This is a genomic window from Herbaspirillum sp. NPDC087042 (assembly GCF_044745245.1).
Taxonomy (GTDB): Bacteria; Pseudomonadota; Gammaproteobacteria; order Burkholderiales; family Burkholderiaceae_D; genus Herbaspirillum.
On sequence record NZ_JBIUZW010000006.1, the window covers coordinates 57,672 to 287,636 of the forward strand.

Below are 229,965 nucleotides of genomic sequence, written 5' to 3' on the forward strand. Positions count from 1 at the left end.
CATCGGCGTCATCGAAGGACGACTCCAGCAGGTAGTCCCAGCAGATCGGGCGATCCAGCACGTTGGCCGAGACCTTCCAGTCGCGGATGAAGTCGATCTCCCCGACCAGCACGCGCATGCGCTCGGCCAGTGCCGTCTGGCGCGCCACATCCCTCTCCACCGCCGCCAGGCGGCGGAACATCACCACATGGCGCATCATCACTTGACTCCCTGTTTGGCCGGCCCCAGGTGATAACCGCGACCGGCGTAGTCGAAATCGACCAGCTGGTTGATGGCCACTTCCTTGTCGGCCGGCGAGGCGTAGAAGGCACGGATTTCCTTGATCAGCCCGCTGTCCTGGTCGAAGACATACCATTCATCGCCACGCAGGGCCGTGCCCAGCTTGCCTTTCCAGTGGGTCCACTCGATCACGGCTTCATGACTGTCGTGGCTGACCAGCATCTTCTCGATGGTCCACTGCGATCCCAGGTTTTCCACGCACCAGACCCATTTGCGGGCGATGGTATCGGCGCTGCGCCAGGGGATCTCGGGCAAGCCGGCGGGAAAGTAATGCACCGCATCCGGGGTGAAGCAGGATACCAACGCCTGGTAGTCGGCGGCGTTGCAGGCATCGAAGTAACGGCGGATCAGGGCCGCATAGCGCTGTTGTGTCTCGTGGGTGGGCTGGGTCATGGGGGTTTTCCTTGGAATCGTTGACCGGTGCAGCGACATGGAGGTCGTGGCAACCGGTATGCAAGGCCGATAGTAGTGAAGCAATTGCGAGCCGGGAACCGTCCAGCCAATGCAAAATCCGTCCTCATCCCACTCACTGGAACGAAGCCGCGCATCCTCCACGTCCTGCCTCCCCTGTTGCGCGCCGGGTTCCACCCATTGGAATAGTGAGGTGCAGTCGCTGTCCCGGGCGACTGGCCGGACAAGCCTGCGCTCCCTAGAATCGCTCGACATCCAACAATCATTTCAATCCGGAGACTCCCATGACTGCCCCCGCTGCAGCATGGCGCGCTACGTCCGGCGACGGGTCGACCCCGCCGCCGCAACGTGGAGAGGCGCCATGAGCTATCAATTCGATTTCCAGACAGTAATGGAACAATGGCCCATCTTCCTGCGCGGTGCGTGGGTGACGGTGCAGATGATCCTGCTGGCCATCCTGCTCGGCTTCATCGGTGGCACGCTGTGCGCCATCGGGCGTGGCAATGGTCCGGCCTGGCTGCGCAAGCTGCTGGGTGCCTATGTCGAGGTGATCCGCAATACGCCCCTGCTGATCCAGGCCTACTTCCTCATCTTCGGCCTGGCCAGCAGCGGTGTTCGGGTACCGATCCTGATGGGTGCCACCATCGCCCTGGTGGTCAATATCAGTGCCTACACCAGCGAGATCATGCGTGCCGGCATGGATGCCATCCATCCGGGCCAGATCGAAGCAGCCGATTGCCTGGGCCTGTCGCGCTGGCAGATCTACCTGCACGTGATCCTGCAGCCGGCCATGGAAAAGGTCTATCCGGCACTGGCCAGCCAGTATGTCTTGCTGATGCTGGGGTCAAGCATCCTCTCGGCCGTGGGGGTGGAAGAACTGTTTGGGGTCTCCAATCGTGTACAGAGCCTGACCTATCGGAACTTCGAGGTCTTCGTGGTGCTGGGGGCGATCTACCTGGCGCTGGCGCTGTTGCTCAAGATCGGCTTTGCGCTCCTGGGGATGCTGCTGTTCCCGCGCCAGCGCAAGCTGGGCAATGCCTGAGGAGAAGCACATCATCATGAATTCGATCTTCCTCACGTCGCTATTGCAAGGCCTGCTTGGCACGGCCCTGCTCTCGGTACTGACCTTCGCCTGCGGTGGCGCATTGGGATTCGTGCTCTGCCTGGCACGCATCTCCGGCAACGGCGTCGTGCGCGGCGCCGCCTCGCTCTATATCCAGCTGGTGCAGGGCACGCCGCTGCTGGTACTCATGGGACTGTGCTTCTTCGGTCCCGACCTGCTGGGCATGGATGCGGTGGCGCCCCTGTCGGCCGCGACCCTGGCCATGTCCATCTATGCCAGCGCCTATCTGGCCGATATCTGGCGCGGCTGTCTGCAATCGGTCCCGCGTGCCCAGTGGGAAGCGGCCGAATGCCTGGGTCTGTCGCGCTGGCAGCGCATGCGCCAGGTGATCCTGCCGCAAGGACTGCGCCTGGCCACGCCGCCCACGGTGGGCTTCATGGTGCAGATCGTCAAGAACACCTCCACGGCCTCGCTGGTGGTGGGCTTTGCCGAGCTCAGCTACAACGCCAAGGTCATCAACAACGCTACCTTCCAGCCGTTCATCTATTTCGGCCTGGCAGGACTCTTGTATTTCGCGGTCTGCTATCCCCTGTCGATGCAGGCTCGTGCACTGGAAAGGAAACTCAATGTCAGCAGTCGTTAAGATGCAAGGCGTGCGCAAGGCCTTCGGCACCAACCAGGTGCTGGCCGGCGTGGACATGCAGATCCATCGCGGCGAAGTCGTCGCCATCATCGGCCAGAGCGGTTCCGGCAAGAGCACCACCCTGCGTTGCATGGGCTGGCTGGAAAGCATCGACGCCGGCCAGTTGTCCGTGTGCGACCATGCACTGCATGCGCCCCATGTGGACCGCAAGGCGTTGCGCCGCGATGTGGGCATCGTCTTCCAGAGCTACAACCTGTTCCCTCACCTGACGGTGCAACAGAACGTGACCCTGGCGCTCAAGTCGGTCAAGCGCATGAAGGCGGCGCAAGCCAACGAGATCGCCCAGGGCGTGCTCGCCAAGGTCGGCCTGGGCGCCAAGCTCGATGCCTACCCGCAGCAGCTCTCCGGCGGCCAGCAGCAGCGCGTGGCCATTGCCCGCAGCCTGGCCATGGAGCCCAAGCTGATGCTCTTCGATGAAGTCACCTCGGCACTGGACCCGCAACTGACCGGCGAAGTACTGCGCGTGATGGAAGAGCTGGCCGCCGAAGGCATGACCATGGTCTTGGTGACGCACGAGATGGCCTTCGCCCGCAAGGTTGCCAGCCAGGTGATCTACATGCGCAACGGCGTGGTCCACGAGAGCGGCCCGGCCGCCATCCTGGACGCGTCTGCCACGCCGGAGCTGCGCGACTTCGTGCTGGCCTGAACCGCGCCCGGCCCCTATCCGCTTCACCCACCACAACATCCATCAGGGAGACATCATGTTGTCACGTCGCGATTTCCTCATCCAATCGGCCGCACTGGCCGCCGCCGGCACGCTGGCGCCTCTGGCCATGGCCGATACGCTGGACGACGTGCGCACGCGCGGCAAGATCCGCGTCGCGCTCGACCCCAACGTACCGCCCTGGTCCTACAAGAACGACAAGCTGGAGTGGGCCGGCTGCGAGTACGAGATCGCCCGCCAGCTGGTCAAGGACCTGGGCGTGGCCATGGAGATCATTCCCACCAACGGCGCCAACCGGGTGCCGCTGCTCATCACCAACAAGGCTGATCTGGTGGTGGCGGCCATGACCATTACGCCCGAGCGCGCCAAGGTCATCGGTTTTTCCCATCCGTATGACGGCACCACCAACACCGTGGCCGGCCCCAAGGCCTTGCAGGTCAAGAGTCTCAATGACCTGGTGGGCAAGAAGGTGGCCGTGGCGCGCGGCACCATCTCGGACACCGACCTCACCGCCACCGCCCCGGCTGGTGTGGAGATCGTGCGTTTCGAGGATGAATCGACCACCATGACCTCGATCCTGAGCGGCCAGCTCGATCTGGTGGCGCAATCCTCCACCCTGACCGACAAGATCAATGAGCGTCAGCCGGCGCGCCAGATGGAGACCAAGGTCGTGCTGCGTACCAGCCTGCACGGCATGGGCATGCGACGCGGCGACGATGCGCTCAAGACCTGGGTGGACAAGTGGATCGCCACCAACACCGCCAATGGCTTCATCAACGCCGCCTACAAGCGTGCCCACGGCACCGACCTGCCGCCGGCACTGGTGAAGGCCATCGCCGCGGCCTGATCGATCTTGCTCGCGCTGCAGGGGCTGCCGTCACAAGACGGCAGCCCCTTTTTCATCCCGACAGCAACAGCCCCAAAAAAAGCGAGGGCAAGCCCTCGCATCAAAGGTGCTTGCCATCATGGGGATGGCAGGCAGCACCGGTTACAACATCCCGGTTTCCCGGCCTCAATACAGGCGCTGTGGGCTGCCCACGAACTCCCACTGCGAGAAGTCGCCACCGAAGGTGGTCTCGCGCAGGGCCAGTGCGGCCTCCGAGCCCGGGACCGGTGGCGGATCGATGGCATATACCGCATCGACATGCTCATCTGGCCGCCCTTCCGGCCGGTAGCCCAGTGCATAGGCGCGACTGTTGTCGAACTGGCGGCGCGTGGTGTCGGAGACGCCATAGACCACTTCGTAGACCAGGTCTTCGCGCTCCATGCCGATGGAAATGAGCTGCGCCAGATCCTTCCACCAGATCCAGTTGCCCAGGCGACGACGGTCGATGGGCTTGTCGTTGGCATTGCCGATACGGATGGCCAGGATCTTCAGGCCGAACTTGTACGCATACAGCGAGGACATCAGTTCGCCGAAGGCCTTGCCTACGCCATAGCGGCCATCGGGACGCATCTGCACCTGGTTGTCGATGTCTCGCACGCGCGGATGCAGGCCCACCACGTGGTTGGAACTGGCATAGGCAATGCGCGGCACACCCGCTTCGCGGGCAGCCTCGAAGACGGCGATGCAGCCTTCCACGGAGAGCTTGACCTGCTGGTCCCAGGCCGCGTCAGTGGTGCAGGCCGACAGATGGACGATGCCATCCACGCCCTTGAAGGCCTCGACCAGCTTGTCCTTGTCGGTGCAGTCGACCACCCTGGCCTGCTCGTGCTCGCGGCAATCGGTGATCTCGCGGATGTCCAGCAGCAGCAGGCGATAACCCAGGGCGAGCAGCGGTGCGCGCAGCCCGGTGCCGACACTGCCGGCGGCGCCGGTAAGGGCGATGGTTTTCATGAACTATCCTCTCAGGCGATACGGTAACGTTGCAGGATGGCCGGGTCAGGGATGAAGCCCAGGCCAGGTGTTTGCGGAATGGTGACGCGGCCATCGACCGGCAGCGGCGTGCCGCCCTGCGCCAGGTCGCCTTCCAGCGTGACATACAGGTGTTCGAACAAGGGTGCGCCATGCAGCACGGCTGCCAGATGCAGGGTGGCAAAATAGCCGGGACCGAAATAGGGCGAGTGCGGCATCACCGTGAGGCCATGACCTTGGGCCTCCTGTGCCACGGCCATGAATTCGCTCACGCCGCCGACCTTGATCACCGACGGCTGGGGATAACGTACGGCCCCGGCCTGCATCATCTTCCTGAACTCGTGGCGGGTGCAGGCGTTCTCGCCCGCGCCCAGCGCAAACTCGGCATTGAGCGCCGCCAGCGTCTCGAAGTCTTCCGGCGGGAACACCGGTTCCTCCAGCCAGGCCGCGTCGATCTCCCGCATCACGGCCAGGCGTTCGCGCGCCTGCTCTGCATCCCAGGCACAGTTCACGTCCACCGAGATACCCACCTCGGGACCGCTGGCCCGGCGCGCGGCGCGGATGACCTCCGGGTCAATCTCGTGCAGCTTGATGTTGCGGTAGCCCTGCTGCACGGCCTGCCGGCAGAAATGCTGCACCAGCTCAGCATCGGCATAGCGCACCAGGCTGGCGTAGGCCTCCACCTGATCGCGTCGCGCCTGGCCCAGCAGCGCATGCAGGGGCTGGCCGGCCCGCTGTGCGGCGATATCCCAGAGCGCGATATCAAAGCCGGAGATGGCAAACAGGGTCACGCCATAGCGACCGAAGATGTGCAGCCGCTTCTGCAATTCGTGGTTGAGCTTCTCCGGGGTCGCATCGAGCTCCCGGCCCAGCAGCATGGGCCGGATCATGTCGCGCGCGGCTGCCGCCGTGGCCGTACGGCAGACGTAGGAGAAGCAGTCGCCCCAGCCTACCAGTCCGGTATCGGTCTCGATGCGGATCAGTACCGAATCCACCGAGTCCCAGCGACCGGGCGTGATGCCCATGCCGCGTCCGCCATCATCGAAGGGAATCACCAGTTCGATGACGTCGATTGCCTTGATCTTCATTTCTTCTCCTCAAACACCAAACCTGACCGGGCCGCTCACAGGGGCGTCCCGGCAATCATCCTGCCGACCACCTCATCCATCTCCTGCAGGAGCTGACGGGCCGGTTCCAGCACGTTCATCATGGGGCCGAAATTGTGCGTCATGCCGGCGTATTCGCTGTAACGATGACGGACCCCATGCCAGCCCAGCTTGCGGGCATAGCGACGGGCATCGTCACGCAGCACATCATATTGCGCCCCGACAACCCAGGCCGGCGCCACGCCGGCCAGCGAACGCGCACGCAGCGGTGAGATGCGCGGCGACTCCAGCGTCCCATTCGGGACATATTGCTGCCAGAGCCATTGCATCTCGGCGGTATCAAGCAGATAGCCGCTTCCGCTCTCGCGATAGCTTTCGGTCTCGGTATCGCAATCGGTCACCGGACTGAGCAGCAACTGCCCCAGCAAGACCACCCGTCCCCTGGCCTGCTGGGCCAGCACGGCAGCGAGGTTGCCGCCGGCACTGTCGCCGCCGATCAGCAGCGGCAGGCCATCACCCAGTCCGGTGAGCCAGGCCAGTACATCCTCACCATCTTCCAGCGCGGCCGGGAAGGGATGTTCGGGTGCCAGCCGGTAGTCCGGCACCAGCACCTCGCAACGGCTGGCCTGGCAGATGGCGCGGACAAAAGGATCATAGTCGGCCAGACTGCCGGCCACCCAGCCACCGCCATGCAGCCACAGGAGCCGGCCGCGCGCGCCGCCTTCCGGGCGATAACGACGCACCGTCATGGGCCCGCCGCGACTGGGCAACGTCAGCTCGCTGATCTCACCCACTTCGGGGCCGGCGCCCCAGGACTGGCGACGCGCGGCAATGCCGGCGCGGGCCGCCTGGGCTGAACGCGCAGGGGCTACGGCGCCGGCCGCGGCTTGCCGGCGCTCGGCAATCATGGTTTCCAATCGGGGATGTAGTGGCACGTGGATTTCCTGCACTGGTCTCTGGGCTTGTCATGGATTGCTGCAGCGCGCAACGATCGGGCTAAACGCGAGCGCACACCGGGCTTATACTGCGTTCCACATATTGGAACAGCCGGGCAATCCCCTTCTTTCGAGGTTTGGCAATTCTAAGGCGCCGTCTGCAAAATGAAAGCATCGACAAGGCGACGCCGGCCCTACCCGGACGTCCATATTCCAAAATCTGAGACAGGCGGTAAAAGATGGCTAGCAACCCTGGCGACGGCACCGGCGCCCTAGAAAAGGCAATCGATGTGCTCGATGCCATCGGTTTGCGCCCGGGTGGACTGAGCCACATGGAAATCTCGGCGGCCGTCGGCCTGCCCCGCACCACCACCTATCGGCTTCTGGCCACGCTGGTGCTGCGCGGACTGGTGCGCCATGATCCGGTCAAGAAGGTGTATTGCCTGGGATCGCGCTGCCTGGATTTCGCCAAGCAGGTCTACACCATGCCCGAGCTGGTCATGGCCGCTGGCGACGAATTGCGCGAATTGCGCGACCTCACCAACGAGACTGCCTATGTGGGTGCGCTGGAGGGCAGCCATATCGTGTCACTGGAGCGCTTCGACGGTGGCCATAGCCTGCGCTCCAATACCGCCGTCGGATTTCGCAAGAGTGTCTATGCCACCAGCCAGGGCAAGGCCGTGCTGGCGGCCATGGATGGCAGCTCCCGCGATGCCGTGATGAAGAATGTCAGCATGCGCAAGTTCACGCCCATGACGCTGTCGGACCGGCGCGCGCTATCGACCGAGCTGCAAGCCATTCGCATGCGCGGCTACGCCATCGATGATGAGGAAATCGTCTCCGGCGTGCGCTGCGTCGGCGCGGCCGTAATCGACCAGGATGGCGTGGTACGCGGTGCCATCAGCGTGGCCGGGCCGGCGTTTCGCCTCAGCCGTACGCGGCTGGAACTGCTAGGACCACAGATCGCCGAATCGGCTCGCTACATCGGCAGTCGCCTGAGCCCGCTGAAGACCTTGCCCGCCGATGGCTGCCGCGTGGCCGAGGCCAGCACCATGGCCCTGTATGGTGCCAGCCCACGCTGGTGCACTCGGCGCAACCGGCTGGTGTGGATCGATGCGCTGGGACCGACGTTGCGCACCTATCGTCCCGGCGGGCCGGAGGAAATCCTGCATCTGGAGCAACCGGTCACGGGCGTGCTGCCACGCCAGGACCATCTCCTGCTGACCCATCAGAACGGTGCCCTGCGGGTCGACGACCACGGTGTGCATCCGCACTGGGAATGGCGCAACCTGGAAATCGTTTCGCTGGAAGCCGGCGAAGGTGACGACATCTGGGTGGCCGTCGAATCGGTCAATGGCGCGCTGATCGGACAGCTCGATGCCGGTGGCAACTTCAAGGTGACCTGGTCCATTCCCGAACCGGTAACCTGTATCCGCTGGAACGCCTGGACCAAGCAGCTCTATGCCACCGCGCCCGAGTCGGGCGCCATCTTCATCCTGCGCCCCGGCGTGTCATCGGTGAAACGGCTGGCCAGCGTACCCAAGGCCTCGGGGTCGATCACGGCCCTCGAATTCGACAAGGAGGGCGGACTGTGGGCCGCCCTGCGTGACGGCTGGAACGTGATCCATCTGCGCGAGGATGGCAGCTGCGACCGTTCCGTGGCACTCCCCGTCCCCTATCCGACTGGGCTATGCCTGGGCGGTGAGGATCTCGATCGTCTCTTCATCACCACCGCGCGCCATCCGGTTCCGCTGGATACGCTCAAGCGCGCGCCCCTGTCAGGCCACCTGTTCGAGCTGGGTCTCTGAGCCACACCTGCAGCTCACCCCACCTGCAACAGCAGCAACAGCGCCATGGCCAGCATGGAAACGGCGACCGCACCATCAAGCAGCCGCCATGCCAGCGGCCGGGCCAGCACCGGCTGCAGCAGACGCGCCCCGAAGCCCAGGCAGGTGAACCAGACCAGGCTGGCGGCACAGGCGCCAGCGGCAAATACCCAACGCAATCCACCGGGGTAGCGCGATGCCATCCCGCCCAGCAAGACCACGGTATCCAGGTAGACGTGCGGATTGAGGAAACTCAACAACAGGCAGGTCAGCAAGGTCCGTCCCAGTCCTGCGTGCCTGGCGTGCGCCGCATGCAGGCTGCCACTGCCCTGCAGGGCGCGCCGCGCCGCCATCGCGCCATAGGCCAGCAAGAACAGCCCGCCCAGGTAGCGGACCAGCACCAGCGCCTGCGGCCATCGCTCGACCAGTACGCCCGCGCCGGCCACACCGGCCAGGATGAGCACGACATCGCCCGCGATGCACAGGGCCACGACCGGGGCGACAAAGCGGCGCAGCACCCCCTGACGCAACACGTAGGCGTTCTGCGAACCGATGGCGACGATCAGACCGGCGCAACTCAGAAAACCGGTGGTGGCAGCACTCAGGATCATGGCGGGAAGCAATTCCAAAAACCCGGATGATGCTGGATTCGTCATGCTAAGTTAAGCTAATTGTTCTTCATCTACATTAGCCAAACTGATCTGACCATGGACCTGATGCATCCCCGCCTTTCTGCCTTTTCGGCGGTCATCGAAGAAGGCAGCTTTGAGGCTGCTGCGCGGCGCCTGTCGGTGACGCCCTCGGCCATCTCCCAGCGCATCCGCCATCTTGAGGACGGCCTGGGCCAGTTGCTGGTGGTGCGCCAACCGCCCTGCCGGCCAACACCGGCGGGTGAACAATTGCTGCGGCGGGTGCGCGCCATGCAGTTGCTGCAGGCTGAGGCGCTGGACGAACTGGCTCCCGCGCGTCGCACACAGTCCTCATGGCGTTCGCTGGTGATCGCGGTCAACGACGATTCCCTAGAGACCTGGCTGATCGCGGCACTGGCCCGGCTGCACCACGAACATGGCTATGTCTTCGATGTGCGCGTGGATGACCAGGACCATACCCTGGCCCTGCTGCGAGAAGGCGCGGTGATCGGTGCTGTCACGTCCGAGGCCACGCCGGTACAGGGATGTCGCGTGAGCCCACTGGGCGTGATGCGCTATCGCGCCATCGCCGCACCGGATTTCGCCAGGCGCCATTTCGGGACGGGACTGTGCGCCGAGACCTTGGCGCAAGCGCCCATGATCGTATTCAATCGCAAGGATGCCCTGCAGTGGCGCTTCATACGCAGCATCACCCGCGCGCGCCTCAACCCTCCCCTGCACTACCTGCCCACGGCAACCGGTTTCATCGAAGCAGCCGCACTGGGACTAGGCTGGTGCCTGGCGCCCGACTCACTGATCCATGCCGCCCTGCACGAGCGACGTATCGTCGATATCGCTCCCGGCCGCTGGCTGGACGTGCCGCTCTACTGGCAACATGCCGCCATCCCCTCGCGTACGCTGGAGGAAGTCAGCCAGGTGTTGCAGCAAGTTGCCACGGCCATGCTGAAAAAATAACCTTCCATCGTCGCTCAATGCGCAGTGATATCAGATCCTGCCTTGCAGCTGCCTTGTTGTCACATGCCCGAGTAGTTGGGCCCACCACCGCCTTCGGGCGTGACCCAGACAATGTTCTGGGTCGGGTCCTTGATGTCACAGGTCTTGCAGTGCACGCAGTTCTGGGCATTGATCTGCAGGCGTTCGCTGTTGTCCTCGTTCTTGACGAACTCGTAGACACCTGCCGGGCAGTAGCGCGATTCCGGGCCGGCGTACTTGGCCAGGTTGATCTGCACCGGTACGTTCTTGTCCTTCAAGGTCAGGTGGGCGGGCTGGTCTTCGCCGTGGTTGGTGTTGGAGATGAACACCGATGAGAGGCGGTCGAAAGTCAGCTTGCCGTCCGGCTTCGGATAGGCGATCGGCGCATAGTTGGCCGCTGGCTTCAGGCACTCATGGTCCGCATGCGTATGACGCAGGGTCCACGGTGCCTTGCCGCCGAAGAGCACCTGGTCGATGCCCACCAGCAGCGTGCCGGTGACCAGCCCACGGCTCATCGAGGGCTTGAAGTTGCGGGCCTTGTGCAATTCTTCCTTCAGCCACGACGCTTCGAACGCAGCCGGATAGGCGGCCAGCTCATCAGACTGGCGATTCTCACCCAGGGCCTGGAAGGCGGCGTCCGCTGCCATCATGCCGCTCTTGATGGCGGCGTGGCTGCCCTTGATGCGCGAGGCATTGAGGAAGCCGGCGTCGCAGCCCAGCAGCGCGCCACCCGGGAACACCAGCTTGGGCAGCGATTGCACACCACCGGCGGTGATGGCGCGGGCACCGTAAGAGAGGCGCTTGCCACCCTCGAAGAACTTGCGGATCTCCGGGTGGGTCTTGTAGCGCTGGAATTCCTCGAAGGGCGACAGGTACGGGTTTTCGTAGGCCAGGCCCACCACGTAACCCACCGCCACCTGGTTGTTTTCCAGGTGATACAGGAAGGAGCCGCCATAGGTATCGTTGGCCAGCGGCCAGCCGGCGGTGTGGACCACCAGGCCGGGTTGGTGGACTTCGGGCTTCACTTCCCACAATTCCTTGATGCCGATGGCATAGGTCTGTGGATCACGGCCGGCATCCAGCTTGTACTTGGCGATCAGTTGCTTGCCCAGGTGACCACGCGCGCCTTCGGCGAAGAAGGTGTACTTGGCGTGCAGTTCCATGCCCAGCTGGAATTCGGGGCCGGGTTCGCCTTCCTTGTTGATGCCCATGTTGCCGGTGGCTACGCCCTTGACCGAGCCATCGTCGTTGTAGAGGACCTCGGCAGCCGGGAAGCCGGGGAAAATTTCCACACCCAGCGCCTCGGCCTGCTGGCCCAGCCAGCGGGTGACGTTGGACAGCGAGATCACGTAGTTGCCATGGTTCTGGAAACAGGCCGGTAGCAGCCAGTTGGGCGTCTTGTAGGCCTTGGTGGCGGAGAGGAAGAGGAAGCGATCCTCGCTCACCTTTGTCTCCAGCGGCGCACCTTGCGCCTTCCAGTCGGGGATGAGTTCGCTCAGGGCGCGCGGGTCCATGACCGCGCCGGAGAGGATGTGGGCGCCGATTTCGCTGCCCTTCTCCAGCACGCAGACCGACAGGTCCGACGACAACTGTTTCAGCCGGATCGCAGCCGCCAGGCCGGCTGGTCCACCACCGACCACCACCACGTCGTATTCCATGGATTCGCGTGGACCATATTGTTCAAGCAACTGCGCCATCTGCATCGACTACTCCTGTTCCCTGGTCACGACGGCATTTCCGATACCGTCACTTCGAAAGCATGCCCGCATCGCTGCTAGCGCGCGAAATAAAGATCATGCAGATGATCGAGATCGACCTCGGCCGCCGTCTGCGACAAGATGACCTTGCCACTCTGCATCAGGTAGACATGGTCGGCCACGCCGACGGCGCGCTCGGTGTTCTGTTCGACCAAGACGATGGTGCGCCCTTCCTCTTTGAGCCGCGTGAGGATCTCGAAGAGTTCATTGACCACCACCGGTGCCAGCCCCAGCGAGGGCTCGTCGATGATGAGCAGCTTCGGTTCCGACATCAGCCCGCGCGCCATGGCCAGCATCTGCGCCTCGCCACCGGAGAGCGAACCGGCCAGCTGCCGACGCCGCTCGCGCAGGCGCGGGAACATGGCATAGGCGCGTTCCAGGTTGTCTTTCATGCGGGCGCGGTGCTGGGGCGCGAAGGCGCCGATGATGAGGTTTTCCTCGATGCTCATGGCGCGGAAGATCATGCGTCCTTCCGGGATCATCGCCATCGAGACCTGGGACATCTCCCAGGTCGGCATGCCATTGAGCACGCGGCCATCCAGGCTGACCTGGCCCTGCCCGATCGGCAACAGTCCCATGATGGCGCGCAGCAGCGTGGTCTTGCCGGCGCCATTGGGGCCGATGATGGTGGTCAGTTGCCCTTGCCCGACCTTCAGGGAGACATCCCACAACACATTGATGGCGCCATAGCCGGCGCGCAGGTTGGTGACTTCAAGCATGGTCAGGCTCCGGTATAGCTCTTGATGACGGCGGGATCGCTGAACACCTGGGCCGGTTTGCCCTCGGCGATGAGCTGGCCGAAATTGAGCACGGCCACGCGATGGCACAGTTGGCTGATGGTCTCGATGTCGTGCTCGATGATGACGATGCCCACCGCAAAGGCTTCGTGCAAACCCTTGAGCATCTGCATGAAGCGGCGCTTGCCGTTGGTCTCCAGACCGGCCAGCACTTCATCGAGCAATAGCAGCCGGGGCTGGGTCGCCAGGGCCTTGGCCACTTCCAGTGCCTTGAGTTCGGTCAGGGCCAGTTCGCTGGCGGCATCGCGGTCGGCCTTCTCCGCCAGTCCGGTGAAGGCCAGCACCTCGGCGATCTTGCTCTCATCGACGCGGCCGGTGGCAAAGCGCTGCGCCACGATCAGGTTCTGGCGCACCGTCAGTTCATGCATGGGCTGCGGAATCTGGAAGGTACGGCCTATCCCCAGGCGGGCGCGCCGATGCAGCGGGGCATGCAGGATATCGGCACCGTTGAAGCGGATGGCCCCGCTGGTCGGCCGCACCAGCCCGGAGATGGCGTTGAAGAGTGTGGTCTTGCCGGCGCCATTGGCGCCCACCAGCCCGACCACGTCGCCGCTGCCGACCTCCAGCGAGACTTCGTTGACGGCGGTCAGGCCGCCGAAGCGCACCGATACCTTGTCAAGTTGCAGCATGCTTGCTCCTCGTGAACTTGCCCTTGAACAGCTTGCGCAGCAGCGGCAGCAGGCCATCCGGACTGAAGACGATCATCGCCACCAGCAAGCCGCCCAGCACCAGCTGGTGGCCGGAGGGGATGATGTTCTTGAACACCAGCTGGTCCAGCAGGTAGACCACCACGGCGCCGACCACCGGGCCGGTGATGCTGCGGTAGCCACCGAAGATGGCCGCCACGATGGGGATGGTGACCCACAGGGCGCTGAAGGCGTAGTCCGGCTCCAGGAAGCTGATGTAGTGCGCATTGAACGCCCCCACCACGCCGCACATGAAGGCCGACAGCAGCAGCATCATGCCCTTGAGCACGAGGCTGTTGACACCGACCACGCGGGTGGCATCCTCGCTCTCGTGCATGGCGCGCAAGGCCAGGCCGTAGTGACTCTCGCGCAGGCGGGCATAGATCACGGCAAACACCAGCACGATGAACAGGATCACGAAATACGCGCCAATCTTGCTGGACAGGTCCAGCCCCGGCAGCGTGGGCAACGGGGGGATGCTGGAGAGCCCGCCGGAGCCGCCGGTCATGGAGGTCCACTCCGTGGCCAGGATGCGGAAGATATGGGCGTAGGCCAGGATCGCCAGGGCAAAATAGGGACCGCGCAGGCGCAGTACCGGCAACATCGCCAGCGCCGCCACCAGCGCCCCGACCCCGCCCAGCAGCAAGGCCACCAGCACCGGCACGCCGAACTTCATGCTCAGCACCGCCGAGGTATAGGCGCCCACGCCGAAGAAGGCGGCGTGGCCGAAGCTGATCATGCCGCCCAGGTTGCCCAGCAGCGCCCATGACAGGGCGATGCCACCGATCACCATCGAGGCCACCAGCAGGCTCATCACGTAGTGGTCCTGGGCAAACAGCAGCGGTCCGCCCACGCACAGGGCCAACAGGGCCAAGAGGCTGGTCTTGCTCATGGTCGTTTTCATGGTCGTCTGCATGCTCATCCTCGTCTTCCCCGTACCCCGAACAAGCCATTGGGCATGATGAACAACACCAGCAGGAACAATCCCATGCCGGCCAGTTCCTGCAAGGCCGAGCTGGCCAGGGTCACCGTCAGCGCCTCGGCCACGCCCAGCAACACCGCCCCGATCAGCACACCGGGGATCGAGCCGACCCCGGCCAGCACCGTGATGATGAAGGCCTTGACCGTCAGCACGCCGCCATAGGCCGGGCTGATGACGCCATAGCTGAACAGCGCCACGCCGGCGAACGCGGCCAGGATGCCGGCCACGATGAAGGACACCAGTTCGGTATAGCCGGGATTGATGCCCATGAGCTTGGCGGCATCGCGGTTGCTGGAGACGGCCCGCACCGCGCGGCCATACCAGCTGCGCGAGAGCCACCACCACAGGGCCGCCATCATGACCAGGCTCACGCCGAAGAACAGCACCTCGCTGCGCATGCTGTAGAAGGGACCGAGCACGAAGGCTTCCTGCATCCATTCGGAGCTGGTGGAGCGGATGTCCGCCTTCCAGACCAGCAGCATGCCGTTGGTGAGGATCACGCCTATGCCATAGGTGAGGATGAGCGAATTGATCTCGCGGTCCTTCTTGATGCGACCCACCACGAAATACACCAGCGCCGAGGTCAGGCACACCACCACCAGCGCAATCGGGATGGCCAGCACCGGGTTCAGGCCCAGGCCGGACTCCACCGAGTAGGCGATGTAGGCCGATAGCAGCACCAGCTCGCCCTGCGCCAGGTTGATCACCCGCATGGCGCCGAACACCAGCGCCAGTCCCAGGGCAATGAGGGCATACGAGCCCCCCTGCAGCAGCCCCGAGTACAGGGCTTGCAGTATCAGTTCACTCATATCTGCATTCCGTTGGATTGAACGCGGGCGCGACCGCCACTGCTGCCCCTGGCAGCCAGTGCGCGCGCCCGGTGGGCATTACCAGGGTACGGCCGGGTAATTCATCTTGCCGGTGGCGGCGGCCTTGGGCCAGACGATGGCCACCTTGTTGCCCTGATGCTGCCCCATGTTGTGGGTGAAGTTCAGGTTGTCGCCATTGCTGCCGAACTGCACACGGCCGATCAGGGTCTCGCGGTCGGTCTTGCGCATCTCCTCGGCCACGCCGCCCTTCTTCAGCGTCCCCTTGTCGGCGGCGCGGGCGATGGCTTCGAACAGCAGCATCGATTGCACATAGCCGAACTGGCCGAGGTAGTCAGGCTCCTTGTTGTACAGGCGACGATAGGTCTCGTCGAAGAGCTTGCCATCGGCCGTGGTGAACTGGGCCGGATACGGCAGCAGCGCCGTGCCGTAGACATTGGGCACCAGGTCGGGGAAGTCGGCGGCCATCTTGGGCGTGGCCAGCGACCACACGCCGACCATGGCCTTGACGGCGGGCTTCAACACGCGCGTGGCGCGCAGGATGCCGACGTAGTCGTTTTCATAGCCGATCATGGCGATGACCTCGGGCTTGTCCTGCAGCTTGATCTTGTTGATGATGGGCTTGAAGTCGCTGATGGCGGGATCGAAGGCATGCGCCGTCACCTTCAGCCCCTTGGCAGCCCAGGCCTTTTCCAGGTCCTTGGCCAGCGCGGCGGTGGCTTCCTTGGTCGAATAGACGATCGAGACCGAGCGCGCATTCATGTCGTCCAGCAAGCCCACCATGGCCTTCTGGTAACCGGCCACGTTGTTGATGCGGAAGAAGTTCTTGCGGCCGCTACTGACCAGGTTGTCATCCACGCCGCCCGAGGTCACGTAGACCAGGCCGGCCTTGGCAGCGGCGTCGGCCGCCGGGGCGATGTTGTTGGAACCGTAGCCACCGGTGACGGCCAGCACGCCATCGCCGGCCAGCTTCTCGACGGCGGCAATGGCCTTGGCCGGGGCCGATTCGTCATCGATGGTGACCAGCTTGACCTTGTGCTTGCCATTGGTCTTGTTGAACACCTCGGCGGCCACGTTGATGCCCTCCTGCATGCCCGAGCCGACCCGCGCCAGGCTGCCGGTCAGCGGGATCTCCACGCCCACCTTCAGTTCTTCGGCCCCGGCCGTACCGGCCACCAGCGCCGAGGCTGCCCAGGCCAGCACGGCCAGTCGCTTGATGCCTTGATACCTGCTTGTCATTGTCTCCACCTCTTTGGTCTGATGAAAGTGATGCAGCCGATCTGCCCGGGGGACGATATCCGCCACCCGCGCGACCCGCTTCAGCGATAGGCACCCTGCGTCAGGACGCACGTTTCCCCGCCGGGATGGGACGCAAGCTCCCGCCCCGGCCAGATCACGTCTCTGGCCAGTCTGTGACGGCGTTGGCGAAAGTCCTGTCCAGGCGGGACAGGATGCGCATGACGCCTATTGCTGAAAGGGGTCGCTCAAGACCCGAACGGCTGTTTTTTTTATTGTGGTGTTGCGGTGCTGCCGAATTGCCGGAACCGGTCAGCCGGTTCTCTCTGTCTTCATACCTGCTTGCAATGATTCTTTGCGGTGATCCGCCTGCCGCTCGGCTCAGTGCCGTCCCATGCTGGTTTCCACCGAGCGCACCACCGCCACCAGGCGCGGACCCAGGTCTTCCATGAGCATCTCGCGGGTGAGCATGAAGGCCGGGCCGCCGCAGTTGAAGGCCATCACCTTCTCTTCGTTGGCGTCGATCATGGGGACGCCGACGGCGCTGATGGTCTTTTCCCACTCGCCCACCGAGATGCAGAAACCGTAGTCCTGGAAATCCCGGAAGGCCTGCTCGATCCCCGCCTTGACCTTGGGCCATTGCTCTTCATTGCGCAGGCGGATGTGGTCCATCAGGAAATCGCGCTCGTTCTGCGGCAGGGCGCACAGCAAGGCGCGCCCCATCGAGGTCGTGGCCAGCGGAATGCGTGAGCCCACGTCGCGCCGCAGGGTCACGGCCGACTGGCCGCGCGTGGCTTCGATGTAGACCATGCTGAGACGGTCGCGGATACCCAGGGCGACGTTGCACTGGGAATAGTCGGCCAGCTCCTGCATGGCTGGCCGCGCCAGCTTGCGCACATCCATGCCGGAGAGCAGCGAGTAACCCAGCGCCAGCACGCCCGAGCCAAGCTGGTAGCGGCCCTGGTCTTCCGAATATTCGAGATAGCCCAGGCGGGTAAGGGTATGGGTCAGGCGCGAGATGGTCGGCTTGGGCAGGCCGGTGCGCTTGGCCAGTTCGGTATTGGTCAGGTAGATCTCGCCGGGACGGAAGCAGCGCAGGATTTCCAGGCCACGCGCCAGGGCATTGACGAACTGCCGGTCGTTGCTCTCATCCTCACCCTTGAACGCCAGAATCTCATCCATCCTTCACTTCTCCGTTTTCCACTCGTCCGGGCGCTGCCGGTGACCCGACTTGCCCTCATTGGCAGTGGAATGTACACACCTCGATTCGCACTGTCAATTATTTGCGAACGCGTGTTCCGCTGTGCAAAACAAGAAGATTTCATCTGAGGCAAAAAGGCCGCGCCGCAAAGAAATTGCACGCACCGGCAAAGGCCTTCCTGGCCGCAAAGCCCCGCCCCACAAGGGCATCGGAGGCAGATGGCGTACCGGTGAGCGCCACCCCGCACCCGGTTTACACACGGGAAGCAAATGAGGTATCGTTGGCGATCAAATCAATTTGCGAACTTGAGTTTCGCTATGCGAACCAACTAAAACAGGAGATCCCGACATGTCTGCCCAACACGCCGACCATGGCGCCCCCGTCCACCTTGCGCGCAGCGGTGCCATCCTGGTGGTGACCATCGACAATGCCCCGGTCAACGCCCTGGGCGTCGCCGTCCGTCGTGGCATCCTGGCGGCCATCGAGGAAGGGGATGCCGATCCCGAGATCGCCGCCCTCCTGCTGGTGGGCGCCGGGCGCAACTTCATCGGTGGCGCCGATATCCGTGAATTCGGCAAGCCGCCGCAAGCGCCCCTGCTGACCGAGCTGTGCAACCGTATCGAGGCCTGCCGCAAGCCGGTGCTGGCCGCCATCCATGGCGCAGCCCTGGGCGGTGGCCTGGAAGTGGCGTTGGCGGCGCATTACCGTCTGGCCATGCCCGACGCGCGCCTGGGCTTGCCGGAGGTGCAACTGGGCCTGCTGCCCGGCGCCGGCGGTACCCAGCGTGCGCCGCGCCTGATCGGGGCGGCAGCCGCGCTGGAGATGATGCTCAGCGGCCGCCACCTGGGCGCGCCGGAAGCGCTCGCGCTGGGCCTGGTGGACAGCCTGGGAGAAGGCACCGACACCACCGCCGCTGGCCTGCGCGCACTCGATGCGCTGCTGCAGGCCCGGGCCCCGGTGCGCCGCACCCGCGACGCCGGCGCGCTGGCCGACCGGGCGGCCACCCTGGCCGCCATCGAGGCGGTGCAGGCCGAGGCCGGCAAGAAGTGGCGCGGCCTGTTTTCGCCCCTGAAGATCATCGAAGCGGTACAAGCCGCCGCCACCCTGCCCTTCGACGACGGCCTGGCGCTGGAGCGCAAGCTGTTCCTGCAATGCCTGGACAGCCCCCAGCGCGCCGGCCTCATCCACGCCTTCTTCGCCGAACGCGAAGTCCAGAAAGCACCCGAGACCCGCCATGCCAAGCCACGCGCCATCGCCAGCGTGGGCGTGGTCGGCGGAGGCACCATGGGCGCGGGCATCGCCGTGGCCGTGCTCGATGCCGGCCTGCCGGTGACCATGATCGAACGCGACGACGCCGCCCTGCAACGTGGCCGCGCCCATGTGGAAAAAGTCTACGACGCCCAACTGGCCAAGGGCCGGATCACCGCCGAGGCCCGCAGCGCCGTGCTGGCCCGCCTGCAGGGCAGCACGCGCTATGAAGACCTGGCCGCAGCCGATGTGGTCATCGAGGCCGTGTTCGAAGACCTGGCCGTCAAGCAGGCCGTGTTCGCCGAGCTGGACCGCGTGTGCAAACCCGGCGCCGTGCTGGCCACCAATACCTCCTATCTCGATATCGATGCCATCGCCGCCAGCATCACGCGGCCGGCCGACGTGATCGGGCTGCATTTCTTCTCGCCGGCCAATGTCATGAAGCTGCTGGAGATCGTGGTGCCGCGCCAGGTCGCCGATGACGTGGTGGCGACCGCCTTCGAACTGGCCAAGCGCCTGCGCAAGGTGCCGGTGCGCGCCGGTGTCTGCGATGGCTTCATCGGCAACCGCATCCTGGCCGTGTATCGCCAGGCCGCCGATGCCCTGATGGAAGATGGTGCCTCGCCCTACCAGATCGACCAGGCCGTGCGCGAATTCGGCTTTGCCATGGGCCCGTTCCAGGTGGCCGACCTGGCCGGCGGCGATATCGGCTGGGCCACCCGCAAGCGCCGCGCCGCCACCCGCGATCCGCGTGCGCGCTACGTGCAGATCGCCGACCGGCTGTGCGAGCGCGGCTGGTTCGGGCAAAAGACCGCGCGCGGCTATTACCTCTATGCCGACGGCGCCCGCACTGGCACGCCCGATCCGGAGGTGCTGGCCATCATTGATGCCGAACGCCAGCGTGCCGGCGTCTCGCCGCGCAGCTTCAGCAACGAGGAAATCCTGCGTCGCTACCTGGCCGCGATGATCAACGAGGGCGCCAACGTCGTGCACCAGGGCATCGCCTTGCGGCCGCTGGACGTGGACGTGACCTTCCTGCACGGCTACGGCTTCCCGCGCTATCGCGGCGGGCCGATGAAGTACGCCGACATGGTGGGGCTGCCGGCAATCCTGGCCGATATCCGCGCCTTCGCCCAGGAAGACCCGCTGTTCTGGACACCGTCACCACTGCTGGTGGCGCTGGTCGAACGCGGCGCCAGCTTCGAGTCGCTCAACCAGGCCGGCTGAACCAGGCGACTGAACTGAGCAGCCACAGGACACGGACTGCGCCCTGACGGCGCAGTCCACAGCATTCAAGACCACACTCCAGGAGACCTCCATGATGCGGGAAGCCGTCATCGTCGCCACCGCCCGTACGCCCCTGACCAAGGCGCATCGCGGCGAATTCAACATCACCCCGGGCCCGACCCTGGCCGCCTTTGCCGTGCGCGCCGCGGTCGAACGTGCCGGCCTCGACCCGGCCCAGATCGAGGATGCCATCCTCGGCTGCGGCTATCCGGAAGGCACGACCGGCCGCAACATCGCCCGCCAGGCCATCGTGCGCGCCGGGCTGCCGATCGGCATCGCCGGCACCACCGTCAACCGCTTCTGCGCCTCCGGCCTGCAAGCCATCGCCATGGCGGCTGGCCGCATCGTGGTCGACGGCGCCGAGGCCATGATCGCCGGTGGTGTCGAAAGCATCTCCCAGATCCGCAGCCGCAGTGCCACCGATAGCGGCGATAGCGGCATGGACCCGTGGATCGTCGAGCACAAGCCGGCGCTGTACCTGCCCATGATCGAGACCGCCGACATCGTCGCGGCGCGCTATGGCATCAGTCGCGAGGACCAGGATCGATTTTCCGAGGCCAGCCAGCGCAAGACCGCCGCCGCCCAGGAAGCCGGTCGCTACCGCGACGAAATCATCGCCTGCACCACCACCATGCAGGTCACCGACAAGGCCAGCGGCCAGACCAGCCTGCGCGAGGTCACGGTGGCGGCCGACAACTGCAACCGTCCCGGCACCACCTTCGAGGCGCTGGGCAAGCTGGCACCGGTGATGGGGCCGGAGCAGTTCGTCACGGCCGGCAATTCCTCGCAGCTCTCCGACGGGGCCTCGGCCTGCGTGATGATGGAAGCGCGCGCCGCCGAACGCGCCAACCTGCCGGTGCTGGGCGCCTTCCGGGGCCTGGCGGTGGCCGGTTGCGAGCCCGACGAGATGGGCATTGGCCCGGTGTTTGCGGTACCGCGCCTGTTGGCGCGCCATGGCTTGAGCGTGGACGACATTGACCTGTGGGAACTCAACGAAGCCTTCGCCTCGCAAGCCCTGTATTGCCAGCGCCGCCTGGGCATTCCCGATGAGCGCCTCAACGTCAATGGCGGCGCCATCTCCATCGGCCATCCCTTCGGCATGACCGGTGCCCGCCTGGCCGGCCACGTGCTGCTGGAAGGCCGGCGCCGGGGCGCGCGCTATGCGGTGGTGACCATGTGCATTGCCGGCGGCATGGGTGCGGCCGGCCTGTTTGAATTCTATTGAGTATCTAAGTCATCGAGGAGTCTGGAATGGATCTGAATTTCACCCCGGCCGAAACCGCCTTCCGCGACAGCGTGCGCGCCTTCCTGGCCGAGAAGCTGCCGGCGTCGCTGGCCGAGAAGGTCGCCAGCGGCAAGCACCTGAGCCGCGACGACATGGCCCAATGGCATGCCATCCTCAACGAACGCGGCTGGCTGGCCAACCACTGGCCCAGGGAATACGGCGGCACCGGCTGGAGCGTCATCGAGAAGTTCATCTTCGAACATGAATGCTGCCTGGCCAATGCCCCCCGGGTCGTGCCTTTCGGCGTGAACATGCTGGGACCGGTGCTGATCAAGTACGGCAACGAGGCCCAGAAACGCCACTGGCTGCCGCGCATCCTCAATGGCCAGGACTGGTGGTGCCAGGGGTATTCGGAGCCCGGCGCCGGCTCCGACCTGGCCGCCGTGAAGACCCATGCGGTGCGCCAGGGCGATCACTACATCGTCAACGGCCAGAAGACCTGGACCACGCTGGGCCACTACGCCAACATGATCTTCTGCCTGGTGCGCACCAACCGCGAGGCCAAGAAGCAGGAGGGCATCAGCTTCCTGCTGATTGACATGGATGCGCCCGGCGTCGAGGTGCGCCCCATCATCACCCTCGATGGCGAACGCGAAGTCAACGAGGTCTTCTTCACCGACGTGCGCGTCCCGGTACAGAACCTGGTCGGCGAGGAAGACCGTGGCTGGAGCTGCGCCAAGTACCTGTTGACCTATGAGCGCACCAACATCGCCGGCATCGGTTTCTCGGTGGCGGCGCTGGAACGTCTCAAGAAGATCGCCCAGCGCCAGCAACGCAATGGCCGGGCGCTGGCCGAGGATCCCCTCTTCGCCGCACGCATGGCCAGGGTCGAGATCGATCTGGAGAACATGAAGACCACCAACCTGCGCGTCATCTCCGCCGTGGCCGGTGGCGGCGTGCCGGGCGCGGAAAGCTCCATGCTGAAGATCCGTGGCACCGAGATCCGCCAGGAGATCACCTCGCTCACGCGGCGCGCCATGGGCTCCTACGCCCGCCCCTATGAACGGCAGGCGCTGGAGGACGATTACCAGGGCCACACCCTGGGCCCCGAGGAAGCTGCCGGCGCCGCCGCGCATTATTTCAACAACCGCAAGCTGTCGATCTTCGGCGGCTCCAATGAAATCCAGAAGAACATCATCTCCAAGATGATCCTTGGCCTGTGAGGAACCCGACATGAATTTCGAGCACACCGAAGAACGCCGCATGCTGGCCGACAGCCTGCGCCGGCTGATCGCCGAACAATACGGCTTCGAGCATCGCAACCAGGTGATCCAGTCGGAGGCCGGCATGAGCCGCGCCATGTGGCAGCAACTGGCCGACATGGGCGTCATCGGCGCACTGCTGCGTGAAGCCGATGGTGGCTATGGCGGCGGCGGCTTCGATATCGCCGTGGTCTTCGAGGAAATCGGCCGCGGCCTGCTGGTGGAACCCCTGCTGGGCAGTGCCGTGCTGGTGGGCGAAGCCATCGCCAGCGCCGGTACACCGACCCAGAAGGCGCTACTGGAACAGATCATCGCCGGCCAGACCCTGGCCGCACTGGCGCACGACGAAGCCGACAGCCACTACGAACTGCACCACGTCACTACGCGCGCCGAGCAACAGGCCGACGGCCGCTGGCGCCTCGATGGCCACAAGGCGGTGGTGTTGCAGGCGCAGGCGGCCGACCTGTTCCTGGTCTCGGCGCGCAACGCCGGAGACAGCGACGACAGCGCGGGCATTTCGCTCTTCCTGGTGCCGGCCGGCACACCCGGACTGCAACTGCAGGACAGCGCCACCATCGACGGCGGCCGTGTGGCCGACCTGCTGCTGCAGGGCGTGACGCTGGCGCCGGACGCCCTGCTGGGCCAGGCCGGCGACGCCGCCGCGCTGCTGGAACGGGTGATCGGACGCGGCATCCTGGCACTGTGCGCCGAAGCGCTGGGCGCCATGGAAGTCGCCAAGACCGCCACGCTGGACTACCTGCGCACGCGCAAGCAGTTCGGCCTGCCCATCGGCAGCTTCCAGGCCCTGCAGCACCGCATGGCCGATCTGCTGCTGGAGGTGGAGCAGGCACGCTCGGCCGTCATCAATGCCGCTGCCGCGCTGGAAGCCGACCGCGTGACCCGCGAACGCGCACTGTCGGCGGCCAAGTTCAGCATTGGCCGCATCGGCGCCCTGGTGGCCGAAGAGTCGATCCAGCTGCACGGCGGCATCGGCATGACCTGGGAACTGCCGCTGTCGCACTACGCCAAGCGCCTGGTGATGATCGACCACCAGCTCGGCGACGAAGACCATCACCTGCAGCGCTACATCGCACTGGGCGAGGAAGGTCGAACATGAGCACGGTCCTGCGTGAACAGCAGGGGGCGGTGCGCATCCTGGTCAATCATGATCCGGCCACGCGCAATGCCATCAACGCCGACCTGTACCTCGCCCTCACCAGCGCACTCGACGAAGCCGAGGCCGATCCCCGGGTGGCCGCCATCGTGCTCACGGGGGCTGGCGGATTCTTCTGCTCGGGGGGCGACCTGCGCCTGCTGGCGCAGCGCCGCGCCATGACGCCCGGGCAGCGGCGCGAACGGCTGGAGGGCTTGCATGATCTGATCCGCCGCATCGGCCGCTGCGGCAAGCCGGTGATCGCCGCCGTCGAGGGCGGTGCCGCCGGTGCCGGGCTGTCGCTGGCGCTGGCCTGCGACATGCTGGTCACCACGCGCGAGGCGCAGTTCTCTGTCGCCTATGTGAAAGTGGGCCTGACACCCGATGGCGGTGCCACGGCCTTCCTGGCGCAGTTCCTCTCGCGCCAGCAACTGACCCAGCTGTGCCTGTCCGGCGAACGCTTCGACGGCGCACGGCTGCATGCCATGGGTGCCGTCAACCAGCTGGCCGAACCGGGCCAGGCACTGGCGACTGCCGTCGCGCTGGCGGCCACCCTGGAGGCCGGGCCGGCGCGAGCCATGGCGCGCATCAAGGACTTGTGCCATCACGCCTATGGTGCGACGCTGGCACAACAGCTGGACCTGGAAGCGCAGCACATGGTGGTCTCCCAGGGCGACGACGAAGCCGCCGAGGGCATCGGTGCCTTCCTGCAGAAGCGGCCGGCCGATTTTCGCCGCTTGCGGTCCGCTGCGCCAGACGACGATGGACGATGACGGGCGAGGACGTCCGCTGAACGATAGTCAACCATAACAACAATGCCAGGATGCCCGCTGTAGCCAGTGGCGCATCCTGTCCAATGAGGAGAATTCATGTCTGAACAGACCCTAGCCCTGCCCCTGGCCGGCGTGCGCGTGCTGGACCTGTCGCGCGTGCTGGCCGGTCCCTGGTGTGCCATGGTGTTGGGCGACCTCGGCGCCGAAGTCATCAAGGTCGAACATCCGGTACGCGGCGACGACACCCGCGACTGGGGTACCCGCATCGGCTCCACCGAGACTGCCTATTTCAACAGCGTCAACCGCAACAAGCGCTCCATCAGCGTCGACCTGCAGACCGAGGAAGGCCAGCAGATCGTGCGCGATCTGGCACGCCAGAGCGATGTGGTGATCCAGAATTTCAAGTTCGGTGGCGTGCACAAGTTCGGGCTGGATTACGAGACCCTGCGCCGCGACAATCCCGGCCTGGTGTATTGCTCCATCACCGGCTACGACAGCAGTGGCACCGAGGCTAGCCGGCCGGGTTACGACCTGGTGATCCAGGGCGAATCCGGCCTGATGTCGCTCAATGGCGAGGCCACCCAGCCGCCGCTGAAACTGGGCGTGGCCGCCGTGGACCTGTTCACTGGCATGTATTCGGCGCAGGCGGTACTGGCCGCGCTATACCAGCGCAACCAGACCGGCCAGGGCCGCCACGTGGAGATGGCGCTGTTCGACTGCGGCGTGATGATCACGTCCTACTATGGCCTGGAAGCGCTGATCCTGGGCGAGGACCCGCCGCGCTACGGCAACGCCCATCCCTCCATCATTCCCTATGGCGTCTTCGATGCCGCCGATGGCCGGCTGGTCATCACGGTGGGCACCAACAGCCAGTACCAGCGCTTCTGCCACAGTGTCATCGAGCGCCCCGACCTGGCCGAGGATGATCGCTTCAAGACCAATGTCAGCCGTGGCAAGCACCGCGATGTGCTGGTGCCGGAAATCAATCGCGAACTGAAGGCGCGCAAGCGCGCCGATCTGCTGGAGAAGCTGCACCAGGCCGGCATTCCCTGCGGCGAAGTGCTGGGCCTGCACGAAGCCCTGACCAGTCCACGCGCCACCGCCGCCGGGCTGGTCAGCACCCAGCCGCATGCCGAAGTGGGCAGCGTGAAGGTACTGGCGCCGCCCTATCGCTTCGATGGCGAGCGCCTGCCGGTACGCCAGGCGCCGCCCTCGCTGGGCGAAGGCACCGCGGAAGTGCTGCAATCCTTGCTGGGGATGGATGAGGCGCGCATCGCCGCGCTGCGTGAGCGCGGCGTGCTGTGATCTGTCGGTGAGGGGTAGGCAGTGTGAGAGGTGATGACAGGCCGCCTGGTTGGCGGCCTGTCGTCATATCGCCCTAGTTGGCGAAGGCGGCCAGGCCGGTGATGGCGCGGCCGATGATGAGGGCGTGCACGTCATGGGTGCCCTCGTAGGTGTTGACCACTTCCAGGTTCACCAGGTGGCGGGCCACGCCGAACTCGTCGCTGATGCCATTGCCGCCCATCATGTCGCGCGCCAGGCGGGCGATGTCCAGTGCCTTGCCGCAGCTGTTGCGTTTCATGATGGAGGTCTGCTCGATGCAGGCATTGCCGGCATCCTTCAGGTGGCCCAGGCGCAGGCAGCCTTGCAGGCCCAGCGAGATCTCGGTGAGCATGTCGGCCAGCTTCTTCTGTACCAGCTGGTTGGCCGCCAGCGGACGGCCGAACTGCTGGCGGTCCATGGTGTAGCGGCGCGCGCGTTCGTAGCAATCCTCGGCCGCTCCCAGCGCACCCCAGGCAATGCCGTAGCGGGCGCTGTTGAGGCAGGTGAAGGGACCCTTCAGGCCGCGCACCTCGGGGAAGGCGTTCTCCTCCGGACAGAACACATTGTCCATGACGATCTCGCCGGTGATGGAGGCACGCAGCCCCACCTTGCCGTGGATCGCCGGGGCCGACAGGCCCTTGCTGCCCTTGTCCAGGATGAAACCACGGATATCGCCGGCATCATCCTTGGCCCACACCACGAAGACATCGGCCACCGGGCTGTTGGTGATCCACATCTTGCTGCCGGTGAGACTATAGCCGCCCGCCACCTTGCGCGCGCGGGTGATCATGCTGCCGGGGTCGGAGCCGTGATTGGGTTCGGTCAGGCCGAAGCAGCCTATCCACTCCCCGCTGGCCAGCTTGGGCAGGTACTTCTGCTTCTGGGCTTCGCTGCCGAAGGCATTGATGGGGGTCATCACCAGCGAGGACTGCACGCTCATCATGGACCGATAGCCGGAATCGACCCGTTCGACCTCACGGGCGATGAGGCCATAGCAGACATAGTTCAGGCCGGCGCCGCCGTACTGCTCGTCGATGGTGGCGCCCAGCAGGCCCAGCTCGCCCATTTCGCGGAAGATGCCCACGTCCATCTTCTCGTGGCGGAAGGCCTCCAGCACACGCGGGGCCAGACGGTCCTGGCAATACGCCTGGGCGGCGTCGCGCACCTGGCGTTCGTCGGCGCTCAACTGCTGCTCCAGCAGGAGCGGGTCAGCATGGTCAAAGGAGATTCGGTTCTGCGATGCGGTCATGACGGTCTCGATTCGAAAGAAAAGGATAAAAGCACCCGATCCCGGCCAGCGCCGGGTATAGCTGAAATATAAGGAATCGGTACCGTCCCCGCAAACGAATTGTTTGCAACAACATGTGCTCTTTACGCACTTGTTGCAGGCAACAAAAAACCGCCTTCAGCCCAAGCCGCTGGGCAGCCGATAATCGCGCGCCTGCTGCTCCAGCCAGTCCTGGAACAGCCGCAGCAAAGGCCGCTCGGATTTGCGCTCGGGATAGATCAGGTAGTAGGAGTGCGTGCTCAGGTAGTCATGGTCGACCGCCACCGTCAACAAGCCCTGGCGCAGCTCGTCCTCGATCAGGAAAGGCGGGATCAGGGCCACGCCCATGCCGACGATGGCAGCCTGGGTCAGCATGGAAAACAGCTCCAGTTGCGTGCCCACCAGATCGTTCTGCACCTGCATGCCGAAGGAGGCAAACCATTGCCGCCAGACATAGGGGCGGGTGCTCTGTTGCAGCAGGGGATAGTCCAGCAGTTGCGCCGCCGTGAGCTTGCGGCCCTGCCCGATCAGCGCGGGGCTGGCGACGGCCACCATGCTCTCGCGCATCAGGAACACGCCCTCGGTACCGGGCCAGCTGGCCTGGCCGGCGTAGAGGGTGGCGTCCAGGTTGGTTTCCTCGAACAAGAAGGGGCGCGTGCGCGGCCGCAGGTTGACCGTGACGCCCGGATGCGCCTCCAGGAAGGAGCGCAGGCGCGGCAGCAGCCATTTGGTGGCAAAGGTGGGCATGACGCCCAGCTCCAGGGTATCGCCATGCCCATCGCGCGACATCAGGTGCAAGGCATCGCGCTCGATTTCATCGAGCCGCTGGCCGACCTGGTGGCTGTAGCTCACGCCCGCCTCGGTCAGCCGTACGCCACGCTTGGTGCGCCGGAACAGCTTCAGGCCAAGGAATTCCTCCAGCGCCGCCACCTGGCGGCATACCGCGCTCTGGGTGACCGCCATCTCGCTGGCGGCCTTGGTAAAGCTCTGGTGCCGTGCTGCCGATTCGAACACGGCCAGGGCCTGCGTGGAAGGGATCTTTCTGCGCATGAGGATGCTGTCAAAGAAGTGAGTTTTACGCACATCTTATTACAAGCGGCGTCCGCCAAGAAGCGCATCCTGCAAGCCTGTTTTTTTAACAATATCGCATGAAGCGATATCAATTCACGCATTGCCGCAGCGATTAATTTCATTGGATGGAATCCTTGCCCCTGATTAATATCCCACCCGATTCAGCCATGCGTGGACGGGACAACGCATCGGCGCCAGCCGACCGGCAATGGGAGCGGGACCGGCCGGGAGCTTGATCTTCGCATCTGGATCCGACACTGAAAACGATATAAATCGAATGCGAGGATGACATGATCTGGTTCTACAACCTGAACATCGCCAGGAAGCTGGCCTTGTCCTTTGCCGTGGTGATCGCGCTGGCACTGCTGCAGGGACTGTTTGCGATCAAGGAACTCAAGCAGGTCAACAATGCCTCCGGCGAGATCGTCAGCAAGTGGATGCCGGCCATGGATGCGGCACGCGCGATCCAGAGTTCGCTGCCGCCGCTGCGCCTGAACGAACTGGAACTGGTCACCGCCGTCACGCCCCAGGAGCGCAGCGCCGCCAACACCGCCATCAAGGCGCGCCTGGATGCGCTGGCCAAGCAGCGTACCCTCTACGAACAAGGCCTCTCCGAAGCCCAGGAAAAAGAGCAGTACGCGCAGTTCGCCAAGAACCTCGCCGCCTACGTCAAGGTCGATGAACAGCTGGCCGAGATGGCCGCCAACCAGCAATACGACGAGACCCGCGCGCTCTTCAATGGCGAATCGGCCAAGCTCTATCGCGCCATGCTGGGCAACCTCGATGCCATCGTCAAGATCAACGCCAGCGGCAGCGCCCGCGCCGATGAGGAAGCCTCCGGGGTCTTCCGTGGCGCCCAGCGCTGGATCGTCGGCCTGCTGGCCGCGACCGTGCTGATCGCCTCACTGCTGGCCTTCGTGGTGGCCACCAATGTCTCGCGGCCCCTGAAGGAAGCGGTGGAGATCGCACAGCGCGTGGCCCGTGGCGACCTGACGCTGCGCATCCGCCCGGCCGGTCGCGACGAGACCGGCGCCCTCATGGAAGCCCTGCGGGCCATGAACGAGAGCCTGCGCGACATCGTCAGCGAAGTGCGCCACGGCACCGAGACCATCAGCACCGCCTCGCACGAGATCGCCCGTGGCAACCTCGATCTCTCCAACCGCACCGAACAGCAGGCCGGCTCACTGGAAGAGACTGCCTCGGCCATGGAAGAGCTCACCTCCACCGTGACCCAGAACGCCGACAATGCGCGCCAGGCCAACCAGCTGGCCGCGACCGCCTCCGACATCGCCAGCCAGGGTGGCGAGGTGGTGGGTCAGGTAGTGCAGACGATGGAAGGCATTACCGAGAGCTCACGCCGCATCGCCGACATCATCAGCGTGATCGATGGCATCGCCTTCCAGACCAATATCCTGGCGCTCAATGCGGCGGTGGAAGCGGCCCGTGCCGGCGAGCAGGGACGAGGATTTGCCGTGGTGGCCTCCGAGGTGCGTTCGCTGGCGCAGCGCTCGGCCGGCGCCGCCAAGGAAATCAAGGGATTGATCGACGACTCGGTGCAGAAGGTTAGCGCCGGCAGCGCCCTGGTGGAACGCGCCGGCACCACCATGACGGAAGTGGTGGCGAGCGTGAGGCGCGTCACTGACGTGGTCGCCGAGATCAGCGCCGCTACCCAGGAACAGAGCGGCGGCATCAACGAAGTCAACCTGGCCATCACCCAGATGGATGAGACCACCCAGCAGAATGCCGCCCTGGTCGAACAGGCCGCAGCCGCCGCCGATTCCCTGAAGGGTCAGGCCGGCAGCCTGGCCGCCGTGGTGGGCAAGTTCAAGCTGGATTGAGCGGGGGGCTACGGCCCCGGTGTGATCCGGTGTGAGCCGATGTAATTCAGGCGCGCTCGAAATAACGCCGCGCCAGTGCCACCCAGTAGCGCACGCCCTCTTCGGTGACGTCATCGTTGAAGTCGTATTGCGGGTGGTGCAGCGATGGCGAAGCCCGGTCCTGCGGCGCATTGCCGATCAGGACGTAAGTCCCCGGACGCTCTTCGAGCATGAAACCGAAGTCTTCCGAGGTCATGTTGGCGGGGATGTCGTTGCGGATGCGCGCGTCGCCGAAGGTGGCGCGGATGACGTCTTCGCAGAAGGCGGTCTCGGCCGGCGTGTTAATCGTGGCCGGGTAATACTGGAAGTACTCCACCTCGACCTGGGCGCCATAGGCGCCGGCCAGCGCTTCGCACATCTGCTGGATATCGCGTTGCAGCTTCTGCTGCAGCGTGGACGACAGCGTGCGGATGGTGCCGCGCAGTTCGGCGCGATCCGGGATGACGTTGTCGGTGTCACCCGCATGGAACATGCACACCGAGATCACGGCCGGATCGACCGGATCCTTGTGGCGGGCGGCGATGGTCTGGCATTGCAAGACCATGGAACAGGCCAGCGGGATAGGATCGATCCCCAGGTGCGGTTGCGCCGCATGGGCGCCACGACCGGTGATGGTGATCTTCAGGCGCGAGCCGGCGGCCATGATGGGGCCGGTACGCAGACCGAAATGCCCGGCCGGCAAGCCCGGCCAGTTGTGCATGCCGAACACGGCCTCGGTGGGGAATTGCGTGAACAGGCCATCGTCGATCATCTTGCGCGCGCCCGCGCCGCCCTCCTCGCCCGGCTGGAACACGAAATGCACGCTGCCCGGCAGGCGCGGCATCTGCTTCAATACCCGTGCCGCGCCCAGCAGCATCACCGTGTGGCCGTCATGGCCGCAGGCGTGCATGACGCCGTGGGTGCATGAGGCGTGGGCGAAGTCATTGGCTTCCTTGATGGGCAGGGCATCCAGGTCGGCGCGCAACACGATGCCGGCGCGTGCCGGGTCGGTCCCCGGCAGGCTGGCCACCACACCGGTGCCGCCCAGGCCACGCACGACCTCGTATCCTAGCGCCTGCAGTTCGCCGGCCACCACGTCGGCGGTGCGATGTTCTTCGAAGCGCAGTTCGGGATGGGCGTGCAGGTCGCGGCGCAGGCTGGCCCAGTGGGCGCGATGTTCGCTGAAGGTGTGATCGGGGATATCCATGCCGGGGGCTTTCTGCGGGGTCAACAAGTCAACAGGTCAAAGGGAAGTCAGGCATAGTACCCGAGGACGGACTTGGTCTCCATGTACTCCTCCATCCCCTCCACGCCATACTCGCGGCCGTTGCCGGACTGCTTGTAGCCGCCGAAGGGTGCCTGCGGATCCCAGGCCGGATAGTTCAGGTGCACCTGGCCCGACTGGATACGTGCCGCCACCGCGTGCAGCTGGGCCTTGTCGCTGCCCTGCACATGCGCGCCCAGGCCATAGACGGTGTCGTTGGCGATGGCGATGGCTTCTTCCACGGTGTCGTAGGGCAGGATCGCCAGCACCGGGCCGAAGATTTCCTCCTGCGCGATCACCATGTCGGTATGCACGTCGGAGAAGATGGTGGGACGTGCGAAATATCCCTGCTCCAGCCCCTCTGGCCGCCCCGGCCCGCCCACCAGCAGGCGCGCGCCATCCTGCAGGCCGGCCTCGATCATCTGCTGGACCCGCAGGAACTGGGCGCGATTGGCCAGCGGTCCATGGGTGGTGGCGGGGTCAGCGGGATCACCGACCCGCATCTGCGCCACCGCTGCCAGCGCCAGCTCATGCACGCGGTCCAGCTGGCTGCGCGGCACGATCAGGCGCGTCGGTGCGCTGCACGACTGGCCCATGTTGCGAAACGCCGCCGCCACGCCGGGCGGGATGGCGCGTGCCAGGTCGGCGTCGGGCAAGACCAGGTTGGGCGACTTGCCGCCCAGCTCCTGCGCCACCCGCTTGACGGTGGGCGCGGCGGCCTGGGCCACCAGCACGCCGGCGCGGGTGGAGCCGGTGATGGAGACCATGTCCACCTGCGGATGGGCAGACATGGCCGCCCCCACCTCCGCCCCGCTGCCATTGACCAGGTTGAAGACACCCGCCGGGATGCCAGCCTCATGGACGATCTCGGCAAACAGCAGGGCCGACAGCGGCGACAGCTCGCTGGGCTTCAAGACCACCGTGCAGCCGGCCGCCAGTGCCGGACCGACCTTGGCGGTGATCTGGTAGATCGGCCAGTTCCAGGGCGTGATCAGGGCGCATACGCCGATGGGCTCGCGCAGGATCGCGGTGGTGCCACGCGGGCGGATGAAGGGATAGCTGGCCAGGTTTTCGCTGGCCACGCGCAGGTGTTCGGCTGCCAGCGGCACATGGGCGCTGCGGGCATAGCTGATGGGCGCGCCCATTTCCAGCGTGAGGGCCTGGGCGAACAGCTCGGTGCGTTCCAGCAGCAGGCCATGCAGGCGCGCCAGCGTGGCGGCACGCTGCGCCGTGGGCGTCGCCGACCACGCCGGGAAGGCGCGGCGCGCAGCCTGCACGGCGCGCTCGACGTCGCGCGCGTCACCCAGGGCGATCTCGCACAGGATCTCTTCGGTGGCCGGGCAGACCACGGCGGCGCGTTCACGGCCTTCGGGGGCTAGCCACTGGCCGTCGATGTACAGCTGCTCCAGCCGGCCCGCTTGCCGTAGTTGATGTACGGGGGATGTCATGAGGATGTGTCCTAGAAGTCGGCGACCTTGCCCCATGCCGAGGCGGCAAAGCGGCTCGGATGGTAAGGACGTGGATCGACGATGGGCGTGGCACCGGTGGCCAGGTCGGCGATCAGGTGGCCGGCGCCGGGGCCGATGCCAAAACCGTGACCGGAGAAACCGGCCGCCAGGATCAGTCCGGGCACTTGCGCCGTCTCGCCAATGCCGGGGACACCATCGGGCGTGCTATCGACATAGCCGGCCCAGGTGTGCGTGACCCTGGCATTGCGCAGCTCGGGCAGCAGTTCGATGGCGCGGCGGTGGGTGGCGCGGATGGCCACCGGATCGGCCTTGGGATCGAGCACGCGCATGCGCTCCATCGGTGTGGGTGCATCCAGGCGCCAGCGCGATAGGGTCTCGTGACCGCTGCGCAGCGCCTCCAGGCCACCCGGCGACAGGCTGCGCCAGCGCTTGGCGAACATAGGAATGAACTGCGGCGAGAAGCGCAGGAACTGCCCGGTCGGATCGACCCGCGCGCGACCGCTGATGGCCAGCGCATAGGAACCGTCGCTGCGCCGCGTGGCCGCCACCCCCGAGGTGAACAGCGCGCCCGGCAGTGGCTGCTCCATGGGTGCCACGCTCATGATGGATTGCCGTACCGAGGCCTGCGGGAAGCGGATGCCCAGCTGGCGACAGAATGAGGAAGCCCAGGCGCCGCCGGCCAGCACGGCGGTGCGGGTCTTGATGACGCCGGCCTCGGTGACGACCGCAGAAAGCCGTCCGCCTTCCATCTCGATGCCGCGTGCCGCGCATTGCTGGATGACGCTGCCGCCCAGCTTGACCACGGCCCGGGCTACCGCCGGGGCGGCCTTGACCGGGTCGGCGGTGCCGTCGGTGGGCGAAAAGACGCCGCCCTTCCAGCCACGGCCGGTGGCGTGACCGCGTTCGCCGGCCTGTTTGCTGTCGAGCATGTAGGTGGTCACGCCGGCGGTCTTGGCGAACTGGCCCCAGTTGGCCCAGCGCGTCAGTTCCTCGTCGTCATTGGACAGATAGAGCAGGCCGCAGCGGTTGAAGCCCGTATCCTCGCCGGACTCGGCGCTGAACTGTTCCCACAGGTCGATGCTCTTGGTGGCCATGGGCAGCTCGCGGGCGTCGCGGTTCTGCTGGCGGCACCAGCCCCAGTTGCGGCTGGACTGCTCGGCGCCGACCCAGCCCTTCTCGACCAGCACCACCGAGACGCCACGACGCGCCAGGTAGTAGGCGGTGAAGATGCCGATGATGCCGCCGCCGATCACGACCACGTCGGCCGAGGCGGGAGGTGTGGAGGGTGTTTGTACCCGGTTCAGCGGAGGCGACATGCTCATTTCTCCTCGCTGGCGGCCACGACGGTTTGCACCACATAGAACTTGGCCACGCGTTCGCGGCTCTCCCAGCCGATGAAGGCGCCTTGCGCCACGAAGATGGCATCGCCCGCGCCGACCGTTTCCACGCTGCCATCGGGCTGGGCAAAGTAGACGGTACCGTCGAGGATATGCATGAATTCATTGACCGGATGGGCGCGCACGATGCGGTGGTAAGGCGTGGCATCCCAAGTACCGGCGAGGTACTTGATGCTCTCCTCGTTGATGACATTGTCGCTGCGGCATTGCGGCACCGGGCCCAGCAGCAGCTTGGGATCCATCACCGTGGCCGAGGGCTTGAAGTTGGCCTCGGCACGCAGCGGGAACACGCCCGCCTGCGTGGCCTGCGCGCATTCGGCCGCGCAGAACATCACCAGCGCCTGCGAGGACGCCGTCACGCGCAGGGCCGTGCCCACGCCGATGACCATGCCGCTGCCCGGGGTCAGCACCAGCGGCGCGGCGCCGTCGGTTTCCACCGTCAGCTCGCCCTGTACCACGGTCAGGGTTTCCACATGCGGGAAGCGGGCGATCTCCAGCTTGCCCTCGAAGCGCAGGCGGCCGGCGCTCATGGCGCCACTGCCCTGCCAGGCGATCTCGCGCCAGGGGGCGAAAGGATCATCCTTGCCCAGGCCACCGGGGCGGAATGCGGTCGAAACGGGTGCGCCCGAGGCGCGGTACAACACCAGCACTGCAGTCATGTCTTCTCCTGGAGAAGGGCCGGCGACGGGCTCCAGTACCCAGTCGGCCGCGGCCCGGGGGGATTGCCTGCGAAGGACCGCAGGCATATCGTCAACTCATCAAATGGTCACACCTTCGACCGGCACCAATGGCGCCTGGGCGTCCTGCAGCTCGCTGTCGGAGCGGTGGCAGAGGATCTCGCCGCCATGCTCCATGTTGCGGCGACGCGGCGGCACCACATTGCATACGCCATCCACGCGCAAGGCGCAGCGCGGCAGGAAGGCGCAGATGTCGGGCGAGGCATCGACCGGTCCGATGGGTGGCAGCGTGCGCTGGCCTGCTCCACCGACCTGCTCCAGCCAGCCCTGCTGCATGGCCGGCACCGAGGACAGCAACAGGTGCGAATACGGGTGATAAGGCGGCGCCATCATCGCCTCGCGCGGACGGTTGGCGACCATGCGACCGGCATAGAGCACCACGATGTCATCGCAGATGGCGCGCACCGTGCTGATGTCATGGCTGATGAACATGTAGGACACCTGCAGCTCGCGGCGCAGCTCGGCCAGCAGTTCCAGGATGGCGGCGGCCACCACCGTATCCAGGGCCGAGGTGACCTCGTCGCAGAGGATCAGGTCGGGCTTGGCGGCCAGGGCGCGGGCCAGGTTCACGCGTTGCTTCTGGCCGCCCGAGAGTTCTCCGGGCAGGCGGTCGATGACGCTGGCGGGCAGGCGCACCAGGTCCAGCAGTTCAGCGGTGCGGCGGCGCATGGCCTCGCCCTTCAAGCCATGATAGAAGGCCAGCGGGCGGTTGAGGATGCGGCCGATGCTGTGGGCCGGGTTCAGCGCCGTGTCGGCGTTCTGGAATACGATCTGCACGCGGCGGAACTGTTCGCGGCTACGCCCTTCCAGGGTGGGCGAGAGGTTCTCGCCATCGAGCTGGATACTGCCGCGTGCCGGCGCGATCATGCCGGCCACGGCGCGCGCCAGGGTGGTCTTGCCCGAGCCCGATTCACCGATGATGCCCACGGTGCGGCCGCGCTCGATGGTCAGGTTGATATCGTCCAGGATACGCACGCCCGGCAGGCCCAGCCGGTCCGGTGCGCCGTAGCCGGCAATCAGGCCGCTGATGCGCAAGAGCGGCGCCTTGGCCTCGGCGGGCGCAGGCATATCGGCCGGCAGCACCTCACTCACATCACGTACCTGCGCCATGCGCTCGGCCGGCGAGGCTGCCGCCACCAGGCTCTGGGTATAGCTGTCGGTCGGCGCGTGCAGCACCTGGCCGGTCTGGCCGATCTCGCGCACGGCGCCATCGCGCAGCACGATGATGCGGTCGGCCATCTGCGCCACCACGGCCAGATCGTGCGAGACATAGACGGCGGTGGTGCCGAGTTCCTTGACCACGTTCTTGAAGGCGCGCAGCACCTCGATCTGGGTAGTCACGTCCAGGGCCGTGGTGGGTTCATCGAGAATCACCAGTTCCGGGTCGGTGATCAGGGCCATGGCCGCCATCACGCGTTGCAGCTGGCCACCGGAGACCTGGTGCGGATAGCGCTGGCCGATGTGATCCGGGTTGGGCAGCGCCAGCGCACGGAACAGCTCGATGGCCTTGCGCGTGGCCGTGGCACGGTCCATCACGCGGTGCTGCAGGGCGCTTTCGATGACCTGGTCCATCAAGGTACGGGCCGGATTGAAGGCCGCCGCCGCGCTCTGGGCGATGTAGGCGACGTGGTGGCCGCGCATGGCCAGCAAGGACTTTTCATCCATGCGGTCGATCTGGCGCTGGCCGATGCGGATCTGGCCTCCAGCGATGTGGCAGCCGGCCCGCGCATAGCCCAGCAGCGACAACGCGATGGTGGTCTTGCCGGAGCCGGACTCGCCGATCAGTGCCAGCACCTCGCCGCGCGCGACGCTGAAGCTGACATCCTTGACGATCTCCACCGAGGAGCCGTCATCCTTGCGGGCATCGACCCGCAGGCCGCTGACCTCCACCAGCGGCTGGCCCTGCCCGCTGGATGTGGCCGCCGCCGTCTTGCCGAGGAATTGGTCGAACTGCATCACGGGCTTACTCCTTGGCAGCGCGCTTGCCGCGCAGGTTATCGATCAACAGGTTCACGCCGATGGTGAGCGAGGCAATCGCCAGGGCCGGCATGATCACCGCCAGGGCGCCTTCGCCCAGGCCGGAAATGTTTTCGCGCACCAGCGAACCCCAGTCGGCGTCGGGCGGCTGCACCCCCAGCGAGAGGAAGCTCAGGCCGCTCAGCAGCAGCACCACGTAGACGAAGCGCAGGCCGAAGTCGGCCAGCACCGGGCGGATCATGTTGGGCAGCATCTCCACGGTCATGATGTACCAGACGCCTTCGCCACGGGCACGCGCGGCCTGCACGTATTCCATGGCCTGCACGTTGACTGCCAGCGAACGGGCGATGCGATAGGCGCCAGGCATGTAGGTGATGGCCGCCGTCACCACCAGCAGGCCCATGGACGAGCCGAAGGTGGCCACCATCATCAGCGCGAACATCTTGCTGGGGATAGAGATCAGGGCATCCAGCGCACGGCTGATGAGGGCGTCGCGCCAGCCACCGGAAAAAGCGGCGAACAGCGCCAGGGCGGTACCGGTGATGCTGGCCAGGAGCGTGGCCGCCAGCGCCAGGCCGATGGTGGCGCGGGTGCCGAAGAGAATGCGGCTGACCATGTCGCGGCCCAGGTAGTCGCTGCCCAGCAGGAACTTGTGGCTCATGCCGGAGAACACGTCGGTATCGACGATGGCCGTGGCGTCATAAGGCGAGATGCTGGGACCGATGATGGCCATGAGCAGCCAGAAGCCGACGATGCCCATGCCGATCCAGGCCATGGTCGAGTGACGGCGTGGCTTCCGGGTAAGCGGGGCCTTGGCCGGCGCGGCCTCGCCGCGTGCGGAGTCGTTGAGTGCTTTCATCGTGTCTTCAACCTCGGATTGGAAACAATGGCCAGCACATCGGCCGCCAGCACCAGCAGCAGGTAGCCGGTGCAGAAGATCATCGAACAGGCCTGCACCAGCGGCATGTCGCGGGTGGTCACGGCATCGATCATGAGGGTGGCGATACCGGGATAGTTGAAGATGCTCTCCACGATGATCACCCCGCCCAGCAGGTAGGACAGGCTCAGCGCGACCGCGTTGGCGATCGGGCCGATGGCGTTGGGCAAGGCGTGGCGCAGCACGATGCGGGTGCGCTTGACGCCCTTGAGCAGCGCCATCTCGGCATAAGAAGAACGCAGCTGGTCGATCACGGCGGCACGGGTCATGCGCGTCATCTGCGCCACGATCACGCAGCACAGCGTCATCACCGGCATGGCATAGGCCTTGACGAAGGCGCCCACGGTGGCCGCATCGGTGGCGTGCGACAAGGCCGACAGCCAGCGCAGCTTGACCGCGAAGATCATCACCGCGATGGTAGCCACCAGGAACTCCGGCACCGACACCATCGACACCGCACCCACCGTGACCACGCGGTCGAAGGTCGAGCCCCGGTACATGGCCGAGACGATGCCCAGCACCAGCGCCAGCGGCACCGACACGGCTGCCGTCACCGCCGCCAGCATCAGCGAGGCCGGCAGGCGACCACCGATCATCTGCGCCACCGGCACGTTATTGACCAGCGACATGCCCGGATTGCCCGACAGCAGGTTGCCCAGCCACTGGGCATAGCGCAACGGCGCCGGCAGGTCCAGTCCGTACTGCAGCCGCAGCGCGGCCACCGTCTCGGGCGTGGCGGCCTGGCCCAGTGCGGCCTGGGCAGCGTCGCCCGGCAGCAGGTTGGTGATGAAGAAAACGCCGGCCGACACCAGCAACAGCGTCAGGGCTGCCTGCAACAGGCGGCGCAGGATCAGACGCAGGACCATACCATTCATAGCTATCCTCGGTAACGAACCACAGGGACTTAGGCTTGCACTACACAACACATCCAGATGTTGCAAACGCTGTTGCCGACATCTCATCCCGTTCGACCTGAGTAGCGGCATCGCCGCGTATCGAAGCCTGTCCTGAGCCCGTCGAAGGGGCGCACCGACATCGCGCCTTCGATACGGCCCTTACGGGCCTACTCAGTACGAACGGTGATTCAATCGCAAAGGCAAACCAACTCCCACTCAAGCGTCCAGCCAGACGTACTCGGCACAGGTGTAGTTCATGAAGGCGCCCAGCGGCACCGGGTCGATGCCCTTGACCTTGCTGTTGATGCCTTCCAGGTTGGTGATGAAGACCGGGATGCCGATGCCGGCCTTTTCGTGGATCAGGGTCTGCATGTCGGCATACATCTGCTTGCGCTTGGCGAAGTCGGTCTCGCCGCGCGCGGCCACCACCAATTGGTCGAACTGCGCGTTCTTCCAGCCGGACTCGTTCCACTGCGCATCGGACTTGAAGAACTGGGTCAGCAGGATGTCGGCGCTGGGGCGCGGGTTGATGTTGCCGAAGCCCACTGGCACCTTCATCCACTGGTTGGACCAGTAACCATCGGCCGGGACGCGCTTCACATCCAGCTTCAGGCCGATCTTGGCGGCGCTCTGCTGCATCAGCACGGCCATGTCCACCGAGCCGGTGGCGGCCACCGAGGCCACCAGCGGGATGGTGCTGCCCAGCACACCGGCCTTCTCCAGGTGGAACTTGGCCTTGTCCGGGTCATAGGGACGCTGCGGCAGGCCGGCGAAGAAGAAGCGGTTGGTCGGGTCGATGGGCTGGTCGTTGGCGGTGACGGCAAAGCCACGGAAGGCGGCCATCTTGATCTGCTCGCGGTCCATCAGGTACTTCATGCCCAGCGTGAAGTCCATGCTGTTGCCCGGGGCGACGTCCTGGCGGATCACCAGGTCGGTGTACTGGCCGGACTTGGTTTCCATGACGGTATAACCCGGCGTGGACTTGACGCGGCCGGTGGAGCGGGCGTTGACGTCGTTGATCCAGTGCACGTCGCCCGAGAGCAGCGCATTGACGCGCGCGGCCTCGTCGGGGATGCCGAAGAGCTCGACCTCGTCCAGATAGGGCAGGCCGGACTTCCAGTAGTTTTCGTTGCGGACCGCAATGGTGCGCACGCCCGGGGTGAATTCCTTGATCTTGAAGGCGCCGGTACCGTTGGCGGTGGTGAAGCTGGTGGTGCCGTCGCGGATGATGAGGAACTGCGCCGTGGCCAGGATCACCGGCAGGTCGGCGTTGGCGCTGGTGAGCTTGATCTGCACTTCGTTGGGGCCGCTGGCCTTGACGGACTCGATCTGGTCGGCCAGCACCTTGACCTTGGAGGCGGTGGCCGGGTCCTTGTGGCGCATGAGCGAATAGACCACGTCGGCCGGCACCAGCGGCTTGCCGTCGTGGAAGCTGACGCCCTTGCGCAGCTTGACCGTCCAGGTGATGGCGTCGGTGGTCAGCATTTCCTCGGCCAGCACCATCTGCGGGCCCAGCTTGCTGTCGAGCTTGGTCAGGCCGTTGTAGAACATGTGGACGCGGGTGTAATCGGTGGAGTGCGCGGTCTTGGCCGGATCCAGGGTATCGGCGGTGGAGCTGGTCTGGGTGGCGATGCGCATCTTGCCGCCGCGCTTGCCGGTTTGCGCCATGACACTGCCGCTGGCGGTCAGGAGACCCGTGCCGCCTACCGTCATCAGGCTGCCGGCCAGCAGGGTGCGCATCATGTCGCGGCGGGTGAAGCCGCCGTGGGCGTGTTCCAGCGTATCGCCGGTGATGATCTGTCCCTCTGCGGGGTGCCGTCCGTTTTCCTGCTTGCTCATGAAAAGCCTCACGATAAAAGTTCAACCACGAAGACCACTGGCCTGCCCTGCCGTCTGCTGCTGCAGATCCCTCCGGAGAGGCAAGCCGCCTGTTGGGTCCGGTGAACTCCTCGCAAGCTTGATACCAGCTCGCCAGGGCACCGGGGCAATACCGACAACACGGGAGCCGTTGCGCTCCCGTCGAACGCGCTTACAGGCCGAGCACACCCGGCAGGCCGGAGATGTCCTTGATCTCGGTATAGCCGTAGTGCGGGGTCGAGGGCTCATGACCACGGGCCACGAAGACCTTGTTCTTGATGCCCATGTCGGAGGCCGGCATGAGGTCGTAACGCAGGCTGGAGGAGACGTGCAGCACGTCTTCCGGATTGCAGTTCAGGTTGTCGAGCATGTATTCGAAGGCGCGCAGGCGCGGCTTGTAGGCTTGCGCCTGCTGGGCGGTGAAGACCTTGTGGAAAGGCGCGCCGAGCTGCTCGACGTTGTGCATGATCTGGCTGTCGTCGGCATTGGAGAAGATCACCAGCGGGAATTCCTTGGCCACCTTGGACAGGCCGGCCGGCACGTCCGCATGCGGACCCCAGGTCGGCACGGCCTTGTAGAAGGCACCGGTTTCCTCGTCATTGGTCTTGATGCCCCAGCGTGCGCAGGTGCGGCTGATGGCATTGCGGCAGACTTGTTCGTAGGGCTTCCATTGATCCAGCACCTCGTCCAGGCGATAGGCCGCGAACTGGCGCAGGAAGAACGGCATGTCGGCCTCGGAGACGCGATCACCATAGATGCGCTGGGCCGTTTCCGACATCTGGAAGCGGGTCAGCGTGCCGTAGCAATCGAAGGTGATGAATTTGGGCTTGAAAGTGCTCATGGAAAATCGTCCTATCAAAAAAGTGTTCGCGTCACCGGAATGGTCCTGCGAGGGCTACGGCTTGTTTGCATGTTTGCGGGTTCACAGCATGAGAAGGATTACAACATGGCGATACCTGCGATTTATTCCTTTTTGACCGGGCCGCGAAACAGAAACATGTGTTTTCGGGGGCCGAATCAGCATAGCTTGCCGAGCAGTGCAGCAATGCGAGCCGGGCGCGCTGCTTTGGGGCATTTTTCACCACGCTGGTGCAACAACCGGATCTTCCCTGCCTGTGCGGCTTGCCGGCCTATCGCCTGTACTGCTTTACAGGACAAGTTCGCCGGGCGATCCATGCTAATCCCGAAGCCGCCCAATTTTGTGCCGAGAACGGGGGCCAACTCGCCATAAGATTGCGAATTCGCGCCTGACAAAACCACCGCCATCCCTCTGTTAAGGGGCATCATCGCTGGTGACCGGCCATGCTGTGCCATGGCCTTGTGCACCGGACCATTCAAGGACTTACCCCATGCAAGCTGCAAGCACGCTGCCGGCCGCACCGGCGCAGCAGACCACCCTGCGCCCCATGCGCGCTACCGACCTGGAGGCCTGCCACGGCCTGAGCCAGCACCTGAAATGGCCGCACCGGCTGGCCGACTGGCATTTCCATCACGCGGTGAGCCGGGGCCATGTCATTGAACAGGAAGCCGACCAGGACGGCGGCACAGCAGTCGTCGCCGGCAGCGGCATGCTCTGCCATTTCGGCGGCGACTACGCCACGCTGGGCCTGGTGATCGTCAGCGATGCCCTGCAGGGCCGGGGCCTGGGCCGCGCCATGATGCAGACCCTGCTGGCCGATGCCGGCACGCGCAGCGTAATCCTCAACGCCACCGCCGCCGGGCGCCCGCTCTATGAGAAGCTGGGCTTCCAGGTCACCGATACCCTGAGCCAGCACCAGAGCGCCAGCGCCCATGCGCCGCGCCCGGTGCTGCCACTAGGCGGGCGCATCCGCCCCTTGCGCGACGATGAAATCCCTTCCCTGCTGGCGCTGGATCGCCACGCCAGCGGCATGGACCGCAGCGCCCTGCTGCTGGCCCTGCTCCGGTTTGCCGAGGTGGCCGTGCTGGAACAGGATGGCCGCGTCAAGGGCGTGGCGATGCTGCGCGAGTTCGGTCGCGGCCGCGTGATCGGCCCGGTGATCGCGGCCGATCCCGAGGACGCCAAGCGGCTCATCAGCCATTGGGTCAACGCTTATGCGGGCAGCTTCCTGCGCATCGACGTGCCGGGCCGCAGCGGCCTGCGCGACTGGCTGCAGGAAATCGGCCTGACCTGCGTGGACGACGTCGTCACCATGTGCCGTGGCACGCCGCCCACGGGCGATGCGCAGTGGCAACCCTATTCCCTCATCAACCAGGCGCTGGGCTGACCCCCGGCGCACACGACATCATGACTTTTCTCTACAAGGCCGATCTCGAACGCGGCGCCGAATGGGGCAAGCTCTTTGCGCAGAAGGCGCCGGAGCTTTCCTTCCACCTCTGGCCCTATGAGGGCGATCCGGCCCAGGTCCGCTATCTGGCGGCCTGGACGCCACCCGAGGATATCGCCCAGCGCTTCCCCAACCTCGAAATCCTGTTCTCGGTAGGGGCTGGCATCGACCAGTTCGACATGTCCGGCCTGCCGCCGCAACTGCCGGTGGTGCGCATGACCGAACCCGGCATCGCCGCCGGCATGGTGCAATACGTGACCCACGCGGTGCTGGGCCTGCACCGCGACAGCCGCCACTATGCCCGTCAGCAGCAACAGCAGGTCTGGCAGGCGCGCCGGGTGCGCCCGGCCTCGGCCTGCCGGGTCGGCGTACTGGGTCTGGGCATGCTCGGGCGGGCCGTGCTGCAGCAGTTGCAGGGACTGGGTTTCCCCTGCGCTGGCTGGAGCCGTTCGGCGCACCAGATCGAGGGCATAGCTTGCTATAGCGGCTGCGACGGCCTGGCCACCTTCCTGGCGCGTACCGACGTGCTGATCTGCCTGCTGCCGCTCACCGACGACACGCGCGGCGTGCTGTGCCGCGAGCTGTTCGCGCAACTGCCGCGTGGCGCGGCGCTGGTCAACGTGGGGCGCGGCGGCCACCTGGTCGAGGACGACCTGCTGGCGGCCCTGCAGGAGGGCCAGCTGAGCGCGGCCGTGCTGGATGTCTGCCGCACCGAACCGCTGCCGGCCGGCCATCCCTTCTGGAGCCATCCCGACATCGTCATCACGCCGCACATCGCCAGCATGACCCAGCCCGATGGCGCCGTCGATGCGGTGCTGGAGAACCTGCGACGACACCGCGCCGGCCTACCGTTGCTGGGCCTGATCGACCGCCAGCGCGGCTATTGAGCGCGGCCATGGGCGCGATGCCGGCAAACAAAATGCCAAAACCCGGCGCGAGAACGGCATGCCATGCCGCCGCGCCGCAGCAGTTCGCGCCACGCCGGCCGCGACATGGCCGTATGCTCGATGTCATGGCGCATTGTGCCCAGGCCCCGCGCGGCCCAGGGCATTTCACCCACCCTTTTTATCCCTTGTCCCGACCATGAAGCTGGAATCCTACTGGACCGATTCGGCACCCCTGTACATCTCCCCGACACGCGAGTTGCCGGCCCAGGTCGATGTGGCCATCGTCGGCGGCGGCTTTACGGGCCTCTCGGCCGCACTGGCGCTGGCACGCCGGGGTGCCAGCGTGGTCGTGCTGGAAGCCGGCCCACACGTTGCCGCCGAGGCCTCGGGGCGCAATGGCGGTCATGTCAACAACGGCCTGGCGGTGGACTACGCCGAGGTCGCCGCCAAGGTCGGCGTGGAACGCGCCCGCGCCTGGTACCACGCCTATGACAACGCCGTCGATACCGTGGCGCGACTGGTCGAGGAAGAGCAGATCGCCTGTGATTTCCTGCGCCATGGCAAGCTCAAGCTGGCGACCCGGCCTGGTCAGATGGAGGCCTTGCAGCGCAGCGCCGACCGCCTGATGGCCGATGGCGTGGACCGCGACGTAGCCATCCTCGATGCCGCCCAGGTGCGCGCCGAGGTGCAGAGCGAGCGCTTCCACGGCGGCCTGCTCTACAAGCGCAGCGCGCAGATGCACATGGGCCGCTTTGCCTATGGCCTGGCGGTAGCGGCCGAGCGCCAGGGCGCCGGCATCCATACCGGTACCGAGGTCAAGCGGCTGGAGCGCATCGGCGATACCCATGCCCATCGGGTCCATACCTCCCGTGGCACGGTACTGGCCAAGCAGGTGCTGCTGGCCACCGGCGCCAGCCGTCACGGCGCCTACGGCAGCTTCGGCTGGCTGCGCCGCCGCATCGTGCCCATCGGCAGCTTCATCGTGGTCACCGAACCGCTGGGCGCCGAGCGCGCCACCGCCCTGCTGGCACAGCAGCGCACCTACACCACGGTGGCCAACATCCATCACTATTTCCGCATGACGGCCGATCACCGGCTGGTCTTTGGCGGACGCGCCCGTTTTGCCATTTCCAGCCCGCAGTCGGATGCGGCCAGCGGCGAGATCCTGCGCCAGGGCCTGCACGAGACCTTCCCGCAGCTGGGCCAGGTACGCCTGGACTACTGCTGGGGCGGCCTGGTGGACATGACCCGCGACCGCCTGCCGCAGGCCGGCCAGCGCGATGGCCTGTACTACTCCATGGGCTATAGCGGCCATGGCACCCAGATGTCGGTCCACATGGGCCAGTGCATGGCACAGGTGATGGCTGGCGACGAACGCGCCAATCCCTGGGCCGAACGCGAGTGGCCTGCCATCCCCGGCCACTTCGGGCCGCCCTGGTTCCTGCCGGTGATCGGCCTGTACTACCAGCTCAAGGACAAGCTGGCCTGAGCTTTCCCAGCGTCTACTCTTCCTACTGTCTTCCTACTGATTGCCCGCCATGATTTCACTCGACCTCCAGCGCCAGGACCTCTTGCCCGGCGCCCACCTGATCGGCGCCCAGTGGCGCGCTGCCAGCGACGGCCGCGAACTGGCCGTCAGCGACCCGGCCACCGGGCAGGTATTTGCCACCGTGCCTGACGGCAACGCCGCCGATGCGCGTGCCGCCACCGATGCCGCCGCTGCGGCCTTCCCGGCCTGGCGTGCCACGCCGGCCAAGCAGCGCGCCGCCATCCTCAAGCGCTGGAATGACCTGCTGATCGCCCACCAGGATGACCTGGGCCGCCTGATCTCGCGCGAGCAGGGCAAGCCGCTGGCCGAAGGAAAAGGCGAGGTGGCCTATGCCGCCAGCTACGTGGAATGGTTCGCCGAGGAAGCCACGCGCGTCAATGGCGAAGTCATCCCGGCACCGGTGAGCGGTCGCCGCATGCTGGCGCTGAAGGAACCGGTGGGCGTGGTGGCGGCCATCACGCCGTGGAACTTCCCGGCGGCGATGATCGCCCGCAAGATCGCCCCGGCCCTGGCGGCTGGCTGCACCGTGGTCTGCAAGCCGGCCGAGGATACGCCGCTGACCTCGCTGGCGCTGGTCAGGCTGGCGCAGGAAGCCGGTGTGCCGGCGGGCGTGATCAATATCGTCACCGCCTCGCGCGAGCGCACGCCGGAAGTGGTCGATGCCTGGCTGGCCGATGCGCGCGTGCGCAAGATCAGCTTCACCGGCTCCACCGCCGTGGGCAAGCACCTGGCGCGCCATTCGGCCGATACCTTGAAGAAGCTCTCACTGGAGCTGGGCGGCAATGCGCCCTTCATCGTCTTCGACGATGCCGATCTGGATGCGGCCATCGAGGGCGTGATGGCGGCCAAGTTCCGCAACGGCGGCCAGACCTGCGTCTGCCCCAATCGCATCTATGTACAAGACGCCGTGCATGACGCCTTCGTCGAGAAGCTCGGCGCGCGCGTGGCAGCCCTGAAGGTAGCACCGGCCACCGACCCCGGCGCGCAGATCGGCCCCATGATCAATGCCCGCGCCATCGCCAAGATCGACCAGCACGTGCGTGATGCGGTGGCACACGGCGCCAGGATTGTCACCGGCGGCCAGCGCCTGCAAGGTCCGGGCTATGCCAGCGACAACTACTATGCCCCCACCGTGCTGGCCGATGTCGGGCCGGACATGCTGTGCAGCAGCGAAGAGACCTTCGGCCCGGTGGCGCCGGTGACGCGCTTTGCCACCGAGGAAGAGGTCATCGCCGCGGCCAATGCCACGCCCTTCGGCCTGGCCGCGTATTTCTACGCCAACGACGTGCGCCGCATCCATCGCGTCACCGATGCGCTGGAAAGCGGCATCGTCGGCGTCAACGAAGGGGCACTGGCGGCCGAGGCCGCGCCCTTCGGCGGGGTCAAGGAATCGGGCTATGGCCGCGAAGGCTCGGTCCACGGCCTGGACGATTACCTGCACATCAAGTACGTCTGCCAGGGCCAGCTCTAAACCCGCCCGCGCATCCACCGAACCCAACAGGAGCCATCATGCCAGCGCCGTCGACACCCTCCGCCTCCGCCCTCCCCGCCGCCACGCCGATGCCGGCGTTGACGCTGCGGGCCATGGAACCGGATGACCTGGGGGCCTGCCATCGCCTCTCGCTGCAGTTCAAGTGGCCGCACCGGCTGGACGACTGGGGTTTCCTGCTGCAGCTGGGGCAAGGCTACCTGCTGGAGAACCCGGCGCCTGAAGCGCCGCTGCGTGTGGTGGGCTCGGTGGTCTGCACATCCTTCGGCCAGTCGCACGCCGTCATCGGCATGCTGCTGGTACAGGCCGAACTGCAACGACGCGGCCTGGGACGGCGACTCATGCAGCACGTGGCCGAGCAGGTCGATGGCCGCAGTCTGATGGTCAATGCCACGGCGGCTGGCGTGCCGCTCTACAAGCAACTGGGTTTCGTGCAGGAAGATGTGCTGCACCAGTTCCAGGGCGCCTCGGCACAACCGGTACTGGTCCCGCTGCCGCCCGGTGAACGCGTGCGGCCGATGGGCAAGAACGATGTGACCACCCTGCTGGAACTGGATGCCCGCGCCACCGGCATGGATCGCAGCAAGCTGCTGCTGGCGCTGCTGGAGATTTCCGAAGGCGTGGCCCTGGACCGTGACGGCGAGATGCTGGGTTTTGCGCTGGTACGACGCTTCGGCCATGGCCGCGTGATCGGGCCGGTGGTGGCGCCCGACGCCGAGCGCGCCAAGGGGCTGATCGCGCACTGGATCAATACCTATTCGGATTCCTTCGTGCGCATCGACGTCTTTGCCTCCTCGGGCTTGCCGGCCTGGTTCGACAAGCTGGGCATGACCTGCGTGGACCACGTCACGCGCATGCGCCGTGGCACGCCACCGGCGCGCGATGCGGACATGCAGCTGTTTTCCATCGTCAACCAGGCGCTGGGCTGAATCCCCCCCGGGACGGCCGCAGCAGAAAATGCTATGGCCGCCCGCAAAACCCATCAAGATGCTTTTTCGCCCCCGCATCTTGCGCAGTTGCTGCGACGGCCGGGGAATAGCATTGACTCCATGCCGGTTGTACCGCCTGCGCGGACTTCCTTGTTCAACGCCATCGTCAGCGAGTCCTCCTCTATGCAAACCTCGACCCTGGCTGCCCTCGACCGCAGCCACCTGATCCACCCCGTCGCCAGCTTCCGCGAGCATGAAGAACTGGGCCCCATCATCCTCAAGTCCGGTCGCGGCGCCTACCTGACCGACCACCAGGACAAGGAACTGCTGGATGCCTTCTCGGGCCTGTGGTGCGTCAATACCGGCTACGGCCAAGAGAGCGTCATCCGCGCCGCCACCGAGCAGATGCAGCGCCTGCCCTATGCCACCGGCTACTTCCATTTCGCCAGCGAGCCGGCCATCCTGCTGGCCAAGAAGCTGGTGGACATCAGCCCGGCATCGCTGCGGCATGTCTATTTCACGCTCGGTGGCTCGGATGCGGTCGATGCCGCCATCCGCTACATCACGCACTATCACAACTCCATCGGCAAGCCGGCCAAGAAGCACTTCATCGCCCTGCAACGCGGCTACCATGGCTCTTCGTCGGTGGGTGCGGGGTTGACGGCACTGCCCAATTTCCATTTCAACTTCGACCTGCCGCTGCCGACCCAGCACTACATTGCCTCGCCCTATCCCTACCGCAGCGAACTGGCTGATGATGCCGCCATCATCGCCGCCTCGGTGCAGGCACTGCGCAGCAAGGTGGCGGAACTGGGAGCGGACAAGGTCGCGGCCTTCTTCTGCGAACCCATCCAGGGTTCGGGCGGCGTGATCGTGCCGCCCAAGGGCTGGCTCAAGGCCATGCAACTGGCCTGCAACGAGCTCGATATCCTGTTCGTAGTGGATGAGGTGATCACCGGCTTCGGCCGCACCGGTCCCATGTTTGCCTGCCAGGACGAAGACGTGCAGCCCGACCTGATGACCATGGCCAAGGGCCTCACCGCCGGCTATGCGCCCATGGGTGCGGTGATGATGTCGGACCGCGTCTATCGCGGCATTGCCGATGGCGCGCCGCTGACCACCGTGGTCGGCCATGGCCAGACCTATTCGGCCCATCCGGTGAGCGCCGCCGTGGCGCTGGAAGTGCTGCGCCTGTACGAAGAAGGCGGCCTGCTGGAGAACGGCCGGCGCGTCGAACCGCATTTCGCCGGTGGCCTGCGTGATCTGCTGGCGCATCCGCTGGTGGGCGATGCCCGCAGCCGCGGCCTGCTGGGCGCGCTGGAACTGGTGGCCGACAAGGCCGGCAAGACCCGCTTCGCCCCCGAACTGAAGCTGCATGACCGCATCTTCCAGGCGGCCTACAAGCATGGCCTGGTGTTCCGCGCCTTCGGCGACAACATCCTGGGCTTTGCGCCGGCACTGTGCTTTACCCCGGATGACTTCGCGCTCATGTTCGCGCGCCTGAAGACCATCCTCGATGAAGTGCTGGCCCAACCGGAGGTGCGCCAGGCCGTGCGCTGACACCGGGATCGTCCGTACTTGTAAAAGCTTGCTTGCCGTACACGGCAAGCACGGCCAGAACGTATAAAATGTTTGACAACATTCGGCCTGCCCGCTTCGTGATGAAGCCGGCAGGCCGGATGACTTGAATAACCGAGGCAAGATGATGACTAACGGCGCGTTGAAACTGGACCGGATCGATCTGAGGATTTTGTGTCACCTGCAGCAGAATAGCCGCATTACCAACGTGATCCTGGCCGATGCCGTGGGCCTGTCACCGAGCCCCTGCCTGATCCGCGTCAAGCGTCTGGAAAAGGCCGGCTACATCAGCGGCTATGGCGCCTACATCCGCCTGGAAAAACTGGCCGACGTGCAGATCGTGTTTACCGAAGTGACGCTGTCGGACCACCGCCGCGAGGACTTCGCCAAGTTCGAGGCCTATCTGCGCAATGTCGACGAGATCATCGAGTGCCACCTGGTCAGCGGTGGCTACGACTACCTGCTCAAGTTCATGACCCGCAGCGTGGTGCATTACCAGAGCGTGATCGAGTCGCTCCTGGAACAGAACCTGCGCATCGAGAAGTACTTCAGCTACATCGTCATCAAGTCGCCCTTCATCAAGCATCACTACCCGCTGGAAAAGTTCATCCAGTCCTAGCGGTCCGCCCCGTAGCGTCTCGGCATTCCCTCGCCTCCCCCTCCGGCCCGGCCATCAGCGCCGTGCCGCCCCCCAGCATTGCCAAAAAACAATGCACTTCCATGGCACATCCCCCTCCTTTGCGTGGATTTACGCCATCTCCATCAAATCTCCATAAAAACCCCAAATAAAAGTCACTATTGGTCACGAAACTACCCTTTACATTTCTTAACCGCTGCCGTTAACCTCACCGCAAGCTGACGATTTGTAAGCTATTTGCACCGGCATTGTGCAAAAAAGGTAAAGCCTGGCCGTGACCAGCATGCCTAAAAGACAACAAAATATTTCAATTATTCAGGGGCTTCCACCATGGCAACTTCTACAGGAACCATTTCAACGTCCGCAGGACCGCTCGATGTCGCCACCCTGGTCAACCAGCTGGTCGGGGTTGAGAGCAAGTCGCGCCTGACGCCGCTGAAGAACAAGGAGAGCGGCTTCAACACGCTCATCTCGGCCTATGGCTCCCTGAAGAATGCGCTGACGACCTACCAGAACGCGCTCAAGCAGTTGAGCGCCGCCAGCTTCAGCGCGCAGAAGACGGCCATCACCAACGCCGGGTCCGGCAGCAACCTGACCACCGAGCCGTTCACCGCCGAAACCAACAGCGACGAATCGACCAAGGTGCTGGCCCAGAAGATCAAGTCGGCCGGCTTCCCCAGTGGTCAGCTGTTCAATGCGGGCGATTCGATCGCCATCAAGGTCGGCACCGGCCAGCCCACTTTCGTCACCCTCAAGGCCGATGCCACCATCACCGGCCTGCGCGACGCCATCAATGCCGCCAAGTCTGGCGTGACCGCTTCGGTCGTCACCGATGGCAGCGGCGACCACCTGGTGCTGGAATCCAATACCGGCGGCACCGCCAACACCATCAAGGTCACCGCCAACAACAGCCTTTCCACCCTGGCCTATGACCCGTCCAATCCGGGCGCCAGCACGGTAACCCAGATCCAGGCGCCACGCGATGCCACCAAGGCCGCCGCCGGCCAGTACAACGTGGCCGTAAGCCAGCTGGCACAGACGGCCAAGATCACCTCGGGCGGGATCGCACCGGGCACCACCTTCGACGGCGGCATCCTGGCCATCAAGACCGGGACCGGCTCGACCACGGTCATCCAGCCCAAGACCAATACCCTGGCCGGCGTGCGCGATGCCATCAACGCCAGCGGTGCCGGGGTCAATGCCTCCATCGTCAGCGATGGCACCAACAACCACCTGGTGCTGACGGCCAAGGACAGCGGCGCGGCCAATACCGTGCGCGTCACCGGCACGGGCGCCTATTCGGTCTTCGGTTTCGATCCCAGCGGCACGGTGACCACGGCCGGTGTCGATCCCAACCAGGCCTACACCACCGGCAACCTGGCGCTGCAGGTGGGCGGCAAGTCCTTCACCATCACCCCGACCGACCTCGATAACAGCGGCAGCATCGGCCTCAACGATGTCATGGTGGCCATCAACAATGCCAATGCCGGCGTGACCGCCAGCATCAGCAACGATGGTTCGCAAAACCACCTGGTCCTCACGCCGACCGGCACCGATCCGGTCAAGCTGACCGGCAGCGATACCTACGCCGCACTGACCGGCAGCAGCATGGGGCAACTGGCCAAGCCACAGGACGCCAAGCTGACCATCGATGGCGTGCCGGTCACCAGCAGCACCAACAAGGTGGCCGATGCGATTTCCGGCGTGACGCTGAACCTGTCCAAGACCACCAACGCCAACGACAATTTCACGCTGGCCATCAGCAACGACACCAGTGGGCTCTCCACCGCCGCCAACACCTTCGTGAGTGCCTACAACACCCTGGCCAAGGCGGTCGCCAGCCTGACCAAGCAGACGCCCTCGACCACCAAGGGCGAGGCCAACACCAACTCGCCGCTGGCCTCGGAATCCACCGTGCTCAATCTCATGGGCCAGATCCGCAGCACCATGCTGGGCGCGCTGGGAAGCAGCGGTGCCGCCAATCTGTCGCAGGTGGGGATTTCGTTCCAGAAGGATGGCACGCTGGCGCTGGACGCGACCAAGCTGAACGCGGCGGCCACCAAGAACTTCGATGCGGTCAGCAAGCTCTTCGGCGCCGAGGCAGGGGTGCTGCCCAAGCTGCAGAAGCTCATGGACAACATCGTCGGCGATTCGGGCGCACTGGCCACCAAGACCAAGGGCCTGCAGGCCAGCCTGAAGGTAGTGACCGACCAGCAGAGCGCGGTCAATGTCCGCCTGCAGACCATCAAGGACACCTACACCAACCAGTTCAACCGCCTCAATGTCACGCTGGCGGGGATGCAGTCGCGCCAGAGCTACCTGACCCAGCAACTGGCCAAACTGAACAGCAAGTCCTGATGTGATGAAGTACAAGCTGCCAGGCACGATGCCTGTGCAGCCTGACCGACTGTCGTCACTGTCGCTATTGTCGTTATACTGGATGCCCGCCGGATCACGCGATCACGGCGGGCATTCACCTTACAGAACAATGACAGGGAGACGTCGTGAACCAGCCCATGTACCTGGACGATTTCCAGCCAGGCCAGACCTTCAGCTCGCCGCACACCATCACGGTGGACGCTGACGCCATCAAGCAATTCGCCACCCAGTACGATCCGCAGCCCTTCCACCTCGACGAGGCGGCCGCGCAACAGACCTTCTTCCGTGGCCTGGCCGCCAGCGGCTGGCACACCGCCGCGCTGACCATGCGCCTGCTGGTGGATACGCTCAATATCGAGGGGGGATTGATTGGTGCCGGCTTCGATGAATTCCGCTGGCCGCGTCCGACCCGCGCGGGCGACACGCTACGTCTCGAAGTGGAAGTACTGGGGGTGAAGACCTCGCAGTCCAAGCCCAGGCAGGGTTTTCTCAACCATCGCGTGACCACCTACAACCAGCACGACGAACCGGTGCTGATCATGACCGGCAACCTGCTGGCGCCACGGCGCCAGCAGGCTTGATCAGGCGGACTCAGGCAGCGTCAGGCTGCTGTGAGGGATGGGCCTGCTGGAAGGCCGGCAAGGCGTTACAGGCATCCTCGATGGCGCACAGCGTCGGATAGGGTGCCATGTCCACCTCGAAGCGGCGGGCGTTGAACATCTGCGGTACCAGGCAGCAATCGGCCATGGTGGGGGCATCACCCACGCAGAAATGGCCGCGCCTGGTATCGCCGGCCAGTTGCTGCTCCAGCGCGGCGAAGCCGAGCTTGATCCAGTGCTGGATCCAGGCGTTCTTCTGCTCCTCTTCCACACCCAGTTCGTGCTTCAGATAGCGCAGCACGCGCAGGTTGTTCAACGGATGGATCTCGCAGGCGATGGCCAGCGCCAGTTCGCGGATGTGGGCGCGCTGGCCGGCATCACCGGGCAGCAGCGAGGGCATGGGATAGCGCTCTTCCAGGTATTCCAACATGGCCAGCGACTGAGTCAGGTGGCGGCCTTCATCGGCCAGCACCGGCACCAGCGAATGCGGGTTCAGTTGCGTGAAGGCGGGCAGGAACTGCTCCCCGCCCTGGTTGAGCAGATGCACCGGCGCCGTGTCGTAGGCCACGCCCTTGAGGTTCAGGGCGATGCGCACGCGATAGGACGCCGAACTGCGGAAATAGCCGAACAGGGTTGTCATCCTCTTTCTTCCTCCGACAAAGAATGGTTTCTCAGGCCAGCAGGCGCGCCGGCAGCACGGTGCCGGCGACCTCGCCGAAACCGATCAGCGGCAAGCCATCGCGACGGGCCACGGCACGCATGACGATGGTATCGCCATCTTCCAGGAAGACGCGCTTCTCGCCGCCAGCCAGGGTGATGGGCGCCTTGCCGCCGGCACTCAGTTCCAGCAGCGAGCCGGCTTCATCGGGTTTCGGTCCGGACAGTGTACCGGAACCGAGGAAGTCACCCGGACGCAGGTTGCAGCCATTGACGGTGTGATGCGCCACCAGTTGCGCCACGGTCCAGTAGGCATCGCGGTAGTTGGACAGCGACAGGCGCTGCGCCGGCTGTCCTGCCTCGCGCATGGCGGCGGTCTGGATCAGCACTTCCAGTTGCAGGTCGATGGCGCCGGTTTCGCGCAGCGTGGGCACATCCAGGTAGGGTAGCGGCTGCGGATCGCCGTCGGGACGGGTCCAGCTGCAACGATACGGGGCCAGCGCGTCCAGCGTGACGATCCAGGGCGAGATGGTGGAGGCGAAGCTCTTGGACAGGAAGGGACCCAGCGGCTGGTATTCCCAGGCCTGCACGTCGCGTGCCGACCAGTCATTCAGCAGGCACAGGCCGAACACCTTGTCCTCGGCCTGGCTCATCGGCACCGGCTCGCCCAGGGCATTGCCGCCGCCGATGAAGATGCCGATCTCCAGTTCGTAGTCGAGCCGCTTGCAGGGGCCGAAGCTGGGCGTCTCGGCATCGGCCGCGCGGGTCTGGCCGACCGGACGGCGGAACTGCTGGCCCGAGACCGCGATCGAGGAGGCGCGGCCGTGATAGCCGATCGGCACCCACTTGTAATTGGGCAGCAGCGGATTGTCAGGACGGAACAGCTTGCCCACCGAAGTAGCATGGTGGATCGAGGTATAGAAATCGGTGTAGTCGCCGATGGCGGCCGGCACGCCGTATTCGGCGCGGGCCTGCGGCACCAGGCAGGCGGCCAGTTCGGTCTGGTGCGGCGAACCGGTGCGCAGCAGGCGCGACAGGGCCAGGCGCAGCGCCGACCAGGACGCCGGATCCAGCGCCATCAGGGCATTGAGGGTGGCGCCGGCGCAGGCCGCATGGGCGGCGTGGCGCGTGAGCTCGTCGAAGCCCGAGAAGGCGCCGGCAGCCTGGGCGGCCGGCAGGTCCAGGATCTGGTCGCCGATGGCCACACCCGCGCGCAGCGCTTCTTCTCTGCCGCTGCGGCGGAACACGCCATAGGGCAGGTTCTGGATCGGGAAGGGGCAAGCGTCGGCGTTGGCGCTGTCGACCCAGCTGCGCAGGTCGGTATCGTGGGTTTCGTTCAGTTTCAGGCTAGGCAGGCTCATGCGCGCTCCGGGTTGAAGTTCTTCTGGATGCCCAGCCAGCAGTCCTGGTAGTCGCGTTGCAAGGTCGGCGATTCCAGCGCGTGGCGCGTCGGGCAAAGGATGTTGCGTGTCTCGAACATGAAGGCCATGGTGTGATCGACCTTGTTGGGCTTGCTGGTATCGATGTGGCTGGCCTTCTCGAAGGTGGCCGCATCCGGTCCATGGCCCGTCATGCAATTATGCAGGCTGCCGCCGCCGGGCACAAAGCCGCCGCCTTCCTTGGCGTCGTACTGGCCGGTGATCAGGCCCATGTATTCGCTGGCCACGTTGCGATGGAACCAGGGCGGGCGGAAGGTATTCTCGGCGGCCAGCCAGCGCGGCGGGAAGATCACGAAGTCGATCGTGTCCACGCCCGGGGTATCGCTTTGCGCCTGCAGCACCAGGAAGATGGACGGATCGGGATGGTCGTAGCTGATCGAGCCGATGGTATTGAAGTGGCGCAGGTCGTACTTGTAGGGCGCGTAGTTGCCATGCCAGGCCACCACGTCCAGCGGCGAATGGCCGATCCTGGCCTGCCACAGATGGCCGCCGAACTTGGCGATGAGCCTGAAGTCGCCCTCGCGGTCTTCGTACCAGGCATGGGGCGTGGCGAAATCGCGCGGATTGGCCAGGCCGTTGGAACCCAGCGGTCCCAGGTCCGGCAGGCGCAGCAGCGCGCCGAAGTTCTCGCAGACGTAACCGCGTGCCTCGCCGTCCGGCAGGCGCACCTGGAAGCGCACGCCACGCGGGATGACGGCGATCTCCTGCGGCTCGATCTCGATGACACCCATCTCGGTACGCAACTGCAGGCGACCGGCCTGCGGCACGATCAGCATTTCGCCGTCGGCCGAATAGAAGAAGCGGTCGGTCATCGAGCGGTTGGCCGCGTACAGGTGGATGGCGCAACCGCTCTGGGCTTGCGGCGAACCATTGCCGGCCATGGTGACCAGGCCCTCGACGAAGTCGGTGGGTGCGCTGGGCATGGGTTGCGGATCCCAGCGCAGCTGGTTGGGCGGCGGCGCCACGTCATCGAAATGACTCAGCAGCTTGCCCGACGCCATCGCCTCGAAGGGATGGTGCACGGCCGCCGGGCGGATGCGATAGAACCACGAACGGCGGTTGTGGCTGCGCGGGGCCGTGAAGGCGGTGCCGGAAATCTGCTCGGCATACAGGCCATAGGCGGCCTGCTGCGGCGAATTCTGGTGCGGCGGCAAGGCGCCCGGCAGGGCTTCGGTAGCGAACTCGTTGCCGAAGCCGGACTGGTAGCCACGGGTCTCGACGGCATGGCTGACGGAAGAATCGGCGATGGTATTCATGCAGGGGCTCCTCGGGAAGTACGATGCAGGCGCGCGATGGTCAGCGCCGAAATCAGTGCCGGCACGGCGGCGGCGATGAACAGCGAACCATTGGTCCACTGCAGGGCGATCAGCTGGCCGCCGATCACCGGGCCCACCACCGAACCGATGCGGCCGATGCCCAGCGCCCAGCCGATGCCGGTGGAACGCAGTGTGGTCGGATAGTAGGTACCAGCCAGTGCGTTCACGGCCGGCTGACCACCGACGATGCAGAACCCGGCCACCACGACGGTAACGAACAGCAGTGCCGGCACGGTCGCCACCTTGCCGATCAGCGCGATGGACACGCAGGCCAGCAGGAAGCACACGCCCAGCACGCGGGTGAAGCCGAAGCGGTTGATGAAGCGGCCCAGCGAGAGCGTACCGATCACGCCACCCACTTGCAGGGAGGTACCGATCAGCACCGCCATGCTGGTGGAGTAACCGGCGTCGCGGATCAGGGTGGGCAGCCAGTTGGAGAGGAAGTACAGGTTGATCAGGTTCATGAAGCTGATCAGCCACAGCAGCAGGGTGACACCGGCACGGCCATCGCGGAACAGCTCGGCCACCGGCATGCCTTCGGCCTTGGCGTCCTTGACCACGATACGGGTCTGTTCATCGATCGCGATGGCGGGGTCGAGCTTGCGCAGCCAGCGCGTCACCTGCTGGCGCGGACGACGGCGCAGCACCAGGAACTGGATCGACTCGGGCAGCCAGGCCAGCATGGCCAGGCCCAGTACCAGCGGCACCGCACCGCCGACCCAGAACACCGCATGCCAGCCGTGGGCCGGGATCAGCGCAGCGCTCACGAAGCCGCCGGCTGCAGCCCCCACGGTGAAGCCGCAGGACACCAGCATCATGCGCGTGACGCGCGAGGAAGACGGGCTGAACTCGCCCACCAGCGCCATGGCATTGGGCATGATGCTGCCCAGGCCGAAGCCGGTGATGAAGCGCACGATCAGCAGCTGATCGAGGGTCGTGACCAGGGGGGTAGCCAGCATGCAGGCCGCGAAGAAAAGGGTAGAGACGATCAGCACCGGACGGCGGCCGTAGCGGTCGCCCACCGGCGTCAGTACCAGCGAGCCCAGCAGCATGCCGAACAGGCCCGCGCCAAACACCGGGCCCAGGCTGGCCTTGCTCACGCCCCAGTCGGCGATGATGGCCGGGGCCACGTAGCCCATGGCCTGGACGTCAAAACCGTCGATGATCAGGCACAGGCCGCACAGCAGCAGCAGGCTGAACTGGAATGCGCCGAACTGGCCCTGCTCCACCACCTGGTCGACATTGACCATGGGGAGAGCGCCACGGATGTGGTTGCTCATTGTCTTGCTCCTCTCTGTCTTTCGTCTTTTGGACTTGGATTTTTCTGGTTTTCTTGCCCGCAGCGCTCACGTAAGGAGGCCGGACAATGCTAGGAAATTCTTGTTCTTATCGCGCTGACACTGTAGTGCAATCCCCCTTCTTTTACGATATAAATGCAAAAATACAATCCATTCATTTCGTGAATATTGCTGCACAGCCATGCCCCTCATCGAACCCCGCGATATCGACCTCAACCTGCTGGTGGTCTTCCAGGAAGTGTTCCAGGAACGCCAGATCTCTTCGGTGGCCCGCCGCCTGGGCCTGTCGCAACCGGCGGTCAGCAATGCGCTGGCGCGCCTGCGGCGCAGCTTCGGCGACGAGCTCTTCGTGCGCACCGCGCAGGGCATGCAGCCCACGCCGCTGGCCGCGCAACTGGCCGAGCCGGTGGCTGCGGCACTGCAGCAAGTGGCGCGGGCGCTCAATTTGCAGGAAGGTTTCTCGCCCCAGACCAGCCAGCGCCACTTCACCATCGCCATGACCGATGTCGGCGAGGTCTATTTCATGCCCACCCTGATCGAGGCCTGCGCGCGGGTGGCGCCGGGGGTGAGCATCAGCACGGTGCGTGCCGGCGCCATCGACTTGAAGAGCGAAATGGAATCGGGCCGGGTCGATCTGGCCATCGGCGCCTTCGACAATGTCTCTGGCGCCCTGTACCAGCGGCGGCTGTTCCGCCAGGAGTACGTCAGCATGTTCCGCGTGGGCCATGCGCTGGACCGGCGCGGCGAGGTGAGCCTGAAGGATTTCCTGGCGGCCGAGCACCTGATGGTGTCGTCACAGGAGAGCCCCTACGACCGCATCAACCAGAACCTGGAGAAGGCCGGCGTGCTGCCGCGGGTGCGCTTCCGGGTACCGCACTTCACGGCCGTGCCGTATATCGTCAGCACCACCGCACTGGTGGTGACGGTGCCGCGCAAGCTGGCCGAGAGTGCGGCGACACCGTTCGGCCTGCGCTACATCAAGCCGCCGTTGCGCCTGCCCTCGTTGCAGACCAACATGTTCTGGCATCGCCGCTACAATCAGGATGAGGGCAATGTCTGGCTGCGCGGTTTCATTTCGGAGCATTTCGCCGAGTAGGCCGCCAACCCCGGCAGGACGCCGCCAACGAAGAACAAGGGAGACCCCAGGCCATGAAGATCTACCGTGACTACACCCGCGAAGAGCTGGACCTGCAATACAACGTGCGCCAGCGCGTGACCGACTTCCAGGACTACTTCGACCGCTTCGACCATGCAGGCCGTGCCGCACGCCGCGCGCATCCGCATCTGGCCGACCTGCCCTATGGCGAGGACGTGCTGCAGAGCCTGGATTTCTTTCCCGGCGCCAACAATGGCCGGCCCTTGCTGGTGTTCATCCACGGCGGTTACTGGCGCTCGCTGGACAAGCACCAGTTCAGCCACCTGGCCCTGCCGTATCTGGAGCAGGACATCAATGTGGCGTTGCTCAACTACCGACTCGCGCCCCAGGTGCGGATGGGTGACATTGCCGCCGACTGCGGCCGGGCGCTGCGCATGCTGCACGCCAAGGCCGGCGCGCTGCGCTTTGACGCCAATGCCATCTGGCTCATGGGCCACTCGGCCGGCGCCCACCTGGCCACGCTGATCGCCGCCTTGCGCGCGGCACCGGTGCGCGGCATCTGCGGCCTGAGCGGCATCTATGACCTGGAACCGATACGCCAGTCCTACCTCAACGAGGCCTTGCACCTGTCACCCTCGGATGCCCTGCAGGCCAGTCCATTGCAGCTGGCCATGCCCGACGGCGTGCGCGCCCTGCTCTGCGCCGGCGGCCAGGAGTCCGAGGAATTCCTGCGCCAGCGGGATACGTATGCCGCCGCCCTGCGCCAGTCCGGGCATGCGGTGGAGGTGGTGGAGGCACCGCAGGCGCATCACCTGAGCATCATCGATGTGGCGGCTGACGCACAGAGCGGGCTGACGCGGGGGATGTTGAGGATGATCCTGGATTAGATTTCCTGACCACTGGGGCGTGGCGGTCCATTCAGGAATTGGGCAACCTCTGTAGCAATACCGTTCAGCTTAGAGAGATCGTCGCCTTGAATACCTCAGGACCGGCTAGTTCGCATAAAAACCGCTGTCGCCAAATAAAACCGTTCGGACTGAGTAGGCCCTTCAGGGCCGTATCGAAGGCGCTCTCAAGCCTGATACGCAGGAGCGCTCCTTCGACAGGCTCAGGACAGGCTTCGATACGCGGCCACGCCGCTACTCAGGACGAACGGTCTTTAGCGGCACGAGAAAGTCGGTTGGTCTCAAGCATCTGGCGCTTGAGGCTGGCTAGGAGAAATTGCGTCTTCGCTTGCGCTTGCAGCCGGGCTTCCGGTCTCATGCGAGACCGTAATTCGCTAAACTTTTTTGCCATGATCGAGCCCTTTCTTGGTCAAGGTTGTATCCCTCCCGCGAATATCGAGTTCCAACTAGGCACATGCCGCCGCCTGCCCGTCGTCTTCTTTGTGGGCGCAAAGAATATCAAGCACTGCCATCCAGCCAGTTTCCCCCAGGAAAACATCATCCATGCGTTGAATTTCTTCGTGGCATTGGTCGTGCTCAAACACAGATCGCGCCACGTAGCCCCACCCCAAAACGCAAAGATCCTCAAACACCAATAAGAATCATTTTCATCTGATTTATAATAGCGGACGCTCCACCCGCCCGGCCGAGTCCCCTTCCCGGCACGGAAGATAAACAGATAGCGCCCAGAGGCGCAGGCCACCCGCCATTCCGACAGCATGTTCAAGAAGATCTGGTTCCAACTCCACTGGTTCATCGGCATCACCGCCGGCACCGTCCTGATGACCATCGGCGCGACTGGCGCGATGCTGGCCTTCCGCGAGGAAATCATGGACGCCCTGAGTCCCGGCGTGATCCACGTCCAGGTGCGCCAGCAGCAAACCCTGACGCCCCAGCAGATCCTGGAACAGTTGCGCACGGCCGAACCGGGCCGGCGCGTCACCACCATGACCCTGAGCGCCGAACCCGGCGCTTCGGTGCGCGTGGTGTTCGCACCGCCACCGGGAGAGCGGCGCGGCCAGGCGCGCTATGCCGATCCCTATACCGGCGCGCTGCTGGGGCCGGTAACGGGCCAGGCATTCTTCGAGATCATCGAGCGCTTCCACCGCTGGCTGCTGCTGCCCACCGAGATCGGCAAGATCGTGCTGGGCACCCTGGTCCTGTGTCTGCTGACCCTGGCGCTGTCGGGGCTGTACCTGCGCTGGCCGCGCCGGCCGCTGTCGCTGCGGGCCTGGCTGCGGCTGGACTTCCAGCTGCAAGGCCGCTCCTTCCTGTGGAATCTGCATTCGGTGGTCGGCACCTGGTCGCTGGTGATGTACGTGATCTTCGCCACTACCGGTGCCTACTGGGCGCTGGACTGGTTCAAGGACGGCGTCAACACCCTGGCCGGCGAGGGCCACAAGGGAGCACCGATGCAGCGCGGCGGCAAAGGCAATGGTAAAGGCGATGGCAAGAAGGACGACGGCGCTCCGGTCCCGCTGGAACTGACGCAGGCCTGGCAGGCCTTCCTGTCCAAGGCACCCGATTACCAGAACGCGCAACTGCGCCTGCCCGAACAGGGATCGCAGCCGCTGCAGATCTTCTACCTCGGCCACGACGCGCCCCATGAACGCGCCCGCAGCCGCATGGTGGTGCTGCCGCAAAGCGGCGAGATCAAACAGCTGGAACGCTACGAAGACAAGAGCACGGGCGCTCGCTTCATCGCCGCCATCTACCCCCTGCACATGGGAACCTACTTCGGCCTGCCCGGCCGCATCATCATGGCCATCGCCAGCCTGATGATGCCGCTCTTCGGCATCACCGGCTGGATGCTGTACCTGGACCGCCGCCGCAAGAAGGCGGCGTTGCGCGCCGAGCGCGCCGCCCTGGGTACATCGGGTGCCGCCGATGAAGGCCAGTTGCTGGTGACCTATGCCTCGCAGACCGGCCAGGCCGAGCGCATCGCCCTGCACACCGCCGCGCGCCTGCGCCGCAACGGCATCGGCGTGACCCTGCAGGCGCTGGCCCAGGCCACGCCCGAGACGCTGCGCCACTATCCCCGCATCCTCTTCATCGCCAGTACCTTCGGCGAAGGCGAGGCCCCCGACAGCGCGCGCGGCTTCGAGCGCCGTCTGCGCCAGGCCGCCGGCCAGTCGCTGGCGCATGTGCAGTACGCCGTGCTGGCACTGGGTGACCGCCACTACGCCAGCTTCTGCGGCTTCGGCCATACGCTGGACCACGGCTTGCGCCAGTGCGGCGCCAGGCCGCTGTTCCCGCTGGTGGAAGTCGACCGCATGGAGGGCGCGGCCCTGCGCAAGTGGGAAAGCCAGCTGGCCGCACAGGGCCTGGAGGCGGCGCTGGACGATGTCCTGCCGCCCAGCGATCCGCACTGGCAATCGTGGACGCTCACTGAGCGCCGCCCCCTGAACACAGGCAGCCAGGGCGAGCCGATCTTCCACCTCGAATTGCGGGGCCAGGACGCCCCGCTGCCGCACTGGCAGGCCGGTGCCTTGCTGGATGTGATGCCGCGCCATGCGCCAGACCGTATCGCCCTGCTGCTGCAACGCCTGCATCTGGATGGCGCCACGATGGTCCGCCACCAGGGCGCGCAGAGCACCCTGGCCGACCTCCTCTCCCGCAGCGTCCTGCCCCTGCATCCGGCCGCCGGGACCGATGCCCAGGCCCTGGCCGAACAGTTGCAGCCGCTGGCGCTGCGTACCTATTCGGTGGGCTCAGTGCCGCAGGATGGCGCACTGCACCTGCTGGTGCGCCAGGTCCGCCACGAGGATGGCCTGGGACTGGCGTCCGGCTGGCTGACCGAGTTCGCCGAGATCGGCGCGCCGCTGCAGGTGCGCCTGCGCGAGAACCCAGGCTTCGCCCCGGTCGAGGGCGATGTGCCGGCCATCTTCATCGGCAACGGTTCCGGCATGGCCGGCCTGCGCGGCCACCTGCGCGCACGCATCCAGGCCGGACAGCGACGCAACTGGCTGCTCTTCGGCGAACGTAACGCCCGTTACGATTTCCTCTACCAGGCTGAACTGGAACAATGGCTGCAGCAAGGCCAGCTGACCCGCCTGGACCTGGCCTTCTCGCGCGACCAGGCCCAGCGCATCTATGTGCAGGATCGCCTGCACGACGCCTCGGCCGAACTGCGCCAGTGGCTGGAACAGAGCGCGGTGCTGTATGTCTGCGGCAGCCTCGATGGCATGGCCGCCGGTGTCGATGCGGTACTCGGCAACGTGCTGGGCGAAGCCGGCCTGCACGAACTCATCGAGCAGAACCGCTATCGCCGCGACGTCTACTGAGTTGCCCCTCCCGGGGAGGTGTGCCTGCACCTCCCCCGCCCCTTTCCCTTCCTGCTGGCAACCCTGCCACAGCCTCCTGTAGGCTGCCCCCGCTTTGTGCTGTAGGACAGCGCCGTGCGCGCGCCACGCACCGGTTCGCCGTCATATACTGGCCCGCACAGTGTCTGCCATCGGGATCCTGCCATGACCAACAACAAGACCAACTCCCGGAGCTGGCGCGTGCTGCTCCTGCTCATGCTGTTCTCTTCGCTGCTGGCAGGCTGTGGCTCGCTGCCCACCATCGTGCCCGACATGGACACGCAATCGGCGCGCGCCATCCAGATGAAGGGCGGGCGCGGCGTGCTCTCCGACGAACAGGCCCGCGCCACGCTGGAGAAGCTGCGCCAGCAGAACGCCGACAATACCCTGCTGGATCGCCACGTCGCCATCGAAGGCGCCATCACCGGCACGCCCCTGGTGACCGGCAACAAGGTGACCCTGCTCATCGACGGCCCGGCCACCTATGCCTCGATGACCCAGGCCATCCAGGCGGCGCGCCACCACGTCAACATGGAAACCTACATCATGGAAGACGACGAGGTCGGGCGCCAGTTTTCCCAGCTCTTCATCGCCATGCAAAAGAAGGGGGTGCAGGTCAACCTGATGTATGACAGCGTGGGGGCGCTCAATACCCCGCGCGCCTTCTTCCAGCCCATGATCGATGCCGGCGTCAATGTGCTGGAATACAACCCGCTCAATCCCACGCAGGTGCGCCGGGACTGGGCCGTCAACCAGCGCGACCACCGCAAGCTGCTGGTGGTCGATGGCAAGACCGCCTTCGTCGGCGGCATCAACATCAGCAGCGTCTATTCCAGCGGCTCCTTCAGCACGCGTCGCAAGAAACCCCAGCTGGACAAGGAAGGCGAACAGATCCCCTGGCGCGATACCCAGGTGCGCATCGACGGCCCGGTGGCGCTGGAATTCCAGAAGCTCTTCATCGATACCTGGCAGCGCCAGCGCGGCCCCGACCTGGGCGAGCACGCCTACTTCCCCACCGTTGCCGCGGCCGGCAGCGAGATCGTGCGCGCCATCGGCAGCACGCCGGAGGATCCCTACAGCGTCATCTACGCCACCTTCCTCTCGGCCATTCACCACGCCGAACATTCGATCTACCTCACCAACGCCTACTTCGTGCCCGATCCGCAATTGCGCGAGGCGCTCAAGAGCGCCGCACGGCGAGGTGTGGACGTGCGCCTGATCCTGCCCTCCCACAGCGATTCCGCGCTGGTGCTCTACACCTCGCGCTCGTTCTACCAGGAGCTGCTGGAAGGCGGCGTGCGCATCTTCGAACGGCAGGATGCCTTGCTGCACTCCAAGACGGCCGTCATCGATGGGGTCTGGTCCACCATTGGCTCCACCAACCTGGACTGGCGCAGCTTCGTCTTCAACCAGGAGATCAATGCCGTCATCCTCAGTCCGCAATTCGGTGCCCAGGTGAAAGCGATGTTCGACCGCGATCTTGATGCCTCCCGCGAGATCACCCGGGAGCAATGGGAGCAACGCCCCATCAGCGAACGCATGAAGGAGTTCGGCGCGAGCATCTGGGCGCGCCTGTTGTAGACTCAAGCTGGCAAGACCAAGAAAGGAGGCTGCATTGCGATCTGCCCTGCCTAGACTTGCAAGCCGGCTTGCAACCCGACTTGCTGCCCGACTTGCTGCCCGCCTGGCACTGTGCGCCACGCTGGCGCTGCCGGCTATCCTGCTCCCCCTGCAAGCCCAGGCGCAAACCCCGTCCGGTGCGGCGGCGCTGCAGGCGCGCTTTGCGCAATTGCAGGGCCAGCTGGCCGACAATGCCTACCGCCGCCCGCTCTACCTGGACTCCAGCGAGGATGGCAGTACCGTCAAGGGTGACATCTATGCCGTGCTGCCCTATCCCTTCGCGCAGGTGCGCGCCGCGCTCGACAGCCCGGCGCACTGGTGCGACATCCTGATCCTGCACCTCAACACCAAGTATTGCCGCCTGCAAGACGAAGGCGGCCAGCCGCTCTTGCGCATGCAGGTCGGCAAGAAGACCGAGCAGGAACTGGACGACACCTATCGCGTCGACCTGCGCTATCGCGGCGGCACCGCTGGCGGCGACTATTTCTCCTCGGCCATGCAGGCCGACAAGGGGCCGCTGGGTACTTCCGACTACCGCATCGGCATCGAAGCCGTGGCCCTCGACGAACAGCGTTCCTTCCTCCATTTCGGCTATGCCTATTCCTATGGCATGGCCAGCAGGCTGGCGCTGCGTGCCTACCTGATGACAGCGGGCCGTGACAAGGTCGGCTTCAGCGTGCTCAAGCGCAATGCCGACGGCCAGCCGCAATACATCAACGGCAGCCGCGCCACGGTGGAACGCAATACCATGCGCTACTACCTGGCCATCGACGCCTACCTGGCCAGCCTGCAGGCCGCCCCGGCAGAACGGCTGGAAACACGCCTGGCGCGCTGGTACGACGCCACCGAGCAATACCCCCGCCAGTTGCACGAAGTCGAGCGCGATGACTACCTTGCCATGAAGCGCCGCGAGATCGCCCGGCAGCAGGATACGCGCTAGGGCTGACTGGCCGCCTGCTCGCGCAACCACTCCAGAAAGGCTGCCACCGCCGGACGGCGCGCATGATGCGCCGGATAGACGGCGAAGTGCGGCTTGACCGTGATCGCCCGCTCCAGGCCGAAGATCGGTTTGAGCTTTTTTTCCTCGATATGACGCGCGGCAATGGTCGCGCTTTCCAGGGCCACGCCCAGTCCTTGCGTGGCCGCGTCCAGTGACATCTGGGCGCGGTCGAAGCGCACCGGGAATTGCTCGGGCGGGCGCACGTCGGCGAATTCGGCAAACCAGTCGGCCCACTGCACCACGCTCACATTGCTGCGGATCAGTTTCACGCCCTGCAGGTCGGCGGGGGTTTTCAGCTTGTGCTCGCGGATGAAAGCCGGACTGGCCAGCGGCACGACCCGTTCCTCGAACAAGGGCTCCACCACCAGGCCCGGCCAGTTGGGAACGCCGTAGCGAATATCGATATCCACCTCACCCAGCTCGAAATTGCTCAGGGAATGGGCTGCCGACAGGTTGAAGGTGATCTCGGGATAGCTGCGCGCAAAGTCGTTGAGGCGCGCCATCAGCCACAGACTGGCGATGCTGGGCGCGGAATGGATGTAGAGGGTATTGCTCACGCCCTGGCGCACGTCCATGGAAGCGGCCGTGATGGCCGAAATGGCGCCCTGGATGCGGGTCAGGTAGGTCTCCCCGGCGGTGGTGATGCGCACGCCATGCGCACTGCGCTCGAAGAGCCGGATCCCGAGGTAGGACTCCAGCCGCGCCACCTGGTGACTCACGGCCGAGGCCGTCAGGTGCAGCTCCGCCGCCGCCAGCGCAAAACTCTTGCGCCGCGCGACGGCCTCGAAGGCCTGGAGATTGGGAAGCGGCGGGAGAACGGCCATAGCTGGGCCCTGTGGCTAAGATGATGATTCTTCACTTTAACATGACGAGACTTCGCTTGTCGTCAGGCGAGGAAAGTTCGACCATGCATCTCAAGAACAATAACGGAGACATGGGCGTATCGCCTCGCCGCTGCATTGCAGCATCCGCACCTGCGTTGTCTCCGGTGTTCCGCAACCGAACGCAATTTTCTGGAGATATTCGACATGCTGCTCAAGGACAAGGTCGCCGTCATCACCGGCGGTGCAGGAATCAACGGTCTGGGGTTCGCCACGGCGCGCCTGATGGCTTCCCAGGGTGCCCGCGTGGTGGTGCTCGACCTGGCCCAGGCCGATCCGGCCGGGGCTGCTGCGCGTCTGGGCGAGGGCCATCTGGGCCTGGTCGCCGACGTGACCGACAAGGCATCCTGCGAGGCCGCTGCCGCCGAGGCGATGCGCCAGTTCGGTCGCATCGACATCCTGGTCAACAACGCCGGCATCACCCAGCCGGTCAAGACACTGGAGATTACCGGCAGCGACTATGACCGCATCCTGGATGTGAGCCTGCGCGGCACGCTTTACATGTCGCAGGCAGTGCTGCCGGCGATGCGCTCGCAAAAGAGTGGCTCCATCGTCTGCATCTCCTCGGTGTCGGCCCAGCGCGGCGGCGGCATCCTGGGCGGCCCGCATTATTCGGCGGCCAAGGCTGGCGTACTGGGCCTGGCGCGCGCCATGGCGCGCGAATTCGGGCCCGAAGGCATCCGCGTCAACTGCATTACGCCCGGCCTGATCGGCACAGACATCATCAAGGGCAAGCTCACCGAGGACAAGAAGGCCGAGATCGCCGAGACCATTCCCCTGGCACGCCTGGGCCGTGCCGAGGATATCGGCGGTGCCTGCGTGTTCTTGGGCAGCGACCTGTCGCAGTACTGCACCGGCATCACGCTGGACGTCAATGGTGGCATGCTGATCCACTAAGCCATTCTCATCACCATGCCGGCCTGGCCGGCAACACCAGAACAAACAGGAGACCAGACATGACCCAAGACCACAGCAAACCTGGCCAACCCGCCATGCGTCGTCGCCAGTTGCTCAAGGCCGGCGCCGTGGGGGCGGCCCTGCCGCTGTTTTCCATCGCCACACGCAGCGCCAACGCCGCCGAGTTCAACTACAAGTTCGCCACCGGCCAGGATCCCTCGCACCCGGTCAACAAGCGTGCGCAGGAAGCCATCGACCGCATCCGCAACGCCACCAGCGGACGCCTGGACATCAAGCTGTTCCCGGCCAACCAGCTGGGCTCGGACACCGACCTGATGTCGCAGATCCGCAATGGCGGCGTGGAGTTCTTCAACCAGGCCAGCGTGGTGCTCTCGACCCTGGTACCGGCGGCCGGCATCGTCAATACCGGCTTCGCCTTCCACGACTACAAGGAAGTCTGGCAAGCCATGGACGGCCCGCTGGGCGCCTACGTGCGCGCGCAGATCGAGAAGGTCGGTCTCTTGACCATGTCCAAGCCCTGGGACAATGGCTTCCGCCAGATCACCACCTCCACCAAGCCGATCAAGACCGCCGGCGATCTCAAGGGCCTCAAGCTGCGGGTACCGGCCGCGCCCATGCTGACCTCGCTGTTCTCGTCCCTGGGCGCCAGCCCCACGCCGATCAACTTCAATGAAGTGTATTCGTCGCTGCAGACCAGGCTGGTCGAGGGCCAGGAAAACCCGCTGGCCATCATCAGCACCGCGCGCCTGTACGAAGTACAGAAGTTCTGCACCATCTCCAACCACGTCTGGGATGCCTACTGGATCCTGGGCAACCGCCGCGCCTTCGAAAAGCTGCCCAAGGACATCCAGGAAATCGTGCGCCGCGAACTGGACAAGGCCGCCACCGACGAACGTGGCGACATCGCCTCGCTCTCCGGCTTCGCGCGCAACGACCTGCAGGGCAAAGGCGTGCAGATCATCGAGGCCGACAAGAATTCCTTCAAGGAAGCGCTGGCCCGTGGCACCTTCTACAAGGACCTGCGCGCCAAGTTCGGCGATGACGCCTGGAAGCTGTTGCAGAACAGCGTCGGGAGCCTGGGATGAGCGCCCTGTCGCTGGAGCAACCAGTAGCCGACGACCGCTCGCTGGCCGCGCGCCTGGAAAACTGGCTGGGTCACGCCATCGAGATCCCTGCCGCCGCGCTGGTGGTGGGCGAGGTGGGGGTGCTGCTGGCGGGCGTGGTGATGCGCTTCATCTTCAACAGTCCCATTCCCTGGGCCGATGAACTGGCGTCCATCCTCTTCCTGTGGCTGGCCAACCTGGGGGCGGCCGTCGCCCTGCGGCGCGGCACCCATATGCGCACTACCGTGCTGGTGGGCTACCTGAGCGAACGCGGCCGCGCCTGGGCCGAAGCACTGGCCATCATCGCCCCCTGCGTGATGTTGCTGATCCTGATGCAGCCGATGTGGGAATACGCCGAAGACGAGATGTTCGTGCAGACCCCCGCCCTGGGCTGGCCCAATACCGTGCGCGCCGCGGCCGTGGCGGTGGGGGCGGCGCTGATGATCGTCATCTGCCTCTTGCGCATCTCGCGCCAGAAGCTGGTCGACCTGGTGGGCGTGGTGGCCTTGCTGGCTGCCGTGGGCGCGGCCATGTATTTCGGTGCCGGCTGGCTGCAAGCCATCGGCAACTGGAACCTGGTGGTGTTCTTCGGCCTGGTGCTGGGCGTGTCGGTGCTGCTGGGCATCCCCATCGCCTTCTGCTTCGGCCTGGCCACCGTGGCCTTCCTGCTGACGGTGACCACCAGTCCGCTGGCGGTGGTCGCGGGTCGCTTCGACGAGGGCATGTCCTCGCTGATCCTCCTGGCGGTGCCCCTGTTCATCCTGCTGGGCCACCTGGTGGAGATGACCGGCATGGCCAAGGCCATGGTGGATTTCCTGGCTTCGCTGCTGGGCCATGTACGCGGCGGCCTGAACTATGTGCTGCTGGGCGCGATGCTGCTGGTCTCGGGCATCTCCGGCGCCAAGACCGCCGACATGGCGGCCGTGGCCCCGGTGCTGCTGCCCGAGATGAAACGACGCGGCAACCATGAAGGCGAACTGATCTCGCTGCTGGCCGCCTCCGGCGCCATGGCCGAGACCATCCCGCCCTCGCTGGTGCTCATCACCATCGGCTCGGTGGCCGGCGTCTCGATTGCCGCGCTCTTCACCGGCGGCATCATGCCCGGCATCGTGCTGGCGGTCCTGCTGGCGATGCTGGCCCGCTGGCGCAGTGCCGAGATCGTCGAAGGCATCCAGCGCGCACCGGGCAAGGTGGTGTTGCGTACCCTCTTCATCGCCCTGCCGGCGCTGGCCCTGCCCATCCTGATCCGCACCGCCGTGGTCGAAGGGGTGGCCACCGCCACCGAGGTCTCCACCATCGGCATCGCCTATTCGGTGGTGGCCGGCCTGCTGGTCTATCGCAAGTTCGACTGGAAGCGCCTCTATCCCATGCTGGTGGATACCGCCGCCTTGTCGGGCGCCATCCTCTTCATCATCGGCACCGCCACCGGCATGTCGTGGGCACTGACGCAATCGGGTTTCTCGCACTCCCTGGCCGAGGCCATGACCAGCGTGCCGGGCGGCAAGTACGGCTTCCTGCTGGTGTCGATCGCCGCCTTCGTGGTGCTGGGCAGCGTGCTGGAAGGCATCCCGGCCATGGTGCTGTTTGCGCCGCTGCTCTTCCCGGTGGCCAAGGCCATCGGCGTGCACGAGGTGCACTACGCCATGGTCATCATCCTCTCCATGGGCGTGGGCCTGTTCGCGCCGCCCTTCGGACTGGGCTACTACGCCGCCTGCACCATCGGACGCGTGCATCCGGATGTGGCCGTCAAGCGCATCTGGCCCTACCTGGGCGCGCTGGTGGTGGGCCTGTTGATCGTGGCCTTCGTGCCGTGGTTCTCGGTCGGTTTCCTCTGATCCCTCTCAACCCAAGAACACTCCAAGCAAGGAATCGCAATGTCTGACAATCTGGCAAACCTGCGCGCCAGCGCATACCGAATCCGCCGCAATGCCGTGCGCATGGGCGAGGTCCAGGGCCAAGGCTATATCGGCCAGGCGCTGGGCTGGGCCGACGTGCTGGCCGTGGCCTTCAAGCACGCCATGCAACTGCACCCGCAAGACCCCGAATGGAGCGGCCGCGACCGCTTCCTGCTCTCGCACGGTCACTATGCCATCGCCCTCTATGCGGCCCTGATCGAAGCCGGCGTCATTCCCGACGAAGAACTGGAATCCTATGGCAGCGACGATAGCCGCCTGCCCATGTCGGGCATGGCGACCTATACGCCGGGCATGGAAATCTCCGGCGGTTCGCTCGGCCAGGGACTGGCCATCGGCGTGGGCATGGCACTGGGCCTGCGCTACAACAACAACCCGGCCTTCGTCTACAACTCCATGTCCGACGGTGAGCTGGACGAAGGCTCCACCTGGGAAGCCGCCATGGGCGCGGCCCACCACCAGCTGGGCAACCTGATCTGCCTGGTCGACATCAACAACCAGCAGGCTGACGGCCCCTCCAGCAAGATCATGGGATTCGAGCCGCTGGCCGACAAATGGACTTCCTTCGGCTGGCATGTGCAACGGGTCGACGGCAATGACCTGGAGGCCGTGGTGCAGGCCTTCGACAACGCGCGCAACCTGCAGGAAGCCAAGCCGCGCGTGATCCTGTTCGATACCCTGATGGGCCGTGGTGTGCCCTTCCTGGAGCAGCGCGAAAAGAACCACTTCATCCGCGTCGATCCGCCCGAGTGGCAGCAAGCCCTGTCCATCCTCGACCAGTCTTATCAACAAGGAAGCCAAGCATGAACACCGTCGCAGAAAAGAAACCGCGCCTGACCACCTCGGCCATGATCGCCTCCATCGCCGGCGAAGGCCAGCGCGTGCAGGCCGCGCCGTTCGGCAAGGCACTGGTGGAATATGCCGCTGACCGTCCCGAGATCGTCGGCCTCACCGCCGACCTGGCCAAGTACACCGACCTGCACCTGTTCCAGAAGGCCTATCCGGAGCGCTTCTTCCAGATGGGCATGGCCGAGCAGTTGCTGATGGCCACCGCCGGCGGCATGGCCAAGGAAGGCCTGGTCCCCTTTGCCACCACCTATGCGGTATTTGCCACCCGGCGCGCCTACGACTTCATCCACCAGGTGATTGCCGAGGAAAACCTGAACGTCAAGATCTGCTGCGCCCTGCCGGGCCTGACCACCGGTTACGGCCCCAGCCACCAGGCCACGGAAGACCTGGCGATGATGCGCGCCATTCCCGGCATGACCATCGTCGATCCCTGCGATGCGCTGGATCTGGAGCAGGCCGTGCCCCAGATCGCCGCCCACCAGGGCCCGGTCTACATGCGCCTGGCACGTGGCAATGTGCCGCTGGTGCTGGATGAATACGACTACAAGTTTGAACTGGGCCGCGCCAAGGAAATCCGCGACGGCAACGATGTGCTGATCATCTCCAGCGGCTTCATGACCATGCGCGCGCTGGAAGTGGCCAAGGCGCTGGAAGCCGACAATGTCAGCGTGGGCGTGCTGCACTGCCCGACCATCAAGCCCTTTGACGAAGCGACCGCGATCGAACAGGTCAAGAAGAAGAACCGCCTGGTGGTGGTGGCCGAGAACCACTCGGTCATCGGTGGCCTGGGCGAGATCGTCGCCAGCACCCTCATGCGCCATCGCGTGCAGCCGGCCGGCTTCCAGATGGCCGGCCTGCCCGACGCCTTCCTCGACGCGGGCGCACTGCCGACCCTGCATGACCGCTATGGGATCAGCTGCGAGGTGTTGAGCCGGCGGATCAGGGAGTGGTTGAAGTAAGCCCGGGCCAAGCGATGGTCGCTATCCTGAGATTCCTGCTAAGGAAACTGGACGGCGACACTGGCCCGCCGCGCTCGCGCGACGTCCTTGAGCGCGGCAGCCAGCAATTCTGGGTCATTGGCAGCACGGATATCCGCAAGATAGGCCGTAATGGCTTCCTCGCTGTCGAGATACCGTACCGAATCAAAGACTGGAAGATCGGCAGCCCGTATGCGCTCTGTCATGGTCATCCATTTCCTGGTTTGTGCTTCAAAGTTCATAGACATCCGTCATAAAAAAAGGAGACCCAGGTCTCCTTTTTTCATGCTGCGCTGGCCGCTCACTTCAGGCTCAGCACCCACTTCACCAGCTGGTGGGCTTCGGCTTCGGTCACCTGGGCCTTGTTGGCCGGCATCGGGACTGCGCCCCAGACGCCGCTGCCGCCTTCAAGCACCTTCTTGACCAGCTTGGCTTCGGCATCCTTCTGGCCGGCGTACTTCTTGGCCACATCCTTGTAGGCGGGACCGACGATCTTGGCATCCACCGAGTGGCAGGCCATGCAATTCTTGGACTTGGCCAGTTGCTCATTGGCCATGGCTTCGGCAGAAATGGCCGAACCGGCCACCAGGGTGGCGATCAACAACAGGTATTTCATGGGGGCTCCTCAGCGTGCGGTGGACGACAATCGCCTGCTGCAACACTTGTCAAGGCGCTTTACAGGCGCAGCCATTCTACCCGGCTTCAACCTGACTCCCATATCTGTCCTTGCGTATAACTGTCATAGATCAAATTCCATGACAGAAACACCTCGTACCCCATCCCTCCTTGCCGCCGACTGTGCGCCGGGGATATCATTGGCACCCGACTCATTCGGAATCGATATCAATCCATGTCCGACCAACCCCGCCTGGAACTGCGCCAGCTGCGCTACTTCGCCGCCGTTGCCGAGGAAAAACATTTCGGCCGCGCCGCCGCCCGCCTGCACATGACCCAGCCGCCGCTGTCGCAGACCATCGCCGCGCTGGAAGACCTGCTGGGCACGCCCCTGTTCCACCGCACCAAGCGCAGCGTGGCCCTGACGGCCGCCGGTGCCGCATTGTTGCCAGAAGCACAACGCATCCTGCAACAAGCCGCCGCCCTGCCCGACCTGGCGCGCCGCGCCGCCAGCGGGGCCTCGGGCCTGCTGTCGCTATCCTTCATCTCCAGTGCCGACTACAGCATCCTGCCGCCGCTGCTGCAGCGCTTCCGCGCCCGCTACCCGCAGGTGCAGATCGAGCTGCGCGAGGCTACCACCGACATCCAGCTGGAAGACCTGATGCAGGGCAAGATCGATGCCGGCCTGCTGCTGCCGCCCCTGCCCGAAAAGGCTGCCGCCCTGCTGGATGTGCGCCCGGTACTGTCGGAGCCGCTGATCGCGGCCCTGCCCGAGGGCACCGTCAAGAAGCCCGGCCCGGTCTCCCTGAAGAGCCTGCGCGAGCTGCCGCTGATCATCTTCCCGCGCCGTATCTCGCCAGCCTTCCATGACACCATCCTGTCCTGCTTTCGCGATGCGGGCGTGACGCCCCATATCGGCCAGGAAGCCATCCAGATGCAAACCATCGTCGGCCTGGTGTCGGCTGGCATGGGCATGGCGCTTGTGCCACAATCCGTGTCGAACCTGAAGCGCCCGGGTGTCGACTACCGCCGCTTGAGCGACCCGGCGCCGGAAATCCAGACCGGCCTGGCCTGGCGGCGCGACAGCACCTCCAGCGTACTGCGGGCGCTGCTGGAGCTGCTCGACGACCCGGCCTGAGCGCTATCCTGACAAATCGCGGACAAGAACTTGTGCCTCCGGCCGCGCTCCAAGTGCCGTTTGCCCTACAACAGAAAGATCAAACTCATGCTCGTCCACCCCATGCCCAACCCGATCGCCGTGCAGATCGGGCCTCTGGCCGTCCACTGGTATGGCCTGATGTACCTGCTGGCCTTCGCCCAGTTCATCGCGCTGGGCCGCCTGCGCATCAAGCAACCGCATATCGCCGCCGTCGGCTGGAAGAAGGAAGACCTGGACGACATGCTCTTCTACGGCGTGCTGGGGGTGGTGCTGGGCGGGCGCATCGGCGAGATCCTGTTCTACAACCCGGCCTACTACTTCGCCCATCCGGCGGACATGATCGCGGTCTGGAAGGGCGGCATGTCCTTCCACGGCGGTTTCCTGGGCGTGATGCTGGCGATGTACCTGTGGGGCCGCAAGCGCGGCCGCAACCTGATGGACATCATGGATTTCATCGCCCCGATGGTGCCGCTGGGCTATGCCGCCGGCCGCCTGGGCAACTTCATCAACGCCGAACTGCCGGGCCGCCCGGCCGATCCCTCGCTGCCCTGGGCCATGATCTGGCCCAATGTGGACAACATCCCGCGCCATCCCTCGCCGATCTACCAGATGCTGGTCGATGGCATCCTGCTGTTCATCATCCTGTGGATCTTCTCGCGCCACTCCCGCCCGCGCATGGCGGTGGCTGGCATGTTCTCGCTGCTGTATGGCTGCGCGCGCTTCTTCACCGAGTATTTCCGGGTGCCGGACTACGACGTGCATTTCGGCAGCATCACCATCTCGGCCGGGCAGATGCTGTCGGTGCCGATGATCGTGCTGGGCATCATCCTGCTGGTGCTGGCCTACAAGCTCAGGCAGCAGGCGCAGGCGCCGTCGGAACCTGCGCTGGCCGGCAAGAAGTAATCCCGGCTTGCTCATGAGCACGGCCTGCCAGCCCACGCTGGCAGACCGGGTCTCGGCTCAGATCACTTTCCGCACCTCGGTAGCGGCCGGCAGCAGCGTAGTGCCATCCCTGGCGGTAGGCGCCATGAAGGGAATCGGCTTGCCGGTGCGCTTGTCCACCAGCACCGAGTGGCGCTCGCCACGCTCGAACAGGTGCTGTTCTCCCCATTGGCGCAACGCCACCACGACGGGAAACAGGCTTTCCCCCTCCCCAGTCAACACATACTCCTGATAGGCCGTGCCATCGGATGCATCCTGCGTTTCCAGGATGCCCGCATCGACCAGCTTGCGCAGCCGGTCGCTGAGGATGTTGCGGGCCACGCCCAGGCTGCGCTGGAAATCACCGAAACGGCGCACACCGTCGAAGGCATCGCGCACGATCAGCAGCGACCAGCGATCGCCGATCAGATCGACGGATCGGGCAACGGGACAGGCTTCGTTATTCATGGGCAGGCGCGACGGCATGGGGTTTCCTGGTGGGCGAACGAAGACAAGTACGGGGACAAATTATCCAGTTGCATTTTAAAACTTCATCGCCTAGCATTCAACAAGTTTCATTTTGAAACCAGATTGAATGGACCCGAGATCATGAAGCCATCTCCCACCTCATCCTCATCGCCAGAGGAAACGCAGAGACAAGCACAACCACCGGGCATGCCCCGCAGCCTGGTGTGGCTGTTCGCCATCGCCAGTGGCCTGAGCGTGGCGAACGTCTATTACGCCCAGCCCCTGCTGGATGCGCTGGCGCGGGACTTCAACATCAGCCATGCAGCCGTCGGCGGCGTCATCACGGCCACGCAGACCGGCTGCGCGCTGGCCCTGCTACTGCTGGTGCCATTGGGGGACCGGATGGATCGCCGTCGCCTGATGGCGGCGCAACTGCTGGCACTGGCGGCTGCGCTGGCCGCCGTCGGCCTGACCCGGTCCGCGCCTGCCCTGCTGGCAGGCATGCTGGCCGTCGGCCTGTTGGGTACGGCGATGACGCAGGGGCTGATCGCCTATGCCGCCAGCGCGGCTGCGCCCCATGAACAGGGCCGCGTGGTGGGAGCGGCGCAAGGCGGCGTCTTCATCGGCCTGCTGCTGGCGCGTGTGTTTGCCGGTGCCGTCAGCGACCTGGTGGGCTGGCGCGGCGTGTATGTCTGCGCTGCGGTCCTGATGCTGGCGATAGCCCTTCCGCTATGGCGGCGCTTGCCCGCCCTGCCTCCGGTAGAGCGCGCGATGAGTTATCCACGCCTGATCGCCTCCATGTTCACACTACTGCGCCAGGAAAAGGTATTGCAGGTGCGCGGCGTGCTGGCGCTGTTGATGTTCGCCGCGTTCAACATCTTCTGGAGCGCGCTGGTGCTGCCGCTGAGCGCAGCGCCCTATGGTTTCTCGCACACGATCATCGGTGCCTTCGGGCTGGTCGGCGTCATCGGCGCCCTGATCGCCGCGCGCGCCGGGCAGTGGGCGGATCGGGGTTACGCCCAGCGCACCAGCGCGGCGGCACTGGCGCTGCTCGTGCTGGCCTGGTGGCCACTGTCGCTGATGGCGTCATCCTTGTGGGCAATGGTGATCGGCATCGTCCTGCTGGACCTGGGAGGACAGGCGCTGCACGTCACCAACCAGAGCCTGATCTTCCGTACCCGGCCCGAGGCGCATAGTCGGTTGGTCGGCCTGTACATGCTGTTCTACGCGCTTGGCAGCTGGCTGGGAGCCATCGGCACCACCCTCACCTACGCCCATGCCGGATGGCAGGGTGTGTGTGCGCTGGGCGCGGCAGTGAGCCTGCTGGCCTTGCTGTTCTGGGCGATGACGTTCAAAGGCCGGGCGGCGCTCGCCTGTGTTCGGGCGGAGCCGGGGTCACGGTGACATGAAAAAGGGCGGTACCGATCACATCGGTACCGCCCTTCTGTCCAGCCGGCCTGTGGAAAACTCAGGCCTTCTTCAAGGCGCTGGCCGCGCGGGCGATCTCGGTGATCTTGTCCCAGTCACCGGCCTCGATGGCCGCCTTCGGGGTCAGCCAGGAGCCGCCCACGCAGACCACGTTCTTGCAGGCCAGGAACTGCGGCGCGGTCTCTTGCGTGATACCACCGGTGGGGCAGAACGACACATCGGCCAGGGGACCGGCGATACCGTTGAGCATGCCGATGCCACCCGCCGGCACCGCCGGGAACAGCTTCAGTTGACGGAATCCCGCTTCGCGCGCCGCCATCACTTCAGAGGGCGTCATCACGCCCGGCAGCAGCGGCAGGCCGCTGCGCTTGGCGGCTTCGATCAGCGCCGGGGTCAGGCCGGGCGAGACGCCGAAGACCGCACCCGCATCGCGCGAAGCGACGAATTCCTCGGGCGAAGTCAGGGTACCCACGCCGACGATGGCATCCGGCACCGACTCGGCGATGGCGCGGATGGCCGGCAGGCCGTGCTCGGTACGCAGGGTGATTTCCAGCACGCGGATACCGCCCGCGACCAGGGCACGCGCCAGCGGCACGGCGTGTTCGAACTTGTCGATGGCGATCACCGGGATGACCGGCGAGGCGCGCATGATTTCCAGTGTGGTCTTCATACCGATGCTTTCTCTTTCTCAAAAATCGGCGGCAGGCCGAAGGTGGCGCCGCCCTCTTCTGCGGTGCCTACCGCGTTACGGAACAGGCTGAACAATTCGCGACCCATGCCGTGCTGGTTGCCCGACAGGTCGGTCACGTCCTGGCTGCGTGCTTCCCACTCGGCAGCCGCTACCTTGGCTTCCAAGGTGCCGGCTTCGGCGTCCAGGCGGATGATATCGCCATTGCGCACGCGGCCCAAGGGGCCACCGCCCAGTACTTCAGGCGTGACGTGGATCGCGGCCGGTACTTTACCCGATGCGCCCGACATGCGGCCATCGGTGACCAGCGCCACGTGGCGGCCCTTGTCCTGCAGGATGCCCAGCGCCGGCGTGAGCGCATGCAGCTCGGGCATGCCATTGGCGCGCGGGCCCTGGAAGGTGATCACGGCAACGAAATCGCGGTCCAGCTCGCCGGCCTTGAAGGCCGCCATGAAGGCTTCCTGCGAGTGGAACACCACGGCCGGTGCTTCCACCACGCGGTGCTCGTGCTTGACGGCCGAGATCTTGATGACGGCACGACCCAGGTTGCCCTGCAGCAGCTTGAGGCCGCCATCAGCCGAGAAGGGCTTGGCGACCGTGCCCAGCACGGTGTCGTCGCCACTCTGGGCCGGCGCATCCTGCCAGGTCACGGTGCCGGGGCGACCATCCTTGCCCTCGGCAGCCAGCATCGGCTCCTTGCAGTGTTGGCGCAGGCCCTGGCCGAGAATGGTGGTGACGTCGTCATGCATCAGGCCGGCATCGATCAGCTCGCGCAGCACGAAGCCGGTGCCACCGGCGGCATGGAAGTGGTTCACGTCGGCCGTGCCATTGGGATAGATACGGGTCACCAGCGGCACCACGGCGGAGAGCTTGTCGAAGTCATCCCAGTCGATCACGATGCCGGCCGCCTTGGCGATGGCCACCAGGTGCAGGGTGTGGTTGGTGGAGCCACCGGTGGCGTGCAGGGCGACGATGGCGTTGACGATGGCCTTCTCGTCGATCATGCGGCCCACCGGCGTGTATTGCGCGCCGAGGTCGGTGATCCGGGCGGCCTGACGAGCGGCTTCGGCAGTCAGGGCATCGCGCAGCGGGGTGTTGGGGGTGATGAAGGCGGCGCCCGGCAGGTGCAGGCCCATGGCTTCCATCAGCATCTGGTTGCTGTTGGCGGTGCCGTAGAAGGTGCAGGTACCGGCACCGTGATAGGACTTGGACTCGGCCTCCAGCAACTCGGCGCGACCGATCTTGCCAGCCGTGTAGAGCTGGCGGATCTTGACCTTGTCGCTATTGCTCATGCCGCTGGTCATGGGGCCGGCCGGCACGAACACCGCCGGCAGGTGGCCGAAATGCAGCGCCCCGATCAACAGGCCCGGCACGATCTTGTCGCACACGCCCAGGTAGAGGGCGGCGTCGAACATGTTGTGCGACAGCGCCACGGCAGCGGCCATGGCGATGGTGTCACGCGAGAACAGCGACATCTCCATCCCGGTCTGGCCCTGGGTGACGCCATCGCACATGGCCGGCGTGCCACCGGCGAACTGCGCCACGGCACCGGCTTCGCGGGCGGCATCCTTGAGGATCTGCGGGAAGCGCTCGAACGGCTGGTGCGCCGACAGCATGTCGTTGTAGGCCGAGACGATGGCCAGCGACGGCGCCTTGTCTTCCTTCAGCTTGAGCTTGTCGTTGGCCGGGAAGGCCGCAAAGCCGTGAGCCAGGTTGGTACATGCCAGCGCACCGCGCTGGGCGCCCTTGCGGCGAGCCGCTTCCAGTCGTTCGAGATAAGCGGTCCGGTAAGGACGGCTACGTTCGGCGATGCGCCGGGTGACGCTGGCTAAGGTAGCGTTGAGAGGCATTGTCTTTTTCCTGTTAGCGTTAACAATGTAATTTTACTACACAATTTTCAACGAATGAAATCATACACTTAGAGCACTGCAACATGCGCGACGCACGCGTTTTTTCATTGCGCCTACAAAAAATCGCCTAAAAGCCTTATCAGTCTGCGTTTGCGGGCCATCCAAGGAAAGTCGATGACTTGTCATGGCCGCGTCACAAACTGTAGTGAAATTACCATTCTGTTCGCAATTGATGTATAGTTTCATCGTTGCACCAAGAATACGTATCGCGGCCGGCTGCAGGAGACACATGCAGCCAGGGCTTGCCAGGCCACGACAGCCAACCGACACCAGACCCATGCACACCACCGCACTGACCGACACGGCCGCCTTCAAGGCATTGCAACAACATCACGCCCAGGCCGTGGACTGGCACATGCGCGACCTGTTCGCGCAGCAACCCGAGCGTTTCGAGCGCATGCATGTGCGCGCCGCCGGCCTCCTGCTGGACTATTCCAAGAACCGCATCCAGTCCGAGACCCTGTCGCTGCTGATGAGCCTGGCCCGCGAGCGTGGCGTGGAAGCGCTGCGCGAGGCCATGTTCCGCGGCGAGAAGATCAACTTTACAGAACATCGCGCCGTGCTGCACACCGCACTGCGTGCACCGGCCGGCGCCTGTGACGCCCTGGTGGATGGACACGGCGTGGGCGAAGACGTTCATGCCGTCCTGGCCCATATCCGCGATTTCTCCGAGCGCGTGCGCAGCGGCGCCTGGCGCGGCCACACCGGACGCGAGATCACCGACATCGTCAATATCGGCATCGGCGGCTCCTTCCTCGGTCCGCAAATGGTCTGCACCGCCCTGCGCGACTATGGCCACGCGCGCCTGCACGCCCATTTCGTCTCCAACGTGGACGGCCACGACCTGGAAGAAGTGCTCTCGCGCGTCGATCCCGAGACCACGCTCTTCATCGTCGCCTCCAAGACCTTCACCACCCAGGAAACCATGCTCAACGCCAAGTCGGCGCGCGCCTGGTTCTTGCGTCACGGCAAGGAGGCCGACCTGGCCCGCCACTTCGTGGCGGTATCCACCAATGCCGCCGAGGTCACGGCCTTCGGCATCGACCCCGACAACATGTTCCCCTTCTGGGACTGGGTCGGTGGCCGCTATTCGGTGTGGTCGGCCATCGGCCTGCCCATTGCGCTGCTGATCGGCTTCGAGCACTTCTCGGCTTTCCTGGCCGGCGCCCATGCGATGGACCGCCACTTCCGCGAAGCCCCGCTGGAATCGAACATGCCGGTCATCCAGGCCCTGATCGGTATCTGGAACCGCAACTTCTTCAACAGCGAATCGCTGTCGGTGGCGCCCTATCACCAGTGGCTGCGCTACTTCCCGGCCTACCTGCAACAGCTCGACATGGAGAGCAACGGCAAGCGCATCACTCGTGACGGCACGGCCGTGGGCGTGGCCACCTGTCCCTTCATCTGGGGCGACGTCGGTACCAACGGCCAGCACGCCTTCTTCCAGCTGTTGCACCAGGGCACCGATGTCACGCCCATCGATTTCATTGCTGTCCTGAAACCCTCGCACCATATTGCCGAGCACCAGGATGTGCTGCTGGCCAACTGCTTCGCCCAGTCCGAGGCCTTCATGCGCGGCAAGGCTGCCGATGAGGTGCGCGCCGACCTGGAAAAGCAGGGCGTCGACGAAGCGGAACTCCAGGCGCTGCTGCCGCACAAAACCTTCGATGGCAACCGTCCCAGCAATACCCTGCTGCTGCCCGAACTGAACCCGCATGCGCTGGGCGCGATGATTGCGCTCTACGAGCACAAGACCTTCGTACAGGGCGCCATCTGGGGCATCAACAGCTTCGACCAGTGGGGCGTGGAACTGGGCAAGGTGCTGGCCAAGACCATCCACGGCGAGCTCAAGAGCGAACCCAACCCGGCGCTGCACGATGCCTCCACCAATGCCCTGATTGCATTGGCGCGACAGGCAAGACAGGGCTGATGCCCGCAGCGCATCGCAGCACAACGTAGATAACGCACACCGAGACCTTACCTACCATGGCTATTTCCGATTTCGATCTGGTTTTATTTGGCGGCACCGGCGACCTGTCGATGCGCAAGCTGCTGCCCGCGCTGTATGCCCGCGACCGCGCCCGCGACCTGCCGCCCGACGCGCGCATCGTCTGCCTGGGCCGTGACGAGAAGACCCGCGAGGAATTCCTGCAACTGGTGGAAAAATCCGCCAAACCCCACGTGCCGGCCGCCAACCTGGACGCCGCCGTCTGGGACCGTTTCAGCAACCGCCTGCAATACGCCTCGGTCAACGCCAAGGAAGGCAGCAGCTTCGATCACCTCAAGGACGCCCTGCGCGACATCGACGGCCTGGCCCGCGTGTTCTACCTGGCCACGCCGCCCAGCCTGTTCGCCTCGATCTGCGAAAACCTCTCCAAGGCCGGGCTGGTCACGCCGGCCTCGCGCGTGGTGCTGGAAAAACCGCTGGGCCGCGACCTCAAGAGCGCCCGCGACATCAACGCCCAGGTCGGCCGTTACTTCCAGGAATCGCAGATCTTCCGTATCGACCACTACCTCGGCAAGGAAGCGGTGCAGAACCTGCTGGCGCTGCGCTTTGGCAACGTGCTCTTCGAGCCGCTGTGGCGCCGCGAATGGATCTCGGACGTGCAGATCACCATCGCCGAAGAGCTGGGCGTGGGTGGCCGCTTCGACTACTACGACACCTCCGGCGCCCTGCGCGACATGCTGCAGAACCACCTGCTGCAACTGCTCTGTATCGTCGCCATGGAGCCGCCCGTGTCCAACTCGGCCGACGCCGTGCGTGACGAAAAGCTCAAGGTACTGCGCTCGCTCAAGCGCTTTACCCCGACCACGCTGGCCATGAACGTGGTGCGCGGCCAGTACCGCGCCGGTCACGTCAATGGCGTGGCCGTGCCGGGCTACCGCAAGGAAGCCGACGCCAATCCCGAATCGCGTACCGAAACCTATGTGGCGGTGAAGGCCGAGATCGATACCTGGCGCTGGGCCGGCGTGCCCTTCTACCTGCGTACCGGCAAGCGCATGGCCGACTCGCTGGCCGAGATCGTGGTGCGCTTCAAGAGCGTGCCGCACTCCATCTTCGCGCATCACAACGACACCCCCAACTGCCTGGTGATCCGCCTGCAGCCCGACGAAGGCCTGCACATGAACCTGATGGCCAAGCAACCCGGCGACGGCATGCGCCTGCGCCCGGTGGAGCTGGAACTGGACTTCCGCGAGAAATTCAAGACCCCGCGCATGGACGCCTACGAACGCCTGCTGCTGGATGTGCTGCGCGGCCACCTGACCCTGTTCATGCGCAGCGACGAACTGGAAGCCGCCTGGGAATGGGTGGAACCGATCCTGAACCACTGGGACCAGCAGGAAGCCGACCCCGTGCCCTACAACGCCGGCACCTGGGGCCCCGCCGCCGCCAGCGCCCTGATCGGCCGCGACGGCCTGCAGTGGCGCGAAGAAGCGCTGCCCGAAGTGTAAGCCCCTCACCCGGCCATCATGTCCATGCTGCTCGACTCCATCCGCACCCACATCAACTCCCTCTCCAAGTCGGAGAAGAAGGTGGCTGCGACCATCCTCGCCAATCCGCAACTGGCGCTGGCGGAGAACCTGACGGCGCTGGCCAAGAATGCCGAAGTGTCGGAGCCGACCGTGATCCGCTTCTGTCGCGCCATCGGCTACGAGGGCTGGCATGACTTCAAGCTGAAGCTGGCGCAAAGCCTGGCGCTGGCCCTGCCCGGCGCCGACGAGACACTGGCCCAGGACGACCTGGCTGCAGATCTCGTCAACAAGATCTGCAGCCGCTCCATCAACACCCTGCTGGACCTGCGCAACCACCTCAATCCGGATGCCATCCAGCTGGCGCTGGACGTGCTGGCGCGCGCCAACAAGATCGAGTTCTACGGCCAGGGCACCTCCGGTATCGTGGCCAACGATGCCCAGCACAAGTTCTTCCGCTCGGGCGTACCGACGGTGGCCTACTCCGACCCGCACATCCACAGCATCGCCGCCTCGCTGCTGAAGGCGGGCGACTGCGTGGTGGCGATCTCGCAGCGCGGCGGCAATGCCGCCCTGCTGCGCTCGATCCAGCTAGCCCGCAAGGGCGGTGCCGACATCATCGTGCTGGGTCCGTCCGGCACTCCGCTGGCCGAACTGGCCACCGTGCTGGTGCCCATCGACCTGTCCTTCAACATCGATCCCTACACGCCCATCTCGGCGCGCCTGGCGCACCTGGTGGTGATCGACATCCTGGCGGTGGGACTGGCGCTGCGACGGGGGCCGGAATTCCGCAAGAAGATGCAGAACGCACAGAAGTCGCTGCAGAAGTTCGACATGCAGTTCGACTCCTTCTTCCGCTGACCGGGGCTGCGCCCGATCAAGTATCAGCGATTGGCCGACAGACAGGAGACCACGATTGCGTACAATGCCGATGTCCCACATTCTTCCAACTTAGCAACAGGACTTCCCATGAGCCAGCTTGACCAGTTGAAGCAGTACACCACCATCGTGGCCGACACCGGCGACTTCCAGGCGATGAAGGCCTTCGCCCCGCAGGACGCCACCACCAACCCTTCGCTGATCCTCAAGGCCGTCCAGAAGGCCGAGTACCAGCCGCTGCTGGCGTCCGTGGTCAAGGCCAATGCCGGCAAGAGCACCGACGAGATCATCGATCGCCTGCTGATCGCCTTCGGCCTGGAAATCCTCAAGATCATCCCGGGTCGCGTCTCCACCGAGACCGATGCGCGCCTGTCCTTCGACACCGCCGGCACCGTGGCCAAGGGCCGCGAGCTGATCCGCCTGTACGAAGAAGCCGGCATCGCCCGCGAGCGCGTGCTCATCAAGATCGCCTCCACCTGGGAAGGCATCCGCGCCGCCGAGCTGCTGGAAAAGGATGGTATCCGCTGCAACCTGACCCTGCTGTTCTCGCTGCCGCAAGCGATTGCCTGCGCCGAAGCCGGCGTGCAACTGATCTCGCCCTTCGTCGGCCGCATCTATGACTGGTACAAGAAATCCACCGGCCAGGAATACACCGGCAGCGACGATCCGGGCGTGCAATCGGTCAAGGCGGTGTACAACTACTACCGCAAGTTCGGCTACGCCACCGAGGTGATGGGCGCGAGCTTCCGCAACACCTCGCAGATCGTGGAACTGGCCGGTTGCGACCTGCTCACCATCAGCCCCGACCTGCTGCAGAAGCTGGCCGACACCGATGCCCCGGTGGAGTGCAAGCTGAACAAGGAAGCCGCCGCGGCGGCCGACATCACCCGCGTGCCCCTGGACGAGAAGGCTTTCCGCCTGGCCTTGAACGGCGACGCCATGGCCACCGAGAAGCTGGCCGAAGGCATCCGCCAGTTCGCCGCCGATGCGGTCAAGCTGGAACAGATCGTGGAAGGCTTGCGTTAAGCCGGCACACCGGCATGGATCCGGAGGTCTGTCGATACGGCGGGCCGGAAAAAACAACAGGCCGCACCCGTGAGGATGCGGCCTGTTGCTTTTCCACTCGCCCTCCTACCGCGCAGCCGACCCCGAACGGGTCGCCTCCTCCAGCGTGAGCAGCGTGTGTGCGATGGTATCCGTGGTCGCCAGCGTCTTGATGGTGCCAGTGCGCAACGCACCCAGCAGGGCGCTGGCCTTGCTGCTCTCGCTGGCCACCGCGATCACGTCGGGAATGCGGCGCAGGTCGTCCAGCGAAAGACCGATCACCCGCCCATGGGTTTCGGTACGGGTGGGCTCGCCATGGATGTTGATGAAGTCATAGCCCATCATGTCGCCCACCGCGCCCTGGCGACGCAGCTCCGTGATTTCCTGTGGCGAGAACCAGCCCATCCTGACCATCTGGCTTTCTTCGTTGATGTCGCCGATGCCGATCAGTGCGACATGGGCGCGGCGCGCCTTGTCCAGCGTCGGTCGCACAGCGTCGTTGGCCAGCAGGGCGTCGCGCACGGCGGCGCTGTCGACCAGCGCCGGCGCATACAGGGTCTCGCTCTCGCCGCCGAAACGCGAGGCCAGGCGACGGCAGATATGGTCGGAATTCATCGTCTCGCCGCCACGATAGTAGCCACCGATGGCACACACGAAAGTGGCGCTGCGCCGGGTATTGGATAGCGCATGCTCCGAGACGGCATTGATGTTGCGGCCAATGCCCACGGCCACGATGCTGTCATCGGTCAGACTGCGATCGAGGTGATTGGCCACCAGCCCAGCCAGCATGGCGCGCTGCCGCTCCTGGTCATTGTGGCTGACCGAGATGAGCGCGCGCTCGATGCCGAAGCGCTGCATCAATGCATGCTCCAGCTCGATGGTCAGTCCCGGATGGTGGCGCACGCGGATCTCGACAATGCCCTCGTCCTGCGCCCGCTTGAGCATGCGCGCAATCGAGGCGCGCGAAATCGAGAAGCGCTCGGACAACTCCTGCTGCGTCAGACCGTCGACGTAGTACAGCGTGGCTAGGCGAGTCAACTCATCCATCGACATGGATCCCCCCCTTGGCTTGCCACGTTCCGGTCATCCCAGCCACGAGCGACCACATGGCACGCGGCACGGCGCTCATGGGCGCCTGATATTGTGCAAATTGCATTCATATTCCCTGATGCGCTCCAGCTTCTCCGAGGAACGCCCACCTGAAAACTCCGAGGCCAGCCAGGTATCGACGATCGCCTTGGCCAGCTCCACCCCGACCACGCGCGCCCCCAGGGTAATGATTTGCGCATCGTTGCTCTTGCTGGCGCGCTCGGCCGAATAGGTATCGTGACATTGCGCGGCGCGCACGCCAGGCACCTTGTTGGCGGAGATGGCCATGCCGATGCCGGTCCCGCATAGCAGGATGGCACGCCCGAACGCCCCCTGGCTGAGCTGCTCAGCGACGGCAAAGGCGATATCGGGGTAGATCACGGGCTCCGTATCATGGGTGCCGAAGTCCACCACGTCAAGGCCCTTCCCCTGCAAATGGGACTTGATGATTTCCTTGAGCCCGTAGGCCGCCTCGTCACAACCGATCGCTATTTTCATCCTTGGCTCCTCTCGTCTGCACGCCACTCTGGCGATGCTCTCATCCGAATATTTAATCATCATCGGACATTTGCTCAACAAAAGACTAATGCATGGCGCAGAAAAATGCCATGAAAACCATAAAAAATCGCCAAAAGTGCCCAGAAAGGTTCTCATTAGACAAAAACAAATGACTTTTTGTTATTTAAATTTCCAAACAAATGCCCGTTGACATGAAAAAGATTCTTTGCAATGATGATCTCCACAAAGCAATTAATCATCAATGAACATTTGTTCATCGCATGAATGGAGACAGTCATGGCAGAGCTATTACTGGACGCACAAGGCGTAGGCAAGCGCTTCAACGAGGTCGCCGCGCTCATCGACGGACGCCTGCAACTGGCGCGTGGCAGCGTGCATGCCCTGTGCGGTGGCAACGGGGCCGGCAAGTCGACCTTCCTGGGGATCGTGATGGGATTGCTGCGGCGCGACAGCGGAGAGATCCGGCTCAAGGGCCGGCTGGTCGACTTCCACTCTCCCGCCGACGCCCTGCGCCATCACATTGCCATCATCACCCAGGAGCTCTCCCCCATCCCCGGCATGAGCGTGGCCGAAAACCTCTACCTCGGCCGCGAACCCCGCCGCGCCGGCATCTGCGTGGACACCCGTGCCATGCAACGGCAAGCCCAGGCGCTGCTGGACCGGCTGCAGTTCCAGGTCGACGCCCGTGCCCGCATGCGCGACCTGAGCCTGGCCCAGGTGCAACTGGTGGAAATCGCCAAGGCCTTCAGCCACGACTGTGACGTGATGATCATGGACGAACCCACCTCGGCCATCGGCGAGTGCGAGACCGGGCTGCTCTTTCGCGCCATCCGCAACGTGGCCGCGCAGGGCACGGGCATCATCTACGTCTCCCATCGCTTGTCCGAGATCTTCCAGATCGCTGACCACTACACGGTCTTTCGCGATGGCCGCTTCATCCAGAGCGGCGCCATCGGCGACATCGACCGAGCCACGCTGGTCAAGGCCATCGTGGGCCGCTCGCTGCAGCATCAGCAGCGCACGCCGCGCCAGGGCGGCACAGCGGTGCTGACCAGCCAGGGCCTGAGTCGCACCACCGAGTTCGAGGATATTTCCCTGCAGGTGCATGCCGGTGAAGTGGTCGGCATATACGGCCTGATGGGCTCGGGACGCAGCGAATACCTCAACTGCCTCTATGGCCTCACGCGCCCCGAGCGCGGCAGTACCAGCCTGTTCGGGAAAGCCTTGCCCGCGGGGCGACCAGCCGCCAGCATTGCCGCCGGCCTGGCACTGGTGACCGAGGACCGCAAGGACAGCGGCCTGGTGCTCTGCGCCTCGATCCAGGACAACATCGCGCTGGCCGCCTACCGGCGCCTGTCGCAACTCGCCCTGATCCGTCGCAAACCGGTCCAGAACCTGGTACAGCAGATGATCCAGCGCCTGCAGATCAAGGTCAGCTCGACCCAGTTGCCGGTGTCCTCCATGAGCGGTGGCAACCAGCAGAAAGTGGTGCTGGCGCGCTGCCTGTCGACCCAGCCACGCTGCCTCCTGTGCGACGAACCCACGCGCGGCATCGATGAAGGTGCCAAGCGCGAGGTCTACCAGTTGATCGACCGCTTCGTCACCGACGGTGGCGCGGCCCTGGTGGTGTCATCGGAAGCCCAGGAGATCCTCGACCTGTGCGATCGCATCGCCATCTTCAAGTCCGGACGCATCGTCGGCATGGTCGATGCGCACGCCACCACCCAAGAAGAACTCCTCCACCTGGCCTCATGATGATGACCAAACTCTCTGCCCTCACAGCCGGCCGGCTGGCCGCGCCCTCCCTGTCCACGCTGCGCCTGGCCGGTGCGCGCTACGGCGTACTGGCTGCGCTGGTGGCGCTGTGCATTGCGCTGTCGCTGGCCACGCCCTATTTCATGACGCTGGAAAACTGGACCGACATCCTGCGCCAGACCTCCATCAACGGCATCCTCGCCATCGGCATGACCTACGTGGTGCTCACCGGCGGCATCGACCTTTCGGTGGGGGCGCTGCTGGCCTTCTCCGGCATGGTCTGCGCATGGCTGGCTACCGGCGGCGGTTACCCGCCCGCCCTGGCGGTGGCAGCCGGGCTGGGCGCGGGTGCAGCGCTGGGCGCCATCAGCGGCGTACTGGTGGCGCGCATGGCCGTCCCCTCCTTCGTGGCCACGCTGGGCATGTTGAGCGCCGCGCGTGGCGCCACCTACATCTACAACGACGGCATGCCGGTCTCCGACCTGCCGGCCGGCCTGCTGGCCATCGGCAGCGGCCAGATCCTGCATGTGCCGCTGCCCATCGTGATCTTCGGCGTGGTGATCGGGGTGAGCTGGTTCGTCCTGCGCTTCACCATCTATGGACGCTACATCTATGCGGTAGGCGGCAACATCAAAAGCGCCAAGACCAGCGGCATCGATACCCGCCGCGTGCTCTTCGTGGTCTACGTCATCAGCGGCCTGCTGGCCGGATTGGCCGGCGTCCTGCTGGCGGCCCGCACCACCGCAGCGCTGCCCCAGGCGGGCGTGTCCTATGAACTGGATGCCATCGCCGCCGTGGTCATCGGCGGCACCAGCCTCTCGGGCGGCACCGGCACGCTGGGCGGCACCGTCGTGGGGGCGCTGCTGATCGGCGTCATCAACAACGGGCTCAACCTGCTCGGTGTGTCTTCCTATTACCAGCAAGTCATCAAGGGCGTGATCATCGTCGGCGCTGTCCTGCTGGATTCCTCGCGCAAGAAGAACTGAAGTCCAACAACAACGAAACCGGAGACAAATCATGATCAAGAAAACCCTGGCCAGCCTGCTCCTGATGGCGGTGGCCGCCACCGCCACCGCCCAGAACAAACCCCTGCGCATCGGCGCGGCCGTCTATGGCCTCAAGGGCGAATTCATGCAGATGTGGAGCAAGCAGTTGAAGGCGCATCCGGCTGTGCAGGATGGCAGCGTGCAGGTGACCGTCTTCGACGGCAACTACGATGCCCTGACCCAGAGCAACCAGTTCGACACCATGATCCTGCAGAAGTACGACGCCATCATCTTCGTACCGATCGACCTCAAGGCCGGTGCAGCCCCGGTACAGAAGGCGATCAAGGCCGGCATCCCGGTGATCGGCTCCAATACCCGCGTCATGGGGGATGTGCTGACTTCCTATGTGGGCAATGACGATGTGGTGGCCGGTCGCCTGGAAGCCGAGTCCCTGATGAAGTCCCTCGATGGCCGTGGCAACATCGTCATGATCGAAGGCCCCATCGGTCAATCCGCCCAGATCGAGCGCGCCCGCGGCAACGATGAAGTACTGGCGCGCCACAAGGACGTCAAGGTACTGGCCCGCAAGACCGGCAACTGGTCACGTGCCGAGTCGATGGCGCTGATGGAAAACTGGCTCACCGCCCATCCCGGCCAGATCAAGGGCGTCCTGGCACAGAACGATGACGAGGCACTGGGCGCATTGCAGGCGATCAAGTCCAAGGGCATCGATCCCAGGAGCATCCCGGTGGTCGGTATCGATGGCATCGCTGACGCCATCGCCGCCGTCAAGCGTGGTGAGATGGTGACCCACTTCCAGGATGCCCAGGCCCAGGCACAAGGCGCGCTGGACCTGGCCCTGCGTGCCATCAAGGGTCCGTCCTACCAGCCGCGTTCGAGCATCTGGGCCGAGTATGGCGACAAGATGCCCTGGGCTGGCGGTGCCGCCAAGTCCTATACCGTGCCCTGGACCACCATCACGCCCGAAAACGCCGATGAATTCCTGAAGAAGGTCAGGAAATGAGTACGCCCGCCTGTGCCGGCGATGACTACCGCTCCCGCGTCGTCATCGTCACCGGCGCCGCCGCCGGGATCGGTCTGGCCACCAGCCAGCTGCTGGCTGATCGTGGCGCGCAACTGGTGCTAGTGGACCGCAGCGGCGAGATAGAAGGCCTGCCCGATCGATTGGCCGGTGGCGCGCAACGTCACCTGGCCGTGGTCATGGATGTGTGTGAGCAGACCGCCATTGCCGCACTGGTGCGCCAGGTCCAGGAGCGCTATGGCCGCATCGACGTCCTGGTCAACAACGCCGGCGTAGCGCTGCTGGAAGCCGCCGCCGAGGCCTCGTCGACCGACTGGGACCGCACCATGGCGATCAATCTCAAGGCGCCCTTCCTGCTCGCCCAGGCGGTGTTGCCGCTGATGCGCCAGCAAGCCTACGGCCGCATCGTCAACCTGGCCTCGCAAGCCAGCGTGGTGGCACTGGAACGGCACGCCGCCTACTGTGCCAGCAAGGCCGCACTGGTGGCGCTAAGCCGGGTGCTGGCACTGGAATGGGCGTGCCATGGCATCACCGTCAATGCCATCTCGCCCACCGTGGTGGAGACCGAACTGGGCAAGCAGGCCTGGGCCGGCAACGCAGGCGCGGTCATGCGCGCCCGCATCCCGGTCGGACGCTTTGCACAGCCAGCCGAGATTGCCCAGCTCGTCGCCTATCTCGCCAGCGAACATGCCGCCATGATCACCGGCGACAACATCCTCATCGATGGCGGCTACACGGCTGCCTGAGCAACATGTCTTTGCAAGGATAGATTCATGACTCTCAATCGCATCGTCAACAATCCCGACCAGGTCGTCGAAGACATGCTGCGCGGCGTGCTGGCCGCGCATCCGCAACTGCACGCCCATCCCGCCAACGCCCGCGTGATCGCCCACCGGGAGGTCGCGGCACAGCCCCGCGTGGCCATTGTCAGCGGCGGCGGCTCCGGCCACGAGCCGGCCTTCCTGGGCTATGTCGGCCCCGGCCTGGTGGACGCGGTAGCGGTCGGCGAAGTGTTTTCCTCGCCTACCGCGAAGTCCTTCATGGATGCCTTCGCACTGGCACATGCCGGGCGCGGCGTGGCCTGCCTGTACGGCAACTACGCCGGCGACAACATGAACGTCAGGATGGCCATGAAGCTGGCCGAACGCGCCGATATCGAAGTCCGTACCGTGGTCGCCAATGACGACGCCGCCTCGGCCCCGCGAGACGAGCTGGGCAAGCGACGCGGCGTGGCCGGCGAGATCCTCATGTGGAAGGTGGGCGGGGCCATGGCCGCCCGGGGTGGCAGCCTGGAGCAGGTGATCGGCGCCGCACAGAAGGCCATCGACCACACCCGCTCCATCGGCATCGGCCTGTCGGCCTGCACCATCCCTGCGGTGGGCAAGGCCAACTTCGTCATCCGCCCGGGGGAGATGGAAGTGGGCATCGGCCACCATGGTGAGCCGGGGGTCGCGGTGCAGGCCGTCATGCCGGCACGCGACATGGCGCAGCTGATGCTGGAGCGGCTGCTGCCGGACCTGCCCTTCAGTCGTGGCGACAAGGTGGCGATCCTGGTGTCCGGGCTGGGTGCCACGCCCCTCATGGAGCAATACATTCTCTACGCCGACCTGGCTGACGGCCTGCGCGCGGCGGGCCTTGAAGTGGCGCATAGCTTCGTGGGCAATCTGTTTACCTCGCTGGAGATGATGGGCATCACCCTCACCCTGATGCGCCTGGACAGCGAACTGGAGCAATGCCTGGCCGCCCCCTGCGACAGCATTGCCCTGAAGGTAGGAGCAGCGCCATGAACCAGCACTTCGACATGCGCCAGGCCGGCTGGGTCGTGCTGGATCTGGTGGAGACCATCAACGCCCATCGCGACTACCTCAGCGAAATCGATGGCGCCATCGGCGACGGCGATCACGGCATCAACATGAGCAAGGGTTTCAGCCTCTGCGGCGAACGCCTCCGGGAGTCGCCTCCGACCTCCCTCGCGGCAGCCCTGGACACGCTCTCCGTCACCCTGCTGGAAGGTATCGGTGGTTCCATGGGGCCGCTCTATGGCAGCTTCTTCATGGCCATGGGCATGGCATTGGAGGGCCACGCCAGCCTGGATCGCCAGCTCTTCCTGCAAGCCCTGGACGATGGCATCGCAGCGGTACAAGCCATTGGCGACGCCAGGCTTGGCGACAAGACCCTGATCGACACCCTGCTTCCGGCTCGCGATGCGTACCGCCAGGCACTCGCTGACGGCCTGCCCCTCACCGGCTGCCTGCAAGCCCTGCAACGCGGCGCCGAGGCCGGTCGCGAATCGACCCGGGCGCTGCAGGCAAGAATCGGTCGCGCCAGCCGCCTGGGTGAGCGCTCCATCGGCGTGCTCGATGCCGGCGCCTGCTCCTGCGCCCTGATCCTGGACAGCCTGGCGCACTCGCTGCAGACCGGACTGCGGCACTAACCCTCTTCCGCAAAGGACACATCATGCATTTCCATGAAGACGACATGCTGGCCGTGGTCTGCCACGCCCCCCGCGACTATCGCCTGCAACGGGTCAAGCGGCCAGCGGCCGGCCCCAACGAACTCATCCTCAAGATTGCCTCCTGCGGCATCTGCGCCGGCGATTGCAAATGCTTTGCCGGCGCCGCCCGCTTCTGGGGCGACCCGGAAAAGAACAAGCCGTCCTACGTCAAGCCGCCAGTCATCGCCGGTCATGAATTCTGGGGTCACGTGGTGGAGATGGGCCCGGGCGCGGCCGAGCATCACGGCGTGGCCCTGGGTGACCGGGTGATCGCCGAACAGATTGTCCCCTGCGGCAAGTGCCGCTACTGCAAGACCGGCTATCGCTGGATGTGCGAGGTACATGACGTCTACGGTTTCCAGCGCCAGGTCGCCGACGGCGGCATGGCCGACTTCATGCGCCTGTCGGCGCGCGCGGTGGTCCACAAGATACCCGAAGAGATCGCCTTCGAAGATGCCGCCGTGACCGAACCGCTCTCCTGCGCCATCCACGCGGTCAACCGGGGCGACATCCAGCTTGATGACGTTGTCGTCATTGCCGGGGCCGGTACGCTGGGGCTATTGATGGTGCAGGTAGCGCGCCTGAAGACCCCCAGGAAACTGATCGTCATCGACCTGTCCGACCAGCGCCTGCAACTGGCCCGGCAGTATGGCGCCGACATCGTCATCAATCCACAGCACGAAGATGCCCACAGGATCGTGCGGGAAGCAACCGGCAACTATGGCTGCGATGTCTACATCGAGACGACCGGCGCGCCGGCCGGTGTCACGCAGGGCCTGGCGCTGATTCGCAAGCTGGGGCGTTTCGTCGAGTTCAGCGTGTTCGGCCGCGACACCACGGTGGACTGGTCCATCATCGGCGAAGAAAAGGAACTGGACCTGCGCGGCGCCCATCTCAGCGGCGATTGCTATCCCATCGCCATCGACCTGCTGGCGCGCGGGCTGGTGACCTCCAGGGGCATCGTCACCCACACCTACAAGCTCTCGCAATGGGACGAGGCGATCAGGATGGCCGACTCGATGGACTCCATCAAGGTCTTGCTGCGTCCCGACGGTCCTTGAAGCTCAGGCCGACACCGCCATCCCCGCCCGCATCGCCCCGTGCCCGGCCAGGTCGAACTTGAAGAAGGACATGGCCGTCTGCAAAAGGATGGCGCGGCGGTTCAGCTCCTCGGAGGTCACTGCCAGTTCTTCCGAACTCAGCGAATTCTGCTGGATCACCTGGGCCAGCTGGCTGGCCGCGGCGCTGATCTGGCTGACGGCCATGGACTGCTCTTCGGAGGCCTGCATGATGTCCTGCACCAGGGCGGAGGTGCGGGTGATGGTCGGCACCATGCTGGCTAGCTGCTGCTCGGCCGCACAGGCCAGGACCACGTTGATGCGCGCTACTTCGTCGATCTCGTGCGCGGCCGACTGGCTGCGCTCGGCCAGGCGCCGCACTTCGGCGGCGACCACGCCGAACCCGGTGCCATGCTCGCCGGCATGGGCCGCCTCGATGGTGGCGTTCAGGGCCAGCAGGTTGGTCTGGTAGGCGATGTCATCGATGAGCGCGATCTTGCTGGCGATCTGCTGGATCGCCAGCACCATCTGCTTCACCGCCTCGGCGCAGGCGCGCGCTTCGCTGGCGGCGGTCGAGGCGATCTGGTCGGTCAACCGGGCATTCTGCGAGGTGCTGATGATGGAGCTATGGATCTGCTCCAGCGCCACGCTGGCCTGCTCCACGCCGGTGGCCTGCTCGGTCGAGGCGCGCGAGATCGACTGCGCCGTCGCGCTCACCTCCTCGGCGCTGCTGACCAGGCTCTCAGCACTGTCCGTCACATCGGAGACCACCTGGCCCAGCTTGTCGACGGTCTTCTTGATGGCCGTCATCATGCTGGTCTTGTCGCGCTGGCGCAGCGGAATAGGCTGGGACAGGTCGCCGTCGGAAAGCTGTTTCATCACGGTGACCACATTGGCCGGCTCGCCCCCCAGCTGGCGCAGCAGCGTGCGCGTGAGCATCCAGCCCAGCAGCAGTACCACAGCCAGCACCGCCAGCGCCACCTCGATGACCGTCTTGAGCGCGCTGCGGATGATCTGCTCGGCGGTCACCGCACCGGCGTCGCCCAACGCGACGTTGTAAGCGCGATGCGCGGTGAAACTCACATTGGTCTTGTCGATGGCCTCGCGCAATTGAGTCTTGGCGAAGTTGTTGTACTGCTCCGGCCGCCCCTCCTGCACCAGCGCCAGCAGCTTCTGGCCAGCGGCTTCGAATTCTTCCAGGCGCGACTTGTCGGTGGCCAGCATGGTCAGGTCACGCTCATCCGAAATCAGTGGTTCGTAGTTCAGGAAGTGTTGCGACAGTCGCGCGCGGAAGACATCCATCTCCTGCACCAGTCGCTTGCGGTCGCTCTCATCGGTGCTCAGGACGTACTGGAACAGCCGGCGCTGGATGGCGTTGAACGCCGTCTGGGCATCATCGAGCAGGATGATGCTGGGCACCGTATTGATCTGGGCGTAGCGGGCCGCCTGGTAGACGTTCTCGATCTGGCGCAGGCTCACCACGGCGGTAGCCGCCAGGCCGAGCATAGCCGCCAGTATCAACAGGAACAGGCGCTTGCCCACCGTCAGCGCATAAGGCCTTGCCATGATCGTCTCTCCCCAGAGCGTTGTCTCTTGCTTCCCCCGGCACCTGCGATGTGGCTGACACCACAGGGCTGCATCCTGCAAAAAATATAGGGGAGCCGGGGCGATGTCAAATCGGCTCAGTCACCATTGCTCACCGAGCATCACCGGAACTCATTTCAGCCACCGGCATGCGCTGCCCGCCCATAAAAAATGCCGCCCGGAAACATCCCGGGCGGCATCTCAGGCATGGCGCCGGACACGCCCTGTCGGCGCGCCCGGCAACACAGTTCCATCAGGCAAAGCTGATCTGTACCTTCATCATGGTGGAGCGGTCACCGGCGATCTCGAAGGCTTCCACCGATTTCTCGATGGGATAGGTGGCCGAGATCAGCGGCTTCACATCGACCAGCTTCTTGTTCATCAGCTCCACGGCCATGGCGAACTCTTCATGGAAGCGGAAGGCGCCGCGCCAGTCCAGCTCCTTGCCCACCAGCAGGTTGGCCGGGAACTGGATGTCGCCGCCCAGGCCGACCTGCACGATGATGGCCTGCGGACGCAGGGCTTCCAGCGCACCGACCAGTGCGCGCTCGTTGCCGCTGGCCTCGAAGAGTACATCGAAGGTTCCCTTGTCGGCGGCATAGGCCTTCAGGGCGTCGGGCGTCTCGGCCATGTTGATGGCGCGGTCGGCACCGACCTTCAGGGCGGTTTCCAGTGGCATCTTCGCCACATCGGTGGCCACCACTTCCAGCGCGCCGGCACGGCGGGCGGCGATCACTACCAGCGCGCCGATGGGGCCGCAACCGGTCACCAGCACGCGCTTGCCTACCAACGGGCCAGCGCGACGCACGGCGTGCAGTGCCACCGACAACGGCTCGGCCATGGCGGCTTCGCCATCGGTGACGTGGTCGGCCACGACATGGGCCTGGGAACGTTCGATCACGATCTCCTGGCGGAACGCACCCTGCACGTGCGGGGTACGCATGGCGCTGCCGTAGAAGCGCATGTCCAGGCAGTGGTTCTGCTTGCCTTCCTGGCAGTACTTGCAGGTACCGCAGGGACGGCTGGGCGAAATGGAGATACGGGTGCCGGGGGCGATATCGCTGATGGCCGAACCGACTTCGGCGATCTGGCCCGAGACTTCGTGGCCCAGCACCATCGGTTCCTTGATGCGCACCACGCCGAAGCCGCCATGGTGGTAGTAGTGCAGGTCGGAGCCGCAGATGCCGCCGGCCTTGACCTTGACCTTCAGTTGCTGTGGCTGCAGCTCAGCCGTTTCCAGGTCCTGGATGCGCAGGTCGTGCGGTGCGTGAATGACGATGCCTTGTTGCATGATCTTCTCCTGAGGGGGACGTGTTGGCTTACAGGGTCGCGGTGACGCCACCGTCGACGTAGAGGATGTGGCCGTTGACGAAGCGCGAGGCATCGCTGGAGAGGAACACTGCCGCCCCCACCAGGTCCTCGACATCGCCCCAGCGGCGCGACGGCGTGCGGCCCACCAGCCAGTCGGTGAACTTGGCATCGTTGACCAGGGCCATGTTCATCTCGGTCTTGAAGTAGCCCGGTCCCAGGCCATTGACCTGGATGCCGTACTTGCCCCAGTCGATCGCCATGCCCTTGGTGAACATCTTCACCGCGCCCTTGGTGGCGGTATAGGGGGCGATGCCGGGACGCCCCAGCTCGCTCTGCACGGAGCAGATGTTGACGATCTTGCCGCGCCCGCGCGGGATCATGTGGCGCGCCACCGCCTGGGCAGCGTAGAAGACGCTGTTGAGGTTGGTGTTGATGAGTTCGTGCCAGTCCGATTCCTTGAACTCTTCCAGGGGATTGCGGCGCTGGATGCCGGCATTGTTGACCAGGATCTCAATGGGGCCGACCTCGTCCTCGATCTTCTGCACGGCCGCCTTGACGGCCTCCGAGGAGGTAGCGTCGAAGCTGGATTCATGGATGGTGTGGCCCTCGGCGCGCAGCTGCGCGGCCACGCCGGCCAGCTTGCCGGCATCACGGCCGTTGAGCACGATGGCTGCGCCCGCCTGCGCCATGCCGCGCGCCAGTGCCAGGCCGATACCACCGGAGGAGCCGGTGATCAGGGCCAGTTTCCCTTCCAGCGAAAAGCCCTGCAAGCCTGCGGGCAATTGGGTGGTCTTGGTAGTCATGCCATCTCCTTCGAATGAAATCGGGTACTCATCAAATCAACGCTACCGTTCGTCCTGAGTAGCGGCATCGCCGCGTATCGAAGCCTGTCCTGAGCCCGTCGAAGGGGCGCTCGCAAGCTTGCCGCAGGAGCGCCTTCGATACGGCCCAAGGGCCTACTCAGTCCGAACGGGAAAAATGGAATATACAAACGGTGAAACAAACTTATTGAGGCGCACGCCCCAGCTCGCGCTGGAAGGCCGCAATGGCGTGGTACTCCGCCTCCAGCTTGGCCGGGATGGCGGCAAAGATCGGTTGCAGGCGACCATAGACGGCGACCGCCTTGGCCTCGGGCACGTGGTGGTTGGTGGAGCCGACCATCTCCGAGATCACCGACAGCGACGGCACCAGGCCCAGCGCCCAGGCACCCAGCACGGCCGCGCCCAGGCAGGAGGACTCCACGCTCTCGGGCACCACGACTTCACGGTTGAAGATGTCGGCCATCATCTGGCGCCACAAGGCCGAGCGGGCGAAGCCACCGGTGGCCATCATCCGCTTGGTCGGGCCGACCAGTTCTTCCAGTGCCGGCAGGATGCTGTAGAGATTGAAGATCACGCCCTCCAGCGCAGCGCGGATCATGTGGTGCTTGCCATGGTGCAGGCCCAGGCCGAAGAAGGAACCGCGCAGGTCGGCATTCCACAGCGGCGCGCGTTCGCCGGCCAGGAAGGGATGGAACAGCAGGCCCTCGGCGCCGGGGCTGACCTTCTCGGCGATGCGGGTCAGGGCTTCGTAGGGATCGACGCCCTCGTCGCGGGCCACGGCAGCCTCGGCGGTCGCCAGTTCGTCGCGCACCCAGCGGAAGATGTTGCCGCCATTGTTGACCGGCCCGCCCACGACCCAGTGCTTCTCAGTCAGGGCATAGCAGAACAGGCGGCCATGCGGATCGGTCAGGGGCTGGTCGATCACGGTACGCATGGCGCCGGAGGTGCCGATGGTCACGGCCACATGGCCGATCTCGATGGCGTTGACACCCAGGTTGGAGAGCACGCCGTCATTGGCGCCGATGATGAAGGGGGTCTCCACCGACAGGCCCAGGCGCTGCGCCATCTGCGGCGACAAGGCCGGCAGGCGGTGCGTGGTCGGCACCGGCGTGGGGAGCTGCTCGGGCTTGACGCCCAGCAGCGCCAGCGCGCCCTGGTCCCAGGCCAGCTCGCGCAGGTTGAACATGCCGGTGGCCGAGGCGATGGAATGGTCCACCACCCACTGGCCGAACAGCTGGTACAGCAGGTATTCCTTGATGCCCACGAAACGCGCCGCCTGGTTGAAGACGGCCGGTTTCTCATGACGCATCCACATCAGCTTGCACAGCGGCGACATCGGATGGATGGGCGTGCCGGTGCGACGGTAGATGGCATTGCCGTCGTGCTCGCGCTTGATGCGCTCGGCCCAGACCGAGGCGCGGATATCGCCCCAGGTGATGCTGTTGGAGAGCAAGCCGTTATCGGCATCCAGCGCGATGACACTGTGCATGGCGGCGCTGAAGGACAGCAGCGCGATCTCCTCGGGACGGGCACCGGCCGCCTTGACGGCGCCGGCGATGGAGTCGAGTGCGGCCTCGACGATCTGTTTCGGGTCCTGCTCCGCCATGCCCGGCTCGGTACACAGCACCGGATACTCCTGCGCATGCTGGGCGACCACCTTGCCATCGAGGGTGAAAACGACGGTCTTGGTGCTGGTGGTGCCGAGATCGACACCGAGCATGTAGCGGGCGGAGGTGGACATGGGGTTTCCTTTGAAAGCAGCGACGCCCGGACCAGCCGGGCGTTGCGTCATGGGTGGATCAGACGACCAGGTTGAGCAACATGATGAAGATGATAGCAACAACCGAGATCAGGGTTTCCATCAGCGTCCAGGTCTTGAAGGTTTCGCCGACGCTCATGTTGAAATATTCCTTGACCAGCCAGAACCCGGCGTCATTGACGTGCGACAGGATCAGCGAGCCCGCACCGGTGGCCAGCACCAGCAATTCCTTGTTGGTACCGGGGATCAGCGCCACCAGCGGTGCCACGATGCCGGCGCCGGTGATGGTGGCCACCGTGGCCGAACCGGTCGCCACGCGGATCACGCCGGCCACGAACCAGGCCAAGAGCAGCGGCGAGATCTGCGCATGCACGGCCAGTTGGCCGATGGCAGTGCCCACGCCCGAATTGACCAGCATCTGCTTGAAGCCGCCACCGGCACCGATGATCAGCACGATGGCAGCGGTGGGCGCCAGGCTCTGGTCGACGAACTTCAGCACCTGCTGGCGGCTGAAGCCACGGGCGATACCGAAGGTCCAGGTGGCCAGCAGCAGCGCCGCCAGCAGGGCCACGATGGGGTTGCCGATGAAGTCCATCAGGTCACGCATGGGGTGGCCATCGGGCAGGGCGATATCGACGAAGGTCTTCAGCAGCATCAGGAAGACCGGCGAGAGCACGGTCACCAGGGTGATGGCGAAGCCCGGCAGGTTCTTGGTCTGCGGTTCACGCGCCAGTTGCGCCATCAGCTCCTCGGAGGGCTTGATGTCGACGTAGCGCGAGATGAAGGAGCCGAACATGGGGCCGGCGATGATGACGGTGGGCAAGCCGACGATGAGACCATAGAAGATGGTCTTGCCGATATCGGCACCGAACACGCCGATGGCCAAGAGCGGCCCCGGGTGCGGCGGCACCAGGCCGTGCATCACCGACAGGCTGGCCAGCATGGGCATGCCGATCTTGAACAGCGGCACGCCCGAACGGCGCGCCACGATGAACACCAGCGGGATCAGCAACACGAAGCCGATCTCGAAGAACAGCGGAATGCCGACCAGGAAGGCGCCGATCATCATGGCCCAGTGCACGCGCTGGCGGCCAAAGGCGCGCACCAGCGTCTGCGAGATCTGGTCGGCGCCGCCGGACTCGGCCATCAGCTTGCCCAGCATGGTGCCCAGGCCCAGCACGATGCCGACGAAGCCAAGCACGCCGCCGAAGCCGTCCTGGAAGGATTTGACGATCTTGGGCAGGGGCATGCCCGAGATCAGGCCGAGAAAGCCTGAGGTAATGGTTAGCGCGATGAACGGATGGACCCGCAGGCGCGTAATCATCAGGATCAGCGCGAGGATCGCGATGACTGCATTGAACAGCAAGGTTGCGTCGTGGCTCATGCCCAGCATGGGAATCTCCATATGCTGATAGCCGATGACACGCCACGGCAATCGCCGGCCATGCGCAGACCACCCCGGCCAGTGCAGCGTCGGGGCAAACGTCTCCCGCGGCCAGCCCTTGGGGCGGCGCGTACATCGGCACTATCTGCGTAGTGTTTTATCTGATTGTCCTGAGTGTGGTATGTCGCGACCAACCCCGCCGCCGTGTGCCCGGAGGTTCGGATGTTAGCGTTAACATGGGGCGCGATGATAACGCTAACATTTCAGCAGGGTCAAACACTTGTTGTGTTGCGGTGCGGCAGAATGCATGCCCTCCTTGTCCACCGTTCGGGCTGAGTAGCGGCTCTGCCGCGTATCGAAGTCCGCGCACGGTGGTCGTCATCGTCGTCATCACTGCCCTCGGGCCTGAGCACCTTCGATACGCGGCTACGCCGCTACTCAGTCCGAACGGATAGATATTGTTTTGCGGAAATGATGGATCCGGCTTCCCATGCCGCCAAGAGCCCCTCGCAAGCAGGTATCATGTCGCCAACCAGAAACCGCCCTCTTCCCATGACCCAGCGCGCAGCACCCAAGTCCAAGCCCAAGACCGTCCCCGCCTCCCGAGGCAGCCGTGCCACCGGCCGCGTGACCATCATCGACGTGGCCGCCGAAGCAGGGGTGAGCCCGATGACGGTGTCGCGCGCCCTGAAGACCCCGGCGCTGGTGCAGGAACTGTCGCGCCACCGCATCTTCGCCGCCATCGACAAGCTGGGCTACGTGCCCAACCAGGCCGCCGCCACCCTGGCCTCGGCGCGTTCGCTGGTGGTAGCGGTGCTGGTGCCGTCGCTGACCAATACGGTCTTCATCGAAACCCTCGCGGGCATCCGCGACTACCTGGCCGGTGCCGGCTACCAGTTCCTGATCGGCGAGACCGGCTACGACCGCGCCAAGGAAGAGCAGCTCATCGCCACCTACCTGGCCCATGCGCCGGCCGGTTTCCTGCTTTCCAGCAGCGAGCAGCACGAGATCCTGCAGAGCCGGCCCTCCAGCCGCGACATCCCGGCCGTGCGCATGTTCGACCTCGGGCGCAGCCACCACGACCTCTCGGTGGGCTTTTCCCAGACCCGCGCCGGCTACGCGGTGGCGCGCCACCTGGTGGAGCGCGGCTATCGCCGCCCGGCCTTCCTGGCCGCCCAGCTCGACCCGCGCATGATGAAACGCCGCGAAGGCTTCCGCAAAGGCTTGCAGGAAGCCGGCATCGATCCCGACGTGGAAGTGCTGCTGCCCCTGCCCACCACCGTGGACATGGGCGCGCAACTGCTGCGCCGGGTACTGGAGCAGCACCCGAGCTGCGACTCGGTCTTCTGCTGCAACGACGACCTGGCCCTGGGCGCGCTGTTCGAGTGCCAGCGCCAGGGCATCAGCGTGCCGCGCGAGATGGCCATCGCCGGTTTCAATGACCTCTCCTGGGCCGCCTGCGCCACGCCCTCCATCACCACCGTGGTCACACCCCGCTATGACATCGGCTACAAGTCGGCCGAGATGCTGGTGCAGCAGCTCAAGGGCGAGGAAATCGCCAAGGGACGGCTGGACCTCGGCTTTGAACTGGCGGTGCGCGAAAGCACCTGAGTCCCGGTACAAACCCGCCACCGGCCGCCGATCACAAGGCCCACGGCCGCGCTTGCTGCACTGCGATACCCCTCATCCGTGGACGAAAGTGCGTCCAATAATCCACCCTCCATCGGCGTCTGGCTCTGGACAGAAATCTGCCAATCTCTACAATCTGCGGGTGTCGTCATTCACCTCTGCACAGGCCGCAAAGCCTTGTGCAGCGGGCGCTTGACGACGCCTATATAAATAATATTCACATTCACAACAAGTCCAGATTTCCAGGAGCAAGCTTCATGCAGACATTCACCGGTCTTTGCAAACCGGCCGCCATGGCCTTACTGCCCTTGTGCGGCGCGCTGGCCTTCCTGCCGGCCACCGCCCAGACGAGCGCCCCCGCCGCTCCGGTCGTCAAGTACGACCTGACCTATGACATCATCAGCCCGGTGCACACCACCCACGGCATGGTCGCCACCGAGCAGGAACTGGCCACCAAGGTCGGCGTGGACATCCTCAAGAAGGGCGGCAACGCCGTCGATGCAGGCGTGGCCGTGGGCTTCGCGCTGGCCGTGGTGCTGCCCAATGCGGGCAACATCGGCGGTGGCGGTTTCATGATGATCCACGACGCCAAGACCGGCAAGAACGTGGCCCTGGACTTCCGCGAGATGGCGCCGCAGCGCGCCACCCGCAACATGTACCTGGATGACAAGGGCAACGTCGTCCCCGGCCGTTCGCTCTATACCCACCTGGCCGTGGGTGTACCGGGCACGGTGGCAGGCCTGTCCCATGCCCTGGCCAAGTACGGCACCATGAGCCTGGCGCAGGTGATCCAGCCGGCCATCGCGCTGGCCGAGAAGGGTTACCCGGTCAGCCGCAGCCTGGCGCAGATCCTGGCCGCCGAGCGCGACCACCTGGGCCAGTGGGATTCGTCCAAGGCGATCTTCTTCAAGGATGGCCGTCCCCTGGAAGAAGGCGAGATGCTGGTCCAGAAGGACCTGGCCAAGTCCATGCGCCTGATCGCCAAGGAAGGCCCCAAGGCCTTCTATGAAGGCGCCATCAGCAAGAAGATCGTGGCCGAGATGGACAAGCACGGTGGCTTGATCACCGCTGCCGACCTGAAGAACTACAAGGTCGTCGAACGCGTGCCGGTGACGGGCAACTACCGTGGCTACGAAGTGATGTCGATGCCGCCGCCGAGCTCCGGTGGCGTGCACATCATCCAGATGATGAACATCCTGGAACGCTATCCGCTCAAGCAATACGGTGCCGACAGCGCCCAGACCATCCATCTGATGGCCGAGACCATGAAGCTGGCCTACGCCGACCGTTCCGAGTACCTGGGCGATCCCGACTTCACCAAGGTTCCGGTCAAGGGCCTGACCTCGCGTGCCTACGCCGACGAGCTGGCCAAGAAGATCAACCCGGACCGCGCCACTCCGGCCTCCGAGATCAAGCCGGGCCAGCCGCAGCCGTATGAAAGCGACCAGACCACCCACTTCTCGGTGGCCGACAAGGACGGCAACCTGGTGGCGACCACCTACACGCTGAACCTGAACTTCGGCAGCGGCATCGTGGCCACCGGCACCGGCATCACCCTGAACAACGAGATGGATGACTTCGCCGCCAAGCCGGGCGTACCCAACGCCTTTGGCCTGATCGGTGGCGACGCCAACGCGGTCGGCCCCTACAAGCGCCCGCTGTCGTCGATGTCGCCCACCTTCGTGCTCAAGGATGGCAAGCCCTTCCTGGTCACCGGCAGCCCCGGTGGCAGCCGCATCATCACCACCACCCTGCAGACCATCCTCAACGTGATCGACCACGACATGAACGTGGCCGAAGCAACCATCACCCCGCGTATCCACCACCAGTGGGCACCGGACCAGTTGCGCGTGGAAAAGGGCTTGTCGGCCGATACCATCAAGCTGCTGCAGGACAAAGGCCAGAAGATCAGCGTGCAACCCTCCATGGGCCGTACCCAGACCATCCAGATCAAGCAGGACGGTTTCGACGGCTTCTCGGATCCGCGCAACCCGGACGGCCGTACCCTGGGCTTCTGAACATGGCCTGACCTTGTTTGCACTGCCTGGCTGAACGCGTGTCGCCAGGCTGCAAGAAAATGGAAAACCGGACTACGTTTCAACGTAGTCCGGTTTTTTAATTTCCCAGTATTGGAGTTCAGCTTGGCAAGACTTTCAGCACAACAATCGTTCACTCCATAACAAATTACCCCCCTTCACTGTTCATATCGGCACCGGGTGTTCTCCCGGAATGCTAACTTTTTCTCCCCCACTCCCACCTGAGCGAATTCCTCACTGCTCCGCGCACCTTTACCATCAAGGATTTCGGCGATTCACCCCATTCCCATCCGATCCGAACCAGAAATTTTTCTAATCATTGAATCAAATTCAATTCGATCAAATTCCAGAATTTCGTAGATATAGATTTAGTGATTTTTTCTAGTTTCCACTGAATTTGCCGCGATCTATTTACCTCTTCAAGGGTCGGCCATCACTATGGCAGCCGCGCATCTCTTGCGGTGGCTTCGTTCGCATCCCGTTCGCCGATCACGAATCGACGAGCGGCCCAACCTCCCCGCCGTGACCCGAGTGCGCTGATGTACATCCGGCAGGACCGGTTGCCGGCACGACGCCGCCACAGCCGATCACCGACCGGCGCAGGCCACGCACCGATTCCGATTGAGGCGACTGCGCTGCCACGACGGCAGCCAGTCGCCTTCGGTCATTTGAACAAGCTGACGAATTCCATTCTTACCTTCAAGAGGGTCCATCATGAACACCATCGTCCTGAAACTGTCCGAATCCGACGCCTTCCTCAAGAACATCTCCATCAGGACCATCAAGGATGTGCGCGCGCTGGACGTGGACCTGCTGCTGATCCTGACCAATGGCGAGCACATCGTCATCAGCGGCGGCGCCATGCAGGCGCTCAGTACACCGGACATGGTGCTGCAGTTCGCCGACCCGACCGTTCTCATCAGGCATGCGCAGGTCGCCAATCCCAGGGAATGGCAGCACGCACCCACGCTGAGCACCCTGAAGCTGGACCAGGGCGACTTCTTCGAAAGCGGCTTGCGGGTCGATACACCGCCCCATGCCAAGGTCAAGGTCATCCTGCTGGGCCGCGACGTGCTAGGCCACGCGCTGCAGGCAACACTGCCGGAGAGTCGCGCCGACGCCAGTGGCCATGCCATCGTCAGCGCCGACGACGCCAGCATGATCGAGCTGCAGCGCTTCGATGCGAACCAGTCGGTCACCGCCCAGGTCACCGTCATCGACGGCTACAACAGGCGACAGCCACGCAGACCAGATCACCGCGGCCGATCTGAAGGCGCTGGACATCACCACCGGTGACAGCAGCGAGCTCACCGCCGCGAGCAACACGGCGGCCGTCCAGGCGGCGCTGTACCGCCTGCGCGTGAGCGCCGACGATGGACACGAGGTTGACAGCCACACCAAGCTGCAAGCCCTGGTCACCGACGCCATCCGCGCCTACAAGAAGATCCAGGCCTATGCCGAGCGCATCGATACCCCGATCAACTTCCCCGAGGACGACACCCGCCCCACTGCCACCGACTTCATGGCTGTGGGCTTGCAAGTGACCGACGGCGTGCTGGCCGACGATGCCGTCGCCGTGGCCGCCAGCCTGCTGACGCCGACCATCAATGCCGCGCAGATCGATACCCCGGTCAAGCTGCAAGAACTGCTGAACAACTGGAACAGCCTCTTCAAGCTGGCCAATGGCGTGGCCGACACACCCGCACTCAGCGACACGACCCGCCCGGCCTTCAAGACCTTGCTCAACGGGGTCGGCGCAGTCATCACCGCCGACCGCAGCGATGCCGCGCTCGACCTGCTGCAATCCTCACTGGACCAGCAATCCATCCACGCGGCATTCAACAGGCCAGCCAAGCTGCTGACGCTGCTCGATACCGCGCAAGCCCTGCTCACCCTGGCCGGCCATCCGCAAGCCTACGCAGCCGCCGCCCTGCCCGCAGGACTGACGGCACTGCGGCTGGCCGACTTCGGCGTCATCACCAACGGCCGCAGCACGGGCCAAGTGGCGGCAGTGACCAGCGCCCTGGCGATGCAGCCCGATACCAGCGCCATCGATAGCCTGCGCAAGATCAAGCCCCTGGCCGACCTCGCCATCGCCGCCCATGACAAGCTGGAGGCCTACGCCCAGGACAGCCACAAGCCGCAACCTACCGAAGCGGACTACCTCGCCGTCGGCCTGGTCAAGCCCGACGCCGCACGCACACCGCTGGTCGGCCCCGACAATCTGGGCGCCATCAACAGTGCGCTTGCCACCGAGCCCGTCAACGGCGACAAGGCCAGCGACCCGGCCCTGCTCAAGGGCATCATCGAGGCCTACCAGCACGTCATCGACTGGAAACTGCGCGCAGACGCCACCGCTCCCACGCTGGACGACTACAGCAAGATCGGCCTCGAGGGCGTCAACGCGCAGAGCAAGACCCTGCTCGATAGCGCCGTGAAGGTGCTTACGGAGGCCACCATCAAGGACGCCGCTCATCTGCTGGAGGCCGCCAACGTCGCCAAGCAGCTGGCCCAGTTGGCTGACGGCAACGCCAACCCCAACACCGCCGATACAGCCCTGCCGGATGCCGACCGCTATGCCGCCCTCGGCGTAAACATGGGCAACTCGGCCAAAGCCAGCGATGCGGACGGCTCCGGCGCAGCCCTGCTGGGCAGCGTGATCGATCGCAAGCACTGGAATGACGTCAACAGCGTAGAGAAGCTGCAAACCCTGACCAACCTGGTCAACAAGTTCATGGACAGCGCCGCCCGCCTGCCGGGTGCGCCGCTACCCACCGTGGATGACTTCATGCAGCTGGGTGTGGATATCAGGGCCAGGAACGACGCCCAGAAGGGCGCCATCATCGCCGCCATCGGCACCAGCGACATCGACGGCCAAGGCATCAAGTCCGTCACCGCCCTGGAGGCGCGCGTAACCGCGGCCGTCGCCGCGCTCAACAAGATCAGCGCCTATGCCGACGACAACACCGGCGCTACCCTGGGCGAGCCTATCGTCCCGGATTACCTGGCCATGGGCGTCTCCGGCGTGAACGGCGGCAACCTGGCCTCGGTCAACGCCGCCCTGGCCACCGACCAGGTCGACCGCACGCAAGCCGATACCCAGCCTGAAGTCCAGGCCATCGTCGCTGCCTACCTCAAGGTATTGACGCTTGCCGACGGCACCCGCATCAGCCCGGACCCGGTGGAATCGCCAGCCCTCCTGCCCTCGGAGGCTGAGCTGGAACGCATCGGCGTACACGTCACCGCCGCCACCGATGCCGACCAGCTGCGCCTGCTCTCCAGCGCCATCGATGCTGTCGCCAGCGACAAGGTCGCCACCCCGGGCCAGATCGACCAGATCAGCGCCGCCGCCGGCAAGATCGTGGCCGCCGCCGGCCATGGGGCCGCTGCCGCCGGTACGATCACGCTGGACGATCTGCGCAATCTCGGCATACAGAATGTCGAGAGCGACTCCCTGGCCCTCGTGCAAGGACTGATCGGCGACACCGCCATCGCGCAACTCAACAGCAGCACCCGCCTGCAAACCGCGATCAATGGCCTGCTGCGCGATATCAAGCTCATCAGCGACTATGTGGACGGCAATTCCAACACCAACGCTATCATGGGCCCGATCGGTCAGGTACTGGTCCCCAGCGTGGTCAACTACGTCAACGCCGGTACCACCGGCGTGAACGCAGGCAACCTGGAGTCCATCAATTCGGCCGTCAAGACGCTGACCAGCGGCAGCGAAGTCAACCGCAGCACGCTGCAAGACATCACCAATGCCTACAACCACGTCTTGCAGGCCGCCGATGGCACCCCCGGCAACCTGGCGGTGGCCCTCACCCGCGCCGAACTGATCCGCATCGGTGTCACCGCAGAACAGTTGCCCGATCCCGCCCAGCCCGACCTGGGTGCGCACCAGGCGGCCATCGCCCAGGCCAAGGTCGGCCTGCTCACCAGCGCCCTGGATGCCCAGCCCGCCGACAAGAGCACCGTCAAGACCATCGACCTGATCCAGACGCTGGCCAATACGGTCAACAAGCTCGTCGACTACGCCAGTAACGCCAGCAACAACAGCAGCGACCTGCAGCCCTCTCGTGGCGAGCTGGAACTGCTGGGCGTGAAGCTCTTGCTGGAGAGACTCGACGGCAGCAACCCGACCACGACGCTGCTGGTCCAGAGCGCCCTGCCCGGCCTTAACGACGGCGATCTGAGCCACCTCAACCTGGCCCAGGTACAGACCATGAGCACCGCCGCCTACAAGCTGCGCTCACTCACCGCCACCAGCGGCATGGTCTCCGATGCGACGCGCCCGGACGCCAATGCCCGCGATGGCGCAGGCCAACCCCTGCCCGGCGCGCCGCTGACCTATGAAGAACTGCGTGCCCTGCGCATGGAGGTAGAGAACCAGCCGGCCAACATCAAACTGCTCAATGAGGCGCTGGACAGCCAGGCCAGTTTCGGCCTGGTCAGAACGATCGACAAAATCACCGCGCTGAACCTGGCCGACATCGTCAACCGCGTCATGAAACTGGCCGCTGCGGATCCGACGACGGCCGCTGCCCCGGCGGTCAACGTCACCCCGGACGAGTGGAAAAAGCTGGGCATCACCACCTCGGGCGCCGACGCCGTCCTCGACGCTACGTCGTTCTCCGCCTTTGTGGCCGCCCTCAAGCTGCACCAGCCCGCCACCATGGACACCCTGACCGAGCTGCGCGATATTGCCATCAATGCCAGGACCGCGCTCAAGAAGATCAGCGACTACGCCGCCAACACCACCGATGGCGTAGTCGCGCCCACCGGCACGGCAGGCCTGCCCACCCTGGACGACTTCAGGAAGATCGGCGTGACCGGCGTGGACAAATACACCGACGCCACCCCGGGCCGCGCCGACGGCATGGCCGAAGGGCTCTTCGCCCTCCTCTCGGCCCTGGCAACGGCCACCGTCGGCGCGCCACAGGCCGGCAACTATGGCCACGTGCAGGAGATCGTTAATAGCTACAACAAGCTGCTCGACCTGGCCGATGGCAACATCAACCTGCCTACCGCCCTGCCCGCTGCCCCGGACTACGAGCGTATCGGCAGCCACCTGGGCAACGTAGCCACCCGACCCGGCTATCTCAAGCTGCTCAACTCGGTGATCAACCCGCTCACCGCCGACAAGGTCGACACCCCCGCTGAAATCACCGCCCTGGCCGAAAAAGTCAGCAAGGTGCTGGATTACGCCGGCAGCCTGGGTGCAACCCCGCCCCCCGCCGCCCCGCAACGGGAAGACTTCACCGGCCTGGGCATCACCGGCCTGGAAGTGGACGACCTGCCCGCCGTACTGGCCCGGCTGGCACATGTCGACAATGCCGACGCGGCGGGCATCACCCGCCTGAACGGCCTGCAAGAGATGGTCAGCAAGGCCGTGCAGGCGCAAGCCAAGGTGCGCAGCTATGCCGACAGCAACGGCCCCGCCGATGCGCCAACGCTGTCGGATTATCTCGATATGGGCGTGCTCATGCCCAGCCGCAGCGAGATCAACGGCTACCCGCTGCTGATGCTGGGCGCGCTCAATTCCACCCTGGCCGCACCGGGCGTCACGCGCGTCCACGCCAACACGCCGCAGCAACTGGAGGCGATCCTCGCGCTCTACCACGGCAAGCTGCTGCCCATGGCCGATAGCCACAGCAACACCGCGCCCGACAAGCTGCTCACCCTAGCCGATCTGGAGCTGCTGGGTGTCAACACCGCCCAGCTCCGGCTCACCGAGCCCGGACACCTGCGCCTGTTCAACGACATGGTGGACAACATGCCCAGTGCCGCCAGCGTGGCCAATGTCGCCAGCCTCAATACCCTGGCCGCCCGCGCAGCCAGGATCATCGCCATCGCCGATCAGGCGCCGGGTGACATGGTAGTCAACGCCAGCAAGTTCAGCGCCGAGGACTACCAGTACTTCATCGGCCAGGACAGTCCCGGCCAGGCGCTGGACGAGCTAGCGATCTACTACGCGCTGCAAAGCAAGACCAGCCATGATGTCCTGTCCATCCAGACAACCAAAGACCTGATGGTGCAAGCGCCATTGGCCTACGCCAAGATCCGCCACTATGCCGACGGCATCGCCGCAGCGCCCGCACCGACCGGCGCCGACTACGGCACCCTGGGCATCAGCGACGTGCGCGAGGTAAGCGCTACCAGCCAACCGGCTAACCTCGACGCCCTGCGCGCCGTGCTGGACCTGGCTGATATCAACACCGCCAGCCTCAATCCTCCGGGCAAGCTGCAAGCCATCGTGAACAGCTACAACAAGCTGCTCGCCCAGGCCAACGGCACCCCGGCCGATACCGCCGATGCCGACCTGGCCGGATTGCAGGACTTCAAGAACATCGGCATCAACATGCTGCCCCTGGAAGCCTTGGACAGCGTGCGCTCCGTCAACGCCGTCAAGCTGCTCAGTTCCATTATCGACAGCCGTAGCGTGGCCGAGATCGACACCCCGGCCAAGATCCAGGCCTTTGCCGATCTGGCCAATAAAGTCGCTCATCAGGTCTACGGCGACCACAGCCAGACCTTGAGCGTGCCCAACTTCGTCACCCTGAACATTACCGGCGTCAAGGACAGCAACATCGATCAGGTACGCAACAAGATCGAGAGCCTGCGCGACGACGGCCTGGACAGCAACACCTGGTCCAAGCTGGCCGATGCCGTCTTCACCGTCACCAACGTACCGAGCCTGAACCTGGTCACCGACGACAACATTATCAACAAGGCCGAACGGGAAGCCGGCGTCACCCTCACCGGCACGGCGGGCAAGGACGATACCGTCACCCTGCGCTTTGCCGATGGCACCGTCATGAAGTCCGGCATTGTCACCGTCGACGCCCATAACGGTACCCAGCTCTGGAACTGGAGCTACACCCTGACCGAAGCCGACTGGACCAGACTCGGCGCGGACGGTGCCAACAACGTCAAGAAGAGCATCACCCTGCAATCGCACAACACCAAGAACAGTCTGGACTCGATCCTGGTCACGGGCGAATTCTTCATTGATACCGTTCCCCCTGTCTTCAGCAGTCCGATCCGCCTGGAATCGGACAGCGGCGAACCGGGTGACCGCATCAGCAACAACGGCAAGATCATCGTCCCCGCGCCCGAGGCCGGCAGCACCTGGAGCTACCAGATCGACAGCGGCAACTTCCAGAACGGCAGCGGCACCAGCTTCGTGGTGCCGGAACGCCAGCACACGGTCACCGTGCGCCAGACCGATGCCGCAGGCAACAGCACCGACCAGATCCTGACGGTAACGGTGGATACCATCGCCCCGCCCAAATCCGCCCTCTCGCTCAAGGACGATACCGGCGACCTCCCCAACGACCTGCTCACCCGCACCGGTATCGTCAAGATCAGCGGACTGGAACCCGGCGTGAAGTGGCAACATCGCCTGGGTAGCACTGCTACCTGGGTAGATCACGACCTGGCCGGGCCAGCTGACGCCGAGCACACCGTGGACCTCTCCAGCGGTGCCGATGGCGTGCGCCGCATCGAGGTGCGGCAGATCGATGCGGCGGGCAACATCAGCCCCATCAGCAACGAACTGGTCTTTACGCTGGACCGCACCGGCCCTGCGCTCACGCTGCAACTGGCGCAGGATACCGGCGCCAATAGCGGCGACGGCATCACCTTCAATGGCACGGTGCAGGTCAATGGCCTGGAGGCCGGCCGTAACTGGGCTTATCAGCTCGATGGCGGCGACTGGCAAGCGGTCAGCGGCAGCGCGGGCCTGAGCACCGTGGCGATGCGCGGTCAGAAGGAGGGCGGCACCGACGGCACCAGAAAGGTCCGCGTCAAGCAGTCCGACGCCGCCGGCAACGAGACTGTGAGCAGCGAACTGTCCTTCACGCTCGATACCATCGCCCCCGTCTTCAGCAGCGATATCAAACTGCAATTCGACAGCGGCAAGAGCGACAGCGACGGCATCACCAACAATGGCAGGATCGTCGTCCCCGCCCCCGAAGCCGGGGCCAGCTGGAGCTACCGGATCGATAACGGCAGCTTCCAAAGCAGCGGTAGCAGCAACAGCTTCGAGGTTCCCGAAGGTCGCCACGACATCACGGTGCGCATGACCGATGTGGCTGGCAACGTCACCGAGCGGAGCACGAACGTGACCGTGGACACCCGTCCACCCACCGCGCCCACCTTGGGTCTAGTCAACGATACCGGCGACGCGGGCAACAGTGACCGCATCACCAGCAACGGCAACGTGCGCGTGAGTGGCCTGGAAGCCGGTGCCACCTGGAAATACAAGATCGGTGCCAGTACCTACCTGCCCGGCAGCAACACCAACATCATCGACGCCACCGCCGGCGCGGACGGTGAACGCCAGGTCAGCGTGATCCAGATCGATGAAGCCGGTAACGAAAGCCCCGCCGCCGAACTGATCTTAACCGTGGACCGCACCGCCCCGGCGCTGGCCTTGAGCCTGCTCAACAAGACCGGCAGCACGACAGCGGCCATCACCCGCGATGGCACCATCAAGGTCGTGGGCCTGGAGACCGACCGCAGCTGGCAGTACCAGATCGGCGAAGGCGCATGGCAGACCGGCAGCGGCACCACCGTTGTCGTGCCCGGTGCCAACACCAGTGGCGGCAGCGATGGCGTGAAGAAGGTGCGCGTCAAGCAGACCGATGTAGCGGGCAACGAGACCATCACGCCTCAATTTGAATTCACCCTCGACACCACCCCGCCCACCAAGCCGGTGCTGGCGCTGGTACGCGACACCGCTGGCGTAGCCGGCAGCAGCGTCATCACCACCGATACCGACAAGATCACCAGCGATGGCCGCGTGCGCCTCACCAATGCCGAGGCGGGTACCAAGATCGAATACTCCTTCGACAACAGCACCTGGATCACCCTCTCCGGCGACACCCTCGACGTCACCGGTAGCGATGGCCTCAAACAGGTCTGGATGCGCGAGACCGACGTGGCGGGCAATGTGGCCGTGAGCGACAAGTTTGAATTCACGCTCGACACCACCGTCGCCAAGCCCGGCCTGCGGCTGCTCAATGACACAGGCAACACCGCTCTCTTCTCCGATGCGGGCACCGACAGGAATACCCGCGATGGCGCCGTGGAAGTACAAGGTCTGGAAACCAACGCCACCTGGCAATACAAGCTCGAAGGCGGCGACTGGCAAAACGGCAGCGGCAATCGCATCACGCTGCCCGGCAGCACCGGCGGCGGCATCGATGGTAGCAAGCGCGTGCTGGTGCGCCAGACCGACAAGGCGGGCAATGCTAGCGCCACCAGCGACTTGTTCGAGTTCATCCTCGACCAGGGCGCACCGCTCTCCCCCAGCTTGAACAAAGTCGCCCCGGTACTCGTTGGCGGAAAAACCTATTCCAGGGACAGAAGCTTCACCGTCACCAATATGGAGGCCGATAGCGTGGGCGAATACACGCTCGGGGACGGCACCTGGGTTCGTTTTACGGGAAATTCCTTCACCTTGCCTGGAACCCTGGCGGACAAGGAGTATCGCGTCTCCGTCAGGCAGACCGATAGGGCGGGCAATGCCAGTGCGGTCAGTACGGAAGTCACCTTTACGCTGGATACCGTGGCGACGGCACCAACGCTGCAACTGAACGCCCCAGCTGGCACCAATCCGGCAGGCGAAGCGCTGACCACGGCATCGAGCTTCGTGCTCTCCGGCGTGGCGGAGAAAGGGGCGCAGGTCACCGTGCGCAATGGCAGCAAGGTGGCTGGTATAGTCACGGCCTCGGCCACCGATGGCAGTTGGTCGCTCACGCTCAACAGCACTCTGGAAATCAACGGCTTGCGCCGCGTGGATGGCGGGCTCAGTGCGGCTAATGGGGTGTATCAGTTGCTAACCTTGGATCAGGTGCGTGCGCTGCCAACGCTCGATAGCGCCTTCGTGGTCGATAGCAGCTTGCCCACCTCGACCGGTAACGCCAACATCTTCGACACCTCCCGTCCTTTCTACCGGATGACCACCGCCAGCGGTGAAACATGGTATCTCTGGAGCATATTCAACGGTGACTATCGCATCTCGCGCGCGAGCGGTGGCGACGAGTGGTATCGGGAAATCGTGAATGCGCCCAAACAGACCGCCTTCCCCGATGACATCACCAACTGGATGGCGATGAATGCCGGCTTCGCTACCGTGCAAGCAGAATTGAACACCAACGGCAGCAGTACGCACCAGCGTCTGCTCAAGCGATCCGACATCAGCCTGATCGGCACCAACGGTCCGCGTGATCCGCACGAATTCAACGCCACGCAAACCGACCTGGTCGGCAATACCAGCGTCGCCAGCGCAACACGGAAGATACGCATCGACACCTTCCCTCCTGCGCTGCTCGATATGGATGCCAGCACCGCAGGCATCCAAGCGGCGTCAACGCTGGAATTCACCCCGTCGCAACTCAATACCGGGATCAATCTGGTGGGCAACGTCGCACCGCCGGAGAGTACCGATATTGAAACCCTCCTCGTGCGCTTTACCGCGCAGGGCACTCATCCCGCCACCAATCAACTCATGGTGGGTGGCACGACCCTGTTCATGAAAGACAATCTGGCGCAGCAGAATAACCAGACCATCGGCACGGTGAACGGACTCAGTTTCAGCTATGACGTCACCGGGACTACACTTACTGTGCGCAAAACCAGTGCCCTGCTGGCACTGACGGGTAGCGAAGTCGAGCGCATTCTGGAGGCGATCAAGATCAAGAATACGGCTGGTAGCATCGACAGCGGCGAGAACTTCCGTGCTGAAGTGGTGTTGCAAGACTTTACAAAGCAGAACGGTATCCTGTCGTCTGTGACATCACTCAACATCGTCAATGATCAACCGATGTTGGATATGGACACCAGCTTGGCTGGGATTCAACATCAATCGAAGGTCAAGTATTCCAACACCTTTACAACCACATCCCTTGTCACAGATGTCGCAGCCACCTCTTCAGCGAGTGAAATCCGGATATATGGAGCTCGCTCGAGTTACTATTTTGAGGCTGACAACGGGAGCGGCGTCTTAACGCGCTTACCCTTTGGAACATCATTCCTCGGCACGGTAGGAGGCGTAGGCGTACGCATCACCATCGATGATCGCTCGATAGCAACCAGCATAGTGCGCAATGGTGGTGGTGCAGAGTTCAGCCCCAGTGAAATACAAGCCATCATCAAGAGCTTGAGGATCGGCTTATATTTACTAGATTACCCCTACTACTTCGAGTATTCGCTGGTCAAGAATGGCGTGGTCGGACCGATCTCATCAACCTATCTGGTGACCGACACCGTCGCGCCAAGGCTTGACCAGGATGCCTCCACCGCCGGTACCCAGACCAACTCTTCCCGCGCTATCAACAGTATCGGACTGAACGAAGGTGCCAGTCTGTTTGCCAAACCCATCGCCACGCCGACCGACAACGATATCAAGAGCATCCAGCTGGCCTTCTCCGGCACCCTGGCCGTGACTCTGGACAAGCTGGTGCTGGGCAGCTACACGCTCGCCTTCGACACCAGCGCCCCGGACAATCTGGTGCAGACCATTGCCGGTGTGCGCGACGTCGCCATCCGTTATACCCGCCCCACCGGCAGCAGCACACCACCGCAACTGGTGCTGACCAAGACCACCGGGGACAGCTTCACCGGTGCGCAGGCCAAGGCAGTGCTGGAAGCGCTGCTCTTCAAGACCACCTCCAGCGACACCAGCGCCCGCCTGATCGACATCACCCTGACCGATCAGGCCGGCAACACCAGCACCCCGGCCCGCGCCCGCGTCGAACTGGATCGTACCCCGCCGCCAGCCTTGACCATGAGCTTGACCAACACTACGCAGGTGACCTATGACGTACTGAACATGCGGGATAAATTTGGAACGCTCTATCCGAAGGTGCTCAGTACCAACGATGGTGAGAGCTTCGTGGTGCCATACACCGATGGCTCGACACCGGCTGACTTCCTCTCTCGCATCAAGGGGCTATCAGCCGCATGGGGTGGACAGGGCATTGCCAGCGGCCACAACAATCTCACCGAATCCACCCGGAGCTACCTCGGCTTCAACCTGCCACCTGCTAACGATGCAGTCTTTCCGTTCTCGCATCAGGGCGGGCCATATACAAAGAGCGTCGCCCTGAAATTCTCGGTCAAGAATATCGATGGCGTGGACAGCCTGGTGCTCAGCCAGAAAGGCTCAAGTTTCTTCTCCTATCAGGACATCTATAACTCCAGCGTCGTCGCCTTGACCAATACCGATAGCCTGTACGGTCTGGGCAATATCAACCTGCTCTACGAAAAAGCCACCTCGCTGCCCAACCGCACCCCCACCGTAGAGATTCAGTTCGATAGTACCAATGCCACCGTGGGTGCGATCATGTCGCTTTACGATGGCGAGCGCTTGCTCGCCAGTCAACCCCTCTCCGTCGCCAACGTCAGTGCCGGCAAGGTACGGCTTACGGTTACCGAGAGCCTGGGCAAGGGGCTGCATCAACTGGTGGGAAAATACGCCGAAGCATCCGGCGACACCAGTATCTCCAATAGCCAGGAATTCACGCTACCTGATCCCGTTGCGCAGCCCTTCCTGAGCGACCTGAAAGTCAAGGCAGCCACTGGCAGCGCCGTAAAGTCATTGGGAACGTCCACCAGTAACTACGCCACTTTCATCGATCCTGGGGTCCCTGGCAATGCGGAAGACAATGGTGTGGCCAGTTACGAGAATGGCCCGACCTTCACAGGAACGCTGGGCCTGCTGGGAACCGATGGCAACAAGCTCTACACCGGTCAATACCTGGTCTCTGCGAGCATGGGCGGAAAACTGCTCGGTTTCACGACGGTGGATCCGAGCAAGGGAAGCACGCCGGGCGCTTTCGAGATCAAGACCGGTGCCAATCTTCTGGCGCCCGGGTTCTACTCGGACCTGAGCTTCACCGTCACCGACATCACGCCCGACAGCCCATCCAAGGGCCAGACCACCTCCGTACAAAACCTGGCACTAGGCTATTACTGGGTAGCGCAGCGTCTGGTAAACGCCAAGGGCGGAGCGGGTGACGATGAAATTCTGGTCGGCTCTACCCAGGCTGGCGCGGTTTCCACCATTGAGACTGGCGGTGGGCGAGATATCGTCACGGTGGGCAAGTTCAGTAACGTAGCCACCAATCTGGAAGCCACCATCAGCGATTTCCAGCTGGGTGTGGACAAGGTGAAGGTGTTCTTGCGCAATAGCGATAACAGCATCGGTTACCAGAACATCAGCGCCGCCAACTGGCAGCAATTTGCACCGAAAGCGGAGCAGAGCGCATCCGGCAGCGGCACCAAGCTGGTGATCCATCTGGATGGCAATGTGGCAGGCACAGACAAGTACACCCTGTACCTGCCCACGGTGGCCTACAACTACGACACCAACACAAAGAGCATTTTTGGCGTGTAAGTCGACGAGCAGTCAGACGACGAACGCCGCCGTTCCCCGGGCATCCGCCACCAGCAGCCATCTTGAGCTGCGGGGGAACGCGGCGCAGGGAGGGATCCCTGTCCAAGCAGTACAAGGTATGAAAACAGGCATGCGTGCTAACAAACAATCCATCGGCCAGCGCCTGCGCAGCGCCCGCCTGCAACTGGGCGTCACTCAGCTGGAGTTCGCCCTGGCACTGGAGACCGCGCCCAACCACATCTGCCAGATCGAACGTGGTCGATGCGTGCCGGGTGGCAAGCTGCTGCGCGGCATGCGCGTGGAGTTCGGCATCAATATCAACTGGCTGCTGACCGGCGTGCAAGACGCCGCGGCCACCAGTGTACTGACCCAGGAGCTGCATGCCCTGGTCGCCCACTACCGCCGCGCCGATCCGCGCGGCAAGGAGATACTGAAAGCCACGGCCAGGTTCATGGCGCGGGGCGCGGATCAATCGGCGGCATTGCATCCGCGCCCATAAAAAAATGCCGTCCAGCAGACGCTGAAACGGCATTTTTCACTTGCCAGGTACAAGGTGGCGAATGACTACTCGCGCGCCTCCACCAGCTTCGGATACACCTTCACCAGCACGATCTTCGGGCCCGACATGCGCTTGATGACCACGTCGAAGGCGGCGAACTCGATCTTCTGGCCTTCCTTGGGCAGGTCGCCGAGCTTTTCCATCACCAGGCCGCCGACGGAGTCGATGCTGTCGTCGTACTCGATGTCGATGCCCAGCATGTTCTCCAGCGTGACGATGGGCAGGCTGCCCTTGCCCAGCAGGGTGCCGTCGTCCTGGCGGGTCCATTCGCCAGTGTTGTGGCGGAACTCGTCGCGGATCTCGCCCACCAGCAGGCTCAGCAGGTTGTCCAGGGTGATGAAGCCGTCCGGCGACTGGCCCTTCTTGCCGATGATGGCGAAGTGCGGCGTGCCGGTGCGAAAGCGTCGCAGCAGGTCCAGCGCGGGCAGCGCCGGCGAGATGTACTGCACCGGACGCAGGTAGTCCTTCAGGTTGACGATGGCCTTTCCGTCCTGCTGCGCCAGGAATACATCCTTCAGGTGCACCAGGCCCAGCACCTGCTCGCGCTCGGCGTCGAAGTAGGGATAACGCGAGAAGCGGTTGCGATAGATGATGTCCAGGTTCTCCTGCAGGCTCTTGTCATCGCCCAGGGCCACGATCTCGCTGGCCGGGCGCATGATGTCGGCCACGTCCATCTCGGCGAAGTTCAGGCTTTGCGCCAGCACATTCCATTCGTCGCGGGTGAACTTGCCGTTCTTGCCGCTCTTGTTGCCGGCACGCAGGATGAGCTTCAACTCTTCGGAGGAGTAGTGGGCATCATGGCCATGCCCCGCGCCCAGGCCGGCCACGCGCAAAAGCCAGTTGGAACTGGCATTGAGCACCCAGATCAGCGGGTACATGCCCCAGTAGAAGCCATACAGCGGCACGGCGCACCACAGGCCCAGTTTTTCGGGGCTGCGAATGGCCATGGACTTGGGCGCCAGCTCACCGGCCACGATGTGCAGGAAGGAGATGACCAGGAAGGCGAAGACGAAGGAGATGCCGTGGATCAGCTCCTGGTTGCTCACGCCCAGGAGCGCGAACAGCGGTTCAAGCAGACGCGCGAAGGCGGGCTCGCCGATCCAGCCCAGGCCCAGCGAGGCCAGGGTGATGCCCAATTGGCAGGCGGAGAGATAGGCGTCCAGCTGGTTGTGGACCACGGCCAGGATACGGCCGCGCAAACCTTGGGTTTTTGCGATGGCCCGGATGCGTGTTTGACGCAACTTGACCAGACTGAATTCTGCTGCAACGAAAAAACCGTTCAACGCAACCAGGAAGAAGGCCGCGACGATCAGTAATATGTTTTCCAACTAGGGTTCCTATGGGGGTTGTCGAGGGGCCCGGACACCATGAGCCGGTCCGGACTCCGTAATTTACCATGCATGGGGCGGAGAAGCTGATTCGTTGTCGCAAATACAATTTCCGAGATGCTTGCAGGGTCAAACAAGAAAGCGATATTACTCTCTTACTTTAATTTCCTTATCCTGACGCCAATAAAAGAACAATATTGTTCTTTTAAGAGGCTGCAGCGGCAAAACTCCCGTCCGCCAACGATAAGGGCATCACCACATTTCGATGCCCCTCCCGAGCCTGCCAAATGACACTGACCAGTCCGCAGCTTGAGCGATAATGCCCGGCCAGCCGTGCACGCTACGCATCCGGCCAATAAAACCAAACGAAGACAATGGGAGATCAGGGAATGAGTAAAGGCAAGCAGGTATTGCCAATGTTGCCACTATTGCTGGCCGCTACCGTCATCATGCCGATATCGGCGGCGCATGCCGGCAACGGCGAGACGCTCTACATGGGACGTTGCGCCATGTGCCACGGCGCCGATATCAAGGGAACAGGTCCGCTGGCGCGCAAGAGCAACCCGCCCACGCCGGACCTGACCACGCCGGCCTTCAAGCGGCGCCTGGCGGATTATCCGGGCGTGATCGTGTCGTCCGTCATCCTGCGGCCCAACGGCGACCTCATCCCCCGCACCCTGAAGGAAAACGGCTACAAGCTGCCGCCGCACGCCTGGTCGGTCAAGGATTTTCGCGATCTCAACGACTACATGGTGGCGGTCATCAACCGGTCGAAATAGGCCGCCAGGAGCTCGTCATCCAGGCGGATCGTCGTCGCAGTCTTGCGGCTCCCCACCGGCCGCCCCATTTTTTTTGCGCGCCTGTCCGATGCCTTCCTGCATTTCTTCTTTGGTGAGAGGGTGATCATCTTCATCTTTGCCATCCCATTCAAAGTAGCCATCAGGCGGTAAGGTTTTCATGGCAAGCAATGCCTTTTCACGACTTGTCTGTGGTTTCGAGCCAGCCATAATTACCCTCCGATTCAGTTTCGTTGGCAGCACGGAAGCTGATGATACGCGCGGTATTGTCTCGTTCGACATGCACCAGCGTCAGCCCTACGCCACCTCACCCGCCCACCAACAGATTCCGGTCATTGATGAGTCCAGCACTCTTGTGCGCACTCAGCTTCTTGTAGAAGGCAGCGCGGCTCAGCCCGACACTGGCCGCAGCAGTAGCCACATTGCCGGCATGCTGGCCCAGCGCCGTGACCAGGTAGTGCGCTTCGAACCTGGCCATGGCATCGGCATAGCCCAGCGCAGCGGCGGGTGATGTCGCTGCTTCGCCAGCCGCTGGCGCTACTGCCGCTGCTTCCACTACTGCTACTGGCGCAGAGGGCAGGCTGATGCCCAGCAGGAAGGCTATCCTGTCCTCATCCACCTCCCTGCCCTCCTGCGTGACCACCATCCGTTCAAGCACATTGCGCAGCTGGCGCACATTGCCAGGCCAGTGATATTGCCCCAGCAGTTGCAGGGCCGCCTGGGTCAACACCGGAACGTGGCGCTCGATGCGCGAGCAGATCTCGTCCAGCAGCGAATAGACCAGCGGCAGCAGGTCCAGCTGGCGCTCCCTGAGTGGTGGCAATGCGATGGGCAGCACATTGAGCCGGTAGTACAGGTCGGCGCGGAACTTCCCCGCCTCGACCAGCGCCGGCAGGTCGGCCGAGGTGGCGGCGATGATGCGCACGTCCACCGGGATGAGGCGGTTGGAACCGATGGGCTCGATCTCCTGTTCCTGGATGGCCCGCAGCAGCTTGCTCTGCAGGATCAGGGGCATGTCGCCGATCTCATCGAGGAACAGGGTGCCACCGTCGGCCAGTTCGAACTTGCCCTTGCGCCCCTTGCGCTCGGCACCGGTGTAGGCGCCGGGTGCGGCGCCAAAGAACTCCACCTCCAGCAGGGTGTCGGGAATGGCCGCGACATTGACGCTGACCAGCGGCCGCGTGGCGCGGGAGGAGGCGGCGTGGATGGCGTGCGCCAGCAACTCCTTGCCGGTGCCGGTCTCGCCCAGCAGCAGGGTGGCGGCGTCGGACTGGGCTGCCAGGCGTGCCAGGCGCTTGACTTCCAGGGTGGCGGCGCAATTGCCGATGAAGCTGGCGAAGGTGTACTTGGCGCGGCGCGTCTGCTCCAGGCTGCGGTGCGCGCTGGCCAGCTCTTCGCGGATGCGGTCGTAGTGGGCAAACAGGGGAGTGAGCGTCTTGAGCTCATCAAAGAGGGCAAAACCCACCGCACCGACGCAGTTGCCCGCATCGTCCCGGATCGGCAGCCGGATCACGATCATCGGGTCCTGCCGTGTCTCCATCAGGTCCAGCAGGATGGGCTTGCCCGTCTCCACCACCTCCCGCAACAGGCTATTGGGAACGACCTTCTCGCAATCCAGTCCGATGGCTTTCTGCGGATCTTCAAAGCCGAAGCGCGTGGCGTAGCGCTTGTTGATCCAGACCACCCGCGCCTGGGCGTCGACCACGATGGTGCCTTCACTGAAATTCTCCAGCGTGCGAAACAAGGACTCCATCGCCCGCCGCGCCACGACGTCGTAGTTGGTCAGTACACCGGCCTCTTCGGTGGATAACATAGCAGCAGCACCTTTCTCTTTTTCGAGAATTATCTCCTATCGGAGACAAATATCCTCAAATAATTCTCGATATAGAGAATTTCACCGCGAATTTGGCCCGATTCCACGGCATCAGGCCTGCAATTCCGATGGCATGGTTGTTGCCATTGGTTCGGGGTACGGGCGGGTTTTCCTCGTCCCGTGCATCTTAAAAAAACTACCGGAGACGCAATGTCACTCATTATTGTTATCGCCGCCCTCGCCTTCCTGATGCTCGCCGCCTATCGTGGCTACAGCGTCATCCTGTTCGCCCCGCTGGCGGCCCTGGGGGCGGTCCTCCTCACCGATCCGTCTGCCGTGGCGCCGGCCTTTGCCGGCATCTTCATGGACAAGGTGGTCGGCTTCCTGAAGCTCTACTTCCCGGTCTTCCTGCTGGGTGCGGTCTTCGGCAAGGTGATCGAACTGTCGGGCTATTCGCGCGCCATCGTGGCCGCGGCCATCCGCTATATCGGGAGCTCCCGCGCCAACGCCGTGATCGTGGCGGTCTGCGCCCTGCTGACCTATGGCGGCGTGTCGCTGTTCGTGGTGGTCTTTGCGGTCTACCCGTTTGCTGCCGAGCTCTACCGTCAGAGCAATATCCCCAAGCGCCTCATGCCCGGTGCCATCGCCCTGGGCGCCTTCTCGTTCACGATGGATTCGCTGCCGGGTACGCCGCAGATCCAGAACATCATCCCCACCACCTTCTTCAAGACCACCTCATGGGCCGCGCCCGTGCTGGGCGTGATCGGCGCGCTCTTCATCATCGCCGTCGGCATGAGCTATCTGGAATGGCGCCGTCGCGCTGCTCTCAAGCGCGGCGAAGGCTACGGCAGCAATCTCTCCAACGAACCGGAACCGGTACAGACCACCTCCCTGCCCAATCCCCTGCTGGCGATTGCGCCGCTGGTGCTGGTGGGCGTAGCCAACTTCGTGCTGACCCGGATGATCCCGCAGTGGTACGGCGCGCAAACCGAAGTCGCGCTGCCCGGACTGGCCAAGCCCGTGGCTATCCCGACGGCTTCCATGGTCGGTATCTGGGCGGTGGAAGGCGCCTTGTTGCTGGGCATTGCCTTCGTCGTGGTGACCGCCTTCAAGACCGTGCGCGAGCGCTTTGCCGAAGGCAGCAAGACGGCCGTGGGTGGCGCTCTGCTGGCCTCAATGAATACCGCTTCCGAATATGGCTTTGGTGGCGTCATCGCAGCCCTTCCCGGTTTCCTCGCGGTGAGCCACATGCTCAAGAGCGTGCCCGATCCGCTGGTCAATGCAGCGGTCTCGGTGAGTTCGCTGGCCGGCATCACCGGCTCGGCCTCGGGTGGCATGAGCATCGCCCTGGCGGCCATGAGCGAGAACTTCATCCAGGGTGCCCAGGCGGCCGGCATCCCCCTGGAAGTCCTGCACCGCGTGGTCGCCATGGCCAGCGGCGGCATGGATACCCTGCCGCACAACGGCGCCGTCATCACCCTGCTGGCCGTGACCGGCCTGACCCATCGCGAATCCTATCGCGACATCTTCGCCGTCACCGTCATCAAGACGCTGGCTGTGTTCTTCGTCATCACGGTCTTCTACATGACCGGTCTCGTCTGATCCATCGGGGAAACAACATGAGCTCTCTCAAAGGAAAAACCGCCCTGGTCACCGGCTCCACCAGCGGCATCGGCCTGGGTATCGCAACGGTGCTGGCACAGGCGGGTGCCAATATCGTCCTCAACGGCTTCGGCGACAGCCGTGCCGCCATCGACACCATTGAATCGGCCGGTGTGCAAGTGATCCATCACCCCGCCGACATGCGCAAGCCGCAGGAGATCGAAGCGATGTTTGGCGCCGCCAGGGATAGCTTCACGACCGTGGATATCCTGGTCAACAATGCCGGCATCCAGCATGTGGCACCGATCGAAACGTTCGATCCGCAGCAATGGGATGACATCATCGCCATCAACCTCAGCGCCAGTTTCCACACCACCCGCCTGGCCCTGCCCGGCATGCGCGCGGGCAACTGGGGACGCATCATCAACATCGCCTCGGTGCATGGACTGGTGGGCTCCACCGGCAAGTCCGCCTACGTGGCGGCCAAGCATGGCCTGATCGGGCTGACCAAGGTCACCGCGCTGGAAACGGCCAGGACCGGCGTGACCTGCAACGCCATCTGCCCCGGCTTCGTACTGACCCCGCTGGTGCAACAGCAGATCGACGATCTGGCAGCGGCCCAGCAACTCTCGCCCGAACAGGCCCAGGCCCGCTTGCTGGGCGAGAAGCAGCCGTCCGGCCAGTTCGTGACCCCAGCCGAGCTGGGCAACCTGGCCCTGATGCTGTGCTCACCGTTCTCCGCTCAGGTGCGTGGCGCGACCTGGGTGGCCGATGGCGGCTGGACCGCCCAGTAAGCCAGCGTCACGACATCGATCCTGCGTCATCCCACTGCCTTCAACCACTGCGAGACTCCACCATGCAAACCCAGGAAAACACCTTCTCCCACGTCAAGCCCGGCGACACTTCCTTCGTCGGCGGCGGCCTGCGCGACTTCTTCACCTACCGTGACCTCGGCATCGCCAAGGCCACCGGCGGCAAGGTCATCGCCCATCTGGTGCGCGCCAACAATGCGCCTGAAGAAGGCACCGGCTGGCACATCCACGAAGCGCAATTCCACATCGTCTACATGCTCAAGGGCTGGGCGAAGTTCATGTACGAAGACCAGGAAACCCTGGTCGAAGCCGGCGACTGCGTGCACCAGCGCCCGGGCATCCGCCACTTCCTCTTCGACTACTCGCCCGACATGGAATACCTGGAAGTGGTCGGCCCGGCCGACTTCACCAGCGTCGGCGTCGAAGGGCCTTGTGCGGTGCCGGCGCCGGGCAAGTGGTAAGGCAGCAGCCCCGTTCACGAGTATGTTGTGTGACGATGAGCAGTTATGCAAAACGCCACAAGAACAAAGAATAAATTGACAATTTGAAGATTTAATTCAAATATTGGCTTTATTTTACAAAAATAGAGCTAATTCAATGCTGGTCGAGTTTCGCATCAAGAATTTCCGAAGCCTGCGCGACGAGCAGGTGTTCAGCATGGTCGCGTCCACCGACAAGACCCTGCTGGACACCCATGCCTTCGCAACCGACCTGAAGGCTGCGCCGCACTTGCTCAAGAGCGCCGTAGTCTATGGCGCCAACGCCAGCGGCAAATCCAACCTGATCAAAGCCTTGCAATATATGCGCGGCGTGGTAATGGAATCTGCCGGCTTGCCGCCAGGCAGGGGCTTTGACCGACTCCAGCCTTTCAAGCTGGATACCTCATCGGCCGATTTGCCAACCGAGTTCGAGGTCACCATCATCCTTGACGGTGTACGTTACCAGTATGGTTTCTCGATGACCTCGCAACGTATCGTCAGCGAGCAACTGCTGGTCTACAAGACACACAAGCCGCAGCGCTGGTTTGCCAGACATGTTGACGCCGACAGCGACAAGGACGTGTATGAATTCGGTGCCGGCCTGAAGGGTGCAAAGAATCTCTGGGAGGGGGCGACCCGCCCCAACGCCTTGTTCCTGTCCATGGCGGTTCAACTCAATAGCGATGCTTTACGCCCCTTATTTGACTGGTTCGCGACCTCATTGCTGATCTTCAATGAGCTCACGCCACTGTCCCCCCAGTTTTCGATCCAGATGCTCAAGCAGGAGGTCCAACGCAAGGCTATCTGCGAGTTCATGCGCGCGGCGGACATCAGTATTGACGACATCGAAGTCGCTGCGCGACAGGCTATGGTTCACACCATCAGCTATGACCTTGCCACCGGAAAGCGGGAGGAAACTGCCAATGAACAAGCGGTGGACGAAGTGAAGTTCCACCACGTGACCGAACACGGCAACGCGGTCTTTGACTTGGCGGACGAGTCCAGCGGCACCCGCAACCTGCTCTTCCTGGCCGGACCGATTCTGGAGGTCATTGCCAAGGGCATGACCCTGGTGATCGATGAACTGGACACCAGCCTGCACCCGCTGCTCATACAGACGCTCATACGTCTGTTCCACCGGCCTGACGTCAACAATGGCGGGGCGCAGGTCCTGTTCAGCACGCACGATACTTCGTTGCTGGACGCCTATGGCCTGTTCCGGCGTGATCAAATATGGTTTGTTGAAAAGCGCCCTGATCAAAGCTCCTCGCTGTACCCGATGCTCGACTTCAGTCCACGCAAGAACGAAGCATTGGAGCGAGGATATCTGCAAGGACGCTACGGCGCGTTGCCATTCCTGCGCAATCTAGACGTGGCGCTGAAGCACTGATGGGAAGAGACAATCAGGCCAGGGACCGGCAGTTGCGGCGCAGATCACTCAAGCAAGCGCGCCGGGCCAGCTACGCCCGCATTCTGATCGTCACGGAGGGGAGCAAGACCGAGCCGCTGTATCTGGAAGAGATCCGAAGCACCTACCAACTGCATTCCGCCAACGTCGAAGTCCAACCCGGGCGCTTGGGGACCGCGCCTATCCAGGTAGTCCGCTATGCTCAACAGCTATTTGAAGATGGCGATCTGCGCAGGGGGATTCGTCCCAGGAGCTTCGATCAGGTTTATGTGGTGTTTGACCGTGACGATCACAAAAGCTACTTCGATGCATTGAACCTGGCAGACTCACTGGATGGCAAGCTGCACAATGACGAAAGGCAACAGGTCAGCTTTAAAGCCATCGCCAGCATTCCCTGCTTTGAATTATGGCTATTACTGCATTTTGAAGAGATCCGAGCACCTATCCATCGCAACGAGGTAATGGATCGATTGCAAATCCATGTGCCCGACTATGAAAAGGGCAAAGTCGGTGTATTCTCCATGACGCGCAATCGGCTGCCTGACGCCACTGAGCGTGCAGCAAGCCTGGCCAGACAATCGAACGCCTATACCGACCCTGCCCCCTATACAGCACTCCACGATCTGGTAGCGCTGTTGTGCGCACTACGTACCTGAAGCCCTTTCATCCCGCCCCGCAAGAAGTCTGACAACGTATCAGGCTTTGCCTGATTACATTTCCTCCTGCCCGCGTGCATGATGCCGATAGTCAAGACAATAAAACGGTCTGCGGTGACGGGAGAACAGCGGTGGCGAAATCAGGAAATTTCCACACATCAAGTTTCATTGCCTACTTTGTCGGCGCGATCTGCGCTGCCTTGCTGGGCATCGAAATCTGGAATGCCTGGAAGGCGCGCGAGATCCAGCTGCAGGAGACCCATGCGGCGGTCAGCAACGTGTCCTTCGCGCTGGCGCAGCATGCCAACGAGACCTTCAAGGAAGCCGACATCGTCCTGGCCGGCATGACCGAGCGCATCTCCCATGATGGCACGGGCCCGGCATCGCTTGCCCGCATCCACAACCTGCTGGTCGACCATGTGCGCGAGCTGCGCTCCCTCAATGGCCTGTTCATCTACGACGAAAACGGCAAGTGGCTGGTCACCTCGCAAGAGACCCTGCTGACGCAATACAACAACGCCGACCGCGAATATTTCCAGTATCACCGTGACCACCCCGACCTGATGCCCCACATCGGGCCGCCCGTCATCAGCCGCTCCACCGGGAAATGGATCTTCACCATCAGCCGCCGTATCAGCAAGCCCGACGGCAGCTTTGGCGGTGTCGCCCTGGCTACCATCAACTCGGATTACTTCCAGGAGTTCTATCAACGCTTCGAGATCGGTAGCGAAGGCGCCCTGTCGATGAGCCTGATGAATGGCATCACCCTCTATCGCCGCCCCTTGCGCGAGGACTCGATCGGACTGGACCTGAGCAACCAGCCGATCTACCGGGACTTGGTGCTGCAGGCCAAGGATGGCGTGGCGCTCATCACCTCGCCTATCGATGGCGTGACCCGCTACATCAGCTTCAAGCGCGTGGAAGACTATCCCCTCTTCGTTGCCGCCGCCTTGTCCAAGGACGAGGCCCTGGCCGCCTGGGCCGGCAATACCCTGGTGCGCTCGATCTTCGTGCTGACCGGGCTGATCCTGGTGTCCTTCTTCGGACACCGGCTCCATATCAGCGCCAAATCCCGCGAACTGGCCGAGACGCGCCTGCGCCAGGCCAAGCGCAAGCTGGCCTCGCTCAATCGTTCGCTGGCCCAGATGGCCCTGCACGACGGCCTCACCTCGCTGGCCAATCGCCGCTACTTCGACCAGACGCTGGAAGCCGAAATGAGCCGTGCCTACCGCACCGCCGGCAACCTGTCGCTGCTGATGATCGATGTCGATTTCTTCAAACTCTACAATGACCGCTATGGCCACCAGCAAGGGGATGACTGCCTGAAGAAAATCGCCGACGCGATCGAAACCTGCGTGCGCCGTCCTGGTGACCTGGCCGCGCGCTATGGCGGAGAAGAGTTCGCGGTGATCCTGCCAGGATGCACACGCGAGGGCGCGCAGCAGATTGCGACCCTGATCTGCGAAACCGTGCGGTCACTGCATCTGCCGCACGAGGGCAATGCTTCGGGTATTGCCACGGTCAGCGTGGGCGTGGCCACGGCGGACCATCCGCCGGCGGAGAATTGCTCTGCGCAACTGCTCAGTGCCGCCGATGCCGCGCTCTATACGGCCAAGTCGAGCGGCCGTGATCGCGCGATCTGGTTCGCTCCCGACCTCACCACGCAAGACCTGGCCCTGTAACACTGAACACTGAACACTAAACACTAAACACTGAACACTGAACACTGAGCATTGGCCGCTCAGAACCCTTCCAGCACCACCTTGCCGCGCGCCCGGTTGGACTCCAGCAGGGCATGGGCGCGGCGCAGGTTCTCCACGTTGATCGTGCCGAGATGCTCGCCGGTGGTGGTGCGCAGCACACCCTCGTCGATCAGCGCCGCAACCCGCTCCAGCAGGGCATGCTGGGCAATCATGTCGGCCGTCTCGAAGAGCGAGCGCGTAAACATCAACTCCCAATGCAGCGAAATGCTCTTGCGCTTGAGCGGCACCGCATCCAGCGTGGCCGGATCATCGATCAGCGCCAGTTGCCCCTGCGGCGCCAGTACCTCGACGATCTGCGCATAGTGCTGCTCGGTATGGGTCAGGCTGATGACGATATCGACCGCGCCCAGGCCGAGTTGCTCCAGCTGCGGCTTGAGCGGCTGGCTGTGGTCGATCACATGGTGTGCACCCAGTTCAGTGACCCACTGCGCGGTCTCGGGGCGCGAGGCCGTGCCGATCACGGTCAGTTGCGTCAACCGGCGCGCCAGTTGTGTCAGCATGGAACCCACACCACCGGCCGCGCCGATGATGAGCAGGCTGCGACCCTGCCCGCCCTGCTCCGGCACACCCACGCGGTCGAACAGCAACTCCCAGGCGGTGATGGCCGTGAGCGGGATGGCGGCGGCATCGGCATATCCCAGGCTGGCTGGCTTGTGTCCGACGATGCGCTCATCGACCAGTTGCAACTCGCTGTTGGAGCCAGGCCGCGTGATCGCGCCAGCGTAGAAGACCTCGTCGCCAGCCTTGAACAGCGTCACCTCCGCCCCCACCGCACGCACCACCCCGGCGGCATCCCAACCCAGCACGCGCGGCTCCTTGACGGCCACGCCGGCGCGGATCTTGGTGTCGACCGGATTGACTGAAATCGCCCGCACCTCCACCAGCAGGTCACGCGGGCCGGGCGTGGGAGTGGGCAGGTCGATCTCGACCAGGGCGTCGGGATGCTGGATGGGCAGGCCGTGCTGGGTGTAGGCGATGGCTTTCATGGAAGGTCCTTGTGACAAAGCTGAATGGGGAAACGAGTGGAGAAACATCGGGCAAGACAGGCCCATGACCCGCATCTTAGGCTGCACCGCCATGCCGATACAGCCGCCCCGCCCAGAAAGACTTTCCTCCTGAAGACGAAAATGCTCAGCCCGGCAGGTTGCGCTTGATGACCGCGGCCAGCTTGTCGAAGGCGCGGGCGATCTCCTCATTGGGCACGCTGGCATAGCCCAGCAAGAGGCCGCGCCGCGCACCGCGTGCATGCATGTAGTAGCGCGACAGCGGGCGCACGATGATGCCCGCCTGCAGCGCCTGTTCGCAGATGAGCACGTCGTCGCATTCCGGTGGCAGGCCCAGCACCAGGTGCAGGCCGGCCTCGCCGCCGGTGATGGTCATCTTCTCGCCGAAGTGCCGGTTGATCGAGGCTTGCAGCAGTTGCAGGCGTTCCGCGTAGAGCACGCGCATCTTGCGGATGTGCGAGGCGAAATGCCCCTCGGCCATGAAGTCAGCCAGGGTCGCCTGCAGGAACACCTGGCCATTGCGATAGAGCTCGGCAATGCCGGTGGAGAAGGCGCGCGCCAGCGACTCCGGCACCACCAGGAAACCGATGCGCAAGCCCGGGAACATGATCTTGCTGAAGGTGCCCATGTAGAGCACCCGGTCCTGGGTATCCATGCCCTGCAGCGAGGCCAGGGGGCGGCCGCCGTAGCGGAACTCGCTGTCGTAGTCATCCTCGATGATCCACACCTTGTGGGTGGCGGCGTACTCCAGCAGCATGCGCCGCCGCGACAGGCTCATCACCATACCCAGCGGATACTGGTGCGAGGGCGTGGTGCAGATGAAGCGCGGTGGCCGGCGCAAGTTGGCCAGGCGCATGCGCATGCCCTCCTGGTCCACCGCGATCGGCACCGAGTGGATGCCCAGCGAATTGAGCACGCTGCGCGTACCCCAGTAGCAGGGGTCTTCCACCCAGGCGCTGTCGCCATGCTCACCCAGCAGCTTGACCACGATGTCGATGGACTGGTGGATCCCGGTGGTGATGAGCACCTGCGAGGCCGTGCAGTTGACCGAGCGCGCCACCCGCAGGTATTCGGCCACCTGCTCGCGCAGGCCCGCGTAGCCGGCACCGGGTCCATAGGTCAGCAGGTCCGAATTGGAACGGCGCCAGTGCTTGTTCTGCAAGCGTCCCCAGATCTTGTGCGGGACGCAGGTGACGTCCGGCACGCCGGGCATGAAGGCGCCCCATTGCCGTTCGCCCACCCCCGCCTGGCGCGTGAGCATGGCGCCGCGCGCCGAGAGTTCGGACTTGCCGGACGGGTCGGTCAGCGCCGCGTTGCGCTCGACCGCATCGGGGATCTGGTCGGGTTCGGTATCGGCCACGAAGGTGCCGGCGCCGGTGCGGCTCTCCAGGTAACCCTCGGCCAGCAATTGCTCGTAGGCATAAGTGACCGTGTTGCGCGAGGTCCCCAGTTCCACGGCCAGGTCGCGCGAGGAGGGCAATTGCATGCCTGCCGGCAGCGTCTGCGCCAGGATCGCCTCGCGGATCAACTGGTAGATCTGCCGATTCACGGGGGCCGCGGCAGCCGGTTTCGCTGCATTGCTTTCGCGGCTGCCGGCCGCGCGGCCCTTGGATACAGCCGCCTTGGACGAGGGGCGATTGATGCGCAGCAGCAGATAGTCGGACAAGGAAGCGAGTTTCAAGTGGCACCATCAAATATTTGAAATTGGCTCTATATTACAGTGCCACTTGGGTTTTATATTGTTTCCCGATCCAGGAATTTTCGCGCCGCGATGGCGCCACTCAACGAAGCAAGAACGGAGCAAACAATGACCAGCAAGGCCAGCAACCAAGCGCTGCAAGAACGTAAGAATGCCGCCACCCCGCGCGGCGTGGGCGTGATGTGCGACTTCTACGCCGAACGTGCCACCAATGCCGAGTTGTGGGATGTCGAGGGCCGCCGCTTCATCGATTTCGCCGCCGGCATCGCCGTGTTGAACACCGGCCACCGCCACCCCAAGCTGCTCGACGCCATGCGCGCGCAGATGGAAAAATTCACCCACACCGCCTACCAGATCGTGCCCTACGCCAGCTACGTGGAACTGGCCGAGCGCATCAACGCGGTGACCCCGGGCGACTATCCCAAGAAGACCGCCTTCTTCTCCACCGGCGCCGAAGCCGTGGAAAACGCCATCAAGATCGCCCGCGCCCACACCGGCCGTCCGGCCATCATCGCCTTCGCAGGCGGCTTCCACGGCCGTACCATGATGGGCATGGCGCTGACCGGCAAGGTGGCCCCCTACAAGCTGGGCTTCGGTCCCTTCCCCGGCGAAGTGTTCCACGCGCCCTACCCCAATGCGCTGCACGACATCAGCAGCGACGATGCGCTGGAGGCCGTCAAGGGTCTCTTCAAGAGCGACGTCGATCCCAAGCGCGTGGCGGCCATCATCCTGGAACCGGTGCAGGGCGAAGGCGGCTTCTATGCCGCGCCGGCCGAGTTCATGCGCGGCCTGCGCGCGCTGTGCGACGAGCACGGCATCCTCTTGATCGCCGACGAAGTGCAGACCGGTTACGGCCGCACCGGCAAGCTCTTTGCGATGGAACACTACGACGTCCTGCCCGACCTGATCACCATGGCCAAGAGCCTGGCGGGCGGCATGCCGCTGTCGGCCGTCAACGGTCGCGCCGAGGTCATGGATGCCCCCGCCCCCGGCGGCCTGGGTGGCACCTATGCCGGCAACCCGCTGGCCGTGGCCTCGGCCCTGGCCGTGCTGGACGTGATGGCCGAAGAAAACCTGGTGGCGCGCGGCGCACGCCTGGGCGACAAGCTCAAGGCACATCTCAATGAACTGCGCTCGGCCGTGCCGCAGATCGGCGAGGTGCGCGGCGTGGGCGCCATGGTGGCCGTCGAGTTCCTCGACCCGGCCAGCGGCAAGCCGGATGCGGAGTACGCCAAGAAGGTCCAGCAACACGCACTGCAACATGGCCTGCTGCTGCTGACCTGCGGCAGCTACGGCAACGTCATCCGCTTCTTGTTCCCGCTGACGATTCCCGATACCGTCATGGATGAGGCACTGGGCATCCTGACGGCGGCCATGAAGCTGGCCTGAGTCTTGCATTGCACCAAGCTGTTAGAGAAGCACATTGGGTAGACGGGCCGGACGATGAATCCGGCCCCGCGTAAAAAAGAGGATGAATGATGGCAGCTTATGCGATGAAGCAAGCGGTGCAGGAGGCAGCGAGCGCACGTGGCGAGAACAGCGATACGCTGGTGCAGTTCTGCGGCGTGAAGAAGACCTATGACGGCGAGAACCTGATCGTCAAGAACCTCGACCTCGACATCCGTCGCGGCGAGTTCCTGACCCTGCTAGGGCCCTCGGGCTCGGGCAAGACCACTTGCCTGATGATGTTGGCCGGTTTCGAATTCCCCACCGGCGGCGAGATCCGCCTGGACGGCCAGTTGCTCAATCGTGTGCCACCGCACAAGCGCAACATCGGCATGGTGTTCCAGAATTACGCACTGTTCCCGCACATGACCATCGCCCAGAACGTGGCCTATCCGCTGTCGGTGCGCAAGATGGATCGCGCCACCCGCGAGGCCAAGGTCAAGCAGGCGCTCGACATGGTGCAGATGGGCAAGTTCGGCGAGCGCTATCCGACCCAGCTCTCGGGCGGCCAGCAGCAGCGCGTGGCGCTGGCGCGCACGCTGGTGTTCGATCCCCAGCTGGTGCTCATGGACGAGCCGCTGGGCGCGCTGGACAAGCAGTTGCGCGAGCACATGCAGCTCGAACTGAAGGCGCTGCACAAGCGCCTGGGCGTGACCTTTGTCTACGTCACCCACGACCAGAGCGAAGCGCTCACCATGTCGGACCGCGTGGCCGTGTTCGACCAGGGCGTGATCCAGCAACTGGCGCCGGTGACCGAGCTCTACGAATTCCCCGAGAACCAGTTCGTCGCCAACTTCATCGGCGACAACAACCGCTTCAAGGGCAGTGTCGAATCGGTACAGGGCGAGCACTGCAGCGTGCGCCTGGCCGATGGTACCCAGCTGAGCGGCCTGAACGTGCACCGTGCGCACGCCGGCCAGGTCGTCACGGCCTGTGTGCGTCCCGAACGCATCCGCCTGGCCGCCGGCGGCAGCGCCGAACCCAATGCCGTACGCGCCACCATCGCCGGCCTGATCTACTTCGGCGACCACGTGCGGGTGTGCTGCAGCGTCAGCGGCCAGGACGACTGCTTCGTGAAGCTGTCGCTGTCCGATCCGGCCCTCTCCGGTTTGACCGAGGGCAGTGCGGTGGTACTGCACATCGGGCAGGATTACCTGCGCTGCTTCCTCTGAGGCGGCACTTCCGTCGGTCCTTCTCCGGCGATTTTTCAGTTTTGAGTTTGCAGTCCGATTGTCGAGGCAACGCAAGATTGCCATCCACATTAGCTTTTTGCAGTGCCAGTTCTAGTCCTAGTTCAACACAGCCAACAAGTACGATAACCAACGAGGAACAACGATGAAACGCCTGACCCCTGCCCTGCTGTCCCCGCTCGCCCTGGGCCTGCTGTTTTCCGGCGCGGCCGCTGCCGCCGAACTGACCGTGGTCAACTTTGGCGGCGCCAATGCCAACGCCCAGAAGGCCGCCTATATCGAGCCCTTCCAGAAGAGCACCGGCACCAAGATCGTGACCTCCGAATTCAACGGTGAACTGGCCAAGGTCAAGGCCATGGTCGAAGCCAAGAAGGTCAGCTGGGACGTGGTGGAAATCGACGGCGGCGACCTCAATCGCGCCTGTGACGATGGCCTGATCGAAAAGCTCGACCTGGCCAAGACCATCAAGAAGGACGACTTCATCCCCGAAGCCACCGTGAGCGAATGCGGCGTGGGCGCCTTCGTCTGGTCCACCGTGCTGGCCTACAACGCCGACAAGCTCAAGAATGCGCCGACCGGCTGGGCCGATTTCTGGGATACCAAGAAATACCCCGGCAAGCGCGGCATGAAGAAGAGCGCCCAGTTCAACCTGGAGTTCGCGCTCATGGCTGATGGCGTGCCGACCAAGGACGTCTACAAGGTGCTGGCCACCAAGGAAGGCGTGGAACGCGCCTTCAAGAAGCTGGACCAGCTGAAACCCAACATCCAGTGGTGGGATGCCGGCGCGCTACCGGCCCAGTTCCTGGCCTCGGGTGATGTGGTCATGGCCAACGCCTACAACGGCCGTATCGATGCCGCCCAGCGCGAAGGCAAGAACCTCAAGGTGGTCTGGGCCGGCAGCGTCTACACGCTGGATTACTGGGTGATCCCGAAGGGTTCGCCGAACAAGGCCCTGGGCGAGAAGTTCATTGCCTACGCCAGCCAGCCGGAAACCCAGAAGACCTACGCCAACAACATCGCCTACGGTCCCGTCAACAAGGGCGCCCTGAAGCTGCTGGACGCCAAGACCCTGGCCAACCTGCCGACCTCGCCCACCAATGCCAAGGATTCGGTGCAGCTGAGCCTGCAGTTCTGGACCGACCACGGCGAGGAACTGGAACAACGCTTCGCCGCCTGGGTCGCGAAGTAACAGGTCCGATGCAACCGCTGTCCCCCACTACCGTTCGTCCTGAGTAGCGGCGCAGCCGCGTATCGAAGGCGCGCCGTCTTTTCGCCTTCGATACGGCCCTCTGGGCCTACTCAGTCCGAACGGTAGTGGGTATACAAACAGCAGTTGCATTGGCCCCGTAACGGCGCACCAGATTTTTCAGGAACCGTTGCGTTGAACACTGCTGCTACCGGATTACCGAGACATGACCACCATCGCCACCCGCTCCACTGCCGCCATGCCCCTGGCCGAACCCGACCCGCAGCAACTCAAGCGCGACCTGCGCGCCGCCCAGACCCGCAAGAGACTGGGTGCGCTGGCGCTCATTGCGCCGCTGGCCATCTTCCTGCTGCTGACCTTCGTCGCGCCCATCGTGGCGCTGTTGCAACGCGCGGTGGAAAACCCGGAAGTCGCCGCCACCCTGCCGCACACGGTTGCCGTACTGGCCAAGTGGGACCGAAAGGCCGCCCTGCCCGACCAGGCCTACGCCGCGCTGGCCGACGACCTGGCCCGCGCCAAGGAAGACACCACCGCCGGCAACCTGGCACGCCGCATCAACATCGAGATGCCGGGCTCGCGCTCGCTCATCATGGGCACCACGCGCGCCATGCCGCTGCGCGATGCCGAGGGCAAGCCACTGGCGCCAGCCGCCGCGCGCGAGGCCATCATTGCCCTCAACGAGCAATGGGGCCAACCCGATGTCTGGCGCGTGATCGCCCAGAACGGCTCGGTCTATTCCCCCTATTACCTGCTGGCCTCGCTGGACCTGCGCCAGAACGTGTTCGGTGACATCGAGGCTGCCAGCCCCGACACCGCCATCTATCGCACCATCTTCGGCCGCACGCTGTGGATGAGCGCGGTGGTGACCTTCATCACCCTGCTGCTGGCCTATCCGCTGGCCTACTGGCTCTCCACCATGCCGGAGCGCCGCGCCAACCTCTTGATGATCCTGGTGCTGATCCCCTTCTGGACCTCCATCCTGGTCCGCGTCGCCGCCTGGATCGTGTTGCTGCAGTCCGAAGGCCTGGTCAACAAGGCCCTGATGCTGGCGGGCCTGACGCAGTCGCCGCTGGAACTGGTGTTCAACCGGGTCGGCGTGTACATCTCGATGACCCACATCCTGCTGCCCTTCATGATCCTGCCGCTCTACAGCGTCATGAAGTCGGTGCCGCCGACCTACCTGAAGGCCGCCGTCTCGCTGGGCAGCCATCCCTTCGCCGCGTTCTGGCGCGTGTACGTGCCGCAGACCTATCCGGGTGTGGGTGCGGGCGTGCTGCTGGTCTTCATCATGGCCGGTGGCTACTACATCACGCCGGCATTGCTGGGCGGACCGAACGAACAGATGGTGAGCTACTTCATCGCCTACTTCATCAACACCACCATCAACTGGGGCATGGCCTGCGCGCTGGGTGCGCTGCTGTTGAGCGCCACGCTGGTGCTGTATGGCGTCTATCGCCGCTTTGCCAAGGTCGACGTGGGCATCGGCTGATCCGATCAATCCGATCAACCCGTCCACGACAAGAATCCCGGAGAACGCCATGACCAAACCGCCTCTTTTTCCACCCTACACCTCGCTCGTCGAACGGGCCTGGTTCTTTGCCTCGCGCAGCTTCAACCTGCTGGTACTGCTGTTCCTGGTGCTGCCCATCCTGGTGATGATCCCGCTGTCGTTCTCCGACAGCAGCTTCCTGATGTATCCGATCAAGGGCTTCTCGCTGCGCTGGTACCAGAACCTGTTCGCCTCCGATGACTGGATCCGCGCCGCCCGGAACAGCTTCATCGTGGCCCCGGCAGCCACCGTCATCGCCACCGTCCTGGGCACGCTGGCCGCCGTCGGCCTGAACAAGGCCGACTTCCGTGGCAAGGGCATCCTGATGGCCGTGCTGATCTCGCCCATGATCGTGCCGGTGGTAGTGGTGGGGGTGGGCGTGTACATGTTCTTCGCCCGCATCGGCCTGGCCGACAGCTACCTCGGCCTGATCCTGGCGCACGCCGCACTGGGCGCGCCCTTCGTGGTGACCACGGTGCTGGCCACGCTGCAGGGGTTCAACCACAACCTGGTGCGCGCCAGCCTGAGCCTGGGCGCCAGTCCGCTGCGCACCTTCTTCCGCATCACCCTGCCGGTGATCGCGCCGGGCCTGATCTCGGGCGCGCTGTTCGCCTTTGCAACTTCCTTCGACGAAGTGGTTCTCACCCTCTTTGTGGCCGGCCCCGAGCAAGCCACGCTGCCGCGCCAGATGTTCGCCGGCATCAAGGACAACATCAGCCCGACCATTGCCGCGCTGGCGACCATCCTGATCATTTTCTCGACCTGCCTGCTGCTGGCCCTGGAGTGGCTGCGCGGGCGTAACAAGGCGGCGGCCCGCTTCTGAGCCGGCGCCTTTTCAACGGAGCCCCGATATGCTGCAACTCAACGACCCTTCCCTGCTGCGCCAGCAAGCCTATGTCAACGGCGCCTGGTGCGACGCCGACGGCGGCGCCACGCTGGCCGTGCACAATCCCGCCAATGGCGAGCTGGTCGGCCATGTCCCGCTGATGGGCGCGGCCGAGACGCGCCGCGCCATCGAGGCCGCCAACACCGCCTGGCCGGCCTGGAAGAAAAAGACCGCCAAGGAACGCAGCACCATCCTGCGCCGCTGGTACGAGCTGATGCTGGCCAACGCCGATGACCTGGCCCTGATCATGACCACCGAGCAAGGCAAGCCGCTGGCCGAGGCGCGTGGCGAGATCGGCTATGCCGCCTCCTTCATCGAGTGGTTTGCGGAGGAAGGCAAGCGCACCTACGGTGACACCATCCCCTCGCCCTCGCCGACCAGCCGCATCGTGGTGGTCAAGGAAGCCATCGGCGTCTGCGCGGCGATCACGCCGTGGAACTTCCCGGCCGCGATGATCACCCGCAAGGCCGGTCCGGCCCTGGCCGCCGGCTGCCCGATGGTCTTGAAGCCCGCCGAAGCGACCCCCTTCTCGGCCCTGGCCCTGGCGGTGCTGGCCGAGCGCGCCGGCATCCCGGCCGGCATCTTCAGCGTGGTCACCGGCACGCCCAAGGAGATCGGCGGCGAGATGACCTCCAACCCCATCGTGCGCAAGATCAGCTTCACCGGCTCCACCGCCGTGGGCAAGCTGCTGATGCAACAGAGTGCCTCCAGCATCAAGAAGCTGTCGCTGGAACTGGGTGGCAATGCCCCCTTCATCGTCTTCGACGATGCCGACCTGGATGCGGCCGTGGAAGGCGCGATCGCCTCCAAGTACCGCAACGCCGGGCAGACCTGCGTATGCGCCAACCGCATCTACGTGCAAGACGGCGTCTATGAGGCCTTCGCCGCCAAGCTGGTCGCGGCCGTGCAGAAGTTCAAGGTCGGTGAAGGCCTGGAGAATGGCGTCACCCAGGGGCCGCTGATCAATGAACAGGCCGTGCAGAAGGTCGAGCAGCACGTCGCCGACGCAGTGGAAAAGGGTGCGCGCATCTTGCTGGGCGGCAAGCGCCATGCGCTGGGTCACGGCTTCTTCGAACCCACCGTGCTGGCCGACGTCACCCCGGCCATGCGCGTGGCGCGCGAAGAGACCTTCGGACCGATGGCACCGCTGTTCCGCTTCAAGACCGACGAAGAAGCCCTGGCCCTGGCCAACGATACCGAGTTCGGCCTGGCCAGCTATTTCTACTCGCGCGACATCGGTCGCATCTGGCGCGTGGCCGAAGGCCTGGAGTCGGGCATGGTGGGCATCAACACCGGCCTGATCTCCAATGAAGTGGCACCGTTTGGCGGCGTGAAGCAATCGGGTCTGGGTCGCGAGGGATCGCACTACGGCATCGACGATTACCTGGTGGTCAAGTACCTGTGCATGGGCGGGATCTGATCCGGCCACAACTGTTCTCTTGGTTTTCCCGTCCGGCAGGATGATCTGCCGGCATGTTTCCCGCCGCACCGTTGCCTGGCAACCGTGCGGCGCTGCAGCATGAGCGCGCGCCGCAAAGCCTTATCACGCCTGGCTTGGCAAGATCTCACATAAGCAATCCGAATGTGAGGAATTCAAAAAGCTAATTTTTCTTATGAGCGCCGCAGTCGTATAAATCCAGTTCACCCAACACATCAACATCTACAACAGGGAGCCTGGAACCATGCACACTGCAACCGCCACACCCCGGCATCAGCCGGTACGCGCGTCACTGGCCGCCTTCGTCGGCACCATGATCGAATGGTATGACTTCTACATCTACGCCATGGCCTCGGCCCTGGTCTTCGGCAAGCTGTTCTTCCCGACCACCAATGGCTTCTATGGCACGCTGGCGTCCTTCGGCACGTTTGCCGTGGGCTTCCTGGCGCGTCCGCTGGGGGGCGCGGTGTTCGGCTATATCGGCGACCGCGTGGGCCGCAAGAAGTCGCTGGTGGTCACGCTGCTGATGATGGGATCGGTGACGGTCTTGATCGGCCTCTTGCCGACCTATGCCAGCATCGGCGTGTGGGCCCCGGTGGCGCTGGTGGCCTTGCGTTTCATCCAGGGCATTGCCGTGGGCGGCGAATGGGGTGGCGCGGTGCTGATGGCCAGCGAGCATTCGCCGGATCGCAGCCGCCGCACCTTCCTGGCGTCCTTCGCGCAACTGGGCAGCCCGGCCGGCCTGATCCTGGCTACGCTCATGTTCAAGCTGGTCAACGGACTGGACAATGCCGTCTTCCTCGACTGGGGCTGGCGCCTGCCCTTCCTGGTGAGCGCGCTGCTGCTGGCGGTGGGCTTTGCGATCCGCCTGTCGGTGCAGGAGTCGCCTGACTTCCTGGCCGAGCAAGCCCGTCGCGCCAGCCTGCCGGCCAAGTCTGCCAAGCCGGAGAGCGCCCCGCTGGGCGAAGTCCTGCGCGGCGCACCGGGCCTGCTGACGCTGGCCATCGGCGCCAATGTGCTGGGCATTGCCGGCTTCTACTTCACCAATACCTTCATGCTGGTCTACACCACGCAATACCTGCAATTGCAGCGCGCGCTGGTGCTCAACTGTCTCCTGGTGGTCTCGGTGATGCAGTTCTTCATCACGCCGCTGGCCGCCTACCTGGCGCGGCGCATCGGCAACCATCGCTTCCTGGTCCGTGTGGCGGCGCTGTCGGTGGTATCGCCCTATGCGATGTTCTGGCTGGTGGACATGGGCTCGCTGACCACGGTCACCCTCGGCGTGGGCGTGGCGGTGCTCTTCATCGGTGCCTACTACGCGGTCATCGCCGGCTTCGTCAGCGAAGCCTTCCCGACCCGCATCCGCTACACCGGCATCTCCATGGCCTACCAGGTCTCTGGGGCGATCTTCGGTGGCTTGACGCCGCTGCTGGGCACGGTGCTGGCCGAGAAATTCCAGGGCCACTGGTGGCCGCTGGCGCTGCTGTTCTCGGGCATCTCGCTGCTGTCCATGCTGTCGGTGTCGCGCCTGGGCGCGCAGCACGACCGCCTGGTGGCGCCGTCCGCACGCGCGCAGGAGGTCTGATGAAAACCTTTTACCATCCCGACCAGAAACTGCACCACCCGCAAAGCTACTACTCGCGCGGCAAGATGCGCGTGCCCCAGGAAGTCCCGCAACGCCTGGATGAGCTGGCCGCCATCGCCACCCGCCTGGGCTTCGACGTACAAGCTCCGCCAGACGCCGGCGCGGCGCCCATCGGCGCGGTGCATGCGCTGGATTACCTGCAGTTCCTGCAGGATGCCCATGCGCAATGGAAGGGCCTGCCCGACGACTGGGGCGACGAGGTGGTCTCCAACATCTTCGTGCGTTCGCCCAATCCCCTGCGTGGCGTGCTGGCCAAGGCGGCGCACTACCTGGCCGACGGCAGCTGCCCGGTGGGGCCACAGACCTGGCAGTCGGCCTACTGGTCGGCGCAATGCGCCATCGCCGGGGCCCAGGCCCTGCTCGATGGCGAGCGCCACGCCTATGCGCTGTGCCGTCCACCCGGCCACCATGCGCGGCGCGACGCCGCCGGCGGCTTCTGCTATCTCAACAATGCCGCCATCGCCGCGCAGATGCTGAGCCAGCGCCATCGGCGCGTGCTGGTGCTCGATACCGACATGCACCACGGCCAGGGCATCCAGGAGATCTTCTACGAGCGGCGCGATGTGATGTACGTCTCCATCCACGGCGACCCGGAGAATTTCTATCCGGTCGTGGCCGGTTTCGAGGACGAGCGTGGCAGCGGCGAGGGGCATGGCTACAACCTCAACCTGCCCATGCCGCATGGCGCACCGGAGTCGGTCTTCTTCGACCGGCTGGCGCAGGCCTGTCGTGCCATCACCCTGTACCAGCCCGATGTGCTGGTGCTGAGCCTGGGCTTCGACATCTTCGAGAAGGATCCACAGGCGGTGGCGGGCGTGAGCGCGGCCGGCTTCGAGCGGCTGGGACGCGCCGTGGGGGCCTTCGGGCTGCCCACGCTGGTGGTACAGGAAGGCGGTTACTATATCGCCGGGTTGCAAGACAATGCGGCGCGCTTCTTCGCCGGATTGGCGCATCCCTGACCTGGCCCACCTACCCTACGCCCGCCCATGAACGCCGACCCCGCCAGCCCCCGCCAGCTCCTTCCCGCACCCGCGGCGCTCTCTTCCGAACGCATGGACTGGAACCTCCTGCGCACCTTCATGTTCGTGGTGCAGGAACGCGGGGTCGGCCGCGCCGCCGCCACGCTGTGCCTGAGCCAGCCGGCGGTGAGCCAGGCGCTACGGCGGCTGGAGGAGACCGTGGGCGGGGTGCTGCTGCACCGGCGTCATGGCGAGTTCCGGCTCACTCCGCTGGGCGAGGAGATCTATGCCGTGGCCCGCGAGATGTATGGCATGGTGGCGCGCATCGATGGCGCCGCCGGCCAGGCTGGCGAGGATGTGGCGGGCAGCCTGCGGCTGTTGCTGATGAGCCGGGTGCAGAGCGCGGCCTATGATGATTTCCTGGCGCACTTCCATCGCCGCTATCCGCGCGTGGAATTCCGCATCGAGGTCATGCAGAGCGCCGCCATCCTCGATACCCTGGCCAAGGGCAGCAGCGCGCTCGGGCTATGCCTGTGCCGTAAGCCCGTGGACAAGCTGGAGCGCCTGCTGTTCCTGCGGCATCGCTACGTGATCGTGTGCGGCCGCCATCATCCCCTGTTCGGCCAGCGCAACGTCAGCATGGCCGAGCTGCTGGTGCAGAACTTCGTCTGCTTCGCCAGCGACCAGTTGGGCGACACGCTCTCGCCGCTGACCGTGTTCCGCGACCAGCAGGGCTTTACCGGCCACATCGCCGGCACCTCGCCGCATGTGGAAGAAATCCGCCGCATGGTGGTGGCCGGCGTGGGCCTGAGTTTCCTGCCCGAGCACCTGATCCGCCAGGACGTGGCCGACGGCCAGCTGAAGGTCTTGCCGCTGGGTGGCCCGGTGGCCGAAATCGATGTCTTCCTGACCTGGCATCGCCAGCGCAAGCTGTCGGTGCCGGAGCAGGCTTTCCTGGCATCCTTCGAGCGCTTCCTGCAACGCGTGCCGCTGGAGGCGCGCACGGCCTGAAGCCGCACCCGCTCAGCTACGCAGCTCGCCACCGGCAATGCGAAACACCCCGACCGCGCTGGCCAGTTCCCGTGCCTGCTGCTGCAAGGCCGCCGCAGCTGCGCTGGCCTGCTCCACCAGGGCGGCATTCTGCTGCGTGCCCTGGTCGATCCTGGCCACGGCCAAATGGATCTGTTCGATACCCTGACGTTGCGCATGACTGCTGTCGGCGATTGCGGCCACGATCTGGCTGACCTCGCCAATGCTGCCGGTGATGCGCAGCATGGTGGTACCGGCCTCGCGCACCAGGCGGCTGCCGGTATCAACCTTGTCGACGGTGTCGCCGATGAGCCCCTTGATCTCGTGCGCGGCAGTGGCCGAGCGCTGTGCCAGCGTGCGCACCTCGGCGGCGACCACGGCAAAACCACGCCCCTGCTCGCCGGCACGCGCCGCTTCCACCGCTGCGTTCAGGGCCAGGATATTGGTCTGGAAGGCGATGCTGTCGATCACCGTGATGATCTCGACGATCTCGCGCGAGGCACCATCGATGGCGCGCATGGTATCGATCACCTGGCTGACCGCACGCTGGCCGTCGGCCACCACCCCGGCGGCCTGCTGCGCCATGCCATTGGCCTGCTGCGCGGCCTCGGCGTTCTGGCGCACGGCCTCGGTGAGCCTGGCCATGGAAGCGGCGGTCTCTTCCAGCGAGGCGGCCTGGATCTCGGTGCGCTGCGACAGGTCGCGGTTGCCGTTGCCGATCTCGGCCGAGGCGGTGGCGATGGCGTCGGTGCTGTGGCGCACCTTGGAAACGATATGGACCAGGTTGGCATGCATGGTCGCCAGCGCCTGCATCAGCTTGCCGGTCTCATTGTTGCCGGCCACGCCGATAGGATGGCCCAGATCGCCATCGGCCACACGCACGGCGATGTTGACGGCCTGCTGCAGGGGATGCGAGATGGCCCGCACCAGCAGCACCGCCATGAGCAGCGCAAACAGCAGGCCAGCGCCCATGGCCGCCACGCAGGCGACGAAGACGATGCGGTAGCGCTGCTGCGAGCGGGCATAGATGGCCTCGCCGCGTTCGCGCTGCAAGGCGATCAGGCGTGTCATCGGGACGCTGGCGCGGGCATGCAGGGGCGCCACGTTCTGGCTGTAGAGTTCGCTGGCGCCGGGGATGTTGAAAGCCGCCACCGCATCCATGGCCGGCAGCACACCCTGCTTCTTGAGCTGCGCGTAGGCTTGCGTGAACTGCGTGGCCAGCTGGCGTTCCTGCTCATCCTCCAGCACGGCCTGGGTGGCCTGCCAGGCCTGCTCGCCCTCCTTCAGGGCCAGCTGCAGCGCCTGCATCTCGGCGGCCACGTCGGCCGGGTCGAGGATGGCGGCGGCAATGCCGGAGCGGCTGCGGTCCAGCGCTGCCATCACCTGCGCGAGCTGTTGCATGGGCAAGAGGCGCTGCGCATACATGGCGCGCAGCTCCGCATTGCTGCCCGACAGGCTCCACAGGCCCAGCAGACCGAGCGATAGCAGCAGTGCCGACAGAAACCCCATGCCCCAGACCAGGCCAGCCCTGATCGTCAAGTCACGTCCCATCCCTTCCCTCCCGTTGGTGATAGCGCAAAAAAAACGGGCCGCGGCTTGCGCCACGACCCGCAAAGCACGCGGCTGCCATCATGCAGCGCGGCCACCCAGATAAAGCTCCCTGACCTGGGGATCGTTCATCAGCTCCCCGGCCCGCCCCGTCAATGCCACCGTCCCCATGGACAGCACATAGGCGCGGTCCGAAATGCGCAGGGCTTCCATGGCGTTCTGTTCGACCATGAGGATGGTCACCTGCTCCTGGCTGCGCACGGTGCGAATGGCCTCAAAGACCTCCAGCAAGACCTTCGGTGACAACCCCGCAGAAGGTTCGTCCAGCAGCAGCAGGCGCGGACGCGGCATCAGCGCGCGTGCCAGCGCCAGGATCTGGCGCTCGCCGCCCGACAGCGATGCCGCCGGCGCATTGAACTTGCGACCCAGCACGGGATAGGCCGCGCACAATTCCTCCATGCGCTCGCGGGCCTCCTGGCGCGCCATGTAATGGCCGCCGACCTGCAGGTTCTCGCGCACCGACAGCGCCGCGAAGACGTTCTCGGTCTGCGGCACGAAGCCGATGCCGCTGTGACGGATCTTGTGGTGTACCGGCAGGGTCGAGACATCCTTGCCCTGTAGCAGGATGCTGCCCTGGCGCGGCTTGAGGAAGCCGGCGATGGTCTTGAGCAGGGTGGACTTGCCGCAGCCATTAGGGCCCAGCAGGGTGATGATCTCGGCATGTTCGGCGCACAGCGTCATGCCCTTGAGGATATCGACCTCGGCGCTGTAGCCGGCCACCAGCTTGTCGATGACGATCATTGTGCGGCCTCCATGGTATTGCCCTGTTCTTGCGCACCGCCGCCCAGGTAGGCTTGCAGCACGCGCTCGTTGGATGAGAGTTCCTGCGGTGCGCAGCTGGCCACGATATGGCCGCGGTCCAGCACGATGCAGCGACTGCAGACCTCACGGATGAAGTGCATGTCGTGTTCGACGATGACGATGGTCATGCCTTGCGCATTGAGGCGGCGCAGGGCTTGCACGATGTCATTGCGCAGGTTGGGATGCACGCCCGCCGTGGGCTCGTCGAGCATGAGCAGTTGCGGGTCGCCCATGAGCGCGCAGACGATGCCCAGCAGCTTCTTCTGCCCGCCCGACAGCGCCGAGGCCGGCAGGTCGCGCACATGGCTGAGCAGCAGTTCATGCAACAACCGGGTGGCTTTCTCGCGGGCGGCGGCTTCGGCGGCGCGCACGCCGCGGCTCTCGACCAGGGTTTCCCAGAAGCCGTGATGGGTCGTGGCGGCGGCCATGGCTAGCTCGATGACCGACATCTTCTCGGGCATCGAGGGCAGCTGGAAGGTCCGGGCCACGCCGCGCGCGACGATGCGGTGCGCGCTCAGGCGGCCGATCTCCTGCTGGCGGTAGCGCACCGACCCGCTGTCGATGGCTTCGAAGCCGCTGATGGTGTTGAGCAGCGTGCTCTTGCCGGAGCCGTTGGGGCCGAGCAGGCCGACGATCTCGCCGGCGCCGATGGTGAAGCTGACGTCCTGCAGCACGCGGTTGCCGCCGAAGGCCTTGGCCAGCGAGGCGACCTCCAGCAGGGCTGGGGTTGGAGTGGGGGCTGGCACGCTGGTCATTGAATCTTCCTCAGTTTTTCGGGGATCAGGCCCTGGCTGCGCCACAGCAGCGAGAGCAACAGGATCAGGCCGATCAGGCCGATGCGCAGGGCGCCGGCAAGGTCCGAGCCGAAGTGCAGGCTGTCCTTGGCGAACGGCACCAGGCAATAGGCCGCCTGCACCAGCAGCACGCCGGTGATGACGCCCACGGTATTGCCCATGCCGCCGATCATCAGCATGGTCCACAGCATGAAGGTCTCGGAGGCCAGCATGTAGTCGGGGCCGACGAAGCTCATGTAGTGCGCATAGAGCGAGCCGGCGATGGCGGTGATGGCGGCGCCGGCCATGATGGCGCGTGACTTCAGCGCAAGCAGGTCGTAACCCATGCAGGCGGCCAGCTTGGGTTCCTCGCGCATGAGCCGCAGGGCGCGACCAAAACGGCCATCGCCCAGGCGCTGGCTGGCCAGTGCCAGCAGCGCCAGCAGGGCCAGCACCAGGGCCAGGAAGCCCAGCGCGCCCCAGGGACGGGGCAGCTCACCCAGCGGGAAGGCAATCGCGCTGATGCCCTGGGCGCCACCGGTGAGCCAGTCTTCGTTGGTGGCAACGGTGCGCAGGATCTCGGCGATGGCCAGGGTGGCGATGCCCCAGTAGTCGGCGCCGAGCTGTCGCCCCAGGCGGGCGATGCACCAGCCCAGCACGATGGCGAGCAGCACGCCCACGCCCGCCCCCACCAGCGCCGGATAGCCCGCCGCCGTGAGGATGCCGGTGGCATAGGCGCCGATGCCGGCAAAGGCGATGTGACCAAAATTGAGCAGGCCCGCATAACCGGCCTGCAGGTTCAGGCCCAGCGCCATGATGGCGTAGATGCCGGCGATGGTCAGGGAAAAGATCAGGAAATCAGACACGACGCACCTCGCGGTCGAACAGGCCGTAGGGCTTGAACAGCAAGGCCAGCAGCAGGATGAGGAAGGAAGCGGCACTGATATAGGCCACCGGCAGGAACGCCACCGGCTTGCCCAGCAGCCAGCCGAGGTTGAGATTGGTGACCACGGTCTCGGTCAGTGCGATCAGGAAGGCACCGGCCACCGCGCCCAGCGGATTGCCCAGCCCGCCCAGGATGGCGGCGGCAAACACCGGCAGCAGCATGTCGTAGCCCAGGTTGACGTGGGCGCCGCTGGTCATGGCCAGCATGCTGCCGCCCAGCGCGGCCAGGGCGCCGCTGCTGAAGTTGACCAGGCGGGTGATGTTCTCGGCGTTCAGGCCGGAGGCAGCGGCCAATGCGCGATTGCACGACAGCGCGCGCATCGCGCGGCCGGTACGGGTGTAGAACAGCAGGGCAGAAAACAGCACCAGCAGCAGGACCGTGGTGGCCAGTGCATAGAGCTGGGTATGGCCAATACGCACCTCGCCGATCTGCAGGGGCGCCGTCAGCGGCAGCTTGAACATCAGCGGGAAGGAGCCGGACAGGCCCAGCGTGACGGCCACCATCAGCATGGCCAGCGCCAGCGAGCCGATCATGGTGATGGCCGGGCCGGACTGCAGCAGGCGGCGGAACACCAGCAGGTGCAGCACCAGCGTGAGCACGCCCACGGCGCAACAGGAGAACAGGATCGCCAGTACCATCGGCAAGCCGGCAGCGTGGAAGAAATAACTCAGATAAGCCCCCAGCATGGCATATTGCACATGCGCGATATTGGGAAACTTCACCAGTCCATACACCAGCGACAGACCCAGCGCGACCAGCGCCAGGTCCGAGGTGCGGACCAGTGTGTCAATCAGGAATTGGAACATCGGGAAACTCCGGGAATTGCAGGGCGGACCGTCACCATCGGCGGCGGCCCGTACAGCGGGGCAAGGCAGAGGCAGCGCCATCACATGGCACCGCCCCGCGCCTGCGACTTAGCGTGGTACGACCTTGCCGTCGAACTTGAGGCGGGCATAGGGCGGATCCTGGCGCTGGCGGTCGGCATCGAAGCTGATGGCGCCGGTCACGCCGGGATAGGCGCGGCCGATCTCCTTGAGGGCGGCGGCGACCTCGGCCGGATTGACCGACCTGGCCTTGTTGATGGCAGCGGCCGTCATCATCACCGCGTCATAGGCGTAGCCGGTATAGGAGGTCTTCATGCCTTCCTTGTAGCGGGCACGGAAGGCCTCGGCATAGGCGCGACCGGCCGGGCCATCGACCGAACCCACCTCCATGCCCAGCTGGCCGTTGGCGATCTCGGGTGGCGTGTCGGACAGGCACATCGACAGCAGGATGCCGTACCAGGGTGTCTTGCGCAGACCCAGCTCGAAGGCTTCGCGGTTGATGATGGCCGACTCCTGGCCGTAGGCGGTATAGATGTAGGCATCCGGTGCGCTGCGGGCAATCTGCTGCAGTTCGCGGCGATAGGTGGATTGGCCGGCGGTGTAGAGCACTTCGGTGACGACCTGGCCACCGAGTTTTTCGAACTCTTCCTTGAAGCCGTGCGCCACGCCCTGGCCATAGGCATTGTTGGGGGCGATCATGGCGACCTTGCGATAGCCCAGCGCCCAGGTGTCGGCCGCCGAGAAACGGTTGCCGAAGTTTTCCAGGCCGATCAGGTTGAAGGAAGTCGCGCCGATGTCGCGGATCTTGATGCTGGTGCTGGCGATGTTGATGTGGACCGCGCCTTCCTTGACCAGGTATTGGCCCAGCGGGATGCTGATACCCGACGAGTACTCGCCGATCACCACCGGCACCTTGTCCACCGACACCAGCTTGCGGGCCGCATTGAGGGCCGTGGTCGGATTGCCGCCGGAGTCCTCGATGATGACCGAGAACTTCTTGCCCAGCACACCCCCCTGGCTGTTGACCTTGTCCACCGCCAGATCCACGGCGCGACGCACGTCCTCGCCCACGGTGGCATTGGCGCCGGTCAGCGACAGCACCGCCCCCATCTGCACGGTCTGCTGCGCCATCGCGCCGGCCGTCACCGTGCAGGCCGCCAAGGCCATCCAGGTGGCCGCATTGATCCTGATCCTCATTGCTCACTCCTCTTTAAGAAAAAAAAGACACAGCCTCCCCTGGCAGCGCTGCTGCCGGCTCGGCCCCGCTTGCGGGAATTGCCGGCAACCGGCCGGCGACGGACCTTCTATTGCGCCTGCTTTATTTATTCATGTACGCATAGGTGTAGTCGTGCGGCGCCGCCGAGGTTTCCTTGACGGTGCGTGGCGAGACCCAGCGCAACAGGTTCAGCGCCGACCCGGCCTTGTCGTTGGTGCCGCTGCGGCGCGCACCGCCGAAGGGCTGCTGGCCGACCACGGCGCCGGTGGGCTTGTCGTTGATATAGAAATTGCCGGCCGCGAAGCGCAGCGCCTGGCCGGCCTGCAGGATGGCCGCGCGCTCGGTGGCGAAGACCGCGCCGGTCAGGGCATAGGGGCTGGTGCCGTCGACCAGCTGCAAGACCTCGTCCCACTGGCTGTCCTGGTAGACGTAGATCGCCAGCACCGGGCCAAAGATCTCGTTTTCCATCAGCGCATGGCGGGGGTCCTTGACTTCGATGACGGTGGGCTCGATGAAGTAGCCGGTCTTGTCGTCGCACTTGCCACCCACCAGCACCTCCACATTGGCATCTTCGCGGGCACGGTAGAGGTAGGTGCGGATGCGGTCGAAGGCGCGCTTGTCGATGACCGCCCCCATGAAGTTGCCGAAGTCGCAGACGTCCCCCATCTTGATCGACTTCACCATCGCCAGCACGCGCGACTTGACGGCCGGCCACAACGATGCCGGCACATAGGCGCGCGAGGCGGCGCTGCATTTCTGTCCCTGGTATTCGAAGGCGCCACGCACCAGCGCCACGGCCAGGGCATCGACGTCGGCCGAGCGGTGCGCCAGCACGAAGTCCTTGCCACCGGTTTCGCCGACCAGGCGTGGATAGCTGCGGTAGCGCGAGATATTGCGGCCGACCTCGCTCCACATGGTGTCGAAGACGGCGGTGGAGCCGGTGAAGTGCACACCGGCCAGCGCCGGGTGGCTTAAGGCGACGTTGCTGATCTCGACCGGATCGCCCGGCACGAAGTTGATGACGCCCGGCGGCAGGCCGGCCGCTTCCAGCAATTCCATGAAGAGATAGTTCGACAGCGCGGCGGTGGCGGCCGGCTTCCACAGCACGGTATTGCCCATCAGCGCCGGGGCGATCGCCAGGTTGCCGCCGATGGCGGTGAAATTGAAGGGCGTGACGGCGTAGACGAAACCTTCCAGCGGCCGGTATTCGCTGCGGTTGCGCACACCCGGTGCGTGCTGCGGCTGCATCTGCGCGATATCGTGGGCGAACTGCACGTTGAAGCGCAGGAAGTCGATCAGCTCGCAGGCCGAATCGATCTCGGCCTGGTAACAGGTCTTGCTCTGGCCCAGCATGGTGGCAGCGTTCATGCGCGCGCGCCAGGGTCCGGCCAGCAGGTCCGCCGCCTTCAGGAAGACCGCCGAGCGCTCCTGCAGTGACCAGGCGCTCCACTCGCGCTGCGCCGCCAGCGCCGCATCGACCGCGGCCACCACGCTCTGGCGGTCGGCGTGATACAGGTTGGCGAGCACGCGCTCGTGCTCGTGCGGGGCACGCACGGCGGTGGCGGTGCTGCCATGGATGCGCTCGCCATTGATCACGGCCGGCAGATCCCGGCAGGCATTCTTCTGCGCCAGCAGCTCGGCACGCAGCAACTCACGTTCGGCGCTGCGCGGGGCGTAATTCAGGACGGGCTCGTTGGCGGTCATTGGATATGAAGTATTCATAAATATATTCAAAACAATACAGATTGGATCCAGTTACAAATAATTGGATCCAGTCTATCAGAGGAAAAGTTGAGGCACAATGGGAAGTTTTGAGAACGCAGATTCCGTGGAACGCACGCAGTGCCACAGGGCAATACCGGAGGCGGGAAGAACGCGAGAGTGGCGGGCCGATCGGGCCGGCACTTCAGGCGCCAGGCCGCTTCCGGGCGGAAGCGGGATCCTTGACGATATAAGAATTCATTGATGGCAACGCAAACAAGCCCGGCCAAGGCCGAACGCGGTCTCCCGCAAATCATCCGCGACCAGTTGCGTGACGAGATCCTCAACGGCAGCCTGGCCAGCGGCACCCAGCTGCGCCAGGATGCCCTGGCAGAACGCTTCAATACCAGCCGCCTGCCGGTACGCGAGGCCTTGCGCCAGCTGGAGTCGGAGGGATTGATCACCTACCAGCGCAATCGCGGCGCCGTCGTCGCCGGGATGGACGTGACCCAGTTGTGCGAGATGATGGATATCCGCATCGCGCTGGAATGCCATGCGGCCAAGATTGCCGTGCCCAACATGGTGCAGCGGGATATCGCGCAGTTGCAGGAGATCCTGGATCTGTACAACGCCTCGGAGTCGGTGGCCGAATGGGCCGAGTACAACCGCCGCTTCCACCTGGCCCTGTGCGCGCCGTCCAACAACACCAAGCTGCGGCGGCTGATCGAGGAGTTCTGCCTGAACACCGATCGCTACACGCACGAGATGATGTCGCTGGCCACCGGCAAGGACGCCCCGCAGCACGATCACTTCGAGATCCTGGAAGCCTGCAAGCAGCGCGATGCCGCCCGGGTGGCGGCACTGCTGGAGCGGCACATCCAGGAAACCAAGAACAACCTGCTGGCCACCGACCGTCTCAAGCGCGAGGGCGTGGCCCAGGCCTGACCAGGCCGGGCGGCCTGGCAGTTGTTGCCGCCGGGTTCAGTTCAGGAGTCAGGCGCGTCCGTCGCGGCGGGCCTGCATCTTCTCCAGCAGGGCCTGGCGCACGGCCGGCCATTCGTCGTCGATGATGGAAAAACGTACCGAGTCGCGCCTGCGTCCATCGGGCATGATGCGCTCGCGCCGCACGATCCCCTCCTGCTGCGCGCCGATGCGCAGGATGGCCGCGCGCGAACGTTCGTTGAGCACATCGGTGGTGAATTGCACGCGCACGCATTGCAGCACCTCGAACGCATATTGCAGCAGCAGGAACTTGGCCTCGGTATTGACGCCGCTCTGCTGTACCGACTGCGCCAGCCAGGTATGGCCGATCTCCAGCTTGCGGTTGGCCGCATCCATCTTCCAGTAGCGGGTCGTCCCCAGCACCTTGCCGCTGTCACGCGCCACGATCACGAAGGGCATGACCTTGCCGCTGGCGCGACCGTCAAGGGCGGTCGCGATGTAGGCATCGATGTTGTGCTCGCCGGGGACGACGGTGAAGGTCATGTTCCAGAGCTCGCCATCGGCGGCAGCCGCCAGCAAACCCTCGCGATGCTGGGCTTGCAGGGGATGCAGTTCGACCAGATGGCCGCTGAGGGTGGGTTGGGGCTGGTGGAAGGCGGACATGGGTTCCTTGCAGGCGGGGGAGGAACGCCATCATGCCGCATCGCACCGGAGATGGCGACACACAGATTGCCGGGATGCGCGGCGTAACAGCACGACAGCCCTGCAACGCGTTGCGAATGCAGGCGGCCCAACCGGATCTGGATCTACGCTAGGACGAAGCCGCCATCCTGGCGCGCAAATCCTCGGTGGTACTGCCCTGCCCGTCCGGCTGCCAGCCGGGTGGCCTGTACAGGTAGGCCAGGCGCGTGCGCCAGCTGTTCGCCCGTGCCATATCGGCCAGCAAGGACTTCCATTGCGAGAATTCAAGGGTCAGCAGATCGCGGGAGGCGGTCTGCCCGACCAATCCATAGCGGCAAGGCAGATCCGGACGCTGCGCCCGGTAGGTGCCGAAGAGGCGATCGAAAATGATCAGCACACCGCCGTAGTTGCAATCCAGGTAGTCCAGGTTGCAGGCGTGATGGACACGGTGCGCCGAGGGCGTATTGAGGATCCACTCCAGCGGCCCCAGGCGGGGTATCCAGGTGGCATGCAACCAGAACTGGTAGATCAGGTTCAGCGACAGCAGCATCAGCACGATCTTGGGTGGCATGCCAAGCAGGGGCGCCAGCATGAAGAAGAGCAGCGAGCCCGTCAGGCGGCCGGTCCAGCCGAAGCGATAGGCGGCCGAAAGATTGAGCTGCTCGGGAGAATGATGCACGGCATGCGTACACCAGAACCAGCGCACACGGTGCGCCGCGCGGTGGTACCAGTAGTAGCACAGTTCCTGCCCCAGGAAGCAGGCCAGCCATCCGTGCCAGTCCGTTAGCGGCAAGGTCCACAGGCGGTGTTGCCAGAACCAGTCCATGGCCTGCGTCCAGAAGGCCAGCGGCAGCAGCCAGCGCAAGGGATATTCCCGGACCAGGAAATCAGCCAGGGACATGCCTGCCGCATGCCAGTCGTAGTTGCGCCACCCGCGCAACGCAGAAAGTACCAGCGCTTCCAGCAAGGAAGCGCCGAGTACCACGAGCATCGACCATTTCAGGATGACCAACAGGATGTCCATGACGACCCCGAGGGAAAGACGGACCAGGCTTGCATCAGGATGATCGGGCAAGGATACACGATGCCCGCCCCGTCCACCTCCCTGTGGTGCTCAGGTCCGCTTCAGAAATGCGCGCCCGCCGCCACCGGTGCGCCACCACCACGGGGGCCGTAGCGCAGGGTCAGCAGGGTGCCCAGGGTCATGGTGATGACCGCGAAGATCGGCCCCCCCAGCGCGCCCACATGGTCCACCATCAGGCCGCCACCGATGGCGCCGCTGGCGATGGCGATCTGGAAGGCAGCCACCAGCAGGCCCCCGGCTCCTTCTGCATGATCCGGCGCGGCACGCACGATCCAGGTCTGGAATCCCACCGGGAAGGCGCCAAAGGCAAAGCCCCACAGCGTAATGGCCACTGCCGCCACCACCGGAGAACTGCCCGCCACCCACAGGGAGGCCGCCAGCAGGGCGATCAGGCCGCCGCCGGCGACGATGGCATAGCGCTCGCTGCGCTCGGCGATGAAGCCGCCGGCAAAGTTGCCGAAGAAACCGCCCACGCCATAGCCCAGCAGCACCGCCGAGATGGTGGAGACCGACATATGGGTGATCTGCTCCATCAGCGGGCGGATGTAGGTGAAGCCGGCAAAGTGACCCGACACCACCAGCAGCACCGCCAGCAGGGCCACGCGCACATCGGTGCGACCAAGCAGCTCGGAGAGCACCTTGAGGCTGGGATGATCCTTGGGCGGCAACCTGGGAATGGCCACCAGCTGGATGGCGATGGCCACCAGGCTGACCACGCCGGCGGCCACGAAGGCACTGCGCCAGCCCCACAGGTTGCCCATGTAGGCGCCCACCGGGGCGGCACAGACGGTGGCCACCGAGACGCCTGTCAGGATCAGCGACATGGCGCGTGCAAACAGGCGCTCCGGCACCAGGCGCATGGCCAGCGCGGCGGCCATCGACCAGAAGCCGCCCAGCGCCACGCCCAGCATCACCCGCGCCACCAGCAGCACCGGCAGGCTGCCGGCCGTGACGGCCAGGATGTTGGAGAGCAGCAAGAGCAGCGACAGCATCACGATCACGCGCTTGCGGTCGATGTTGCGGGTCAGCAGCGGAATGGTGGGCGCGGCGATGGCGCCGACGATGGCGGTGGCCGTGACGGCCTGGCCGGCGGCGCCGTCGGAGACACCCAGGTCGGTGGCGATGGCCGTCAGCAGGCTGGCCGGCAGGAATTCCGCCGTGACCAGGCTGAAGACGCCCAGCGCCAGGCTGGCGATGCCGCCCCAGTTGGCGTGCGACTCGTGAAGCGGGGCCGCAGGCTGCGGGCGGCTGGCTGCCGTGGCCGTATCGGCCTCTGGCGCGTCGATGCAGCTAAGCTCGGACATGGAAAACCTCTTGATGACATGGGAACCGCAGTCTATGGTTAAATACCAGGACTTTCCATGCCCATATTTCGCAATTAGATGACTATTCGTCCAAACCTGAGCGAACCCGCCCCCACGGAGGCTGCCATGCGCAAACCCGACGGCATCGACCCGTTGACCGAGATCCTGCTGGGCCTGCGCCTGGATGGCGTGGAATATGCCCGCTACGTGCTGCATGAACCCTGGGCGGTGGCCTTCCCGGCGCGGCGCGAGGCGAGCTTTCATTTCGTCGCCCAGGGCAGTTGCTGGATGCAGGTCGGGCGGGATGAATGGATGCAGCTCAATACCGGCGACGCCCTGCTGTTGCCGCGCGGATCGCGCCACGTGCTGGCCAGCGCCCCGGAACTGCCGGCCATGGAAATCAGCCGCCTGGCGCGCAAGGCCGTGGCCGAGAACCTCTACCTGGTCGATGACAGTGCCCCCAGCGGAGCCATCGGCGTGGCGCCGCCCTCGCATGTGCTGTTCTCGGGCACCATGCGCTTCAACCTGGACCCGCTGCATCCGCTGCTGATGATGATGCCCGAGGCCATGCGTGCCTGCGATCTGGCGCAACGCGATCCGGCCGTGCTGCCCCTGCTGGACGCCATGGAGCGTGAAGTGGCGCTCAACCGCATCGGCGCCTGCGGCATCCTGGCACGCCTGGCCGATGTGCTCTCGGCCAGCATCATCCGCGGCTGGGTGGAATGCGCCTGCACCGATGCCAGCGGCTGGATCGCCGCCGTGCGCTGCCCCCAGGTGGGTCGCGTGCTGGCGGCAGTGCACCAGCAGCCGGAACGCGAATGGTCGGTGGCCGAACTGGCCGCCGTGATGGGGGCCTCGCGCTCCAGCTTCATCGAGAAGTTTTCCAGCACCGTGGGGGAGACCCCGGCCAAGTACGTGGCCCGCGTGAAGATGTTCCAGGCGCGCCACTGGATCGCCCGCGAGGGCTTGCGCGTGGCGGTGGTGGCCAACCGCCTCGGCTATGACTCGGAAGCTTCCTTCAGCCGCGCCTTCAAGCGCATCATCGGCCATCCCCCCAGCGAGGCAAGACTGGGCTGAGGCCCTCATCGCACCCGCTCTTGCTGGGCATCAATGTTGTCGAATTAATACGATACAGTTGGCATAATATAAATCGCTATACGCCCAAATTCCCCTTCGCTATCATGGAAAAGGGGATGAAACCTTGTTCTACATGCCATCTGCGGCGTAACGAGGGGGAACAATGCAATTCGATATCGTGCATGCCTTCGGGGCAGGCGTTTATTGCGTTTTCATCGTACTTTTCCTGCTCGCCACCAGAATTCCGCGCACCAATCCAGGGGCAGGCTGGTGGGCGCTGGCCATGTGCTGCGCGCTCGTTGCGCGGGTGAGCCTGGTCTCGCTGGGCGCCGGCGCCGACCACACGCTGGCCAATGCCGTCTACGGCAGCTTCAATATCCTGGAGAAGACCTTCCTGATCACCGGCTTCGTGCGTTTCTTCGAAGTGCGGCGCAGCGTCCTCGTGGTCTACCTGGCTGCGGCGGCGACCGAGCTGTGGCTGCTGGTCGTGGAGAAGTCGGTACCGTTTCCGGTGGTCAGGAGCACGCTGTATGCCGGCGCCAATGTTTTCATCCTGGGCTACCTCGCGTGGCTGGTCGCCCGGGAAGACATCGATTGCTCGCCCCTCATCCGCAGGGTCATGAGCGCGGCCTGCGCCGCGCTGGCACTGCACTGGGCCACCGCGACGATGGTCTCCCGCTTCTATCCGGACTGGCTGCAGAATGGCTTCGTGCTGGGCACGGCCCTGGTGATGCTGCAGTACATGGCCATGCTCACGGCGATCCTGTCGGGGTTCCAGAAGCGCCTCATCAATGCCGAGACCAAGGCCCTGAAGATGGCCTTCAAGGATCCGCTGACCGGGCTCTACAACAAGCACTTCATGAACAATCTCTTCGACCAGGCGCTGCTGCTGGCGACCCGGCCGCACCACCTGGTGGCGGTGTACTACATCGACCTGGACAACTTCAAGCCGGTCAATGACCAGGCCGGTCACGCGGTCGGCGACGAAGTGCTCAAGTGCGTGGCCCAGCGCCTCAAGGAAGGTGTGCGCAGCACCGATATCTGCGCACGCCTGGGGGGCGATGAATTCACCGTGATCGCCACCCAGCTGGAACACAAGGATCAGGCGCCGGAAATCGCCAAGAAACTGCTGGCCCGCCTGGCCGCACCGATTGCCGTGGCCGGCAAGCAGTTCCAGCTCGGGGCCAGCATCGGCATCAGCCTGTATCCCCTGCACAGCAGTGACCTGTCGATGTTGCTGCAGCAGGCGGACATGGCCATGTACCACGTCAAGAGCAGCGGCAAGAGCGGTTACGAGCTCTATGTCAATGACAACACCTGAGACGCCCTGAGCGCATGCGGATCAGCCGCAGAAAAATGGCGGATCCCCTGCGGGAATCCCCCCTCGCCCTCACTGCGGCAATGTGCCCATGAAGCGCGCCAGCTCGCGCGCGTAGAAGCGGGCCATGCCGGTGGTGCCGTGGCCGCGCGTCTCGGCACTGGCGGGGATGAGCAGCAATTGCGCCCCCGGCACCTGCTGCAACGCGGCCTGCATGATGCCGGTCTCGGGTGGATTGCGCTCGTCGTCGGCGGAATTGATGGCCAGCACCGGCACCCGGATCTTCGACAGTCCCGGCGCGGCATCGTAGTCGGCCGAGGAACCCCATTGATAGATGAAGTCGTTGGCATCGGCCGTCACCGGCGCGGCCAGGCGTTCATCGACCAGCTTGTCGGCCTGGGCATGGGTGCCGGCGATGGCCTGGTAGGCCAACGTGCCGCCATTGGTGGCGAAGACGAACATGTTGTTGGCCAGGCGCAGCGAGGGCGGCTGCACGGTGTAGTTGCCGTTGTTCCAGGCCGGATCCTGGCGGATCGACTCCACCAGCATGCGCCGCATCATCCAGTTGCGGCTGGCCATTTCGGTCGGTTGCGAAGCCATCGGCACCAGGCCGTCGGCAAAGCCGGGATAGCTGCCACCCCACAGCCAGGTCTGCATGCCGCCCATGGAATTGCCGATGATCAGGCGCAGGTGCTGCACGCCCAGGCCTTCGGTGAGCATGCGGTATTGCGCCAGCACCATGTCGGCATAGTTGTATTGCGGGAAGGCCGCGCGCAGGCCGTCCGAGGGCTTGCTGGACTTGCCCACGCCGATGCCGTCGGGAATGATGATGAAGTACTTGCTGGCATCGAGCGGCTGGCCGGGGCCGAACAACTGGCCGGCGAAGTCCCTGGACAACATCGCCGCGGCCGTCTGGTAGGTGCCGTGCAATACCAGTACCGCAGGATGGCTGCGCTCGCCCAGGGTGAGGTAGTGCAGGCGCAGGTTCTCCAGCACCTGGCCGTCATGGAACTGGAAGCGCGGGGCAACCCACTCGCCTGCCACCGGCTGGGGCAGGTCGGCGGCCTGGACAATGGGCGCGGCCGGCAGCGCCAGCAAGGCGCCACAGGCAAGCAACAGGCGGGCTGCACGGCGCAGGCGGGAGGTCAGGGGCATGGCGTCTCCGGTGGGTCTTCATGGGTGATGGCAGGGGGCCGAGTATGTAACAAGTGTAAGAGATCTTGTTAAGCGTGTTACATCTCGAATTTTTTTGAGATTCTACCGGTCTATGCCCTTACCAGCCCCGGATCATCGGTGTTGACAGCGAAGATCGCGGGGCCGGCCTCTCACTCCCAGGAACAACCCATACGATCAGGACAACAATCATGAAAACTCTGCACAAGATCGCCGCCATTTCCGCAACCGCCCTCGCACTGACTGCCATGAGCGGTTGCAGCACCATGAATCAGCGTGACAAGAACACTGCCATCGGCGCCACCATCGGTGCCGTCGGCGGCGCCATCCTCACCGGTGGCAGCGGCATCGGCACCGCCGGTGGCGCCGCCGTGGGTGGCGTGATCGGTCACCAGATCGGCCGCTAAGACCAGCGCAGCCATCGTCCGGCAAGGGGCGGTCCCAAGGGGCCGCCCTTCTTGTATCTACCCTTCTTGTATCCGGCCTGCGCTATACGGCCAGGAATCCCCCATCCACCGGCACCACCGCGCCATTGAGCATGGCGGCATCGGGCGAGAGCAACATGGCGATGCTGCGCGCCACGTCCTCGGCCGAGGCGAAGCGTCCGCCGGGGTGGCGCACCATCATCGGCGCGGCCTTGGCGGGATCGCTCCAGGCGGCCTCGGCCAGCTCGGTCAGGGTGATGGTGGGCGCGACCGCATTGACGCGGATGCCATGCGGTCCCAGCTCCCTGGCCATCACCCGCGTGGCGCCTTCCAGTCCGGCCTTGGAGGCGGCATAGCACAGGTGCTCGGCAAAGCCGCGATGGCCGGCAATGGAGGTGATGTTGACGATGGCCCCGCCACCGCCGGCGGCAATGCGGGCCAGCGCAAATTGCTGGCAGGTGATCAGGGCGGCGCGCAGGTTCACGCCCATCACCGCCTCATAGCCGGCGTCGCTCATTGCCTGGGTCGATTGCAGGACATTGATGCCGGCGCTGTTGATCAGGAAGTCCGCCGTGCCGGCCTCGGCCATGGCGGCGCGAGTGGCGGCCGGGTCGATCAGGTCGACCTCGATGGTGCGTGCGCCGATCTCCTCGCGCAGGCGCGCCAGGTCGCTGGCGGTGCGCGAGAGCGCGATCACCTTGGCGCCGCGTTGCGCCATCAGGTGGGCGCAGGCGCGGCCTATGCCCTTGCCGGCGCCGGTGATGATGACCGATTGTCCTGCGAAATCCATGCTGACTCCCTGTTCAGTGCTGGCCGGCGCGGTGCGCGTCCGGTGCTTGTTTCAGTAGCGGCGCCAGGCTCTCGCGCAGCTCGCGCGCCAGTTGCTGGCTCTTGATGAAGGCCTGGTAGCGGGCCTCGTGCAAGGCACGGATGTGACCGCTGGCCGGCTCGTTGCGTCCGGCCACGCGGGACATGGCCGGCATGGCGCTGCCGAGATCGGCATGCACGCCGGCGGCGACCGCCGCCAGCATGGCCGAACCCAGCAGCACCGGTTCCGGACAGGCGGTGACTTCCACCGGCACGCCGGTGGCATCGGCCAGCAACTGGCGCGTCAGCGCATGGGTGCCGGCGCCGCCCGAGACCGAGATGCTGGCGATGTGCACGCCGCAGGCGGCCTGGGCCTCGATGATCTGGCGCAGGCCGTAGCCCAGGCTGCACAGGCCGGCCACATAGAGCGCCACCAGGCTGTCGGTATCGTGCTCCATGCCCAGTCCCAGCAGTACGGCACGCGCTTGCGGATCGGCCAGCGGCGAGCGGTTGCCGAGGAACTCCGGCACCACGTTGAGCTGGCCAGCCAGCCACACGGCATCAGAAGGATCAGCGGCCTGCGCCAGTGCCTGGCGTGCCAGCCATTGCGGCAATTCCATCTGCTCGGCCGCCGCCATGGCGCGCACCTGCGGTGCGGCCGGATGCAGCGTCAGCAGATGGTCGATGGCCGCCCCCGCCGCCGACTGCCCGCCTTCGTTCAACCACATGCCCGGCGCCATGGCGTTGTAGTACGGCCCCCAGACGCCCGGCACCAGCACCGCCTCGGCATTGCTGGTCATGGTGCAGGAGGAGGTACCGAACACGTAGGCCATGCAGGCTGCCGCATCCTCGGCGCCACCACGGGCCGCCACCGTCCCCACGCCGCCGGCATGGGCATCGATGAGACCGGCCGCCACCGCGATGCCGGGGCGCAGTTGCAATGCCTGCGCCGCTTCTGCACAGAGGCCACCGGCCAGCGGCGTGCCCGGCCAGACCACCTCCTGGCCGATGCGCGCAAACCCCTGCTCGGCCAGGTCGCCCAGACCGATACGATGGAAGTAGTCGGCATCCCAGCGGCCTTCATGGGCCAGGTAGGTCCACTTGCAGGTCACGGTGCAGGACGAACGCTGCAACGAGCCGGTCGCCTTCCAGGTCAGGAAATCGGTGAGGTCGAAAAAGTGCGCGGCGCTGGCGTAGACTGCCGGCAGGTTTTCCTTCAGCCAGAGCAGCTTGGGCGTTTCCATCTCCGGCGAGATCACGCCGCCCACATAGGACAGCACCGCGTGACCTCCGGCATTGATGCGCTGCGCCTGCTCCAGCGCCCGGTGATCCATCCAGACCATGACATCGCGTTCCGGATGGGCCGGGTCGCCCACGCCACCCTGCGCACCCTGCACCACCAGCGAACAGGTGGCATCCACGCCCAGCCCCACCACCCTGGCCGGATCGATGTCGGCGGCCCGCACCGCGGCGCGCACGGCATGGCAGACCGCGTCCCAGATCTGGGCACTGGATTGCTCCACGCGGGCACGCCGCTCGTCGCGGTACACCTCGATCTCATGTTTCGCGCTGGCCAGCAACTGGCCGCTGCCGTCAAATACGCCAGCCCGGGCCGAGCCGGTGCCGACATCGATGCCGATCAGATAGGTCTCCATCTTTCCTCGCTGGATGTGTTGGTCTGCGCCTGCCGTTTCTGCTTTCGTTCCTGCTTCCGCTTGCTTACACGCGGTCGAAGTTGGTAGGCAGCACCAGCATATCGCGGATGGTGACGTTGCGGTTACGGGTCAGGATGTACTCGACCGCGTCGGCCACCTCGCCAGGTTCGATGAGGCTGCCGGACTCCTTGGCAATGCGCAGGTTCTCCTCCGGCCAGTCGGCCAGCAGGGCCGAGATCACCGGCCCCGGCGAGACCTGCGCCACACGGATGCCATGCGGGATCATCTGGCGCCGCATGGTCTGCACGAAGCAGGTGATGGCCCACTTGGAACCGGCATAGACCGGCTCCCAGTAGGTCGGGAAGTGCCCCGCCACGGAGCAGGTGACGACGATGTCGCCGGTCTTGCGCGCGATCATGTGGGGCGCGACCGCGTGCACGTTCTTCATGACCGCATTGACGTTGAGGTTCAGCATCTTGTCGATGGCCTCGGCGCTGGTATCGACCAGGTCACCACCGATGTAGGTACCGGCATTGCAGTAGAGGATGTCGATGTGATCGACCCGGGCCAGGATCTCCGGCACCATGGCCGCGCAGCTGTCGGCGTCGAGCAGGTTGGTCACCTGCGCGATGGCACGGGAACCGAGGCGCGCCACCAGGGTGTCGAGGGCGCTGGCGTTCCAGTCCACCATGACCACGGTGGCGCCCAGGGACAACAGTTTTTCGGTCGTGGCCAGGCCGATGCCGGAGGCGGCGCCGGTGATGACGGCGATCTTGCCGTCCAGGGATTGCGTCATGCTGTATCTCCTTGTGGATAAGAAAAGTGGAAGAGGCCGAAAAGACTCAGCGCCATTCCCGTGCGATATAGATGGCCAGCAGGATGATGAAACCGCGAATGATGTCCTGCAGGTAGGGATTGATGCCCATCAGGTTCAGGCCGTTGTTGAGGATGCCCAGCAGCACCGCACCGATCAGCGTGCCGATGACCAAGCCGCGCCCCCCGGCGATGGCGGTGCCGCCCAGCACTACGGCGGCGATGGCATCGAGTTCGAAGCCCACGCCGGCATTGGGCTGGCCCGACATCAGGCGGCCCGTCAGGATGATCGCCGCCAGCCCCGAGGTCAGGCCGGAGATGGCATAGACCGCCAGCTTGATGCGCGTCGTCTTCACACCCGACAGGCGGGCGGCCATCTCGTTGCCGCCGATGGCGTAGACGTGGCGGCCGAAGGGCGTCCTCTGCAGCAGCACCCAGGCCAGTGCATAGACCACCAGCATCAGGATCACCGGCGCCGGGATGATGCCGATGCGGCCCACCCCGAACCAGGCAATCCAGGCCGGCAAACCCGAGATGGGATAACCGCCCGAATAGATCAGCCCCACCCCGCGCGCCACGCCCATGGTGGCCAGTGTGACGATGATGGCGGGCATGCGGCCCCAGGCCACCAGCGCGCCATTGAGCAGGCCGATCACCACCGCCAGCGCGATGCCGGCCAAGAGCGCAATCGGCGCCGGCAAGCCGCTGTTGACGATCAGCCCGGCCGACATGGTGCCGGCCAGCGCCATGGCCGCCCCCACCGACAGGTCGATGCCGCCGGTGAGGATGACGAAGGTCATGCCCACGGCGAGAATACCGACGATGGACACCTGGCGCAGCACGTTGAGGAGGTTGGAGACGGTAAAGAAATTGTCGGACGCCAGTCCCATCAACAGCGACACCACCACCAGCCCGGCCAGCGGCAAGGCCAGGGGCGAATGGATGAGGCTGCGCCAGCGGGCGCTGGAAGAAGATGGCAGCGGGGCTGCGGTCATTGCGTTGGCGTCATGCTGCATGGCGGGTTCTCCCGGTGGTGGCGTGGGTCATGATCTCTTCGGCATTCAGGGCGGCGCCGTCGACGGTGGCCACGATGCCCCCGCCCTTGAAGACGCAGACCCGGTCGGCCATGCCGACCACCTCCGGCAGTTCCGACGAAATCATCAGGATGCAATAGCCCTGCGCGGTGAACTCGCGCATGAGCTGGTAGATCTCGGCCTTGGCGCCGACGTCGATGCCGCGCGTGGGCTCGTCGAAGACCAGGACCTTCATGGTGTGGTTGATCCAGCGGGCGATCACCACCTTCTGCTGGTTGCCGCCGGAGAGCGTATCGACCCGGGCCTGGGCATGCGGCGCCTTCACCCGCACGCGCTGCATGGCGGCGCGGGTGGCCTCGGCCTCCGCGCGACGGTCGAGGAACAGGCCGCCCCGGCGGTACTTGCCGTAGTTGTTCAGCGAGATGTTGTGCAGGATGGGGAAGCTGGTGATCAGGCCCTGCTCCTTGCGGCTCTCGGGCAGCAGGCCGATGCCGGCCTGCAGCGCCTGGGCCGGATCGGCAAAGCGCAGCGGCACGCCCTGCATGCTCAGCTCGCAACGTACCGAGGCATGCGCCCCCAGCATGGCCAGCACCGTCTCGGTCCGGCCCGAACCGACCAGTCCGGCAAAGCCCAGGATCTCGCCGCGCCGCAACTGGAAGCGCGACACCGGCGCGTTGCGGTTCAGCTGGAGGGCCTGCACGTCGAGCAAGACCTCGGCATCGGCGGCGATCACCGGCTTGGGCGGGAAGCAGTTCTCGATACGCCGCCCCACCATCATCTCCACCAGTCGCGCCTGGTCCACCTCGCTGACCGCGCAGGTGGCGACATAGGCGCCATCGCGCAGCACCGTGATGCGGTCGCAGATCTCGAAGATTTCTTCCAGGTGGTGCGAGATGAAGATGATCGCCACGCCCTGCGCCCGCAGGCCCCGCATGACAGCAAACAGGTGTTCCACCTCGGCCGGCGTGAGTGTGGCCGTGGGTTCATCCAGCACCAGCAGGCGGGCCTCCAGCGCCAGCGCCTTGGCGATCTCGACGAACTGCTGCTGCGCCACCGAGAGCTTGCAGACCGGCACATCGAGCGGGATCTCCACGCCCAGCCGGGCGATGATCTGCGCCGCCCGGCGCCGCATCGCGGCGCGCTTGAGCAGACCCAGGGGATTGCGCAGCTCGCGCGCCAGGAACATGTTGTCCACCGCGTCCAGGTAAGGGATCAGCGAGAACTCCTGGAACACCACGCCCACACCGGCGGCGATGGCCTCGTTGTAGCTGGCGAAGCGGCGGTCCTCACCGCCGATGCGGATCTCGCCGGCGTCTGGCGTGACGATGCCGCACAGGATCTTCATCAGCGTGGACTTGCCGGCGCCGTTCTCGCCCAGCAGCGCATGCACCTCGCCGGCGCTTACCTGCAGGTCGACACCGCGCAGCACGGTCACCGGGCCGAAGTTCTTCTTGATACCAGTCAGTTGGAGCATGGCTGCCTCCATCAAGGAAAAAAAGAAAACATGGCGGCATGGCGGCACCGCAGCACCGCCATGCCAGGCGCTTACCAGCTGAAGCCGGCGGCGTTCTTCTTGGTCACCGGCATGACGTCGATGGGCACTTCCTTGGGCACCACGCGTGCGCCCCACTTCTTGGCCAGCGCCATGGCCAGGCCCACGCGCACCTGGTCACGCGGGAACTGAGCAGTGGTCTCGATGAAGGGTCCGCCATCGGCGATGGCCTTGATGGCCTCGGGCGCGCCATCCACCGAGGTCAGCTTGATGTCCTTGCCGCTGCCCTGGATGGCCGCCAGCGCGCCCATGGCACCACCGTCATTGACGGAGAAGATGCCCTTCAGGTTGGGGCGCGACTGGATCATGTTCTCCACCACGCCCAGCGCCACCGAACGGTCCTGGCGACCGTTCTGGGTAGCCACCAGCTTGATGTCCTTGTACTCGGCCAGGGCCTGCTTGCAGCCTTCCACGCGCTGCAGGATGGGCACCACCGGGATGCCATCCAGGATGGCGACCTCACCCTTGCCCCCCAGCGCGTCCGCCAGTGCGCGGCAGGACTGGTAACCGGCATCCTTGTTCTTGGAGCCGACGAACATGTCCACCGGGCCGGACGCGTTGGCATCGACCGCCACCACGATCACGTTGCGCGCCTTGGCCGCCTTCACGGCCGCTTCCACGCCGGCCGAGTCGGTCGGGTTGATCAGCAGGATGTCGATGTTCTGTTGCAGCATGTCCTCGATGTCGGCGATCTGCTTGGCCACGTTGTGGGCGGCATCGGTGACGATGACCTTGGCGCCGAAGGACTTGGCGGCGTCATCCAGGGCCTTCTTCATCGAGACGAAATAGGGATTGTTCATCTCCTGGAAGCTCATGCCGATCTTGAGCTTGGACAGCTCCTGGGCCATCGCCGGAGCGGCGGCCAGGGATACGGTGGACAGGGCCAGCGCGAGCAGTGCTTTCTTCATCTCAGTCTCCATTTCTTGTTTGACGTGTGTCATTTGGGGGGCGACAGGCAACACCTGTCCTGTTCGGGAGAGCACGGGGCTTTCCTGAATCCTGGTTCCCGCGGGCGGGACAATCTGGGTTGTGGTCTAACGCGTGCCTGGCTTAGCCGGCACCGGCAAAGACGCCATTGGTGGCGAAGGTCGTGCGGAACACCGAGGGCGACATGCCCTTGATCCTCTGGAAGTGACGGTTGAAATTGGACAGGTTGGAAAACCCGGTCTCGTAGCAGATATCGGTGATGCGGGCTTCCGGGCGGGTGAGCAAGGCCAGGCAGGCCAGGTCCACGCGCAGCTGGTTCTTGTAGCGCACCAGGGTGGTCCCGGTATGGCGCTTGAAGGCACGCGAGAAGCTGCTCAGGTTCTGGCCCACCATGTCGGCCAGGTCCTGCTCGCCGATGTCGTCGGTGAGGTGTTCGCGCAGGTAGGCGATGGCGCGGTTGAGGCCACTGCCGTTCACGCCCGACAGGTCCAGCTTGTAGGACAGGCTGGCCAGCACCTCGGGGTCAGGCGAGTTGGCCAGCACGTCGAGGATTTCCCAGAACAGCGCCAGGCGCTTCAGGCCGCGCTGGTCGATCAGGCGCTGCATCAGCGGACGCACGGTATCGCTGGTGGCCTGGTCGAACAGCAGGCCACGGTGGCTGCGCTCGATCAGCGGGGCGATGGCTTCCATCTCGGGGATGCTGGCCGCGCAATCCTGCACCAGCTTCTCGGGAAACTGGATCACCAGCGAGCGCACCGGTACCACTTCATCCTCGCCGATATCGGAAATCCAGTTCTGCGGCAGGTTGGGACCGGTCATTACCAGCTGGCCCGGCGCGAAGTCGCCGATATGGTCGCCAATGTAGAAACGGCCCGAAGTCGCCACCACCAGGTGGATCTCGTATTCAGGATGGTAGTGCCAGCGCACGGTACGGAAGGGGTAGCCGTGCATCCATGCCGCAAAGGATTCGCCCTTGCGGATATGGACCAGTTCCAGGTCGGGCTGCATCGTGTCTCCTCTCGATCGAGAGCATTTTTTTCGTGGAAACTGCGGATCCGCTTTTTGCAGTTTCTGTCATTGGCAGCATCTTAGTGCCCGACGGGCCGGGCTTTCTACATCACCAGTCGATGCGGACTGATACTTTTTTGCAGGTACAGCGAGAAAGAAATGAAGCACGCTGCCGCGCAACCAACCCAAGAGCCGTTGCGCCGGGCAGCGTAGTACAACAGGAAGATCAGACCGAGCGCATCAGGCCGCCATCGACCTTGATGTTCTGGCCGGTGATGTAGCCGGCCCCTTCCGAGGCCAGGAAGGCCACGGTGGCGGCCACTTCGGCGCTGGTGCCGTAGCGCTGCATGGGCACGCCGGCGCGGCGTTCCTCGCGCTGCGGCAGGCTGTCGATCCAGCCGGGCAGCACGTTGTTGATGCGGATGTTGTCGGCCGCGTACTTGTCGGCATACAGCTTGGTGAAGGCCGCCAGGCCGGCGCGGAACACCGCCGAGGTCGGGAACATGTCGGACGGTTCGAAGGCCCAGGCCGAGGAAATGTTGATGATGGTGCCGCCACCGGCCTGCTGCATCAGCGGCGTGACCAGGCGTGTGGGGCGAATCACGTTGAGCAGGTAGGTATCCATGCCGCGATGCCAGTCCTCGTCGCTGATCTCCAGGATGGGCGCACGCGGACCGTGGCCGGCGCTGTTGACCAGCACATCGACGCGGCCCCATTGGGCCACGGCCAGGTCGACCAGCTTCTGCAGGTCCTCCACCGACTGGTTGGAACCGGTCACGCCGACCCCGCCCAGCTCGGCAGCCAGCGCTTCGCCTTTGCCGGAAGAGGACAGGATGCCGACCTTGAAGCCATCGGCCGCCAGGCGGCGCGCCGCGGCGGCACCCATGCCGCTGCCGGCGGCGGTGATCAGGGCTACTTTGCTGCTCATGCAAACTCCTTGTGGATAAGTCATCGGACGCGCCAGAAGGCGCAAAGCGTCGATTGTAGGGCCTGTGGCCCACTCACGCAGAAGCCTGTGGAAAGTGGCATTTGACAAATCCCGCATCAACACGCATTCTGTATACAGAACACATAAATAAGAAAAAACACCCAGCCAATCCCGGCACCATCAACAGAGGAGACAGCCATGCAACTCAGCCCCCAGCAACTGAAGGACTTCGACGACACCGGTTACCTGTTCCTGCCCGAATGCTTCAACGCCGACGAGATCGCGCTCCTGAAGCAGGAAGCCGCCAAGGTACTGGCCCAGCAGCGCCCGGAGATCTGGCGCGAGAAGAACGGCGCGCCGCGTACCGCCTTCGCCGCCCACACCTACAACGAAGCCTGCCAGACCCTGGCCAGCCATCCGCGCCTGGTGGAGCCGCTGCAGCAGCTCTTCGGCGAGGATGTCTACGTGCACCAGTTCAAGATCAATGCCAAGGCCGCCTTCACCGGCGAGGTCTGGCAGTGGCACCAGGATTTCCCCACCTGGCACGCCGACGATGGCATGCCCGAGGCACGGGCGATGAACATCGCCGTGTTCCTGGACGATGTCATGCCCATCAATGGCCCGCTGATGCTGGTGCCGCGCAGCCACAAGAGCGGCGCGCTCAAGTCCGAGCATGATCTGGAGACCACCTCCTACCCGCTCTGGACGCTGGACCAGCCCACCGTCACCGAACTGGTGGAAAAGAACGGCATCGCCACCCCCACCGGCAAGGCCGGCGGCGTCCTGATGTTCCATGCCAATCTGGTGCACGGCTCGGCGGGCAATATCACGCCCTACCCGCGCCGCATTGTCTACCTGACCCTCAATGCGGTCTCCAATGCGATCGCCAAGCCGACCCGGCCGGAGTTCATCGCCCATCGCGATTTCACCCCGGTCAAGCCGGGCCGTGATGACTCGCTCATGCATCAGCTGGGCAAGCAGGCCGCCTGAGCGGAGCCGCTCAGTGAAGTTGGGGCCGTGACCTGCGCCTGACGATCTTGTCATGCGCTTGTTGCAAAGTTGAGGCATCATCGCGCAACATTGCGCAGCCGCCGTGGACATCCGTCCAGCCACGACGGCGCTTCAGCCCCAACATGCCTGACCGGAACCGCCCATGGAATTCATCCGCAACATCGACCTCGCCTCGCTGCTCGACACCTTTGTCAGCCTGACCGCCGCCTTCATCCTGGGTGGCCTGATCGGACTGGAACGCCAGTACCGGCAACGCACCGCCGGCCTGCGTACCAATGTGCTGGTGGCGCTGGGGGCGGCGGTGTTCGTGGACATGGCCAACCGCATGGGCGGCCATGACGGCGCCGTGCATGTGGTGGCCTATGTGGTCTCGGGGGTGGGTTTCCTGGGGGCGGGCGTGATCATGCGCGAAGAAGGCAATGTACGCGGCATCAATACCGCCGCCACCCTGTGGGGTTCGGCCGCCGTGGGTGCGGCGGCCGGCGCCGACCTGATCCTGGAGGCGATCCTGGCCACCGTCTTCGTGCTGGCCGCCAATACGCTCTTGCGTCCGGTGGTCAACACCATCAACCGCAAGCCGCTGGACGTGCCATCGGTGGAAGTGACCAACACCCTGCACCTGATCGTGGAGAGCGAGCACCAGAAGCATGTCCTGGCCGCCGTCACCGACATGCTGGAGCAAAGCCGCCACCCCACGCACGGCCTGGATGTGCGGCCCTTCACCGACGACGAAGTGGAAATCGAAGCGACGCTGGCGGCCACCTCGGTCGATGGCGACGAACTCGATGCCCTGGTGGAGCGCCTGCTGGCCCTGCCGGCGGTGCGACAGGCGTTCTGGAGTCCGAGTACCACGGACTAGGGCCGCTCCCGCGCATCCGGGTTCAGCCACTCTCCACGCGGTTGCGCCCGGACTCCTTGGCGCGGTACAAGGCCGTATCGGCGCGCGCAATCATCGACTGGATGCTGTCCCCCGGCGCATACGTACTCACGCCAAAGCTCCCCGTCTTCGGCCCGGTGACGGCAATATCGCACTCGGACATGGCCCGCCGCAAGCGCTCGGCGATCAGGCGGGCCTCCTCGGCGTCGGCCTCCGGACAGATCACCAGGAACTCTTCTCCCCCCCAGCGCCCGACGACATCCCGGCCCCGCACATGCTGTTCGAGCAGGCGACTGATCCGCACCAGCACGACATCGCCCACCTGATGTCCATAGGTATCGTTGACGCTCTTGAACTTGTCGATATCGATCAGGATCACCGAGAAGCGCGTCCCGCCTGCCTCGCAAGCCGCCTGCTCATTGGCCAGCAAGTCATCCAGGCGCAGGCGGTTGGCCAGCCCCGTCAGTGGATCGGTGGTGGACAGGGTCTCCAGCTCGCGGTTCTTTTCCACCAGCTCGGCGGTACGCTCGGCGACCTGTCGGCGCAGATCGTCGGTATAGCGCTCGATGCGCCGCGACATGGCCAGGAAGGTCTTGGCAACGCGGCCGATTTCATCGTCCGAGGTCGACTCCAGGCGCACCGTGAAATCACCCTTCGCAATCGCCTGGGCCGCCTTGTCCAGGCGCACCAGCCGGCGTAGCAAGCCGCTCTCGAACCAGATCGCGGCCAGTACCAGCGCAGCCACCAGCAACCCGCCAGCCAGCAGCAGCCCGGAAGGGAAATGCGATGCCGACATCGCCACCGAGGGCGCGATGATGGACACCACGAACCACTGGATCTCCGGCACCCAGGCCAGCGCGACCATATGGGTTTTGCCGTCGATGCCTGCCGTCATCGACGCGGTCACCCGCTCCCCCGACTTCAGCTCGGCCATCAATTGCCGCAGCCGCGCCTGCTCCTCGGTGGCGCTGATGAGGCTGAAGATCGTGCTCTGGGACTCGCCGGTCTGGGCTTTCCGGATGGAGGCAAAATCGATCAGGTGAATGTTCGGATGGAGCTGGATGGCGCCATTGGCATCGACCAGCATGTTCTGCCCTTCCACCTCGGCGCTGCGGCTCTCCACGCTCTGCAATACCTCGGGCAGGTCAAGGCCGGTCCCCACCACGGCGAGCGCATGGCGCTGCGCATCGTGGACCACGGCATTGATCCAGACCAGGGTCTTGTTGACGTGGATATCGGTTTCCACATTCAGCTGCACGTCCGCGATCCGGCCAAGGATGGCGTAGAACCAGCTATCCTTGAGATCGGTCTTCTGCAGCGTGTACAAGGGCCGTTCGGCATCCCCGGTGCTCTTGTCATCCTTGAAGTAGTAATTGCCGGACCCGGCGATGGCAAAGAAGTAGCGGCGTCCCTGGAAGAAATGCCGATAGTCCTCCAGCTCGGCCAGGGCGCGCGCCCGGACCTCAGGCACCTGCTCGGCCTGGATCCATTTTTTCAGGACCGGCGAACTCGCCATCTTCTGGACCAGCACGACTTCCCGCGAAATCAGGGTCTGCAGCTTGCTCTTCTCATAGAGCACATTGCGCTCGACCAGGCGCAGCCCGAGGGTCTGGGTGACATCCTCCTGATACCAGCTGGAAAAACGGTAGCTCACCACACCACTGAGCAAGAGGATTCCCGCCAAAGCCATCAAGAATTGCTGACGCAACGTAAGTTTTCGTATCCTGAGCATCGCTGAACTTGCCGCCTCCCGCGGCACGGATTCTTGATAGGAGAAACATCTTCCGGCCCTGATGCAGGTGATGAGCACCCCGCTTGCATCGCCCCCGGCCTTCCCTGGAATATGCTTCCCGCCTGCGCGCCATCCTTGCTGGCACGACAGGCGCCAGCCGACAGATGAACCGACAGATGATATGGCCCGGCGAGCTAGCCCAGCTGCGCCAGTGCCTCGGCCACCGCTTCCGGCACCGAGGGCCGGCCATTGACGAAGCAGGTCGCCACGAAGGTCGCGTCGGTACAAGTGACGCCGTTGACATTGATCTGCTGGAAGAAATTGACGCGATTGCGTTTCTCGTTCTTCTGCAGCTCGCAGGTGACCTCCAGCTTGTCGCCCTGCTTGAGGCTCTTGCGGAAGCGCAGCGAGTATTCCAGCACCATGTACATCTTGCCCTGCTTGAATTCCTCTTCGATATCGATCCCCAGCGCCTCTTTCATGAACGCATGCCGCGTCCATTCCATGTAGAACGGGTAGTAGAGACCATCGACCACGCCCTGGAAGTCAATATGTGCGGGATCTACTTCGAAGTGCTTGGTGAACATAGGCGTTTGATCTGATGGGATAAGAATCGGAGAAGGGGGAATGATAGAGCATTCCCCGACCCCACAGTACCGTCCCAGAGAAGGATTCAATCCTGGCCGACCCCGAACCTGCTCCGCAACCAGCGCACCGGCCCGCCGATGACGGGCAGCTTCTGCCATAGCTCCTCGGCCGCATCCCAGTAATCGCGGTGATCAATGACCAGGCCCGCTGCATCGAAGCGGAAATGCGTCGCCCCCAGCACCGTATAGTGGCGCCCCTTGAGCCCGAACTCGAAGCGCCAGGTGGCGAAGGCCTGGTCGCCCTGCCCCATCGTCTCCAGGATCACGAAACGTGGCGCCTCGGTGGTCTCGAACATGTGCGCGAAGATGGCCGTGATGGCGCGCACTCCCGTGACGTCGTTGAAGGGATCCTTGAAATGCGCCTCTTTTGCATAGAATTCAGCGATGCACGTCAGGCTGGCGCGGTCCAGCGTGCCGTACCACGTCAGGAGTTGGTCAAGGTTCTGCATCGTCATTTCAACAGGAAGCGCTGGAACAGCAGGAAGCGCAAGCGGAACGGCAAGTGCCGCAACAGTTTCAGCCAGAGCGTGAAGCGCCGGGGAAAGTGGATCTCGAAGCGCCCCTCGATGATGCCACGCCAGATCGCCGCAGCCGCCTGTTGCGGTGTCTGCAGGGCTGGCATGGCGAACTCGTTCTGGTCGGTCAGATCGGTCTTCACGAAACCGGGATTGACGAGATAGACGTTCAGGCCGCGGGGCCGCAAATCGCTATAAAGAATTTCCGCCAGGTTGATCAGCGCCGCCTTGCCCGGTCCATAGACACTGGCGCCTGGCAGGCCGACATAGCCCGCCACGCTGGCCACCAGGGCGATGCCGCCACTGCCGCGCGCGAGCATGTCGGGCAGCGCTGCCCCCAGCGCCGAATAGACGCTGGCCAGGTTGGTGCGCAGGGTGTGCTCGGCTTCTTCTTCCTGCACTTCCCAGCTGCGCTCGGGGCGGTACTTCGCCACGCAAAAGACCAGCAGGTCCACGCCCCCCAGCGCTTGCACGATGCGCGCATGCTGGTCGCGCCAGGCATCGCGGCACAGCACGTCCAGCGGCGCGATGAAGGCCTCCTGGTGACCGGCGGCGACTTCCTCCAGTGCATCGGCACGACGCGCCGACAATGCCACCCTGGCACCGGCGGCCAGGGCCTGGCGCGCCATTTCGGCACCAATGCCGCTGGACGCCCCGACCAGCCACACGCGCAGGCCGCGCAGGTCACGCAGGGGGCGATTCATCGGACCGAACAGCATTGCCGGCGGGGCCGGCGGTGCGACTTCATGGTCCAGCGTCACGCTTTTGGGGGCGGGTCGGGTCTGCGTATTCATGGCTGCTCCTTGCGGAAGAACAGGGTCACCTGCCCGAGCTCCACGCCAAACTTGCGCATGCTGGTGCGGTTGATGAGCGTGCGCTCGTCCATCTGGTACATCCAGTCATCCATCTGGACTTCGTACTGCTTGTCATCGACGGGGAGCAGCAGCGTGTAGTTCCAGTGCAGCGCATTGCCGGCGGTCTGTCCCAGCGCCTCGCCGATGACGTCGCCGGCGCGGCCACGCCAGCTGCCGTCGGCCTGGCGCACCAGGGTCCAGACGCGGGTCTGGGTCTGGCCATCGTCGTAGCGGAAGCGCTCGTCCAGCGTGAGTGTCTCGCCCGCCACTGTCCCGGTGACGATCACATGGAAGCGCCGCGCCACCTCGCCGCCACGCTTCTGGAACATGCCCCAGGCCTCGGTGCGGCCCTGGAAGAAGCGGGCCGGATCGAACACCGGCGTCTTGCCGGCGTAGTCGCTGACCTGCTGTCCGGCACAGCCGCCCAGCAGCCAGGCCAGCGACAGCAAGGCGGACCAGCGCAACAGGCCGCTGCGCCTGCGTGAAAGCGCGGCATCCATGGCTCACTCCTTGTGCAAGAGGAACTGCACCACATCGGTCTGGCCTTCGTCGAAGCCGACTTCGCAGAAGACGTAGTAGAGCTGCCACAAGCGACGGAAGCGCTCGTCGAAGCCTTGCGCGGCGATGGCCTCGCGCTGGGCCAGGAAGGTGTCGTTCCAGCGGCGCAGCGTCTCGGCGTAGTCGCGACCGAAATGGAAGCGGTCGCGCGTGGCCAGACCGGCACGGCTGGCGGCGCGGCTGAAACGCTCATGGCTGGGCAACATGCCGCCGGGGAAGATGAATTCGCGGATGAAGTCGGCACTGTCGCGATAGCGCTCGAACACCGCCTCGTCGATGGTGATGGACTGCACCAGGGCCTGCCCGCCCGGCTTCAGGCGCGCTGCCACGGTATCGAAATAGGTCTGCCAGAAACGCTCGCCCACGGCCTCGAACATCTCGATGGAGACGATGGCGTCGTAGTGGCCGTCGAGGTCGCGGTAGTCGCGCAGCTCCAGTTGTGCCAGGCCGTGCAGATGCTGGCGGCGCATGCGCTCCTGGGCGAAGGCCAGTTGCGCGGGCGAGATCGTCACGCCATGCACGGCGATACCCTGGCGCGCCGCGTGTTCGGCAAAGCCGCCCCAGCCGCAACCGATCTCCAGCACGCGCTGGCCCGGTTGCAGGCCGAGCTGCTCGACGATGCGCTGGTACTTGGCGGCCTGGGCCTCGGCCAGGCTCTGGCCGGGGTGGCTGAAGATGGCGCTGGAATAGCTCATCGTCTCATCCAGCCACAGGCCATAGAAGTCGTTGCCCAGGTCGTAGTGCGCGTGGATGTTGCGGCGGCTGCCGCTGCGCGTGTTGGCGCGCAGCAGGTGGCGCAAGCGATACCACCACGAGGCCAGCCGGCCGCCTTCGACCGCCCCCGCCAGGGCGCGGCGATTGCGCTGGGCCAGTCGCAGCAGCGCGGCCAGGTCGGGGGTATCGACCCAGCCGGCGCCATAGGCTTCGCCAAAACCGATGTCGCCGGCGCGCAGGATGGCCCCGCAGGCGCGCCAGTCGAGGATGCGCAATTGCGCACTGGGTGGCTGGCGCAGGTCGCCGAAGGTCAACGTGGTGCCATGGGGCGTGATCAACTCCAGATGGCCATGGTCGAGTCGTTCCAGCATGGCCAGGAACAGGCGGGCCGAGAGCGGGCCGGCGCGGCGGACAGTGCTCCGCAGGGCGGGGCTGTGGTTCATGGCAGGGTTTCCTTTCCAGAAGATGATCCGGCGCCCACGGGACGCTTGGGCAGGCTGAACCAGGGCACGCGCTTGCGCCACAGGAGCAAGGCTTGCCAATGGATGCGGGCCACCACGCCCAGCGTGAGCAGCGGCTGCGCACAGAGCGCGGCCAGCGCAGAGGCGGCTGTCAGGGGATGCAGATGGCCGCCGATGGCGGTACGCATGAGCGGTTGCAGGTCGGCATCAGCCTCATCGGGCTGGCCCTGGTCGTAGTAGTCGATGCCGACGAAGGCGGTGTCGCCCTGGTCGCGCAAGCGGAAACGATAGAAGCCGCGCACCTCGCAGAAGGGCGAGACATGCATCAGCTTGTGGCAGCTCAGACGCGCGTGCTCGCCGATGGCACCGCCATCGCTGGCGCGCAGCAGGTAATGCTGGGTCTGGCCGAAGGTATTGTTGACCTCGGCCAGTACCGCGCGCAGCGCACCGCTGCGGTCATGGCAGAGGAACAGGCTGATCGGGTTGAAGACAAAGCCGAACAGGCGCGGAAAGGTCTGCAGGCGGATCACGCCATCATCGGGCGCGCCCGCCTGGCGCAGGCGCTCACGCACCCAGGTCGCCAGGTCGCTGCCGTCGCGCGCGCCGTAGTCGCGGGTGCGCACGCTCATCAGGCGACGCCGGTCCACACCGAACCAGGCATTGCTCGCCTCGGCCGTGCGCGCCAGGTCCAGCCGCACGCAGAACACCGGATAGACGAAGCGATGTGGCACCGGACGCAAGCGCTGGTGCATCACCTGGCCGCGCAGCAACTGCGCGGCGGGCAGGGTCGATGTTGACGACTGCGGTTTCATAGCGCGGCCCAATCCGGCGTGACGCCGAAATCGCGGATCACCCGCAAGGCCGACTTGAGGCCATCCTCATGGAAGCCATAGCCGGTCCAGGCCCCGGCGAACCAGGCGCGATGGCGTCCCTGGATGCCCGGCAGGCGACGCTGGGCATCGATGGCGGGCTGGTCGAAGACCGGGTGTTCGTAGTCGAAGCGCCCCATCACCGTGGCGGCAGCCGGCGGCTGCGACGGATTCAGGGTCAGGATCACATCGGTCTTGCAGGGCAAGTCCTGCAGGCGATTGAGCCAGTAGCTCACGCAGACGGCGCGGCTGCCATCGCTGTGGCGCGATCCCAGGTAGTTCCAGGCCGACCAGACCTTGTCGAGACGGGGCATCAACCGCACATCGCTGTGCAGCCAGGCAGTATTGGCCTGGTAGCGTACTGCGCCCAGCACCTGATGCTCCTCGATGGTGGCGTCCTGCAGCAGGGCCAACGTCTGCGGTGCATGGGTGGCGAAGACCACGGCGTCGTATTGTTCCTCGCGCGGGGCATCGCCACCGTTGCGCACCAGCACACCGTGTTCATTGCGGGTCACGCCCAGCAGGCGACTGCCCAGGCGCACATCGGGCAGCGTGGCGGCGATGCGGCGCACATACTCGCGCGAACCGCCACGCACGGTGCGCCAGCGCGGCCGGTTGTTGACCTGCAGCAGACCGTGATTGATGCAGAAGCGCAGGAAGGTCGCCGCCGGGAAATCCAGGATATCGGCCGGCGAGCTCGACCAGATGGCCGCGGCCATCGGGATCAGGTAGGCATCGCGGAACATGTCGCCATAGCGGCCCTGGGCCAGCAGGTGGCGCAGGCTCAGTGGCTGCCCCTCGCAGGCCGCCAGGTTGGCGTGGGCGGCGCGGTTGAAGCGCAGGATGTCGCGCAGCATGCCCAGGAAGTCCGGCTGCAGCAGGCGCTGGCGCTGGGCGAAGACGGTATCGAGACTGGTGCCGGCCCATTCGAAGCTGCCCTCGTCCATCGACACGCCGAAGGACATGTCGGTGGCATAGGTCTCGACCTGGAGCTCCTTGAACAGGGCGATGAGGTTGGGATAGGTCCAGTCATTGAACACCAGGAAACCGGTATCGACCGCAAAGGCCTGCCCTTGCGGAGCGATCTCGACCGTATTGGCGTGGCCGCCCAGGGTCGGCGCCGCTTCATACAGCACCACCTCGTGCCGGCGCGCCAGCAGGTAGGCGCTGGCCAGCCCGGCGATGCCGGCGCCGATGACGGCAATACGTTGTCCGCTTGGAATCATGAAAACCGCCCACCCTTTTCGATATCGAGACCACGCTTGCCATCCAGCGGGAAAACCCGTCGCAGCCAGGCTGGCATGATGTTTTTATTTGCGTCGCGAGCGCTTTTTCCGGGCTTCTTGCACGCCTGTGCGCTGCTGTGGTGCTAAGATTACTACCAAGTCAAAATAAAATCTACCGATTAGTAACTTTAATTACCGATGAGTATTTTTGGAAAACTGAGCTTCAAGGACCAGGCCTTCAAGCTGCGCGAAAACGCCATCCTGGATGCGGCCACGACGGTACTGGGCAGCAAGGGCTATGACTTGATGACCATGGACGACGTGGCCGGGGCGGTGGGCATCTCCAAGCCCAGCCTGTACAAGCACTTCAAGTCCAAGGAAGAATTGGTGGGCGAGACCATGATTCGCCTGATCGATGGCGCCATCGACCAGCTGGCACAACTGGGCGGTATCGCCAGTGCACGCGGCAAGCTGGAGGCCATGCTGGAATGGGCACTGCGGGTGCGGCTGGAAGGCGGCCTGCCCTTCCTGCCCTCGACCAGTACGCCGGTGCGGGAGATGCTCATGCGCAACGTCAAGTACGTCATGCGCGTGCTGAAACTGAACGGGCAGCTGGAAAAACTGGTCAAGGAGGCGCAGAAGGCCGGCGATCTCGATGCCGCCCTGCCCAGCGACGTGGTGCTCTACAGCTACTACGCCCGCACCTGCGACCCGGCGGTGGACTACTTGCAGAAGTTCAGCAAGATGAGCAACGAGGATATCGTGAAGTACATGCTGCACGTGGCCTTCAACGGCTTCACGACCTCAACGCCGCCGCGCTGAGCGGCGTGCCGGGCATCAGGCCAGGCCGTAGCAGCGTGCGGCCGTGCCGCCCCACAACTGCGTCTGCTCCGTCGCCGACAGGCGCGTAGCGCCCCACTCACGCACCACGCCGGCCACCTTGGCATAGGAGGCCGCCAGCAGGCAGACCGGCCAGTCCGATCCGAACATGAGGCGTTGCGGGCCGAAGGCCTCCAGCGCGACGTCCAGGCAGACGAGGAGATTGTCGAAGTCCTTCTGACGCAGGCCGCGCAACCAGTCGGCCTCGGTCACCAGACCCGAGAGCTTGCAGGCCACGTGGGGCAAGGCGGCCAGCTTGCGCAGCTCGTGCTTCCAGTCGGCCGGGGCGGCGTCATTGCGGCCGAACTCGGTCAGCGCCGGCTTGCCCAGGTGATCCAGCACCAGCCAGTGACGATCATGGCGGGCGCAGAAGGCCTGGATCTCCGCCATCTGGCGCGCATAGACCAGCACATCGTAGACATAGCCCTGCTGCTGCAACCAGGCCACGCCGGCATTGAAGGCCGGGGCCTCGATGAAGGTGCCGACGTCGCTCTCATCCTGTATCTGGTGGCGAAATCCCAATAGCTTCTCGCGGCCCCAGTGCGCCACATTGGCAGCCAGGTGCGGCGAGGACAGATCCTCCCAGCCGACCACTCCGGCGATGCGCCGGTCATGACGCGCCAGCTCCAGCAGGAAACCGGTTTCCTCGCGGCCGGCGCGCGCCTGCACGGCGATGGAGGCGTCCAGCCCCTCCGAGGCCAGCACCGGATGCAGTTGCCCGGGCATGCGGTCGCAGGCCAGCAAGTCCATCCCGCGACCGATCCAGGGATAGTCTTCGGGGCGGTAGCGCCAGAAATGCTGGTGGGCGTCGATGCGGGGCGGCTTCATGGTGGTCTCGTTCAGGTTGGAAAATGCGGCGGATTCAGCGGCTGCGCCGCTCCCATGCGGAGCCGGCGACGCGGTGTTCAAAAGCAGAGGCGCCGCCGGATGGCGGCGCCCGCTTGGCCCAAGTCGGCATTGGCATTGGCAAGCGATGCCAATGCCGCCGCATCAGGCCATCAGTGGGTCAGCGGATCAGTCATACAGCACGGCGGCGATCTTGGGATCGTCGATGTTGGCCTTGTCGTACCAGTAGAAACCGGTGTCGATGACCTTGGGCAGCTTCTCGCCCTTGATCGCCTTCACAGCCGCTTCCACGGTCTTGTAGCCGATGCCGACCGGGTTCTGGGTGATGGCGCCGGCCATGGTGCCGTCACGGATCGCATCCTTCTGCTGCTTGCCCGAGTCATAGCCGATGATGATGATCTTGCGCTTCATTTCCCGAACGCCATTGACCACACCGATAGCCGAGCCCTCGTTGGTGCCGAACACACCCTTGAGCTTGGGATAGGCCTGCAGGATGGACTTGGTCACCTCGGTCGACTTCAACTGGTCACCGCCACCGTATTGCACGCTGACCACCTTGATCTTGGGATAGGTGGACTTGATGCGTTCCAGGAAGCCATCGCGACGGTCGATGCCGGTGCGGCTGGTCTGGTCGTGGGCGACCACGGCGATATCGCCTTCCTTGCCGATCAGCTCGGCCATCTTGTCGGCGGCCAGGGCAGCGGCGGCACGGTTGTCGGTGGTGGCGGTGGTGACCGGGATGTCGCTATCCACGCCCGAGTCGAAGGCCACCACCGGGATCTTGCCGGCCTGCGCTTTCTTGAGCAGCGGGATGGCAGCCTTGCTGTCCAGGGCGGCAAAGCCGATGGCTTGCGGCTTCTTGGCCAGGGCGGCGGAGAGCATGTCGATCTGCTTGTCGACCATGGCTTCGGTTTCCGGGCCTTCGAAGCTCACCTTGACCTTGTAGTCCTTGCCGGCCTGATCGGCGCCGGCCTTCACGGCTTGCCAGAACTGGTGCTGGAAGCCCTTGGAGATGAGGGGGATATAGACTTCCTGCGCTTGCGCAGTGGCGCCACCAAAGGCAAAGGCCAGGCCCAGGGCGGCACCGAGTAATTTGTTCTTGAACACGGGTAAGTCTCCTTTTGTTATCGATGATGGAGTGCCGGCACCGAAATGCCGGCGGGGTTGATGTGCAACAGCAAAATCAGTCAGGACCTCATGCAAAAACTCATGCGCGGCGACGGCGACGCAGGATGTCCAGGTACACCGCCAGGATGATGATCACGCCGGTGACCACCGTCTGCCATTCCTGCGCCACCGACATGATGCGCAGGCCATTGACCAGCACGCTCATGATGAACGCGCCGATGATGGTGCCCAGGATGGTGCCGGTGCCGCCCGAGAGCGAGGTGCCGCCGATCACCACGGCGGCGATCGCGTCCAGCTCGTAGCCCTGGCCCAGCGCCGGCTGCGCCGAGTTCAGGCGCGAGGCGATGATCAGGCCGGCGATGCCGCACACGGCGCCCGAGAAGGTATAGACCGCGACCTTCCAGAAATCCACCTTCACGCCCGACAGGCGCAGCGCTTCCTCGTTGCTGCCCAGGGCGAAGGTATAGCGGCCGAACACGGTCTTGTTGAGGATGACCGAGGCACCGATGGCCACGATGAACAGGATCAGCACCGCATTGGGAATGGGCAGCGCCGGGATCAAGTCACCGATCAGCGAATCCTGGGCGATGGCGGTGAAGCCCTCGGTATCGTTGAAGTAGATCGGACGGGTGCCGGAGATGACCAGCGACAGCCCCTTCAGGAGCATCATCATGCCCAGCGTGGCGATGAAGGGCGGCACCTTGAGCTTGGCGATCACCATGCCCGAGACCCAGCCCGAGAGCGCGCCGAAGAAAATCGCCGCGACGATGCCCAGCGGCAGCGGCAAACCCCAGTTGGTCAGCACCACCCCGGCCATGACGGCGCAGAAAGTCATCATGGTCCCCACCGACAGGTCGATGCCGGAACTGATGATGACGTAGGTGCAGGCGATGGCCAGCACGCCGTTGACAGCGGTCGATTGCAGGATGCTCACCAGGTTGTCCACCTCCAGGAAATTGCTGGAGGCGAAGCTGAAGAACACCATCAGCAGCAACAGGCTGGCGAAGGCCAGCAGCTTCTGGCGCGCGGCCGGGTTGAACAGGCGGGCGCGCAGGCCCGGGGAAGTCTCTGGAGTGGCCATGGATGCGGTGGGAGCGGAGTGGATGTTGTTTGCCATGATCGTCGGTGCTCTGGGTTCGGATGGAATGGGGCGGCGTGGTCTCGTGGGCGCCTGGTCTCGTGGGCAGGTGGCTAGAGCACCGCCGATTCGCGTTGCGTGGCCAGCTGCATGATCTTTTCCTGGGTGGCCTCGGCGCGCGAGAGTTCGCCCGTCACGCGCCCTTCGCACATCACCAGGATGCGGTGGCTCATGCGCAGCACCTCGGGCAGTTCGGAAGAAATCATGACGATGGCCTTGCCTTGCGCGGCCAGGGCGTCGAGCAGCTTGTAGATCTCGCTCTTGGCGCCGATGTCGATGCCGCGCGTGGGCTCGTCGAAGAACAGGATGTCGCAGTCGCGCAGCAGCCACTTGGCAATCACGATCTTCTGCTGGTTGCCGCCCGATAGCAGGCGCGCCTGCTGTTCCACCGACGGCGTCTTGATGGCCAGCTGGCGCACATAGCCCTGTGCCGCCTCGCGGATGGCGCGCTGGTCCATGAACCCGGCGCGGGTGAAACGGCCCATGCTGGAAAGCGCGATATTGGCCTGTACATCCATGCCCACGGCCAGGCCGAAGTGCTTGCGGTCTTCCGACAGGTAACCGATGCCGTGCGCCACCGCATCGGCCGGCGACTTGATCAGCGCCCGGCCACCATGAATGATGATCTCGCCCGACTCCAGCGGATCGGCGCCGAAGATGGCGCGTGCCACCTCGGTGCGGCCAGCGCCCATCAAGCCGGCAAAGCCGAGGATCTCGCCGCGCCGCAACTGGAAGCCGACCTCGCGGATGGCGCGACCACGATTGAGGCCCCGCACCTCCAGCACCACCTCGTTGGCTGAGGTATCGGGCGGGGTACGCTGCTCGCCATCGAGGGCGCGGCCCACCATCATGGCGATAATGCTGTCCATGGACGTCCCCTCCATGGGGACGGTGGCGATGTACCTGCCATCGCGCATGACGCTGACGCGATCGGCGATCTGGCGCAATTCATCCATCTTGTGCGAGATGTAGACAATGCCCACGCCCTGCGCCTGCAGGTCGCGGATGATGCGGAACAGTTCGCCGATCTCGGCATTGTTGAGCGCGGCCGTCGGCTCGTCCATGATCAGCACGCGCGAATCGAAGGACAGCGCCTTGGCGATCTCCACCATCTGCTGGCGTGCCACGGTCAGCTCGCCCACCGGTGTGCGCGGATCCAGGTCCAGGCGCATGCGCGCGAAGATGGCGGCGGCCTGGCGGTTCAGCTGGTCTTCGTCGACGAACAGGCCGAAGGTACGGCGCGGCTCGCGCCCGATGAAGATGTTCTGTGCCGCCGTGAGGTGATTCATCAGGTTCAGTTCCTGATGGATGATGCCGATGCCCAGGGCCTGCGCCTGGCGCGGCTCGCCGATCTCCACCGGACGACCATCCAGCAGGATCTCGCCACTGTCACGCTGGTACACGCCGGATAGGATCTTCATCAGCGTGGACTTGCCGGCGCCGTTCTCGCCCATGAGGGCGTGGACCTCGCCGGCGGCCAGCTCGAACTGGCAATTGTCCAGCGCCAGCACGCCGGGAAAGCGCTTGCTGACGTTACGTAGCGCAATCAGCGGGGCCGGCGGGGCCAGTGCTGCGTCCTGGCTGGAAGAAATGGCCGACGGTGTGGATGATGCGGATATTGCGGGCATTGCGCTTGTCTCCTGGTCTTCTTGCTTGCTCACCTCGGATGCATTGCCGGCCCTGTCTCGGGTCCTTGTCGATGCGCGATGCGACTCTGCGGTCGCTGTGCCGGTGTTCCGGCGATTTTGCAATTCTTGTGATTCTTGTGATTCTTGCTGCTTTTATGATTGCTGCTCTTTCGATTGCGGCCCCTTCAGGCCGCTCTCATGGCTGCTGTGCCAGATCGAAGATGCGGGTCATCGTCACCCACTTCTCGCCCTCCGGAGTCCATGGCGTGGGCGCCTGGAAGCGCCACATCAGCGCCTCCCACTCCCGCACGCGCGGATCATCCTGCATGGCGGCGGCCATCGCCGCCGCATCGTAGCGGGCATCGTCGGTCTCCATCACCATGGTCATGCGCGTGCCGAGGCGGTAGATTTCCATCCCGGTCACGCCATGCCGGCGCAGGTGCTGCGCGATCTCTGGCCAGATGCGGCGATGCTGCGCCTCGTACTCGGCGATCAGGGCCGCATCGTCCTTCAGGTCCAGGGCCAGCAGGTGTCGCATGTGCGGCTCCTTCAGGTCAGGGCGCGGTCGAGATGGGTATAGCCCCCATCGACGAACACCCACTGCCCGGTAGTATGGGAGGAGCGCCCCGACAACAGGAATACGGCCATGTCGGCCATTTCCTCCGAGGTCGTGAAGCGCTTGCCCAGCGGGATCTTGCTGGTGATGGCATCGAGCTTTTCCTGGGGATGCTCGAAGGTGGCGATCCATTTCTCGTACAGCGGCGTCATCACCTCGGCCGGGATCAGCGCATTGACGCGCACGCCATCATCCCGCAGGGCTGCAGCCCATTCGCGGGTCAAGGACAGTTGCGCGCCCTTGGAAGCGCAGTAGCCACTGGTATTGCCCTGGCCGGTGAGCGCAGTCTTGGAAGAGACATTGACGATGGCACCACGCGTGGCCTTCAGGTGCGGCACGCAGTAATGCGCCATCACGTAATAGTGGATCAGGTTGCGCTCCAGCGAGGCCACGAAGTCGTCGCGGCCAGCCTCCAGCCCCACGCTGTCGTTCACGCCGGCATTGTTGACCAGGCCATCGAGTCGCCCGAAACGCTGGACGGTCTCGGCCACCGCCTCGCGGCAACGGGCGTCGTCCTGCAACTCCAGCTGGAACAGCGCGGCACGGGGTTGCAGCTCCAGCAGGCGCGCCCAGAACTGCGGTTCCGGCTCGCTACGTGCAAATACCACCGGGATGGCGCCCTCGGCGGCCAGTTGCATGCTGATCGCGCCGCCGATGCCGGAGGCACCGCCGGTCACGATGACGACCTTGTCTTGCAGGTTCAAGTCCACTTCAGTCTCCGTAATCTTTTATATCGTTTTCGGTACCTGCTGCTGCGAACTAGCCACGAAAGCGGTACTGCTCCAGTGACTCCGGCTTCATCTCGATGGAGAAGCCCGGCCGGCTCGGCGGCATGTAGGCGGCGTTCCTGACCACGCAGGGATCGATGAAGTGCTCGTGCAGGTGATCCACATACTCGGTCACGCGCCCTTCCTTGCTGCCGGAGATGCACAGGTAATCGATCATCGACAGATGCTGTACGTATTCGCACAGGCCGACGCCGCCAGCATGCGGGCAGACCACCTTGCCATACTTGGCGGCCATCAGCATCACGGCCAGGATCTCGTTGACACCACCCAGGCGACAGGAATCGATCTGCACCACGTCGATGGCATCACGCATGATGAATTGCTTGAACAGCACGCGGTTCTGGCACATCTCGCCGGTGGCGACCTTGACCGCACCGATGCCTGCACGGATCTTGCGGTGGCCTTCCACATCATCGGGTGAGGTCGGCTCCTCGATGAACCAGGGCTGGGCGAACGCCAGGGCATTGACCCAGTCGATGGCCTGGTCCACTTCCCAGACCTGGTTGGCATCGATCATCAGGCGGCGCTCCGGCCCCAGGACTTCGCGGGCGATGCGCACGCGGCGCTTGTCGTCTTCCAGATCGCGGCCGACCTTGAGCTTGACGTGGCTGAAGCCGGCATCGATGGCTTCCTGGCACAGGCGGCGCAGCTTGGCGTCGTCGTAGCCCAGCCAGCCGGCCGAGGTGGTGTAGCAGGGATAGCCTTCCTGCTGCAGGATGCGCAGGCGCTCGCTCTTGCCCGCGGCCTTCTCGCGCAGCAGCGCCAATGCTTCCGAGGGCGTGATGCAGTCGCTGATGTAGCGGAAGTCGATGGTGCGCACCAGCTCCTCGGGCGACATGTCGGCCACCAGTTGCCACAGCGGCTTGCCGGCGGCCTTGGCCCACAGGTCCCAGGCGGCATTGACCACGGCGCCGGTGGCCAGGTGGATGGCGCCCTTGTCCGGGCCGATCCAGCGCAGTTGACTGTCGGAGGTGACGTGGCGCCAGAAGCGGCCCATGTCGGCCGCGATCCATTCCAGCTCCAGGCCCACCACCAGATGTTCCATGGCGCGGATGGCGGCGCAGCAGATCTCGTTGCCACGACCGATGGTGAAGGTCAGCCCGTGGCCCTTCAACGCGTCGTTGTCGGTGTCGAGGATGACATAGGCAGCGGAATAGTCCGGGTCCGGATTCATCGCATCCGAGCCGTCCAGCGACTGCGAGGTGGGAAAGCGCACGTCCAGCACGCGCATGGCGGTAATCTTGGTCATCGGTCTCTAGGTTGGATCGCCGATCCTGACGGCACGCTGCCAACGTGAGCGTACGCCGGTCTCCTCGGCGGGCAGACTGCCGTGTCGGCGGCCTGCCATTTTTATCGTCTCCAGGGCTTGGGCCCCGATTCACTCACAAATAAAATATGTTTTCATCTGTGAGAAACAGAGCATAACCTCGATTATCCTCTCATTGACGAGCCGACCCGATGAAGTTTCTGGGACAACCGATATCGATTCATGAATGACAAAGTACCAACAATATTTGAACCAGTAAAAAATACTTTTACAAATAAAATGGTGTCACCCATAAAATCACCTACAATCCAGACCGGAAATTGAGGCATTCATTCAAATAATTTCGGTAATCCGAGACAAATCCCACGTCGACACGAGCGACCAGGCCACCATGCCCAGAACCAGGAAAATCAATCCATCCGACGCCGATGTCATGCAGACCGCCGCCGTCGACGAGATCGGCGATGACAGCGGCGCCGCCAAGAACCGCTATGCCGCGCCGGCCCTGGACAAGGGGCTGGATATCCTGGAACTGCTGAGCCGTTCCGAGCAGATGCTGACCCTGAACCAGATTTCCCGGCAACTGGGGCGCAGCGTCAACGAGATCTTCCGCATGGTGGTGACGCTGGAGCAGCGCGGCTACCTGATCGCCGACAACGACCACTACCGCCTGTCACTGAAACTGTTTGAACTGGCCCACCACCACCAGCCGATCCGCTCGCTGGTCAGTACCGCCCTGCCGCACATGCGCGAACTGGCCAACCGCGCCGTGCAATCGAGCCATCTGACGGTCTACGAGGCTGGCCGCGTGATCGTGGTGGCCCAGGTCGACAGCCCCGAGCGCTGGGCCTTCGGCCTCAAGGTCGGGGCGCTGGTGAGCCTCACCGATACCGCCTCCGGCCATGTGCTGCTGGCCTTCCGTGATGACGCCGAGCGCGCCAGCATGCTGGCCGCGCATGTGCGCATGGATGGTGAACAGGAGATCGAAGCGGCGCAACTGATGCGCCAGATCGACGAGACCCGCAAGCGCGGGCACTCTCGCATGGAGAGCCGCCAGATCCGCGGCGTCATCAACCTGTCCTATCCCATCATGGGCGCCAACAACCGCATGCTGGCCGCCCTGAACGTCCCCTATATCGAACGCATCGACAAGAAGGTCAATCCCAGCCTGGACGAAGTACAAGGCATCGTCCAGGAAATCTCGGCGCGACTGTCGCGCCTGATGGGCGACTCCAGCTTCGGCGCCTGAAACTAGCCACCGAAACGCGCTTCGGGCAAGCCGCGCAGACCAGTCAGGGCGACCGAGAACAAGGCGCCGGCCGACGGGTCCTGCGCGCGCTGCTCCGCGCTCATGCCCTCATGGGCCGTCGTCACGTAAAGGGTATCGAGGGCGGCGCCACCGAAGGCCACGCAGCTGGGCTGGGCGGCAGGAATATCGACGACGCGATCAATGCTGCCATCGGGTGCAAAGCGCACTACCCGCGCCCCGCCCCACTGGGCGTTCCAGACGTAGCCCTCGGCATCGACCGTGGAACCGTCGGGACTGCCAGGCTGCTGCGTCAGGTCGGCAAAGACACGCTGGCCACTGACCGCACCGCTGGACCGATCGTAGTCGCAGACCATGATCTTGTTGGTCAGGGTGTCGCAGTGATACATCAGCCGCCCGTCGGGGCTGAAGCAGATGCTGTTGGAAATGGCGATACCCGGCAGCGGCAGGCGCTCCAGGATCAGATCGGTGTTGAGCCGGTAGAAGCTGGCGATGGGCTCCCGGGCGGCGTCTTCATTGAGGGTGCCGAAGACGAAACGGCCCTGGCGGTCGCAGCGACCATCGTTCAAGCGCGTGCCGGGGAGGTCGTCCTCGACCCGGCAGATCGGCGTGATGGTGCCGGTGGACAGATTGAAGAATGCCAGGCGCGAGGCCAGGCCGATCAGCAATTGTTCGGGATCGGCCGTGAAGGCGTAGCAGCATAGCCGCTCGGGCATGCCCCAGCTGCGCGTGGCGCCGCTTTGCGGGTGGTGGTTCCACAGGCGCGCGGCGTGGATGTCGGTCCAGAAGACCGATTGCGAACGTTCGCACCACAGCACACCTTCGCCCAGTTCATGTTGTCCATCGACCAGCAATTGCGCATTCATCGGGGTTCCGCCTGCAAATCAAGTAAATGAGTAAAACGATTTAAACAATATAGATCCGTACACTGGCGTGCAAATCGCCCGCCACAACGACAAAAAAGGGTGGGCTTGCGCCCACCCTCAACTACATCAAGACCACCTCAGGAAGGATTACAGATACTACTAATCGTTACATTAGAACGAGTGGGCGATACCGAAGTAACCACCGGTCTGGCTCAGGCCAGACGGACCGACGTTGCCGCCGTTTTCCAGCGCGTGGCTGGCACCCGTGCCGTTATGAACGGTACCGATGTCCACGTACAGCAGGGTACGCTTGGACAGGAAGTAGTTGATACCGGCCATGTACAGGTTGGCAGTGCCGCCGCCGTTGCCCGTGCCGTTGGTGACGGAGGCATTGTTGGCGTTGACGTGGAACCATGCACCCACCAGTTGCAGTTGCGAGGTCACGTCATAGTTGGCACCCACCCAGTAGTGGTTGGCGCGGTCCGGAGCACCGGCGGCAGCGTCAGGTGCGCGCAGGTTTTCGTAACCGGCGAACATCTTGAGCTTGTCGAACTTGTAGGTACCACCCAGGATCAGCTCCTTGGAGTGACCCCAGATGTCGCTGTAGTTGCCGTTGGAATCGCGGACCACGTCATAGATGGCGCGCAGTTCCAGGCCGTTCTTCTGGTAGGCCAGGGAGATGCCATCCTTGCGGCCATCGCTGGAGCCAGTGTTGGTCACGCCGCCGTTGAACGAACCCGGCTTTTCACCCAGGCTGGTCTGCAGGCCGACGGTGAAGCCACCCATGTCAGGGCTGTTGTATTCGATGATGTTGCTGGCGCCCGGCCAGTTGCGGCCGTTGACCAGGCTAGCTGTGCCGATAGCCTGCTGGCCGGTCGGATCCAGATACCAGATGTCGTTGTTGATGAACAGGTTCTTACCGAACTTGATCGAGCCAGCGCTGGCCGAGGACAGGCCGACGTAGGAACGACGATTGAACAGTGCGTTACCGTTGCTGGTATCCGAACCGTTGAAGCTGCCCTTGGTCGAATTGAAACCGGACTCCAGCAGGAAGAAGGCATTGGTACCGCCGCCCAGGTCTTCCGTACCCTTGAAGCCGATCATGCTGGTACCCCACTGGTTGTTCGCCGCGCTCCACTTGGAGCCGGTACCGTTGGCGCCCGCATTGGTCTGGAAGTCAACACCTGCCACGACACGGCCGTAGATGGTGACGCTGCTGGTTTGTGCTTGTGCCGATGCCGAGAATGCACCCATCAGCGCGAGCGCGCACAGGGTCTTTGCTCCAGTAAAGGATGGCTTCACTTGCTTCATGAATAGTCTCCGTGGATATTGCCGTTTAAATTTTTTTCGTCGGTGGGCTTGGTCGTGCAGCGCTTGCACTTCAGACCCCGTGAATCCTGACGGACCCCTGACGGTCTCCCAACTTTTTGTTTTGATGCTGCCCGACCTTCTCTTCTTTCATCCCGGAAGCTGCGTTCGATGGTTTGTACAGCCCGGAATGTGGCTAGATACTAATTTTTACGTTCATGTCTTTCCAATGAATTCTTTAGCATTTCCGATATGCGATTTGATATCATGAATTTCTAATAAAAAATCTACTTACAAAACCTAAAAAATATCCCCCGGAGACTTATGAAGAACAGTGATCCCAACTGGTTTCTGCGGGCGCGATTGAAGACCCGCCAGCTCCTTCTGCTCATCGCCCTCGACGACACCCGCAATATCCACCGCGCCGCCAGCGAGCTGAACATGACGCAGCCGGCTGCTTCCAAGCAACTCAAGGACCTTGAGGACATGCTGGGCGTGTCGCTGTTCGAGCGCCTGCCGCGCGGCATGCGGCCCAGTATCTATGGCGAGGCGATGATCCGCCACGCGCGCATGGCGCTGACCAGCCTGTCCAAGGCGCATGAGGACATCGTGGCGCTCAAGTCCGGCCTGTCCGGCCAGGTCGACGTGGGCGTGATCCTCTCGCCGGGCATGGCCCTGCTGCCGCCGGCCATTGCACGCGTGAAAGAACACGCGCCGATGCTGCGCATCGGCGTCGAGGTGGAAAGCAGCAACATCCTGCTCTCGCGCCTGCTGCACGGCGAGCTCGATTTCATCATCGGCCGCATCCTCGACGAGGAAGCCCGCAGCGGGCTGGTCTATGAAGAGCTGGCCGATGAACCGGTCTGCGCGGTGGCCCGTGTCGGTCATCCCTTCCAGTCACGCACCGACCTGACCCTGGCTGACCTGGCCGGCGAGGCCTGGATCATGGCCCCCAAGGGCAGCATCCTGCGCGCGCGCTGCGACCAGATGTTCCGCGAGCAAGGCCTGGCGCCGCCCTCCAACGTGGTCGATACCACGGCCATCCTGTTCATCACCAGCCTGTTGCAGCAGACCGATTTCATCTACGCCATGCCCACCGAGGTGGCGCGCTACTACACGCAGGCCCGCCTGATGGACATCCTGCCCATCGAACTGCCCTGCCGCATGGCCGGTTTCGGCATCATCACGCGCCAGGACAATCTGCTCTCCCCAGGTGCCAACCTGGTGCTGCAGGCCATCCGTGAAGTGGCGAAAATGATTTACTGATATCGGATCCGGGTGCGGAGCCAGGCCATTATGTGGCGCCCAAGCCTCATTTCGCCCCGGAGTTTTATTAAGAAATGTAAGGAAGAGTAAGTCGACCTGAGAGAAATAAAAAAAACGGATCGCCTGATATTTTCCGACCCACAGAAAATTAAAAAAAGCAGCAGCAAAAAAACAACAGGAAACTAAGTTTTTTGCGCAAAAAAAAGAGTCGCCATACGGCGACTCTTTTCCCTGGATCAACAGGCAGGCCCGAATTCCCCTTAGGGAAGGCCAATAGCGGTCCTCAGACCCAGCCTGCATCCACGATGAATTCCTGCGCGGTGCACATCGCACTGTCATCGGCGGCCAGGAACAACACCATGCGCGCCAGATGCCAGGGCAGCAGGTCGCCCTGCAGGCACTGGTTGCGGGCGATGGCCTTCTTGCCTTCTTCATCCAGCCACAGCTTGATCTGGCGCTCGGTCATCACCCAGCCCGGCGTCACGGTATTGACGCGGATCTTGTGCGGACCGAGGTCGCGTGCCAGACCACGGGTCAGGCCCAGGGTCGAGGCCTTGGCCGTGGTGTAGACCGGGAAGCCGCCACCGGACTGGTGCCAGCTGATCGAGCTGAAGTTGATGATGGAGCCGCCACCACGGCGCTTCATCCCTTCCACCACCGATTGCACGGCAAAGAAGGAGGGACGCTGATTGATGGCAATGCGGTCGTTCCAGTACTCCAGCGTCACCTCTTCCAGGGTGTGACGCTGGTCGTTGGCGGCATTGTTGACCAGCACGTCGAAGTCGCCCAACTGGGCTTGCAGTTCGGCGATGGTGGCCTGGAACGCCGGGATGTCGCGCAGGTCGCAATGGCGGAACAGCGGCTTGGGATGGCCGGCCGCCGCCACTTCATTGCACAGCGCTTCGCTGGCTTCGCTGGCGATATCGACGAAGGCCACCTGCGCGCCCTGTTGCGCAAACGCTTCCACGATGGCCGCGCCGATACCGGTGCCACCACCGGTGATGAAGACGCGTCGGCCCTTGAGGCTGGGGAAGTTCGCCAGTTGTACGTCCTGCGGGGTATTGCTCATGTGAGGTTTCCTTGCTGGCCAGTATCGTCGCCACGCGGCGACACTGGCCCATTCAATGGGTAAAAGATCAGTGCGAGTGCTTGGGCACGGCCGCGCCACGGCAGCCGACCAGGAAGTCGAAGTCGCACCCTTCGTCGGCCTGCAGCACGCGGTCCACGTACAGCGACTGGTAGCCGCCGACCATCTCGGGCTTGCGTTCGGCCAATACCTTGGCGCGTTCGGCCAGGCGACGCTGCATCTCTTCGTCGCTGACGTCCAGCTGCAAGCGGCCGGCATAGGCGTCGAGTTCGATGAAGTCGCCATCCTGCACGATGCCCAGCGGACCACCGGCCGCAGCCTCCGGCGCCACATGCAGGATCACGGTGCCGTAGGCGGTGCCGCTCATGCGCGCGTCCGAAATACGGACCATGTCCTTCACGCCGGTGGCCAGCACCTTGGGCGGCAAGCCCATGTTGCCCACTTCGGCCATGCCGGGGTAACCCTTGGGGCCAACGTTCTTCATCACCAGCACGCAGCTGGCATCGACGTCCAGTTCCGGATCGTTGATGCGTTCCTTGTAGTGCGCGAAGTCTTCGAAGACCACCGCGCGACCGCGATGCTTCATCAGTTCGGGGGTGGCGGCCGAGGGCTTGAGGACGGCACCGCGCGGGGCCAGGTTGCCACGCAGGATGCAGATGCCGCCATCCTCGATCAGCGGCTTGGCCAGCGGGCGCACGACTTCATCGTTGTAGATCGGCGCGTCCTTGACGTTGTCCCACATGGTCTGGCCGTTCACGGTCAGCGCATCCGGGTGCGGCAACAGATCGGCTTCGCCCAGGCGGCGCATCACCGCCGGCAGGCCGCCGGCGTAATAGAACTCTTCCATCAGGTAGCGGCCCGAGGGCTGCAGGTCGACGATGGTCGGGGTGCCACGGCCGATGCGGGTCCAGTCTTCCAGTTCCAGGTCCACACCGATGCGGCCGGCGATGGCCTTGAGGTGGATCACGGCATTGGTGGAACCGCCAATGGCGGCATTGGTACGGATGGCGTTCTCGAAAGCCTTGCGGGTCAGGATCTTGGAGAGGGTCAGGCCCTCCCAGACCATGTCGACGATGCGCATGCCGGACAGGTGCGCCAGCACATAGCGGCGCGCATCCACTGCCGGAATGGCGGCATTGTGCGGCAGCGACACGCCCAGCGACTCGGCCATGCAGGCCATGGTCGAGGCCGTACCCATGGTGTTGCAGGTACCGGCCGAGCGCGACATGCCGGCTTCAGCGGCCATGAAGTCGTGGATGGTGATCTCGCCGGCCTTGACCTGCTCCGACAATTGCCACACCACGGTACCCGAGCCAATGTCGCGGCCCTGGTGCTTGCCGTTCAACATCGGACCGCCGGTCACGACGATGGCCGGCACGTCGCAGCTGGCCGCGCCCATCAGCAGGGCCGGGGTGGTCTTGTCGCAGCCGGTCAGCAGCACCACGCCATCGATGGGATTGCCACGGATCGATTCTTCCACGTCCATGCTGGCCAGGTTGCGGGTCAGCATGGCGGTGGGGCGCAGGTTGGATTCACCGTTGGAGAACACCGGGAACTCCACCGGGAAGCCACCGGCCTCGATGATGCCGCGACGCACGTGTTCGGCGATCTTGCGGAAGTGGGCGTTGCAGGGCGTCAGCTCCGACCAGGTGTTGCAGATGCCGATGACCGGCTTGCCCTGGAACTCGTGATCGGGGATGCCCTGGTTCTTCATCCAGCTGCGGTACATGAAGCCGTTCTTGTCGGCGGTACCGAACCAGCTGGCCGAGCGCAGTGTGCGGCTCTTGTCTTTCTTGTCGCTACTCATTGTTGGATTCCTGGTGTCTGACGAAATCGAATCTGGTGGTCCCGAATGCAAAAGGCGGGCTGCGCCCGCCTTGGTCACCGGTGTTACTTGTTCTTGTTATAGACGTCGAAGCACACGGCCATCAGCAGCACGAAGCCCTTGATCATCTGCTGGTAGTCGATGCCGATGCCCATGATGGACATGCCGTTGTTCATCACGCCCATGATGAAGGCGCCGATGACCGCGCCCATCACCTTGCCCACGCCGCCGGAGGCAGAGGCGCCGCCGATGAAGCAGGCCGCGATCACGTCCAGTTCGAAGCCCAGACCGGCCTTGGGGGTGGCGGTGTTCAGGCGGGCCGCGAAGATCAGGCCGGCCAGCGCGGCCAGCACGCCCATGTTGACGAAGGTGAAGAAGGACACGCGTTCGGTCTTGATGCCCGACAGCTTGGCCGCTTTCTCGTTGCCGCCCACCGCATAGACGCGACGGCCCAGCGTGGTGCGGCTGGTGATGAAGGTGTAGAGCACCATCAATGCGAACATGATGATCAACACGTTGGGCATGCCGCGATAGGTCGACAGCAGGTAGCTGAAGGCGACGATGGCGGCGGCGAACAGGCCGTTCTTCAACAGGAAGAACAGCACCGGTTCATCTTCCATGCCGTGCTTGGTCTGCTTGCGGCGGCCATGCAGCTTGACCAGGATCAGCACGACGGCGGCGATCACGCCCACCATCAGCGAGGTGGTACGGAAGGTGGCGCTGCCGGTCAGTTCAGGGATGAAACCCGAGGACAGCATCTGGAAGGTCTGCGGGAACGGGCCCAGGGACTGGCCCTGCAGCAGCGCCAGCGCCATGCCCTTGAAGACCAGCATGCCGGCCAGGGTGACGATGAAGGACGGGATCTTGAAGTAGGCGATCCAGTAGCCCTGCGCCGCGCCGATCAGGCCGCCGGCGATCAGGCAGACGATCGAGGCCGGCACGAAGCCCCAGCCATAATCCACCATCAGCACCGCTGCCAGTGCGCCGATCAGGCCCACCACCGACCCCACGGACAGGTCGATGTGGCCAGCCACGATGACCATCAGCATGCCCAGCGCCATGATGACGATGTAGCTGTTCTGCAGCACCAGGTTGGTCAGGTTCAGCGGACGCATCAGCGTACCGTCGGTCATGATCTGGAAGAAGGCCATGATGGCCACCAGCGACATCAGCATGCCGTACTCGCGCATGTTGTTCTTCAGGAAGCTGCCGTAATCCTTCTTCTCGGCCGCTGCGCCGCTGGCGACTGCCGCTTTCTTGCTCATGTCAATGCTCTCCATTGTCTTGCTCCTCGGGTGCTCTCTGGTCTTGATATTGGTGATTGCCGCCGGTTTGGCTCCGGCTTGGTATCCTGCGTTCAGGCGGCCTGTGACAGGCCGGACTCATCGATGCGCTTGTTGCGCATGATGGCGCGCATGATGCTTTCCTGCGTCGCCTCGGCCTTGGGCAGGTGGCCCACGAACTGGCCTTCGTTCATCACGTAGATGCGGTCGCACATGCCCAGCAGTTCGGGCATTTCCGACGAGATCATGATGATGCACTTGCCCTCGGCAGCCAGCTTGCTGATGATGTTGTAGATCTCGAACTTGGCGCCGACGTCGATACCGCGCGTGGGCTCATCCAGGATCAGCACTTCGGGCTGCGAGAACAGCCACTTCGACAGCACCACCTTCTGCTGGTTGCCACCGGACAGGTTGACCACCTTCTGCAGCACGCTGGAACAGCGGATGCGCATCTGGCTCTTGAAGTCGGCGGCCACCTTGTATTCACGCGCCTCGTCGATAACGGTACGCTCGGACACGCCGCCCAGGTTGGCCAGCGAAATGTTCTTCTTGATGTCTTCTTCCAGCACCAGGCCATCGCCCTTGCGGTCTTCGGTGACGTAGGCGATGCCGTGATGGATGGCCTTGCCGATGGTGGACAGGTCTACCGGCTTGCCGTGCAGGAACACCTGACCGCTGATCTTCTTGCCATAGGCACGACCGAAGACGCTCTTGGCCAGCTCGGTGCGACCGGCCCCCATCAGGCCCGCGATACCGACGATCTCGCCGGCGCGTACCGTCATGTTGACGTCCTTGATGGCCAGGCGATCGCTGTGCAGCGGATGGTGCACGCGCCAGTCACGCACCTCGAAGATGACCTCGCCGATCTGCGGATCACGCTGCGGGTAGCGGTCGGCCATCTCGCGGCCCACCATGTGCTGGATGATGCGGTCTTCGCTGATGGGCTCGGCGCGGCAGTCGAAGGTATCGACCGTGCTGCCGTCGCGCAGCACCGTGATCGAATCGGCGACCTTGGAAATCTCGTTGAGCTTGTGGGAGATCAGGATCGAGGAAATGCCCTGGTTCTTCAGCTCCAGCAGCAGTTCCAGCAGCGCATCGCTGTCGCTCTCGTTGAGGCTGGCGGTGGGTTCGTCCAGGATCAGCAGCTTGACTTCCTTGGAGAGCGCCTTGGCGATCTCGATCAACTGCTGCTTGCCCACGCCCAGGTCACCGACCTGCGTCTGGGGCGACTCCTTCAGGCCGACCTTGGCCAGCAGCGCCTTGGCGCGCACATAGGACTGTTCCCAGTCGATCACGCCGCCGGTGGCCTGCTCGTTGCCCAGGAAGAGGTTCTCCATCACCGACAGCAGCGGCACCAGCGCCAGCTCCTGGTGGATGATGATGATGCCCAGGTGTTCGCTGTCGCGGATATCCCTGAAGGCGCGTACCTCACCCTTGTAGACGATGTCGCCCGAATAGGAACCGTGGGGATAGACGCCGGACAGGACTTTCATCAGCGTGGACTTGCCGGCACCGTTCTCGCCGACAATCGCATGGATCTCGCCTTCGCGCACCGCCAGGTTGACGTTGTTCAACGCCTTCACACCCGGGAAACTCTTCTCGATGCCGCGCATTTCCAGAATGTTGCTCATGATGCTGACCTCTCTTCTGCCGGTCTTGCGTTAATCACGTAACCGGACTTTTAAGTCTCGTATGCGTTGCATGTGAGCAAGCGCATCTTCCTGAAAGTATTAGTCCCGCACAGGGCGGGACTATGCTGTTCTTTTTGAGTGATCTTCTTGCGGATGATTCAGCAGGCGGCGCAGTGCGGGTTGCATGCTGGCCGCCCGCCCTGCTGCTTACTTGACCTGCGCTTCGGTGTAGTAACCGCTGCCGACCAGGATTTCCTTCCAGTTCGACTTGTCGACCACGACCGGCTTCAACAGGTAGGAGGGCACGACCTTCACACCGTTGTTATAGGTCTTGGTGTCGTTGATCTGGGGCTGCTTGCCACCCAGCACGGCATCGACCATACCGACCGTGACCTTGGCCAGTTCGCGGGTGTCCTTGAAGATGGTGGAGTACTGCTCGCCACGGATGATGGACTTGACCGACGGCACTTCCGCATCCTGACCCGAGACGTACGGGAACGGCTGTTGCGGGCTACCGTAGCCTACGCCACGCAGCGAGGACAGGATACCGATGGACAGGCCGTCATACGGCGACAGCACGGCATTGACCTTGGCGTTGGTGTAGTAGGCCGACAGCAGGTTGTCCATACGGGCTTGGGCGGTAGCCGGATCCCAGCGCAGGGTCGCGACCTTGTCCATGCCCATCTGCTTGGAGCGCACCACCAGCTTGCCGCTGTCGATGTAGGGCTTCAGCACCGACATGGCGCCGTTGTAGAAGAAGAAGGCGTTGTTGTCGTCCGAGGAACCGCCGAACAGTTCGATGTTGAACGGACCCTTGCCATCCTTCAGGCCCAGCGCCTTTTCCAGCGATTGTGCCTGCAGCACGCCGACCTGGAAGTTGTCGAAGGTGGCGTAGTAGTCGACGTTCTTGGAACCACGGATCAGGCGGTCATAGGCGATGACCTTGACGCCCTTGTCGGCGGCCTTCTGCAGCACGTCGTTCAGCGTGTTGCAATCTATATCTGAGATCACCAGTACCTTGGCGCCCTTGGTCAGCATGTTCTCGATCTGGGACAGCTGGTTGGGGATGTCGTCTTCAGCGTATTGCAGGTCGGTCTGGTAACCCTTTTCCTTCAGGACCTTGACCATGTTGTTGCCGTCGGCGATCCAGCGTGCCGAGGACTTGGTGGGCATGGCCACGCCGACCAGCGCCTTGCTTTGCGCGCTCACTTGCGCGCTGATGGACATCAGGGTCACGCCCAGGCCGAGTGCAATGCCGGTCAATACCGATTTGATTTTCATGCTTAGAGTCTCCAGTTTGTTATGGAATGGCGTGTTGTAGTTGTCGTCCAAACAGCGCCGCGATTCCTGATCAATGACATGCAGAGCAACTGTTTTGCGGGCTCTACATTAATGTCTTTACCAATACATTTCTAATGATTTTTTGAGCGTAATGGATATGTTTTTCGGTATAACTCCCTCTATGTAAAGTTATCTAAACTAATCTTAGAAAATCCCTCTCAAGCCCCGGCTGGCGCGGCTTTCGCCGATGCCACCGGTTTGCCGCGCAAGGCCCCCAGCGAAATCACCCGCTGCGCCACGCAGAAGACGAACAGCAGCGCGCCAATGAAGATCTTGGTCCACCAGGAACTGAGGCTGCCATCGAAGGCAATCAGGGTCTGGATCACCCCCAGGATGAGCACGCCGGTGAGCGTGCCGGCCACATAGCCATAGCCTCCGGTCAAGAGCGTGCCGCCGATGACCACCGCCGCGATCGCATCGAGCTCCACGCCCTGCGCATGCAGGCCATAGCCGGACAGCATGTAGAAGGAGAACAGCACGCCGGCCAGCGCCGCGCACAGGCCGCTGAAGGCATAGACCAGGATCTTGGTGCGCCCCACCGGCAAGCCCATCAGCAGGGCCGAGGATTCGCTGCCGCCGATGGCGTAGACGGCACGCCCGAAGCGGGTGCAATGGGCCATCCAGATCGCCAGCGCCAGCATGGCCAGGGCGATCACCACGCTGGGCGAGATGAACAGGCCCGCCAGTTCCAGCCGGGTCTGCGACATTGCCACGAACAGCGGTTCGTCGATGGTGATGGAATTGATGCTGATGAGGTAACACAGGCCACGCGCCAGGAACATGCCGGCCAGCGTGACGATGAAGGCCTGCAGCTTGAAGTAGTGGATCATGGCGCCCATGGCCGCGCCGAAGGCCGCGCCCATGGCCAGCACGGCAGCGATCACCAGCAGCGGCGGCCAGTGCCAGCTCTGCAGCAGGTAGGCCGAGACCATCGTGGTCAGGGCCAGCACCGAGCCCACCGAGAGGTCGATGCCGCCGGAGAGGATCACGAAACTCATGCCGATGGCCACCACCAGCAGGAAGGCATTGTCGATCAGCAGGTTCAGCATCACCTGGGGCGAGAGGAAGCCGTCATAGCCGACGGCGCCGGCGACCAGCATCACCACCAGCAACAGCACCGTCACCAGCGACGTGAACCAGGGCGCGCGCGAGGCGCGGCGCAGGGAATGCGACAACATCATGATGCTGACCTCTTGAACATGCGACGGAATTCGGGCGACTGCGACAGGCACACCAGGAACACCACGATGGACTTGACCACCATGTTGACCTCGGGCGGCACACCCAGCGAATAGATGGTGTAGGTCAGCGTCTGGATGATGAGTGCGCCGATGACGCTGCCCACCAGGCTGAACTTGCCACCGGCCAGCGAGGTGCCACCCAGCGTGACGGCCAGGATGGCATCGAGTTCCAGCAGCAGGCCGGCATTGTTGGCGTCGGCGCTCTTGATGTTGGAGGCGATCATCAGCCCGGCCAGGCCGGCACAGGCGCTGCAGAACATGTAGACGAAGAAGATCAGCGCCGCCGTACGGATGCCCGCCAGGCGCGAGGCCACCGGGTTGATGCCGACCGATTCGATGAACAGGCCCAGCGCGGTCTTTTTCATCAGCAGCGCCAGCAGCACGAACATGGCCGCCGCGATGAAGAGCGAGAACGGCAAGCCCAGCAGGTAACCACCGCCGAGGAAGAAGAAGGGCTTGTAGTACACCGTCACGATCTGCCCGTCGGTGAGCAACTGCGCCAGCCCGCGCCCGGCCACCATCAGGATCAGCGTGGCGATGATGGGCTGCAGGCCCAGGCCGGCCACCAGCAGGCCGTTCCAGGCGCCACACAGCAGCGAGGCCCCCATCGCGGCGGCCAGCGCCCATATCATCGGCACATTGCTGACATACTGCGACACGCCATCGACCACCACCATCTTGCCGCCCACCAGGATGGCCGCCATCGCCCCGGAGATCGCCACAACAGCGCCCACCGAGATATCCACGCCGCGCGTGGCGATGACCAGGGTCATGCCCAGTGCGGCCAGCATCAATGGCGCGGCGCGGTTGATGATATCGATCAGGGCGCCATAGAGGTGGCCGTCCTTGATCTCCAGCCGGAAGAAGCCAGGCACCAGCAACAGGTCGATCAGCAGCAACACCGCCAGCGCGGCCAGCGGGCGCACCAGCGGGTGACGCAGCAGCCAGCCCAGCATGGGCGCGCCGCTCTGCCCGGCGGCGTCGGGAATCAGTTTGGAATCCATGGAGGCACTCATGCGGCTTCTCCCGCGATCACCTGCAGCACCGACTGCTCATCGAGCTGGCCGCGCTCATACTCGCCGCAGGCGCGACGGTCGCGCAGCACCAGCATGCGGTCGCTGCAACGCAGGACTTCGGGAATCTCCGACGAAATGAAAAGAATGGACATGCCCTTGCGGCACATGGCGATGACGAAATCCATGATCTCCTGCTTGGCGCGGACATCGATGCCGCGCGTGGGTTCATCCAGGATCAGCATGCCCGGATCGGTGGCCAGCCAGCGGGCCAGCAAGGCCTTTTGCTGGTTGCCGCCGGAGAGCAGGCCGATGGGCGTCTCCAGGTCGGCGGTCTTGATGCCCAGCCATTTCACGTAATCGGCGGCGATCTGGTTCTGGCGCTTGCGCGGCAGCACGCGGAACAGGCCCTGCCTGGCCTGCAGGGCCAGGATGATGTTCTCGCGCACCGACAGTTCGAGGATGGCGCCTTCCTTCTTGCGGTCCTCCGAACAGAAACCGATGCCGGCCGCAATCGCATCGCGCGGCACCGTGAACTTGACGCTGCGCCCCTCGATGCGCAACTGGCCGCTATCAGCGCGGTCGGCGCCGAACAGCAGGCGCGCCATCTCGGTACGCCCCGAGCCCAGCAGGCCGCACAGGCCATACACTTCGCCGCGTCGCAATTGCAGCGTCTGCGGCGACAGCACACCGCGCCGGCCGAAATCATCGGCCTGCAGGAAGACCTCGCCACGACTGGCTTCGCCGGTCGACAGCTCGGCGGCCAGGGCCTCGGCACCGGCCTCGACCTTGCGGTGATCGACCGCCGGTGCGCCCACCATCTTGTTGACCAGCTCCAGTCGCGACAGCTCGGCGACCAGGTATTCACCCTCGCGCAAGCCATTGCGCAAGACGGTGATGCGGTCCGAAATCTCGTAGGTCTGGTCCAGGAAATGGGTCACGAAGAGAATCGCCATGCCCTGTTCGCGCAGGCGGCGCAGCACCTTGAAGAGCTGCTGCACCTCGGCCTCATCGAGGCTGGAGGTGGGCTCGTCCAGGATCAGCACCTTGGCCGAGACCGACAGGGCGCGCGAGATCGCCACCATCTGCTGGATCGCCAGCGGATAGGACGACAGCGGCGCGCCGACATCGATATCGATCTGCAATTGCTGCAGCAGCTGGCGCGACTGCGCATGCACGCTCTTCCAGTCGATGCGGCCGAAGCGGCGCGGGTAACGCCCCACGAAGATGTTCTCGGCCACCGACAGGTTGGGACACAGGTTGACTTCCTGATAGACCGTGCTGATGCCCAGCCCCTGTGCCTCCAGGGTGGAGGCCGGCGCAATGGGCCGGCCATCGAGTTCGATGCGCCCGCCATCGGGCTCGTAGACGCCGGTCAATACCTTGATCAGCGTGGACTTGCCTGCGCCGTTCTGTCCCATCAGGGTATGCACTTCCCCCGGGAACAGACGCAAGCCGACATCGCTGAGCGCCTTCACGCCCGCGAATGCCTTGTGGATACCGGAAAGTTCCAGCATGGGGCGCGCCTGCGCCCCGGGTGCCATCGTCATTGCAACTCCATCAAAACACCTCATGCCCATCAAAAAGCATCAAGCCAACGCAGATGGCATCAGGCCTGCGTGCCGCCCCCTAACGGCTGCACGCAGGCCCGGCCACGCTGTATCAATACTTGCGGTTGGGGAATTCCTTGGCCGCGACCTCGGCCGGGAAGACGCTTTCCTCGGTGGTGATGCGCTTGGGCACTTCCTTGCCAGCCTTGACGTCCTTGGCGATCTGCATCAGTTGCGGGCCCAGCAGCGGGCTGCATTCGACGGTGACGTTGAGCTTGCCGGCCATCATCGCTTCGAAGGCACCCTTGACGCCGTCGATGGAGATGATGGTGATGTCCTTGCCCGGCTTCAGGCCGGCTTCCTCGATGGCCTGGATGGCGCCGATGGCCATGTCATCGTTGTGGGCATAGAGCACATTGATCTTCTTGCCCTCGGCCTTGAGGAAGGCTTCCATCACTTCCTTGCCCTTGGCGCGGGTGAAGTCGCCGGTCTGCGAGCGGATGATCTTGAAGCGCGGGTCGGTCTTGATGATTTCCTCGAAGCCGGCCTTGCGGTCGATGGCCGGGGCCGAGCCCACGGTGCCTTGCAGTTCGACGATGTTGACGTCACCGGCCGGCATCGACTTGGCCTTGTCCAGCAGCCAGCGACCGGCGCGGCGACCTTCCTCGACGAAGTCCGAACCGATGAAGGTCACATAGAGCGACTTGTCGGTGACATTGACAGCGCGGTCAGTGAGGATGACCGGGATCTTGGCGGCCTTGGCTTCGCGCAGCACGGTTTCCCAGCCCGATTCCACCACCGGCGAGAAGGCGATGACGTCGACCTTTTGCGCGATGAAGGAGCGGATCGCCTTGACCTGGTTTTCCTGCTTCTGCTGGGCGTCGGCGAACTTGAGGTTCACGCCGGCCTGCTTGGCGGCATCCTTGATCGAGACGGTATTGGCGGTGCGCCATTCGCTTTCGGCACCCACCTGCGAGAAGCCCAGCGTGAGCGGCTTGTCGGCCGCGAAAGCGGACAGGCCAATGGCGCTGCTGCCCAGGCCCATGCAAATGGCTGCGCCCAGAAGCGCTCTTCTTTTCGTGTTCATTGTCAGTCTCCGTTGGCTGGGAAGTGTGGACTTCCCTTTGTTTTATGCGTGAGATGCGCTGCGCCGGGGGGATGCGTTTGACTTGTAGGAATAGTGATGACGGCGCGGTGCGGCTGGAACCGTGGACAACCCTGATCGTCCCTGATTCGCGCTCAATATTAGGCAAGCGACCAATCCGTATCCAATGAATTTTTAATGTTTTTCGATACCGTTTCACGCATCGATGGGCACCCGCACCAGCACGCCATGTCGCCACAACTGGCCGGTGCCGGATTGGCGGGATGCCTGCGGGGCTTGCGCAATTTTGATATCGTTTGCGTTCTTTTTTTCATTATTCCCTATTGGGGGGCGGTGTTAGGATCGGCCTGATTTTTTTGAAGCGCATTGCGTAGAGACCTGGCGCGAACCCTCATGAACAGCTGCCATCCTGCACCAATCGCCTTCGAGATCCCGGCAACGGGACGCTGCAATCCACCGATGACGCGCGCCGCACCCCATAACAAGATACGAGACACCATGCCTTCCCGAGCAACCGATGCCAACCGCTCAGGCGCCCAGGGGCTGCCGGCGATCCATACCTTGCAATCCGGGCGCCAGCGCCTGCACGTACTGCCCGCACTGGGCGGCGCACTGGCCGGATGGGAGTGGCAGCGCGAACAGCAATGGCTGCCGCTGCTGCGACCCTGGAGCGCCGATCCGGCCGCCCTCTATGCGACCTCGTGCTTCCCGCTGCTGCCCTGGTCCAATCGCATCACCGGTGGCGGCTTCGAGGTCGATGGCCGGCACTACCCGCTGCAGCCCAACCGCGCCGGCGAGCCCTATCCCATCCACGGCGACAGCTGGCGCCAGGCCTGGCGCATCTCGGCCCAGGCCGAGGACCGCATGACGCTGGAGCTGGATTCGGACCGCTGCGACGGCAACCCTTATATCTACCGTGCCCGCCAGTTGCTGACGCTACGCGAGAACGCGCTGGAGATCGAGTTGCGCGTCACCAATGCCGGCGAGGAGACCCTGCCCTTCGGCCTGGGCCTGCATCCCTACTTCCTGCGTGACGCCCAGACGCGCCTGCAATTCCGCTCGCGCGGTGTGTGGCTCTCCGGCCCGGATCGCATCCCCACCGGCTTCACCCGCTCGCTGCCGGCCGGCTGGGACTACAACCGCCCCGCCGCCCTGCAAGGCGGCCTGGTCGACAACTGCTTCGAAGGCTGGGATGGCCTGGCCATGATCGAGGACCCGACCCGTGGCCTGCGCCTGCAGATGCACACCACCGACCGCAGCGGCTATGTATTGATGTTCCGCCCCGACGGCCTGCCGTATTTCTGCCTGGAACCGGTCACCCATCCGATCGACGCCTTCCACCTGCCCAACCGCCCCGGCCTGATCGACCTGGCCCCGGGCGAAGACATGGTGCTGCTGACCCGCTTCACGGTCTGCGAGATCGCCCAGGAACTGCCGCAGGCCACCACCCAACACACCAGCCTGGCGCGCTGACGCCGGCACCACCATGACGATGAACCTGGACCACAACCAAGACTGCGCCCTGATCGCCCTCGACTGGGGCACCTCCTCCCTGCGCTGCTACCGCTTCGATGCCAGCGGCCAGGTGGTGGAGCGGCGCGCCCATCCCTGGGGCATCATGAACCTGCCCGCCGTGGCCCACGGTGACGACCCGCAGGCGCCTTACCGCGCCGCACTCGAAGCCGCCTGCGGCGACTGGATGCAGGCCGCGCCGCAAGCACCGCTGATCGCCGCCGGCATGGTCGGCAGCAAGCAGGGCTGGCGCGAGGCCGCCTACCTGACCGTGCCACTGGCACCGGATCGCATCGCCCGCCAGCTCACCGAAGTCGATACCGGCCTGGGCCGGCCTTTGTGGATCGTGCCGGGCCTGCTGCAGGTCTCGACCCTGCCCAACGTGATGCGCGGCGAAGAGACCCAGGTGGTTGGCGCGCTCCAGAAGCGGCGCGATGAGGAACTCCTGATCGGCCTGCCCGGTACGCATTCGAAGTGGGTACGCGTGACCGGCGGTCGCATCCAGCATTTCGACACCTTCATGACCGGGGAAGTCTATGGCGCGCTGTGCTCTCATACCATCCTCGGCCGCACCATGCAAAAGCCCGACAGCGCCGACGATGCCGCCTTCGTGCGCGGGGCGCGCGTGGCACAGAGCGCGCAGGGCCAGGCTGGCGTGCTCTCCAACATCTTCAGCAGCCGCACCCTGGGCCTGACCGGCGAACTGCCGGCCACGGCACAACCGGACTACCTCTCGGGCCTCTTGATCGGCCACGAGATCGCCGCGCTCAAGGCCCTGCAGCCACTGCCGCAGCAAGCCATCATCCTCATCGGCGACCCCGGCCTGTGCCGCCGCTACCGCCTGGCACTGGAGCTCTACGGCCTGGGGCCGGTCAGCGAAGCCACTGACGCCACCGAAACCGGCCTGTGGACGCTGGCGCGCCACGCCGGACTGGTCGCCTGAGCCCACTACGACAACGCACTACGGAAGAGAACATGTCCACCCACACCCAACGATTCAACGACGCCCTGCAGCAGACCGGCATGATCGCCATCCTGCGCGGCGTGCGCAACGACGAGGCCCAGGCCATCGGCGCAGCGCTCTACGAAACCGGTTTTCGCATCATCGAGGTGCCGCTCAATTCGCCCGAACCGCTGGCCAGCATCGCCATCCTGCGCAAGAGCCTGCCGGCCGACTGCATCGTCGGCGCCGGCACCGTGCTCAAGACGGCCCAGGTGCAGCAGGTCAAGGAGGCCGGCGGCGAACTGATCGTCATGCCCCACAGCGATGGCGCCGTGATCCGCGCTGCCCGCGAGGCTGGCCTGTACAGCGCGCCGGGCGTGGCCACTGTCACCGAAGCCTTTGCAGCCCTGGAGAACGGTGCCGACGTCCTCAAGATGTTTCCCGCCGAACAGCTGGGCCCGCAGGTGGTCAAGGCCTGGCGCGCCGTGATCGCGCGCGACATCGCACTGCTGCCGGTGGGTGGCATCACCCCCGAAGGCATGGCGGTATTCCGCGCGGCCGGCGCCTCCGGCTTCGGCCTGGGTTCGGCGCTGTACACCCCCGGCCTCACCGCCGAGCAGGTGCGCCAGCGCGCACAAGCCTTCGTGGCGGCCTGGAAGGCACTGGGCTGACATTGCACACAAGACATACATCGTTTTTACAGATCGCCCTGCGGTCATTCATCAGCTGAACAGATAAAACGCATAACCGGATAGAACAATGAAAATCACCAAGATCTCCACCTTCATCGTGCCGCCGCGCTGGTGCTTCCTCAAGATCGAGACCGACGAAGGCATCGTCGGCTGGGGCGAGCCCATCGTCGAAGGTCGTGCCCATAGCGTGGCCGCGGCCGTCGACGAACTGGCCGACTATCTGGTCGGCAAGGACCCACGCAACATCGAAGACCACTGGACGGTGCTCTACCGTGGCGGCTTCTACCGGGGCGGCGCCATCCACATGAGCGCGCTGGCCGGGATCGACCAGGCCCTGTGGGATATCAAGGGCAAGGCCCTGGGCGTGCCGGTGCACCAGCTGCTGGGTGGCGCGGTGCGCAATTCCATCCGGGTGTATTCGTGGATCGGCGGCGACCGTCCCGCCGACACTGCCGCAGCCGCCAAGAACGCCGTGGCGCGCGGCTTCACGGCCGTCAAGATGAACGGCACCGAAGAACTGCAATTCATCGACAGCCACGACAAGATCGAGCTGACCCTGGCCAATGTGCAGGCCGTGCGCGAAGCCGTCGGCCCCAATGTGGGCATCGGTGTGGACTTCCACGGCCGCGTCCACAAGCCCATGGCCAAGGTGTTGATCAAGGAACTGGAACCGTACAAGCTGATGTTCATCGAGGAACCGGTGTTGTCGGAAAACTCCGAGGCCTTGAAGGAAATCGCCCACCTCACCTCGACCCCGATCGCCCTGGGCGAGCGCCTGTACTCGCGCTGGGACTTCAAGCGCATCCTCTCCGAAGGCTACGTGGACATCATCCAGCCCGACGTCTCGCACGCCGGCGGCATCACCGAGACCCGCAAGATCGCCATGATGGCCGAAGCCTACGACGTGGCGCTGGCGCTGCACTGCCCGCTGGGCCCGATCGCGCTGGCCTCCTGCCTGCAGGTCGATGCCGGCAGCTACAACGCCTTCATCCAGGAGCAGAGCCTGGGTATCCACTACAACGAAAGCAATGACCTGCTCGACTACATTCGCGACAAGAACGTGTTCGCCTATGAAGACGGCTACGTCAAGATCCCGCAAGACCCAGGCCTGGGCATCGAGATCAACGAAGAATATGTCCGTCAGCGTGCCGAAGTCGGCCACCGCTGGCGCAACCCGATCTGGCGCCACAAGGATGGCAGCTTTGCCGAGTGGTAAAGCGATAGGTCCCGCGCCAAACCCTCCTCCTCGGTAGTCCCTCGGCCCGGTCCGGCGCAAGCTGGCCGGGCTTTTTTACGCCTGTCCGGTCAGCGATGCCACTGCGATTGATCTGCCAGGCAGATGGATGCGATCTGAATATTCCATTTAACTAATGAATCAAAAACTGGCAAAGTCTCACATTTGAATTTCCAGGCAGCACATCCATGAGTCCAGGCATGCAAGACGCCTCCTCCCTCCCCGGTCATGCGCGCATGCGCAATGCCACCCGCGCCACCATGGCGCAGTTCTTCGTCAATGGCGCCACCTTCGCTACCTGGGGGGTGCTGATCCCCTCGGTGAAGGAGCGCTTTGCGCTGTCCGATGCCGTGCTCTCGCTGGCCATGCTGGCCGTGGCCGCCGGCGCGCTGCTGACCATGGGCCAGTCCGGCAAGTGGATCGCCCGCGTGGGCAGCGCCACCGCGCTGCGCCAGGTCGGCATCCTCTATGCGGCCACCCTGCTGCTGATCCCGCTGGCCCCACAGTTCTGGATGCTGGTGGCACTGCTGCTGGTGTTCGGCAGCGCCATGGCGGCCTTCGACGTGGCCATGTCGGTCCAGGCGGCCCTGGTGGAAGGGCAACGTACACGCCCCATCATGTCCACCCTGCATGCCATGTTCAGCATTGGCGGCATCGCCGGTTCTGCCCTGGGTGCCGTGCCTGGCCTGTCGCCGCTGGCGCATGCGGCACTGGTGGGCGCGGCTACGCTGGCCGTGGCGCTCTCCATCGGCCCCTTCGCCCTGCCCGACGAGACTGCCGACGCCGCTGCCGCCCACGGAGGCGACCGCAGCGCACGGCGCATGGTGCTGGTACTCGGTGGCATCGCCTTCCTGGCGCTGATGTGCGAAGGCGGGATGTATGACTGGGCGGCCGTCTACATGCGCGACGTGGCGCAGTCGCCTGCGGCCTGGGTCAGCTACAGCTATGCCGCCTTCTCGACCGGCATGGCGCTGGGTCGCCTGAGCGGCGACCGCATCCGTGCCCGTATCGGTGGCTTGCGTACCCTGGCCTGGAGCGGCGCAGCCGGCGCGGCTGGCATCGCCCTGGCGGCGGCCTGGCCGGATCCGCTGCTCACCATGGCCGGCCTGTTGCTGGGTGGACTGGGGATTGCCAACCTGATGCCGATCTTCTTCCTGGCGGCGGCCCGGGTACCGGGCATGGCCGCCGCCGAGAGCATCGCCGCCGTCGCGCGCTTTGCCTATGTGGGGATGTTGCTGGGGCCGGTGATCATCGGCGGCGTGGCCGAACACCTGGGCCTGCAAGCCGGCTTCGCGGGCGTGGCCCTGGTGATGCTGGGCGTGGCCCTGTTCGGCGGGAAGGCGGTAGGCCGCTTTATCTGAGGACCGTCACCGGCTCACGCCTGCGGCGGCGCGGCCATGATGGCCCGCAACTGCTGCTCGAAGACCTCCGGCGGCTGGCCGCCTTCGATCAGGTAGCGGTCATTGACGATCACCGCCGGCACGCTGCGGATGCCGCGTTGCGCCCACAGCTGCTCTTCTTCCCGTACCTGGCTGGCAAAGCGCTCCGAATCCAGCACGGCGCGGGCCTCCTGGCCATCCAGCCCCACCGATTGCACCAGCCAGACCAGCACGTCGGCATCGCCGATGTCGCGGCCGTCGGTAAAGTAGGCGCGCAGCAAGGCCTGCTTGAGCGCCAGTTGCGCGCCCTGCTCCACGGCCCAGGCCAGCAGCCTGTGGGCGTCGAAGGTGTTGTAGACGCGGCTGTCATCGTCGCGGTTCATCACGAATCCGACCCCGGCGGCACGTTCGCGGATCTGCTCGCGGTTGGCGCGGGCCTGGTCCGCGCTGATGCCGTACTTGGCGGTGATGATGTCCAGGTGCCGCTGGCCGCCCGCCGGCATGTCGGGATTGAGTTCAAAGGGATGGAAGGTGATCTGTGCGGAGGTCGCCTCGCCGATGCGCTGCAAGGCGGCTTCCAGGCCGCCCAGGCCGATCGCGCACCAGGGGCAGACGACATCGGAGACGATGTCGATCTTGAGGGTTTTCTCATGTGTCTGGGTCATCTTCAACGGCTCCTCTGGGCTGATGCCCGGTGCTCGCGCCGGGAGCGGCACGAGCTGGGCAAGTGGAGCGATTATAGAACTGGATAGGACTGGACATGCAGGCACTGCCCGCCCCCCATCACGGCCGCTTGTTGGCCCGCTGCAGGCTGGCACTGCGCAGAAACTCGAAATCTACCCCCTGGTCGGCCTGGGTCACATTCTCCAGGAACAGCTTGCGATAGCCGCGCTCGGCGCTGGGCCGCACGATCGGCTGTGCCTGCGCGCGCCGCGCCAGTTCTTCGTCCGATACCAGCACCGTGATCTCGCGCCCGCTCACGCTCAGGCGCACCCGGTCGCCCGACTGGATGTAGGCCAGCGGACCACCGATGGCTGACTCCGGCGTCACGTGCAAGACGATGGTGCCAAAGGCGGTACCGCTCATGCGGCCATCCGAGATGCGCACCATGTCCTTCACCCCGGCGCGGGCCAGCTTGCGCGGGATCGGGATGTAGCCCGCCTCGGGCATACCGGGCGCGCCCAGCGGACCGATGTTCTTCAACACCAGCACATCGTCGGCGGTGACATCGAGTGCCTCATCGTCGATGCGCGTGACCAGGTCCTCGATCCCCTCGAAGACTACGGCGCGGCCCTCGTGCTCCATCAGCCTGGGGTCGGCGGCGGATTGCTTGATGATGGCTCCACCCGGTGCCAGGTTGCCCTGCAGCACCGCGATGCCGCCCTGTGGATAGATCGGATTGGCGACCGTCCTGACCACGTCCTGCGCGAATCCGGGGCCGGCGGCCTCGATCTCCTGGCCCAGCGTGCGGCCGGTGACGGTGAGCGCATCGAGCTTCAGGAGCGGCTTGAGTTCGCGCAACAGGGTGGCCATGCCACCGGCGGCGTGGAAATCTTCCATGTAGTGCTGGCCGGAGGGCTTGAGATCGAGCAGCACCGGGGTTTCGCGCCCCATCTGGTCGAGCCGGGCCAGGTCGATGGTCATGCCCAGGCGGCCGGCGATCGCGGCCAGGTGGACGATGGCATTGGTGGAGCCACCGATGGCCAGCAGCACGCGCATGGCGTTATGGAAGGCATCCTCGGTCAACACCTTGTCGATGGTGAGGCCATCGGCGGCCATCTGCACCGCGCGCTGGCCGGTCTGTTCGGCAATGCGGATGCGGTCGGCGGTCACTGCCGGCGGTGAGGCGCCGCCCGGCACCGTCATCCCCAGCGCTTCGGACAGGCAGGCCATGGTGCTGGCCGTCCCCATCACCGAGCAGGTCCCCACGCTGGCGACCAGCTGGTTGTTGACGTCGGCCACTTCCTCTTCATCGATCTCGCTGGCGCGGTACTTGGCCCAGTAGCGCCGGCAATCGGTGCAGGCCCCCACGCGCTCGGAACGATGCGAGCCGGTCAGCATGGAACCGGTGATCAACTGGATCGCCGGCAGGCCCGCCGAGGCCGCGCCCATCAGCTGGGCTGGCACGGTCTTGTCGCAGCCACCGATCAGGATCACCGCATCCATGGGCTGGGCGCGGATCATTTCCTCGGTATCCATGGACATCAGGTTGCGCAGGTACATGGAAGTCGGCGAAGAGAAACTCTCATGGATGGAGATCGTCGGGAAATCCATCGGCAAGCCGCCCGCCAGCATGACTCCACGCTTGACCGCCTCGATGAGCTGCGGCATGTTGCCGTGGCAGGGATTGTAGGCGCTGCCGGTATTGATGATGCCGATGACCGGGCGGTCCAGCGCCTGGTCGGTATAGCCGGCGCCCTTGATGAAGGCCTTGCGCAGGAACAGCGAAAAACCCTGGTCGCCGTAGGAGGTCAGGCCACGCTTCATGCCGGCCGGGGCTTTCTTGGAGGAGTTGGAATTGTCAGTCATGGCATCACGCTTCACAGGGTTGGGTTGGATTGCAAAGGACAAGGTATCTAGCGGTTGACCACGCGGGCCGGGATGAACAGCACGATCAGCAGGCTGGCCAGTACCAGCGAGGCGGCCACCAGGAACAGCCCGGCCGACAGGGCATTGGTATGGGCCTTGAGCCAGCCGATCACGGTCGGGCTGACGAAGCCGGCCAGGTTGCCAGCCGAGTTGATCAGCGCGATGCCGGCAGCGGCGGCGGTGCCACCCAGGAAGGCCGTGGGCAACGCCCAGAACATCGGCAGCGCACAGATGACGCCGGTGGCCGCCAGGGTCAGGCCGATCATCGAGGGCAGCAGTTGCCCCGGATAGAGCGCACACAGGCAGAAGCCCGCTGCCGCCACCAGGGCCGGGACGGCGATGTGCCAGCGTCGCTCGCGGTGCAGGTCGGCACTGCGGCCGACCCACTGCATGCAGACCAGCGCGCTGGCATAGGGAATGATGGTCAGCAGGCCGACCACAAAGGGACTCTGCACGCCGGCGTTGCGGATGATGGTCGGCTGCCAGAAGCCGATGGCGTAGGAGCCCATGATGATGCCGAAGAGGATCAGGCACAGCAGCCATACCCGCCCCGAGACGAATACCGACGCCAGCGTGCTGTGGGTGCGCGCCTGGCTGTCCTTGCCGATTTCATGGGCGATCACGCTCTTTTGCTCCTCGCTCAGCCACTTCGCATCGTCGACGCGGTCATCGAGATAGACATAGACGACCACCCCAAGGAGGATCGCCGGCAGCGCCTCCAGGATGAACAACCATTGCCAGCCGGCCAGGCCCAGCATGCCGGCGCAACTCTGCATGATCAGGCCCGAGAGCGGTCCGCCGAGGATGCCCGAGACCGGGTTGCCGGCCATCAGGATGGCTGTCATGCGTCCACGACGATGCGCCGGGAACCAATAGGTCAGGTACAGGATCATGCCGGGAAAGAAGCCCGCCTCGGCAATGCCCAGCAGGAAGCGTACCGCATAGAAGGCCGTCGGTGTGCTCACCCAGGCGGTGGCCATGGACAGCAGCGCCCAGGTCACCATGATGCGCGCAATCCAGCGGCGCGCGCCCACGCGATGCAGCAGCAGGTTGCTGGGGACTTCGAAGAGGAAGTAGCCGACGAAGAACAGGCCGGCGCCAAGGCCGTAGACGGCTTCGCTCAACTGCAGGTCATTGAGCATCTGCAACTTGGCGAAGCCGACATTGACGCGGTCCAGGTAGGCCACCACGTAGCAGATGAACAGCAGCGGCATGAAGCGCCAGGCGGCGCGCCGGAAGGTCAGGTCGGCGAGGTCGGCCTGGTGCTGCGCCCCCGCGATGGTGGAGTGGGTGGTCATGGGTGGTTTCGTCTCTTCCTTGGGTTCGTCTCGTTATGTCGATGCGGGAAGGAGACGATGAACGCCGGGAGGACAGGCATGCCGATGGCCACTCCGCGCTCACGCCGGCCATGGCCCGACATCAGGTGAGAGGAGTATTCCATCCGGGGCCGGCGCGAAAAAGCGCCTGCACCCGTTTTCAAATGATAAAAATATTTTGTTCCGCCGGGCCCGGCTTGTGCCACATCGGGCTAGCGCGCGGCGGGCCCGAGCTTGCGCAGCACGTCGGCGATCTCGCCGGCCAGTGCCTTGCTCAATGCAGCCGACGGCGCATGCCGCGCCGCGATCAGGCCGATCTTGCGCACCGGCGCTTCACCCGGCAGGGGAATGCAGGCCACCGGCAGGCTGGGCGACCACATCGATGACCAGTCGGGAATGAGGGAGACGCCGATGCCGGCGGCGACCAGTTCGACGATGGCCAGCAGGCCATCGATTTCCAGTCGCTGGCGCGGATGGATGCCATGGTCCCACAGGTAACGGTCGGCCAGCTGGCCGCCCGACACGGAGCGGCTGTAGCGGATGAAGGGCTCGTTCTGCAGCAGCTCATGGGCCTGGCGCTGCTTCATCTTGCGCGGGGCCACCACCACCAGCGGTTCGCTGCGCAGCAGGTGCCATTCGCAGGTCTTGGGGATGGCAAACTGTGGCTCCACCACGATGGCGGCATCCAGCTCGCCCGAGGCGACCTTGTGGCACAGATTGATGGAGCTGCCCGGCTCGGCGAAGATGGCCAGCTCGGGATAGCGGGAATAGATCCGCTGCAGCACCGGCGGCAGGATACAGGTCATGGCCGAGACGAACACGCCCAGCCGCAGCTCGCCGGTCTGGGCATCGACGTGCTGCGCCACTGCCTGCAGGTCGCGCACCGAGCGCAGTACGACGTGGGCGTTTTCCAGGATGCGCAGGCCCTCTGCGGTGGGCCGCACGAAGCGTCCCGAACGCCGCAGCAGCGGCACGCCCAGCAACTCTTCCAGCGAGCGGATGCGCGCGGCCACGGCTGCCGAGGTGAGATCCAGCTGGCGCGCCGCCTTGGCGATGGATCCGCATTCCAGCACGGCGACAAAACTCTGTACGTATCTGATATCCATGGTGCTCGCAGGGGTCGCAAGGGAACGGTGGGCCGGGCTGGCCGTGACCGGGGGCAAGTATTGCACTGGCTCGCCGAACGCGGAACCGGGAAAGGCGATCTTCAGATGATAAGGATTTTTGCTTCCGAACGGTGCCACCCGCTGGCCATCGTCACGACTGCCCGGCTCACCTGACGGTCTGTGCCGCCGTCCACAGGTCGCTGCCCTGGGTCTGCGCGCGCCAGCGTTCGAACCCGGCCCGCCAGGCTTCGAGCTGTCCCGGCAGGGGACGACGCGGATCGCCGCTGAGGGAATAGGCCATCCCTTCGACCAGCCATGAGGGCCGGGTCAACATGGCCAGGTTGCCCCATTGCTCGGCCTGGCGATGATGGATCATCTCATGGGCGACATAAAAATCGACCCAGCCGCGCGGCGCCACCGCCAGTCCGAGCGAGCCCACCGCCATCGCCGCGCGCTGGCCCAGGCCGAAAGTATCGGCGCAGGCGCGGGTGCTGCAGAACACCAGGCGCGGCGCCTGCCGGAACGGGCCGACCGCGCCGCTGGCCATCTGCCCGGCGCGCTGGTAGAGGGCCTCGGCCTGCTGGCTGCGCGCCGGATCATCCAGGCAGAGATGCTCGGAGACGCAAGTGATCTGCGGCATCAGCGCCGGCACCGCTACGCGCAAGGGCTTGACGATGGCCAATGCCGCCACCGGCGCGGCGATGACGAAGGCGCCGCACAGCGCGATCAGGTTCCGGGTGGACAGGTTCATGATGGAAGATGACTCCGGGAGGATGAGGGGATCGTGTCTGCTGCCGGCGCGGAAGGGGTCAGGCCCGCCCCTCTTCGCGTGCCTGCTCCATCAGCAATTCAAGGAAGGCCGCCGGTGCCGCATCGAGCACGGCCGTGCCATTGCGGCTGGCGGCCTTGTGCGTGACCACCAGCTCCCAGCACAATTCCACGCCGCGCAGGTTGACGCTGACCAGCTTGCCGCGCCGGCCACGCACCACGTCGCGCGGCAGCAGCGCCACGCCCAGGCCATGGGCCACCAGGTCCAGCAGGGTGACCAGGTCGCTGACCTCGAAGGCCAGGCGACGGCGCAGGCCGGCTTCGGCGAAGCCGCGATCGACCAGCACGCGCGTACCCAGGCCTTCTTCGAAATCGACGAAGTCCTCGCCGGCCAGTTGTTCCAGCGTCACCGACCTGGACTTGGCCAGGCGGTGCGTGGCATGACAGGCCAGCACCAGGTCCTCGCAGGCGATGATCTCGCTGTGCAGGCCCTCGCCACTTTCTTCGACGGGCAGGATGGCCATGTCCAGCTGGCGCGAGGCAACCTTCTCGTTGAGCTCGCCGGCGGCCCCCTGGCACAGCCTCACCTCCACGGCCGGATGGCGCCGGTGGAAGCGCGCCAGCACCGCAGGCAGGTCGACGAAGGAGGGCAGGCTCTGCACCGTACCGATGGAGAGGCGGCCACGGCGCATGGCGCTGACATCGGCGACATCGGTAGCGCCCTGCTCCAGCGCCCCCAGGGCGCGCCGGGCGCTCTCCAGGAAGGCGTCGCCGGCGGCGGTCAGCTCGACCCGGCGCGTGGTGCGCACGAACAGCGGCGCGGCCAGTTCTTCCTCCAGCAGGCGGATCGAGGACGACAGCGCCGATTGCACGATGTGGCAGCGCGAGGCCGCGCGGGTAAAGCTCTTTTCCTCGGCCAGGGCGACGAATTGGCGCAGCTGTCTCAGTTCCATGTCAGTTCCATGACGCGATTGATTTATCTGTGTAATTGATGGATCGGCGTTGAATCATCGATTCTACATAGAAGTGCAAACAGGGCAAGCAGAGAAGGAAAAAGGCTGCGGCAGGCAATCGCCGGGCCGGATAAAATAGGCGACCGAACGACCGCCGCACACTCTGCGGCAAACCGAGATCAGACCAGCATGAGAAAAGTTAAGCTGCGCAACGCCGCAGAAATCGCCCAGGCGCGCAGCGCCGGACAACTCGCGGCCGAAGTGCTGCACATCATCACCGAGCACGTCAAGGCCGGCGTGAGCACCGACGAGCTGGACCGCATCTGCCACGACCATATCGTCCAGGTGCAGAAGGCCAAGCCGGCCAATATCGGCTACCACGGCTTTCCCAAGACCATCTGCAGCTCCGTCAACGAGGTGATCTGCCACGGCATCCCCGGTGGCCAGGTGCTCAAGGATGGCGACATCATCAATATCGACGTGGCCGTCATCAAGGATGGCTGGTATGGCGATTGCAGCCGCATGTACTACGTCGGCCAGCCCGCTGCTGCCGCGCGCAAGCTGGTCGAGACCACCTATGAAGCCATGTGTGCGGGCATCCTGGCGGTGCGTCCCGGCGCCACCCTGGGCGATGTCGGCCACGCCATCCAGACGGTGGCGCAGCGCGACGGTTTCTCGGTGGTGCGTGAATACTGCGGCCACGGCATCGGCACCACCTATCACGACGAACCCCAGGTGTTGCACTACGGCCAGCGTGGCGCCGGTCTGCCGCTGAAGGAAGGCATGATCTTCACCATCGAGCCCATGCTCAATGCCGGCAAGCGCCACACCCGCCAGCTCGACGACGGCTGGACCGTGATCACCGCCGACGGCTCGCTGTCGGCGCAGTGGGAACACATGGTGGTGGTGACCGCGCGCGGCTACGAAATCCTCACGCCCTGGCCCGAGGGCTTCGGCCACTATCCGGCCATCGCCACGCGCGGCTGATCCCTCCGGTCGCCGCACTCAGCCGGCGACCACCTCCAGCGGAAAGTCCGAGAACTGGTCCAGCAGGGCTTGCTCGGGCGTGCCGCCCACCACGATGCCGGAAAACACGTCCAGCGTGCTGTAGAAGGCCGGACGGAAACGGCCCAGCTTGCTCTGGTCGATCACCACATAGCACTGGGCCGCGCTGTCGATGGCGGCCTGCTTGATGGCCACCTCATGGAAGTTGGAACAGCTCACGCCGCGCTTGGGATCGACCCCGCCTGCAGACAGGAAGGCCTTGTTCACGCCCAGCCGGCGCAGATAGGCCACGCCCTCCTCTGACGCAAACGAGGCCGAGGATGGGTGATACAGCCCGCCCAGCAGGATCACCTGTGTATTGGGGCGCTGACTGACGATGTTGGCAATGTTGAGCGAGTAACAAATCACGCTCAGGGCGATATGGGCCGGCAGTGCCTCGGCCAGGTGCGTCATGGTGGTGCCGCAATCGATGAAGACGCTGTCGCCCTCCTCCACCCGGCGCGCCGCATGCTGGCAGGCCAGGCGCTTGCGCTGGGCATGCTGGTCGACTTCGCGGTCGATGGAGTAGCGCGACTCCGACGGACTGGCCTCCAGCACATGTCCCCCCAGGCAGATCAGCGGCGAATCCTCGCCCGCCAGGTCGCGCCGCACGGTCATCACGGTCACGCCCAGCACCTCGGCGATCCGCGCCAGCGGCGTGGGGCCTTGCTCGCGGATCATCTCGTGCATGCGCGCAAGCCGCTGCGCACGCGCACGCGCGCCCAGCGTGGGGGGCGTCGAGGTGGCCGACGCACTCGGGGGATTGGAAGACATGAATGGTTTTCCTGATTGGGAAAATGTTTTTATAAAAAAATGGTTGCAGACAAAAAGTTATGGATGTAACGTTACATCCATTAAATGTTATTTGCAAAACATTTAGCAGCACTGGCAAAAGGATTGTATCGGTGCTGCAGCGCGACGTCGATGCGGCCGGCAAGAAGACCTGCCCTTCCCCGTCGCCCATGGAAGAGACACTGCCCGTCCAGCCAGCCCGGACGGTAACTAACGATTAAAAGTTAAGCAGCCATGAACATGACCCGCAAGACCGCCCCCCTGCGCTCCGCCCAGGAGCAGGAGGAGGCCAATGTCGTTACGCCCGAACCGGCGCAGGCACCCACGCAACTGTCGCCCCGGATGCAGGCAGGCCATGTACGCAATGCCGTGCAGCCCTACGATGCCGCCGCCCTCGAACATCTGCGCGTGAACCTGAGCGCGGCCGAGAAACGTATCGCCACCCTCAAGGGCCGGCGCTCGGTGAAGAAGGATGCCCAGGCCGCCTGGCTGCTCAAGGCCATCACCTGCATCGACCTGACCACCCTGAGCGGCGACGATACTCCACAACGCGTGCGGCGCCTGTGTGCCAAGGCACGCCAGCCGGTGCGTACCGACCTGCTGGAGGCGCTGGGCATGGCCGATCGCGGCCTCACCACTGGCGCGGTGTGCGTCTATCACCGCTTCGTCGACACGGCCGTGCAGGCGCTGCAGGGCAGCGGCATCCCGGTGGCGGCGGTATCGACCGGCTTTCCGGCGGGCCTCAATCCGCATGCGCTCAAGCTCAGGGAAATCGAAGCTTCGGTGCGCGATGGCGCCGCCGAGATCGATATCGTCATCACCCGCGAGCATGTGCTGACCGGCAACTGGGAAGCCTTGTATGCCGAGATGCGCGATTTCCGCCAGGCCTGCGGCGATGCCCACGTCAAGGCCATCCTGGCCACCGGTGAACTCAAAACCCTGCGCAATGTGGCCAAGGCCTCGATGGTGTGCATGATGGCCGGCGCCGATTTCATCAAGACCTCGACCGGCAAGGAAAGCGTCAACGCCACCCCGCTGGTGTCGCTGGTGATGCTGAGGATGATCCGCCAGTATCAGGAGATGACGGGCCTGAAGGTGGGCTACAAGCCGGCCGGTGGCGTGGCCACGGCCAAGGACGTGCTCGAATACCAGGTGCTGATGAAAGAAGAGCTGGGCGATGCCTGGCTGCAGCCCGATCTGTTCCGCGTGGGCGCATCGAGCCTGCTGGCCGACATCGAACGCCAGCTCGAACATCACGTCACGGGCCGCTACTCGGCCTTCAACCGGCATGCGATGGCCTGATCGATCGCCTGACCGACTACCCCAGTACGGACCTGCACAATGAGCGTTTCCACCTACTTCGACACCATGGACTACGGCCCTGCCCCGGAAAGCGACAAGGATGCCCGCGCCTGGCTGGCCAGCCACGAGGCCTCGTTTGGCCATTTCATCGGTGGCCGCTTCACCCTTCCCGGCGCCCAGCTGGAAGACCTGGAACCGGCCACCGGCAAGTTGCTCGCCCATCTCACCCAGGGCTCGGCCGCCGACGTCGATAGCGCCGTCCAGGCAGCCCAGGCCGCGCTGGCGCCCTGGCAGGCGCTGGGCGGCCATGGCCGTGCGCGCCACCTGTATGCGCTGGCGCGCAGCGTGCAGCGCCATGCACGCCTGCTGGCGGTGCTGGAGAGCATCGACAATGGCAAGCCCGTGCGCGAATCGCGTGACGTGGATGTGCCTCTGGTGGCGCGCCACTTCTATCACTACGCCGGCTGGGCACAATTGCAGGAACGCGAATTCGCCGGTATGGCACCGGTGGGCGTGGTGGGCCAGATCGTGCCGTGGAATTTCCCGCTGCTGATGCTGGCCTGGAAGATCGCACCGGCGCTGGCGCTGGGCAATACGGTGGTGCTCAAGCCGGCCGAGTCGACCTCGCTGACGGCGCTGCTGTTCGCCGAGCTGGCGCAACAGGCCGGCCTGCCGGCGGGTGTACTCAACATCGTTACCGGCGATGGTCGCACCGGCACGGCCATCGTCGATCATCCCGGTATCCACAAGATCGCCTTTACCGGCTCCACCGACGTGGGCCGCCAGATCCGCGAACGTACCGCCGGCAGCGGCAAGTCGCTGACGCTGGAGCTGGGTGGCAAGTCGCCTTTCATCGTCTTCGAGGATGCCGACATCGACGCCGCCGTCGAAGGCGTGGTCGATGCCATCTGGTTCAACCAGGGCCAGGTCTGCTGTGCCGGCAGTCGCCTGCTGGTACAGGAAGGCATCCATGACCGCTTCATCGCACGGCTCAAGGCCAGGATGGACAAGCTCAAGGTCGGCGCGCCGCTGGACAAGTGCAGCGACATGGGCGCGCTGATTTCGCCGGTGCAGCTCGAACGCGTGCGCAGCCTGGTGCAGCAGGGCCTGCGCGAAGGCGCGCAATGCCATCAAGTGGCGATCGATGTTCCGGCCGGTGGCTGCTTCTATCCACCCACGCTGCTGACCGGCGTGCATCCTGCGGCCACCGTCGCCACCGAGGAAATCTTCGGGCCGGTGCTGGTGGCGATGAGTTTCCGCACGCCCGACGAGGCCGTGCAACTGGCCAACAACAGCCGCTACGGCCTGGCGGCCAGCATCTGGAGCGAGACCATCGGCCTGGCCCTGGGCGTGGCGCCGCAACTGAAGGCCGGCGTGGTGTGGATCAACACCACCAACCAGTTCGATGCGGCAGTGGGCTTTGGTGGTTATCGCGAATCCGGCTATGGCCGCGAGGGTGGACGCGAAGGCTGCTACGAATACCTCAAGCCCGTCACCAGCAAGGAGCATGTGCTGCGCAGCCCGCACCCGGCCCCGCACGGTGATGGCGCAGCCGCCACCTCACCACTAGGTGGCGCCATCGACCGCACCGCCAAGCTCTATGTTGGCGGCAAGCAGGTGCGCCCCGATGGCGAGGCGTCCATGCCCACCTACGCCGCCCATGGCACACGCCTGGACGACGTCGGCCTGGGCAATCGCAAGGATATCCGCAATGCCGTGGCCGCCGCCGTCAAGGCCGCAGCCTGGAGCAATGCCACACCGCACCGGCGCGCCCAGGGGCTGTACTACATCGCCGAGAACCTGTCGGCGCGCGCCGATGAGTTCGCCCACCGCATCGCCGTCACCACGGGGGTATCGGCCGCACAGGCCAGCGCCGAGGTCGAGGCCAGCATCAGGCGACTGTTCTCCTATGGTGCCTGGGCCGACAAGTTCGAAGGCACGGTGCACCAGCCGCCCATGCGCGGCGTGGCCCTGGCCATGCCCGAAGCCATCGGCGTGGTGGGCGTGGTCTGCCCGGCCGAGCAGCCGTTGCTGGCCCTGGTGAGCCTGGTGGCGCCGCTGGTGGCGGTGGGCAACCGCGTGGTGGTGGTCCCCAGCCAGCAGGCGCCGCTGGTGGCGACCGATCTCTACCAGGTGCTCGATACCTCGGACTTGCCGGATGGCGTCATCAACATCGTCACCGGCAGAAGCGCCGAACTGCTGCCGGTGCTAGCCGAGCACGACGAAGTCGATGCGCTGTGGGTGCGGGGTCCGGCGGATTTCTCGGTGACGGCCGAGCGCCTGTCCATCGGCAACCTCAAGCGCTGCTTCGTCGACTACGGCCAGGCAACCGACTGGCTGGACGAGGTCCAGGGGGAAGGTCCGCACTACCTGCGCCAGGCCACCCAGCTCAAGAACATCTGGATTCCCTACGGCGAGTGAGACGCGCTGCGACGGCGGCCCGTTGAATTAGGCAGCAGCGAATAGTGGATTCAAATAATTTGATTTTTCGAAAGATCATTGAACCAGACAACATGAAAACCGCGCCAGACAATTAGATTAGCTGGCGTGACACGATTTACACCATTTGCATCATAAGCATTCCTATAAAAATCCACCGGAGACAACATGCTTAAGAATCTGCACCCCCTCTTGAATGCCGACGTGCTCTACGCCCTACGGGCCATGGGTCATGGCGACGAACTGGTTCTGTGCGACGCCAACTTCCCGGCCGACTCGGTGGCCCGCCAGAGCGTACTGGGCAAGCTGCTGCGCATCGATGGTGTCTCCACCACCGAGGCCGCGCGCGCCATCCTCTCGGTGCTGCCACTGGACAATGCGGTGGAACGTCCGGTGCGCCGCATGGAAGTCATGGGCGAACCCGATACGGTGCCGGCGGTGCAGCAGGAATTGCAGCAGGTGGTCAACGCCGCCGAGGCGCGCGTGCGCCCGCTGGGCTCCATCGAACGCTTCGCCTTCTACGAAGCGGCCAGGAAGGCGTATTGCGTCATCGCCACCGGTGAGCGCCGCTTCTATGGCTGCTTCCTGATCAAAAAAGGTGTACTGCCTCCCGAGGAGTGAGCATGACTTCCCTCCCTCAAAAGAATGGCGTGGCCGTGCTCGGCATCTACGTCGCCGATCTGGCCTTTCGCGCGCCGGGCATGCCCGGCCTGGGCCAGACCGTGGCCGGTACCGGCTTTGCGATGGGGCCGGGCGGCAAGGGGTCCAACCAGGCCGTGGCGGCGGCCCGTGTGGGTGCGCCGGTGCGCTTCATCTCGGCCATTGGCAAGGATGCGTTCGGTGATTTCGCACTCTCGCTGTGGCGACGCGAGACCATCGCGCCCCACGTGCGCGTGATCGATGGTGCGCCCACCGGCGCGGCCTTCATCTATGTCAATGACGCCAGCGGCGACAACGCCATCATCGTGGTGCCGGGCGCGGCCTCGCAATTGTCGGCGCAGGATGTGCAGCGCGAGCATCAGGCCATCGAAGCGGCCAGCGTCTTCGTGACGCAACTGGAACAGCCACCCGAGGCGGCCCTGACGGGCCTGCAGATCGCCCGCGCCAGCGGCACCACGACCGTCTTCAACCCGGCCCCGGCGCTGGACTTCCCGTCGCAGATCTATGGCCTGTGCGACTTCATCACGCCCAATGAACACGAGGCCGCGCAACTGACCGGCATCGAGATCCACGACATCGCCGATGCCCGGCGCGCCGGCGACGTGCTGCTGGAACGAGGCGTGGGATGCGCGCTCATCACGCTGGGGGCGCAGGGGGCGCTACTGCATAGCCGCACGCAATCGCTGCACCTGCCGGCCCTGCATGCGGGTGCCGTGGTGGAAACCGCAGGGGCCGGCGATGCCTTCAACGGCGCCTTTGCCGCCGGCCTGGCCGAGGGCATGTCGGCCGAAGAGGCGGCACGGCTGGCGACAGCGGTAGCGGCCATTTCCGTGACCCGGCCCGGTACCGCACCTTCCATGCCCAGCCGCCAGGAAGCCCAGGCACTGTTGCAGGCGGTCGCCTGATATCGGCGCGCGCGCCATGACATTCTCCGGCAAGGTGAATTGACGATGAAACTGAAGATCTCCGATCCGCAACTGCTGTTCCTGCTGGCCATCAATGTCGCCATCCTGGTGGTGGCGACCGTGTTCTCGCATGGCGACTTCCTGGATCTCTACAACTTCCAGTCCATGGCCAGCCAGTTGCCCGAGCTGGGCCTGCTGGCCATCGGCGTGGCGCTGGCGATGATCTCCGGCAATGGCGGCATCGACCTCTCCGGCATCGGCCTGGCCAACCTGGCCGGCGTGGTGGCGGCGGCCCTGATGCCCTTGCTGGTGGCCGCGCCCGATGCTGCGCCCTGGACCTATACGCTGGGCTTCGTGGCGGTGGCGCTGGTCACGGGCCTGCTCGGTGGCGCCCTGAACGGCTGGCTGATCGCCCGCGGCAATCTCACGCCCATCCTGTGCACGCTGGGCACGCAGCTGATCTTCACCGGCCTGGCGGTGGTGCTGACCAATGGCTCCAGCCTGCGCATCAGCGTGGTCGATCCGATCTCCGCCATCGGCAATGAATCGCTGCTGGGCGTGCCCATCCCCTTCATCATCTTCGTGGCCCTGTTGCTGCTGGTGGGCTGGCTGATGCGCTACAGCCTCTTCGGCATCAAGCTCTACCTGCTGGGCACCAATGCCCGTGCGGCACGCTATGCCGGCATCTCGCAGACCCGCCTGCGCCTGGCCACCTACACCCTCAGCGGCGTGCTGGCCTCGGTGGCCGGGGTCATCATCGCCGCGCGCACCGCCAGCGTGAAAGCCGACTATGGCAACTCCTACCTGCTCATCGCCATCCTCATCGCGGTGATGGCAGGCATCCGTCCGCAAGGCGGCTACGGACGCATGGTCTGCCTGTTCTTCTCGGCGCTGGCGCTGCAGCTGCTGTCGTCCACTTTCAACCTGCTGGAGATTTCCAACTTCTTCCGCGACTGTGCCTGGGGCCTGCTGCTGCTGTGCTTCCTGGCATCGGCGCGGATCAGCTGGCGTGATTTCTTCCCGCAATCCAAGGCGCATGCGCGCAAGTCTTGAACAGCACCCCGCCTGTCAAGAACCATCCAACCTACGTGGGGAAACTGGAGACATGATGAACAAGAAATCGGCTTGCTTAATGGTGTCGGCCCTGGCGGCCGTGGGCTTTGCCAGCGCCCTTCAGGCGCAGAACAAACCCATCGATATCGTCACCGTGGTCAAGATCACCGGCATCAGCTGGTTCAACCGCATGGAGGTGGGCGTCAAGGAATTCGGCGCCGCCAACCCCGGCGTGAACACCCGCCAGATCGGCCCGGCCCAGTCGGACGCGGCGCAACAGCAGCGCCTGGTGGAAGACCTGGTGGCCAAGAAGGTCGATGCCATTGCGGTGGTCTCCATGGATCCGCCGACGCTGGAACCGGTGCTCAAGCGCGCCCTCGAACGTGGCATCAAGGTGGTCACCCACGAGGCCGACAACCAGAAGAACACGCTGGTCGATATCGAGGCCTTCGACAATACCGCCTACGGCGCGCGCCTCAACGACCGCCTGGCGGCCTGCATGGGCGAGACCGGCAAGTGGTCCTCGCTGGTGGGTTCGCTGGGCAGCCAGTCGCAGGTACAGTGGGCTGACGGCGGTGCCGCCAACGCCGCCAAGAAGTATCCCAAGATGACCCTGGTGGATGCCAAGAACGAGTCGGCCAACGATGCCGAGAAGGCCTATGCCAAGGCCAAGGAAATCCTGCGCAAGCATCCCGACATCAAGGGCTTCCAGGGCTCCTCCTCGCTGGACGTGCTGGGTATCGGCCGCGCCGTGGAAGAAGCCGGCCTGCAGGGCAAGGTCTGTGTCTATGGCACTGGCCTGCCCAGCGAAGCCGCCAAGTTCCTGGAGTCGGGCGCAGTGGGCGGCATTGCCTTCTGGGATCCCAAGGATGCCGGCCTGGCCATGAACAAGGCCGCCAGGATGCTGGTGGAAGGCAAGAAGATCACCGACGGCATGGACCTGGGCATCCCCGGCTACAACAAGGTCAGTGTCAAGAAGGGTCCGGGCGTGGGCGTGATCGCCACCGGCCAGGCCTGGGTCGAGGTGGACAAGAAGAACTACAAGCAATACGCGTTCTGATCGTCCTGCTCCGAGACGGACGTGCGCACTGCCACCGGGCGCACGTCCCTTGTTCCTGATTCCGTCCTTGCCATCGCCATGTCCACAGCCATGACCAGCCCCGCCCCTTCCCCTGCCGATCCCGCCGAGGCGCCGGAATTCCTGCGGCTGGAGGGGATCCACAAGCGCTTTGCCGGCGTGCATGCCCTGCGCGGCATCGACCTCAGCATCCGTGCCGGCCAGATCTATCACCTGCTGGGCGAGAACGGCTGCGGCAAGAGCACGCTGATCAAGATCATCGCCGGTGCGCAGCCACCCAGCGAAGGCAGCATCATCATCAACGGCGAGCGGGTCGAGACCCTCACGCCGCTGGCCTCGCTGTCCCTGGGTATCGAGACGGTCTACCAGGACCTGTCGCTGCTGCCCAACCTGAGCGTGGCCGAGAACGTCGCCCTGAGCGAGCAGCTGGTGCGCCACCAGGGCCGTCTGGCGCGCCTGTTCGACAGCGCGGCGCTGAAGGCGACGGCGGCGCGCGCGCTGCGCGCGGTCAACCTGCCGGCCACGCCGGCCTTCCTCGATACGCGGGTCGACGAGTTGCCCATCGCCACCCGCCAGCTCATTGCCATTGCCCGCGCCATCGCCACCAGTGCGCGCATGGTCATCATGGATGAACCGACCACCTCGCTGACGCAGAAGGAAGTCGATGCGCTGGTGAAGGTCATCAATGGCTTGCGCGCCAATGGCGTGGCCGTGCTGTTCGTGAGCCACAAGCTCGATGAATGCTTTGCCATCGGGGGCGAGGCCATCGTCTTTCGCGATGGCGAGAAGGTGGCGCAAGGTCCGATCAAGGATTTCACCAAGGCCAGGCTGGGCCAGCTCATGACTGGCCGCGAGCTGAGCGAGGAACGCTACCGCGTCGAGGCGCCATCGTCCCGGCCGCTGCTGGAGGTGCGCGATCTGGGCCGTCCGGGCGCCTTCGAACAGGTCGGCTTCGCGCTGCACGCGGGCGAGATCCTGGGCATCACCGGCCTGCTCGACTCGGGCCGCAATGAACTGGCCCTGGCGCTGGCCGGCGTCGAACCGGCCCGCAGCGGCCAGATCGTGCTGGATGGCGCGGCGCTGGCGCTGCGCACGCCTGCTGACGCCATCGCCCATGGCATCGGCTATGTGCCGGAAGACCGCATCAGCGAAGGCCTGTTCCTGGACAAGTCGATTCGTGACAACCTCATCACCACCATCCTGCGCAAGATGCGCGGCCGCTTCGGCGCGCTCGATGCGGCGGCCTGCCAGCGCTTCTCCAGCGAGACCGTGAAGCAGTTGCAGATCGCCACGCCGGACGTGGACCGGGCGGTACAGTCGCTCTCCGGTGGCAACCAGCAGCGCGTACTGATCGGGCGCTGGCTGGCCATCAACCCGCGCGTGCTGGTGCTGCATGGTCCGACGGTGGGGGTGGACGTGGGCTCCAAGGACATCATCTATCGCATCATCCAGGACCTCGCACGGCAGGGCATGGGCGTCATCCTCATCAGCGACGACCTGCCCGAGCTGCTGCAGAACTGCGACAACCTGCTGTTGATGAAACGCGGTCGCGTAGTGCGCCGCTTCGAGGTCGAAGGCCTGGCCGAGAGCGACCTCTCCCACGATCTGGTATCAGAGCAAAAATCTGAGCAAAAATCAGAGCAAAAAGCAGCGCAAAACCAAGAGAACTAGCCATGGATGCAAGCACCCTCAAGCATGCGGCACCGGCCGCTACCGACACCAATGTCGTTGCCCATATCGATCACGACGGACAGCCCGGCCCGCGCCGCGCCAATCTGGGCGCGCTGCTCAAGAAGAACCCCTCGGTCTTTACCCTCGCGCTGATCCTGCTGGTGACGCTGACGGTGGCGCTGATCAATCCGGCCTTCTTCCAGCTGGCGGTCCTGTTCGACATCGTGCGCGCCTGCACCACGCTGGGCCTGTTCGCGCTGGGCGTGATGATCGTGCTGGCCGCTGGCGGCATCGATGTCTCCTTCGCCGCCATCGCGGCCCTGACCATGTATTCCATCACCAAGGTGGTGATGACCTGGTTCCCCGAGACCCACATCGCCGTGATCCTGCTGGCCGGCGCCGTGGGCGGCACCGCCCTGGGTGTGCTCAACGGGCTGCTGGTGGACTGGCTCAAGGCGCCCTCGCTGATCGTCACCATCGGCACCCAGTATCTCTATCGCGGCATCCTGCTGACCTTCGTGGGGACGGTGTTCTTCATGAACGTGCCCCATGCCATGGACAACTTCGGCAAGCTGGCACTGGCGCGCCATGACACCGCCAGCGGCCTGCATGCGATCCTGCCGGCCACGGTACTGGTGCTGGCCGCCGCCAGCGTGCTGACCTGGTGGCTGCTCAACAAGACCCTCATGGGACGCGCCGTCTATGCCGTCGGCGGCAGCCTGGCCATTGCCGAACGGCTGGGCTACAAGCTGCGCTCGGTGCACCTGTTCGTGTTCGGCTACGCGGGCTTCCTGTCGGGACTGGCGGGGATCGTCCATGTCTCCAGCACGCGCCTGGCCAATCCCTTCGACCTGGTCGGCAGCGAGCTCGATGTGATCGCTGCCGTGGTGCTGGGCGGTGCCCGCATCACCGGCGGCCACGGTAGCGTGGTGGGCAGCCTGCTGGGCGTGCTGCTGGTGACCCTGATCAATAACGTGCTGATCCTGGCCGGCGTCCCCAGCACCTGGCAGAAAGTCATCATCGGCAGCTTCATCGTGCTGGCCGGCGCGGTATTTGCCCTGCAGCGGGAGAAATAGGCCTGAACAGGCACTGAAAAGTGCCGGCGGGAATGTTCCTGTGGATTTTATGACCCTCCGGCACAATAAATTATCATTCAAACAACAAATTGTAAAAAAAACAAAAGAGATGGTGCCGTTTTAAATTAAGCTTGCGGTCGAAATCAATCATTTCGTTTTCGATCGATGCCCCCAATCGCGTTCCGTCGCCGTTCCTTGTGGAAGCTCCTCCTGTGGGGGGGCTGTAGCATGCTCGGCCTGGCGGTCATTGCACAACTGGTGCTGGGCATCGCTGAAGTCGGCCATATCGACGCCTCCTCGATGCAGGCGCTGCAGCGGGCCGAAGACGCCGGTCGCGCCACGGTCGAGGCCCTCAGGCGCGCCGAGGCCAGTCCCTTTGAATCCTGCTCGGATGCCGACCTGAACGTCCTGCGCCATATCGCATATGCCAACAGCTTCGTGGCCGACATGGGGCGCATCGACCAGGGCGTGGTCCTGTGTACCGCGCTGTGGGGCCGCCTGGATGCCCATTCGCGCCTGCCGGTGCCGCACTACCGGTCGCGCGACTACCTCGTATGGAGTCAGCAGGACATCCTCAAGACCCATTACCTGAGCAATATGGTGGCCTTCGGACATAGCCTGGCCATCGCCTCGCCCAGCACCTTCGAGCTCAACCGCTTCTACCAGGACGTGGCCCTGCGCATCACCAACCGCGACCAGAGCTACGTCTATGCCGAACGCGAAAGCCAGCGCTACAACCCTGCCGGCGCCATCCGTCTGCTGCCCGAATTCCAGGTCCAGCAATGCAGTAACGACATGGCCCTGTGCGCGCAGGCCTCGGCGCGCCTGCACTGGTTGCCGCTAGCCTATCCGGGCGCATTCCTGGGGGTGCTGGTGGTGGGACTGATCGCTGGCACGCTGGCTTGCCTGCTGTATCTGCGCAACCGGCGCAACCGGGGCGTGGTCGAGAAACTGCGCAATGCCATCCTCGATGGCGAAATCGTCCTGCTGTACCAGCCCATCGTGTGCGTGACCGATCTGACCCTCAAAGGCTATGAAGCACTGGCACGCTGGCGGCCTGACCACGACTCCGAAATCGGCCCGGAAGTGTTTGTGCCACTGGCGCTGCAACATGGACTGAGCAGCGCGCTGACCAAGGCGGTACTGGAACGCGCCATCGGCGAGATGCGCGCCACCCTGCAGAGCGATGACACGCTCATGCTGGCCATCAATACCGAAGTGGCCGATATCGAGGATCCGGACTTCATCGCCTTCGCCATGGATATCACGGCCGATATGCCTGAACTGCGCTGGCAGCTGCATCTGGAGGTGACCGAGCGCGCCGATATCCGCTCGCCCATCTTCACCCAGCATGTCGAGCTGCTCAAGCAGGCCGGCTTCGCCCTGTGGATCGATGACTTCGGCACCGGCAGCGCCAATCTGTCGCACCTGTCCTATGCGCAATTCGATGGCATCAAGATCGATCGTCTCTTCACCAGCGCCCTGAGCACCGTCTCGCCACTGCGCTCGATCGTCCCCAACCTGCTGCGCCTGGCCCACGAGCTGGGCCTGCAAGTGGTCATCGAGGGCATCGAGACCGAGAGCCAGCTGCAATGCGTGCGCGAGATCGCCTCCGAGATCCATGCGCAGGGCTGGCTGTTCAGCAAGCCGCTGGAGCTGGGCGAGATCATCCAGCGACCGGCCCTGGCCTAGGCGCGGCGCTACGCCGCCTGCCCGTATGGGCGCAATCCCCGTTCCGGCGATCACCGGACCCGCCAAATGAAAACACCCTGCAGCATACCGCCTGCAGGGTGAGTGCGATCCTCGTATCAGCGCCGATGCCATGCACCGGTGCTGATCAGATCAGGCCTTCTTGCGGCGCACGAAGCCCAGGCCCAGCAGACCCGTGGTCAGCAGCAACAGGCTGGCCGGTTCCGGCACGGCGCTGGCGGTCAGCGAGACGGCGGTGATTTCGTTACCGACCGATGCGTTGCCCAGACCGGCTACGGCAGCGAAGGACAGGACTTCGGTGGCGCTGGTGGCGACGACGCTGAAGCTGTTGAGGCCCCAGGTCAGGAAGTCGGCCGCGCCGCTGCTCACATCACTGGTCACCAGGTTGCCGCCGAAATAGACGTTGGTCTGCTGCTGACCCGAACCGGGACGCTGGCCATAGGCCCACGACAGCACATAGGTCTGGCCCACGGTGAGACCGGTGATGGTTTGCGAGATGGTGTCCCAGGTACCGCCGTTGAGCTCGGCGCTCTGGGTGGTACCGGTGTAGGCAGCACCACCGAGGATGGCGCTGTGATCGATCTCGATACCGTCATTGTTGCGGGTGTTGGTCCAGCCGGGAACCGAACCGTTGGCGAAACTGGACCAGCCATTGCCGACGTTGTTGGCATCGAAATTGCCGTTGGTGACCAGGTTGACTGCGGTGGCCGAGGCCGGCGCGGCGCAAGCCAGGCCAAGGACGGCAACAGCCAGCGTCGGGGCCGACAACGCACGCAGGCGTTGGAAGATGGGGCGATGAGTGGCGATAAATTTGCTCATGGCGAACCTATATCAATTTAATTGTTGGAATGAAGTGATGCTCGTCAGACACATTGTCTAACTGACAATATTTAGCAATAGCTATGCCAGATAGCTCTCCCCTATAAAATCAATCGCTTAGAAGGTATATCCACAATAGACCTTATGAGCTGTAAGGTTTTTCGACGTGACATGTGAGTGTCTGTCAGTCTTCCCTCCGGCAAAGGATGCTCTGGCCGGCTATGGATACATGATGAAGGGCAATATCGTTGCTGTGCCTGTCCGTCACTCTCCTGTCGATGCCTGATAGTAAAACGACAAATTCGGCAGTCATATCGGGGAAAACCTGAGGCAAGAAATGGCGTTGCAAGATTGTCGATGTTGATTTGCTCGCAGATTTGACCCTCTCCATTTGACCCACCTTCCATTGCCTGCTGAAGGCAGCCACCCGGTCATACGACCCCTCATATCC

The 229,965-nt window shown here is 64.6% G+C and carries 191 protein-coding genes and 1 pseudogene (1 of these 192 cut by a window edge); 92 read left to right on the plus strand and 100 right to left on the minus strand.

What is annotated here, in order from left to right:
• Positions 1-199: the 5' portion of a Dabb family protein gene (locus ACIPHN_RS10175; RefSeq protein ID WP_400435784.1), read on the minus strand. It extends 98 nt beyond the left edge of the window; 199 of the gene's 297 nt are visible here — the first part of the coding sequence; its start codon is at positions 197-199; the stop codon falls past the left edge of the window.
• Positions 199-672 carry a nuclear transport factor 2 family protein gene (locus tag ACIPHN_RS10180; protein WP_400435785.1) on the minus strand — a complete coding sequence of 158 codons (474 nt, stop codon included), beginning with the start codon at positions 670-672 and terminating at the stop codon, positions 199-201. The genes ACIPHN_RS10175 and ACIPHN_RS10180 overlap by 1 nt, the downstream gene beginning before the upstream one ends.
• A gap of 379 nt (positions 673-1,051) precedes the next feature.
• On the opposite strand from ACIPHN_RS10180, the gene ACIPHN_RS10185 reads away from it, so the two are divergent.
• From ACIPHN_RS10185 to ACIPHN_RS10200, 4 genes are read left to right on the plus strand one after another with little or no spacing between them, the layout of a single operon-like run.
• Positions 1,052-1,732, plus strand: a complete 681-nt coding sequence (locus ACIPHN_RS10185; RefSeq protein WP_400435786.1) for an amino acid ABC transporter permease — start codon at positions 1,052-1,054, stop codon at positions 1,730-1,732.
• Positions 1,733-1,748: 16 nt separating this feature from the next.
• On the plus strand, positions 1,749-2,396 hold the full coding sequence (locus ACIPHN_RS10190) for an amino acid ABC transporter permease (RefSeq protein WP_400435788.1): 648 nt from the start codon (positions 1,749-1,751) through the stop codon (positions 2,394-2,396).
• Positions 2,380-3,102 carry an amino acid ABC transporter ATP-binding protein gene (locus ACIPHN_RS10195; RefSeq protein ID WP_400435789.1) on the plus strand — a complete coding sequence of 241 codons (723 nt, stop codon included), beginning with the start codon at positions 2,380-2,382 and terminating at the stop codon, positions 3,100-3,102. Before ACIPHN_RS10190 ends, ACIPHN_RS10195 begins: the two co-directional genes overlap by 17 nt.
• A gap of 55 nt (positions 3,103-3,157) precedes the next feature.
• Positions 3,158-3,967: a transporter substrate-binding domain-containing protein gene (locus tag ACIPHN_RS10200; protein ID WP_400435791.1), complete on the plus strand. Its 810-nt coding sequence runs from the start codon at positions 3,158-3,160 to the stop codon at positions 3,965-3,967.
• A gap of 165 nt (positions 3,968-4,132) precedes the next feature.
• Here ACIPHN_RS10200 and ACIPHN_RS10205 read toward each other — a convergent pair whose 3' ends face one another.
• Genes ACIPHN_RS10205 through ACIPHN_RS10215 form a run of 3 tightly spaced genes read right to left on the minus strand, consistent with a single transcriptional unit; the run spans position 4,133 to position 7,016 of the window.
• Positions 4,133-4,957, minus strand: coding sequence for an NAD-dependent epimerase/dehydratase family protein (locus ACIPHN_RS10205; RefSeq protein WP_400435793.1), 825 nt, complete (start codon positions 4,955-4,957; stop codon positions 4,133-4,135).
• A gap of 11 nt (positions 4,958-4,968) precedes the next feature.
• The gene (locus tag ACIPHN_RS10210) at positions 4,969-6,063 is read right to left on the minus strand and encodes a mandelate racemase/muconate lactonizing enzyme family protein (RefSeq protein ID WP_400435795.1); all 1,095 of its coding nucleotides are present in this window, start codon (positions 6,061-6,063) and stop codon (positions 4,969-4,971) included.
• Positions 6,064-6,098: 35 nt separating this feature from the next.
• Positions 6,099-7,016, minus strand: coding sequence for an alpha/beta hydrolase (locus ACIPHN_RS10215; protein WP_400435796.1), 918 nt, complete (start codon positions 7,014-7,016; stop codon positions 6,099-6,101).
• Positions 7,017-7,255: 239 nt separating this feature from the next.
• On the opposite strand from ACIPHN_RS10215, the gene ACIPHN_RS10220 reads away from it, so the two are divergent.
• Positions 7,256-8,824, plus strand: a complete 1,569-nt coding sequence (locus ACIPHN_RS10220; protein WP_400435798.1) for an IclR family transcriptional regulator C-terminal domain-containing protein — start codon at positions 7,256-7,258, stop codon at positions 8,822-8,824.
• Between the two features lie 14 nt (positions 8,825-8,838).
• Here the strand turns inward: ACIPHN_RS10220 and ACIPHN_RS10225 are convergent, their stop codons facing one another.
• Positions 8,839-9,453, minus strand: coding sequence for a LysE/ArgO family amino acid transporter (locus ACIPHN_RS10225; RefSeq protein ID WP_400435800.1), 615 nt, complete (start codon positions 9,451-9,453; stop codon positions 8,839-8,841).
• Between the two features lie 96 nt (positions 9,454-9,549).
• Between ACIPHN_RS10225 and ACIPHN_RS10230 the strand changes: the two genes are divergently transcribed.
• A complete protein-coding gene (locus tag ACIPHN_RS10230; RefSeq protein ID WP_400435802.1) occupies positions 9,550-10,446 on the plus strand; it encodes a LysR family transcriptional regulator ArgP in 897 nt (298 codons plus the stop codon).
• Between the two features lie 59 nt (positions 10,447-10,505).
• Here the strand turns inward: ACIPHN_RS10230 and ACIPHN_RS10235 are convergent, their stop codons facing one another.
• From ACIPHN_RS10235 to ACIPHN_RS10265, 7 genes are all read right to left on the minus strand, one after another.
• Positions 10,506-12,167, minus strand: a complete 1,662-nt coding sequence (locus ACIPHN_RS10235; RefSeq protein ID WP_400435804.1) for an electron transfer flavoprotein-ubiquinone oxidoreductase — start codon at positions 12,165-12,167, stop codon at positions 10,506-10,508.
• Positions 12,168-12,238: 71 nt separating this feature from the next.
• Positions 12,239-12,940 (minus strand): ABC transporter ATP-binding protein, encoded by a 702-nt coding sequence (locus ACIPHN_RS10240; protein ID WP_400435806.1) that lies wholly within the window; start codon positions 12,938-12,940, stop codon positions 12,239-12,241.
• A 2-nt stretch (positions 12,941-12,942) separates the two neighbouring features.
• Positions 12,943-13,647, minus strand: coding sequence for an ABC transporter ATP-binding protein (locus tag ACIPHN_RS10245; RefSeq protein ID WP_400435808.1), 705 nt, complete (start codon positions 13,645-13,647; stop codon positions 12,943-12,945).
• Positions 13,634-14,596, minus strand: a complete 963-nt coding sequence (locus tag ACIPHN_RS10250) for a branched-chain amino acid ABC transporter permease (RefSeq protein ID WP_400435809.1) — start codon at positions 14,594-14,596, stop codon at positions 13,634-13,636. Before ACIPHN_RS10250 ends, ACIPHN_RS10245 begins: the two co-directional genes overlap by 14 nt.
• A gap of 26 nt (positions 14,597-14,622) precedes the next feature.
• Positions 14,623-15,495 carry a branched-chain amino acid ABC transporter permease gene (locus tag ACIPHN_RS10255; RefSeq protein WP_400435811.1) on the minus strand — a complete coding sequence of 291 codons (873 nt, stop codon included), beginning with the start codon at positions 15,493-15,495 and terminating at the stop codon, positions 14,623-14,625.
• A gap of 78 nt (positions 15,496-15,573) precedes the next feature.
• Complete coding sequence (locus ACIPHN_RS10260) at positions 15,574-16,752, minus strand: ABC transporter substrate-binding protein (RefSeq protein WP_400435812.1); 1,179 nt, start codon at positions 16,750-16,752, stop codon at positions 15,574-15,576.
• A 378-nt stretch (positions 16,753-17,130) separates the two neighbouring features.
• On the minus strand, positions 17,131-17,931 hold the full coding sequence (locus ACIPHN_RS10265) for an IclR family transcriptional regulator (RefSeq protein WP_400435813.1): 801 nt from the start codon (positions 17,929-17,931) through the stop codon (positions 17,131-17,133).
• A 367-nt stretch (positions 17,932-18,298) separates the two neighbouring features.
• Between ACIPHN_RS10265 and ACIPHN_RS10270 the strand changes: the two genes are divergently transcribed.
• The 6 genes from ACIPHN_RS10270 to ACIPHN_RS10295 all read left to right on the plus strand — a co-directional run bounded on the left by ACIPHN_RS10270 (position 18,299) and on the right by ACIPHN_RS10295 (position 26,203).
• On the plus strand, positions 18,299-20,425 hold the full coding sequence (locus tag ACIPHN_RS10270) for a 3-hydroxyacyl-CoA dehydrogenase NAD-binding domain-containing protein (protein WP_400435814.1): 2,127 nt from the start codon (positions 18,299-18,301) through the stop codon (positions 20,423-20,425).
• Between the two features lie 94 nt (positions 20,426-20,519).
• Positions 20,520-21,710: an acetyl-CoA C-acyltransferase gene (locus ACIPHN_RS10275; protein ID WP_400436083.1), complete on the plus strand. Its 1,191-nt coding sequence runs from the start codon at positions 20,520-20,522 to the stop codon at positions 21,708-21,710.
• Between the two features lie 26 nt (positions 21,711-21,736).
• Positions 21,737-22,933 (plus strand): acyl-CoA dehydrogenase family protein, encoded by a 1,197-nt coding sequence (locus ACIPHN_RS10280; protein WP_400435816.1) that lies wholly within the window; start codon positions 21,737-21,739, stop codon positions 22,931-22,933.
• A gap of 10 nt (positions 22,934-22,943) precedes the next feature.
• The gene (locus ACIPHN_RS10285; protein WP_400435818.1) at positions 22,944-24,089 is read left to right on the plus strand and encodes an acyl-CoA dehydrogenase family protein; all 1,146 of its coding nucleotides are present in this window, start codon (positions 22,944-22,946) and stop codon (positions 24,087-24,089) included.
• On the plus strand, positions 24,086-24,898 hold the full coding sequence (locus ACIPHN_RS10290; RefSeq protein ID WP_400435820.1) for an oxepin-CoA hydrolase, alternative type: 813 nt from the start codon (positions 24,086-24,088) through the stop codon (positions 24,896-24,898). The genes ACIPHN_RS10285 and ACIPHN_RS10290 overlap by 4 nt, the downstream gene beginning before the upstream one ends.
• Positions 24,899-24,994: 96 nt before the next feature.
• Positions 24,995-26,203: a CaiB/BaiF CoA transferase family protein gene (locus ACIPHN_RS10295; protein ID WP_400435822.1), complete on the plus strand. Its 1,209-nt coding sequence runs from the start codon at positions 24,995-24,997 to the stop codon at positions 26,201-26,203.
• A gap of 73 nt (positions 26,204-26,276) precedes the next feature.
• Here ACIPHN_RS10295 and ACIPHN_RS10300 read toward each other — a convergent pair whose 3' ends face one another.
• Positions 26,277-27,470 carry an acyl-CoA dehydrogenase gene (locus ACIPHN_RS10300; RefSeq protein WP_400435824.1) on the minus strand — a complete coding sequence of 398 codons (1,194 nt, stop codon included), beginning with the start codon at positions 27,468-27,470 and terminating at the stop codon, positions 26,277-26,279.
• 156 nt (positions 27,471-27,626) lie between these two features.
• Positions 27,627-28,538 carry a LysR family transcriptional regulator gene (locus ACIPHN_RS10305; protein ID WP_400435825.1) on the minus strand — a complete coding sequence of 304 codons (912 nt, stop codon included), beginning with the start codon at positions 28,536-28,538 and terminating at the stop codon, positions 27,627-27,629.
• 311 nt (positions 28,539-28,849) lie between these two features.
• Between ACIPHN_RS10305 and ACIPHN_RS10310 the strand changes: the two genes are divergently transcribed.
• On the plus strand, positions 28,850-30,397 hold the full coding sequence (locus ACIPHN_RS10310) for a methyl-accepting chemotaxis protein (protein ID WP_400435827.1): 1,548 nt from the start codon (positions 28,850-28,852) through the stop codon (positions 30,395-30,397).
• A gap of 46 nt (positions 30,398-30,443) precedes the next feature.
• Here ACIPHN_RS10310 and ACIPHN_RS10315 read toward each other — a convergent pair whose 3' ends face one another.
• From ACIPHN_RS10315 to ACIPHN_RS10355, 9 genes are all read right to left on the minus strand, one after another.
• Positions 30,444-31,622, minus strand: a complete 1,179-nt coding sequence (locus ACIPHN_RS10315) for a M20 aminoacylase family protein (protein WP_400435828.1) — start codon at positions 31,620-31,622, stop codon at positions 30,444-30,446.
• A 47-nt stretch (positions 31,623-31,669) separates the two neighbouring features.
• Positions 31,670-33,127, minus strand: coding sequence for an aldehyde dehydrogenase family protein (locus ACIPHN_RS10320; protein ID WP_400435830.1), 1,458 nt, complete (start codon positions 33,125-33,127; stop codon positions 31,670-31,672).
• 11 nt (positions 33,128-33,138) lie between these two features.
• The gene (locus ACIPHN_RS10325) at positions 33,139-34,464 is read right to left on the minus strand and encodes an NAD(P)/FAD-dependent oxidoreductase (protein WP_400435831.1); all 1,326 of its coding nucleotides are present in this window, start codon (positions 34,462-34,464) and stop codon (positions 33,139-33,141) included.
• Between the two features lie 2 nt (positions 34,465-34,466).
• Entirely contained in the window at positions 34,467-35,204 is a 738-nt protein-coding gene (locus ACIPHN_RS10330) for a cupin domain-containing protein (protein WP_400435833.1), read from the minus strand.
• Positions 35,205-35,303: 99 nt separating this feature from the next.
• A complete protein-coding gene (locus tag ACIPHN_RS10335) occupies positions 35,304-37,241 on the minus strand; it encodes an ABC transporter ATP-binding protein (RefSeq protein WP_400435834.1) in 1,938 nt (645 codons plus the stop codon).
• Positions 37,242-37,245: 4 nt separating this feature from the next.
• Positions 37,246-38,118, minus strand: a complete 873-nt coding sequence (locus ACIPHN_RS10340) for an ABC transporter permease (protein ID WP_400435836.1) — start codon at positions 38,116-38,118, stop codon at positions 37,246-37,248.
• Positions 38,115-39,071: an ABC transporter permease gene (locus tag ACIPHN_RS10345; protein WP_400435838.1), complete on the minus strand. Its 957-nt coding sequence runs from the start codon at positions 39,069-39,071 to the stop codon at positions 38,115-38,117. Before ACIPHN_RS10345 ends, ACIPHN_RS10340 begins: the two co-directional genes overlap by 4 nt.
• A gap of 237 nt (positions 39,072-39,308) precedes the next feature.
• Positions 39,309-40,931, minus strand: a complete 1,623-nt coding sequence (locus ACIPHN_RS10350) for an ABC transporter substrate-binding protein (protein WP_400435840.1) — start codon at positions 40,929-40,931, stop codon at positions 39,309-39,311.
• A 190-nt stretch (positions 40,932-41,121) separates the two neighbouring features.
• Positions 41,122-41,790, minus strand: a complete 669-nt coding sequence (locus ACIPHN_RS10355) for a haloacid dehalogenase type II (protein ID WP_400435842.1) — start codon at positions 41,788-41,790, stop codon at positions 41,122-41,124.
• A gap of 508 nt (positions 41,791-42,298) precedes the next feature.
• On the opposite strand from ACIPHN_RS10355, the gene ACIPHN_RS10360 reads away from it, so the two are divergent.
• The 9 genes from ACIPHN_RS10360 to ACIPHN_RS10400 all read left to right on the plus strand — a co-directional run bounded on the left by ACIPHN_RS10360 (position 42,299) and on the right by ACIPHN_RS10400 (position 53,284).
• Positions 42,299-43,195, plus strand: a complete 897-nt coding sequence (locus tag ACIPHN_RS10360) for a GNAT family N-acetyltransferase (protein WP_400435843.1) — start codon at positions 42,299-42,301, stop codon at positions 43,193-43,195.
• 20 nt (positions 43,196-43,215) lie between these two features.
• The gene (locus ACIPHN_RS10365) at positions 43,216-44,142 is read left to right on the plus strand and encodes a 2-hydroxyacid dehydrogenase (protein ID WP_400435845.1); all 927 of its coding nucleotides are present in this window, start codon (positions 43,216-43,218) and stop codon (positions 44,140-44,142) included.
• Positions 44,143-44,338: 196 nt separating this feature from the next.
• The gene (locus ACIPHN_RS10370) at positions 44,339-45,631 is read left to right on the plus strand and encodes an NAD(P)/FAD-dependent oxidoreductase (protein ID WP_400435847.1); all 1,293 of its coding nucleotides are present in this window, start codon (positions 44,339-44,341) and stop codon (positions 45,629-45,631) included.
• A 49-nt stretch (positions 45,632-45,680) separates the two neighbouring features.
• A complete protein-coding gene (locus tag ACIPHN_RS10375) occupies positions 45,681-47,162 on the plus strand; it encodes an NAD-dependent succinate-semialdehyde dehydrogenase (RefSeq protein ID WP_400435849.1) in 1,482 nt (493 codons plus the stop codon).
• A 38-nt stretch (positions 47,163-47,200) separates the two neighbouring features.
• Complete coding sequence (locus tag ACIPHN_RS10380; RefSeq protein WP_400435850.1) at positions 47,201-48,109, plus strand: GNAT family N-acetyltransferase; 909 nt, start codon at positions 47,201-47,203, stop codon at positions 48,107-48,109.
• 183 nt (positions 48,110-48,292) lie between these two features.
• Positions 48,293-49,669: an aspartate aminotransferase family protein gene (locus ACIPHN_RS10385; protein WP_400435852.1), complete on the plus strand. Its 1,377-nt coding sequence runs from the start codon at positions 48,293-48,295 to the stop codon at positions 49,667-49,669.
• 142 nt (positions 49,670-49,811) lie between these two features.
• Positions 49,812-50,306, plus strand: coding sequence for an Lrp/AsnC family transcriptional regulator (locus tag ACIPHN_RS10390; protein ID WP_400435853.1), 495 nt, complete (start codon positions 49,812-49,814; stop codon positions 50,304-50,306).
• A gap of 348 nt (positions 50,307-50,654) precedes the next feature.
• The gene (gene fliD, locus ACIPHN_RS10395) at positions 50,655-52,682 is read left to right on the plus strand and encodes a flagellar filament capping protein FliD (protein ID WP_400435855.1); all 2,028 of its coding nucleotides are present in this window, start codon (positions 50,655-50,657) and stop codon (positions 52,680-52,682) included.
• 158 nt (positions 52,683-52,840) lie between these two features.
• Positions 52,841-53,284 carry a MaoC family dehydratase gene (locus ACIPHN_RS10400; RefSeq protein ID WP_400436084.1) on the plus strand — a complete coding sequence of 148 codons (444 nt, stop codon included), beginning with the start codon at positions 52,841-52,843 and terminating at the stop codon, positions 53,282-53,284.
• Positions 53,285-53,294: 10 nt separating this feature from the next.
• Here ACIPHN_RS10400 and maiA read toward each other — a convergent pair whose 3' ends face one another.
• Genes maiA through ACIPHN_RS10420 form a run of 4 tightly spaced genes read right to left on the minus strand, consistent with a single transcriptional unit; the run spans position 53,295 to position 57,994 of the window.
• The gene (gene maiA / locus ACIPHN_RS10405; protein ID WP_400435858.1) at positions 53,295-53,942 is read right to left on the minus strand and encodes a maleylacetoacetate isomerase; all 648 of its coding nucleotides are present in this window, start codon (positions 53,940-53,942) and stop codon (positions 53,295-53,297) included.
• Between the two features lie 31 nt (positions 53,943-53,973).
• Positions 53,974-55,320 (minus strand): fumarylacetoacetase, encoded by a 1,347-nt coding sequence (fahA, locus tag ACIPHN_RS10410; RefSeq protein WP_400435860.1) that lies wholly within the window; start codon positions 55,318-55,320, stop codon positions 53,974-53,976.
• Complete coding sequence (gene hmgA / locus ACIPHN_RS10415; protein WP_400435861.1) at positions 55,317-56,654, minus strand: homogentisate 1,2-dioxygenase; 1,338 nt, start codon at positions 56,652-56,654, stop codon at positions 55,317-55,319. The genes fahA and hmgA overlap by 4 nt, the downstream gene beginning before the upstream one ends.
• Positions 56,651-57,994, minus strand: a complete 1,344-nt coding sequence (locus tag ACIPHN_RS10420) for an MFS transporter (protein WP_400435863.1) — start codon at positions 57,992-57,994, stop codon at positions 56,651-56,653. The genes hmgA and ACIPHN_RS10420 overlap by 4 nt, the downstream gene beginning before the upstream one ends.
• 199 nt (positions 57,995-58,193) lie before the next feature.
• On the opposite strand from ACIPHN_RS10420, the gene ACIPHN_RS10425 reads away from it, so the two are divergent.
• The 5 genes from ACIPHN_RS10425 (at position 58,194) to ACIPHN_RS10445 (ending at position 65,914) form a co-directional block, all read left to right on the plus strand.
• Complete coding sequence (locus ACIPHN_RS10425; protein ID WP_400435865.1) at positions 58,194-59,108, plus strand: LysR family transcriptional regulator; 915 nt, start codon at positions 58,194-58,196, stop codon at positions 59,106-59,108.
• A 53-nt stretch (positions 59,109-59,161) separates the two neighbouring features.
• Complete coding sequence (locus ACIPHN_RS10430) at positions 59,162-59,995, plus strand: alpha/beta hydrolase (RefSeq protein WP_400435867.1); 834 nt, start codon at positions 59,162-59,164, stop codon at positions 59,993-59,995.
• Positions 59,996-60,771: 776 nt separating this feature from the next.
• On the plus strand, positions 60,772-63,336 hold the full coding sequence (locus ACIPHN_RS10435; protein ID WP_400435868.1) for a PepSY domain-containing protein: 2,565 nt from the start codon (positions 60,772-60,774) through the stop codon (positions 63,334-63,336).
• Between the two features lie 183 nt (positions 63,337-63,519).
• Entirely contained in the window at positions 63,520-64,935 is a 1,416-nt protein-coding gene (gene cls, locus ACIPHN_RS10440; protein ID WP_400435869.1) for a cardiolipin synthase, read from the plus strand.
• Positions 64,936-64,969: 34 nt separating this feature from the next.
• A complete protein-coding gene (locus ACIPHN_RS10445) occupies positions 64,970-65,914 on the plus strand; it encodes a hypothetical protein (protein ID WP_400435870.1) in 945 nt (314 codons plus the stop codon).
• Here ACIPHN_RS10445 and ACIPHN_RS10450 read toward each other — a convergent pair.
• Entirely contained in the window at positions 65,911-66,798 is an 888-nt protein-coding gene (locus ACIPHN_RS10450) for a LysR substrate-binding domain-containing protein (RefSeq protein WP_400435871.1), read from the minus strand. The genes ACIPHN_RS10445 and ACIPHN_RS10450 overlap by 4 nt on opposite strands.
• Before the next feature lie 204 nt (positions 66,799-67,002).
• Here ACIPHN_RS10450 and ACIPHN_RS10455 point away from each other — a divergent pair, with 204 nt between their 5' ends.
• From ACIPHN_RS10455 to ACIPHN_RS10475, 5 genes are read left to right on the plus strand one after another with little or no spacing between them, the layout of a single operon-like run.
• Positions 67,003-67,752 (plus strand): SDR family NAD(P)-dependent oxidoreductase, encoded by a 750-nt coding sequence (locus ACIPHN_RS10455; RefSeq protein ID WP_400435872.1) that lies wholly within the window; start codon positions 67,003-67,005, stop codon positions 67,750-67,752.
• Positions 67,753-67,811: 59 nt separating this feature from the next.
• On the plus strand, positions 67,812-68,858 hold the full coding sequence (locus tag ACIPHN_RS10460; RefSeq protein ID WP_400435873.1) for a TRAP transporter substrate-binding protein: 1,047 nt from the start codon (positions 67,812-67,814) through the stop codon (positions 68,856-68,858).
• On the plus strand, positions 68,855-70,711 hold the full coding sequence (locus ACIPHN_RS10465) for a TRAP transporter large permease subunit (protein ID WP_400435875.1): 1,857 nt from the start codon (positions 68,855-68,857) through the stop codon (positions 70,709-70,711). The genes ACIPHN_RS10460 and ACIPHN_RS10465 overlap by 4 nt, the downstream gene beginning before the upstream one ends.
• A 39-nt stretch (positions 70,712-70,750) precedes the next feature.
• On the plus strand, positions 70,751-71,596 hold the full coding sequence (locus ACIPHN_RS10470; protein WP_400435876.1) for a transketolase: 846 nt from the start codon (positions 70,751-70,753) through the stop codon (positions 71,594-71,596).
• On the plus strand, positions 71,593-72,597 hold the full coding sequence (locus ACIPHN_RS10475) for a transketolase family protein (RefSeq protein ID WP_400435877.1): 1,005 nt from the start codon (positions 71,593-71,595) through the stop codon (positions 72,595-72,597). Before ACIPHN_RS10470 ends, ACIPHN_RS10475 begins: the two co-directional genes overlap by 4 nt.
• A 38-nt stretch (positions 72,598-72,635) precedes the next feature.
• Here ACIPHN_RS10475 and ACIPHN_RS10480 read toward each other — a convergent pair whose 3' ends face one another.
• Entirely contained in the window at positions 72,636-72,857 is a 222-nt protein-coding gene (locus ACIPHN_RS10480; protein ID WP_400435879.1) for a DNA-binding protein, read from the minus strand.
• 59 nt (positions 72,858-72,916) lie between these two features.
• Positions 72,917-73,231 (minus strand): c-type cytochrome, encoded by a 315-nt coding sequence (locus ACIPHN_RS10485; protein WP_400435881.1) that lies wholly within the window; start codon positions 73,229-73,231, stop codon positions 72,917-72,919.
• Positions 73,232-73,465: 234 nt separating this feature from the next.
• Between ACIPHN_RS10485 and ACIPHN_RS10490 the strand changes: the two genes are divergently transcribed.
• The gene (locus ACIPHN_RS10490) at positions 73,466-74,368 is read left to right on the plus strand and encodes a LysR family transcriptional regulator (protein WP_400435883.1); all 903 of its coding nucleotides are present in this window, start codon (positions 73,466-73,468) and stop codon (positions 74,366-74,368) included.
• Positions 74,369-74,455: 87 nt separating this feature from the next.
• Positions 74,456-75,292: a prolipoprotein diacylglyceryl transferase gene (lgt, locus tag ACIPHN_RS10495; protein ID WP_400435885.1), complete on the plus strand. Its 837-nt coding sequence runs from the start codon at positions 74,456-74,458 to the stop codon at positions 75,290-75,292.
• Between the two features lie 57 nt (positions 75,293-75,349).
• Here the strand turns inward: lgt and ACIPHN_RS10500 are convergent, their stop codons facing one another.
• Positions 75,350-75,796: a winged helix-turn-helix transcriptional regulator gene (locus ACIPHN_RS10500; protein ID WP_400435887.1), complete on the minus strand. Its 447-nt coding sequence runs from the start codon at positions 75,794-75,796 to the stop codon at positions 75,350-75,352.
• A 189-nt stretch (positions 75,797-75,985) separates the two neighbouring features.
• Here ACIPHN_RS10500 and ACIPHN_RS10505 point away from each other — a divergent pair, with 189 nt between their 5' ends.
• Positions 75,986-77,182: an MFS transporter gene (locus ACIPHN_RS10505; protein ID WP_400435889.1), complete on the plus strand. Its 1,197-nt coding sequence runs from the start codon at positions 75,986-75,988 to the stop codon at positions 77,180-77,182.
• Between the two features lie 64 nt (positions 77,183-77,246).
• Here the strand turns inward: ACIPHN_RS10505 and ACIPHN_RS10510 are convergent, their stop codons facing one another.
• Together ACIPHN_RS10510 and edd are read right to left on the minus strand one after the other, a co-directional pair.
• Positions 77,247-77,876 (minus strand): bifunctional 4-hydroxy-2-oxoglutarate aldolase/2-dehydro-3-deoxy-phosphogluconate aldolase, encoded by a 630-nt coding sequence (locus tag ACIPHN_RS10510; RefSeq protein WP_400435891.1) that lies wholly within the window; start codon positions 77,874-77,876, stop codon positions 77,247-77,249.
• Positions 77,873-79,744, minus strand: coding sequence for a phosphogluconate dehydratase (gene edd, locus ACIPHN_RS10515; protein ID WP_400435892.1), 1,872 nt, complete (start codon positions 79,742-79,744; stop codon positions 77,873-77,875). Before edd ends, ACIPHN_RS10510 begins: the two co-directional genes overlap by 4 nt.
• 337 nt (positions 79,745-80,081) lie before the next feature.
• Between edd and pgi the strand changes: the two genes are divergently transcribed.
• The 4 genes from pgi (at position 80,082) to tal (ending at position 85,180) form a co-directional block, all read left to right on the plus strand.
• Positions 80,082-81,734, plus strand: coding sequence for a glucose-6-phosphate isomerase (gene pgi / locus ACIPHN_RS10520; RefSeq protein ID WP_400435894.1), 1,653 nt, complete (start codon positions 80,082-80,084; stop codon positions 81,732-81,734).
• Positions 81,735-81,790: 56 nt separating this feature from the next.
• The gene (zwf, locus tag ACIPHN_RS10525; RefSeq protein ID WP_400435896.1) at positions 81,791-83,257 is read left to right on the plus strand and encodes a glucose-6-phosphate dehydrogenase; all 1,467 of its coding nucleotides are present in this window, start codon (positions 81,791-81,793) and stop codon (positions 83,255-83,257) included.
• Positions 83,258-83,281: 24 nt separating this feature from the next.
• Entirely contained in the window at positions 83,282-84,136 is an 855-nt protein-coding gene (locus ACIPHN_RS10530) for an SIS domain-containing protein (protein WP_034310514.1), read from the plus strand.
• A gap of 108 nt (positions 84,137-84,244) precedes the next feature.
• Positions 84,245-85,180 carry a transaldolase gene (tal, locus tag ACIPHN_RS10535; protein ID WP_400435897.1) on the plus strand — a complete coding sequence of 312 codons (936 nt, stop codon included), beginning with the start codon at positions 84,245-84,247 and terminating at the stop codon, positions 85,178-85,180.
• 105 nt (positions 85,181-85,285) lie between these two features.
• Here the strand turns inward: tal and ACIPHN_RS10540 are convergent, their stop codons facing one another.
• Positions 85,286-86,251, minus strand: a complete 966-nt coding sequence (locus ACIPHN_RS10540; protein WP_400435899.1) for a sugar-binding transcriptional regulator — start codon at positions 86,249-86,251, stop codon at positions 85,286-85,288.
• Positions 86,252-86,323: 72 nt separating this feature from the next.
• Positions 86,324-86,785 (minus strand): ribose 5-phosphate isomerase B, encoded by a 462-nt coding sequence (gene rpiB, locus ACIPHN_RS10545; protein WP_400435901.1) that lies wholly within the window; start codon positions 86,783-86,785, stop codon positions 86,324-86,326.
• Between the two features lie 297 nt (positions 86,786-87,082).
• Here rpiB and ACIPHN_RS10550 point away from each other — a divergent pair, with 297 nt between their 5' ends.
• The 7 genes from ACIPHN_RS10550 to ACIPHN_RS10580 are packed head-to-tail and all read left to right on the plus strand — an operon-like array spanning position 87,083 to position 94,144.
• Positions 87,083-88,561, plus strand: coding sequence for a sugar ABC transporter ATP-binding protein (locus ACIPHN_RS10550; protein ID WP_400435903.1), 1,479 nt, complete (start codon positions 87,083-87,085; stop codon positions 88,559-88,561).
• The gene (locus ACIPHN_RS10555; RefSeq protein WP_400435905.1) at positions 88,561-89,547 is read left to right on the plus strand and encodes an ABC transporter permease; all 987 of its coding nucleotides are present in this window, start codon (positions 88,561-88,563) and stop codon (positions 89,545-89,547) included. The genes ACIPHN_RS10550 and ACIPHN_RS10555 overlap by 1 nt, the downstream gene beginning before the upstream one ends.
• Before the next feature lie 34 nt (positions 89,548-89,581).
• Positions 89,582-90,571, plus strand: a complete 990-nt coding sequence (locus tag ACIPHN_RS10560) for a substrate-binding domain-containing protein (RefSeq protein WP_400436086.1) — start codon at positions 89,582-89,584, stop codon at positions 90,569-90,571.
• Positions 90,568-91,335 carry a GolD/DthD family dehydrogenase gene (locus ACIPHN_RS10565; RefSeq protein WP_400435906.1) on the plus strand — a complete coding sequence of 256 codons (768 nt, stop codon included), beginning with the start codon at positions 90,568-90,570 and terminating at the stop codon, positions 91,333-91,335. The genes ACIPHN_RS10560 and ACIPHN_RS10565 overlap by 4 nt, the downstream gene beginning before the upstream one ends.
• Positions 91,336-91,362: 27 nt before the next feature.
• On the plus strand, positions 91,363-92,376 hold the full coding sequence (locus ACIPHN_RS10570; protein WP_400435908.1) for a dihydroxyacetone kinase subunit DhaK: 1,014 nt from the start codon (positions 91,363-91,365) through the stop codon (positions 92,374-92,376).
• Positions 92,373-93,023: a dihydroxyacetone kinase subunit DhaL gene (gene dhaL, locus ACIPHN_RS10575; protein ID WP_400435910.1), complete on the plus strand. Its 651-nt coding sequence runs from the start codon at positions 92,373-92,375 to the stop codon at positions 93,021-93,023. The genes ACIPHN_RS10570 and dhaL overlap by 4 nt, the downstream gene beginning before the upstream one ends.
• Before the next feature lie 23 nt (positions 93,024-93,046).
• On the plus strand, positions 93,047-94,144 hold the full coding sequence (locus tag ACIPHN_RS10580) for an alcohol dehydrogenase catalytic domain-containing protein (RefSeq protein ID WP_400435911.1): 1,098 nt from the start codon (positions 93,047-93,049) through the stop codon (positions 94,142-94,144).
• Positions 94,145-94,147: 3 nt separating this feature from the next.
• Here ACIPHN_RS10580 and ACIPHN_RS10585 read toward each other — a convergent pair whose 3' ends face one another.
• The 5 genes from ACIPHN_RS10585 to ACIPHN_RS10605 all read right to left on the minus strand — a co-directional run bounded on the left by ACIPHN_RS10585 (position 94,148) and on the right by ACIPHN_RS10605 (position 101,009).
• Positions 94,148-95,707, minus strand: coding sequence for a methyl-accepting chemotaxis protein (locus ACIPHN_RS10585; protein WP_400435912.1), 1,560 nt, complete (start codon positions 95,705-95,707; stop codon positions 94,148-94,150).
• 271 nt (positions 95,708-95,978) lie between these two features.
• A complete protein-coding gene (locus ACIPHN_RS10590; RefSeq protein ID WP_400435913.1) occupies positions 95,979-97,016 on the minus strand; it encodes an L-idonate 5-dehydrogenase in 1,038 nt (345 codons plus the stop codon).
• Positions 97,017-97,044: 28 nt separating this feature from the next.
• Complete coding sequence (locus ACIPHN_RS10595) at positions 97,045-97,839, minus strand: SDR family NAD(P)-dependent oxidoreductase (RefSeq protein WP_400435915.1); 795 nt, start codon at positions 97,837-97,839, stop codon at positions 97,045-97,047.
• A 202-nt stretch (positions 97,840-98,041) separates the two neighbouring features.
• Positions 98,042-99,598: a gluconokinase gene (gene gntK, locus ACIPHN_RS10600; RefSeq protein ID WP_400435917.1), complete on the minus strand. Its 1,557-nt coding sequence runs from the start codon at positions 99,596-99,598 to the stop codon at positions 98,042-98,044.
• Between the two features lie 58 nt (positions 99,599-99,656).
• Complete coding sequence (locus ACIPHN_RS10605; protein WP_400435918.1) at positions 99,657-101,009, minus strand: GntP family permease; 1,353 nt, start codon at positions 101,007-101,009, stop codon at positions 99,657-99,659.
• 543 nt (positions 101,010-101,552) lie between these two features.
• On the opposite strand from ACIPHN_RS10605, the gene ACIPHN_RS10610 reads away from it, so the two are divergent.
• The 5 genes from ACIPHN_RS10610 to ACIPHN_RS10630 all read left to right on the plus strand — a co-directional run bounded on the left by ACIPHN_RS10610 (position 101,553) and on the right by ACIPHN_RS10630 (position 118,569).
• Positions 101,553-102,611, plus strand: coding sequence for a LacI family DNA-binding transcriptional regulator (locus tag ACIPHN_RS10610; protein WP_400436088.1), 1,059 nt, complete (start codon positions 101,553-101,555; stop codon positions 102,609-102,611).
• A 275-nt stretch (positions 102,612-102,886) separates the two neighbouring features.
• Positions 102,887-104,647: a gamma-glutamyltransferase gene (ggt, locus tag ACIPHN_RS10615; protein ID WP_400435919.1), complete on the plus strand. Its 1,761-nt coding sequence runs from the start codon at positions 102,887-102,889 to the stop codon at positions 104,645-104,647.
• A 732-nt stretch (positions 104,648-105,379) separates the two neighbouring features.
• Positions 105,380-105,961, plus strand: coding sequence for a hypothetical protein (locus ACIPHN_RS10620; RefSeq protein WP_400435921.1), 582 nt, complete (start codon positions 105,380-105,382; stop codon positions 105,959-105,961).
• A complete protein-coding gene (locus tag ACIPHN_RS10625) occupies positions 105,846-118,070 on the plus strand; it encodes an Ig-like domain-containing protein (RefSeq protein WP_400435923.1) in 12,225 nt (4,074 codons plus the stop codon). The genes ACIPHN_RS10620 and ACIPHN_RS10625 overlap by 116 nt, the downstream gene beginning before the upstream one ends.
• Before the next feature lie 130 nt (positions 118,071-118,200).
• The gene (locus ACIPHN_RS10630) at positions 118,201-118,569 is read left to right on the plus strand and encodes a helix-turn-helix domain-containing protein (RefSeq protein ID WP_400435925.1); all 369 of its coding nucleotides are present in this window, start codon (positions 118,201-118,203) and stop codon (positions 118,567-118,569) included.
• 65 nt (positions 118,570-118,634) lie between these two features.
• Here the strand turns inward: ACIPHN_RS10630 and ACIPHN_RS10635 are convergent, their stop codons facing one another.
• The gene (locus ACIPHN_RS10635; protein WP_400435926.1) at positions 118,635-119,957 is read right to left on the minus strand and encodes a hemolysin family protein; all 1,323 of its coding nucleotides are present in this window, start codon (positions 119,955-119,957) and stop codon (positions 118,635-118,637) included.
• A gap of 449 nt (positions 119,958-120,406) precedes the next feature.
• Here ACIPHN_RS10635 and ACIPHN_RS10640 point away from each other — a divergent pair, with 449 nt between their 5' ends.
• The gene (locus tag ACIPHN_RS10640) at positions 120,407-120,736 is read left to right on the plus strand and encodes a c-type cytochrome (protein WP_400436090.1); all 330 of its coding nucleotides are present in this window, start codon (positions 120,407-120,409) and stop codon (positions 120,734-120,736) included.
• 15 nt (positions 120,737-120,751) lie between these two features.
• Here the strand turns inward: ACIPHN_RS10640 and ACIPHN_RS10645 are convergent, their stop codons facing one another.
• Together ACIPHN_RS10645 and ACIPHN_RS10650 are read right to left on the minus strand one after the other, a co-directional pair.
• Positions 120,752-120,964, minus strand: coding sequence for a hypothetical protein (locus tag ACIPHN_RS10645; RefSeq protein ID WP_400435927.1), 213 nt, complete (start codon positions 120,962-120,964; stop codon positions 120,752-120,754).
• Positions 120,965-121,061: 97 nt separating this feature from the next.
• Positions 121,062-122,567 (minus strand): sigma-54 interaction domain-containing protein, encoded by a 1,506-nt coding sequence (locus ACIPHN_RS10650; protein WP_400435929.1) that lies wholly within the window; start codon positions 122,565-122,567, stop codon positions 121,062-121,064.
• Positions 122,568-122,777: 210 nt separating this feature from the next.
• On the opposite strand from ACIPHN_RS10650, the gene ACIPHN_RS10655 reads away from it, so the two are divergent.
• The 6 genes from ACIPHN_RS10655 to ACIPHN_RS10680 all read left to right on the plus strand — a co-directional run bounded on the left by ACIPHN_RS10655 (position 122,778) and on the right by ACIPHN_RS10680 (position 129,206).
• Positions 122,778-124,169 (plus strand): GntP family permease, encoded by a 1,392-nt coding sequence (locus ACIPHN_RS10655; RefSeq protein ID WP_400435930.1) that lies wholly within the window; start codon positions 122,778-122,780, stop codon positions 124,167-124,169.
• A 17-nt stretch (positions 124,170-124,186) separates the two neighbouring features.
• The gene (locus ACIPHN_RS10660; protein WP_400435932.1) at positions 124,187-124,963 is read left to right on the plus strand and encodes a 3-hydroxybutyrate dehydrogenase; all 777 of its coding nucleotides are present in this window, start codon (positions 124,187-124,189) and stop codon (positions 124,961-124,963) included.
• Between the two features lie 62 nt (positions 124,964-125,025).
• Positions 125,026-125,442, plus strand: a complete 417-nt coding sequence (locus ACIPHN_RS10665) for a cupin domain-containing protein (RefSeq protein WP_400435933.1) — start codon at positions 125,026-125,028, stop codon at positions 125,440-125,442.
• Between the two features lie 136 nt (positions 125,443-125,578).
• A complete protein-coding gene (locus tag ACIPHN_RS10670) occupies positions 125,579-126,850 on the plus strand; it encodes an ATP/GTP-binding protein (protein WP_400435934.1) in 1,272 nt (423 codons plus the stop codon).
• Complete coding sequence (locus ACIPHN_RS10675; protein WP_400435936.1) at positions 126,850-127,524, plus strand: RloB family protein; 675 nt, start codon at positions 126,850-126,852, stop codon at positions 127,522-127,524. Before ACIPHN_RS10670 ends, ACIPHN_RS10675 begins: the two co-directional genes overlap by 1 nt.
• Positions 127,525-127,655: 131 nt before the next feature.
• Positions 127,656-129,206: a sensor domain-containing diguanylate cyclase gene (locus tag ACIPHN_RS10680; protein ID WP_400435938.1), complete on the plus strand. Its 1,551-nt coding sequence runs from the start codon at positions 127,656-127,658 to the stop codon at positions 129,204-129,206.
• Between the two features lie 59 nt (positions 129,207-129,265).
• On the opposite strand, the gene ACIPHN_RS10685 is transcribed toward ACIPHN_RS10680, so the two are convergent.
• Complete coding sequence (locus ACIPHN_RS10685; protein WP_400435940.1) at positions 129,266-130,273, minus strand: zinc-binding alcohol dehydrogenase family protein; 1,008 nt, start codon at positions 130,271-130,273, stop codon at positions 129,266-129,268.
• 145 nt (positions 130,274-130,418) lie between these two features.
• Positions 130,419-131,972, minus strand: coding sequence for a PLP-dependent aminotransferase family protein (locus ACIPHN_RS10690; protein WP_400435942.1), 1,554 nt, complete (start codon positions 131,970-131,972; stop codon positions 130,419-130,421).
• A gap of 126 nt (positions 131,973-132,098) precedes the next feature.
• Between ACIPHN_RS10690 and gabT the strand changes: the two genes are divergently transcribed.
• From gabT to ACIPHN_RS10735, 9 genes are all read left to right on the plus strand, one after another.
• On the plus strand, positions 132,099-133,379 hold the full coding sequence (gabT, locus tag ACIPHN_RS10695; protein WP_400435943.1) for a 4-aminobutyrate--2-oxoglutarate transaminase: 1,281 nt from the start codon (positions 132,099-132,101) through the stop codon (positions 133,377-133,379).
• A gap of 86 nt (positions 133,380-133,465) precedes the next feature.
• Positions 133,466-134,608 (plus strand): ABC transporter ATP-binding protein, encoded by a 1,143-nt coding sequence (locus ACIPHN_RS10700; RefSeq protein ID WP_400435945.1) that lies wholly within the window; start codon positions 133,466-133,468, stop codon positions 134,606-134,608.
• A 163-nt stretch (positions 134,609-134,771) separates the two neighbouring features.
• A complete protein-coding gene (locus ACIPHN_RS10705; protein WP_400435946.1) occupies positions 134,772-135,815 on the plus strand; it encodes an ABC transporter substrate-binding protein in 1,044 nt (347 codons plus the stop codon).
• A gap of 223 nt (positions 135,816-136,038) precedes the next feature.
• Positions 136,039-137,322, plus strand: coding sequence for an ABC transporter permease (locus ACIPHN_RS10710; protein WP_400435948.1), 1,284 nt, complete (start codon positions 136,039-136,041; stop codon positions 137,320-137,322).
• A gap of 49 nt (positions 137,323-137,371) precedes the next feature.
• Positions 137,372-138,205: an ABC transporter permease gene (locus ACIPHN_RS10715; protein WP_400435950.1), complete on the plus strand. Its 834-nt coding sequence runs from the start codon at positions 137,372-137,374 to the stop codon at positions 138,203-138,205.
• 28 nt (positions 138,206-138,233) lie between these two features.
• On the plus strand, positions 138,234-139,688 hold the full coding sequence (gene gabD, locus ACIPHN_RS10720) for an NADP-dependent succinate-semialdehyde dehydrogenase (protein WP_400435951.1): 1,455 nt from the start codon (positions 138,234-138,236) through the stop codon (positions 139,686-139,688).
• Between the two features lie 262 nt (positions 139,689-139,950).
• Complete coding sequence (locus ACIPHN_RS10725; RefSeq protein WP_400435953.1) at positions 139,951-141,291, plus strand: MFS transporter; 1,341 nt, start codon at positions 139,951-139,953, stop codon at positions 141,289-141,291.
• A complete protein-coding gene (locus ACIPHN_RS10730; RefSeq protein WP_400435955.1) occupies positions 141,291-142,310 on the plus strand; it encodes a histone deacetylase family protein in 1,020 nt (339 codons plus the stop codon). Before ACIPHN_RS10725 ends, ACIPHN_RS10730 begins: the two co-directional genes overlap by 1 nt.
• A 27-nt stretch (positions 142,311-142,337) precedes the next feature.
• A complete protein-coding gene (locus tag ACIPHN_RS10735) occupies positions 142,338-143,321 on the plus strand; it encodes a LysR family transcriptional regulator (RefSeq protein WP_400435957.1) in 984 nt (327 codons plus the stop codon).
• Between the two features lie 12 nt (positions 143,322-143,333).
• Here ACIPHN_RS10735 and ACIPHN_RS10740 read toward each other — a convergent pair whose 3' ends face one another.
• The 7 genes from ACIPHN_RS10740 to pruA all read right to left on the minus strand — a co-directional run bounded on the left by ACIPHN_RS10740 (position 143,334) and on the right by pruA (position 151,229).
• Positions 143,334-144,878 (minus strand): methyl-accepting chemotaxis protein, encoded by a 1,545-nt coding sequence (locus ACIPHN_RS10740; RefSeq protein ID WP_400435958.1) that lies wholly within the window; start codon positions 144,876-144,878, stop codon positions 143,334-143,336.
• A gap of 90 nt (positions 144,879-144,968) precedes the next feature.
• Positions 144,969-145,688, minus strand: a complete 720-nt coding sequence (locus ACIPHN_RS10745; RefSeq protein WP_400435960.1) for an ABC transporter ATP-binding protein — start codon at positions 145,686-145,688, stop codon at positions 144,969-144,971.
• A complete protein-coding gene (locus ACIPHN_RS10750; RefSeq protein ID WP_400435961.1) occupies positions 145,685-146,503 on the minus strand; it encodes an ABC transporter ATP-binding protein in 819 nt (272 codons plus the stop codon). The genes ACIPHN_RS10745 and ACIPHN_RS10750 overlap by 4 nt, the downstream gene beginning before the upstream one ends.
• Positions 146,500-147,387 (minus strand): branched-chain amino acid ABC transporter permease, encoded by an 888-nt coding sequence (locus ACIPHN_RS10755; protein ID WP_400435962.1) that lies wholly within the window; start codon positions 147,385-147,387, stop codon positions 146,500-146,502. The genes ACIPHN_RS10750 and ACIPHN_RS10755 overlap by 4 nt, the downstream gene beginning before the upstream one ends.
• Positions 147,380-148,273 carry a branched-chain amino acid ABC transporter permease gene (locus tag ACIPHN_RS10760; RefSeq protein WP_400435964.1) on the minus strand — a complete coding sequence of 298 codons (894 nt, stop codon included), beginning with the start codon at positions 148,271-148,273 and terminating at the stop codon, positions 147,380-147,382. The genes ACIPHN_RS10755 and ACIPHN_RS10760 overlap by 8 nt, the downstream gene beginning before the upstream one ends.
• A 108-nt stretch (positions 148,274-148,381) precedes the next feature.
• Positions 148,382-149,488, minus strand: coding sequence for an ABC transporter substrate-binding protein (locus tag ACIPHN_RS10765; protein ID WP_400435966.1), 1,107 nt, complete (start codon positions 149,486-149,488; stop codon positions 148,382-148,384).
• A 121-nt stretch (positions 149,489-149,609) separates the two neighbouring features.
• Positions 149,610-151,229, minus strand: coding sequence for an L-glutamate gamma-semialdehyde dehydrogenase (pruA, locus tag ACIPHN_RS10770; RefSeq protein ID WP_400435968.1), 1,620 nt, complete (start codon positions 151,227-151,229; stop codon positions 149,610-149,612).
• 243 nt (positions 151,230-151,472) lie between these two features.
• On the opposite strand from pruA, the gene ACIPHN_RS10775 reads away from it, so the two are divergent.
• Positions 151,473-152,153: a GntR family transcriptional regulator gene (locus tag ACIPHN_RS10775; RefSeq protein WP_400435969.1), complete on the plus strand. Its 681-nt coding sequence runs from the start codon at positions 151,473-151,475 to the stop codon at positions 152,151-152,153.
• Positions 152,154-152,201: 48 nt separating this feature from the next.
• Here ACIPHN_RS10775 and ACIPHN_RS10780 read toward each other — a convergent pair whose 3' ends face one another.
• The 3 genes from ACIPHN_RS10780 to ACIPHN_RS10790 all read right to left on the minus strand — a co-directional run bounded on the left by ACIPHN_RS10780 (position 152,202) and on the right by ACIPHN_RS10790 (position 155,219).
• The gene (locus ACIPHN_RS10780) at positions 152,202-152,813 is read right to left on the minus strand and encodes a GNAT family N-acetyltransferase (RefSeq protein WP_400435971.1); all 612 of its coding nucleotides are present in this window, start codon (positions 152,811-152,813) and stop codon (positions 152,202-152,204) included.
• A 148-nt stretch (positions 152,814-152,961) separates the two neighbouring features.
• Positions 152,962-153,855: a sterol desaturase family protein gene (locus tag ACIPHN_RS10785; protein ID WP_400435973.1), complete on the minus strand. Its 894-nt coding sequence runs from the start codon at positions 153,853-153,855 to the stop codon at positions 152,962-152,964.
• Positions 153,856-153,956: 101 nt separating this feature from the next.
• Complete coding sequence (locus ACIPHN_RS10790) at positions 153,957-155,219, minus strand: MFS transporter (protein ID WP_400435975.1); 1,263 nt, start codon at positions 155,217-155,219, stop codon at positions 153,957-153,959.
• A gap of 126 nt (positions 155,220-155,345) precedes the next feature.
• On the opposite strand from ACIPHN_RS10790, the gene ACIPHN_RS10795 reads away from it, so the two are divergent.
• Both ACIPHN_RS10795 and ACIPHN_RS10800 read left to right on the plus strand, forming a co-directional pair.
• A complete protein-coding gene (locus ACIPHN_RS10795; protein ID WP_400435977.1) occupies positions 155,346-156,296 on the plus strand; it encodes an AraC family transcriptional regulator in 951 nt (316 codons plus the stop codon).
• 163 nt (positions 156,297-156,459) lie between these two features.
• Entirely contained in the window at positions 156,460-157,617 is a 1,158-nt protein-coding gene (locus ACIPHN_RS10800; RefSeq protein WP_400435979.1) for a diguanylate cyclase domain-containing protein, read from the plus strand.
• A gap of 69 nt (positions 157,618-157,686) precedes the next feature.
• Here the strand turns inward: ACIPHN_RS10800 and ACIPHN_RS10805 are convergent, their stop codons facing one another.
• Positions 157,687-158,769, minus strand: coding sequence for an alpha/beta fold hydrolase (locus tag ACIPHN_RS10805; protein ID WP_400435981.1), 1,083 nt, complete (start codon positions 158,767-158,769; stop codon positions 157,687-157,689).
• Positions 158,770-158,978: 209 nt separating this feature from the next.
• Here ACIPHN_RS10805 and ACIPHN_RS10810 point away from each other — a divergent pair, with 209 nt between their 5' ends.
• Positions 158,979-159,194: a glycine zipper 2TM domain-containing protein gene (locus ACIPHN_RS10810; RefSeq protein WP_198983269.1), complete on the plus strand. Its 216-nt coding sequence runs from the start codon at positions 158,979-158,981 to the stop codon at positions 159,192-159,194.
• 82 nt (positions 159,195-159,276) lie between these two features.
• Here the strand turns inward: ACIPHN_RS10810 and ACIPHN_RS10815 are convergent, their stop codons facing one another.
• From ACIPHN_RS10815 to ACIPHN_RS10850, 8 genes are all read right to left on the minus strand, one after another.
• Positions 159,277-160,002 (minus strand): SDR family oxidoreductase, encoded by a 726-nt coding sequence (locus ACIPHN_RS10815; RefSeq protein WP_400435983.1) that lies wholly within the window; start codon positions 160,000-160,002, stop codon positions 159,277-159,279.
• A 13-nt stretch (positions 160,003-160,015) separates the two neighbouring features.
• A complete protein-coding gene (locus ACIPHN_RS10820; RefSeq protein ID WP_400435984.1) occupies positions 160,016-161,674 on the minus strand; it encodes an FGGY-family carbohydrate kinase in 1,659 nt (552 codons plus the stop codon).
• A 64-nt stretch (positions 161,675-161,738) separates the two neighbouring features.
• A complete protein-coding gene (locus tag ACIPHN_RS10825) occupies positions 161,739-162,470 on the minus strand; it encodes an SDR family oxidoreductase (protein WP_400435986.1) in 732 nt (243 codons plus the stop codon).
• Positions 162,471-162,516: 46 nt separating this feature from the next.
• Complete coding sequence (locus ACIPHN_RS10830; protein WP_400435988.1) at positions 162,517-163,503, minus strand: ABC transporter permease; 987 nt, start codon at positions 163,501-163,503, stop codon at positions 162,517-162,519.
• Positions 163,493-164,995 (minus strand): sugar ABC transporter ATP-binding protein, encoded by a 1,503-nt coding sequence (locus ACIPHN_RS10835; RefSeq protein ID WP_400435990.1) that lies wholly within the window; start codon positions 164,993-164,995, stop codon positions 163,493-163,495. The genes ACIPHN_RS10830 and ACIPHN_RS10835 overlap by 11 nt, the downstream gene beginning before the upstream one ends.
• Positions 164,996-165,066: 71 nt before the next feature.
• Complete coding sequence (locus ACIPHN_RS10840) at positions 165,067-165,981, minus strand: ABC transporter substrate-binding protein (RefSeq protein ID WP_400435992.1); 915 nt, start codon at positions 165,979-165,981, stop codon at positions 165,067-165,069.
• Positions 165,982-166,123: 142 nt separating this feature from the next.
• On the minus strand, positions 166,124-167,008 hold the full coding sequence (locus ACIPHN_RS10845; RefSeq protein ID WP_400435994.1) for a helix-turn-helix domain-containing protein: 885 nt from the start codon (positions 167,006-167,008) through the stop codon (positions 166,124-166,126).
• Positions 167,009-167,234: 226 nt separating this feature from the next.
• Positions 167,235-167,936 carry an SDR family oxidoreductase gene (locus ACIPHN_RS10850; RefSeq protein ID WP_400435995.1) on the minus strand — a complete coding sequence of 234 codons (702 nt, stop codon included), beginning with the start codon at positions 167,934-167,936 and terminating at the stop codon, positions 167,235-167,237.
• A gap of 198 nt (positions 167,937-168,134) precedes the next feature.
• Here ACIPHN_RS10850 and ACIPHN_RS10855 point away from each other — a divergent pair, with 198 nt between their 5' ends.
• Both ACIPHN_RS10855 and ACIPHN_RS10860 read left to right on the plus strand, forming a co-directional pair.
• Positions 168,135-168,926: a phytanoyl-CoA dioxygenase family protein gene (locus tag ACIPHN_RS10855; protein ID WP_400435997.1), complete on the plus strand. Its 792-nt coding sequence runs from the start codon at positions 168,135-168,137 to the stop codon at positions 168,924-168,926.
• Positions 168,927-169,089: 163 nt separating this feature from the next.
• Positions 169,090-169,806, plus strand: a complete 717-nt coding sequence (locus ACIPHN_RS10860; RefSeq protein ID WP_400435999.1) for an MgtC/SapB family protein — start codon at positions 169,090-169,092, stop codon at positions 169,804-169,806.
• 22 nt (positions 169,807-169,828) lie between these two features.
• Here the strand turns inward: ACIPHN_RS10860 and ACIPHN_RS10865 are convergent, their stop codons facing one another.
• From ACIPHN_RS10865 to ACIPHN_RS10900, 8 genes are all read right to left on the minus strand, one after another.
• Positions 169,829-171,514: a diguanylate cyclase gene (locus tag ACIPHN_RS10865; protein ID WP_400436000.1), complete on the minus strand. Its 1,686-nt coding sequence runs from the start codon at positions 171,512-171,514 to the stop codon at positions 169,829-169,831.
• Between the two features lie 236 nt (positions 171,515-171,750).
• Positions 171,751-172,143 carry an acyl-CoA thioesterase gene (locus ACIPHN_RS10870; protein ID WP_400436002.1) on the minus strand — a complete coding sequence of 131 codons (393 nt, stop codon included), beginning with the start codon at positions 172,141-172,143 and terminating at the stop codon, positions 171,751-171,753.
• Between the two features lie 86 nt (positions 172,144-172,229).
• Positions 172,230-172,652 carry a nuclear transport factor 2 family protein gene (locus ACIPHN_RS10875; RefSeq protein WP_400436004.1) on the minus strand — a complete coding sequence of 141 codons (423 nt, stop codon included), beginning with the start codon at positions 172,650-172,652 and terminating at the stop codon, positions 172,230-172,232.
• A 2-nt stretch (positions 172,653-172,654) separates the two neighbouring features.
• Entirely contained in the window at positions 172,655-173,512 is an 858-nt protein-coding gene (locus ACIPHN_RS10880) for an SDR family NAD(P)-dependent oxidoreductase (RefSeq protein ID WP_400436006.1), read from the minus strand.
• The gene (locus ACIPHN_RS10885) at positions 173,509-174,072 is read right to left on the minus strand and encodes a DUF3833 domain-containing protein (protein ID WP_400436007.1); all 564 of its coding nucleotides are present in this window, start codon (positions 174,070-174,072) and stop codon (positions 173,509-173,511) included. The genes ACIPHN_RS10880 and ACIPHN_RS10885 overlap by 4 nt, the downstream gene beginning before the upstream one ends.
• A gap of 3 nt (positions 174,073-174,075) precedes the next feature.
• Entirely contained in the window at positions 174,076-175,287 is a 1,212-nt protein-coding gene (locus tag ACIPHN_RS10890; RefSeq protein ID WP_400436008.1) for a class I SAM-dependent methyltransferase, read from the minus strand.
• Complete coding sequence (locus ACIPHN_RS10895) at positions 175,284-176,117, minus strand: DUF1365 domain-containing protein (protein ID WP_400436010.1); 834 nt, start codon at positions 176,115-176,117, stop codon at positions 175,284-175,286. The genes ACIPHN_RS10890 and ACIPHN_RS10895 overlap by 4 nt, the downstream gene beginning before the upstream one ends.
• Positions 176,114-177,400 (minus strand): NAD(P)/FAD-dependent oxidoreductase, encoded by a 1,287-nt coding sequence (locus ACIPHN_RS10900; RefSeq protein ID WP_400436011.1) that lies wholly within the window; start codon positions 177,398-177,400, stop codon positions 176,114-176,116. The genes ACIPHN_RS10895 and ACIPHN_RS10900 overlap by 4 nt, the downstream gene beginning before the upstream one ends.
• Positions 177,401-177,598: 198 nt before the next feature.
• Here ACIPHN_RS10900 and ACIPHN_RS10905 point away from each other — a divergent pair, with 198 nt between their 5' ends.
• The gene (locus ACIPHN_RS10905) at positions 177,599-178,222 is read left to right on the plus strand and encodes a TetR/AcrR family transcriptional regulator (RefSeq protein WP_400436013.1); all 624 of its coding nucleotides are present in this window, start codon (positions 177,599-177,601) and stop codon (positions 178,220-178,222) included.
• 15 nt (positions 178,223-178,237) lie between these two features.
• Here the strand turns inward: ACIPHN_RS10905 and ACIPHN_RS10910 are convergent, their stop codons facing one another.
• The 7 genes from ACIPHN_RS10910 to ACIPHN_RS10940 all read right to left on the minus strand — a co-directional run bounded on the left by ACIPHN_RS10910 (position 178,238) and on the right by ACIPHN_RS10940 (position 185,672).
• Positions 178,238-179,107 (minus strand): amidohydrolase family protein, encoded by an 870-nt coding sequence (locus ACIPHN_RS10910; protein ID WP_400436015.1) that lies wholly within the window; start codon positions 179,105-179,107, stop codon positions 178,238-178,240.
• A 186-nt stretch (positions 179,108-179,293) separates the two neighbouring features.
• Positions 179,294-180,232, minus strand: a complete 939-nt coding sequence (locus tag ACIPHN_RS10915) for an ABC transporter substrate-binding protein (protein ID WP_400436016.1) — start codon at positions 180,230-180,232, stop codon at positions 179,294-179,296.
• 100 nt (positions 180,233-180,332) lie between these two features.
• Positions 180,333-181,370 carry an ABC transporter permease gene (locus ACIPHN_RS10920; protein WP_400436018.1) on the minus strand — a complete coding sequence of 346 codons (1,038 nt, stop codon included), beginning with the start codon at positions 181,368-181,370 and terminating at the stop codon, positions 180,333-180,335.
• A 74-nt stretch (positions 181,371-181,444) separates the two neighbouring features.
• The gene (locus ACIPHN_RS10925) at positions 181,445-183,019 is read right to left on the minus strand and encodes a sugar ABC transporter ATP-binding protein (RefSeq protein WP_400436020.1); all 1,575 of its coding nucleotides are present in this window, start codon (positions 183,017-183,019) and stop codon (positions 181,445-181,447) included.
• 196 nt (positions 183,020-183,215) lie between these two features.
• Positions 183,216-183,557 (minus strand): L-rhamnose mutarotase, encoded by a 342-nt coding sequence (locus ACIPHN_RS10930; protein ID WP_400436022.1) that lies wholly within the window; start codon positions 183,555-183,557, stop codon positions 183,216-183,218.
• Between the two features lie 11 nt (positions 183,558-183,568).
• Positions 183,569-184,345, minus strand: a complete 777-nt coding sequence (locus ACIPHN_RS10935; protein ID WP_400436024.1) for an SDR family oxidoreductase — start codon at positions 184,343-184,345, stop codon at positions 183,569-183,571.
• A gap of 49 nt (positions 184,346-184,394) precedes the next feature.
• Entirely contained in the window at positions 184,395-185,672 is a 1,278-nt protein-coding gene (locus ACIPHN_RS10940) for an L-fuconate dehydratase (protein ID WP_400436026.1), read from the minus strand.
• A 409-nt stretch (positions 185,673-186,081) separates the two neighbouring features.
• On the opposite strand from ACIPHN_RS10940, the gene ACIPHN_RS10945 reads away from it, so the two are divergent.
• The gene (locus ACIPHN_RS10945) at positions 186,082-186,939 is read left to right on the plus strand and encodes an IclR family transcriptional regulator (protein WP_400436027.1); all 858 of its coding nucleotides are present in this window, start codon (positions 186,082-186,084) and stop codon (positions 186,937-186,939) included.
• A gap of 2 nt (positions 186,940-186,941) precedes the next feature.
• Here ACIPHN_RS10945 and ACIPHN_RS10950 read toward each other — a convergent pair whose 3' ends face one another.
• The gene (locus ACIPHN_RS10950; RefSeq protein ID WP_400436029.1) at positions 186,942-187,823 is read right to left on the minus strand and encodes an SMP-30/gluconolactonase/LRE family protein; all 882 of its coding nucleotides are present in this window, start codon (positions 187,821-187,823) and stop codon (positions 186,942-186,944) included.
• 171 nt (positions 187,824-187,994) lie between these two features.
• Positions 187,995-189,134 (minus strand): porin, encoded by a 1,140-nt coding sequence (locus tag ACIPHN_RS10955; protein ID WP_400436030.1) that lies wholly within the window; start codon positions 189,132-189,134, stop codon positions 187,995-187,997.
• Between the two features lie 321 nt (positions 189,135-189,455).
• Here ACIPHN_RS10955 and ACIPHN_RS10960 point away from each other — a divergent pair, with 321 nt between their 5' ends.
• On the plus strand, positions 189,456-190,397 hold the full coding sequence (locus tag ACIPHN_RS10960) for a LysR family transcriptional regulator (protein WP_400436032.1): 942 nt from the start codon (positions 189,456-189,458) through the stop codon (positions 190,395-190,397).
• Between the two features lie 283 nt (positions 190,398-190,680).
• On the opposite strand, the gene ACIPHN_RS10965 is transcribed toward ACIPHN_RS10960, so the two are convergent.
• The 9 genes from ACIPHN_RS10965 to ACIPHN_RS11005 all read right to left on the minus strand — a co-directional run bounded on the left by ACIPHN_RS10965 (position 190,681) and on the right by ACIPHN_RS11005 (position 202,455).
• Positions 190,681-191,466, minus strand: a complete 786-nt coding sequence (locus ACIPHN_RS10965; protein ID WP_400436033.1) for an SDR family NAD(P)-dependent oxidoreductase — start codon at positions 191,464-191,466, stop codon at positions 190,681-190,683.
• Between the two features lie 67 nt (positions 191,467-191,533).
• The gene (locus ACIPHN_RS10970) at positions 191,534-193,291 is read right to left on the minus strand and encodes an IlvD/Edd family dehydratase (protein WP_400436035.1); all 1,758 of its coding nucleotides are present in this window, start codon (positions 193,289-193,291) and stop codon (positions 191,534-191,536) included.
• 83 nt (positions 193,292-193,374) lie between these two features.
• The gene (mmsB, locus tag ACIPHN_RS10975) at positions 193,375-194,589 is read right to left on the minus strand and encodes a multiple monosaccharide ABC transporter permease (RefSeq protein ID WP_400436036.1); all 1,215 of its coding nucleotides are present in this window, start codon (positions 194,587-194,589) and stop codon (positions 193,375-193,377) included.
• A 77-nt stretch (positions 194,590-194,666) separates the two neighbouring features.
• A complete protein-coding gene (mmsA, locus tag ACIPHN_RS10980) occupies positions 194,667-196,223 on the minus strand; it encodes a multiple monosaccharide ABC transporter ATP-binding protein (RefSeq protein WP_400436038.1) in 1,557 nt (518 codons plus the stop codon).
• Between the two features lie 207 nt (positions 196,224-196,430).
• Positions 196,431-197,504, minus strand: coding sequence for a multiple monosaccharide ABC transporter substrate-binding protein (gene chvE / locus ACIPHN_RS10985; protein ID WP_400436040.1), 1,074 nt, complete (start codon positions 197,502-197,504; stop codon positions 196,431-196,433).
• A 218-nt stretch (positions 197,505-197,722) separates the two neighbouring features.
• Positions 197,723-198,745 (minus strand): galactofuranose ABC transporter, permease protein YjfF, encoded by a 1,023-nt coding sequence (yjfF, locus tag ACIPHN_RS10990; RefSeq protein WP_400436042.1) that lies wholly within the window; start codon positions 198,743-198,745, stop codon positions 197,723-197,725.
• Complete coding sequence (locus ACIPHN_RS10995; RefSeq protein WP_400436043.1) at positions 198,742-199,821, minus strand: ABC transporter permease; 1,080 nt, start codon at positions 199,819-199,821, stop codon at positions 198,742-198,744. The genes yjfF and ACIPHN_RS10995 overlap by 4 nt, the downstream gene beginning before the upstream one ends.
• A complete protein-coding gene (locus ACIPHN_RS11000) occupies positions 199,818-201,368 on the minus strand; it encodes a sugar ABC transporter ATP-binding protein (RefSeq protein WP_400436045.1) in 1,551 nt (516 codons plus the stop codon). The genes ACIPHN_RS10995 and ACIPHN_RS11000 overlap by 4 nt, the downstream gene beginning before the upstream one ends.
• A 112-nt stretch (positions 201,369-201,480) precedes the next feature.
• Positions 201,481-202,455, minus strand: coding sequence for an ABC transporter substrate-binding protein (locus tag ACIPHN_RS11005; RefSeq protein WP_400436046.1), 975 nt, complete (start codon positions 202,453-202,455; stop codon positions 201,481-201,483).
• 195 nt (positions 202,456-202,650) lie between these two features.
• On the opposite strand from ACIPHN_RS11005, the gene ACIPHN_RS11010 reads away from it, so the two are divergent.
• The 6 genes from ACIPHN_RS11010 to ACIPHN_RS11035 all read left to right on the plus strand — a co-directional run bounded on the left by ACIPHN_RS11010 (position 202,651) and on the right by ACIPHN_RS11035 (position 208,215).
• Complete coding sequence (locus ACIPHN_RS11010) at positions 202,651-202,824, plus strand: hypothetical protein (protein WP_400436048.1); 174 nt, start codon at positions 202,651-202,653, stop codon at positions 202,822-202,824.
• 147 nt (positions 202,825-202,971) lie between these two features.
• Positions 202,972-203,946 (plus strand): aldose 1-epimerase, encoded by a 975-nt coding sequence (locus ACIPHN_RS11015; RefSeq protein WP_400436050.1) that lies wholly within the window; start codon positions 202,972-202,974, stop codon positions 203,944-203,946.
• A gap of 19 nt (positions 203,947-203,965) precedes the next feature.
• Positions 203,966-204,928: a 2-dehydro-3-deoxygalactonokinase gene (locus tag ACIPHN_RS11020; protein ID WP_400436091.1), complete on the plus strand. Its 963-nt coding sequence runs from the start codon at positions 203,966-203,968 to the stop codon at positions 204,926-204,928.
• A gap of 32 nt (positions 204,929-204,960) precedes the next feature.
• Positions 204,961-205,599, plus strand: a complete 639-nt coding sequence (locus ACIPHN_RS11025; protein WP_400436051.1) for a 2-dehydro-3-deoxy-6-phosphogalactonate aldolase — start codon at positions 204,961-204,963, stop codon at positions 205,597-205,599.
• Positions 205,600-205,687: 88 nt separating this feature from the next.
• Complete coding sequence (gene dgoD / locus ACIPHN_RS11030) at positions 205,688-206,836, plus strand: galactonate dehydratase (protein WP_400436053.1); 1,149 nt, start codon at positions 205,688-205,690, stop codon at positions 206,834-206,836.
• Positions 206,837-207,054: 218 nt separating this feature from the next.
• Positions 207,055-208,215, plus strand: coding sequence for an MFS transporter (locus tag ACIPHN_RS11035; protein WP_400436054.1), 1,161 nt, complete (start codon positions 207,055-207,057; stop codon positions 208,213-208,215).
• Between the two features lie 14 nt (positions 208,216-208,229).
• Here ACIPHN_RS11035 and ACIPHN_RS11040 read toward each other — a convergent pair whose 3' ends face one another.
• From ACIPHN_RS11040 to ACIPHN_RS11065, 6 genes are all read right to left on the minus strand, one after another.
• Positions 208,230-208,898, minus strand: a complete 669-nt coding sequence (locus tag ACIPHN_RS11040; protein ID WP_400436056.1) for a DsbA family oxidoreductase — start codon at positions 208,896-208,898, stop codon at positions 208,230-208,232.
• Between the two features lie 118 nt (positions 208,899-209,016).
• Positions 209,017-210,762, minus strand: coding sequence for an IlvD/Edd family dehydratase (locus ACIPHN_RS11045; protein WP_400436058.1), 1,746 nt, complete (start codon positions 210,760-210,762; stop codon positions 209,017-209,019).
• Positions 210,763-210,809: 47 nt separating this feature from the next.
• On the minus strand, positions 210,810-212,120 hold the full coding sequence (locus ACIPHN_RS11050; RefSeq protein ID WP_400436060.1) for an MFS transporter: 1,311 nt from the start codon (positions 212,118-212,120) through the stop codon (positions 210,810-210,812).
• A gap of 230 nt (positions 212,121-212,350) precedes the next feature.
• Entirely contained in the window at positions 212,351-213,244 is an 894-nt protein-coding gene (locus ACIPHN_RS11055; RefSeq protein ID WP_400436061.1) for a LysR family transcriptional regulator, read from the minus strand.
• Positions 213,245-213,410: 166 nt separating this feature from the next.
• Positions 213,411-213,995 carry a hypothetical protein gene (locus tag ACIPHN_RS11060; RefSeq protein WP_400436063.1) on the minus strand — a complete coding sequence of 195 codons (585 nt, stop codon included), beginning with the start codon at positions 213,993-213,995 and terminating at the stop codon, positions 213,411-213,413.
• A gap of 58 nt (positions 213,996-214,053) precedes the next feature.
• A complete protein-coding gene (locus ACIPHN_RS11065) occupies positions 214,054-214,965 on the minus strand; it encodes a LysR substrate-binding domain-containing protein (protein ID WP_400436065.1) in 912 nt (303 codons plus the stop codon).
• Positions 214,966-215,154: 189 nt separating this feature from the next.
• On the opposite strand from ACIPHN_RS11065, the gene map reads away from it, so the two are divergent.
• Complete coding sequence (gene map, locus ACIPHN_RS11070; protein ID WP_400436067.1) at positions 215,155-215,952, plus strand: type I methionyl aminopeptidase; 798 nt, start codon at positions 215,155-215,157, stop codon at positions 215,950-215,952.
• An 18-nt stretch (positions 215,953-215,970) separates the two neighbouring features.
• Here map and ACIPHN_RS11075 read toward each other — a convergent pair whose 3' ends face one another.
• Positions 215,971-216,783 carry a DeoR/GlpR family DNA-binding transcription regulator gene (locus ACIPHN_RS11075; protein ID WP_400436068.1) on the minus strand — a complete coding sequence of 271 codons (813 nt, stop codon included), beginning with the start codon at positions 216,781-216,783 and terminating at the stop codon, positions 215,971-215,973.
• Between the two features lie 360 nt (positions 216,784-217,143).
• Here ACIPHN_RS11075 and deoC point away from each other — a divergent pair, with 360 nt between their 5' ends.
• The 9 genes from deoC (at position 217,144) to ACIPHN_RS11120 (ending at position 228,677) form a co-directional block, all read left to right on the plus strand.
• Positions 217,144-218,103, plus strand: a complete 960-nt coding sequence (deoC, locus tag ACIPHN_RS11080) for a deoxyribose-phosphate aldolase (RefSeq protein ID WP_400436092.1) — start codon at positions 217,144-217,146, stop codon at positions 218,101-218,103.
• A gap of 39 nt (positions 218,104-218,142) precedes the next feature.
• The gene (locus ACIPHN_RS11085) at positions 218,143-220,524 is read left to right on the plus strand and encodes an aldehyde dehydrogenase family protein (RefSeq protein ID WP_400436069.1); all 2,382 of its coding nucleotides are present in this window, start codon (positions 218,143-218,145) and stop codon (positions 220,522-220,524) included.
• A gap of 186 nt (positions 220,525-220,710) precedes the next feature.
• Positions 220,711-221,163 carry an RbsD/FucU family protein gene (locus ACIPHN_RS11090; protein WP_400436071.1) on the plus strand — a complete coding sequence of 151 codons (453 nt, stop codon included), beginning with the start codon at positions 220,711-220,713 and terminating at the stop codon, positions 221,161-221,163.
• A 2-nt stretch (positions 221,164-221,165) separates the two neighbouring features.
• Positions 221,166-222,107 (plus strand): ribokinase, encoded by a 942-nt coding sequence (gene rbsK, locus ACIPHN_RS11095; RefSeq protein ID WP_400436073.1) that lies wholly within the window; start codon positions 221,166-221,168, stop codon positions 222,105-222,107.
• Positions 222,108-222,152: 45 nt separating this feature from the next.
• Complete coding sequence (locus tag ACIPHN_RS11100) at positions 222,153-223,160, plus strand: ABC transporter permease (protein WP_400436075.1); 1,008 nt, start codon at positions 222,153-222,155, stop codon at positions 223,158-223,160.
• A 52-nt stretch (positions 223,161-223,212) separates the two neighbouring features.
• Positions 223,213-224,220, plus strand: a complete 1,008-nt coding sequence (locus tag ACIPHN_RS11105; RefSeq protein ID WP_400436076.1) for an autoinducer 2 ABC transporter substrate-binding protein — start codon at positions 223,213-223,215, stop codon at positions 224,218-224,220.
• A gap of 90 nt (positions 224,221-224,310) precedes the next feature.
• Positions 224,311-225,909: a sugar ABC transporter ATP-binding protein gene (locus tag ACIPHN_RS11110; protein WP_400436093.1), complete on the plus strand. Its 1,599-nt coding sequence runs from the start codon at positions 224,311-224,313 to the stop codon at positions 225,907-225,909.
• Positions 225,910-225,911: 2 nt separating this feature from the next.
• The gene (locus tag ACIPHN_RS11115; protein WP_400436078.1) at positions 225,912-226,985 is read left to right on the plus strand and encodes an ABC transporter permease; all 1,074 of its coding nucleotides are present in this window, start codon (positions 225,912-225,914) and stop codon (positions 226,983-226,985) included.
• A gap of 228 nt (positions 226,986-227,213) precedes the next feature.
• Positions 227,214-228,677, plus strand: coding sequence for an EAL domain-containing protein (locus tag ACIPHN_RS11120; RefSeq protein ID WP_400436079.1), 1,464 nt, complete (start codon positions 227,214-227,216; stop codon positions 228,675-228,677).
• A 150-nt stretch (positions 228,678-228,827) separates the two neighbouring features.
• On the opposite strand, the gene ACIPHN_RS11125 is transcribed toward ACIPHN_RS11120, so the two are convergent.
• Positions 228,828-229,514: a PEP-CTERM sorting domain-containing protein gene (locus tag ACIPHN_RS11125; protein WP_400436081.1), complete on the minus strand. Its 687-nt coding sequence runs from the start codon at positions 229,512-229,514 to the stop codon at positions 228,828-228,830.
• A 184-nt stretch (positions 229,515-229,698) separates the two neighbouring features.
• Positions 229,699-229,965 (minus strand): annotated as a pseudogene (locus tag ACIPHN_RS11130) (hypothetical protein); the annotation flags it as partial.

Excerpts from the sequence above, each read along its gene's own strand:
- ACIPHN_RS10180 (WP_400435785.1), bottom strand. The coding sequence starts at position 672 with ATGACCCAGCCCACCCACGAGACACAACAGCGCTATGCGGCCCTGATC.
- ACIPHN_RS10185 (WP_400435786.1), top strand. The coding sequence starts at position 1,052 with ATGAGCTATCAATTCGATTTCCAGACAGTAATGGAACAATGGCCCATC.
- ACIPHN_RS10190 (WP_400435788.1), top strand. The coding sequence starts at position 1,749 with ATGAATTCGATCTTCCTCACGTCGCTATTGCAAGGCCTGCTTGGCACG.
- ACIPHN_RS10195 (WP_400435789.1), top strand. The coding sequence starts at position 2,380 with ATGTCAGCAGTCGTTAAGATGCAAGGCGTGCGCAAGGCCTTCGGCACC.
- ACIPHN_RS10200 (WP_400435791.1), top strand. The coding sequence starts at position 3,158 with ATGTTGTCACGTCGCGATTTCCTCATCCAATCGGCCGCACTGGCCGCC.
- ACIPHN_RS10205 (WP_400435793.1), bottom strand. The coding sequence starts at position 4,957 with ATGAAAACCATCGCCCTTACCGGCGCCGCCGGCAGTGTCGGCACCGGG.
- ACIPHN_RS10210 (WP_400435795.1), bottom strand. The coding sequence starts at position 6,063 with ATGAAGATCAAGGCAATCGACGTCATCGAACTGGTGATTCCCTTCGAT.
- ACIPHN_RS10220 (WP_400435798.1), top strand. The coding sequence starts at position 7,256 with ATGGCTAGCAACCCTGGCGACGGCACCGGCGCCCTAGAAAAGGCAATC.
- ACIPHN_RS10225 (WP_400435800.1), bottom strand. The coding sequence starts at position 9,453 with ATGATCCTGAGTGCTGCCACCACCGGTTTTCTGAGTTGCGCCGGTCTG.
- ACIPHN_RS10230 (WP_400435802.1), top strand. The coding sequence starts at position 9,550 with ATGGACCTGATGCATCCCCGCCTTTCTGCCTTTTCGGCGGTCATCGAA.
- ACIPHN_RS10235 (WP_400435804.1), bottom strand. The coding sequence starts at position 12,167 with ATGCAGATGGCGCAGTTGCTTGAACAATATGGTCCACGCGAATCCATG.
- ACIPHN_RS10240 (WP_400435806.1), bottom strand. The coding sequence starts at position 12,940 with ATGCTTGAAGTCACCAACCTGCGCGCCGGCTATGGCGCCATCAATGTG.
- ACIPHN_RS10245 (WP_400435808.1), bottom strand. The coding sequence starts at position 13,647 with ATGCTGCAACTTGACAAGGTATCGGTGCGCTTCGGCGGCCTGACCGCC.
- ACIPHN_RS10250 (WP_400435809.1), bottom strand. The coding sequence starts at position 14,596 with ATGAGCAAGACCAGCCTCTTGGCCCTGTTGGCCCTGTGCGTGGGCGGA.
- ACIPHN_RS10255 (WP_400435811.1), bottom strand. The coding sequence starts at position 15,495 with ATGAGTGAACTGATACTGCAAGCCCTGTACTCGGGGCTGCTGCAGGGG.
- ACIPHN_RS10260 (WP_400435812.1), bottom strand. The coding sequence starts at position 16,752 with ATGACAAGCAGGTATCAAGGCATCAAGCGACTGGCCGTGCTGGCCTGG.
- ACIPHN_RS10265 (WP_400435813.1), bottom strand. The coding sequence starts at position 17,931 with ATGGATGAGATTCTGGCGTTCAAGGGTGAGGATGAGAGCAACGACCGG.
- ACIPHN_RS10270 (WP_400435814.1), top strand. The coding sequence starts at position 18,299 with ATGTCTGCCCAACACGCCGACCATGGCGCCCCCGTCCACCTTGCGCGC.
- ACIPHN_RS10275 (WP_400436083.1), top strand. The coding sequence starts at position 20,520 with ATGCGGGAAGCCGTCATCGTCGCCACCGCCCGTACGCCCCTGACCAAG.
- ACIPHN_RS10280 (WP_400435816.1), top strand. The coding sequence starts at position 21,737 with ATGGATCTGAATTTCACCCCGGCCGAAACCGCCTTCCGCGACAGCGTG.
- ACIPHN_RS10285 (WP_400435818.1), top strand. The coding sequence starts at position 22,944 with ATGAATTTCGAGCACACCGAAGAACGCCGCATGCTGGCCGACAGCCTG.
- ACIPHN_RS10290 (WP_400435820.1), top strand. The coding sequence starts at position 24,086 with ATGAGCACGGTCCTGCGTGAACAGCAGGGGGCGGTGCGCATCCTGGTC.
- ACIPHN_RS10295 (WP_400435822.1), top strand. The coding sequence starts at position 24,995 with ATGTCTGAACAGACCCTAGCCCTGCCCCTGGCCGGCGTGCGCGTGCTG.
- ACIPHN_RS10300 (WP_400435824.1), bottom strand. The coding sequence starts at position 27,470 with ATGACCGCATCGCAGAACCGAATCTCCTTTGACCATGCTGACCCGCTC.
- ACIPHN_RS10305 (WP_400435825.1), bottom strand. The coding sequence starts at position 28,538 with ATGCGCAGAAAGATCCCTTCCACGCAGGCCCTGGCCGTGTTCGAATCG.
- ACIPHN_RS10310 (WP_400435827.1), top strand. The coding sequence starts at position 28,850 with ATGATCTGGTTCTACAACCTGAACATCGCCAGGAAGCTGGCCTTGTCC.
- ACIPHN_RS10315 (WP_400435828.1), bottom strand. The coding sequence starts at position 31,622 with ATGGATATCCCCGATCACACCTTCAGCGAACATCGCGCCCACTGGGCC.
- ACIPHN_RS10320 (WP_400435830.1), bottom strand. The coding sequence starts at position 33,127 with ATGACATCCCCCGTACATCAACTACGGCAAGCGGGCCGGCTGGAGCAG.
- ACIPHN_RS10325 (WP_400435831.1), bottom strand. The coding sequence starts at position 34,464 with ATGTCGCCTCCGCTGAACCGGGTACAAACACCCTCCACACCTCCCGCC.
- ACIPHN_RS10330 (WP_400435833.1), bottom strand. The coding sequence starts at position 35,204 with ATGACTGCAGTGCTGGTGTTGTACCGCGCCTCGGGCGCACCCGTTTCG.
- ACIPHN_RS10340 (WP_400435836.1), bottom strand. The coding sequence starts at position 38,118 with ATGAAAGCACTCAACGACTCCGCACGCGGCGAGGCCGCGCCGGCCAAG.
- ACIPHN_RS10345 (WP_400435838.1), bottom strand. The coding sequence starts at position 39,071 with ATGAATGGTATGGTCCTGCGTCTGATCCTGCGCCGCCTGTTGCAGGCA.
- ACIPHN_RS10350 (WP_400435840.1), bottom strand. The coding sequence starts at position 40,931 with ATGAGCAAGCAGGAAAACGGACGGCACCCCGCAGAGGGACAGATCATC.
- ACIPHN_RS10355 (WP_400435842.1), bottom strand. The coding sequence starts at position 41,790 with ATGAGCACTTTCAAGCCCAAATTCATCACCTTCGATTGCTACGGCACG.
- ACIPHN_RS10360 (WP_400435843.1), top strand. The coding sequence starts at position 42,299 with ATGCAAGCTGCAAGCACGCTGCCGGCCGCACCGGCGCAGCAGACCACC.
- ACIPHN_RS10365 (WP_400435845.1), top strand. The coding sequence starts at position 43,216 with ATGACTTTTCTCTACAAGGCCGATCTCGAACGCGGCGCCGAATGGGGC.
- ACIPHN_RS10370 (WP_400435847.1), top strand. The coding sequence starts at position 44,339 with ATGAAGCTGGAATCCTACTGGACCGATTCGGCACCCCTGTACATCTCC.
- ACIPHN_RS10375 (WP_400435849.1), top strand. The coding sequence starts at position 45,681 with ATGATTTCACTCGACCTCCAGCGCCAGGACCTCTTGCCCGGCGCCCAC.
- ACIPHN_RS10380 (WP_400435850.1), top strand. The coding sequence starts at position 47,201 with ATGCCAGCGCCGTCGACACCCTCCGCCTCCGCCCTCCCCGCCGCCACG.
- ACIPHN_RS10385 (WP_400435852.1), top strand. The coding sequence starts at position 48,293 with ATGCAAACCTCGACCCTGGCTGCCCTCGACCGCAGCCACCTGATCCAC.
- ACIPHN_RS10390 (WP_400435853.1), top strand. The coding sequence starts at position 49,812 with ATGATGACTAACGGCGCGTTGAAACTGGACCGGATCGATCTGAGGATT.
- fliD (WP_400435855.1), top strand. The coding sequence starts at position 50,655 with ATGGCAACTTCTACAGGAACCATTTCAACGTCCGCAGGACCGCTCGAT.
- ACIPHN_RS10400 (WP_400436084.1), top strand. The coding sequence starts at position 52,841 with ATGTACCTGGACGATTTCCAGCCAGGCCAGACCTTCAGCTCGCCGCAC.
- maiA (WP_400435858.1), bottom strand. The coding sequence starts at position 53,942 with ATGACAACCCTGTTCGGCTATTTCCGCAGTTCGGCGTCCTATCGCGTG.
- fahA (WP_400435860.1), bottom strand. The coding sequence starts at position 55,320 with ATGAGCCTGCCTAGCCTGAAACTGAACGAAACCCACGATACCGACCTG.
- hmgA (WP_400435861.1), bottom strand. The coding sequence starts at position 56,654 with ATGAATACCATCGCCGATTCTTCCGTCAGCCATGCCGTCGAGACCCGT.
- ACIPHN_RS10420 (WP_400435863.1), bottom strand. The coding sequence starts at position 57,994 with ATGAGCAACCACATCCGTGGCGCTCTCCCCATGGTCAATGTCGACCAG.
- ACIPHN_RS10425 (WP_400435865.1), top strand. The coding sequence starts at position 58,194 with ATGCCCCTCATCGAACCCCGCGATATCGACCTCAACCTGCTGGTGGTC.
- ACIPHN_RS10430 (WP_400435867.1), top strand. The coding sequence starts at position 59,162 with ATGAAGATCTACCGTGACTACACCCGCGAAGAGCTGGACCTGCAATAC.
- ACIPHN_RS10435 (WP_400435868.1), top strand. The coding sequence starts at position 60,772 with ATGTTCAAGAAGATCTGGTTCCAACTCCACTGGTTCATCGGCATCACC.
- cls (WP_400435869.1), top strand. The coding sequence starts at position 63,520 with ATGACCAACAACAAGACCAACTCCCGGAGCTGGCGCGTGCTGCTCCTG.
- ACIPHN_RS10450 (WP_400435871.1), bottom strand. The coding sequence starts at position 66,798 with ATGGCCGTTCTCCCGCCGCTTCCCAATCTCCAGGCCTTCGAGGCCGTC.
- ACIPHN_RS10455 (WP_400435872.1), top strand. The coding sequence starts at position 67,003 with ATGCTGCTCAAGGACAAGGTCGCCGTCATCACCGGCGGTGCAGGAATC.
- ACIPHN_RS10460 (WP_400435873.1), top strand. The coding sequence starts at position 67,812 with ATGACCCAAGACCACAGCAAACCTGGCCAACCCGCCATGCGTCGTCGC.
- ACIPHN_RS10465 (WP_400435875.1), top strand. The coding sequence starts at position 68,855 with ATGAGCGCCCTGTCGCTGGAGCAACCAGTAGCCGACGACCGCTCGCTG.
- ACIPHN_RS10470 (WP_400435876.1), top strand. The coding sequence starts at position 70,751 with ATGTCTGACAATCTGGCAAACCTGCGCGCCAGCGCATACCGAATCCGC.
- ACIPHN_RS10475 (WP_400435877.1), top strand. The coding sequence starts at position 71,593 with ATGAACACCGTCGCAGAAAAGAAACCGCGCCTGACCACCTCGGCCATG.
- ACIPHN_RS10480 (WP_400435879.1), bottom strand. The coding sequence starts at position 72,857 with ATGAACTTTGAAGCACAAACCAGGAAATGGATGACCATGACAGAGCGC.
- ACIPHN_RS10485 (WP_400435881.1), bottom strand. The coding sequence starts at position 73,231 with ATGAAATACCTGTTGTTGATCGCCACCCTGGTGGCCGGTTCGGCCATT.
- ACIPHN_RS10490 (WP_400435883.1), top strand. The coding sequence starts at position 73,466 with ATGTCCGACCAACCCCGCCTGGAACTGCGCCAGCTGCGCTACTTCGCC.
- lgt (WP_400435885.1), top strand. The coding sequence starts at position 74,456 with ATGCTCGTCCACCCCATGCCCAACCCGATCGCCGTGCAGATCGGGCCT.
- ACIPHN_RS10500 (WP_400435887.1), bottom strand. The coding sequence starts at position 75,796 with ATGCCGTCGCGCCTGCCCATGAATAACGAAGCCTGTCCCGTTGCCCGA.
- ACIPHN_RS10505 (WP_400435889.1), top strand. The coding sequence starts at position 75,986 with ATGCCCCGCAGCCTGGTGTGGCTGTTCGCCATCGCCAGTGGCCTGAGC.
- ACIPHN_RS10510 (WP_400435891.1), bottom strand. The coding sequence starts at position 77,876 with ATGAAGACCACACTGGAAATCATGCGCGCCTCGCCGGTCATCCCGGTG.
- edd (WP_400435892.1), bottom strand. The coding sequence starts at position 79,744 with ATGCCTCTCAACGCTACCTTAGCCAGCGTCACCCGGCGCATCGCCGAA.
- pgi (WP_400435894.1), top strand. The coding sequence starts at position 80,082 with ATGCACACCACCGCACTGACCGACACGGCCGCCTTCAAGGCATTGCAA.
- zwf (WP_400435896.1), top strand. The coding sequence starts at position 81,791 with ATGGCTATTTCCGATTTCGATCTGGTTTTATTTGGCGGCACCGGCGAC.
- ACIPHN_RS10530 (WP_034310514.1), top strand. The coding sequence starts at position 83,282 with ATGCTGCTCGACTCCATCCGCACCCACATCAACTCCCTCTCCAAGTCG.
- tal (WP_400435897.1), top strand. The coding sequence starts at position 84,245 with ATGAGCCAGCTTGACCAGTTGAAGCAGTACACCACCATCGTGGCCGAC.
- ACIPHN_RS10540 (WP_400435899.1), bottom strand. The coding sequence starts at position 86,251 with ATGTCGATGGATGAGTTGACTCGCCTAGCCACGCTGTACTACGTCGAC.
- rpiB (WP_400435901.1), bottom strand. The coding sequence starts at position 86,785 with ATGAAAATAGCGATCGGTTGTGACGAGGCGGCCTACGGGCTCAAGGAA.
- ACIPHN_RS10550 (WP_400435903.1), top strand. The coding sequence starts at position 87,083 with ATGGCAGAGCTATTACTGGACGCACAAGGCGTAGGCAAGCGCTTCAAC.
- ACIPHN_RS10555 (WP_400435905.1), top strand. The coding sequence starts at position 88,561 with ATGATGACCAAACTCTCTGCCCTCACAGCCGGCCGGCTGGCCGCGCCC.
- ACIPHN_RS10565 (WP_400435906.1), top strand. The coding sequence starts at position 90,568 with ATGAGTACGCCCGCCTGTGCCGGCGATGACTACCGCTCCCGCGTCGTC.
- ACIPHN_RS10570 (WP_400435908.1), top strand. The coding sequence starts at position 91,363 with ATGACTCTCAATCGCATCGTCAACAATCCCGACCAGGTCGTCGAAGAC.
- dhaL (WP_400435910.1), top strand. The coding sequence starts at position 92,373 with ATGAACCAGCACTTCGACATGCGCCAGGCCGGCTGGGTCGTGCTGGAT.
- ACIPHN_RS10580 (WP_400435911.1), top strand. The coding sequence starts at position 93,047 with ATGCATTTCCATGAAGACGACATGCTGGCCGTGGTCTGCCACGCCCCC.
- ACIPHN_RS10585 (WP_400435912.1), bottom strand. The coding sequence starts at position 95,707 with ATGGCAAGGCCTTATGCGCTGACGGTGGGCAAGCGCCTGTTCCTGTTG.
- ACIPHN_RS10590 (WP_400435913.1), bottom strand. The coding sequence starts at position 97,016 with ATGCAACAAGGCATCGTCATTCACGCACCGCACGACCTGCGCATCCAG.
- ACIPHN_RS10595 (WP_400435915.1), bottom strand. The coding sequence starts at position 97,839 with ATGACTACCAAGACCACCCAATTGCCCGCAGGCTTGCAGGGCTTTTCG.
- gntK (WP_400435917.1), bottom strand. The coding sequence starts at position 99,598 with ATGTCCACCTCCGCCCGCTACATGCTCGGTGTCGATCTCGGCACCACC.
- ACIPHN_RS10605 (WP_400435918.1), bottom strand. The coding sequence starts at position 101,009 with ATGCTGGGCATGAGCCACGACGCAACCTTGCTGTTCAATGCAGTCATC.
- ACIPHN_RS10610 (WP_400436088.1), top strand. The coding sequence starts at position 101,553 with ATGACCCAGCGCGCAGCACCCAAGTCCAAGCCCAAGACCGTCCCCGCC.
- ggt (WP_400435919.1), top strand. The coding sequence starts at position 102,887 with ATGCAGACATTCACCGGTCTTTGCAAACCGGCCGCCATGGCCTTACTG.
- ACIPHN_RS10620 (WP_400435921.1), top strand. The coding sequence starts at position 105,380 with ATGAACACCATCGTCCTGAAACTGTCCGAATCCGACGCCTTCCTCAAG.
- ACIPHN_RS10625 (WP_400435923.1), top strand. The coding sequence starts at position 105,846 with ATGCGAACCAGTCGGTCACCGCCCAGGTCACCGTCATCGACGGCTACA.
- ACIPHN_RS10630 (WP_400435925.1), top strand. The coding sequence starts at position 118,201 with ATGCGTGCTAACAAACAATCCATCGGCCAGCGCCTGCGCAGCGCCCGC.
- ACIPHN_RS10640 (WP_400436090.1), top strand. The coding sequence starts at position 120,407 with ATGCCGATATCGGCGGCGCATGCCGGCAACGGCGAGACGCTCTACATG.
- ACIPHN_RS10645 (WP_400435927.1), bottom strand. The coding sequence starts at position 120,964 with ATGGCTGGCTCGAAACCACAGACAAGTCGTGAAAAGGCATTGCTTGCC.
- ACIPHN_RS10650 (WP_400435929.1), bottom strand. The coding sequence starts at position 122,567 with ATGTTATCCACCGAAGAGGCCGGTGTACTGACCAACTACGACGTCGTG.
- ACIPHN_RS10655 (WP_400435930.1), top strand. The coding sequence starts at position 122,778 with ATGTCACTCATTATTGTTATCGCCGCCCTCGCCTTCCTGATGCTCGCC.
- ACIPHN_RS10660 (WP_400435932.1), top strand. The coding sequence starts at position 124,187 with ATGAGCTCTCTCAAAGGAAAAACCGCCCTGGTCACCGGCTCCACCAGC.
- ACIPHN_RS10665 (WP_400435933.1), top strand. The coding sequence starts at position 125,026 with ATGCAAACCCAGGAAAACACCTTCTCCCACGTCAAGCCCGGCGACACT.
- ACIPHN_RS10670 (WP_400435934.1), top strand. The coding sequence starts at position 125,579 with ATGCTGGTCGAGTTTCGCATCAAGAATTTCCGAAGCCTGCGCGACGAG.
- ACIPHN_RS10675 (WP_400435936.1), top strand. The coding sequence starts at position 126,850 with ATGGGAAGAGACAATCAGGCCAGGGACCGGCAGTTGCGGCGCAGATCA.
- ACIPHN_RS10685 (WP_400435940.1), bottom strand. The coding sequence starts at position 130,273 with ATGAAAGCCATCGCCTACACCCAGCACGGCCTGCCCATCCAGCATCCC.
- gabT (WP_400435943.1), top strand. The coding sequence starts at position 132,099 with ATGACCAGCAAGGCCAGCAACCAAGCGCTGCAAGAACGTAAGAATGCC.
- ACIPHN_RS10700 (WP_400435945.1), top strand. The coding sequence starts at position 133,466 with ATGATGGCAGCTTATGCGATGAAGCAAGCGGTGCAGGAGGCAGCGAGC.
- ACIPHN_RS10705 (WP_400435946.1), top strand. The coding sequence starts at position 134,772 with ATGAAACGCCTGACCCCTGCCCTGCTGTCCCCGCTCGCCCTGGGCCTG.
- ACIPHN_RS10710 (WP_400435948.1), top strand. The coding sequence starts at position 136,039 with ATGACCACCATCGCCACCCGCTCCACTGCCGCCATGCCCCTGGCCGAA.
- ACIPHN_RS10715 (WP_400435950.1), top strand. The coding sequence starts at position 137,372 with ATGACCAAACCGCCTCTTTTTCCACCCTACACCTCGCTCGTCGAACGG.
- gabD (WP_400435951.1), top strand. The coding sequence starts at position 138,234 with ATGCTGCAACTCAACGACCCTTCCCTGCTGCGCCAGCAAGCCTATGTC.
- ACIPHN_RS10725 (WP_400435953.1), top strand. The coding sequence starts at position 139,951 with ATGCACACTGCAACCGCCACACCCCGGCATCAGCCGGTACGCGCGTCA.
- ACIPHN_RS10730 (WP_400435955.1), top strand. The coding sequence starts at position 141,291 with ATGAAAACCTTTTACCATCCCGACCAGAAACTGCACCACCCGCAAAGC.
- ACIPHN_RS10735 (WP_400435957.1), top strand. The coding sequence starts at position 142,338 with ATGAACGCCGACCCCGCCAGCCCCCGCCAGCTCCTTCCCGCACCCGCG.
- ACIPHN_RS10745 (WP_400435960.1), bottom strand. The coding sequence starts at position 145,688 with ATGATCGTCATCGACAAGCTGGTGGCCGGCTACAGCGCCGAGGTCGAT.
- ACIPHN_RS10750 (WP_400435961.1), bottom strand. The coding sequence starts at position 146,503 with ATGACCAGCGTGCCAGCCCCCACTCCAACCCCAGCCCTGCTGGAGGTC.
- ACIPHN_RS10760 (WP_400435964.1), bottom strand. The coding sequence starts at position 148,273 with ATGTTCCAATTCCTGATTGACACACTGGTCCGCACCTCGGACCTGGCG.
- ACIPHN_RS10765 (WP_400435966.1), bottom strand. The coding sequence starts at position 149,488 with ATGAGGATCAGGATCAATGCGGCCACCTGGATGGCCTTGGCGGCCTGC.
- pruA (WP_400435968.1), bottom strand. The coding sequence starts at position 151,229 with ATGAATACTTCATATCCAATGACCGCCAACGAGCCCGTCCTGAATTAC.
- ACIPHN_RS10775 (WP_400435969.1), top strand. The coding sequence starts at position 151,473 with ATGGCAACGCAAACAAGCCCGGCCAAGGCCGAACGCGGTCTCCCGCAA.
- ACIPHN_RS10780 (WP_400435971.1), bottom strand. The coding sequence starts at position 152,813 with ATGTCCGCCTTCCACCAGCCCCAACCCACCCTCAGCGGCCATCTGGTC.
- ACIPHN_RS10785 (WP_400435973.1), bottom strand. The coding sequence starts at position 153,855 with ATGGACATCCTGTTGGTCATCCTGAAATGGTCGATGCTCGTGGTACTC.
- ACIPHN_RS10790 (WP_400435975.1), bottom strand. The coding sequence starts at position 155,219 with ATGTCCGAGCTTAGCTGCATCGACGCGCCAGAGGCCGATACGGCCACG.
- ACIPHN_RS10795 (WP_400435977.1), top strand. The coding sequence starts at position 155,346 with ATGCGCAAACCCGACGGCATCGACCCGTTGACCGAGATCCTGCTGGGC.
- ACIPHN_RS10800 (WP_400435979.1), top strand. The coding sequence starts at position 156,460 with ATGCAATTCGATATCGTGCATGCCTTCGGGGCAGGCGTTTATTGCGTT.
- ACIPHN_RS10805 (WP_400435981.1), bottom strand. The coding sequence starts at position 158,769 with ATGCCCCTGACCTCCCGCCTGCGCCGTGCAGCCCGCCTGTTGCTTGCC.
- ACIPHN_RS10810 (WP_198983269.1), top strand. The coding sequence starts at position 158,979 with ATGAAAACTCTGCACAAGATCGCCGCCATTTCCGCAACCGCCCTCGCA.
- ACIPHN_RS10815 (WP_400435983.1), bottom strand. The coding sequence starts at position 160,002 with ATGGATTTCGCAGGACAATCGGTCATCATCACCGGCGCCGGCAAGGGC.
- ACIPHN_RS10820 (WP_400435984.1), bottom strand. The coding sequence starts at position 161,674 with ATGGAGACCTATCTGATCGGCATCGATGTCGGCACCGGCTCGGCCCGG.
- ACIPHN_RS10825 (WP_400435986.1), bottom strand. The coding sequence starts at position 162,470 with ATGACGCAATCCCTGGACGGCAAGATCGCCGTCATCACCGGCGCCGCC.
- ACIPHN_RS10830 (WP_400435988.1), bottom strand. The coding sequence starts at position 163,503 with ATGCAGCATGACGCCAACGCAATGACCGCAGCCCCGCTGCCATCTTCT.
- ACIPHN_RS10835 (WP_400435990.1), bottom strand. The coding sequence starts at position 164,995 with ATGCTCCAACTGACTGGTATCAAGAAGAACTTCGGCCCGGTGACCGTG.
- ACIPHN_RS10840 (WP_400435992.1), bottom strand. The coding sequence starts at position 165,981 with ATGAAGAAAGCACTGCTCGCGCTGGCCCTGTCCACCGTATCCCTGGCC.
- ACIPHN_RS10845 (WP_400435994.1), bottom strand. The coding sequence starts at position 167,008 with ATGCAGCCCGACCTGGAACTGGTCCATATCCGCAAGGGCGAATCCTTT.
- ACIPHN_RS10850 (WP_400435995.1), bottom strand. The coding sequence starts at position 167,936 with ATGAGCAGCAAAGTAGCCCTGATCACCGCCGCCGGCAGCGGCATGGGT.
- ACIPHN_RS10855 (WP_400435997.1), top strand. The coding sequence starts at position 168,135 with ATGCAACTCAGCCCCCAGCAACTGAAGGACTTCGACGACACCGGTTAC.
- ACIPHN_RS10860 (WP_400435999.1), top strand. The coding sequence starts at position 169,090 with ATGGAATTCATCCGCAACATCGACCTCGCCTCGCTGCTCGACACCTTT.
- ACIPHN_RS10865 (WP_400436000.1), bottom strand. The coding sequence starts at position 171,514 with ATGGCTTTGGCGGGAATCCTCTTGCTCAGTGGTGTGGTGAGCTACCGT.
- ACIPHN_RS10870 (WP_400436002.1), bottom strand. The coding sequence starts at position 172,143 with ATGTTCACCAAGCACTTCGAAGTAGATCCCGCACATATTGACTTCCAG.
- ACIPHN_RS10875 (WP_400436004.1), bottom strand. The coding sequence starts at position 172,652 with ATGCAGAACCTTGACCAACTCCTGACGTGGTACGGCACGCTGGACCGC.
- ACIPHN_RS10880 (WP_400436006.1), bottom strand. The coding sequence starts at position 173,512 with ATGAATACGCAGACCCGACCCGCCCCCAAAAGCGTGACGCTGGACCAT.
- ACIPHN_RS10885 (WP_400436007.1), bottom strand. The coding sequence starts at position 174,072 with ATGGATGCCGCGCTTTCACGCAGGCGCAGCGGCCTGTTGCGCTGGTCC.
- ACIPHN_RS10890 (WP_400436008.1), bottom strand. The coding sequence starts at position 175,287 with ATGAACCACAGCCCCGCCCTGCGGAGCACTGTCCGCCGCGCCGGCCCG.
- ACIPHN_RS10895 (WP_400436010.1), bottom strand. The coding sequence starts at position 176,117 with ATGAAACCGCAGTCGTCAACATCGACCCTGCCCGCCGCGCAGTTGCTG.
- ACIPHN_RS10900 (WP_400436011.1), bottom strand. The coding sequence starts at position 177,400 with ATGATTCCAAGCGGACAACGTATTGCCGTCATCGGCGCCGGCATCGCC.
- ACIPHN_RS10905 (WP_400436013.1), top strand. The coding sequence starts at position 177,599 with ATGAGTATTTTTGGAAAACTGAGCTTCAAGGACCAGGCCTTCAAGCTG.
- ACIPHN_RS10910 (WP_400436015.1), bottom strand. The coding sequence starts at position 179,107 with ATGAAGCCGCCCCGCATCGACGCCCACCAGCATTTCTGGCGCTACCGC.
- ACIPHN_RS10920 (WP_400436018.1), bottom strand. The coding sequence starts at position 181,370 with ATGGCAAACAACATCCACTCCGCTCCCACCGCATCCATGGCCACTCCA.
- ACIPHN_RS10925 (WP_400436020.1), bottom strand. The coding sequence starts at position 183,019 with ATGCCCGCAATATCCGCATCATCCACACCGTCGGCCATTTCTTCCAGC.
- ACIPHN_RS10930 (WP_400436022.1), bottom strand. The coding sequence starts at position 183,557 with ATGCGACACCTGCTGGCCCTGGACCTGAAGGACGATGCGGCCCTGATC.
- ACIPHN_RS10940 (WP_400436026.1), bottom strand. The coding sequence starts at position 185,672 with ATGACCAAGATTACCGCCATGCGCGTGCTGGACGTGCGCTTTCCCACC.
- ACIPHN_RS10945 (WP_400436027.1), top strand. The coding sequence starts at position 186,082 with ATGCCCAGAACCAGGAAAATCAATCCATCCGACGCCGATGTCATGCAG.
- ACIPHN_RS10950 (WP_400436029.1), bottom strand. The coding sequence starts at position 187,823 with ATGAATGCGCAATTGCTGGTCGATGGACAACATGAACTGGGCGAAGGT.
- ACIPHN_RS10955 (WP_400436030.1), bottom strand. The coding sequence starts at position 189,134 with ATGAAGCAAGTGAAGCCATCCTTTACTGGAGCAAAGACCCTGTGCGCG.
- ACIPHN_RS10960 (WP_400436032.1), top strand. The coding sequence starts at position 189,456 with ATGAAGAACAGTGATCCCAACTGGTTTCTGCGGGCGCGATTGAAGACC.
- ACIPHN_RS10965 (WP_400436033.1), bottom strand. The coding sequence starts at position 191,466 with ATGAGCAATACCCCGCAGGACGTACAACTGGCGAACTTCCCCAGCCTC.
- ACIPHN_RS10970 (WP_400436035.1), bottom strand. The coding sequence starts at position 193,291 with ATGAGTAGCGACAAGAAAGACAAGAGCCGCACACTGCGCTCGGCCAGC.
- mmsB (WP_400436036.1), bottom strand. The coding sequence starts at position 194,589 with ATGGAGAGCATTGACATGAGCAAGAAAGCGGCAGTCGCCAGCGGCGCA.
- mmsA (WP_400436038.1), bottom strand. The coding sequence starts at position 196,223 with ATGAGCAACATTCTGGAAATGCGCGGCATCGAGAAGAGTTTCCCGGGT.
- chvE (WP_400436040.1), bottom strand. The coding sequence starts at position 197,504 with ATGAAAATCAAATCGGTATTGACCGGCATTGCACTCGGCCTGGGCGTG.
- yjfF (WP_400436042.1), bottom strand. The coding sequence starts at position 198,745 with ATGATGTTGTCGCATTCCCTGCGCCGCGCCTCGCGCGCGCCCTGGTTC.
- ACIPHN_RS10995 (WP_400436043.1), bottom strand. The coding sequence starts at position 199,821 with ATGAGTGCCTCCATGGATTCCAAACTGATTCCCGACGCCGCCGGGCAG.
- ACIPHN_RS11000 (WP_400436045.1), bottom strand. The coding sequence starts at position 201,368 with ATGACGATGGCACCCGGGGCGCAGGCGCGCCCCATGCTGGAACTTTCC.
- ACIPHN_RS11005 (WP_400436046.1), bottom strand. The coding sequence starts at position 202,455 with ATGAACACGAAAAGAAGAGCGCTTCTGGGCGCAGCCATTTGCATGGGC.
- ACIPHN_RS11010 (WP_400436048.1), top strand. The coding sequence starts at position 202,651 with ATGTTTTTCGATACCGTTTCACGCATCGATGGGCACCCGCACCAGCAC.
- ACIPHN_RS11015 (WP_400436050.1), top strand. The coding sequence starts at position 202,972 with ATGCCTTCCCGAGCAACCGATGCCAACCGCTCAGGCGCCCAGGGGCTG.
- ACIPHN_RS11020 (WP_400436091.1), top strand. The coding sequence starts at position 203,966 with ATGAACCTGGACCACAACCAAGACTGCGCCCTGATCGCCCTCGACTGG.
- ACIPHN_RS11025 (WP_400436051.1), top strand. The coding sequence starts at position 204,961 with ATGTCCACCCACACCCAACGATTCAACGACGCCCTGCAGCAGACCGGC.
- dgoD (WP_400436053.1), top strand. The coding sequence starts at position 205,688 with ATGAAAATCACCAAGATCTCCACCTTCATCGTGCCGCCGCGCTGGTGC.
- ACIPHN_RS11035 (WP_400436054.1), top strand. The coding sequence starts at position 207,055 with ATGCAAGACGCCTCCTCCCTCCCCGGTCATGCGCGCATGCGCAATGCC.
- ACIPHN_RS11040 (WP_400436056.1), bottom strand. The coding sequence starts at position 208,898 with ATGACCCAGACACATGAGAAAACCCTCAAGATCGACATCGTCTCCGAT.
- ACIPHN_RS11045 (WP_400436058.1), bottom strand. The coding sequence starts at position 210,762 with ATGACTGACAATTCCAACTCCTCCAAGAAAGCCCCGGCCGGCATGAAG.
- ACIPHN_RS11050 (WP_400436060.1), bottom strand. The coding sequence starts at position 212,120 with ATGACCACCCACTCCACCATCGCGGGGGCGCAGCACCAGGCCGACCTC.
- ACIPHN_RS11055 (WP_400436061.1), bottom strand. The coding sequence starts at position 213,244 with ATGGATATCAGATACGTACAGAGTTTTGTCGCCGTGCTGGAATGCGGA.
- ACIPHN_RS11060 (WP_400436063.1), bottom strand. The coding sequence starts at position 213,995 with ATGAACCTGTCCACCCGGAACCTGATCGCGCTGTGCGGCGCCTTCGTC.
- ACIPHN_RS11065 (WP_400436065.1), bottom strand. The coding sequence starts at position 214,965 with ATGGAACTGAGACAGCTGCGCCAATTCGTCGCCCTGGCCGAGGAAAAG.
- map (WP_400436067.1), top strand. The coding sequence starts at position 215,155 with ATGAGAAAAGTTAAGCTGCGCAACGCCGCAGAAATCGCCCAGGCGCGC.
- ACIPHN_RS11075 (WP_400436068.1), bottom strand. The coding sequence starts at position 216,783 with ATGTCTTCCAATCCCCCGAGTGCGTCGGCCACCTCGACGCCCCCCACG.
- deoC (WP_400436092.1), top strand. The coding sequence starts at position 217,144 with ATGCAGGCAGGCCATGTACGCAATGCCGTGCAGCCCTACGATGCCGCC.
- ACIPHN_RS11085 (WP_400436069.1), top strand. The coding sequence starts at position 218,143 with ATGAGCGTTTCCACCTACTTCGACACCATGGACTACGGCCCTGCCCCG.
- ACIPHN_RS11090 (WP_400436071.1), top strand. The coding sequence starts at position 220,711 with ATGCTTAAGAATCTGCACCCCCTCTTGAATGCCGACGTGCTCTACGCC.
- rbsK (WP_400436073.1), top strand. The coding sequence starts at position 221,166 with ATGACTTCCCTCCCTCAAAAGAATGGCGTGGCCGTGCTCGGCATCTAC.
- ACIPHN_RS11100 (WP_400436075.1), top strand. The coding sequence starts at position 222,153 with ATGAAACTGAAGATCTCCGATCCGCAACTGCTGTTCCTGCTGGCCATC.
- ACIPHN_RS11105 (WP_400436076.1), top strand. The coding sequence starts at position 223,213 with ATGATGAACAAGAAATCGGCTTGCTTAATGGTGTCGGCCCTGGCGGCC.
- ACIPHN_RS11110 (WP_400436093.1), top strand. The coding sequence starts at position 224,311 with ATGACCAGCCCCGCCCCTTCCCCTGCCGATCCCGCCGAGGCGCCGGAA.
- ACIPHN_RS11115 (WP_400436078.1), top strand. The coding sequence starts at position 225,912 with ATGGATGCAAGCACCCTCAAGCATGCGGCACCGGCCGCTACCGACACC.
- ACIPHN_RS11120 (WP_400436079.1), top strand. The coding sequence starts at position 227,214 with ATGCTCGGCCTGGCGGTCATTGCACAACTGGTGCTGGGCATCGCTGAA.
- ACIPHN_RS11125 (WP_400436081.1), bottom strand. The coding sequence starts at position 229,514 with ATGAGCAAATTTATCGCCACTCATCGCCCCATCTTCCAACGCCTGCGT.